This window comes from Shewanella bicestrii, from assembly GCF_002216875.1.
In the GTDB taxonomy this organism is placed as follows: domain Bacteria; phylum Pseudomonadota; class Gammaproteobacteria; order Enterobacterales; family Shewanellaceae; genus Shewanella; species Shewanella seohaensis.
On record NZ_CP022358.1, the window covers coordinates 1324990 to 1555675 of the forward strand.

A 230686-nucleotide genomic window follows, 5' to 3' on the forward strand; every position below is an offset into this window, starting at 1 on the left:
AAAATAAGCTTTGGCTCTCATGGACACCCATGGAGCGAGCCAATCCTGCGGGCTGACCGCGCCATTGTTTCGGTAAGCCCTGTTCATAACGGGCGTGGCCAGTTTCATGCACTATGCCCATGATAGCGCTGCTAAAATCGGCTTCATTATAACGTGTCGTGATGCGTACATCGCTTGGTACTCCACCACAAAATGGGTGGCTGCTGATATCGAGCCTGCCATGGTTAAAATCAAACCCTAAATAGGCCATCACCGCTTGGCCTAGGGCTTGCTGTGCCTTGATTTCGAAGGGGCCGTTAAGGGTAAGCTTGGGTTCACAGGCTTGTTTTGCCAGCACATCTTGGATAAGACTGGGTAACCACGTTTTTAAGTCGCCAAAGGTCTGCTCAAGCTTTGCCGTGGTCATTCCAGGTTCAAATTTATCGAGCAGGGCATCATAGGGGGAGATGTTAAGCGCCTGCGCGCGAATTAAGGCTTCTTCCCTCGCGAGGGCAATCACCGCTTTTAGATTCGGTTTAAAACCTTGCCAATCATTGTTTTTGCGTTGCTCGCGCCAGGCATTCTCACACTGGTAGGCCATTTTCGTTTTGGCCTGTACTAGCTCACCCGGCACTAAGGTCGCCTGTTGATACTGATATTGCATTTCCCTCAGATTGGCCTGTTGTTCTGGGCTCAGCGCCTCTTGCGAGGCTTGTGCGAGGTTATCGCCAAGCTCTGGCGCCGTTTTAAGGCTGTGGATATGTAACGCCAGCTCTGCCATCGCATCGCCACGCTCGCTGCCGCCACCGAGGGGCATCATGGCAGCCTGATCCCAATCACCAAGCGCACTAAAATGTTCAAAATGTGAAATTTTCTGGAAATGCGCCGTGAGTTTATCGTAACTTGGCGTAGGTTCTTTGGTGTTCATAGCGGTATCCATAGACTCAATCTTAAGGTGCTGTCGTTATCTATTAGCACGAAAAAATAACAATAACAGGATGATAATATCATGCAGCCAAAATCACATCACACTAAAACCCTTAAAGCCATGACCATGGCGTTGTTGGTCGGTTTATCCTGCGCCGCCCATGCCGGAGCCGACAGCTTTGCGCCGGGAACGGCTATCCCCGAATTTGGTCAAGTGGCTAAGGTCGAAAGCAACCTTGCTATCCCTGCTGGGATGAAGTTTAAGGTAGCATTCGATATGAGCAAGGCGGCCGATGTCGGCCAAGTGAATCGTCAGCTCGACAGCCTTGCCCGTTTTATTAATATGCACGTGGCGGCTGGCGTTAAAGAAAGCGATATTGAGCTAGCGATGGTGGTGCATGGCAGTGCCGTTGGCGATTTAGCCGATGATAGCTTTTATGCCAAGCAGCACAACGGGGCGCAAAACCCCAATAAAGCCTTAGTGAAAACCTTAGTGGCCCATGGGGTGAAGTTTTATATCTGTGGTCAGAGCGCCGCTTATTTTGACTTACACAATGCCTCTTTGTTACCGGGCGTCGATATGGCCCTGTCTGCGATGACGGCCCATGCGATTCTGGCGCAGCAAGGATTTAGTCAAAATCCGTTTTAGGGCAAATTTTTTGTTTGGAAACTAGGCTCGCCTTGCTATTCTGTCACTCGTAAGTTGATAATTACAGTGAAGTAAATGGAATGCTGTATCGTTCAAGGAGATGACTATGTGGGCGTTTTTAGTTGAACAGCCTAACCTACCTTACACTATTGCCTTCGCCTGCGTGCTTGTCCTTGGTGTGTTTGAAGCCTTAGCCCTAGTCATAGGGCTAAGCATGATGAGTGCGCTCGACCAATGGGTGCCCGCCGATGTGGATTATGATGCCGAGATTGGCGGCACTGGCCTGACGGGGATTGCGGGCTGGTTATGTCTGAATCGATTACCCTTACTTATCTGGTTTGTGCTGGCACTGACCAGCTTTGCGATTGTTGGTTATATTGCAAATTACCTGAGCCTGCTATCCACGGGCGTCTTGTTACCGCAACTCTTTACCTTACCGATTGCTGTGGTTGGCAGTGCGTTTGCCTGTCGCTATCTCGGGCGGATCTTGGCCGATTTACTCCCTAAGAATGAGTCCACGGCCATATCCCTTGATGATTTAAGTGGTTATGTCGGTACTATCACCTTAGGCTGCGCCATGAAGGGCATGCCATCGGAAGCCGTGGTGCGGGATAAACATCAACAAAAACATTATGTATTAGTCGAACCCGAAACCTCGGGTATCGAGTTTGCCAGTGGCACGCAAGTGGTGCTGCTGAAACGAGAAGGAAGAGTCTGGTCTGCGACTCGCTTTGATAATTAATTTTCCAAAGCCATTAACGAAAAAGGAAAGCAAATGGATGTGTTAAATGATGTAACCAGTTCGAGCAACTTCGTGTTGTTAGTTGCCGGAATGGTATTGGTTGGCCTGATTGTGATTGGTCTGATTTTTGCCAAATTATATAAACGTGCGACGAAGGAAATGGCCTTTGTACGTACGGGTTTTGGTGGTGAAAAAATTATTAAGGACGGTGGCGCAATCGTCTTACCCGTGCTGCATGAAACCATAGCCGTAAATATGAATACCCTGCGTATCGAAGTGGAGAAAACCCAAAAAGATGCGCTGATCACTAAGGATAGAATGCGTGTCGATGTGAAGGCCGACTTCTATCTGCGTGTGGCGCCCAATGCCGAAGGCATTTCAATGGCGGCACAAACCTTAGGTACCCGTACCACGCGTGTGGAAGAGCTGAAAAAACTGATGGAATCTAAGTTTGTTGACGTGTTACGTGCGGTCGCCGCGGAAATGACCATGACAGAAATGCACGAGCAGCGCGCCGATTTCGTCCAGCGGGTACAGAATAACGTCGCCAACGATCTCGAGAAAAACGGGCTAGAACTCGAATCCGTTTCGTTAACGGGTTTTGACCAGACTGATCTGCAATTCTTTAATGAAAATAACGCATTCGACGCCGAAGGTCGTGCGCGTTTAGCCAAGATCATCGAAGAAAAACGTAAAGAGACCAACGATATTCAGCAGGAAAACCGCATCAAGATAGAGCAGCGTAACCTAGAGGCTGAAAAAGAATCGCTGGAGATTGAAAAGGCCGAAGAAGAAGCGCGTCTGGTGCAGCAGCAGTCACTCGAATTTAAGCGTGCCGAGCAGAAAGCGGAAATTATTAAGCAAAAAGAAAACAAGTCCCGTGAAGAACGTGAAGCTGAGATTGCCAAAGAGCGCGCAATCGAAACTGCTCAAATCGAAAAGACTAAAGACATCGAAACCCGCGAGATTGAAAAGCGCAAATCTATCGAACAGGCCCGTATTCAACAGCAACGTGATATCGAAGTTGCCGAGCAGGAAAAACACATCGCGGTAGCCGCGAAGTCGGAAGAAGAGTCTGCCGCCCGTGCCCGCGCCGCCGAAGCGGAAAAAACCAAGGTAGAGAAAGAAGAAGCGGTTATTACGGTGCGCCAAGTGGCTGAGGCGAATCGTCGTAAAGAGATTGAAGTGATCGATGCGCGCAAAGAAGCGGAGCGCGATGCGGTAGGCGTGACAGTACAAGCCGAGGCGGAAAAACGTGCCGCCGAAGACAGATCGAGCGCAATTCTGATTGAAGCTCGCGCCAGTGCCGATGCCAAGAAACTGCAAGCCGAGGCCGACGAGAAGGTCTATGCCGTTGAAGCGGCGGGTAAACAAGCTCTGTATGAAGCCGAAAACGTGCTGCGTGATGAGCAGATTGCGCTGCAAAAATCCCTCGCTATCTTAAAAGCACTGCCTGAGATTGTCGCGCAGGCGGTTAAACCGCTGGAAAATATCGAAGGTATTAAGATCCTTCAAGGTTATGGCGCCGGTAATCAACTGGCATCGGGAGCCGATGGCGCAGTTGCACATCAAGGCGGTATCGCCGAGCAAGTCACCAGCGCCGCGTTAAACTACCGCGCCAATGCGCCCGTGGTGGATGCTATGCTGCGAGAGTTAGGCTTAGTGCAATCGGAGTCTGGCACGTTAAATGATTTACTCAATGGAAATAATGCCTTAACCACCGAAGCCTTAAATGTCGTGAAGTCGGCCAATAGCGGATTAAATGGTTATAGCCAGCAACATACAGTGATAGAACCAAAGATAAGTAATTGATATTAATGGTTTAGATTAAAGCGCCTGCGGGCGCTTTTTTATGCCTGAAACCGCTGAGCCAATTTGTAGTATTCCACTATTACCCTAAATTTAATGGTCGGAGTAGAGTGAAATCCGATGTTGCGTTTTCCCTTATCAAATAAAAGGAGTTTCTCATGGCCAATATTTTGATCATCGCCGGTGATTTTGTTGAAGATTATGAGTTAATGGTACCGTTCCAAGCCCTGCAAATGGTGGGGCACAGCGTAACGGTTGTCTGCCCTGATAAAGTGGCGGGACAAACCATTAAAACGGCAATCCATGACTTTGAAGGCGACCAAACCTATACCGAAAAACCAGGGCACTTATTTGCCCTAAATGGCAATTTTGTCGGTACCAACGCCAGTGATTTTGATGCGCTGCTGCTTCCCGGTGGTCGTGCACCTGAGTATTTACGCCTAAACCCTGCGGTGATTGCCTTGGTGGCTGAATTTGCCGCCCAAGATAAACCCATTGCGGCCATTTGCCATGGCGCGCAGCTACTGACGGCGGCCGATGTGGTACGCGGTAAGAAAGTGTCTGCCTATCCAGCTTGCGCGCCCGAAGTGAAACAAGCGGGCGCCGAGTACTGTGATATTGAAGTGACTGCGGCAATCACCGATGGCAAGTTAGTCACTGCGCCCGCATGGCCTGCGCATCCTGCATGGTTGGCGCAGTTTAACAAGTTACTGAATTAACGATATTCATCTAGCATTATTTATGGCATAACAGTTCAGGTAGAGGCTTAAGTTAAGTATTCACTTGGGACTTAAGCATGACGCAATGGCTGGAGCTAAGCGCAATAGCTGCTTGGGGAGTAATGTTGTGTGTGAAATCTATTCCGGTGCCGAACCCGAACTGTTTGAACTCAAAACCCGCTCCATTCGAATCGATGGTGTCGTGACGAGCGTGCGGCTCGAGGCGATTTTTTGGCAGATTATTGAAGAGATTGCCGAAGATGCCGAGCTGAGTGTGGCGGTGTTTTTAACCCGAATTTACCGAGAGGTGTTAACTCGACAGGGCGAAGTGGCTAACTTTGCTTCTTTATTGCGGGTCGCCTGTACCACCCATCTGAATCAGGGGCAGCGTTTGGTGTTAAAACCTAAGGTTGCGCTAAACGCGACATCCTCTTAAGTATCCATTTCATCTTTGCTGTTTGCAAAATACAAAGCTTGCCGCGTTATTGCAGAGCTATTTTCTGGTGAGCACTTGAATACATGCGCTTTTATCGGTTTAGCTGGCAAAGGCTTGGGTGTATTTCTGGATAATCTGTTCCACTTTTCCATCGGCTTTTAGCTGTGCTATCGCGTGATTGAGTGCGGGCAGTAGATCGGCATGCTCCTTACGTAGCCTTAACACCAATACGCCATCGGAATGCACTGCGGCCAATCCAACGGGGATCTTAAGCTTGTTCGACCAATATAAGGCGGGATAGTTACCCGCGATAATGGCCGTGATGCGGTGTTTATCCAATGCCTTAATCAGCTCTTGTTCCGAGGTAAAATCGACACGGATAAACTCTTTGTCGTCGTGGTACAAATATCCCCTGACGGTACCGATTTGCTTACCTTTAATTTCAGCGACTTCCTTAAAGGATTCGACATTCTCGGGTCTGGTCACCACGTATTCTGTGATGGGCATAATGGGATCGGATTTAACGAACAAGGGGCCAAAGTCTTGATGCGCAAACCAACTTGGGCTGACTACATCAAAGTCTAACTGGCCGGTTTCAAGGGCGTTGTTCGTCCGTTTGGGTGGTAAGGACAGGTTTTCGCCCTCGATATTGGCTAAGGATAAAATCAGTGGGATTAACTCAGACACCATGCCGGGGGCTTCGGGTTGGTTAGCAATAAAATAGGGATACCAAGAATAGGAGCCGGTGATGTTGTACTTGAGTAATTGGGCAAAGGAGGGGGGAGTAAACAACAGAAGTAATAACACGGCGTGCGCTCGCCAACGATAGAGAATACTTCCTTTACCTATCTTGTCCTTCACTCCTTGGTTGAACGAGCTTCGCGGTGACTGCGCTACATCTTACCTAGCCATTGTGAAAAATTTGTTATCCGTAGCGCAGTTTCCCTATTCAAGCAGCTTTTTAGGCTTAAGCCAAGAGTTGGCACAAGGCCGGCAGCTGATTGTGCGGGTAAATTTGATAGGTTTTATGGTGCTTAATCAGGCTGGTCTTTTTATTGCCTTGGCTTATCAGCAAGCCATGGGAGAGGGCGATTTGAGTCAACAGCTGCTCATCGGCGCGAACATACAAGTTGATAGGCTTGATGAGCTGATTAGCTTGGATGTGTTGTGTAAACTCTTTTATATCAATTACTAAGCTCGATTGGCCATCGGCATCCAGCTTGAGTTTGGTGTTAATTTCGGTGTCAGTAAACACTAGCCATTCGAGCTGAGTTAACTCGGCAATCATAGCGTTTAATGCTGTACCTAACTCCACGTGCGAGTTTTCAACGCTCTGATATTGATGAACAATTTTTTCCAATAACCGCTTAAGTTCGGCGCCAGCACCTTGGCTGCGCGCCATACGGATCCATGCCGTGAGATCGTCGGCCACCAGTTTCGAGAAACGCTTTTCTTTGAGCGCCTCAACCATCCAGTTACACAGAAAATGACTCTCCTGCGCAGGTGTGCGTTGGGCTTTTTTAGCTTGGGCTGAGGCGGTTAAATCGGCAAGACCCGCGCGGGCGAGTTCGAGTACGGCTTGGTTATAGGTTTGAGAATTCATTGTGGCTCCGCCGCGGGCTAAAGGATTGATCTAATGGAACGTGTAGTATCGATTGCGGCCAAGCTAGTTTAGCAAAGCAGCCGCTAAAGCGATAACGATTCTTAGCGGCTGTTTGGACGGGGGATGGATTATTCTGGTGCTCCGACTAGGCTGGCGGCGGTCAGAATCAACTTAGGTGCGGGTCTCACCTTATAGTTGGGATTCACATATTGGAAATGGATTAATCCTTGAGTGTCAGCGATATAAATTGCCGGAACAGGCAGAACTAAGCGCTTATCGCCTTCGGGCGTTGTCCACAGTGGGTTATCCAGTTTTAAGCGACTCAAATAAGTATCTGTGACTTGTTTGCTAGTGTAAAAGGCAAGACCAAAGGCTTGCGATGCCTGCATTTTTTCATCGGAAAGTAGCTGGTATTTAAGCTCGTTTTTAGCGGCCGATGCCTTTAACTGTGCTGGCGTATCAGGGGAAATCCCCACCAGTTGAAAGCCCATGTCGATAAGTTTAGGTTCGATGGCTTTTAGTTGCCCCATTTGGTTGTTGCAAAAGGGGCACCAGCCGCCACGGTAAAAGAAGAAAATGGTTGGTTTTTGTGCGGTTAATTTTGCTAAGTCAACGCCTTGGCCATTCATATCTTGTAAGGTAATTGCGGGAATTTGTTCGCCATTGAGCAGTGGGCTAACCGAATATTCATCCTTAGCGATAGGTTGAGCTAGCGTGGTAAAACTGCCAAGCAGTAGGCTGGTGGTCAGTAAAAAGCGCTGTAGTAGGGACGGCATAAGTAATCTCTCTTTGTTATGGGTAATTCTATCAATTCAAGCGATTGGCTCTGGTTTGTACGCTTGTTGGGGCGTGAATGGGGAAGACTGTTATAAGAACGGCGAATGCAGCAATTTATTGCAGTGTGTATCCAGATTTCATGGTGTTTTTAAAGCAATGTTGCTCAATCACCCAAGAGCTCGTTTTAGTCTCATATGAGTCAATGGTGTGAGCCGATAATGTGGGCTAATTGAGTGAGCTAATCGAGTCCGCTAATCAAGTGAACTAAGGTGGGGCGCCGAACGCGAAAGTGGTAATATTGCCACAGCCTTGAAAGGCAGAAGTAATATTTGGTAATTTTTTCAATAGGAAAGCCGTAAATGGATAAGGGATTATTTAACGCATTAAAGAAAGTCTATGTTAAAAAGTCGTACCGCAAAGACGAGCATGGTTATCAACAAAGAATCGATAATGGCGATGTGTTTGATGTCGATACGGGAACTTATCTCTACTCCTATCAAGGCCTAACTGATGCCGAAATCGCATTGATTGAACAGAGTGGCTATCCGGTCAACGACCGAGTTAACCAGAGTCATGATGATGTGGTGCTCGGCTATAAAGCGATACTAAAGCAGCCGAATCTTTCCCTCGAAAATGTACTGGCGGCCTATTTATGTGGTTTTTCAAGCTTCCCTCGCGGTCGTCAACCCATTCTCAGTTATTTGTTTGCTAAGGCGCTACCAGAACATTCGATGGCAACCGATAGTGACATTTGTCCTGTGTGTTCCATCAAGCGCGTTAACTGGATTGAGCAGGGGCAAAAAATCTTTTCCTGTTACGCTGGCAGTGTGTGGAACGAGCGCTGGGCGCACAACCTCATAGAATTACAAGAATTTTGTACGCTATCGCCATGTAAACCCAGTGTAGAGGATGTGGCCATCTTCAGTGCGTTAATTGAGGCTATCCGTCAGGCTCCTTTAGATGAAACACCCGGAAAACTCGAGCAAAGGGTGAAGAAAGCCAAGATTATCCCCAAATTTAATCAGTACAGTTTCCGTGGCCAACTGATGGTGTTAGCAGAGCTTGGCATTATGCCAAATCCCTATGTTGCGCCGCTTTATGAGGCATTTACGCCATTTGAAGCGATCTGCAATATCAAATATCCGGGCAGTATTCGCTCTGACATCATCTTACCGCTTGCGGGCTGGCGCGGCGAAAATCCCATTGATGAGCAAAGACTTAAACAGTTATTTGGCCTGTTTATATCCTAGAGCCTGAGCCATGTTGGGTGTTAAGCACCCGGTTGGAGTTGAGTTGTCAATTGAGCAACTTATTCAATCTTGTGGTCGAGCATAAATGGCTTTAGGATGAATCACGAGTCCTATGTACTCATATTTGTTGGCATCTTTATCGGTAGAACACTGCACTATTGATGTTGAACGATGAGTTTGGGTTTTTGGCTATTTTCAATCTATACAAGGAGTTGTTGATGAAGAAAGTACTGTTCTCCCTCGCCGCAATCATGACGAGCCAAGTTGTTTTTGCACAATCTATTTCGGATAAAAATGCACAGGATGCATTTATTTATGGTTATTCTATAGATAAAGCCTATAAGTTTTTCTACGAAACAGCAGTTAAAACCGATACTCCGCTAAATCGTTTCCAAAATATTCGCCATATTGCCGATGATACTTACACCGCGCATCCCACAATTAACAACGATACCCTGCACTTAATGGGATGGTTGGATGTGGCGAGCGAACCTGTGATCGTAAGCGTGCCCGATATGGATAAAGGACGCTATTGGATCCTCCATACGATGGATATGGGCCATTACACAACCTCTATGATTGGTTCTCGTCTGAGGGGGAATGAAGGTGGGCGCTTTATGTTTGCAGCCCGCTCATGGAAGGGGGATGTCCCCGCGAGTGTAGACGAAGTGATTTATGTGGATTCGAATCTGATCAAGCTGATGGGGCGTATTATGGCCGTTGGCAAAGAGGATGAGAAAATCGCGTTAAATTATATGGATGATTGGAATATCCGTACTTTGTCTGCCTATCTTGGTGTGGCAGGTCCTAAACCTAAGGTGCGTACCTACCTCGCTCCAGAGAAGACTAATTGGTTGCAAAGGGTCAATTATATGCTCTGCGATGGTGATATGGGGACTGCAGATAAGCAATGGTTGGCCCAGTTTAAGGATATTGGTCTGGCCCCTTGTAAGGAAGACTTCACGGCCGCCCAAATTGCTGCCGCTAAGGTCGGCGAAAAGTTAGGTATGAAACACATTATTGATTTAGCGCCTAAAATGACCAATGCGGGTAAGTTATTAGGTACTCGTGAGCAGTTGAGTGATGGTGCTCGTGACCTTTTCGCCGAAGGCACTTATCTTGGTCAGTGGGGATTGCCACCCGATGAGTCCGTTTATCTGAAGGAGGAAAAGGGCGATGACGGTAAATCTCTCAATGGTTCAAATGGCAAAAAATACGTGATGCATTTTAAAGCACCAGAGGTGAGTCAATTCTGGTCATTTACGGTTTATGGTTCAGATAACCGCTTGATGGCACACAACGCAATTAATCGTCATAGCCGTGGTGATCGCAACCTTAAACCCGATGCCAATGGTATGTATACCATTGAACTGAGTGCTAAGGGGGATGAGAGTAACAGTAATTGGTTGCCTATCCCGGAGAAGGACGCTTACATCATTATGCGGATGTACGGCCCGAATAAAGACATCCAAGAGGGAAAATATCCGTTCCCTAAAATTCAAGTTGTTAAGTAATTTTAAGCCCATTATTGGCTCAATAAAAAAGCGTCCCTTGCGACGCTTTTTTGCTTTTTATGACTAGACACCTTGGTGAGGTTTAGTTGCCTATGTCAGTTGTTTATTTCAGCTTTTTTGCCTTGCTTGGGGCTTGGCCAACTTTCATTTTTACGCGGCGGCCCTGCATGCTTTTTTCGGCAATGATCTGCTCGCTGACGTTGTCGAGTCGCTGTTGTTTCTTGGCAAAACTGCGGCGGGTTTGTAGCTGCTTTAACAGCAAGTCGCGGCTACCAACTTCGTATCCAGGAACGGTAATACGACGAATTTTTTGGCCGATAAGCTTTTCAATATCCGCTAAGGTACGCTCTTCTTCACGGCTCACAAATGAAATCGCGACCCCAGATTTACCCGCGCGGCCGGTACGGCCAATACGGTGCACATAGTCTTCGGCGAGGAAGGGTAAGTCGAAGTTGACCACATACTCAAGGCTTGGAATGTCTAAGCCACGGGCGGCGACTTCGGTCGCGACTAAGACGCGTACCTTACCCGACATAAACTCACGCAATGCGCGGCGACGGCTACCTTGCGCCTTTTCACCGTGGACGACTTCAGAGGGAATGCCGTCTAAATTCAATTCTTTCACTAAGGTGTCGGCCGCATCGCGCGTCGCGGTAAAGACCAACACTTGTTGCCAGTTCTTTTTACCAATCAGTTCGGATAAGAGTTCGCGCTTACGGCGCTGCTCAACCGGATACACCACTTGGCTCACGGTATCTGCGGTGGTGTTTTGCTTATCGGCGCTGATGACTTGAGGCTTGACCATCATCTCGTTGGCCAGTTTTTTCACCGCGCTGGAGAAGGTGGCCGAGAACAATAGGTTTTGACGCTTCTTATTCACCGCTTGGAGGATTTTTTGAATATCCGCATTAAAGCCCATGTCTAACATACGGTCGGCTTCATCGAGCACTAAAAAGTCGATGCTAGAGAGACTTAAATTACAGGCGGTAAGGTGCTCGAGCAAACGCCCTGGCGTCGCGACAATAATATCGGCACCACGTTTAAGTTTTTGCGCCTGAGTCTCAACCTTTACACCGCCGTAAATGGTTAACACGCTGAAATTTAAATACTTGCTGTAGGCTTCAACATTGTCGGCGACTTGAGCTGCGAGCTCGCGAGTCGGCGTTAAGATTAATACCCGCGCGTTCGATTTTAAGGTCTCGCTGGGATTTTCTGCCATCTTTTGCAGTATAGGTAATGCGAATGCCGCCGTTTTACCTGTGCCCGTTTGCGCGCTGGCGAGCACATCTTGTCCGCGGCGGATGGCGGGGATCGCTTGCTGCTGAATAGGTGTCATTTTTTGATAACCGCAATCTGAGATAGCGCGTAAAATCTCGGGGCAAAAACTAAAAGATTCAAATCTCATTTTGGATTCCTGTTGTTCACTTATTCAATCACTCAAATGCCTTGACTCGAATGCAATCACTTTAACACCCGAGTCAAACCATCATGCGCTTGGTTATGCATTTCCCCATCCAGTATTTTACTGCACGGTGAGCATAAAAATGGCGGGCGCGGAGTATAGCAAAATTTTCGGTTAAAACCTGTACTTTTTAACCTTTTGGGCTTTTATGACGCAGTGTTAGTAGGTTTTGATATGGATAAAGGCGTTGGAAAGGCTGAGGAGAGCGTCTCGCACCATTGCCTACATAGACAATGGTGCGATAGGCATGTTAACCAAAGGCGCGGCGCAGGCCGAGTGCCTTTTCGGCGTTTTGCTTGAGGTGATTGGCTGCATCACCAATTTGATGGGTTGCCGCGAGGTTTTCGCTGCTGGTTTGGGTGATGGAGTGAATGTTGTTAGTGATTTCATGCACCACTTGACGCTGTTGATCGGCGGCCACCGCGTTTTGCTGGGCAAAGGTGTGGATCTCACTCACCTCTTGGTAAATGGTGTTGACGTTTTCGGCGGAGGTTTGAATATCGTTAGCACAGAGCTCGGCATGTTGCCGACTTTGCTCCATCTCCTTCGCCCAGGCATTTAGCATGCTGAACATCTTGTCGACGCTCTGGGAAATACTGTTGGTCGATAATTGGGTACGGCTCGACAGCGCGCGTACTTCGTCGGCAACCACCGCAAACCCGCGGCCTTGCTCGCCTGCTCGAGCCGCCTCAATCGCGGCGTTGAGCGCGAGTAAGTTAGTCTGCTCGGCAATCGAGTCAATCTCGCCCATGGCACTGGCCACCCGTTCGGCTTCTTTATTGAGTTGATGGGCATTATTGGCGGCATCGGCCACGGATTTGGCTAATTGCTCAACTTTTTGGGTGTTGGCCTTCATATTGGCGCTGCTTTTTAAGCAGAGATCGTAGGCGGTGTTGATGCTGGTCGAGGTCAGTTGGGTATTTTGTGCGACTTCGGCAATGGTTGAGCTCATTTCTTCCATCGCGCTGGCGAGTTGCTCTAGCTGGTTTTTCTCTTGATCTAGGCTGACATAGGTTTGTTCTGTCGTCACCACCAGCTGATCGGCAATCGCATGTAAGTGGTGGGCCTGATCTTGGGTGCGGCCAAGCACGCCGTTCATCTTGGCTTGCAATAGGATCAATTGGAAATCGAGAATCGATGAAGTGTCGGCGCCCGAGTAGATGTAGCGACTGATTGAGTCATATTTCTCTTGCATTTCAATCAATTTGGCTGGAATGCGGAAGGCTTCATCGTAGAAAATTGCCAGATTGAGGCTCATTAAAATCGCCCCAGCGAAAATCACGCCCCAACCCCAAAAGTAACCAGCAATCAGTAACCCTGTAGTGGCCACAACGGCTGACACAAATCGTTTTTGCATCAAACTCAGCGGCTTAGGTATGGGTTTGTTTTGCACTAGTCTGCGGTATATGTCCGTGGCTTTGTTGACATAGGCTGCCTGCGGCTGGATACGCACCGACTGATAGCCGATGATAGTTCCATTCTCAAACAGCGGAGAGACAAAGGCATCGACCCAATAGAAACCGCCATTCTTACAGCGGTTTTTGACTATGCCTCGCCAGGATTGGCCGGATTTCAGCTTTTCCCACATTTCTTTGAAGGCGGCGCTGGGCATATCTGGGTGGCGCACTTTGTTGTGGGGTTGGCCGATTAACTCTTCGGCACTGTAACCCGACACCTCGGCAAAACGTTGATTAACATAGGTAATGATCCCACGGGTATCTGTTGTGGAAATCAATTCGTCTTGTGGTGTGAGGCGGACTTCTTGTGCGTTACTGTGGAGTTGACTGGTGTTACTGCGGCTAGGGTTACTCTGGCTCATTTAGTGTGTCCATTCAGGGCCGATACGACTTTTTGGGTAAATGTAACTGGTAAAACAGGTGCCAGCTCTCATTGGAGTCGGCTTATTATGTGATAATGGTATCATTTTTGTGTGGTTATTGGAGAGCGGTTTTTCGCTTTACCCGCAACAAAAGTAATGATTTTTAAATTTTGTAAGTTTCTGCAAATATTGCATTTTTAATTCGCTTTCAAACGAGTGTTTATCCTGTTTAAAAGCAAATTTCAGAGTTTTGTATAAGGTCAGTTTTTAGCTTATGCTGGGCTAAAGCTGTTATAGATTCATTTGCCTAAATAGTGGTAGGAGCTTAGGTGAAAAACATCAGCCCGACTATTGGACTAATGTCGTGATTTAGCTTGTCAGAACAGTAACATCATTGGTGGAACGGGTCTTGAAGAGACTCTCAATAAAAAGCCCAAGCATTGGCTTGGGCTTTAGTGTTTGTTACCACTTAATGTTAGATGGCTTTTGTTGCCTTTGTCAGCCACTCAAGCTCACTGCCCGACATTAATGGCGATAAGGTGTTAAACACTTTCTGATGGTAAGCATTAAACCAGTCGATTTCGCCTTGGGTTAACAGGCTCTTATCGATAAGGCGAGCATCCATTGGGATCAGCGTTAAGGCATCGAATTCATACATTTCACGCTCTGCGCCCTTTAAGGCTTCGCAGTGTTGCACTACCACTAGGTTTTCTAAGCGGATCCCGAAACTGTCGGCGCGGTAATACCCTGGCTCGTTGGATAACACCATGCCTGGCACTAAGGCGATGGCATTGAGGTTTTTACCGATGCGCTGCGGACCTTCGTGCACGCTGAGGAAATGACCAACGCCGTGGCCTGTGCCGTGGTCGTAATCAAAGCCATGTTGCCACAGATATTGACGGGCGAAGGCATCGAGTTGCTGCCCTGTCGTGCCTTTCGGATAGCGAGCCTGATCTAAGGCGATATGGCCTTTTAATACCAAGGTGACCATTTTTTTCTGTTCATCGGTCACGTTACCAATGGCTATAGTACGGGTGACATCCGTGGTGCCGTCCAGATACTGAGCGCCAGAATCCACAAGGTAAATGCTGTCCATCGTCATCATGGCTGGCGTGCCATTGTTATGGTTGTAGTGGCACATGGCCGCATTGGCGCCAGCGGCGGAAATGGTATCGAAACTTGGCTCGCGATACTGTGGATCTTCGAGGCGGAAACTTTCTAATTTGTCGGCGAGGGTTGCTTCATCGTGCAGACGATTGGCCGCGACCTCGGCATCGAGCCAAGCGAGGAAACGGCTCACGGCCACACCATCGCGGATATGGCTGGCGCGCATGCCCGCTAATTCGGCGGCATTTTTCTGTGCCTTAGGCAGGGAGACCGGGTCAATTCCGGCAATTAACTTGGCGCCTGCATCGCGGGCAATATTTTGTGCCCAAGCGTTGGCAGAGTTTGGATCGGCGAGCAGTTTCACGCCCTGTAAGCTTGCCAAGGTATCGGCAAGCGAAGCTTCGCTCTTAAAGCTCACACCCGCTCCAACGTGTTCCTCAATGCCTTCAGGGAGTTTGCTTAAATCGGTAAACAGTTGCATATCGCCATTGGCGTGAAGTAGCGCGCAGCCGAGCACGACAGGCAGACGCGGCACGTCATTACCACGGATATTGAGCAGCCAGCAGAAGGAGTCTAAAGCGGCGATCAGCGCGACATCGGCGCCGGCTTTTTTGACTAGTGCGCCAATCTCGGTGCGTTTTTGCAGGCTGGTTTTACCCGCGCTCTCATTACTAAATAACGTGATAGCTGCGCTCGACGGTGCAGGTCGATTTTGCCAGTGCTTATCAATCGGATTCTGTTCGACGGCAACCAATTCAATTTGGGCTTTTGCTAACGTCGCTTTGGCGTTTTCAAACCAAGCTAAGGTGTGTAAACGGGCATCGAAGCCTACACGTGAACCAGCGGCAAGCGTATCGCATAGCCATTCGATTTGCGGTGTGTCAGTTAGGCTTTCATAACTAAAGAGATTTGCATCCACTTGCAGACGCACTTGCACCGTGTAACGACCATCGGTAAAGATGGCTGCTTTGTCCTTTAAGACAATGGCCATGCCCGCTGAGCCAGTAAAATCCGTTGCCCAGTACAGACGCTCGTTATGCTCAGGCACATATTCGCCTAAGTACTCGTCCGCGCGCGGGATGATAAAGGCATCTAAATTGGCACTGGTGAGTTCACTACGAATGGCGGCAAGACGGTTAGCAATCTTATTAGGCTGTTGGGATGATAATGACATAGGGGCTCCAAATATTGGCATTGGCGGCTGACGTAGGCAGCCAAAATTATAATGCGTAATGCTGGCGAAAAGGATGCGAATTGGCGGCGATTATCGCAAGCTCAACGGCTAAGATGCAAGGGGATGGAATAAAGGATTTTGTATACAATTTTGTTTTTTCGGCATCACTTTGCAGTAACAAGGGTTGTGATCTTAGACTAATTTCCAAATTGAAATGTTATCTTTATCACTCAGTTCTTCCGACTAATTCTTACAAATTAGCTACTTAAGTTTTATTCAATCGCTAATATTTACCCATTATGCTAACATTCGCCATCTCCGCTCGGGGTCAGAGGGGAGCACATGTATCAGTGGAGTTGGCGATGCAAACATTAACAATAGACGTGGGCGGTAGCAAAGCCCTGTTTGAACTTCAACTCAAGGGGCATACAGAACAATATAAAATCCCCACGGGTGAAGGCTTTAAAATTGAAGATTTAAATGATCAAATCGCGGCGCTGGAACGGGATTATGATTTACAGCACTACCATTTAGCGATCGCTGTACCAGGACTCGTACAACAGAATCGTTTGGTGTCCTGTAAATCGCTGCCCGGTCTCAATGGGCTAAGCTTTGAAACCTTGAAAACCCAAGGTGAACTTAAGTTTATCTGCAATGATATCGACGCCGGTATGCAGGCAACCTGTGATGAAAAATATGCCTGTGAGTTGTTAGTCATGTGTGGCACTGGGATTGGCATGTCGATCGCGTTGAGCGGCAAGGCTTTTACGGGGGCTACGGGAGTGGCGGGGGAGCTTGGGCATTGCCGAGTGATGACGGAGGCGGGGGAGTTTAGTCTCGAGCAGCTCGCCAGCGGCGATTCTATCCGCAGCCGTAAGATTTCCACCGCCGATGATTTATATCTCGCCGGCACTTATCTGGGAATGGGGTTAGCGTGGGCGGTCAATCTGTTTAATCCTAATCGGATTTGGTTAGCGGGCGGCATGATGAACAGCGCGCCGTACTACAAGGGTTGTCTGGATAGTTTAAGACGCATGGCTCTCAGTGCACCGTTAGCCGAAATGAAGATTAATCGTGTCGATGATATGGAGACCTTAGTCTGTCGTGGCTTATCGGTGATCTTGGCTAGGGATTACTCGAAGGACGCCGCCTAACGGTTTTCGATTGAGGTGCGGATAGACCAAGATTGAGGTGTGATAAGTTCGTTCAGGCTATTAATCTTGGCTTACTGACGCTGATATTGGTTCAGATATTGGTTTCTTTTGGGTCGAGAACAACAGCATGCGGCCATCGGATTTGTGTGTTTGCAGTGCACTCTGCATATCACCTCGTTCGATGACCGCATTTTTGTTTGCACGAGTTATCAAGTTGCGTCTTGCAAACCGCTTTCTTAAGACTTTCGATTTATTTTTATTGTCTTCCCTATTGGCGATACGAGTCGATGATAGGAGCCATAGCTTAAGCAATCCTTTTAAATACAATTCATTGCTTATTTTTTGCACTCAATGGTTTTACTTTTCTTTAAAGCCAATACTGCGTTGATAATCGGTACAACGGCCCGTTTGTTAATATTTAGTTGCAATTTAACGCTATAGCGGCATATGCTAATTAACGCAATGACAACGTTGTCATTAGTGAAAAAGGCAAACCAATTGAAAGATTGGGACGCAAAGCCTCCGGTCTAAGGGTTCGTTTGTACCTATGATAGCGGGGATACCACAGGTTGTTTCTTCATGCTGCCGTTGTACGCACATGGTTTTAAGAGTGTTGTTTCCTGTCTACGCTTTGTTTGCCTTATTGATGCATAACTTACTCAATAGGGAAATCTCATGTTTAAGACTCAAATCTCCACCTCGGCGATGCTGGTGGCCTCTGTGCTGGCATCCGCTGCCAGTTTTCAAGCCTTTGCGGCGCTCCCCGGTAAACCGACTTTAGGTTGGGGGGAAACCAAGTTTGCCATTATCGAGGTGAATCAAGCTGCCTCAGCCTATAACCAATTAGTGACGGTTAAAGATGCCGCCGATGTGTCGGTGACGTGGAACTTATATAACGGCGATATCGGCAATAAGGCGCAGGTGTTACTCAATGGAAATGTAGCATGGGAAGGTCCATCGAGTGCGGCGGGTACGGCCAATTTCAAGGTCAATAAGGGCGGGCGCTATCAAATGCGCGTGCAGCTTTGTAATAACGAAGGTTGCAGCGCCAGTGATGCGAGGGAAATCTTAGTCGCCGATACCGATGGCAGTCATTTACTGCCACTCAATGCGCCTTTGAAAGAAAACAATCGTCCCTATGCGAATAAATCCGGCAAAGTGGTGGGAAGTTACTTTGTGGAGTGGGGTGTTTATGGGCGTAAGTTCCCCGTCGATAAGATCCCAGCACAAAACTTAACCCATATTTTATATGGCTTTACACCGATTTGTGGCGGCAATGGCATCAATGACAGCTTAAAGGAAATCGAAGGCAGCTTTGAGGCATTGCAGCGCGCCTGTGCTGGCCGTGCTGATTTTAAAGTGGCGATCCACGACCCTTGGGCAGCGGTACAAATGCCGCAGGCGGGGGTGAGTGAGTATTCCGATCCCTACAAAGGCAACTTTGGTCAATTGATGGCGTTAAAACAAGCCTATCCCGATCTGAAGATCCTCCCCTCCGTTGGTGGCTGGACGCTCTCCGATCCCTTCTACTTTTTAGGGGATAAAACCAAGCGCGATACCTTTGTCGCCTCAGTGAAGGAATTTTTACAGACCTGGAAGTTCTTCGATGGTGTCGATATCGACTGGGAATTCCCCGGCGGCAGTGGTGCTAACCCAAGCTTAGGTAATGCCAACGACGGACAAACCTATGTCACCCTGATGCGTGAACTGCGGGCGATGCTCGATGAGCTCAGCGCCGAAACCGGACGCACCTATGAGCTGACGTCGGCCATCAGTGCGGGTGGCGATAAGATTGCTAAGGTCGATTATCAGGCGGCGCAGCAATATATGGATTACATCTTCCTGATGAGTTACGACTTTAACGGCGGCTGGACCAATACAGAGCTTGGACATCAAACCAATCTCTATGAGGCGAGCTGGGATCCTAATACCCGTTACACCACGGACAAAGGCGTAAAAGCCCTGCTCTCTCAAGGGGTGACCCCGGGTAAGATTGTGGTCGGCGCAGCGATGTACGGCCGCGGCTGGACTGGGGTCAATGGCTATAGCGGTAACAATCCTTTCACGGGCACTGCAACGGGCAAAGTGAAGGGCACTTGGGAAGCGGGCGTAGTGGATTATCGCCAGATCGCCAAGGATTATATGGGCGCAGGTTGGAGCTATGCCTATGATGAAACCGCTGAAGCACCATCGGTGTTTAATGCATCTACGGGTGATTTAATTACCTTCGACGATGCTCGTTCTGTTAAAGCCAAGGGTCAATACGTGCTGGCCAATCAGCTCGGTGGTCTGTTCGCCTGGGAAATTGATGCCGATAATGGCGACATTCTCAATGCCATGCACGAAGGTCTAGGTCATGGCGAGGGCACAACGCCACCAGCGAATAAAGCGCCGATTGCCAACGCGGGAGCGGATATCACGGTAACAGGTACAGCGGATGTCACGCTAAACGGCAGCGCGTCGCGGGATCCTGAAAACGGCGCCTTGAGTTATCAATGGAGCCAAGTCTCTGGCCCAAGCTTAAGTATCAGTAATGCGGATATGGCCAATGCTATGGTGCAACTGAGCGGGGCGGCGTCGGATGTGGTGTATGTGTTTAGCCTGCGAGTCACAGATCCTGAGGGATTATCTTCAACCGACACTGTGACTCTCACCCATAAGGCCGAGACGGCAAACCAAGCGCCAGTGGTGACTGTGCCTGCGACTGTAACGCTTGAAGCGGGGCAATCGGTGAGCATCAATGCGACGGCGACCGATGCCGATGGCGACAGCCTCACCTACGCATGGACAGTGCCAAGCGGCGTAGCGGCGAGTGGACAAAACACTGCCACATTGGTGGTGACGGCGCCAGCTGTTACTCAATCGACCCAATACAGTTTGAGTGTATTAGTCTCCGATGGCGCCTTAGATGCCAGTGCTGCCTTGACCTTAACCGTGACGCCTAAGGCGACGGGCGGTCAATGTGACGCAACTGACCCCAATGCGGCCAACTATCCCGCTTGGAATGCGACAAGCATTTACAACACAGGTGATACAGTGAGTTATAACCAACTGGTTTGGAAGGCTAAATACTGGACTCAAGGTAACACACCTTCAAGAACCGCCGACCAATGGCAATTGTTGAGTCAGGTTGAGTTAGGCTGGGATGCGGGCGTTGCCTACAACGGCGGAGCAACGACTAGCTATAACGGTCGTCAGTGGCAAGCCAAATACTGGACTAAGGGTGATGTCCCCGGTGTCGCTTCAGTATGGACGGATATTGGCGCAGCGTCTTGCCCTTAGTATGTAGGGGTTAAAGACAAAAAAGCCCTGCGAATGCAGGGCTTTTTATTAAGGAATTGACCCGTCCTAAATAGCGTTGACACTTTTCAAACTCATTTTGGAGAGTGTAATGACTTCAACAATTAAACGAACTCAACGCGATTATTCCCTCGCTTTTAAATTGGCGGTTGTCGACCAAGTGGAAAAAGGCGAGCTGACCTATAAGCAGGCGCAAGACAAGTACGGTATTCAAGGTTGCTCCACCGTGTTAGTGTGGTTACGCAAGCATGGCAAACTGGATTGGTCCCTAGGGACGCCGCCAACATCAATGCGAGGACAGTTGATGACTGAACCCACCACGCTCACCCCCGAGCAAAAGATAAAAGCCCTCGAAGCCGAACTGGAAGATACCCGCATGAAAGCGGCGTTCTTCGAAGCCATTGTCGAAAAACTCAGAACTGACTACGGGATATCCGTCGTAAAAAAGCCACCCGCGAAACGCTCCAAGAAAAAACGGCCATAGGTTATGGCGTCACCCAATGCTGTCGTTACCTTGGCATCAGTCGCCAGGCGTATTATCAACAATGCCAGCGGCAAACAGAATGGGAGCAAAGGGAGCAACAGGTGGTGCAAATGGTACAATATGAACGGCTACTTCAACCGCGAGTCGGTACGCGTAAACTGCAGTATTTACTCAACAAAATGCATCAAATAGTGATAGGACGAGACCGGTTATTTCGCTGTCTTAGGGCGCATCGTTTGTTGGTCACGCCTAAGCGGGCGTACCATAAAACGACCCATAGCCATCATCGATTTAGGTGTCATCCCAACTTGCTTAAGCCCAGCGAGCAGCAAGTAGACATCAGCCGCTCAGAGCAAGTCTGGGTGGCGGATATTACCTATCTGCCACTGCAAGATAATGAAGCCTATTTAAGCTTGGTGACCGATGCCTGGTCACGAAAAATCGTGGGCTATCATGTTGATGATAATCTTAAAACAGACGGGGTGCTAACGGCCTACAAACGGGCGCTGAAGCAGCGACAAGATAAAAGTAAACCGCTGATACACCACTCAGACCGAGGGATACAGTACTGCTCAAACGCGTATCAAGCGGTTCACGCACAACATGGCGTGACATGCTCAATGACAGACGGATATGACTGCTATCAAAATGCCTTAGCAGAGCGAGTGAATGGCATCTTGAAGCAGGAGTTTTTAACACATAAGCCCGCAACGCTGGAGGAGGCGCGACAAATGGTGACAGAAGCGGTAGCCATCTATAATCAACGGCGGCCACATTTGGCCTTAAAATACAAAACGCCCGATGAGGTTCATCGAGCGTTTTAGGTGGAAATAAGTGTCAACTTATTTCAGGACGAGACAAATACAGCATAAGATTAATTTATCTTCAGCAGCTCAACATCAAAAATCAGTACCGAACCGCCGCCAATTTTGCCAGTGCTGCGGTTGCCATAGGCCAGTTCGCTAGGAATAAAGAAGCGATACTTGTCGCCCTCGACCATCAGTTGCACGCCTTCAGTCCAACCTGGAATAACACGATTTAATGGGAAGGCAATGGGTTCGCCGCGCTCTACCGAGCTATCGAACACAGTGCCATCAATTAAGGTGCCGTGGTAATGCACAGTCACTGTATCACTCGCCTTAGGATGAACTGTGCCAGAGCCTTGCTGTAACACTTGATATTGCAATCCAGAGGCGGTGGTTTTCACCCCTTCTTGGGTTTTGTTTTGCGCTAAAAACTCATTACCTAAACGGATATTTTCTTGGGCCGCTTTTTGGTTATTCATCGAGGTAAAGAAGTAAAAAATCACCCCAGCAATCACAACAACGGCAAGTAACATTTTCATTTTAAGGAGCACCTCAGTCAATTTTGGTCATGTTATCAGTTTTTTAGCCGAAGTGGCTAGCGCCTCGGCTGGGCGCGGTGTTGGATGATTCGCGTTACATTTTCTCACTTTTTAAAATGGTTAAAGGCTTTATCCCGTTTTAGAGATCGCTTAACCTGTGACATTAGACTCTACAAAAACTCAATAAAAACAGATAAGAAGAATAAACAAGGACAGTCTTATGTTAACCAAAGCGGCAAAACCTCTGGTCAAGCTCGTCGACCGATATTTACCCGATCCTTATATCTTTGTCTTGCTCTTAACCTTAGTGGTGCTGATTTCGGCCGTGGTAGCCGAGCAGAAAACCCCACTCGAAGTCATCAATTACTGGGGCGATGGCTTTTGGGCGCTGCTGAGTTTTTCGATGCAGATGCTATTAGTGCTGGTGGCGGGATTTATGCTCGCCAGCTCGCCACCGATTAAGAAATTACTCGATGGCATCGCAGGATTTGCCAAGTCGGCGCCTCAGGCCATTATCTTAGTGACCTTGGTTTCCCTCGCCGCCAGTTGGATTAACTGGGGATTTGGCTTAGTGGTCGGCGCCTTATTCGCTAAGGCCTTAGCGCGTAAAGTGCGTGTGGATTACCGTTTATTGGTCGCCAGTGCTTACTCGGGATTTGTGGTTTGGCATGGCGGCTTAGCGGGCTCGATTCCGTTAACTATTGCCACTGCTGGGCATTTCTCAGAATCACAAATCGGTATTATCCCCACCAGCGAGACCATCTTCGCTAGCTTTAACCTGCTGTTAGTACTTATTTTGTTTGTGGTGATGCCACTGGTGAACCGCTTTATGTTGCCAGAAGATAAAGACTGCATTTATGTTGATCCTAAGGCGCTGGAGGATGGGGGCGCAGACGATAAAGCGGTACAGTTAACGGCCAATACGACTCGCCCTGCGGATAAATTAGAAAACAGTCGCTTGCTCGGTTGGAGTGTCGGCGGCGCGGGACTCGTTTACTTAGGCTATTACTTTGCGGTGCAGGACGGCAGCTTAAACCTTAACCTAGTCAATTTCTTATTTTTATTCCTCGCCATAGTGCTACATCAAACGCCACGCAGTTTATTACTGAGTCTCAACGAGGCCATTAAAGGCGGCGCGGGTATCGTCATCCAGTTTCCTTTTTACGCCGGCATTATGGCGGTGATGGTGCAATCGGGGTTAGCCCAGAGTATTTCCGAAGGTTTTGTGGCCATCGCCAGCGCCGAAAGTCTGCCATTTTGGAGCTTTATCAGTGCAGGGATTGTGAATATTTTCGTGCCTTCGGGGGGCGGACAATGGGCGGTGCAGGCGCCGATTATGTTGCCTGCGGCCGAAGCCTTGGGCGCCGATGTTGCACGTGTTGCTACGGCAGTGGCTTGGGGTGATGCGTGGACCAATCTTATTCAGCCTTTCTGGGCGCTGCCAGTGCTGGCAATCGCCGGATTAAAGGCGAGGGATATCATGGGATTCTGTTTAATGCAGTTGCTGATCACCGGGGGGATTATCAGTATCGCCCTCAGCTGGTTTTAAGATCAAAGTGAGCAGTTTTGATAAAGGGCAATCAACTTGCCCTTTATTTTTATCCTGTTCTTTATTCTCTTTTTTAGCCACTTCACGCCTGAATGTGTTAACACGTTAAGGTTTTAGTGTTTTGACGCAGCTTAAAACCATTTCTGCGGATAGGGGCGTCGACACAGCATATTATGATACAGCCAGCCAAAGGATAGGATCAGCACTAGACCACTGGCGACCGGCGAATATAAAAAGTCCCACTCTTGCGCGGTCAGCATAATAACTAGCGGGTTTGCTCCAGCAGGAGGATGCACTGTGTGGGTCAGCATCATCAATGCGATTCCCGCTCCTACGGCCAACCCTAAACTCAGCGGCGAGACGCCCACACTGTGGAGGATGATAAGTCCCATCAGACTGGTCAGTAGGTGGCCGCAGACAATGTTTCTTGGCTGCGCCAATGGGCTATCGGGAAGGGCAAATAAAATCACCATAGTGGCGCCAAAGGGTGCCATCAGCCACAACAGGTGCGAACTCATTTGCTCCAAGCTTGCTAAGGCACTGATACATAACATGGCACCTATGCCTGCGAGCAGTGCCGGTTTTAATTGCTGTTGGCTTATCACTTTCATTATGTGTCCTTTGAGCCCAACTTGGCTATCGCGCAAGGGCAGTGGGTTATGTGCTGAATATCAATGGCTTCAGCTTGATGGCAGTGTTGGGTTGCCCGTTGACTCCATCCCAGTGGCCGCGTTGCACTTAATTGTGTTGAATCTTTAATAGGTAGACCAATCTGTCTACTTGATATCATCGCATGAGTAGACTGAGTTGTCTACCTGTGAGAAGATACGTTTAAATCCTAATTGCAGAGGAAGGCGATATGCCGCAACCCGAAGTTTTGTCAGATATGCCCTTAGATAAGCGTCAACAGCTCATCAGCACGGCATTTAAACTGTTTTATTTTCAGAGCGTACATGGGGTCGGCATTAACCAGATTTTGCAGGAGTCGGCGATTGCCAAAAAAACCTTGTACCATCATTTTGCCAGTAAGGATGAGTTGGTCGAAGCCGTGGTCCTGTACCGCGACCAAGTGTTTTATCAATGGATAAGCGAGCGAGTCCTGGCGGTCGAAATGGGTAAGGCGGGGATCCGCGCGTTATTTATGGCGCTCGATGATTGGTTTAATCAAAGAGTGCCGCAGCTGTGTGAGTTTCGGGGCTGTTTTTTTATCAATGTGAGTGCCGAATTTACCAATGCCAGCCATCCAGTGCATCGTTTGTGCGCCGAGCATAAACAGCGGGTGGCAGATTTAATCGGTCAGCAAGTGGCGGCCTTGGGCTTGTCCGAGGCCAAAGCGGCTTACCTTGTCGATACCCTATGCCTATTGAAGGAAGGTGCTATAGTGTCGGCGCAGCTGCGCGGCGACACAGGTGCTGCCATGCAAGCGTTAAAAGCTATCGAGCAATTGATTGAAATAGAAACGAATTAGGGTGACTGTTAAATCAATCTATCCATGAAACCCGTTTGGATCCCATAACCCAGTATGGCTAAGTTGGTGACGACCGTGAGCCAAAACAGTTGGCGAAAGGCGGCTTTGACCGATTTATGCCGTAGTAGCTGCTGGGCAAACATTGCGCCGGGCCAACCACCGAGGAGAGACATTAGATGCAGGGTGCTTTCCTTGGTGCGCCAGCGGCCTTTACGCGCCGCCGATTTGTCGAAGGCGTAGGCGATAAAGGTGCATAAACTCAGCAGCAGGTATAAACCCACAATCGCGATGGGCAGCATATGCCACCAAGCTGCGCCGATTAGCATCGCCAGAAAAACCAGCGCTAATAACAAAGGTATCGAACTCTGACGCGAGCGCGCGGCTCTGGGCTTAGCGGCTCTTGATTCTGTGGCTCTAGATTGAGTCACTCTACTTTGAGTTGCTTTTCGCTGATTAACTCTTTGTTGAGTCGCTCGTCGTTCATGTACTGGAGCGGACGGCGTTTTATTGGCTCTTTTGTTGTTCATTGTTCGAGTTCAAATGGCTACTAGCGTTGATGGACTTAAAGGCGAGCTGGCGCCAGAGTTTTTCGAGTGGCCCTTGGTGAAAGTAGCGTAAATACAAGCTTGCCAGTAGCAATTGTAGCAGCGAGTAACCCAGCGCTATCGCCATATAACCGCCCCTGTCGAGGGTTAATAGTAACTCGGGGGCAAAGTGTCGAAAGATAAACACACCGACAATGGATTGCAATATATACAGGCTAAAGGCGAGTTTGCCGACATTTTGCAAAGGCTTTAGCACCGCCGAGCGATTTTGGCAGATTTTAACCAGTATATGGATGTAAATCAGTGCGGTAGGGATAGCGCTTAGCATGACTATGATGTCCGAAAACATCACCAGTATTGGGTTTTGAGTTAATCCCAGCAGGGTATCTAGCGCTGAGAGTACTAAGCTGGCTAAAACCAGCTTGATTAAGGTGTTTCGCTCAAATCCCTGCTTGAAGCTACCCTGGCGATAGAGCGCCATACCGAGCAGCATCAACCCACCCGTGAACCACATTAGCGTGAAGGGAATGACCAGCGCCATGTAGCCGACCTGCATGACATGCAGCAGCAGTTGATTAGGGTAACTCGCTGTCCAAGCGCTGTATTGCTCGGCGAATAAGGGCGATTCGCGGGTAAAGAGTTCGTCACTGCCCATGATGCTGATTAAGCAGATAACCACTAACGAACTGAAAATAAAAATATTGGCCTTACGTTTTAACTCGGCGATGCTGGCATCTCGGTAGCAGAGTGCTAAAAAACCGCTGATCCCATAGGTCAGTAAAATATCACCGGGCCAGATAATGATGCCGTGGATCAGGCCAAAGACAATCAACCATTTCAAGCGTGAGCGCAGCAGCGAATAGGCCGCTAAGCCTTTATCGCTAAATCGTTGGTATTGAATATAAAGCCCAACGCCAAATAAGATGGAAAACAAGCTGATAAAGCGCCCTTCAATAAAGAAATTGCTAAAGGCTTCTTGCACTTGATCTGAGAGTAATGGGATTTGATGGGGCGCATAGCCATAAAAGCTTATCCCCATAAAATAGATATTCATAAAAAATATTCCCAATACCGCTAGCCCACGTATGGCATCGAGGTTGGCATTACGTTCAGTTGGGATAGGCTGATGGGGCGTGTGAGTCGCATCGACGGGATTTCCCCAAGGATCCTGGGCAGCTTGAGTGATAGGTTTGATAGCAGGCATCCTTTTGCTATTAGGGATAATAAACCGAGTCAGCTCGGCGAGATTGAGTTGATAATACAAGGCGCTAGCTTAACAGGCGCTCAAACCAAAGAACACTCAACGACATAAAGCGTTAGGCGCGTGAACCGCTTTGAAAGATATTGGCTATTCGCCAATATCTTCGTTCCACAGTTGTGGCTTGGCGGCGATAAAATCGCGCATTAACTGTTTGCACTCGTGATTGTCTACCACAGTCACCTCAACTCCGCGGGACTGCACATAGGCTTCAGGCCCTTGAAAGGTGACATTTTCACCGACCACCACCTTAGGGATGCCGTAGAGTAATATTGCCCCACTACACATATCGCAGGGGGAGAGAGTCGAATAAAGTGTGGCCTTTTGATAATCGGCGGCGGTTAGTCTGCCGGCATTTTCGAGGCAATCCATTTCGGCGTGCAGCAGGGCGCTGCCTTGTTGCACGCGTTTGTTATGGCCGCGGGCGACAATTTTTCCGTCGATCACTAATACTGAGCCAATGGGGATACCGCCTTCGGCTAATCCTTGTTTGGCCTCATCAATGGCGGCCTGTAAAAATTCATCCATTTCGCTCCCCTGTCTTAGGTTGTTTGGCTTAGCATAGCAGCCTGCAAGCGTTGAGCAAGACAACCTAAGTGGTGATTTCGATTGATGATTAAGCTTGGTTTACTTCTGCGGCTTTTCTGAAATCCATAACTTGATATGTCCCTTCACAACCACCACTCCTTGGGTGTCGTAGGCGGTAACGGGCACCAACATATCGCCGGGCGTCCACTGCTCTGGCGTGACTTCGGCAACACATAAAATATCACTGCCCGCCTTGGCGGTGTAATCTAGGCTCATGCCCTTAGGGATCCAACGCAGGTGAGCCGGAATCGATGCTTCGGCCATCACGCCCATCGCCATTTCTAAGCCGTTACAGATGGCGATAACATGCACGGTTTTTATATGGTTATGAACGGCATGACGTTTTTTAATCAGACAAGCGCAGCGGTTAAGGCGTAATTCAGTGATCAGTGGTTTGATGGTGCCAAAATAAGGCGCCATGCGTGATACCATGATGGAGAAGATTTTTTGGCCAAAGGGTAAGCCTTGGGTTTTATGGTAGAGCGCGAGAACCTTATTGGGCTTAGCGTTTGGGGTTTGTGCGTTAGGGCTCATGGTTATCCTTCATCGGAGTGCAAACTTAAGGTGTTAGTCTTGGGCCGCTGATATTTTTAATGCTTAGCGGCGTGCCTGCTTCTTTCTGGTCGGATGAGTGTAACATTGGGATAACATTAAATGCCAGTCGGCCGAATTAAGTAAACTTCATTTCGCGGTTTTTACGCTAACACCGTATAATCACGACAAATTTGTCATCAATGACACGTCATAATGATTTAACTACAAGGACTCACAGTGAAATATTTGCTGACCTATTTTAAGGGAATGGCCATGGGGGCCGCCGATGTGGTGCCTGGGGTTTCGGGTGGCACTATCGCCTTTATCACCGGTATTCTCGATACCCTGCTCGAAAGCGTTAAGCGTATTAATCCTTCCCTTTGGGGCGTGATTAAGTCGCAGGGGATTAAAGGCGCGTTTGAACATATCAATGGTGGATTTTTACTGAGCCTATTAGCGGGCATCCTGACCAGTATTTTTACCTTCGCTAAACTGATTTCTTGGTTGCTGGTGGCACATCCCATTCCGATTTGGTCATTCTTCTTTGGCCTCATCATCATCTCTGTGGTGCACATGCTTAAACAGGTGAGTGGTTTTACGCTGGCGCGTTTGGGATTATTTGCCTTAGGGGTTCTGGCTGCTTGGGTGATCACTGTACTGAACCCTGTATCGGTCGAGGCCAGCTATTTAAATATTTTCTTCGGCGGTGCAATTGCCATTTGTGCCATGGTATTACCGGGGATTTCGGGCAGTTTTATCTTATTGCTGCTCGGCTTATATCCAGTGGTACTCGCGGCGGCAAAAAATATCCAAATCGATATCTTGGCCTGTTTTGCCGTTGGCGCTTTGCTGGGAATTTTAAGCTTTAGCCATTTACTCTCGGCCTTGCTGCGTAAATACCATGATGCGACCGTAGTATTTCTCACGGGCTTGATGCTCGGCACCTTAGGTAAAATTTGGCCTTGGAAACAAACCTTAACCTGGCGTACTAACTCCCACGGTGAACAAGTGCCGCTATTGGAGCAAAATATTTCGCCGCTGAATTTTGAACAAGTAACGGGCCAACCTTCACAGCTGATGTTAGCTGTTGTGTGTATGATGGCGGCCATCGCCTTAGTTTGGGGTTTAGAGAAGGTCGGCAAACGGGATTAAGCCAATCCTGTGGATGATATAAATAAAAGCAGCGATATTCGCTGCTTTTATGTTTTAAGGCCGATGGAATGTACTCGACTTTTGGGCAATGTTATTTTGCTGGTCCGTTAAGTTACAATCGCGCCTCAGAGTGCAAGCAGTCGATGTTGTGCATCCGTTTAAACTCAGTGAGAGTTTGCAGTTACGATAAGGATATAGTCGTGGAAAAAAAACAGGTCCCCTGGGTTGGCGTGGCGCTAGCCATTTTTGCCTTAGGTCATGTGGTTAACTTAATCATAGATAAGCAAGATTCTGAAATATCCCCAGAGTTAAAGCAGCAAATTTCTGACACTATTCAGGCTCACAGAACACCCGCTTTCGCGAATAATGTCTTGATTCATGAGCCAAACACCCCTGAGATTGCTGAGACTTCGCCCAAAATCCCTATGCCTGCAGAATTAGCCGATGTGAGTCAAATCTACAGCAATCTCAATGCATTTGCGGCGCTCAAACGAGACGGTACTGTAGTCACATGGGGTGATGGCGAGTGTGGTGGTGATAGCAATAACGCCGCCGAGCCTCTACTCAATGTAAAACAGCTGTATGCGGCAGAGGATACCTGCGGCTTTGCCGCGTTAACCCATGACCACAAACTGATCCCTTGGGGAATGGGCGATGAAACTATGCCTTGGACTCGAGGAGTGAGACCTGTACTGCATGATGTGCGCGATTTTGTTGTGGCTAAGGGGCTCTATGCCGCCATTAAGCAAGATGGAAGTGTCGTCAGTTGGTCTTTTGAAGATGCATCAACTGCCGAGCTAAGCTCTGGTAAGCACGCCGCGCCTGCGATGACTAACGTCGTGTCTGTATCTGTTAACTATCGGGCTTTTGCCGCCTTAAAACGGGATGGAACAGTAGTGACATGGGGGCAGGCTAATTATGGTGGCGATAGTCGCGAAGTCGCCTCAGCGCTTAACAATGTGAAACTACTCTATGCTAATGATGATGCTTTTACCGCGATGACAGCGACGGGCAGATTGGTGTCATGGGGTAAGGTAAGAGAGGATCAAAAAGGCCGTGAGCAAGTGGCAAAGCTTAGCCAGCTTGCGCCTGCCGTGAAAGTTGTTGCTTCCCAAAATGGTTTTGCAGCGCTGCTGGCTGACGGTAGTGTTTATGCGTGGGGGGAAGGGGAGTTAACTGAGTATGATGTGCCATTTCCTGCCCGCTTATCTCGTCCAAGTCGCGCCAATAAAGTGATTGATATTTTTGCCAATAATGACGCGTTTGCCGCCTTAACCATAGGTCGTCAACTTATCGTTTGGGGCAGTAAATACCATGGTGCTGATACGTCAGTCCTTAAGGATAAGTTACAAAGCGTGCATAAGGTTTATCCCATTGATGAAGGATTTGTCGCGCTACGTAGGGATAATACGGCTATCGCTTGGGAAGGATGGGAATTGGCAGAAAACCAGCCGCGTTATCAAGAGGTCACTCAGGTAATTAAAGTGGTGACCTATGAACGCGAGTTTGCCTTTTTAAAGCAAGATGGCACTGTGGTTGATGGCCACTCTGGCCCCAAAACTGACATAACTCAAGCAACGGATATTTTCCCTACGGGGTTAGGCTTTACGGTTAAACGCCAAGATGGCTCGATTGCAGTATGGATGCGGGAAGATCCCGCTGTGACGCTAGATAAGCAAGCCGTTGATTTGAGTCACATGCGCGATATTCGCAGTAATTTACTGGATGTGATTGCCCTAATGGACGATGGCACGGTACAGGCTTGGGATGTAACAGGTAGAGCGAGTAATGTGCTCTAAGCCAATGAGCAATCCCATTTAAAGCTAGCAAGCGGATAAAAACAAAGGGCTAAGATGAACATCTTAGCCCTTTTTTTTAAGCGAGGCTTTTCTCGCTTTCCGCCTGATTGGCTTTAATTTCACGCAAATAGCGGTAAATGGAATGCACAGAAATCCCTAATCGCGTGGCGGCCACTTGGGCGCTATCCTTGAGTTCGAAAATCCCTAACTCATGGAGTTGATTGACAATTTCACGACTCTTTTGTGAAGGGGAAATCGCAGGATTCGCACGCACCTCGTGGTTAACACTATCGATAGTGCTGTGCAGCGCCTCATCAATATTGCGCGCAAACACCTCGGGCGAACTGGTCAATTCGCTGCCGAGGAGCTGCTCTGGCATCATAGTGCGCAGCACAGATTGCAGCGGCGCGTCCATATCTGTATTGATGCACAGCAGCCCAATTGGCAGGTTTTTAGGATTACGGATCACTGTGGTTATCGAGCGTAATGTCTTACCGTTGGCACACTTGGTAAGGTAAGAGTTGGAAATATCCTGACCCGTTTTGAGCTTAAGCAAGGCCAGGTTAGTGATGGGCGCACCGACCTCACGGCCAGTGACATGACCATTGGAAATTTTGATCACCGAAGGGTGCTTAGCATCTAAGCTGTGCAGCACGACCTCTGTATGTTGGCCATACATGGCGGCAATCCCATCGACGATATTTTCGATGGACTTGAGTATATCCAAATCGCTTTGGGTTAAGTCTTGCAATTTCACAATATTCGGCCTTTTTCAGCAGCTTATCAGGAATAACCGTCTTATTCAGACATGATGTTAATGATAGTGACATCCGTAGATGACATGCCATTGAGTACCATCTTGCCTATGTTTTTAATGGTTTTCTCAACATCTTTGGCAATGATACCTTGGCCTGAAACGTTTTGGCTGTTGAGCGCCATTAAGAAGGATCGCACCGCCGCACTCGATGAGGTACTGACCTTCATGGCGCAGGAGGCTTTGGCACCATCACAGACCATGCCTGAGCTATCGCTGATGACGTTTTGAATCGCAAAGCAGGATTGCTCGAAACTGCCGCCAGCTAAATACACCATCGCCATAGAGGCGGCGGCACTGGTGACCGTATTGCCACAGAATGCCGATAACGGCGGATAGTGGGACTTGATATAAATTGCCCCGAGGTGGCTCATGATCAGCGCGCGAGCCAGTTTCTCTTCGCTGACTTTATAACACTGGGCGGTGATCACCACAGGAATCGTTGCCGCAATTCCTTGGTTTCCACTGCCTAAATTGCTCATGGCGGGCAGATTGGCACCGCCCATACGCGCATCCGAAGCCGCAGCGGTGAGCATCACAATCTTATTGAGTAAGTCCTCACCGATGATCCCTGCGGCAATGCCGTTTTTCATGGTTCGACCGACTTCCAAGCCATAGGGTTTGGACATGCCTTCATCGGATAATTTACTGTTTAATTCCGAGGCTTTAAGAATAAATTGGATTTGTTCGAAGGGCACTTCTTGGGCGAAGCGGTAAATCGATTCAATATTGATATCGACGCCGTCGCAGATTGAGCCTGTGGCCTTGGTTTGGGCGCTATCGGCGGTAAAGACTAACTCACCATTTAAGCGCTTCTCGGCTATTAAGGTATGGCCGCCGCAGATTTTCACCATGGCTTCTTGTTCGCCAGCGGTTAAGCTCACGCAGCAATAGATAAATTCGTCGGTCTCGGTACGCTCAACCTTCACTTTACCCGCATCAATAAGGGTTTGCGCCTGTGCCACTTGTTCAGGTGTCACGTTGGCCAAGACTTCTAATCCCGCATCGGCATTGCCTGCAAGCGCGCCTGCGGCAGCGGCGATAGCAAGACCGATTTTTCCTGTACCGGGGACATAAACGCCCATCGAGTTTTTATATAAGTTATCAGAAACTTGCACCGCAATTGACTCAGGTTCAACTGGTAACAAGGTGCGTGCTACGGCCGCCGCATAGGCAGCGGCAATCGGCTCTGTACAGCCTAAGGCGGGTTTAACCACTTGGTTAATGATCTGAATGTATTGCTGCCATAGAGGTTTCATCGGGCTACAACCTTACCAATTTATGCGTGAACGTGGGCGATGGCTTCTACTTCCACTTTGACACCCAGTGGAAGATCTTTTACCGCAAAACAGCTGCGGGCAGGGCAGTCGGTTTTGAAATAGGTTTTATAGACTTCATTAAAGGCTGCAAAGTCACTGATCTCACTCAAGTAACAGGTGGTTTTAAGCACGGTTTCTATGCTGCCACCACCGGCTTCAATCACGTATTTCAGATTCTCAAGGCATTGCACAGATTGTTCGCTGATCCCGCCATCGACAACGCCGCCTTTCTCTTTACATACAGGCAGTTGTCCAGAGGTAAAAATCAGGTTGCCATAACTGGTGCCGTGGGAATAAGGGCCAATCGCGGCTGGGGCACGTTCTGCATGAATGATGCTTTTCATTATCTCTCCAATCTGCAAATAAAATTGAATGCTATCGAAATTCTATGTGCAATATTATTTGCATATTTTGGTTTGGTTGCAATTATTTTTTAATGTTTTATGCCGTAAAGACGAGTTTATGCGTCTTTCGGCGGGTTTTGGGCTGAATTGTGAGCGATGGCAATTTGTTCAACAAAAGTTGAGTATTTTGTTTGCCGAGTTTGTTTTGTTCAAATGTATTTGCAAAAAATAACATCAACTCGGTTAGGATGAGATATGGATGCAAGGCTAACGGCGGCACAATGGAAAGAGGATACCCGCTTCGACAGTACGGATTGGGGCTGGATCATTATGAGTATTGGCATGGCGATTGGCGCCGGGATCGTATTTTTGCCAGTGCAGGTGGGGTTGATGGGCTTGTGGGTATTTTTGCTCTCCAGCGTGATTGGTTATCCAGCTATGTATTTGTTTCAGCGATTATTTATCAATACCTTGGCCGAGTCGCCCGAATGTAAGGATTATCCGAGTGTGATTTCGGGGTATCTGGGCAAAAACTGGGGCATCTTACTCGGCGGCTTGTACTTCATTATGTTGGTGATTTGGGTGTTTGTGTATTCCACGGCCATCACCAATGATAGCGCCTCCTTTTTACAAAGCTTTGGCGCGACTACGTCATTGTTGTCTGAAAATCCCTTCTATGGCCTAGCGCTGATCTGCGGTTTAGTCGCATTGGCCTCCCGTGGTGAAAACCTGTTATTTAAGATCTCCACCTTTATGGTGCTGACTAAGCTTGGGGTGGTGGCGGTACTCGGGCTGATGATGGTCGATAAGTGGGATATTAATAATATCGGTAGTGTGCCCAGCACGGGTGATTGGCTAAAGGATGCGATTGTGATGTTGCCCTTTACACTGACATCGATTCTATTTATCCAAAGCTTAAGCCCTATGGTGATCTCTTACCGCTCGCGGGAAAAATCCCTTGCCGTTGCCCGCTTTAAGGCGATGCGTGCGATGAACATTGCTTTTGGAGTGTTGTTTGTGGTGGTGTTTTTCTACGCAGTGTCTTTTACCTTAGCCATGGGACATGAGCAGGCGGTGCGCGCTTCCCATGAAAATATTTCCGCTTTAGCCATGGTGGCCCAGGGCATGCCAGGACAAACCTTAAAACTGCTTAGCCTGACCTTAAATATCTTTGCGGTAATGACGGCGTATTTTGGTGTGTATTTAGGGTTTAGAGAGGCGTGTCAGGGATTGACCATGAATATGCTGCGCCGAGTGATGCCCGAGGAGCGGATCAATAAGTCGTTAGTGGGTTACGGCATCATGATCTTTACCATTTTACTGTCGTGGGGCGCGATTGTATTAAATGCCCCTGTGCTGAGTTTTACCTCTATCTGTAGTCCAATCTTTGGTTTAGTGGGCTGTTTGATCCCCGCCTATTTGATTTATCAAGTGCCTGCGCTGCATAAATATAAAGGGGTGTCGCTGTATATCATTATCGTCACCGGCTTGCTGTTATGCGTCTCTCCTCTGCTTGCCTTTAGTTAATGATTTACCTCCTTTACAAACAGGTATGGCAGTCGTGCTGTGCCTGTTTTTTTGTCTGTGATTGGGACAAATTGTCTTAGTTGTCCCCTTGGCAATGGGGGACTCTGTGCGCTGGTAGTGGTTTTTGTCATGCTGTTCGCGCTGGATGAAATTTGGTGATTGTGCCCGATCGATAACTTTCTATAATCCTTGGCAACTACTTTAGTGGTATCTTTTTTTCTAATGCTTATCAAACTAAGGAATGCCTAATGCAAAGACGTGATTTTTTAAAGGGTGCAGCCATTCTGTCGGCGGCAGGAACCGTGATGCCAGTGTTGGCGGCGTCGACGCAAGCCCTTGCGGTGGCCGATAAAACCTGTGGTCGCCGCCGTTTTACCTTAACCAATACCTATCAGCTCGTCGCGCCAGAAGGCTCTGCGGGCGTGGTGAAGTTATGGGTGCCACTCCCCGAAAACACGGCTTTCCAGCAGGTTGAAAAACTTAACTTTAGCGGGACTTATCAAGATGCCTATATCAGTGCCAATAACCACTATGGCGCTAAAACCCTGTTTGCTACTTGGCCCGATGCCAAGGGCAAGATGACCCTAACGCTCGAATTAGTGATAGAAACCCAAGATTGGGAACCCGTTAAAAGTGGCGAGTTAACCCATTACCGTGCGCCAGCTAAGCCTGAGTATCCTGCCGACGTCGCCATTTACCTAAAGCCAACCAAGCATATGCCTGTAGACGGCATTGTGAAGCAAACGGCGGATAAGATTGTGGGTAAAGAAACCGAGCCGCTCAAGCAAGCACAGTTAATTTACAACTGGGTGAGCGCCAACATGTATCGTGATAATGATGTCATAGGTTGTGGCAGTGGCGATGTGGCCGCCATTCTTGAAAGTGGCAAACTCGGCGGTAAGTGTACCGATATCAACTCAGTATTTGTGGCGCTGATGCGCGCAGTCGGTGTGCCTGCCCGTGAAATGTTTGGTATTCGTTTAGGGCAAGCCATCAAGATGGGCCATTATTCCAAAAAAGCCTTTGGCAGCGCCGACGATAAGGGCTTTGCCGATGTGACGGGTGGTCAACATTGCCGTGCCATGTTCTACTTAGCGGGTTATGGTTGGTTACCCGCCGACCCTGCGGATGTGACTAAAATGCGCCTCACTGAGAAGAAGGAACATAGCGACCCTGCGGTACAAGCGGTGAATGATTACCTGTTTGGTAACTGGGAAATGAATTGGGTTGGCTTTAACTATGGCCGCGACTTTGACTTATTCCCCGTGGCGGAGCAGACTCCACTGAACAATTTTGGTTATCCCTATGCCGAAGTGGACGGCGATCCTGTTAATTACTATGAACCAAAAGTCTTTGCCTATGACTACAAGTCAAGCGAGCAGCGCTAAACCGCTGCTTGCCACCATGGCCGCCGCCGTTGTTGCGGCGGTTGCCTCTAGCCTTTGCTGCATCGCGCCCTTAATCTATTTAGTGTTTGGCGTGTCTGCGGCGGGGCTGTCGGGGTTATCGAGTTTAGCTTGGTTACAAGTACCCATGTTGCTCCTATCAACAGGGTTGATTTTGCTGGGTTTTTGGCGCTTGTACTTTGCGAAAAAGCCGCTCTGTACCGGTACATTTAGCCGAGGACAAATGCTATTAGCCTATTGGCTGACTGTGCCTATTGTGCTGGCGTTCCAACTGTATCCCTTTGTTTTACCTTGGCTACTTGAGGTGTTCGAATGAAGCCACTATCACGTATTACACGACTCGTGCTCATCACATCGTTGGGGTTTACCCCATTCACTTGGGCGGATAACGTGCAGGTGACACTCGATGTTAAAGGCATGACCTGCCCACTGTGCGTTACCGTGGTTAATCAGGCGCTGCGTAAAACCGATGGGGTGATCAAAGCCAAGGCGAACCTCAAAACCGAGCAGGCTGTGGTCACAGTCGCCGATGATTTTAACCTCGATAAGTTGATTACTGCAGTCGATGCCACGGGCTACAAAGGCAGCATCAATAAGGTCGAAAAGCAGAGCTGATATTGGCTCAATATCGCTTCAGTAGTAATCTAAAAGGCACAACTTAATTGGGTTGTGCTTTTTTATTATCGGCTATCAGGGCTGGGTTCTATCAAGCGTAACAATATTAATATTGAGTTTTTCGGTCATTAATACCGTTATGGTTAAAGCTAATTAAGTTAATACTTTTGACTGAATAATATTTTGGTTGTCAATATGGCTATTTTACTGCCAACAGTCATATACGATATCGCCCATGGCCTATTATTGGCACCAATAACAGCATTGCATTATGTAGAGCCAGAGGCTTGTCGATGCTGCTTAGTGAATATGCTTGGATGAGGAAAGAATCTAATAACACGCTTACAAAATGAATATTTGCGATTGATGAGCATAACTATGATTTTATAGTATTTTTGTCATATCTGGCTGCGGGTTGAGCTTATGATGGATATTTTAAATCATTTCAGAAAATATATTCCATTCTCTTTTTTGCAACCTTTCTATTACCTTGTTCAATCGTTTTAGTCGCTAGCGTCGTCATCGAATATTATCCGTAAGTTGCTGCAATCCTATTTGGGGATGCTTGATATAGTTCTTTTTACTGTTGAACTTCTACCGCAGCACAGAGCAATTTGAATTCGAAATCGCGCTCACTTTCCATCAATAATATGCTTCGCTCAAATAGAGAACCCGATAAAAATCGCCTCAAAAATGTATTTATGCCCAATTAACAGGCATAATGCGGCGTTTTAATATTCAGTACAGGGAATAACCATGAAGTATTTGGTTAGCGTAGTTACATGTTTTCTCTTATCAGCCTGCTCATTTGGCGATGCCGACGTGGAGTTTAAGCCACAAAAAGGCGATGAGCGCGCGTATCAAGTCTATAGCACTGCCCGCATCTCGGTCGAGGCAGGTGGCCGTAATGAAACGGTGGACACCACATCCCATCAATTACTGCGTTATAAGGTGCTCGAGGCAGGTAAAAATAGCCTCTTCGAAGTGCATGTCGATTATATGAAAATGCAAGATGGCCAAGGGAGTGGCGTGAGCAGCGGTGAACGGGCTGAGCGAAATCCCGAAATGCATGCCATTTTCTCTCAGGGCTTTGAATTTTCATTAGATTTAGATGATGGCAGCGTTAAAGAATTTAGCGCGTTAAATAAACCTGCTTGGCAAGCCATGCTGGCAGAGCGCGGCCTTGAGCTTGAGCAGGAACTTAAAAAGCTCTTTAGCTCATCGGTTTTTATTAATTCGATACCCGCTGAAGTGGGGGCTGTGGTGATGCTTCCGGCCTATCAAGGCCATGCTAACTCAAAGCTTACCGTGTTAAAGGTCACTGACACCCATGTTCTGGCTCAGGTGGAAAGCGAAGGTGAGCAAGCCAAAATATACGGCCAACTTATGCTCGAGCGCGACCGAGGGTGGCTTGTGCAGATGGGGCTAGTGGCAGAGGTGCCCTTTGAGCGTTACGGTTTTAAGGGGACGATGCGCAGCAATGTGATTATGGTGCCCAAGGAGCGTGAGCTGGGCGACCTGTCGCAGCGAGTGGCTTTTGATTACGATTTCCCTCCGGGTGAGTATGAAAAACAGCCTGAATTATCACTTGAAGAGGCCAATAAATCTTTAACCCAAGAGGCGGTATTTGCCTACGATGCGGGTTACTTTGACCTTTATGATGACCAACTCAGCCTTACCTATCAACATGATTTCTCAGGTTTAAAAGCATCGGGAGAGTTTTATCTAACCGATATTACGGCGCACAGTGCCGATGGCAGTGTTTTACCGATACAACTCAGTAAAATTTATCGCTTTAATTTCGCTGAAAAGGATGGTTTTTATAAATCCGTAGAGCAACATTTACTCGTCGGTTGGAATGAACCCTCCGAGCTGTTTTCCCAAGTGACTGAGTTTCGTGCTAAGGCCCACTATCAGGGCGCTAAGCTGGTTAAACTGGCATTAACACCCGATCCAAACAAAACGGTGTCCCTGCAGTATAAAGATTTACAGCTGGAATTTGCTCCGATCCCCGATAAGCCCTTCTCTTATGTGCTCACATCGCGCGACCCAACCCATAAATCTTGGTTAGCGGGGCGATTTGACGGTGCCGAAGGCGCCATGATGAAGTATCAATCGCCGTCGGTAGAAGGGCCTGCTTGGTTAACCTCAGCCGAACGCAATATGTTGGGGTTAGCTGCATCGATGCAATTTGAACCCTCCACCTTGTTTAGTTTTCCGGCCGAGCCACAGGCGCTAACCATCTATGTGAATACACCGGATGAGAGTAGCGAGCTGACCCAAGATGTTCGTTTTATTCCAATGGGGGATTACATGAATAACGTCGCTTATCCCCCTGTGGATCAGCGCACGCTTTACCGTGATGATATGTATGTGCGCTACGATAAGCCGCAAGAGACATTCGTCGCCGATCCCGCCTTACTCGAACCCCAAATGGTGGCTAAGTATGGTGTGAGCCTGCAGTTAAGCGCCGAGCAAGCTGCCGTGTGCTCCTTAACTGTGGTGGATGCGCCCCAAGTTGACGGCCACAGTTTGCAATGGACGCAGATCAAATCCGAAAACAGTATGGCGGAACATCTTGATAAGACGGTTCTATATCAACTCACCAGTGCCGATGGGATCCGTCGTAATTTTTACGATATTAAAGTCAGTAGCGCCCTGAGCTGTACGGGTACGCCCGAATGGCAAGCGATTGCGTATCAACCTAAGCAAGGTTGGCTGATTGATACCACTCAATTGCCAGAACTCGATACCACGCAAACCGTGGGTGAGGTGATGCGCCGTTATCGTTTTTTAAATACGCAGAACATTCCTCTCGCGCCTTTTATGCCGGGGGAGCGCGACGATTTTTATCAACGGCCGTTACAGCAAGTGCTTCATCAAGACCGTTGGTTTGAGCTGCAAGGGCGAGTGCAGGCGATTGAATACCTGAAAGTTAGCGGCGAGCCCGTTAATAAACAGTGGGTTACTGCATTCCCAGCCTTACCTTAAGGAGCTGATATGAGAGCCTTATTACTATTATCTACACTATTTCTATCGTTTAATGTGCTGGCTGAACGCATCTTACTCGACGAACAATGGCAGCCTAGCACGGTGCCGAGTGAGGCTATTTACTACCAGAAACAGCAAGCGACCGAGCAAGAGGGCGCGTGGCCAGTAACGCTTTTTTATGTAGAGACGGATAAACCCGTTTTTAAGGGGACAGTCAACGGCCCCAATTTAGCGGAGAGTGTTATCGTCGGTGATTTCGAATTTTATCACCCCAATGGTCAACTCTCTCGCAAGGGACGTAGCGATGCACAAGGGCGTTATCAGGGAACGCATCTGTATTATTGGGAAGATGGAACACGCTCAGGTGAGTACCAATATCTGAATGGCAGGCTCCACGGTGAGCAAAAACGTTATCACACCAATGGTCAGTTACGCGACCATCAACATTATGCGAATGGTATGGAGTCTGGATTAGCGCAAAGTTATTTTGACAATGGCCAGCTGCAAACACGGGTAACCTATGGCGCTAAGGGAATGGAAGGCTTATATGAAAGCTTTCATAGCAATGGTCAGCCAGAGCAAACCGTGAATATGGTCGCGGGTAAAAGAGAAGGCGAGCGCCTTTACTGGACAAAAGAAGGCTGGTTATTCACTAAAGAGTTTTACATCAAAGGAAAATTACACGGTGAAGTGTTGGTTTACCAAGCCGCTGATGTGCCTCGAGAAATTAAACATTATCAGCATGATAAGCAGGTAGGGATACAACAACGTTTTGATCCGCAAGGGCGGTTAGCCCAGCAGCAGAAATACGATGCAAAAGGCCGTGAAATTCAGGATATAACCTATGCGAGTGCGGGCCATGTAACCTCCCAAATTGACACTCAATATCTCGCGAAAGGCCATATAACCCACGAGCAGCGCTTCGATGAGAGTGGAAAGCTAACTTATCAATATCAGCGCGATACCGTAAAAGACTGGAGTCTGCGTCAGCGTTTTGATAGGACAGGCTCGCTGCTTGAACGAGAAGAGCGAGTTAAAGGCAGCTACAACGGGGTGTATGTCGGCGTAGGCTGGAATGGCTCTCTCAGGCGGATAAATTACAGTAAAGGCAAAATGCATGGTGCGTATCGTGAAGATAATGCCGAAAATGGCAGTTTTGTCACAGGGCAATATCAATCGGATCTAAAGGTCGGTAAGTGGGTCACCCAAAATCCTGATTCGACGCGTATCGAACAGTTTAATTCACAAGGACAGCTCAACGGCGAGCAGAGCGATATCGCCGCCGACGGCACGGTAATGTATCGAGCGTTTTATCAAAACGATAAGCTGCATGGCGCTTTTTTACAGCGAGGCTTCGATAAACAACTGCAAGCCCAAGGCCAGTACGTTAACGGCCAGCGTGAAGGCAAATGGTTAGTACAAGACGAGAGCAGCTACAGCGAGGTGAAGTTATGGCAGGGCCAATACCAAGCGGGGCACGAAGTGGGACCGTGGCGAGCCATGTCCGCTAACGGCCACTTATTGGGTACGATGCAATACGATAACAAAGGCCTCTTGCAAGGGAAAAGCTACAGCTTCAATGAAGACGGTAGCCTGCAGCGAAGCGAAGAGTATGTCGATAACCAGTTACACGGCAAGTTGGTCTACTACTTCAACGGCGAAGCCTCATCCGAATACCATTATCAAAATGGTGTCGATGTGGGCCAATAACGTATCTGTACTCGCTCAGATCTAAACTGGCCGTTGCCCATTTTTAGGGGCGCTGTCAGTTTGGATTTGAGCTAAATTTTTCTGCCCCGGTAATTCCCCCAACTGCCTGCCCATCGAAATATATCTCTTGAGTAGTCCCATGTGCGGCTATATTGGCCACATCTTGATGCATTTGGGGGTGTTTACAAAATAAACAATCAAAGTGCATTAGTTAAACTACAAATGCACTAGGTCATCTTTTGGGTACAAGAAAATAATGAGCATTAAATCTTAAGAGCTAAGTGGGCAATATCCCGATGTCGCCATTTTGTAGCCACTGAAAAGAAAAAGGACTTAGCATTTCTGCTAAGTCCTTGTTTTATTTGGTGGAGGCGGCGTCATCTGAATTGCGTAATTATGTTTTTGAATTATATTAATTTTGTTGGTATTGAAGTTTTTCAGTGTTACTTTTGGTGTTACTAAAAGTGAGAAGTAAGTCGATATGAATTGTTGCTATTCGGGATTGTTTTTTTGAAGTGCGTTACCAAATAGTTGCTCAGAAAAGTAGTTAGTTGCACTAATTTGGTTCTGTTAATAGTGATAGCTCCTGTCGTAGTCAGAGCTTAATGTAGTAAGAGGAGGTTATTCGATGATGGAACTCTTTACAGTTCAAGATTGAAAACAAGAAATAGCACTAATTAATAGGCCTATTTAGGTTTCCTGACCAGTTATTAAACAGTGCGTTGGCGTTTAATCTAGGGCTAAATTCCAGTATTTAAAATTCAAAAATATTTTTATATGCGCATTTTTCATTTCAATATCAAAAGAAAATTTACAATACTCAGTCTATGAGTTCTTTAATTATTTTTGTTGCGGTAATAGAGTCTTTAGCTGTTATTTTTGAATCATTTTCAGCAGCATCTTCAATGATGCGAAATAGCTCACTTAAACCATCCGCTAGTTTTATAGAGTTTGATTTTTGAATTTCTAACTCTTTTTCTATTTTACTTATTTTTATGTCATATCTAACTTGCATGCTTTTTATCATTGATTCTGAACGAGATTTTTTTGAGGAAATTTCTGATTTCAATTTTATAGCAAATTCGAGATACTGTTCATAACTACCATCGATAAGAGACTCTACCAGTTTAATCTTTGTTTTTAATGTGCCTTTTGACATCGATTTTAACTTTTTCATGTGCTCTCTTGAGATGCTAACGTTTAACATAACACTGTTGCTATTAGTTTTGTGTCTTCCCTTATGCCTTGCCCAAGCTGCTTTCATCAAGGATACAGAATTTTCAATGTCATAGCGTTCAAGTTTACATAATATTTCATATGTTACTTGTTTTATTTCTTTCATGTTTTGACAGGTTGCAACATGATGAAACCCTTTCTTGAATAGGTAATTTTTTACCCAGTCTATTTGGAATTGGTTTTCTTCAAGAAATTTTAACTTTGAAAGTATTTGATGTGCTGTTAATTTCATAATTTTCCATAAATTCAATATTTAATAAATTAATGTAAATGTTTTTATAGCAAAAAACTAGTCATATGACTAGTTTTTTTCTTAGGTGTTTACCTGTTGGTTATTGGAGTATATATTGTTTATTAGAAACTTGGTAAATGATAAGGAGTGGTAATGACTACATTTTTGGCTATGATGAAGGGGGCGAAGCCAGAAGTAAGGCTTTGTGCATGGCTAATCTTGAGAAGTTACTACTTAGAGCTACCGTTTTCTTTCTCGGTTACGTTCAAGTCATCAATTATCTCCTTATCTAAAAAACTGGGAGTTTCAGTTGATTTAGCTTCGGCTACGATTAATTACCTTTCTAATGCTAGCCTATTTAAAAAAGTAGTTAGCAAAGAGGTCCCCAAAGTAGGTCGACCTACTCCTGAGTTCGAAATATCAACTGAGTTTTTGTCAAGTTTCGATATTCATTTAGAAAGTCGAAATAGTCTTGTGAGTGAAATTTTGGATATCAAGAGTAAAAGATTAGGAACGCATGGAGACTTGAAGTTAGGTAATCGTTTGCTCTTAATCGTTTTACTGCTACATGCCGATCAGTATGGATGCGTTAATAGTTTAGGTTTTAATAAAATCTCTTTGTTAACAGGGATGAGTCGAGACCAGTTTTTTTCACAATTGACTAAACTTCAGTCCACTCAATACGTTATGTCTGTTTTGCCAGGTGTTACATCAAAATATATTCTAGGTGCAAGACCATCAGTTTATTTTTTAGATGTAACAAAAAATAAGTTTATTTCATCTAAACTACAATCACTTGTTTGTGAATCTTGTTCTTCCTTACAAGTGTATCAAAAATTTAGTTCTCTTTGTTTTGAAGCTCAAAAGTATTTGGTTGCTGTATTGCAATCAAAGGAAGAGTTTGATGATAGCAGAAAGCGTAATGCAGCATCATTTCTTAAAGAATCCCTAGTTAGAATGGATAAATTGACTAAAGTCAAAAATGTTGAAAAATGCTTAAGGATCTTTATGGAGGCTAAGCTTAGAAAAAATCTAAGAAGCTACATCGTTCAGTTGATCTATTTTTATGCTGTGTCGATGGCATTTGATGAGTCATCTTTGAACGACGAGCAACTTGATGATGCGTGCATAGATGAATTAGTTGCAAACGTTGTTGCTGTACTTAAACCCACATTTCAATTTAAGGGGCAAAATGAGCTTAAGGATAGTCAGTACAAAGTTCACAAATCAGAGAGTGAAGAAGATGAACATAAAGATGAAGAACTGATGAATACATGGGATCTAACAATTTTTGCCGAGGTGTTACTCAAGGTTTTTATTCTTCCCTTAGCCATGGAACTAAGGAAATGCATTGAATGTGTTAAAGAGTTTAATAATAAAAACAGGCCTTTATATGGGTTTGTTTGTTCAGTGTCAGAAATTAATACCCTTCCTTCTTTTAGAGTCTTCTTCCCTGTTTCAATTGATCTGAAGTATACGAGGACACGCTTGGTACGTGGGAAGCTAGAGGTGATTGAAGATCCTTCACTAGAAGGTATATGATTTTTAAAAATTTTTAGATTATTCTCGATCAAAAACATTTAATCTTCGAGTTGCATCGACCGCAAAATACTTGGAATTTACCGTAGTTGAGAACACTTTTCCCTTAATGCGATCAAGCATGCCAGTCTGGTGCCATGTCTGTTTGTTATTACCATCTTATTCCATTCCTCTTAGGCTGTTGTTAGCTGCTCTATGTTGGGCTCAAGATTAGCCTCGACTCCAAGTATCTCAATCACAAAACCATTGCAGGACAAGTGCAACAGAAGCCAATTGACCTTGCATTACCCTAATTCATCCTTGGAAGTTTGTAGTGGTCAAATTTAGTTGACCACTACAGTTGTGTAATGAGTACTAGGTTCATCAGATCATAAAGGAGCATAAGTTTAAGATTACATTGACTATTTAGGTTATGAAAAATAACCAATATGGAATCGTAACATGTCAACTTCTAACGCTTATCCCATAATCAGTAATGGCCAGTATCAAGGCTTTAAGGTTAACTCTAGGCCTTTAAGCAGTGCGTATTTAGAAATAATATTGAAGACGATGCAGACTGCTATTATCTACCATCCAAGAACCTTCATGGTGAGGTTTGATTTACATTTACCGCAGCTCAATTTTTGTGATTCACCAGTAGTTTATGATTCAATGGTGATAACCAAGTTCTTTAAGTCTCTTACTGCAAAAATCCGATATGATAGGTTTATCAAAGGGCGCAAAGCTAAGCGTGTTCATCCTTGCACTTTGCGCTATATATGGGCAAAGGAGCGAGCAGATGCAGACACAGATCACTACCACGTAGTGATTTTTCTTAATAAGGATGCTTATAGCCATCTCGGAAATTACAATCGAAATGGCCAAAACTTGAGTACTAAGATTGTTGAAGCCTGGGCTAGTGCTTTGGGGTTAGATGATTACAGTACTAGGCATTTAGTGCATTTCCCTGAGGATACGCCAGTTTATTACATCAATCGTAATGCTCAAAAGTATTCTCAGACATTTGGTAACGCCTTCTATCGTTTGAGCTATTTTGCTAAGTTAGAGACTAAGCATTATGGCGATAGAACACGTTCATTTGGCTATAGCTTAGTATAGGTGGATAACATTTATAATTTAGAGTGTCTACTGGAACTACAACAAGACATTCATAGCGCAGGTTGCTCGGAATGTTACTCAATGGTGGCACCAGCAACCAGTGTAGTGGTAAAGCAAGGCGTTAACCATGTATTTTTATCTACTCAGTAAAGCCCATTAAGTCACTTGGGTTGATTCGGTTGATGTATTGGCTTAATTAGTTTGGAGCAGTTATGGGCAAGAGTGTAAGGAATGAGTGATGAAGTATTTGTTACTGCTTATCGGTCTTTGCTTGTGTGGCTGCACTTCCACCATTTTAGAGGTCGCCAGTGTGCCTTCAGTTAGCCCTTGGGAGCCTATTCCTGATACCGCGGAGTATACTTATAATAAAAGCCTTGATGATATTATTGAGTTTCCCGACGTTAATCTGTCGTTATTATTGTCAAATTACGAAACCAAGTACCGCGGTAATGCCATACTGGGTATAGAGATGAACCGTTGGCGTGATAGTCAATTTAATGATGATGAAATTATACTCGCATTGGGGGTAAAACCCTTGAAATTGAATGTTGAGTTAATAGCAAACAATATCGTGCTAATAATGAAGGTTGATGGTGTCGAGCAGTATTTTAAGCCATATAGGGTAATGAAATACAAAAGGAATGGTCCAATTTTTTGTGGTTCTGATTATTCTTTAGGTGCTGGATGGGGTACTCGCAGTGTCGATATTGCCGATAACAAAGAGAGTTTACGGCTCGGCAGTGAATTTGTAGATAACTGTTATAACTTGTACTTTAAATTCCCTGAAAAGGTCAAAGATGTGGATTTTGCTCTCGATTTTACCGGCTCCCAGCTACCGTTGGATAATCATAAAATCATCTATTTTCATAAGAAACTGATTAAGTGGATGTCATCTAACTAAAACGGACTAACTCTTTGATTTTACGAGAGACCTAAGGGCGTCTTGAAAGCTAGCCCCTCATTGAGTGCAGGTTTTATGAGAATTTTACATGTGTTGCTTAAAACGGTTGCTACAGTGCTTACTAGCTTAAGTTTGGTGGGGTGTCCTACTCAATTTAATATTGAGGTTTTGAATGAGAGCTGTATTCCCATCCACATTCTTTCTGGTTATTCAGATATTGAGTTGTCTCGAATTAAACCTGGTGAAGCAACCCAAGTTGCATATAACCTCGATTGTTTTAGAGTAAGGGCTGGAGAGCAGATTTATGAGTACAAACCTGTGATGCCACCAGCTCAATATGTTCAAAATGGATTGTTTAGTTCGTCATTTAAAGCTGTATTCACAGGTGCTCAGGAGCTAAAAATTTATGTGGATGGTGAAAAGCAAAATGAATCGCTCTATCTCGTAAAAGGTTGTAAGTAATATCAACACATTAAGCTGTAACTTTTTTGCGTTGTTGTTTAAAAGTAAAAGCGTTTTTGACAAAAAATAAGGAGGGTAATCCCTCCTTGTTGTTAGATTTCCAGTTCCACAAAGTCCTTATCGATATCGTCCTGCTCAATACCGATATAGCGCAGGGTAGTTTCTTCGGCGCTGTGCCTGAGCATCTTCATTACTCGGCCAATATCTTTGGTTTGTTGATAAAGCAGATAGCCTCGCGTCTTACGCATTGAGTGGGTGCCTAAGGCGATTTTGAGCTCTTCCCCAATCATCGCTAGGGCGCGGCAAATATAGCGCCGTGACAAAGGCGCGGGTTTGATGTTTTTCGCTCGTTGATTACGGTAGGACTGAAACAGATAGATATGGTTAGGATACTCGCGTTGAATACGCTGTATCCGTTCTAGCGTTTTTGAGTTGAGTTTGATATTGGCGATTTTGCCGGTTTTGGATTCCTTAATGATGAGTCTATCGCCGTGGATATCACTGAACTTAATCGAGAGTAAGTCAGAAATCCTCAGGGCGAGATTAAGGCCGATATTCCACACATCGGCCAGTTGCTGGCTAAACTGTCTTTCGAGCAGATAGCTGATAAGCTTAACGGTGTCTTGATCTTTAACCGCTTGAACTTCAGGCATGGTCATGTTCCTCTTTTTTGCTATAGCGTGTTTTTGGGCACTTGCGTTGCGCAAAGCCTTATGGGGCAAGGGTTGGAGTGTTCCCGTTTTATGGTTACGGGAACTTGCGGGCGTTCAACAACATTGAAATAACGATGCGGGTTAATCCAAGCTCACCTCCACTTGATAGGCTTCCATCTGGTAGTAACTGACAAAGTTATCGCTGAACAACTTAATCAGCCCCTGGGATTCCCGCTCCCCAATCCAGCCGCTAAACAGGCTATAGACCTGCTTGCTGTTAAAGCAGATATCGATATCTTTAACCAGTTCAGGGAAGGGATGACCGCGAAAAGCAAAGTCGGTGACGTAGACTAAACGCCAGTGATCTTGTTGTTTCTCAAGCCTGACTTCGACGGGATGAAAGCCACCCGCTTCGGCGCTGTAATCTGGATCTCTAAAATTGAGCGTGATTGCATTGGAGCCTTTTGGATCGACGTTGGCCAGTTCCTTTTCAATCACTTGGTAAAAACGATCAGGCATCGCTGGCAGTTGATTACGCTTGATAGTTAATGTCATGGAATATTCCTTATTTAAAAACGGGCATAAGCAAGAGCTAAGGCGTAGTCACGCCTTGGCTCTTGTTGTCTATGCAGTTGGGTTAATAAAACTGTTGTTGGTCGAGCGGTTTAACGTGAGTCGCTAAGGGCTGCTTGATAGAGATCTAAAGCTAGGGTTTAGGAAAAGGTGCTTACGGTTAGGGGATTGGTACAGGCTTACGAACTCGAAAAAGTTATCGAGTGATGGCGAGGTTGCTGGTGGTCAGTGGTTTAGCTTCGGTTTGATAAATCGCAATATACAAATAGCCGTGGCTACCTAAGGTATCAGCCTCACAGGTAAAGCCTGCGTGTTCAATGCTCACGCAGTGCTGCTTGGTGGCATCAATCTCACCTTTGGCCACCAGCTGCTCAAGCTGTTTAACCATAGCGGGAAAGGCCTCGACAAATTGTTGTTTAATGGCTGGTGGAAATTCACCAACAAAGCTTGCGCGGTCATGGAGATAATCCAAGTGTAGACCGCGTAAAATTAGCCTCGCACCAAAGCGAGGAGACACTTTACGGGGCAACCCCCAAGCGTGCTCAATATCGAAAAGTTTTAGGGTTGTCATAGTGACCTCAATTGTTTAAGGATGAAACTAAGGAAGTGGCTTGCTTGTTAGCGAACTAGCGGGAGCGGAGATAAATACCTAGGCGAGTACAAGCGGTGAATACAGCTAGCTAGTGAGCTGGATACCGGACAGGTAATTGTTTTAGGTATGCACACTCCAATTAGGTTGTTCATTACTGCCATGGTTGAAGTACACGCCATTGATGACCCGCTGCCATTCACCTGTAGGCACCCCATAACTGTTACAGGGGCAAACATAGCGGCAAAAGCTGATCTCCTTGGGCAAGTGTTCAACCACATCACGGTGAAACACACTCAATACGGTTTTATGTAGCAGTGGATTAGGTGCCACAATCGGCTTGCCAATCACTTGGCCCATGGCATTAAGTGGCCGCACAAACATAGGCAAAATGAGTTCAACCGCTAAACGGTTACGCAGTTCAGGAAACGCGGCGCAGGCTTCGGCAACACAGGCCTGTGAAAAGCTATCGGTAAATTCAATCATGATGGACTCCTTGAAAAATGGTTGGCATTAACGCTGACTAGAGTAAGCCGCGCTCAGCAAAGGACACTGGCGTGCGGCCAACCACGATATGGTCAAGCACGCGCACATCGATAAGCGCCAGCGCATCGGTTAACCGTTGAGTGATGTGCTTATCTGCCATTGAAGGTTCAGACTCACCGGAGGGATGGTTATGGGCAAAAATCACCGCTGCGGCATTGACGGCTAACACCGCCTTAACCACTTCCCGTGGATAAACACTGGCGGCATCTAACGTGCCAAAGAATAACTCTTTAAACTCCAATAATTGATGCTGGTTATCGAGCAGCATCACCGCAAACACCTCCCGCTCATAACCACCGAGTTTGTAAGTTAAAAAATCCTTAGTGGCCTGTGGATTGGTATAGGCGTCCTTTTTCACATAGCGCTCGGCAATGATATTGGCGGCAGAGGCGAGGATGACGTCATCCGAGGGCGGCCATAGCGTTACAGGTCGAATGGTTGTTCTAGTGTGCATAGGTTTTGTTGACATATCAGGCTCCTTGAAAGCGTTAATGGGCTTATGCACTGGAGTGATATATAGCTAAAAAATGTTCGAAACAGACATAAAAGCCAAGGTGCTTGTGGGCACCTTGGCTTAGTGAGGACATGACTAACCTAGGCTACATACCTTTGTTTTTCGCCCAGTCGTAACCAGCAATCACGCCGAGAATAAATAACTCAGCCATTGGCCGATTAATGAGCAGGCTAAACATAATCCTTCTCCTTTAAGCTGCGGTAAATTCCAACGCCAAGCATAAAGCCGGCGATAAATGCGATAGGCATAAAGCCTCCTTAGTTTAAATAGATAGATTGGCCACTGGTTGCAATCGCTTCTGGTGGCCGGATGTGACAGTAAATGGGTTACTGCATCTCAGTGATATAGATGTGAAAAAGGTTGGAGACCGCTAAATTTCACAGTTAAAGATAACCGCCACTCCTCATGGTTTGAACTAAACCAGAGGATTAAAAAAATGAGATTAATCAGACTAAAAGAAGTTATCGACTGCACAGGCCTTGCCCGTTCAACCATCTACAAATATATCGATGAGGGCATATTCCCTAAGTCTGTCTCACTAGGCGATAGAGCCGTTGCATGGGTTGAAAGTGAAGTGCAGGAGTGGATATTAGAAAGGATCGCGCAGAGGGATGGTGCGGTGACAGAATGCCTTTAATAAACAGCATAAAATGGTGAAGGCTAGTGTAAGCCTTCACCTCATCAAGTTAATTGAGTTTATTTGTCAGATTTTGCTAGATAGCAAAGGCGGAAGCCCGTTTTCATGCTTTTATAGCGCATAGTTGAGGTCGCCAGACATAGATTTCTTTCTATTGCCCCCAACTTAATGACTCTCCTGTCAGGGCGTTGGCAGCAGGGGCGTAACCGCCAAAATAATCGAATAGCCACTCACCAAAATCGGAATTTTCCAGAAAGGGCAACTTTTCAGAATTATAAGTCCAATGTAAATTTTCACCGAAACGTAGCACTGGATTGTCAGAATTCATTTTTGAGAAGCAGCGAAGTTTATTAAATTGGTCAACAATGCATCGATGTTCTTCAAGGTCAACCATTTCACTCTCCATTAATTGTTCAATGCTGAGCTTGGGCTCAGGTGAGACTTGTTTCCATTCTTCAATAGTTAACAGACGTACTGGTAGTCCAGTTTTAAGCTCGTAGTATCGACAAAATGCAACTGCATCATACCAAGTGACGCTGGCTGGGAGATCGTTATTTTCCTCTGGGTTGTTGACACTGAGCAGATTCATTTCTAACGGCTGACCATTACCACCAAGCAGTTCTGACCGATGAATACGCATTTTGGATTCTTCATAAAAATCCCAAAATGCTCCAATGGTAACTAGCGGAGAAACCATTAAATATCGATCATCACTGAGTTTATGAGTAATAAAGTCATCTGCGATAGCGGGCTCTTGATTCGGTGGTATGATATAAGTTTTCGAGGCAACTAATTCTTTTAACATTAATTGAGGATAACCCGGCCAGTTAGCGATGGTTCCGCCCTCAATGTAATGGCGCTTTTCTGCGTAATGTTCAATGTATTCATTCCAGATATCACGGTTGAAATAACAATATGCATCAAATTCTGAGCTTCTCATTGCAGAAGGGAGTTCATCATTTTTGAATATGTGCTTATAAGGATTACCTGAGTATTGGTTATTGCGCTGGTCTTTAATTACCCAGTCAAAAGCACCATTTATGCCTTTTAAAAAGGCAATATTAGGAAGTTCTGGGTAGGTTATAACCTCGAGCCAGCCATCATCAGAACTCTCCATTTCTTGGCGAAAAAGCTGAAAAATTCGCTCAGCCAGCTCCATATCCTTGTCTGTGGCATTGTAAAGTCGATGTTCAATTGGACGAAGCATAGGATCGACCAGCGAGTCCCCAATAAGGTTGAATCCTGGGATGACACCATTAAAACTATAAGCATGTAGCAATACATCTCTACGTGTTAAAGTCATCCGCCGATTGTGAGGTGCTGTTAATACAATCTCATTTGGCGCTTCATTCGCCCAATCGATGGCTTCATCAATGCAATGACAGTTGATTTTAGATACTTGCTGCAGATCTAATGTTCCTACACCGTTCGTCATAAAGAATCGAGAGCCTACACCTGTAAATACACGCTTCGGTAGAGGTAAATTTGATTTAAAGATGCGCTCTGAAACCTGTTGTGCCGTTAAGCGAATAAATGGGTGATTGTTACACCTAATTAGATCGGTTGGATGTGTCATGCCATTTTCACAAAGAAAACGCGTTAAATCGGGTTCAATTTGGCGTAAATGATCAAAAGAGCTAGCACCTAACATCATTGCCAAGTTGCGGTGCAGTTCACTCACTTTTAACTCTGGTATATCTCTTAATGCGATAGCTGATTTTTTTCTCGATTCTCGTAAGTTTCTCGCTGCTGTTTTTATGTCATTGCTCGATAAACCATCAAGCTGAATAGACCATAATCTGGTTTCAGAAGAAGGGCGTGGAATGAGGGCGTAAACTTTGCGAGTTGCGCTTAATAGATGTGCAATATTCATTTTTATCTCCAAAGAAAATGCCGCAGCTGAAAGCCGCACTGCCAAGGGCAAGTTAAGATTTCACATTGGGATTTGGAGAAGAAGGGAAGGCCCTTTGTACTTATTCGGTAATTTGGCAGCCCAAGTTTCCAGGAGAGTACGCTCGCGTAGAGCATATTACTGTGTTATCAGGTTGTTGGCAATTGGTCTTTGCGCAAATTAATTTGCTCAAATTTTAGGGTCCATTTTGGGGCGTGAGGTTAGATTTTTGCGTTATCACTTTTCAGTTGAACAGAATATCACAGGATTTAACGTTAAAAGTTTTTAAATGATTCAAGTACAAAGACTGTGTGCTATCTCACTGGATTAGATGGATCTTTTCTGACACAATAAAAAATGACTTTAAAAGTCAAATGGTTCCTTAAGCAATATTTGATAGAGCAATAGTTTTGATTTCCAATATTGGTTTGTTTAAGTTTTTATGTACAACAAGGTTCAGTCTAAGGTGTTAGAAATACTAGATACCTCGGTACAATGAGTAGGATTATTTAGGACTATTGTGTTATGGATGGCGCAAGTGTTAATCAGAAAATTGCAATTCAACATGCTAAAGGACCGCTTCTAATCATAGCCGGTCCTGGTTCTGGCAAAACCTATACGCTCGTTGAGCGCATCATCAACCTTATCAATGTGCATGATGCAGCCCCAGAGCAACTACTTGTTGTTACGTTCACGGAGAAAGCAGCTCAGGAACTCAAGACACGGATTTCAAACCGAATCTTAGAGCTTGGGACGGATTTCAACGTGAATGAAATGTATCTGGGAACTTTCCATTCAATCTGTCTGAGAATTCTTGAGGAATATCGAGAATTCACCAGGCTGAAACGCTCATTTGTGTTGATGGACCAGTTTGATCAGCAGTACTTCCTTTATCAGAATTTACGAGAATTCAAAGATATTGAAGGTATTGAACACATACAGGGAGAGCACAAGCTCCCGGCATGGGTTAAGTCAGAAAATCTAATGACTTGGTTGAACAAGGCTTCTGAAGAGGTTCTTGAAGTTGAGGTACTGTGCCAATCTCCTGATGTTGCAATTAATGCATTGGGTGAGAGTTGTCGCGTATATCAAACACTATTAACTAAGCACAATGCTTTGGATTTTTCTTTTATCCAGTTAGAAACGTATTATCTATTGCTTGAGAATCGATCACTGCTTGAGGAGCTTCAAAATAAGCTCGAATACCTCATGGTGGATGAATACCAAGATACCAATACTATTCAGGAAAAGCTGCTTCAGTTACTGATGGGAGAAAAGCAAAACCTGTGTGTTGTTGGAGATGATGACCAAGCTTTATACCGTTTTCGCGGTGCAAGTGTGCGTAACATACTCGAGTTTCCACAACAGTTTCCTCCTGGCCAGTGTCAACAAGTTAAGTTATCTACCAACTATCGTTCACACCCTGAAATCGTTGGCTTCTACGATACGTATATGGGAGATAAGCCTTGGTTACGAGGCCAAGTTAACTATCGCTATCCCAAAAAAATAGTTGCGCGAGATGGCGACTTTCCGGATGGTCCAGCGGTAGTGAGTGCCATTACTCCTGAAGGAGATGATTGGCATGACGATGTTTACCAGTTGCTAATTCATTTGAGAGACAATGGCCAACTGACCGACTGGAATCAAGTGGCTTTCTTATTCCGTTCAGTGAAGAACGATAAAGTGAGAGCTCTAGCTCAATCGCTCGAAGATAAAGGGATTCCTGTTTATTCTCCGAGAGCCAATTTATTCTTCGAACGAGAAGAAATTCGATTGATGCTCGGGGTTCTTCATCTTGTTTTCCCCATGGTTCTACCTGACCGCAAAAAACGCTCTCAGGAAGGGAAAGTTCTGCCTATATGGAACTACTATGAGCAGCAATGTTTAGCACCTTTGCTCACTGAACTGGCAAAGCGCGAACAGTCAGACTTAGTTACCTGGTGCAAGAAAAAGGCCCATGAGCACATCAACTTAACCAAGAACGCAGACAGCTCCTTTCTAGGTATCTTTTACGATATTTTGCAGTTCCCATTGTTTTCTAAATACTTAGAGCAAAAAAATGGCAATGAGCGTGCTCAGCGTAACCTGGCGCAGTTCAGCCGAATGCTTGGGAAATTTGAGTATTTACATCGTGTCAGTGTTTTGAACCCCAAGTATTTAGAGCGTAACCTTCGTGACTTATTCGATAACTTCTTAAGGTTTTTACACGATGGAGGGATCGATGAATATGAAGATATGTCGGAGTATGCACCTTCTGGATGCGTCTCTTTCTTGACCATACACCAATCAAAAGGGTTGGAGTTTCCCGTTGTGTTTGTCGGCTCTCTGGAGGCATCTCCACGTAAACAATATACCGATCTTGATGAGCTTATTGAAACACAATACATGGGTAAAAAGCCTTTTGAGCCGCTGGAGGATACGAAGTATTTCGACTTCTGGCGACTCTACTATACCGCTTTTTCTCGTCCTCAAAACTTGCTGGTGCTGACAGGGCAGGAGAAATCTGGCCACGGAAAAACGCCATCTCACCATTTTACGGATTACACCGAGAAACTAACTTACTGGCGAGACGTTAAACCTCAACTCTCAGCATTGAATTTTGAGTCTGTAAAGGACGTGAACATAAAAAATGAGTACGCCTTTACATCTCACATAACCTTGTTTGAAACGTGCGCAGAGCAGTATCGGTTGTTTAAAGATTTGGAATTCCAACCAGTGAAAGCGAGTCCTATGCTGTTTGGTACGTTGATTCATGAAACCTTGGAAGATATTCACAAAATGGCCATCCGAGGAGAGGAGCATCAAATCACCGAGCAGAACATCAATACCTGGCTAATGGATAACTATCAGAATTTGGCAAACCGAGAACGTATGTACTTGGGAGAGTCAACGTTAGGGGCAGCGCTCAAGCATGTGATGCGTTACGTCGAACGTAAAGGGGGCGATTGGTCCGACATTAAAGAAACGGAAGTGGATATCTCATTGGTCAAAAGCCGATATGTTCTGACCGGAAGTGTTGACTTGATAAAGGGCGCTGATGGGACAGTCGAGCTGGTGGACTTTAAATCAGAGCGCAAGCCAGATATGGAACGCGACAAAGAGCGTATTCAGCATCACAAAAAGCAACTTGAGATTTATGCTCACTTAGTTGAAGAGCGTTATGGCTACCAAGTCAGTAAGATGCATCTGTACTTTACGGGTGAGACCAATGGCTTACCGAACATATCCTTTAGCAAAGCGAGCGATACGATCGACAAAACGGTCGCAGAGTTTGATAGAATTGTCGACCGAATTGAAAACAAAGATTTTTCGCTAAAAGCGAGACCAGATAAGACCTGTGTTGACTGTAGTGCCAGAGCCTACTGCGACAGAAAGAATTGGAACTTCTGCGCTTAAGTAAGGCGTAGAACAAGTGAGCAGATTAGAGATGAATATGGCTAACGAAGAACAAACCAACGTCGAAAAGTACGAATTTGAGCCGATTAAAGGTTATCCAATGCTGAGCTGGAAAGGGAAGCGTCCGTTTCGCTCTACGCAGTATTTTCCAGCACAGCTAAAAGAAGTATACGGCCGGGAAGATGATAATGGCTGGATTAATAAGATCTTTTGGGGTGATAATCTTCAGGTGATGAGCCACTTATTAAAAGAATTTCGAGGGAAAATAGATCTTGTTTACATTGATCCCCCTTTCGACTCAAAAGCTGACTATAAAATATCAATAAAAACAAAGGGAAAGTCAGTTAGTAATGACCAATCAGGATTTGAAGAAAAACAATATACGGATATTTGGACTAATGACGAATACTTACAGTTCATGTACGAGCGCTTAACTCTCATTCGAGAGCTTTTGTCAGAAACTGGATCCATATATCTACATTGTGATTGGCATAAATCTCATTATTTACGCCTAATATGTGATGAAGTTTTTGGGGTTCAAAATTTTAGAAATGAAATTATTTGGCAAAGAGGGAATCCTCGAGTTAATGCCTCTGGTCATTTTTCTCATAACACAGATACTATATTGTTTTATTCAAAGTCAGAGGGTTATTACTTTGAGCCGCAATACACTCCTTTGGCAGAAGATTATATAAATAGATATTACACTAAGACTTGTGAATTAACGGGGGAAAAGTTTATGCCTTCTCCATTGATAGGTCATGTAGGAACCAATAAAGAGTATGAATGGAAGGGTTTTGTAAGAGCATGGAGATATCCGAAGCATAGACTAGATGAGTTAGATTCTATCGGTAGAATTTATTGGCCTTCTTCTGGAGAGGGGGTGCCACGATTTAAAAAATACTTAGATGAAAGTAAAGGAAGAGCAGTTCAATCGCTATGGACTGATATTAGCTCTGTAAACTCGCAAGCAAAAGAAGATACGCAGTATCCAACTCAAAAACCATTAGATTTACTTAAGCGAATAATCGAAGCATCTTGTCCAGAAAATGGGATTGTATTTGACTGCTTTATGGGGTCAGGAACCACGCAAGAAGCAGCTCATTTAACAGGTAGAAGATATATTGGTGCCGACATAAATTTGGGCGCGATTCGAACAGCAACAAAAAGGCTTTATTTAGTTGATAGTTGTTTTGAATACAGTGTCGTAAATAATTACGAAGTTTTTCGCAACCCAGTTGAGGCTAAAGATCTCTTAATTGAAGCTCTCGAAATACAAAAACTCGATAGCAATGTTGTGTATGACGGCGAAAAAGATGGCTACAAAGTTAAAATCATGCCAGTTAACCGTATTGCGACGAAAGAAGATTTGAATGAACTGGTAGCAAATTTCCCATATAAGAAATTTGAAGAGCGCAAAGCCGCTAATCCGAACAAGCCTGTCGAAGAAATTATGCTGGTATGTATGGGGCATGAACCTGGTTTAGGTGCAACCCTTGAGAACGAATGTGGCTACAAATTGAAGGTTGAAGTCGTTGATATTCTACGAGATAAGTCAGACTTAACTTTCAAGTATGATTCTGAAGCCGTTATCAAAGTCCAAGAAGGCAAATTGATTGTAGACGCGTTCTATCCGCGTAATTTACTCCAGAAACTGAGCCAACAAAAAGACGATGTGGCAGAGTGGCGAGAAATGGTCGAGTCCATCATGATCGATTGGAACTATGATGGTGCAGTAATGGAACCTATCGTTATCGATATCCCTGATAAAAACGAGTTTGTTGCTGGAGAGTACGAGATACCTCAGGGTGCGAGCAACATTAAAATCAAGATTACCGATTTGCTCTCTGAGTCTTACGAAGAGGTGATCGCGCATGGCTAAAGGTGCTCAGGATAACTTCGAGCTCAATAACTCGTTCTATATTCACCTTCATGAGTTTTACAAACAAAAGCGCGGCTTAGTTCGTCAACACTACACGCGTCTTAGCAAAGCATTCCTTGATTATAATGATCCGTCACGACCTGGAAGCTTTCTTCGAGTGCCTCAATTTGAGGCGCTCGAAATCTATGTCTTTTTGAAAGAGTTTTTAGATAACAAACCCGTTTACCAGTTGTTTGAGGATTGGTATACCAATAAAGGAAAGTTTGAAAGCAGAGTAACGGGTATTGATTCAATTGAAGGACAAATCCTTCAAGGCGATATGTTCTGGGAGATGTCGCAACAAGATTACAAAGGCATCTTTAAAAATATGAAAGCTAGCAATGCTGGCAGATTATACCCGAACTACATTTTTGCTTTAACCATGGGGACAGGTAAAACCATCCTCATGGCAACCTGCATCTTTTATGATTTTCTCGCGGGCAACAAAAAAGGTAACGATGAGCGCTTTATTCAAAATGCCCTTATCTTTGCACCTGATAAAACAGTATTACAGTCATTGCGAGAAATTGAATCGTTCAGCCATTCCAAGGTTGTACCACCGGAATACATGCCAATAGTCGCGGAATTCAAGTTTCACTATCTTGAAGATGCGGGTGTGTCGCTGAATACTCTTGATGGCTCAAAGTTCAACATCATTGTATCGAATAGCCAAAAAATCATCCTAAAACGCGATAGCAAGGGTAAATCCACAACCGATAAATTGTTCAGCTCAGGCAAAGATATCTACCAGGGCTTAGGCGATATCGGTGATGCGGTTGCGGGTATTTTGGATATCGATCCGGACTCACTTGCTGCTGCACCTGAAACTGAGGGGGATTTGGTTACTAACCAGCGCTTTGAAAAGCTAAAACGACTTCCTCAACTGGGGATCTTCGTTGACGAGGCCCACCATGCTTTTGGTGATCAATTAGCGAAAGATATGGGCGTCAAGAAAGCGGCCAACTCATTACGTAAAACCATTGATGAACTAGCAGTTAACTTAAAGCATGCAGGGACTCGAGTTGTTGGCTGTTATAACTACACAGGTACGCCTTATGTTGGTAAGAGCGTTCTTCCTGAAGTTGTTTACGCTTATGGCTTACGAAAAGCTATCGATAACAACTATCTGAAACAAGTTCGCCTGAATGGCTATAGCAACACTAGGCACGAGGATTTCCTAGAAATTGCGATCAATAATTTCCTTGATGAAATGGAACGTCTGAGTGAGGTATCACTTGATAAAAATGGCCAAGAAGTTACCAAGCCTTTCAGGCCGGAAAATATGCTTCCTAAGATGGCTATTTTTGGGACAACCATAGAAGAAATAACGACAGAAGTTCGTCCCGCGGTTGAGAATATTCTCGCCAAGCGCGGAATTTCATCGGATAGAATTCTTGTCAACGTTGGGGACTCTAAGCTCACAACTGATGATGATATTCGTGAATTTAACCGCTTGGATACGCCACATTCGGAGAAGCAATTTATTCTGCTCGTGAACAAAGGACGAGAAGGTTGGAACTGTCGATCTCTATTCTCTGTGGCACTGTATCGTGAACCTAAGTCAAAGGTCTTTGTTCTTCAAGCAACCATGCGTTGTTTACGTGCAATTGGCAAAGCTCAGTACACTGGTCATGTTTATCTCACCCAAGATAACTTGAAGCTTCTTGATAAAGAGCTAGAGGCGAACTTCCGAGTTTCAGTGGATGATATTAAAGAGCCAGATCCAAACAAAGAAACGGTTAAAATTCGAGTTCAACAACCGCCAATTAAGATCCCTATCAAGCGTGTTCGACGTAGTTACAAATTGGTGGAAAAGGACGAAATCATAAAAGGCTACAAGCTGGGGTTGGACGAAGTAGAACTCAATGATTACCGCTTAATTCACGAAGTCCGTGAAGGTATGAAAATGCCCGACGATCTTGGTGATACGAAAAAATCAGTAAGAGATGATCTCTCTTACCTTAAAGTACAGCGAAAATTCTCTCGTATTTCTTTAGTTGCTGATATTGCACGTTACCTCAATAAGTCATGCATTGAGATAGACAAAATTATCGCTCTAACGGAAGAGAACTTTGATGGCATCTTAGCCTTGGTTAACCAGTTCAATGAAGTGTTATACGACCAGGTTATTCCTCGTTTGTTTAAAGCTATGTATGACATTAATGCAGAAAATATTGAAGAAGAGTTCGAAGTTGAACTAGTTAAAGAGCCACCTATCGACCCAGGTTATTACACTGTGACGGCCTCGAAGGATAAGATTGTTCGCAAAGCGGATTCTGATGTCGCTAAGGTTGCCGAACGCAGTTTCCACTTAGATAATTACTGTTTTGACTCTAATCCTGAAAGACAATTTTTCTGGGATATGCTGCACAACGATAAAGTGGAAAAGATCTGGTTCACCGGCATGCTAACGCATGGTCAAAGTGACTTTGTGATTCACTATGTGGATTCAGATACGCAGAGAGTTCGTAGCTACTACCCAGACTTCTTGATCAAGAAACAAGATGGTTCTTACGTGATGATCGAAGTTAAGGGGGAGCACATGATTGACTCTCAAAACGTTAAGGATAAGCAAGAGGCGGCAGAGCTGATGGGAGTTTCTGCGGGTATTGGTTATGAGATTATCAAAGGCAAAGAAGCAGCATCGGGATCTTACGGACGAGAGTTTTTGAACTAAGGAAAAGCATGGACTTGTTACAGCGCGCTTTCTACGGGAAAGATATACGAATTGCTCTTCTTGAGAAGAAAGAGCAAGCATACGAAGATTTTTTTTGTACCCTTATGCAAAAAAAATATTCAGACAACTTCCTCCCTGTCAAAGCGGCGGGGCGGGAGGGCGATAGAAAAGCGGATGGGTATTTGTTCCCAGAGAAGCGAGTGTATCAGGTCTATGCCCCAAGCTCAGGGTTTAAAAAAGATAAGTTGCTTCAGAAAATTGTTGGTGACTTTGAAGGTGCGAAGGAAAAATGGAAGTCGGAAATGCTTGGTTGGACATTTGTTCACAACGAGTTTGAAGGTCTTCCACCTTATGCCATTGAACAAATATCGGCGTTAAGGGCATGTAATCCTGGTATAGACATAAGAGTTATGGGACCAGAGATAATACATGATTTTGCAATGTCTTTGAGTCCAGAGTCGTTAATTGATGTTTTTGGATTAATGCCTAGTGAGAAACAATTAGCTGACTTGACGCATGAGCCTATTAAGACTTTGTTGAAAGCAATATCAAGACAAACAAGTTCGACTAGCCCCATCGTACCCGTTTCGGTCGATAAGCTTGAATTTAATGATTTGTCTGACGATGTGGCAACGTTATTGATGGCTGGTCGAGTAAAAGAGAAGCTAGTCGAAGACTTGCTGATAAAGTGGCCTGATCCTGAGTATGGGGATGATTTGGCCGCAGCATTTAATGCGTACTATTTGGAGATGAGAGCCGAGGGAATCGCTGCTGACCAAATATTTAATAAGCTACAAAAATTTGCTGGTAGCGATCCTGCAATGACTAGCTCACAAGTTTCATCTCTAGCGGTACTAACTTACTTTTTTGAACGATGCGATATTTTTGAAAATCCACCAAAAGACTGGTCTAAATGTAAATGATATTCCCAACGAAACACTTACCGCCAAATAGAACGCTTCTAGCTATTTCTGCTGAAGTGTACGATTTGATTCGTGATAATTCGACAACAAGTTCGATTTGGGAAGAATATTCAGATATTTTAGTCAGTTCTTTTCGTTGTAATGATGTATCTTTCGATTGGTTTATCCTATCAATTGACCTTTTATATCTTCTTGACCTTATAGAGCTGAAGGGTAGCTTTATAAAAAGGAAGCACAATGTTAAATAAATTAACAAGTGATTTGACTTCATTCAAATCAGTCACATTTCATAATGGTCTTAACATCATTTTGGCAGACAAGACGGATAGTTCTACGGATCGCCAAACCAGAAATGGTGCAGGAAAAAGTAGTTTAGTAGAGCTTATAAATACTCTATTGGGAAGTGACATTAAGAAAGATAGCCTTGTTAAGAGCGATGTTCTAAAAGAAAAGTCGTTTTCTCTGAATATGACAATTAATAGCCATGCTATTGAAGTGTCAAAAAGTGGTGAATACCCTACTAAAGTATTCATTAACCAAGATGATGATAATGTAGTTCCATCGAAGTTTATTGAGAATGACAGGTTTGTTATCTCGAATGAACAGTGGACTCGATTTTTAGGCAATCAGGTCTTTGGACTTCATAGTTCATACTTTGAAATGAAGCATAGTGTTTCTTTCCGATTACTTTTTTCCTACTTTGCTCGTTCTTCAAAAGGCTTTGATTCTCCTGATAAAACATTCCCTCAACAAGCTCGCTGGCAGTCGCAAATAGCATTGACTTATTTATTGAAACTCAATTGGAAATTAGTCCGTGAGTTTGAAGCGATTAGACAAAAAGACAAATTGATACGGGCACTAATTCAAGCTTCGAACGAGGGGGCTCTCAAGGGCATCATGGGAAGTGCTCCTGAATTGGCTACTGAAATCCACTTAAAAAATGAACAATTGACTTCGTTAAAAAAAGCAGTTGAAGAGTTTAAAGTGCTTCCTGAATATAGGCAGAAAGAGGCTAGAGCTAATCAAATAACTCAGGAATTATCAGCGCTTAGTTCAGATGATATCGCAGACAAGGAACTACTTTCGACTTTAGAAAGGACTATCGCAGAAGAAAGTGAACCTGATAACTCTAAGGTAGAGCGTTTGTTTAGAGAGGCCTCTATCAGCTTTCCTGAGATTGTGAGTAAGAAATTTGGTGAGTTTGTTGGTTTTCATTCATCTATTATTGCCAATAGAAGAGCTCATTTAGCGGAAGAGATTCAGAAAATCGAATCTCGCATAGCATCTCGACAAATAAAGAAAAAAGAACTAGATGATGAAAGAAGTGACATACTTTCATTACTAAAATCTCATGGGGCTCTAGAACAGTTCTATAAGCTACAGGGGCGATTAAACAAAGCTGAAGCAAATATTGAACTTTTACGCCAAAAGTTAAAAGCTACGGAAAATCTAAATGTACAAAAAACAGATGTGAAAATCGATAAAGGTGTTCTTAAGAAGAAAACACTTGTCGATCACTCTGAAAGAAGTGAGGCAATTAGAGATGCAGTTGTTACTTTCGGGCAAATATCCGAAGTTCTTTATGCAGAGCCTGGGCGTTTTACAATAGAGCCAACTGAAGATGGCCCAAAATTTGAGTTTGAAATTGAAGGTAAAAAAAGCACTGGAAAATCCAAAATGCAGATTTTTTGCTTCGATATGATGATGATGAAATTATGGTCCTCAGAAAAACACAGACCTAAACTCCTGATCCACGACAGCTTGTTGTTCGACGGAGTCGATGAGCGGCAAGTTGCTAAAGCTCTTTATTTGGGAGCTGAATGGGCTAAAAAATATGATTTTCAGTATATTGTAACAATGAACTCTGATGATTTGCCTGATATGGCGTCCTATGACGATTTTAATATAGATGACTATTTGGTAGATCTTAAGATTACCGATACAGAAAATGGTGGACTTTTTGGTGTTAGGTTCTAGTTACACGTAACACCAATCATAATAATTTCTGTATGTTAGTCCGTGTGAAAGAGAGGCTGCGTTTTGCTACCTCTCAATATGCTTGCAACGGAAGCTCATCACTGATGGCTTCAATGCACTTTTATAAGATAAATCAAAAAGTAACAGCTCAATCGCCATCATAGGTAAGAAGCCCGGTGATTCAGTGTCCGGACTTTTTAGGAGGGGTGGGACGAACACATTTAGTCAATTATCGTTGGTTTCTCCTTCACAGTCATAACAAAATCCATGAAGGCCTGCGAGTTGTTCACCACATTCTGCGCACAAAGGTGGGAGCTCTGAGTCTGAATCGCCACTTTCAATAACGTCGTTATATCCGCTCATATTTAGTTTACCTAATCGATAATAAATTTAGTATCACTTTGATAATATTTAAATTGTAGATTTAATGCAATAAATAGTTTAGAAAGAATTACTCTGTTGATATTTAAGCTAAATTTCAAGTAAGGGTTTGTTTTCGTTCAATATGAGTCATCTAATCTGAATTCGAACTACCAGTTAGCTGTCTTTCGATACTTTTTAATATGTTGGTTTTACAATTCTATCTTGGGATTGGGTGCTGTAGTAAAGGACGATCCTGAACTTAGTTAGGAGCTTTGATGCTCAGAATTGTTTAGGGGCTACTTCGAAGCATTAATTTTTAGATAGATGAAAGTTCAATTTATTTTAAAATTAATACAAGGTTGACTTGATTTAACTTATTGATAATAAAATTTATTTTTATACTTGCCGTTCACTAAAACCTTTCAAAAATGCATGCGCTGATGTGCCACAGGCAAGGCAAACTTGCTCAAGCTCTAGGATTTTGAGTTGACGTTCCCCGCTCTCGTATTTGGATACGAAACTTTGGGGTTTTCCTAATTTAAGTGCAAGTTCACTTTGATTGAACCCAGCCATTTTACGCATGGCTTTCAGTTCATTACGCAAAGCTTCTTCGCGATCCGACCATATTTTTTTCATGCTCGGATATTAGAGTAAGTTGCAAAATATCCCATTTTGGGATATTTTGTTTTTACATTAAATGAAGGAGTAGAAATGTATGAAAGTCATCAGGATAATTAAACAGTGTAATGCGCGATACAGTATGGTTTGTGAAGATTGTGGTGCAAACTTCTTCTCAGAAAGCCAGCATGCTCGATGCCCTCGGTGTGGTTCTTTGTCGACCCACTAAGCACTTCAAATAAATTCCTTTAAAGGTCATCCTAGCCTTGATAGAGAAATGAAGTAAAAGTAAGGGGCAACCATCTGGTTGCCCCTTACTTTTACTGTGATTTAAAAACGGACTATTTTATTGAGCTACAAGCCTTAAATTTCTGGCATTGTGCGCAAGACTAACGTTTCCTTTAGCGGCTTCCACTATGTAGTTACTCCACCATGCCATCATCTCACGTCGGCGCTCAAGGTAAATACTGCGGTTATAGGCACTGCGCACTTGGTTTTTATCCGTGTGAGCGAGTGCTGCTTCAATTACATCAGGATCAAAGCCTTGCTCATTGAGTGTGGTACTTGCTAGAGACCTAAAACCATGTGCTGTAGTTCTGTCTTTTAAGCCCATGCGTTTTAATGCTGCATTAGCCGTTTGTACATTGCTGTGAGTTTTTGGATCTCTATCAGCAGGGAAAATATATTCTCTGTGTCCTGATATAGGTTTAATTGCTTCTAGGAGGGCTAAAGTTTGTTCTGTTAGTGGGATTTGGTGATCTCGGCGCATTTTCATTCTTGCAGCAGGAATAAGCCAAATACGCTCATCAAAATTGATTTCATCCCAACGAGCTGCGGCGGCTTCATTTGGTCTAGTCATAGTGTGCAGTTGCCATTCAATTAAAAAGCGAGTCACTTTTTTAATACTTGCGTTGGCAATAGCTTGCATTAACTCAGGTAGCTCATCTGGCTTCAAGGCTGCTAAGTGTTCTTTACGAGGTTTTTTGAAAATAGCCTTAATACCTGATAGGGGATTTGCATGTATTAACCCTGTATTTACTGCATAGATCATCACTTCGTTTAACCTTTGAGTGAGTCGTTTTACTGTTTCCAAATTTCCCTTTGCTTCTATTGGTCTTAAGAATTCAATAACCATCGGCGCAGTAATTTGGCTTATTGGGATGTCATTAAGTGAGGGTAGTAAGTGCAGCTTAAAAGAGCGCCAAGTAGCTGCTGCATGATCTTCTGTCACCTCATCTTTTTTCCGCTCAAACCACTCGGCAGCAATTTTACCAAAAGTATGTTCTATGATGGCTGCTTTAGCGGCAATCTGAGCTTCTCTATGGGCTTTAGGGTCTGTGCCATGGGCAATAAGAGTCCGAGCTTCTTGTGCGAGTTTACGAGCTGATAATAGTGATATATCGGGATAAGAGCCTAGGCTAAGGTTTTGGCGTTTTTTCGTTATTGGATGTGAGTAGTTAAGCAGCCATAGTTTCGAGCCATTTGGCTTAATTCTGATTTGTAGACCGCCACCATCGGCAAGGTTGTATTCCTTATCCTTCGGTTTGGCTGTTTTAATTTCTGTATCAGATAACGGCTTAGCAAGTCTTGCCATAACAACACCTTAGCACCAGATTTCGTTGATACTCAGTGTTACTAAAATCAATTTCAATATAAGAGATTGATTTATAATCAGTAACACCATCTTTAGTAACATCACACTTTAAGACTAAGTGCCGATGTTACTTCTGATGTTACTAAAAAGCATGGATGTTACCAACCATTATTGGACGTCTATGGACAAGGTGCTTTGCTAAGTTATTGATTTTATATTGTTTAAGGCAAGAAAAAAGACGTCCTGAGACGTCTTCGTTCTTATATTTGGTGGAGGCGGCGGGACTTGAACCCGCGTCCAGAAAACCTACATCCAAGGCGCTACATGCTTAGTCTTTCTATTGTTTAACCGTTTGAACTCCGAAAGACAGGATCCCACACGGTGAGTCCGGTACTGTTTCGCGGTTCACCCCCGGACAGGGTTCCCTCGCTAGCACCATGTGAGATGACCATCAAATCCACTGCCCATGTGCGAAACGTGTGGTAGATGGCTAGCGGCATTAAGCGGCTAGAGCGTAGTTATCGTCGTTTGCAACTATAACTTTGCGGCTTTTAACGAGGCCAACCGCCCCTCGGCATGCTCCCAGGGTTTCGTGAATCCTGTCGAATCCAGAATCGCCCCCAAGAAAGTTGATTGTAACTCGTAGCGTGGTGATAACCTAGTATCATTTGCTGCAAGTTCAATCGTTTGTTCATTATCCGCGCGTTTTTTCCTTTTTCATTACGCGGGCTTTTTCCACTTCCCACTCACGCGCTTTAGTATCTTCACGCTTGTCGTGGTCTTTTTTACCTTTACCTAGGCCGATTTCCACTTTGACCCAAGCCCCTTTACGCCAGTACATGGAGATAGGGATAATCGAGTAGCCTTGGCGCTCAACAAGACCGGCTAATTTGTCTAACTCTTTACGACTTAAGAGCAATTTCTTCAGTCGAATCGGGTCGCACACCACATGAGTGGAGGCGGTATTGAGCGGAATAATGGTACAGCCGTGCATAAAGGCTTCGCCATTTTTTAAAAAAACGTAGCAGTCCGATAGGTTCACTTTACCCATGCGGATAGACTTCACTTCCCATCCCATGAGGGACAGGCCGGCTTCCATTTTTTCTTCGAAACGGTATTCGAAGGTTGCGCGCTTATTACGTGCGATCGTCGCAGGCGCGGCTTTTTTTGAGTTTTTCTTTACCATAGTGGCGCCATTATACGCACGGTGAATCAATTTGAAATGGATATAAGGGTTTATTTGAGCTATTTCAAGCCCTCATCAATTTATTGCTGTTTTTTTGCTCGGTTTTGCTTAGTCATCATAGGGATATGTGAGGGGTGCGTTTTTTAAGTATCGTGGTAGAATCCAAACCAATTTTGTTAGCTTCCCTAGAGATTAGGGCGCGCGGAGTTCGCTTGAGACAGCGTGTTTACTTAGATTGAGAGTGCCAAGCCCTATGCCGCAAATTTCTCGAAGTGTGTTAGTTCGTTTTAGTGCGATGCAAATGTATGATTTAGTCAATGATGTTGAGTCGTACAAAGAGTTTTTACCCGGTTGTGTTGGCGGTAAAGTGCTTGAGTTTGATGGTAAAACCATGGTGGCCTCGGTCGATGTGAGTAAGGCGGGGATCCGTAAGACCTTTACTACGCGCAATCAGGTGGTGCCGGGAAAGAGTATCGAGTTAAGACTTGAAAATGGGCCTTTTAAACACTTATTCGGCCAGTGGCGTTTTACCGAGTTAACGGAAGATGCCTGTAAGGTAGAGTTTGACTTAAATTTCGAGTTTTCCAGCTCATTGGTCGATATGGCTTTTGGTAAAGTGTTTAATGATCTTATGGTGTCTATGGTGACGGCATTTACCAGCCGCGCTAAGGTAATTTACAGTGATAAATGAAGCAGATAAGTTCGTCGTCGATGTTATTTATGCGCTGCCGACTCAGCAAAAGGTGATTTCGGTTAGCGTATTGCCCGGCACGAGCGCGATTGACATAGTGCGTCAGAGCAATATGGTGAGTTTTTTCCCTGAGATTGATTTAGAAACGGTAAAGCTTGGGGTGTTTAGCAATGTGGTTAAGCATGACCAAGTGATTTTACCGGGGCAGCGAGTGGAGATTTATCGCCCGCTGATCGCCGATCCTAAGGATGTGCGCCGTCGCCGTGCCGATAAGGCCAAGGATGAAGGTCGTGCCAATAAAGTGACCGGTGGACGGGTGTCTTAATCTGTCGGCAACACGAACAAACAAAAAGCGCCATGGGCGCTTTTTGTGTTTAAGGCAAGTGTTAAACCAGTATGCTTACTTGATTGGTTTTTGAACTTGCGCTTCGGTTTGATTTTCTTTCACTAATGGCTTTTCATCCGGGCGCTGTGCTGGCACGAGCGGCGCAGACTCAGCGGTGTTGGCCATAGGTAACTTACTCTGCTCAAGCGGTGTATTAAACTCTGGGCTTAATTCATAGTCGCCCTTCACTAAGCTTAATTTGTTACCGGTAAAGTGCAGGATCAGTTCTTTGTGGGTAATGCTCGCATCACGGCCACTCTTATAGTGGTACACATAATACCAAGTGTCATCGGCAAAGCTGTCACGCAATACTGGGCGACCAAGAATGTATTCGGCCTGCTCTTTGGTCATGTCGATACGCAACTTTTCAACCTGTTGCGGCTCCATGTAGTTGCCTTGCGGAATATCGGGCTTATAGATCAGCCAATCAAACACGCTACAGGCACTGAGCGAAACTGAGAGCGCAATGGCGCTCAGCAGGGTAAGACTTTGCTTTTTATTGATCATTGTATGCGCTACTTCTGAAAATCTGGCGGCCATCATACCCAAGCACTCCCCCTTATGACAAGGGTAATTGGGCGTTGCGGCGCTTATCGTTGCAATTGTGTGAGTTTTCGACCTAAGCGGCGCGTTTTAGTTCGCTGTGAGTGAAGATTTTTATGCTGATCATTGGGCTTAAATAAGCTGCCCCACGGTAAATTGCGCTGAAAAACCGTAAAGTTAAGCAAAGTCGAAATAGTCATGTAGCAATGTTGTGAAAACATGGGTAAAGTTGTGAAAGTGTTTTACTTTGATGGTGTTAGCATTTTTTCGCTACTTTAGGGAGTAGCATAGGGTTTAGCGGTTGCTATCAAGATGACGGTTTGAGTTCATCAATAAGCCTGCGGCAGTGCATTTTTAGGAGAGACCATTGGGATCACTCGTTTGTGTGGGTACGGGGTTACAGCTCGCGGGGCAAATTAGCGTATTAAGCCGCAGCTATATTGAACATGCCGATATTGTATTTTCACTCTTACCCGACGGTTTTTCGCAGCGTTGGTTGACGAAGCTCAACCCCAATGTCATCAATTTGCAGCAGTTTTATGCGCAAAATGGTGAAGTTAAAAATCGTCGAGACACCTACAAGCAAATGGTCAATGCCATTCTAGATGCGGTGAGAGCGGGTAAAAAAACCGTGTGTGCACTCTATGGTCATCCGGGGGTATTTGCCTGTGTATCCCATATGGCGATAACTCGCGCCAAGGCCGAAGGGTTTTCGGTCAAGATGGAGCCGGGGATTTCGGCCGAAGCTTGCCTGTGGGCCGACTTAGGGATTGATCCTGGCAACTCAGGGCATCAAAGCTTTGAAGCCAGCCAGTTTATGTTTTTCAACCATGTGCCCGATCCCACCACCCACTTATTACTCTGGCAAATCGCGATTGCGGGCGAACATACCCTAACCCAATTCCATACCTCGAGTGATAGGTTGCAGATCCTCGTGGAGCAGTTGAATCAATGGTACCCGCTCGACCATGAGGTGGTCATCTACGAAGCAGCCAATTTGCCAATCCAAGCCCCACGTATCGAGCGTTTACCTTTAGCGAATTTACCCCAAGCACACTTAACACCGATTAGTACGTTGTTAATTCCGCCAGCAAAAAAGCTAGAGTACAACTATGCTATTTTGGCTAAGTTAGGGATCGGTCCCGAAGATTTGGGCTAAATTGAAGTGTGATACTGAGTCATTATTAACAATAAGGAAAAAACATGTCTGCATTATCGGATTTTTTTACCCAGCTAGGCCAAGATGCGCAGTTAATGGAAGACTATAAGCAGAATCCCGAGGCGGTGATGCGTGCCCACGGATTAACTGATGAAGAAATTAACGCTGTAATGACTGGGGATATGGAAAAGCTCAAAACGTTAAGTGGCGACCAAGACTATCAAGCCTTCTTATTAGTGAATCATGGTAATAATTAACTTATCTTGAAACGGTTACGTTGTGCCCTATTAGCCATCTTTGCTTTGTGTTCGACAGCATTGATGGCTAACTCTCTCGATTTTGATCAGGCACTCAATGAGCTTGATGTATTACTGCAATCAGATCTTAGCGCTGCGCAGAAAAAACTGGCCGAATATGAGACCGCATTTAGCAGTTTAACCCCGACACAAAAAGGCAGACTAAGAATTGACAGAGCCATTAGTTATATTTTTGTCAGTGAATATGCCAAAGCCTTAGACGATCTGCATCAGGCCGAAACCTTAATCACAAGTTCTGAATTATTAGCATCGGTTTATAGCTATCAAGCCACGGTATATATAGGGATGCGTGACTATGACAAAGCTTTGTCGGCAGTTGCCAAAGCATTAGCCCTAGTGGTGAATATCGATGATGTTACGATTAAACGTCACTCCTATCTAAGAATTGCCAATATTTATTCTGAAATGGACGCTTATAGCGATATGGGCCTCTATGCCAATAAGGTGTTACAACTCGCTCAGGAAACCGATGTCCGCGATATTTGCCATGCCAAATTGCTGCGGGCGATTTACTTGCTCGGTGTGAAAAATCCCGATGCCTTCGACGCCTTCGAAGATAGTCGTCAATATTGTGATGCGAAGCAATTTCCCCTTTTAGCAACGATGTCGATGAAAGGCAAAGGGATGGTATTGCAGGAGCGAGGTGACTATTTAGGCGCGAGAGCGATTTTGCTATTAGCGTTAAAAGGGTATGAAGCTTTTCAATTTCAATTAGAAATCAGCCATGTGCATGCTCTACTTGCCGAAAATTACTTTGCAACGGGTGAACTGGTGCAAGCAAAAAGTCACGCTGTTAAAGTGCTCACATTTCCCGATGACAATAGTTATATCGAACATAAGCATATTGCCTACAAAGTGTTTGCCGAGTTGATGGCGGCGGACAAACAATTTGAACAAGCCTATGAATACTCCAGAAAAGAGCAACATTATAACCAACTGATTTTTGATGAGTCGAAGATGAAAACCCTTGCTTATCAGGCGGCTAAGTTTAATGCCGATGAGCAAGCGCGTGAAATCAACTTGCTGAATAAAGAGCGTGAACTTTACATCGCTCAGCAAACGGTAAAAGAACGTGAATACACTAATATGCTGATGTTTATCACGATATTAGTGGGCGGGCTGTTTTTCCTCGCGATTTTGTTAATCGTGGGCAATTTGCAAAAACGGCGTTTTATGCGTATGGCCAGAATGGATGCTTTGACGGGGGTGCTTAACCGTGGTGCAGGGCAAGATCTTGGCGAAAATCTGTTTGTGCAAGCCGCTGCCCGAGGGGGCGATTTTTGCGTGATTTTATTCGACTTAGATCATTTTAAACGGATTAATGATTCCTACGGCCATGGTACGGGTGACTGGGCGCTGAAAAAAGTCGTTGAGGCGTTAAAACCTCATGTGCGCAATGGCGATGTATTTGCCCGGATTGGCGGTGAGGAATTTGCGCTATTCTTGCCTTACGCCAATGAATCTAAGGGGATGGAAGTTGCCGAACAATGCCGTAGTCGAATCGAAGCCATTGATACGCATCTGTCGGGGCATAAATTTACTATCACCGCGAGCTTTGGGGTTAGCGGTATGACAAAAGAAGACTTAAGCCTAGACCCTCTGCTGCACCGTGCCGATATGGCACTGTATGCCGCAAAGTCGAATGGTCGTAACAGTGTATTTTGTTATGAGGACGCTTTAGCCTCCGATAAACGCGCCACCAATATTACCAGCCAGTTGGCAAGGCAGTAGGATACGAGTTGTATTGTCTGTGTAACTGACTGTTTAGGTTAATGTAACGCGGTTTTCTTCTTTCGCTTTTTCGGTTATTTCTTGCGTTTTCTCGATGATTTTTAGGTCAATTTTTCACACTTTTTCCTGCCTAACTAGAGTATGATTGCCAGCGGTAGCCGAAGCTTTTTTCGCTTAAGGTCATACCCCTATTTTTGCCTTTCGCTAACGTTGTGGAGCCCTAATGGAAGAGTCGAGTCTGCTCACTTCTGTACTGTTATTTTTATTGGCCGCGGTGATTTTTGTACCCTTGGGCAAACGTTTTGGCGCAGGACCGATTCTGTCTTACCTCGCTGCTGGGGTGATTTTAGGGCCTGGCGGCATGGCGCTGGTGTCTGATCCCGCTGCCGTGCTGCATTTTGCCGAGCTGGGTGTGGTATTGATGTTGTTTGTGCTCGGGCTTGAACTCAATCCGAGCAAGTTATGGGAGCTGCGCAGCGCCATCTTTGGTCTCGGCAGTGGTCAGTTACTCCTTTCTTGGGCGGCAATTGGCGGTTTAGCTTGGGGATTTGGCTTATCCGTTGAGGCAGCATTAGTGGTGGGCGCGGCGTTATCCTTGTCATCGACGGCTTTTGCGGTGCAGTTGATGAGCGAACATCGATTACTGACCACCCCGCTGGGCCGCGATGCCTTTGGGGTGCTGTTAATGCAAGACCTCGCCGTGATCCCCATGTTGCTATTAACCGCTTACCTTGCGCCTAATTCGGCCCAGATTGAGCACCATGCAGTGCCTTGGTATTGGACCTGTGTAGCCTTAGTGGGCTTTGTGTTGGTGGGCAAATATCTGTTGCCGCAGTTACTTAAACTCGTTGCCAGCAGCGGGGTTCGTGAAGTGTTAACCGCCTTTGCACTATTGCTGGTGATGGGCAGCGCCGAATTGATGGAGTGGCTGGGGCTATCGGCGGGTATGGGGGCGTTTTTAGCCGGAATTATGCTGGCGAACTCCAGCTACCGACATCAGCTCGAAACCGATATCGAACCTTTTAAAGGCTTACTGCTAGGGCTGTTTTTTATGGCGGTGGGCATGAGTATGGATCTCAAGCTGTTTTTAACCGATCCCTTACTTATCCTCGCGATTTTGCTGGGCATGTTACTGATTAAGACCCTAGTGCTGATGCTGCTTGGCCGAGTGCGTCACCATACATGGCGCCCGAGTATTGCCCTAGGGCTTATCTTGGCAGAGGGCGGTGAGTTTGCCTTTGTGCTGCTGTCGCAGGCGCAATTATCCAGCATAGTGGATGATAAAATCGCCCAAATCTTAGTGCTCGCCATTGGCTTATCCATGGCTGTCACACCGATGATTTTCACACTATTTAGAGCCACTAAGCCTAAGGTGGTGGATACACGTTTGCCTGATACCATTAATGTGACTGAATCTGAGGTGGTGATCGCCGGATTTGGACGGGTAGGGCAGATCACTGGGCGTATTTTAGCGTCATCGGGCATTCCGTTTGTGGCCTTAGATAAAGATGCCAGCCATGTGGATGTGATCCGCAAATACGGCGGTGAGGTCTATTTTGGCGATGCCAGACGCTTAGATATGTTGATGTCGGCCGGGATTGCGCGCTCGCGCTTGTTGCTGCTGGCCGTTGATAATGTTGAGGATTCGATTGAAATTGCCCAGCAGGTGAAAACCCATTTCCCCCATATCAATATTGTCGCTCGGGCACGTGATCGTAACCACGCCTATCGATTAATGAGCCTTGGGGTGACCGATGTGTTCCGTGAAACCTTTGGTTCGGCTTTGTCTGCCAGTGAGAAGATTTTGCAGGGCTTAGGCTTATCACAGGTACAAGCCAATGAAAGGGTGAAGATTTTTGCTGAGCACGATAAAAAGCTGGTGATCGCCAGTGCTGCCCATCAGCATGATTTAGCCAAGCTGATTGATTTATCCACTAAGGGGAAAGCCGAGTTGGAGTCGCTGATGCGTGGCGACCGGGAAAACGTCAGTTAAGTCTGCCAGCTAAAACAAACAAGAGAGCCGATGGGCTCTCTTGTTGTTTATGGGCTTAAGGAAAACGCTTAGAAACTGTAGCTATATTGCAGCTTCACATTACGCTCTTCGCCCGGCATGCCACCGAGGAACATCGCCTTGCTGTAATAGTCTTTATTGAATAGGTTGTTGATATTCAATTGTAACTTCCAAGAGTCGGTGGCGTAGCTGATGGCTGAATCCACTAAGGTGTAGCTCGGCACATAACCATCTGGGATGCCAAATGAGCTTGAGTGTGTGCTTCTATCATCCACATACTTGGCGCCTAAACTCAGCTCAATAGGGCTTGTTAAGGCAAACCAGTCTGCACCATAGGTTACCCAAGCGCTGGCGGTCACATAGGGCACACCTTTTTGACGGCTGTCGTAGTTGGCTTTGTCATTCGGGTTTTGTTTATCCCTAGCGTCTTGATACATGCCGTTAAGGTTGATGCGCCAGTTATCGTTTAAGTGGGCATTGAGATCCAGCTCGACCCCTTGGGTATCTTCGCTGCCATCGTAAAAGTACACGGGCACCTCGGCACCTGACACGCCAGCGTTATAGTCTGGGTTGTTGTAAGGCACATTAGTGCGTGAGCTTTTAAAGAACACCAGCGATGCTAGCATCTGATCGTCAAAGGCTTTAAAGCGCATACCGAGATCGTTACTAACGGATTCTGAGTCTTCGCGGTCGGTATTTTCCCCCGTGATTGAGCCTAAGATGCTATAGGCGGTGCGACCCTTTGAGTGATTGACGAAAAATGATAAATCATCAATGGGCATATAAGTTAAGCCCAAGTTATAGGTCACACCGTTATCTTTGCTATCTTCCTCAGGAGTGGGGCTCGCTTGACTCGCGCTGTAGCGCTCATCCACGCCTAGGTGCTCATAGCTCTGTTTGATTTCGTTAAAGGCCACGCCAACACGGGTTGTAAAGCCATAACCTAGATAACCCACATGTTGCACGCCTAGGCCCCAAGCGCTGACTTTTTTATTGTAGTTGGCGGTTTTGAGCGGATCGTAGTCGGCAAATTTACCCGTTCCCCAGTTTGGATTGCGGATATCGTAAATGTAAGGCAGCGAACCACGGTAAATCACATCGCCTTGTTTGTTTTTAATGACTTGATCCGCATCGTAAATCGAGAATTGTTCGAGGCGAATGTTGCGGTCTTCGTAGTTAGCGTTCACCAGTAATTCATTGTCGATATTGCCGATTTGGAAGTCGTAACGTAGATCGGCAAAATACTGCCATGAGGTTTCTTCGGCATCGAGTTGGCGGTATTCCTGACGTCTGGCGGCAAAGGGATAGAGCACGCCATTTTCAACCAGTGGCGCGCGGGGATCGGCGTTTATCTTGCCTTTGTTATTCCAGTACACATAGTTGTAGGCCCCTGTTTGACGGGCAAAACCTGTGGTGTAGTCGCGATATTGCAACTGCTGGTTGAGGAACAGATTATCGGTAAAGTAGATATTGTGGGTCAGTTTGAACCTTAATTCTTCACCTTCATTATCTTTTGCCATGGGAGAAATTAATCCCGCGTCACCAAAGGAATAAGGCGTTAAACCATCACCACTGGCGAGTGACGCCGTTAATTGCTGACGCTGCTCATCGGTTAGCTGTATGCCTTGACCTTTAGGATCGTTAATCAAATCTTGCCAAGTGACTTCGCCAGCGGTTTTGCCACCGACAGAATCGGCATTGTAGATACGGATTGGATGGCCGATGGAGTCAACGGCAATGGCGTCTTTGATATACGCGCCGGATAGCATCAGATCTTGGCTATCACTTAATACCCATTTGAGTGAGCCGAACACTTCATCACGGTCGGCGCCTAAATCACGGTAGCCTTCACTGCGGGCGGTTTTGGTGACTAAGCGATAAGCAAGATCATCGGTGATTCCACCCGTGCTGTCGATGGCGAGCGAGTAGGTATCCCACTGGCCAACTTCTGTGGTGATTTTGTGTTTGGATTCGAATTGCGGTTTCTTTTCAATCAGGTTGATCACGCCGCCCGCGCTGCCCATGCCATAGAGTCCAGTCGCTGGCCCCTTTAAAACCTCCACGGATTCCACATTGGTTAGGGAGCGAGTGGGGTTAAAGGTATTGCCAAGGCCTGCACCGCCATACATGCCGTCATAGGTGTAGTTTGCGCCGAGGCCGCGAATCACTAAGTTATCCCCAATGCCGTAGTTATTGCCCGCTTGAGTCACCCCGCTGATATTGCGAATCAAGTCCTGCAGATTGTCGACTCCTTGGCTGTTAATCAGCTCCTGGTCAACGATAACAACCGCCGCAGGGGTTTCCATCAAGGACATATCTGACTTAGTCGCAAGTCCTGAGTTTTTCACCACAGAGTTTTGTTTGCCGTATACCGTTATACGCTCGACGTTTTCATCGCGAGCTGAAGGTGTGTCATCGGCGTAGGTTGTGTGTGGTAAAGCACTGAGGCAGGCGAGTGCAATAAGCGATAAGCGAAATACAGGCTGTAATACTGGCATTGAAAGTCCCCCAATCAGAAAGGTCGCGAATGATAATGATTTTCATCTAGTTTGCAACCTCTTGTTTGGCCCTTAAAAGACCATGAACCTTGGTTATCTTTACATATGAAATACGGTTAACTGTATTGGGGATAAAGACCTTCACTATCACTTGCTGCCCTCATTTGAAGCAATGCTGGGTCAGATTTCTAATTTGTTTCATTTTTTTTATAAAAAAGTGATTTATTTTTTGGGTTAACCACATCGACTCGGGTTTTTGATCGAGAAACATAACCCGTGATCCCTGTCACTCTTCCCTTCCTTATTCGACTGTTTACGTAAACGTAATAGTTAAACGGGTGTTTAAATTTTTAATATGTTTCTATTTTGTTAATTTATTGGTTTTGTTGGTTTTTACCGCTTTCCTCCGGGTGGAGTTCAAAACGCGCACAGGTTTCTACTTAGGTCGAATAGGCTAAAAATGATGTATAGTTAAATTTTCAATTGGTAATTAAATTACGTATAAAATTACATGGCGCTTGTAGTGGTAAAGTTGTCTGACAAATTTCACGATAAGAAAAATCTTATTTAGCTAAAATCTTTAAAGCTTTTGTTTATCAATTGTTTGCACCGTGTTTTTTGTCTTGGTCAGACCAATTTTGAGAGGTTTTTTGGTCAAATTTTTTAGCGGTTATGGCACTTTTGGATAGTTGCAAATACAAATGTTTGTCTGTAAGTTTTGGTTCTAAACGAACATTTGAATGTTTTGTGGTGAATGTTTGTACATGTTACTCATGTCTTTGCTGGTAATGGGTCGTAAACGAGCAAAAGGTTAGCCTCTTGGGAGGGCGAGAAGATGACGGAACACACTTTAAGTGAACAGCAATTGAATTCGACACAGAATAAGGCCACTGCGAATGGCACTCTGGCCTTAGTGGGAAATACCATCCCTGGGCAGGAGGTGATTTTTACCGAAGGCGCGCTGGCGTTGCTTGAGTCACTTTGCCGTGAATTTGCGACAGAAGTGCCCACCTTGCTCGCCAAACGTAAAGATAGGCAGGCGCGTATCGATAAAGGGGCTTTGCCTGACTTTTTACCCGAGACTCGCGCAATTCGTGATGGTGCATGGAAGATCCGCGGCATTCCGAATGACTTACTCGATCGCCGTGTTGAAATCACAGGTCCCGTCGAACGTAAGATGGTGATCAATGCACTTAATGCCAATGCCAAAGTGTTTATGGCGGATTTTGAAGACTCCTTAGCACCGAGCTGGCAGAAAGTCGTGGAAGGTCAGATTAACCTACGTGATGCCGTGCGCGGTGAGATTGAGTACACAGCACCTGAAACCGGTAAACACTACAAGTTAGGCCCAAATCCTGCGGTATTAATTTGCCGTGTGCGTGGCCTGCACTTAAAAGAGAAGCACGTTGAATTTAACCAGCAGTCCATTCCCGGCGCGTTATTCGACTTTGCGATGTACTTTTACCATAACTATCGCCAATTGCTGGCGAAGGGCAGTGGTCCTTACTTCTATATTCCTAAACTCGAGAGCCATATTGAAGCGCGTTGGTGGGCAAAAGTGTTTGCTTTTGTTGAAGAAAGATTTTGCCTTCAGCCTGGGACAATCAAATGTACCTGTTTGATTGAGACCTTACCCGCGGTGTTTGAAATGGACGAAATTCTCTATGAATTACGCTCAAACATTGTCGCGCTGAACTGTGGTCGTTGGGACTATATCTTCAGCTATATCAAAACATTAAAGCGTCATAGCGACCGTGTATTACCGGATCGCCAAGCGGTGACCATGGATACGCCTTTCTTAAGCGCCTATTCAAGACTGCTGATCAAAACCTGCCATAAACGTGGCGCTCTGGCGATGGGCGGCATGGCGGCCTTTATTCCAGCGAAGGATCCCGCTCAAAACGAAACCGTGTTGCAACGGGTACGTAAGGACAAAGAGCTTGAGGCTCGCAATGGTCACGATGGGACTTGGGTCGCTCACCCAGGTCTTGCGGACACGGCAATGGGGATCTTTAACGAATACATAGGCCAAGATCATCAAAACCAATTGCATATCACCCGTGATGTGGATGCACCGATCCTCGCCGCAGAGTTATTAAAACCCTGTGATGGCGAGCGTACTGAGCAAGGGATGCGCCTGAATATTCGCATCGCTCTGCAATACCTTGAGGCGTGGATCAGTGGCAACGGTTGTGTGCCGATTTACGGATTAATGGAAGATGCGGCAACGGCGGAAATCTCCCGCGCCTCGATTTGGCAATGGATCCAACATGGCAAGTCACTCTCAAACGGCAAACCCGTCACTAAACAATTGTTTAAGGACATGCTGGTGGAAGAGTTAGCGAATGTGAAAAAAGAAGTGGGCGGTGACAGATTCACCCACGGCAAATTTACCCAAGCGGCTGTATTGCTTGAGGATATTACCACTTCGGATGAGTTGGTCGATTTCTTAACCTTACCCGGTTACGAGATGCTAACGGCTTAATGATTAGCGTTTTAATGCTGTAACACTGAATGCGTTTACATGGAATGCGTTATGGCGGCCAAGCCGCCAATTAAACCAATGGGCAGGGTGAGGCTGTGGGGCAGCTTCACTTGCTACAACATCACAGAGAAAGGAGTGACACTATGACTAAGGCAACACAGACTTCACGTCAGGCACAGATTGACGCGATCAAAAAAGATTGGGCTGAGAATCCACGTTGGAAAAACGTACGTCGCCCATACACTGCAGAGGAAGTTGTGGCTCTTCGTGGTTCTATCGTACCCGAAAATACCATTGCCAAACGCGGTGCCGCTAAACTGTGGGATTTAGTCAACGGTGGCGCAAAAAAAGGTTATGTGAACTCGTTAGGAGCACTGACTGGCGGCCAAGCGGTACAACAGGCTAAAGCCGGTATCGAAGCGATTTACCTGTCTGGTTGGCAAGTGGCGGCCGACGCTAACTTAGCGGGCACTATGTACCCAGACCAATCTTTATACCCAGCAAACTCAGTGCCTGCTGTTGTAGCCCGTATTAACAACTCTTTCCGCCGTGCTGACCAAATTCAGTGGAGCAATGGGGTTAATCCGGAAGAAGAAAACTTTGTCGATTACTTCCTGCCGATTATTGCCGATGCGGAAGCGGGTTTTGGTGGCGTACTGAATGCGTTCGAGTTGATGAAGTCGATGATCGACGCGGGCGCCGCCGGTGTGCACTTTGAAGACCAATTAGCCTCAGTGAAAAAGTGTGGCCATATGGGCGGTAAAGTATTAGTGCCGACCCAAGAAGCGGTACAAAAGTTAGTTGCGGCGCGCCTTGCAGCCGACGTGAGCGGTGTTGAAACCTTAGTTATCGCTCGTACCGATGCGAACGCGGCGGATTTATTGACCTCCGATTGCGACCCATACGATCGTGACTTCGTGACTGGCGAGCGCACCAGTGAAGGTTTCTACCGCGTAAAAGCGGGTCTGGACCAAGCGATTTCTCGCGGTCTAGCCTACGCACCATATGCGGATTTAATTTGGTGTGAAACCGCTAAGCCTGACTTAGAAGAAGCACGCCGCTTTGCTGAGGCAATCCATGCTCAGTACCCAGACCAATTACTGGCCTACAACTGTTCACCTTCGTTCAACTGGAAGAAAAACTTGGACGACGCGACGATTGCGCGCTTCCAACAAGAGCTGTCGGACATGGGCTACAAGTACCAGTTCATCACTTTAGCGGGTATCCATAACATGTGGTACAACATGTTTGACCTGGCTTACGACTACGCTCGTGGTGAAGGTATGAAGCATTATGTTGAGAAAGTTCAAGAAGTTGAGTTTGCAGCAGCAAAGAAAGGCTACACCTTCGTCGCGCATCAACAGGAAGTGGGCACTGGTTACTTCGACCAAGTCACCACAGTGATCCAAGGCGGTCATTCATCGGTGACGGCGCTGACTGGCTCGACCGAAGAAGAGCAGTTTTAAGCGAAGTCTGTTGTATCGCGAATAGGTTCTACCCGTAAGATGTTGTACCCGTAAACCCTGTGTTTAGCTGCATTGCAGCTGTTGTCCCCCGTGCAGTTCGCCTACATGTGCTGCACGGGTTTTTAAGTCAAACCTTGTGACTTAACTTCCTACCCAGTCAATACATTGCTTGCCTGAGCTTGGCGACTCTCTGAGTCGCTATTTTTTTATCTAATTGATTATTCTGGTGCAACTCTGACTCGAGTTGGTGCAATTTTTTAACCGTTTTACAAAGACTTAATGCTATCTCATTGTTATTCAATGGCTATTTATCTTGGCCTAAATAATGCTGTGAATTGGCTGTAAAACTTGGCATTCACAGTGAGGTCACCGTCATGAAATATTACAGTCGTCGTTTAGTCAAACCTGAACATTTAAATCCTGCAAATACCCTATTTGGCGGCCAGTTATTGAGTTGGATTGACGAGGAGGCGGCCATCTTTGCTGCGTGCCAGATGAAGAGCTCCAGCCATGTGACTAAGCTGATTTCTGAGATCAATTTTATGACACCGGCGCGGCAGGGGGATGTGTTGGAATTTGGTTTGGAGCTTGTCAGCCTTGGGCACAGTTCCATTACGGTCAGTTGCCAAGTGCGTAATAAGATGACGCAAGCGCCAGTAGTTAGTATCGATAAGATGGTGTTTGTAAACGTGAATGCCCAGGGCTTACCTGTGCCCCATGGTATTCGCGCCAATGCGGCCTAAGAATTGAGCCCCGATAAAGCAGAGTGACGCATGGGCGTCACTCTGAATCTTCCGTCAGTTCTTCTTTAACCGATTTCACCGCATCCCGTGAGGCATGACCAATGGCTTTGGTGGTGTCGCGGGTGGCGTGACCAATCTCTTTTGTCACATCTTTAGTGGTGGTGCCAATGGCGCGACCCGCATCCTTTAAATCGGCGCAGGCTGTGGTGGCCAGTAGCAGCGGTAGTATTAACAGCATCGCTTTTTTCATTGTACTCATCCTGATAACGCACGTTTGTTAGGCAAGATACCAAATACTGCTGTACCGCGCCTTAATAATCTGAAAATCCAATTATCGGAGCTCTAATCTTTGTAGCCCAATTATTAGATTAGGGATAATGCATCAGTTTGCTTGAGTGAAGATGAAATGTCTTCATCCAAGTTAACGGGGTGTGGTTCAGTGGCGGATGAGTGACGGTTTAGAATGGATTGATTAACAAGGTGAGTAAAACAAAATGCCAGAGTATTAACTCTGGCATTGTTACTATTTCACTTAGCGATTAAGCGCTTATGTGACAGTCACTCCCAAGTAAAGCATTATGAGGCTTGGTCGAGTTTCGCTAAACGCTGCTGATAGTCATCAATCAGGTGCTGCATAATTTCTTCTGGGGCGGCATCGTCGCAGCAGGTATCGAGGAAGATTTTAAAGGTGACCAGCGCATGACCATCATTTTTAAGCCTATCGCTCTGCATGGAGAAGTAGGCTTCTTCATTATCGGCTTTGCGGACAACAAACTTACTGGTTTCGAAGGATTTACTGCCTGAGAGTTCGTGCCATTTGGTGATACGGTTTAAGGCAATTTCACTGGATTGGTTTAATTCGATGTGGTTTAACCAACTCACTGGATGTTCGGGATCTTTGTAATGCGGACATCTAACTGTGTAGTTATATACATGAGTAATTGCTGTCATAGCGTACCTACCTGTTGAGGATGTTGCTGCCATCATAGGCATCGTTTTTGAATTCGGTCAATCATTAATTGCGCTGATATCGCCCGAGTTAAATCACAGTATTTACAAGTATTTTTGTTTAAAAATGAGTCAGTTAATTCATTTCCATTCAGTGTTATTTAGCATGAGTTTTTAACGAATATCTATGTGCTATCTCTCAGTTTTGTACTCAAATTCGTTTTTGCTTAATTACTGCGCAATAAAGCAGCAAATAAGTGACAGGATCTGAATGGTGCAGTGAGCCATTAAACAGTAGCAAATTATTGGGAAGGTGTAGGGACGGGCGCTAAAAGGGACAGAGGCCCATTCCTTAGAATGGGCCTCTGAGCTGGCTTCATCTTTTGCAGGGAAAAAGCGAACTAGAGCCAGTCTAGCGGATTTGTAACAGCATGTAACCCACCAAGATCACGTTTTTACGCTATTGGGACGATTTTTCGATCTATGGGATCCCAACTGCCGAAGATTAAGGCGCTACGGCGGTTTTTTACATTATGGCGTAGTGCAAAATTGGCTGGTTCAGCCCAAAAGAAAGGCCCAAACAAGATCCCTTGTTTGGGCCGATTCTCATGTCGTTAGCTTGCGCTAGCCGAACAACATCCTGTCAATTGGCGCGCGACAGACGGCGTTAATGCTCTATAACGCGGGCTTATAAGGCGTTAGTGAAGATCTGGCAGATCTCTTCATGGGTTGCCTGTTTAGGGTTAGTGAAACCACAGGCATCCTTTAAGGCGTTTTCGGCCAGCGTTGGAATATCTTCCGCTTTAACCCCGAGTAATGTCAGGTTTTCTGGAATGTTTACCGCAACGGATAGGGCCTTAATCGCGGCGATCGCCGCCGCAGCACCTTGCTCATCCGTCATATTGGCTACATCGACACCCATGGCCTTAGCAATATCTTTTAAGCGATCTGGTACCACTTTGGCGTTGTATTCTTGCACATGGGGTAATAACAGGGCGTTACATACACCGTGGGGCAGATCGTAGAAACCGCCTAATTGGTGCGCCATCGCATGCACATAACCTAAGCTGGCGTTGTTGAAGGCCATCCCCGCTAAGAATTGCGCATAGGCCATCTGCTCACGGGCTTCAATATCTTGGCCTTGTTTTACCGCATTCACTAAGTTGCCTTGGATAAGTTCAATGGCCTTAATGGCGCAGGCATCGGTGATTGGGTTCGCAGCGATAGACACATAGGCTTCAACCGCGTGGGTCAGCGCGTCCATGCCTGTTGCAGCTGTGAGGCTCGCTGGTTTTTTCAGCATCAGCTCAGGGTCATTCACAGACAGTAATGGGGTGGTGTGTTTATCGACAATCGCCATTTTGATATGGCGAGCTTCGTCAGTGATGATACAAAAACGGGTCATTTCACTGGCGGTGCCAGCGGTAGTGTTAATGGCCACTAATGGCAGTTGTGGCTTAGCGGATTGGTCTAACCCTTCATAGTCTTTGATGCTGCCGCCGTTGGTGGCAACTAGGGCAATACCCTTAGCGCAATCGTGGGGTGAACCACCGCCTAATGAAATCACAAAATCACATTGATTGGCTTTTAATAGCGCAAGACCGGCTTCGACGTTACCGACGGTTGGGTTGGGTTGCACGCCATCGAACACAGTTGAAGTAATGCCATTTTGACCGAGTTTTTCGGCCACTTCACCGACCAGACCAATCTTGACGAGAGGCTTATCCGTCACGATTAACGCGCGTTTAAAGCCTAAGGTTTTGATATCTCCGATAGCATCATCGACGGCGCCTTTGCCTAATACGTTGACGGAAGGGATAAAAAATTTAGCAGCCATAAGTCCACCTATTTGCTTGTAAATTAAATTTGTTTCTTTCTGGTGACCAAGCTACCAATTAAGGGGTATGCAAGATGTGATCTAGATCGGCTTAGGCAGTTTATTGAGGTGAAATTCCCACTAAAGTTGGAACTAGATAACTAAATAATGAACTTTTATGACAGGGATCAGGCTTGATATACGCTATGTTTTTTAAGGTTTTTTTCAGCTTTTGCTTGTTTAGTTAAACTCAGATTATTGCGCGATAAATTCGCCCTTCGAGGTGAGTTGTGGCTGAGTTTCTGGTAAGGTGCGGCCGTTGGGTTGATGAGGAGCACGCGAAGCACGATGGAAAAATACGAACAACTGCTTATTTCACTGCGCAGGGTGATCCGCGCTATCGACATTCATTCCCGGCAACTCAATAAACATTCAGGCCTGACGGGGCCGCAGTTAATGGTGATGCAGAAAATTGCCCAGCTCGGCGCTCCCTTAGCCAAGCAGGTGGCCGAAGAAATCACCCTCAGCCCAGCCACTGTGACGACAATTATTGATAGGCTCGAAGGGCGGGGATTAGTGATCCGCAAACGCAGCGAGTCCGATAAGCGCAAGGTGCATTTACATTTAAGTGAGGCGGGGCGGGCATTATTGCAAGAGTCGCCTAAACCACTTCAAGAGCACTTTATAAAGCAATATCAAAATCTTGAAGAGTGGGAGCAGAGTCAGTTGCTCTCATCGGTGGAGCGTATTGCCGCCATGATGGACGCCGATAAAATTGATGCCGCGCCTATGCTGTTGGTGGGGAAAATTCAAGGGGACGAATAATCCCCTTTCGGTCTTAAATAATACAAAAGCACTGTATCTACAGTGCTTTGTTATTTTTGCTAGGCGGCGGGGCAGTTCGTTTCCGTCACGCTATTGATCAAAATTTCATTCACTGGTGTGTCGCTAAAACCATTGCTGGTTTTGGTCGGCACAATGCTTATCTGATCGACCACATCCATTCCTTCAACGACTTTACCGAACACGGCATAACCATAGTTGCTCGCCGAAGCATCGAGCTGCGGATTATCTAACACATTGATAAAGAACTGTGATGTCGCTGAGTCTGGCACTGTGGTACGCGCCATCGCGATAGTGCCGCGTTTGTTGCTGATGCCGACGGCGGCCTCATTTTTAATCGGCGCGCTGGTCGGCTTGCTTTGTAATCCCGTGGTGAAACCACCGCCTTGGATCACAAAGTTGTTGATGGTTCTGTGGAATAAAGTGCCGTTATAGAATGACTTATCGACATATTGTTTAAAGTTTTTACCCGTGATCGGCATATGGGTGAGGTCGATGGCTAAGGTCAAATCCCCCTTAGTGGTGCTCATTAAATAACAGACATCGGCGCTTAAGCTCGGTGGGGTTGGATCGGGAGTTGGGATCGTTGGTGTTAATTCATCGTCGCCACTGCCGCCGCAGGCGCCAAGGGCTAAGCTCAAACTGCTGGCGAGTAAAAGTCCCGTGATTCTTTTCATATCAATTTCCTTATTTTGCATCGTTCGCCATTTATTCCTGCCACTTTGAATGATGTAAGTAGCTGTAGGTAAATGTTGCGATTAGGTGTTGTTTTTGTTTTGAACGCGCATAGTGACAGAGCGATGAACTGGAGTTCAAGATGAAAAATGCAATTGATACAAAGTGTTGCAGCTAGTTGCTGATACGGGATTGGGAGTTTGCGCTGGGGATTCAACCGCTGCGATACTTCATGAAATACTGCTCCAAGATAAGACGCTGTTTTGCTTGCGCCATTTAAGCGCGTTGCACCTTTTTTAATCACTCCCTGCTTCAAACTAGTGCGTTTACGAGGTGGCCCCGTGGCCCAAGGTTTGGGCGATAAAGGCACGCATTTTATTCAAGATGCTGATTTATAAGTTTTCTTTGTTGTCATTTGGCTGACACAAATCTGTCTTCATGCTGTTATTTTGCGCTGGCATGGTTACTGCCTATCTAAGGCTATGGATGAGCAGTCGCGGGGGCGACAAATATGGGGCTGGAGAAGTTGCTGTATTTGCGGGGCGTGGGAGCAGACTTTACCGACTGCTTCGGCCAGTACATCCGCATTCCCGAGGCTGACAGGCAAGGGATTTTGACCTGTATGTTGCAGGAGAAAAATACTCAGGCCTGCGAGGCAAAGGATGAACCATTAACGAGTTTACCCAGTGGCGATGAGCTTGACGCTCAGGTATATCAACTCGATGCACAGCATTGGACACAAGTGTTGCCGGCGTTTCATTGGTGCTATGTCGACGAACCTTGGGTCTGTCTGTATTTACCTCAATCTTACCGTGGCGATCTGCTGCTCACCTTTACCTGTGAGCAAGGGGAGAGGGTTATCCTCGAGGTGCCGTTTTCGGCGCTAAAACCGATTGGGGATTATCGGATTCAGGCGCAGGAGTTGGCACAGTTTGGCAATAGTCCCTTTGCCAATGAGTGTCAGTTCCTGCAATACCGCCTCGACCTCTTAGGTCATGAGTTTCATTGCCGTGATGCGGGCGATGCCGCTGAGCAAGATAGCAAGGCTGAGCCGCGCCGTTCATGGGAAAATGTCAGCGCCGCGCTAAACACATCTAACAATAAAGACAACTTAAGTGATTTATCTTGCTTGGGATTGGGGTACCACACACTGAGCGTCAGTTTGCTTGGGCTGGCAGATGCTCAGCAAGGCTTTGCATCGGCAAGCACCTCAGCAGCAAGCAACTCATCAGCAAGCATTTCGGCAGCAAGTAAGGCGACTGAGTTCCATGGCACTTTTATGGTGGCACCGAGAACCGCCTATCAAGGGGTGATGAGCGCTGTGGCTCAAGGAAAGCGCCATAAACCGTGGGGCGTGAGTCTTCAGCTCTATAGTCTGCGCAGCGAAAGCCAATGGGGTATGGGCGACTTTGGCGATTTAGAGCAACTTATCGGTTTAGTGGCCGAATATGGCGCCGATTTTATTCAACTTAATCCACTGCATGCCTTAGATATTGCCGCGCCGGAACATCCGAGTCCCTATAGTCCCTGCGATCGTCGAAGGCTGAATCCGCTGTATATTCATTTACCTAGCGTGCCTGAATTTGAGCCACTAAAAACGGAGTTTGCGGCGAAGGAATGGCAAGAAACCATTGCCCTACTCAACGCGGAGAACTGGCTCGATTACCCCAAGGTCAGCGAGCTTAAGTACCGCGCCTTTGCACGTTTATATACTGTCTTTTGCGAACACCATTTACAGCCCAACACACCCAGGGCGCAGCGATTTGAGGATTTTGTGGCAGAGCAGGGCGCGCCGCTCAGGGAATTTGCCCAAGCCGAATCGCTACGCAGTCCAAGGGCCATAGCGCAGGACGAAGGCTTTTATTTATATCTACAGTTTGTGGCCGAAGATCAACTGCAATTGTGCCAGCTCAAAGCCAAAGAAGCGGGAATGGGCATTGGGCTTATTCGTGATTTGGCCGTAGGCGCCGCGTTGCAAGGCGTTGAGGTTCAAGCCAATTCGCAGCAGTTCTGCTTAAACGCCAGCATTGGCGCACCGCCGGATCCCTTCGCGCCGCAGGGACAAAACTGGGGACTTACGCCCCTCGATCCCGTCAAGCTAAAACAGCATCAATATCGCCATTTTATTGAACTGACTCGCGCCAATATGACCCACTGCGGTGCGCTGCGAATCGACCATGTGATGGGGCTGCTGCGACTCTGGTGGTGGCCTCTGGATAAGCGCCTCGGCCATGGCGCCTATGTGTATTACCCGGTCGAAACCCTGTTGGCGATTCTCTGCCTTGAGAGTCAACGCGCCCGCTGTGTGGTAATTGGTGAAGATTTGGGCCTAGTGCCGCCCGATATTATTCATCGCCTGTATCAGGCGGGGGTTTACTCCAACGAGTTGTTCTACTTCTGCAAAGACCATCAAGGTTTTAAGCCGCCGAGCCACTATAAGTTCCAGAGTTTGATGATGCTGGCAAACCACGATGTGCCGACGTTAGTCGCCTGGTGGACGGGCAGCGATTTGCACCTGAGGCGACAACTCGAACTGCTCAATACCGACGAACAATTAGGTGAGGCCTTAGCCGGACGTGAGCAGGAAAAACATCAGCTCGCGCAGTGCTTAATCTCCCAGGGCTTATTGCCGGAAACAGATATTCAACAGATTGATATTGAAGATTTATTAACGGCGTGGATGCCATTTGGCGCCTCGGGCAACAGCGCACTTTACAGCGTGCAATGGTGCGATCTACTCGGGGACCGCCATGCGGTGAATATCCCCGGCACTTGGCTCGAGTACCCCAATTGGCAGCGGCGATTGCCCATCAGCCTAAGCGAAGCTGCAGCTAGGCCTGCGCTGGCTGAGCGTTTGCAACGCATTGCTGCGGCAAGACATTTGCCAGAAACGGCTGCGCATACAGATACCCTTTGACTAAAAATGGAAGCCAAATGATGACTCAAGCCCAGACTTACTTCTATGACGGTAGCGATGTCGCGCTGTTAAACGGTCAATATACGGATGTGTTTTCCCTGCTCGGTATGCACAGCATCAACGAGGGTAAGGCCTTGGTGGTGCGCTGTTTTTTACGCAACGCCCAAAAAGTTGATGTGATAAGTCTTAAGGATGGCCGTAAGGTGGCGAGCCTTGAGCGCGTCAATGAGGCGGGGCTGTTTGCGGGCACGCTTGGCAGACGGGTTAAGCCTTTTTTGTATGCGCTACGGGTGACTTATCCCCTCTGCGAGCAGGATATTATCGATCCCTATCAGTTTGGCTCCCTCCTCGATAGTCAGGACTTATATCTCTTCGGCGAAGGAAGCTCTGAGCAGGCCTATCGCTTTTTAGGTGCGAACTGGCGCCACGTCGATAGCGTCGAAGGCGTGCATTTTTGCGTATGGGCCCCCAATGCTAAGCGGGTTTCTGTGGTGGGGGATTTTAATCACTGGGACGATACTCGCCATGTGATGCGCCAACATATGGCCAACGGCTTATGGGAGATTTTTCTGCCAGATGTTGCCGAAGGCGCGCACTATAAGTTTGATTTGGTTTATCAAAATGGCGAGCGCCACGCCAAATCCGACCCCATGGCGACCCAAATGGAATGTGCGCCGCACAATGCCTCCATAGTGCCGAAAAAACACCAACACCCTTGGGCGGATACACAATGGATGCACAAACGGGCGACCACAGCTTGGCATCGCGCCGCTATGTCTATCTACGAAGTGCAGCTAGGCTCTTGGCGCCGAAAAGGTGAGTTCGGTGAGCAATATTTTGATTATCAAGACTTAATCGAGCAATTAATTCCCTATGTGAAGGAGCAAGGTTTTACCCATATCGAGTTGATGCCAGTCAGCGAGTATCCCTTCGACGGCTCTTGGGGGTATCAACCCGTTGGCCTGTATGCGCCGACCCATCGTTTTGGCGATGCCAATGGCTTAAAGGCCTTTATCGATGCCTGCCATCAGGCCGAGATTGGCGTGTTACTCGATTGGGTCGCGGCGCATTTCCCTAAGGATCCCCATGGCCTTGTGCGTTTCGATGGCACTTGCCTCTACGAACATGAAGACCCGCGCAAAGGCACGCACCCCGATTGGGATACGTTGATCTATAACTACGACCGCGGTGAGGTACGCAGCTTTCTGCTCAGCAATGCCTGCTATTGGCTGCGGGAATTTCACCTCGATGGGCTCAGGCTCGATGCGGTGTCATCCATGTTGTACCTCGACTACAGCCGCGAACCTGGGCAATGGCTGCCCAATGCCTATGGCGGACGGGAGAATTTAGAGGCGATTCATTTTCTGCAAATGTTGAATCAACGTTTGTATCAAGCCTTCCCTGGTATTTGCATGATAGCCGAAGAGTCGACCGCCTTTGCGGGGGTGACTAAGCCGACGGATAGCGGCGGGCTGGGGTTTGGTTTTAAGTGGAATATGGGCTGGATGAACGACAGCCTAAGCTACTTGGGCCGCGATCCCATCTATCGCCAGTATCACCATAACCAGCTGACCTTTAGTTTGATGTATGCCTATTCGGAGCAATTTATGCTGTCGATAAGCCACGATGAAGTGGTGCACGGCAAGGGCTCTTTGCTGCATAAAATCCCCGGCGATGATTGGCAAAAATTCGCCACCCTCAGGGCCTATTATGGCTTTATGTGGGGGCATCCGGGAAAAAAATTACTGTTTATGGGCAGCGAGTTCGCCCAGCGTGACGAATGGAACCATAACCATAGCCTCGATTGGCATTTGCTCGCCTTCGAGCCTCACCAAGGCGTGCAGCGCTGGCTTCGCGATCTGAATCAGCTTTATCGCCAATTCTCCGCCTTATCCATGCTCGACTATGAGTCGCAAGGTTTTCGCTGGCTCGATTGTGACAATGGCCGCGACAGTATTTTTAGCTTTGTGCGCTATGGCGAGGGTAGTGATGTGCCCTTAGTGTTTGTGGTGAATATGACGCCCACTCTGCACCAAGGATTTCGTATCGGCTTGCCCCAAGGCGGGGATTTCTGTGAGTACCTCAATAGCGACAGCCATCTCTATGGTGGCAGCAATCAGGGGAATGCGGGCAAGGTGATTGCCGAAGATTTACCTTGGCAGGGCATGGCATCGAGCGCGTTGATCACTGTGCCGCCCCTGGGTTGCTTAATCCTCGGGCCTGCGACGGATGCGCCAAGAGATACCAGCCTATGACGAATCCTGTGCCTGTAAATGCTGATGGCTTAACCGCCTATAACCTAAGTGCGGGGCAGCCCTTTCCCTTAGGGGCGACGGTCGATGATGGCGGGGTGAATTTCGCTCTGTTTTCGGCCCATGCCACTGGGGTGGAGTTATGTCTGTTTGATGCTCAAGGCGAGGTGGAAATTCAACGCATCGCCTTGACGGAGCAGACCCAGCAAATCTGGCATTTGTATGTGCATGGACTGAGTGATGGCCAGCTTTATGGTTACCGTGTTTATGGTCCCTACGAGCCGCAATTAGGCCACAGATTTAATCCGCATAAGTTGCTGTTAGACCCATACGCGCGCCAGCTCGTGGGGCGTTATCACCACCATATCGCCAATTTTGGTTATGAGATTGATAACCCTAATGAAGACTTATCTTTCAGCACCTTAGATAACGCGGACTTTGTCCCAAAATGCAAAGTGGTCGATACTCGGCCCCTTTTTGATGCCGCTAAGGCCCATACTATTCGGCCGCTCTCAAGCAAGCGTGAGCCATTGCCACTTGAGCTGTGCATTATCTATGAGATGCACTTAAAGGGATTTACCGCGCTGCACCCTGAGATAGATGCGCCGCTGCGCGGTACCTTTGCCGGGCTGGCATCGAATGCCGCGATAGATTACTTAGTCAATCTCGGCGTGAATTGTGTCGAGTTACTGCCGGTTCAGGCATTTTTCTCCGAACCATTTCTGCTTGAAAAGCAGCTATCTAACTATTGGGGTTATAACAGCATAGGCTTTTTTGCGCCTGAGCCGAGTTATCTCTCGAGTGAGGATATTGGCGAGTTTCGCACTATGGTGGATGCGCTACACGGCGCGGGTATCGAAGTCATTCTCGATGTGGTCTATAACCACAGCGCCGAAGGCAGTCGCCTCGGGCCGACCTTTAGCTTTCGCGGTATCGACAATCTGAGTTATTACCGCCTGCATCCAAACGATAAACGCTTTTATATCAACGATACCGGCTGCGGTAATACCTTAAACCTCAACCATCCGCGCATGTTGCAGTTAGTGCTAGATTCGCTGCGTTATTGGGTCGAAGTGATGGGCGTCGATGGCTTTCGCTTCGATTTAGCCGCTTGTCTTGGCCGTGAAGCCTATGGATTTGACCCTGGAAGTGGTTTTTTTGATGCGCTGCTGCAAGACCCCGTGTTGTGCCGGGTGAAGCTGATTGCCGAGCCTTGGGATATTGGCCCGGGTGGTTACCAGCTGGGTAATTTCCCGGTGGCATTTAGCGAGTGGAATGACAGATACCGCGACACCATGCGGCGTTTCTGGCGCGGCGATCACGGCATGTTGCCCGAGTTTGCGCGGCGATTTCATGGCTCGGGGGATTTCTTTGAGCATAGCGGCCGGCCTCCTGCCGCCAGTATCAACTTTTTAACCAGTCACGATGGTTTTACCCTCAAAGATTTAGTGAGTTATTGCGAGCGGCACAATTGGGCCAACGGTGAAGAAAACCGCGACGGCCACCATGAGAACTTCAGTCATCATTATGGAGTCGAAGGCGACACTGACGACGCCACCATTCTCGCGCTGCGCGCCCGCCAGCAACGCAATCTATTGACCACATTATTCTTATCCCAAGGGGTGCCTATGTTACTCAGCGGCGATGAGACGGGCCGCACCCAAGACGGGAATAACAACGCCTATTGCCAAGATAACCCCTTGAATTGGTTTGATTGGTCATCGGATGACATGGACAGCTCATTGCTGAGTTTCACCTCGCAGTTGATTGCTTTACGCAAACGCTTCCCGCTCTTGTGTTCCAAACGTTTTATCCATGAGCAGCTAGTAGCCAATGCCTTCGATTGGTCTTCTGAGTCATCTTCAAGCCATGCTGTAAGCCCCGTCTCTACTCCAACGGGGGCGAGGCTGGATTGGTTTAGCCGCCAAGGTGAGCCCATGAGCAAAAGCCTGTGGAGCGAGTCCATGGGCCGCAGCCTCTGCGTGGTGTTATCGGGTAATTTAACCGCCACTCAACCACAGACTCAGGGTGACAGCCTTCAAGCGCTGCTGTTGATGGTCAATGCCGATGAGCATCCCTTGGCCTTTACTCTGCCAGTGTTTGACTGTTTAGGGCCGTGGCAATGCCTGCTGCATACCCAAACTGACCCACAATTTTTAACTCCCACTGAGCCGCTGGATGCTCAGTCCTCACCGACGCGGTACTTGTTACAGGATCGCAGTCTTATGCTGTTTCATGCTGATTTTATAAGGAATTAACTATGAGTCATAACAGTGAGCTGAGCCCAAATACCAGCGGCGTTCCCCCAAAGAAACGTGCCACTAAGGCCGCGCCGAGTAAGCCAAAAGCGACACTCGAACCCTGCGAGCCCTGTGATGCCCTGCCTGCGACCTTTAATCGCCATGTGCGTTACGGTTTAAGCCGCGGCGAAGTGGCTCATGGTGAGTTATTTCAAGCGCTGGCACTGAGTGTTAAAGAGCAAATGTTGGATGAGTGGCGTGAGACGCGGATAAAAGATAGCTGCTATGACAACAAGCAAGTGGCTTATTTATCGCTGGAGTTTCTTATGGGCAGGGCATTAGGTAATGCCTTGTTAAATTTAGATTTAGAGCAAGACAGCCGCGAGGCGCTTAGCCAATATTCCGTGTCTCTTGAGGAGCTTGAGGAGGCCGAACACGACGCAGGTTTAGGCAATGGTGGCCTTGGGCGACTCGCCGCGTGTTTTCTCGATAGCTGTGCCAGCATGGATTTATCCGTCACGGGTTATGGCATTCGTTACGAATACGGCATGTTCGCCCAGAAGATCGTCGATGGTTATCAAGTCGAGCGCCCAGATCGTTGGCTGCGTGAGGGCAACCCCTGGGAGGTGCGCGTTCCGCACCATAATGTGACGGTAAAGTTTTTCGGTCACACCGAATCCTATGTCGACAAACAAGGGCGCAGGCACATGATTTGGGTCGACACTCAGGATGTGCTCGCCGTGGCCTATGACATGCCCGTGCCCGGTTATCGCAATGGTCGGGTGAATAGCCTCAGACTCTGGAAGGCCGAAGCGACGGATGACTTTGATTTAGCAGAGTTTAACCAAGGGGATTACACAGAGGCGGTGGCGTGCAAGAACCTCGCTGAACAAATCACTATGGTGTTGTACCCTAACGATGCCAGCGAAAACGGTAAAGAGCTGCGGCTGCGTCAGCAGTACTTTTTGTCCTCCGCCAGCCTGCAGGCAATTTTAAAACGTTGGGTGCATCACCACGGCCATGATTTCAGCGATTTTGCCGCGAAAAATGTGATCCAACTGAATGACACTCACCCCAGTATTGCCGTCCCCGAATTAATGCGGCTGCTGGTGGATGAATATGGCCTCGAATGGGACGCCGCCTGGGCGATTACCAGCCAGACTATGGCTTATACCAATCACACATTGTTACCCGAGGCGTTAGAGCGCTGGCCCGTGCGTATGATGGCGTTGATGTTGCCGCGAATTTTAGAAATCATCTATGAAATCAACGCCAGATACCTAGATTTAGTTGCCCACCACTGGCCGGGAGATGGCGCCAAACTGGCCAGCATGTCGATCATTCAAGATGGGCCTGATCCCCATGTACGCATGGCGTACCTAGCCATAGTGGCGAGCTTTTCGGTAAACGGTGTGGCAGCGCTGCATACCCAGTTATTAAAGTCGGGCCTATTTAAGGATTTTTATAGCCTGTGGCCGGAGAAATTTAACAATCGCACCAATGGCGTGACCCCAAGACGTTGGTTAGCCCACTGCAATCCCGCGCTCGCCAAACTGTTAACTAGCCATTTAGGCAAGGGCTGGGTGACGGACTTAAGCCAGCTGACGGCGCTCAATGCCTTAACCCAAGACGCCAGTTTTATTCAAAAGTGGCGTGAGGTGAAACAAGCCAACAAGGTGCAACTCGCCAAGATGATCGCCAAGGAATGTGGCGTCGAGTTTGACCCTGCAATGCTGTTTGATGTGCAGGTTAAACGGATCCATGAATACAAGCGTCAGCTACTCAATATTCTGCATGTGATCCATCTCTACCATCAAATCCAGCAGGGGCACACAGAGCACCTAGTGCCACGCTGCGTGCTGATTGGCGGTAAAGCGGCGCCCGGTTACTTTATGGCGAAGCTCATCATCAAACTCGCCAGTAATGTTGCCCATATGGTCAACTGCGATCCTGTGGTGGCGCCTTATCTGCGCTTTGCGTTTCTGCCCAATTACAACGTCAGTGCCATGGAAAAAATCTGCCCCGGTACCGATGTCTCCGAACAAATCTCCACCGCGGGTAAGGAGGCCTCTGGCACGGGCAATATGAAGTTCATGATGAACGGCGCACTCACCATAGGCACCTTAGATGGCGCCAATATCGAGATGCTCGAAGAGGTGGGTGAGGATAACTTTTTCCTCTTTGGCCTCAACGCCGAGCAAGTGAGCCAAATGCGCTGTGATTACCAACCGCTGCGGATTATCGCCGAGTCCCACGCCTTATCTGAAGTCATGGCCTTACTCAAGAGCGGCCATTTCAACCTGCTGGAACCGGGTATTTTCGACCCCATTATCGCCTCGATTGAAAGCGCGGATGATCAGTGGATGACGGCGGCGGATTTCGACAGTTATCGCCTCGCCCAAGAGGCTGTGGCTAAGGCCTATAAAGATCCGAAAAAGTGGACACAAATGAGTATTCGCAACACGGCGGCCAGTGGTCGCTTCTCCAGTGATGTGACGATTGCTGGCTATCGAGATGATATTTGGAAACTGTAACGGAGAGGTTAATGAGCAAAGGAATGCGCAGTTGTATGCAATCCTGCGGCCTAAGGGCGGCAGGGAAGAGTGGTTGTGAAGCAATCGACACTGATGTGCTATTTGGGGAGTAGAGCCTATGTCTAATGTACGTTATATCAGTAATTTAACTCGTGAAACCTATGCATTGATTCTGGCTGGTGGCCGAGGCTCGCGTTTACATGAACTCACCGACTGGCGCGCTAAACCCGCGCTGTATTTCGGGGGTAAGTTTAGGATCATCGATTTTCCGCTGTCGAATTGCATCAACTCGGGGATCCGCCGCGTTGGGGTGGTGACCCAATATAAGTCGCACTCGTTAATTCGCCACGTGATGCGTGGTTGGGGCCACTTTAAAAAGGAATTAGGTGAGTCGGTGGAAATTCTACCCGCCTCACAACGTTACTCCGAAAATTGGTATCAAGGCACGGCCGACGCGGTATTCCAAAATATCGACATCATCCGCCATGAGTTGCCTAAGTATGTGATGGTGCTCTCGGGTGACCATGTGTATCGCATGGATTACGCAGGCTTACTGGCTGCCCATGCCGAATCCGGCGCCGATATGACAGTCTCCTGCCTCGAGGTGCCCGTGGCCGAAGCGGCGGGTGCATTTGGGGTGATGGAAGTCGATGACGAGATGCGCATCCTAGGATTTGAAGAAAAACCTAAGCATCCTAAACACTCCCCTGGCAATCCCGAGAAGTGCCTTGCCTCGATGGGCAACTATGTGTTTAACACTGAGTTTTTGTTCGAACAGTTGAAGAAAGACGCGCAAAATGCCAATTCCGATCGGGATTTTGGCAAAGACATTATTCCCTCTATCATCGAAAAACATAAAGTGTTCGCCTATCCCTTTAAGAGCGCCTTCCCCAACGAACAAGCCTACTGGCGCGATGTGGGCACCTTGGATTCCTTCTGGCAGGCCAATATGGAATTGTTATCGCCCACGCCCGCCTTAAACCTCTACGATGCCAAATGGCCGATTTGGACCTATCAGGAGCAATTGCCTCCCGCCAAGTTTGTGTTCGACGATGACGATAGACGCGGCATGGCGGTGGATTCGATTATATCCGGCGGCTGTATTATCTCAGGGGCAACCGTGCGCCGCAGTGTATTGTTTAACGAGGTGCGGGTTTGTTCCTACTCAGTGGTTGAGGATTCAGTCGTGCTGCCCGATGTGGTGGTGCTGCGCCACTGTAAGATTAAAAACGCCATCATCGACAGGGGCTGCATCATCCCCGAAGGTACAGTGATTGGTTATAACCACGACCATGACAGGGCAAAAGGCTTTAGGGTGTCCGAGAAAGGCATCACCTTAGTCACCCGCGATATGTTAGGACTGCCCGTGGGCTATGAGTAAGGCCAAGCCGGTAATTTGCTTGAATATTAACCCTGTTGGAGTATGAAGTTAGGTGAAACGCATATTAATGGTCGCGGCGGAAAATGGGGCGCTGAAAGGGGCGAAAGTGGGCGGGATGGCGGATGTGATCCGTGACTTGCCCCAAGCCCTCGCGGGTGTTGAGATCCAAGCCGATGTAATTATGCCAAGCTACGGATTTTTAACGGGCCTTGGGGCAAAACTTATCCATGAGTTTGAGGTGAGTTTTGCCGGGCGACAGGAGCCGATTAAGTTGTATTGGCTAGCGCACCCCAAGGTGCAGGACGCCAATATTTACTTGCTCGAGCATGGGCTGTGGCAATCCAGCCCCGGGCAGATTTATAGCCAAGGCACGAGTGACCGCCCCTTTGCCGATGATGCGACCAAGTTTGCGCTGTTGTGTGCAAGCGTAGCCAAAGCCTTAGTGGCGGGGCTTGTGCCTATGCCTCAGCTTTTACATTTGCACGACTGGCACACGGGATGTTTAGCCATGCTGCGGGCGCTGGCGCCCGAGTATCAAGCATTGCAAAGCATAGAATGTGTGTTTTCGATTCATAATCTTGCGCTGCAGGGGATTAGGCCGCTGAGCCATGATACCTCAAGCTTTGCGGCTTGGTTCCCTCACTTATTCGCCCAGTTGGATGAGGGCCAACGCGACCAGATTATTGACCCCCGTTATCCCCATTGCATCAATCCTATACGGATGGGAATTACGCTGGCGGATAAGGTGCATCTCGTCTCACCCACCTACGCCAAGGAGGTGTTGCTTCCGTCTCGCCCAGAGTTGGGGTTCTTCGGTGGTGAAGGCTTAGAGGCGGATTTACAACGCAAAGCCGAGCAGGGGCGAGTACTTGGCATTTTAAACGGTTGTGAATACCCAGAGGCTTTAGCGCAAACCTCCCTAGAACGTATGGGATTAACCGAGTTTAAGGAACTACTGAGTTGCATCGAGTCGGCCTTAGTGCAGTGGCAGGGCGGGCGACCTCAGGTGAGTGGCGTCGATATGATTGCCTTTACGCGGCTGCAAGCCTTGTGGCGCCAAGCCTCTGCGGGGGAGTTTCCGGACTTTCTGTTGACCTCGGTTGGTCGGCTTACCGATCAAAAGGTGCTGATCCTGCGCCATATTTTACCTTCTGGCTTATCGGTATTAGAGACATTGCTGCAACAGTTGCAGCAAACGCAGCCTAAGGCACTGTTTGTGCTTTTGGGCAGTGGAGACCCTGAAATAGGGCAATTTTTTCAAACTCTTGCGGCTAAGTATGCCCATTTTGTATTTCTGCAGGGATACCATGAGGAGCTCTCCCAGTGTCTTTACCAAATGGGTGACTTGTTCCTGATGCCAAGCTCCTTCGAACCCTGTGGTATTAGCCAAATGCTCGCCATGCGTAGTGGTCAACCTTGCCTTGTGCATGGGGTTGGCGGATTGCGGGATACGGTCGAGGATAATGTCGATGGCTTTGTGTTCTATGGCGATGATATCAAGGTGCAGGGTGAGGCTTTGCTAGCAAAGCTTGGCGACGCGCTGGAGACATTTGGCGGTAATGATTGGATGCAACTCAAACGTCAGGCGAAAGCACGACGCTTCGACTGGCACGGCATTGCCCTCGAATACCAGACTCGGCTCTACGCTTAAGCTTGCCAGCACCGGATTTTGGCCTCGTGCCAAGGCAAGATTTTGTCGGCAAGCCACTGTAATTAGATCATGATTTGTAAGCAATTCTGCTACACTTGTGAGGGAGAGTTTTCGTAAGATAATCCGTTCCCTCATTTTGGAGTTGCTTCCACATCCATGGATAAAAGCATTTTCTTACCCTTAGTACAAAATGCGGCGTTACTGCTCGCCTTGGTATTTTTGTACGATGCGATTCCTAAAAAGCATCAGCGGCAGTATTTTCTTCTGTGGCGGCTGGGGATCGGATTACTCATAGGTGGCATAGGCGTCACGATTATGAGTACCCCATGGATGTACGAACCCGGCATTATCTTCGACACTCGCTCTGTGCTCTTATGTGTTACCGGCCTCTTTTTTGGTGGTTTGCCTACTGCGGTGGCGGTGATTATCACCGGAATTTATCGTTACAGTATTGGCGGCGCCGCCATGTGGGTGGGATTAGGCGTGATTATGTCCTCGGGCTTGATTGGCGTACTCTGGCGTCAACAGCGTAAATCTTACCTTGCCAATATCTCGGGCAGAGAAATCTTCAGTTTTGCCTTTGTTGTCCACATCGTTATGTTGTTGTGGTTCTTTTTGCTGCCGGACAAGATTGCCATTCCCGTGTTGCAAAAAATCATGCTGCCCGTGCTAACCATTTATCCCCTCGCGACTTGGCTACTGAGCCGTTTGCTGTCCCGCCGTTTTGAGCTGGAGCGTGACGAGCAGATCCGTTTGCAGGATGATTTTTTATTCCGCAGCCAATTTAACGTCGGCAACATAGGGATTGCTATTACCGGCGTTGACCAAAAGTGGATCAAGGTGAATCCAAGGCTGTGTCAGATGCTGAAATACTCAGAGGATGAGTTGCTGCATATGACCTGGAAACAGCTCACCCATCCCGATGATGTCGAGGCTGATATCGTCAAGTTTGAACTCATGCTCGCGGGCAAAATTGATAACTATGAGATGGATAAACGCTTTATCGCAAAAGATAATTCGATTGTATATACCCATATGACGGTTGCCTGTAAGCGCGCGAATCATAATGTGTTATTGGTGATTGCGGGTTATTTGGATGTCACTGCACAGACCCTGGCCGATAGGGAAGTGCTCGCCAGTCGTGAGCAACTTGAATTGGTGTTAAGCAGTAGCGACTTGGGTGTTTGGGACTGGGATATCCGTAATGACCATATCGAGCGTAACGCCCGCAGCGCCGATATCCTAGGTTGCGATATTGACATGCTCAATGCCAATAGCCGTCAATGGATGGACTCGATTGTTGCTGAAGATAGGCCCAAGGTGCTGCACTCCATCGAGGCCCATATTCGCGGAGAAACGCCGCAGCATAAGATGGAATATCGCTTAAAAACCCTCAACCGCGATATTCGCTGGATTTTAGATACGGGCAAAGTGGTGAGCCGTGATGCCAATAACAATGCCTTAAGAATGTGTGGTACCTATACGGACATCACCGAGGCCAAGCTCATCGAAGAATCCTTAAAGCTGTCTGCACTGGTGTATGACAACAGCTCAGAGGCCATGAGCGTGCTCGATGAAACCGGCATTATCATCACAGTCAACGCCGCCTTTACCGCTATTACGGGTTACAGCGAGTCAGAAATTCGCGGCCAGCATATTCGCATGCTCTACTGCGATCTCAACGGTCACGGCTTTTATACCGAGATGAATAATGAAATCCGCGAAAAAGGCGAGTGGCAGGGGGAAATGCGTCAGCGACGTAAGAACAACGAAGAGTACGTTATTTGGCTCACCATCAACACCATCAAAGATAAAGATGGCCAACCCTATCGCCGTGTGGCGCTGTTTTCCGATATCACAGATAAAAAACAGAGCGAGCATTTGATCTGGAAACAGGCCAACTACGACACGCTCACGGGCTTGCCGAATCGGCGCATGTTGCTCGAATATTTAAGCGCCGAAATCAAGAGTGCTGACCGCAATCGCAATCACTTTGCCTTGATGTTCCTCGATCTGGATTACTTTAAAGAAGTGAACGACACCCTTGGTCATGCCATGGGGGATCTATTGCTGATTGAAACCGCCAGTCGCTTAAAATCCTGTGTGCGGGATACCGATGTGGTGGCTCGTCTCGGTGGGGATGAGTTTACTGTGGTGCTCAGCGCCATGGAGGATCACAAGGGCATTGAGCGGGTCGCCGAACACATTTTACGCCGCATTGCTGAGCCCTATGTGCTGGGTGAGGAAACCGCCTATATCAGCGCCAGTATTGGCATCACCCTTTATCCCGATGATGCGACTAGCATTGAAGGCTTGCTCAAACATGCGGATCAGGCCATGTATGCGGCGAAAGATCAGGGCCGCAATCGTTTCAATTACTTCACCCCTTCGATGCAGGAATACGCCAAATATCGGATGCGCTTAATCCAAGATTTGCGCCAGGCCGTGGTGAATAAAGAATTTGAACTGCACTACCAGCCGATAGTGACCATGACCACGGGCGAGGTGCTTAAGGCCGAAGCGCTATTGCGTTGGTTCCACCCAGAGCGGGGTTATGTTTCCCCTGCGGAATTTATTCCCGTCGCCGAAGATACCGGGCTGATTGTCGAGATTGGCAACTGGGTCTTTGAGCAGGCGGCGCGCCAAAGCGCTCAGTGGCGTAAAACACTTGGAGTTGAAATTCAAATCAGTGTCAACAAATCACCCATCCAGTTTCGCGATGAAGGCACGTTGCTGCACAATTGGCTCGAGTTACTGCAGGAATTGGATGTGACAGGCACAGGGGTGTGCGTCGAGATCACCGAAGGATTACTCCTCGATGCCAGTATGGGCGTGACCGAAAAACTCTTGGCCTATCGGGACGCGGGCGTACAAGTCTCCTTGGACGACTTTGGTACGGGTTATTCCTCCTTGGCGTATTTGAAGAAGTTCGATATCGATTATTTAAAAATCGATCAATCTTTTACCCGCAATATCGACACAGATGAAAGTGACCAAACCCTGTGCGAGGCGATTATCGTTATGGCCCATAAACTCGGGATGAAAGTGATCGCCGAAGGGGTCGAAACCGAGGCGCAGCGCCAAGTGCTGCTCAATGCGGGCTGCGACTATGGCCAAGGCTATTTATTTTCTAAGCCTGTGAGTGCCAGCGAATTTGCGCGTCAGCATTTGGTTAAAGAGGCTTAGGCGAGGGTGGCGTTAACGCCGGCTTGAGTTGATGCCCATCTTTTGCCTATAAATGCGTCGCAAATTTTGCTAGACTCCGCGGCCCCGTAAAGGGCATATGGCGTCTGATTCGAATGGCAGTTAATCAGAGTAGTGCTTGATAAAGCCTGCTAACGACGTCGCACTTTATGGAACCAAGCTGTATTTATCGGTTTTGCATTAACACTTCGCACTCACAAAAAGAGCTTTTATGAAATTTGACACACTCGGCTTATCTTCCCCTATTTTGAATGCGATAACTGAGTGTGGCTATCAGCAGCTCACGCAAGTGCAGCAGCAGGTAATCCCCCTCGCGCTCGAAGGAAAAGACATTATGGCCTGCGCTCAAACGGGCACGGGCAAAACCGCATCCTTTGCCTTACCCCTGCTTGAGCAACTGTCAAAGCAGCCAAATGATAAGCCTTTGCTTAGGGCGTTGGTGATGACGCCGACCCGGGAACTGGCGATTCAAGTTTGCGCTAACATTCAGAAATACAGTCAGTTTTTACCCCTGAAAACCTTAGCTGTTTATGGCGGCGCGAATATGAATCCCCAGCGTAAAGGGGTAGAGCAGGGCGTGGATATTCTGGTTGCGACGCCGGGGCGACTCTTCGACATTATTGGCCAGTTCCATTTAGATCTCTCGAGTGTGACCACCTTAGTGATCGACGAAGCGGACCGCATGCTCGATTTAGGCTTTGTGCGCGACATTGAAAAGGTAAAACGCCTTATCGCCACTGAGCATCAAACCATGTTGTTTTCAGCCACCTACAGCGATGCGGTCAAGCAGCTTTCCCATAAGATGCTCAATCAACCCGAGTGGGTCAATGTGGCCGAAAATACCACGGCATCCACGGTTGAGCAGCTGGTCTATCGAGTCGATAAACGCCGCAAGGCCGAATTATTGTCAGAGCTTGTCGGGCGCAACAATTGGCGTCAGGTGCTGGTGTTTGCCAGCACTAAGGAATGCGCCGAACATCTATTGCAGGAACTCACCCTCGATGGGATCAGCTCGGGCGTATTCCACGGCGATAAAACCCAAGGCGCACGTAATCGTGTGCTAGATGATTTCAAAGCGGGCAAATTGCGAGTGCTGGTGGCGACCGATGTGGCGGCGCGCGGCTTAGATATTCAGGCGCTGCCCTTAGTGATTAACCTCGAATTGCCATTCCTTGCGGAAGACTATGTTCACCGAATTGGCCGCACCGGCCGTGCGGGACTCTCGGGTCGCGCGATATCATTTGTGTCTCCAGCAGATGATGAGATGCTGGCTGAGATTGAGGCCTTGATTGGCCAAACCCTGCCAGTGACGGTACAGCCCGGTTACGAGGAAGGCACACCGCTGCCTGCGCGTTACCGTGAGGCGCCGACGGCAACCACTAAGACCGCTAAATGGAATTACAAGAGCAGTCGCAATACGGGGGCTAAAGGCGCGGGCGCCAATGGCACTAAAGCTAATGGTGCGAGGGGCAAGGGTGGCTTTGGTGGCAACGCCGGATTCGGTCAATCGAGCGAAAGCCAAGCGCGGGCGCGTAAATCGCCAGCCCGTGAAGGGAAATATGCTAAAAATAAGCCGAATACTCAAAAGGGTAAATAATCCCTCTGTATCGGTTTATCCATTTATCAGCGCGCCATTGGCGCGCTTTTTGTTGAGCTTTAAAGGGATAATCCCTACACTCGAGTGCCCTCAATTCAGTTCGTTGCCATGAGAGTGTCGTCCATGATAATCAAAGCCATTCCCACCAATATCATCACAGGTTTTTTAGGCGTAGGAAAAACTAGCCTTATTAAACAGCTGCTTAAGACCAAACCTGAAGGCGAAACCTGGGCGGTATTAGTGAATGAGTTTGGCGAAGTCGGGATTGACGCTGGGTTGATGGATGCCAGCGACAGCGGTGTGCAAATTCGTGAGGTGGCGGGGGGCTGCATGTGCTGCGCCGCAGGTGTACCGACTCAAGTCGCCATTAATCAACTGATTGTCCGTGCTAAGCCTGATAGATTGCTGATTGAGCCGACGGGGCTTGGGCACCCCAACGAGATTATCAAAGTGCTCAGCGCGCCCCATTATCAAAATGTCATCAGTTTGCAGAGCACTTTATGCCTTATCGATGCCCGCAAATTACGGGATGAACGCTACCGTGGGCACGACAATTTTATCCAGCAGTTGCACGTCGCCGATATGATAGTTACCACGAAAACCGATTTATACCCCGAGTTTGAAGCGGCAGCGGGCGGGCACTTGGCGGACGACTTAAACCAATATTTGAATGAGTTACAGCTGAGTGATACCCGTGTGATTGAACACTGTGCGACAAAGGGATTATCCGAAGCCTTGCTCGACGGCCTTAAACAGCCACGGCGTCAAAATGCCACGAATGGCAAATCCGCCGCTTTTCGTCCCGTGACAACATCCGCAAGTCTTTTGCGAAATACTCGCGACAGCTTAGGGTTGCAGGGCGTTTTTGCCGAGGATGCGAGCGAGCAAACCTTTCAATTCGATGCGCGCGGCCTAGTGCGGAAGCACAATCAGGGTGAAGGCTGCTTTAGCTACGGCTGGGTTGTTGAGCCAATGCAAGAGTTTGATTTTGATAAACTCATGCAGTTTATCTCGGCGCAGACTCAAGGCCATTCTGCACTTTTACGGCTAAAAGCTGTGATGATCACCAGCGATGGTATTGCCGGGATCAATTGGAGTGATGGCGATATGGCGGTGACTGAGCTGGACGATAGTCTCGATTCACGCTTAGAAATGATCGCGACCCAAGCGCTCAATTGGGATGAGATTGAGCAAGGTTTGTTGGGCTGTTTAGCGCGCTAGGCTAAGTGCGCCATGTTATCTGCAGTAGGGCGTTATGCTACTCGGTCAGCATAGTATCTGGGATAGACACGCCCCTCGCCTTGGCGAGGTTTGCTAATTCACCACTTTGCACCATGTCCTGCAGAAACAGATCAAAACTATCCAGAAGCGGTTGAAATTGGGCGTATTTGGGAAAAGCCATAAAGCCATCTTGAGTATCAATCGCGGGCGAAAGTGGCACGATGTTCTGTGGAAGCTTGATTTGCGCCAGTAGTGACTCAGTGTTGCGGATATTACTGGCGAGCAGATCGAGATCCCCACGGGATAAGCGCTCTATACCACTCTTAAGATCGGCAAATTCATTGATGGTGAGCGACTTAGTGCGCTCATTAAACAGATAGCCGTAACTCCAACCCTGCATTTTACCAATTCTTAGACCACGGATACTAGCATAATTGCCATCCCAAGGCGTGGGATGATGGGTTCTGGCGTAAAAGACAATGTCGTCACGGTAAAAGGCGAGGGACGAAAAGGCTAAGACTTTCTGACGAGCTTCTGAAATGTAGGGGCCAATTAGGATATCCGCTTGCCCTCGTTCGACCATAGATTGGGCGCGGCGCCAGGGTGCAAGTTGATAGTGAATCGTCACTTTTTGGCGTTCGGCAAAGCGATTCAGAATATCTACAGCTAAGCCGTTGTATTCGCCCTTGGCATTTTGTTCAAAAATCTGGCTAAACGAGGTACCTACGGCAAGCAGCTCCTCCGCCTGTGCGGGTGGGCACAGGCTCGAGAGAATAAAAAGGCTGCAAGCGATAAGCACTCTTTTACATGCCATTGACGGTTCCTTTATGACGACTATAGGAATTTAGTTCAATTTTGAGGTAGTTATTAGGTAAATGTTCTTTTTCCTCAATACTGGCAAATTGTACACCGATTTTTATGCTTACTCGCAGTTTGCAAAGTGACTATACGGGATAAGAGTGTTTCTTTAAAAGGAAGATAAGCGGCTAAATTTATGGATGTTTTACTTATTTTGCTTATCTGGCTAAGCCTGTTTCAATTTGTATCACATTGAGTTGGCTATAGATGAAAGACGCGGATATTCAGGCAGATTCAAGCAATCTGAGGTATGCTGCGCCGTCATGCGTTTTTTCGATAAGAAGTGAGCCGATGAAGTTACAGCAAGTAGATAAAACGATTTACCGCAGCAATATGAACCTGTTTATGGTGGCCTTGGTATTAGGCTTGATTGTGTTATCCCTAAGCTTTGGGGCGGGATTGATTGCGCTTTTTGGCGTAGAGGCCGTGCCCGGTGAGCCGACGGGGAATTTTCATTGGAATCTACTCGGGGTGATTCTGGCGGTGTTGCTTTGTAGCGCCATAGTGTATCAGCTTAAGACTCAGCCCTTTTTTAAAGAGATTTATTACGTGTGGCAGTTAAAGCAGCTGCAAAATCGCATTTACCGTAAGCTGAATAAGATCCGAGCTGCTGCGGCGAGTAATGATGTAAATGCGTTGATTACATTGCTGTTTTACTTCACCAGTTTACGCCAAGTCTATCTGCTCGATGATAATACCTTGACCTTATCCAGCGTCGATAAGGAATTAAATCAACTGCAAGAGCAGTGCAACAACTTGGGATTAACCCTGTCGGCCGAGCAATTCGAAGTAGCGCTGTTAGCGGGCTTTTAGTGGAATTGGTGCCAAGCATCCAATAAAAAAGTGAGTGCCTACACACTCACTTTTTTAGAACTTACTTTTTATATAAGTCTATTGGGGCGAGAACTTACGCCTCATATTGCGCCCCTATAGATCTTGAACCATTAGTGCGCTGCTTGCTGCGCCCGTTGCAGCGACAGTAACCACTTACCATAGATATAAATCCCTACAGCCGAAATGGTGCCGATCGCGGCGATAATATACCAAGCCATACCGATATTGTGGCTGTGGTAGAGCTGCTGAGTCAGGTCGTGGGCGTTTTCGCCAGTAAAGCTGACTAAGGTGGTAAAGGCTTCACCCTGCGGGATGGCATTCACATCCGTTGAACTCATGCCGCGCTCGAGTAATAACTCGCGTGAGAACAACTCTTTAGAGGCGAAAATTTCATAGAGTTTAGGGCCAAAATAACCTTCTAAGCCCCAACCAATTCCTTGCGGTAGCATCACAAAGCCAAGGTACATGGCTTTTTTACCTTCGGGAGCTATGTTACCCATAAATTCGTTCTTCTTCGGGCTTATCATCATCTCGCCGATAGAGAACATGGCAATGGCGAGCACAATAAACCAGGCGGCATGGAAGGCGCCGATAAACACAAAGGCCAAGATACTGAGTAAACAGCCAATCAGCATCGCCGTGGTGATGCGGTATTTGGCGGTCAGCGCGGCAATTAAAAAGCAGCTGGTCATAATCAGGCCGGCGTTGAGGTTCAGCATGCCTTCTGGCATCACCTTAGTGCCTTCGTTATTTAAGCCGAGCCAGAACTGTAAAATGCCGTTGCTGGTACCTTCGCTGCCAAACAGACTCGTCACAATCACGCTGGTATCGACCCACTCCGAAATATGAATAGGCAGTACGTCAAACAGGGCATTAAAGAGGAACCAAAAGCCTGAAAACACTAGCATGTAATAAATCACGATAGGTTTTTTAAGCTCATGCCAAGCGTCGCGCCAGAGCGCTTCTTGCTTAATTTCGCCGGATTTAATTTGCTGATTGCGTGCAACGCGCTCGGCCTTGCCCGGCTCGGTATACGTCAATAGGAACAAGAAGTTTAGCGAGATAATCGCGGCGCAGGCATAAAACACATTATCCCAAGAAAGCTGGCGCATATGCACGGCAACCAATGGCCCTAAGAAGCCACCGATATTCACGACTTGATAAAATATCCCCCAGGCCATGGAGGTGTTATTGCGATTGGTGGAGAGCACTAAAGTGCCTTGAATACCGGGTTTAAATATCCCAGTGCCGATGGCGAGTAACAGTGCCCCCGATAAGAAGCCCCAAAAGGTGGGGAAAAACGCCATGGTCAGGTAGCCCATGATTTTAATCACGGTTGAGCCGAAAATTGTTTCCTTGTAACCGACCCTATCGGAAATCCCGCCGGTAAACACGGGCACAAAGGTCTGCATAATGGCCCAGAGCGAGATAATGATGCCATAGTCGCTGAGGCTGATCCCCAGACCGCCCGCCGACTCGGGGGCTTTGGCGTATAAGCCCGCACTGGCTTTGACACCGTAATAGGCGATACGCTCGACCAGCTCCATACCGCCCACTAACCAAAAAATATAACTTAGGCTAGTGATCGAGGCCCACATGCCTAACTGCTTGACTTCGCGCAGATCATTCTCTGCATTTGGACTGCTGTGACTCATGTCCTTCCCTTTATTATTGTTATTGAATTTAATTTCACTAATTCATTATTAATTAAATGGTTAACGCAATTGCTTGGGCAAATAACGCCGTAATAATTAACCGATTTCGGGCAATTTAAGCCTACACTTTACCTAATTAAGGGTTAAATACCAAAAAAGTAGTGAAAAATGATGACTTTCACCACATCTGTTATTAAGTGATGCTTGCTTGTTGCAATCACGGAATAAATATGTGCTAGCAGTAAGGTATTGTGATGATTAGTTTTTGTTACAAGTTTCTCCCGTTAAACGCGATTGGTATTAAGGTAAAATTTAGGTACAATCCACTGCCGCATTTTTGTTCATCCATTATTTCTCTGTGTAATACCGCCAGAACAAGCTGAGTGCGCGCCCGCCTTTATTTTTGTGAGATTAGGTTATGACTGCTATTTCCGCTGCCGCAACGGACCAACGCCTGCTGCAAGAGCCGATTTCAAAGCTTTTTTGGCGCTACACCATTCCAACGATCGCCTCCATGCTGGTGACTGGGGTGTATGTCACCATTGATGGTATCTTCGTTGGTCATTATCTCGGTGAAACTGGATTGGCGGGCATGATGTTGGCCTATCCCGTGGGCGCGATTCTCTATGCCGTTGGCGCCATGATAGGCATGGGTAGCGCGGCGTTAGTCTCGATTAACTTAGGGCAAGGTAATGTCGCCAAGGCGCGCAAGTTGCTCGGCAACGCCTTTAGCTTGTGTTTACTGGCGGGGGTATTTTTTGCCTTAGTCGGCGGGATCTTTTCTCGGGATATTTTAATTGCCCTCGGCGCAGAGGGGGAGATACTCGAAAACGCTAACGAATACCTGTTCTGGTATTTTGCCTTATGTCATTTCCCTATTATTTCAATGGCATTCACCACCTTGCTGCGTAACGACGGTCGCCCATCTATGGTGACCTTTGTGCTGATTTTAGGTGGTGTGCTGAACACCTTTTTAGATTGGCTGTTTATTGTGGTGTTTCCCTTCGGCTTGGCCGGGGCGGCGATTGCCACCATGTTGTCCCAGGCCGTGACTGGTTTACTCTGCCTGCAGCATTTCTTTGGGGTGCGCACACAGCTCAAAATTAATCTTGAGCAGATGAAGCTAAAGCTCGACAACTGCCTCAATATTGCCCGTGTCGGCCTGCCAAGCTTTTTGATGAACCTGTATTTGTCGATTGTATTGACCCTGCATAACACCGCATTTTTATGGGTCGGTGGCCCTCTGCATGTGGCGGCATACGGGGTTGTGAGTTACACCGAAGCGTTTTTCTATCTGATTTTTGAAGGCATTGCCCTCGGTACTCAACCAATTTACAGCTTTAATGCGGGGGCAGGGCGCTTCGACAGGGTTAAGCAGGCACGCAATATCGCCTTTGGCATGACCCTACTCACCGCCGCACTCGGCTTAGTGTTGATTTATTCCCGCCCCGAATGGTTGGTGTACCTGTTTGCCGGTGACAACCCAAGCTTAACGCCGGTCGCGATTGAAGGAATGCGCTGGTATTTCTGGGGCTTACCTATGGAAGGCTTGATTCTTGTGGGCGCCAGTTTCTTCCAAGCGATTAATTGTTCTAAGCAGGCATCGATACTCACTGGGGCGAAACTGCTGCTTATCGCCGCCATTATCTATTGTTTTGCTTGGGCCTTTGGTGTGATTGGCGTGTGGGTGTCGCTCGCGACCTGTAGCACTATGCTGGTGATTTGGATGTTTATCGCGATGGGGCGGCTCCAAGTGAACGCTAAAGTCTGATGTTGTTTACGCATTATCTTTACCTTTGAAACCGACTTAGTACTGGCGTGTCGGCATGCGCTCTGTTACATTTCGCTGGTTTAATCCCAGCTTAAATTTAGCGCAGTTTTTAGCGTGTTTTTTATCACTAAAATACGGCTGCCGACTGACGGTAAAAGCGTGCGGATAGGATAGAATTCTGGGCCTTTTTCAGGCTCGTCGTTTGTTATTTATGTTTTATGAGGCTCTTATGCGCACCGCTGCAGTCATCTCTATGCTGTTGTTTGGCGTGTTAACCAGTGTTAATGCCAGTGCCAAGGATAATGAGCTAGTGTTTGCTAGCGATTTTGAGGGTAACCGCTTATCCCAACCTTGGTCTTGGATCATGGGCTGCCAATTTGAGGGCGCAGAGCCCCACAGTGGTGAGAGCGCATTGTTATGTGCCGAAGGCAATAGCAGTATCGTCAGTAAATTCCCTGTCTCCGAAGCGGGCCTATTGGAGTTTTGGGTCAAGACCCAAAATATCCAAACCCAATATCGGATTAATGTACTCACATCGCCGGTATTAAAACTGGATGCCCAGTGGCAGCATGTGGCGCTGATTGATATCACCCCAGCAACTACCGAATATTTGGCCCACAGGGTGTCGATTGACGATCCGAGCCGCCAATATATTCGCCTCGATATCGAAGCCATTAATGGCCCCATTAGTTTGGATGACTTAACCCTAGATAAAATTCGCCTCGATATCGCACTGCAAAAGAACGAGCAAAAAATCATTGGTGGCATTTTAGATAAGCTTAAAGAAGACAAAAACTACGAGGTTCAGGCCGAGTCCTTTAGAACCCTAGGTAAAAACTACGCCGCCCAGCTCGAAAGCCAAAGACAGTACCTCGAATATTCCAATGCGATTTATTCGAGTATCACCTTTGTGTTGGCGACCTCTGAACGTAATAAAATGTCTAACCCATTGGGTTATAACACCTTTAGGTCGGTATTAACCGATGCTAAGCGTGTGGCATCGCCGATCCAACAGGCGCGTTTAGGCTCTATGGTTAAGCCCTTTGGTGACTTAGCCACCGCCACTTTAAATGTGGTGAGTGCGGGTGCTTATTCGGCATTTGCCGAACCCTTTAAATCCTTCCTCGCGGCCACCTTTGACCGCTCAAACTATGACAACAGCGACTTAAGCCGCAGTGATAAAAAGTTTGCCGAGGAAAATGGCCTTAAGATTTATCAGCAGGCCGAGCGTTTTATGGCTGAAATCGAGAAAGAACTACAACAGGTTACGGCGCTCGATAACGATTTAGTCAGTATGCAGAAGAACTTAGATACGTTCCGTAAGGATTTAGATAAGCATCTGCGTAGCTACCTGCAACATGCCAGCATTGCCCGCACACCCGAAAATTACAGCAAGGTGATGAGCAAAGATGAGCAAACGCGGGCGCAGATTATGGCCGACGTGAATGCCAATATCAGCGCCAAGGCCGATGCCTTATTAGCCGCAAATAGCAATGCTGAATTAGTACAGTACATGATTAAAACCACTGAAAAAATGGATGAGTTTCAGGAGTTTAAAGAGCGTTTCAATCAAATCACTTCGGCGATGTTAACCTTCTACGATCGCTTCGAGCGCTCGATTGCCGCCGAACAAAACCCCTTCACCGACCCAAGCGATAGGGCAGTATGGGAACAACATGCCCAAAGTGCACGCAACTATATTCGCCAATCGAAGGAAGCCTTTACGAAAGCCTTTATGTAGCGGCTTGTTGTAGAGACACAGATTGAGCTTTTTCATAAAAATGGCGGAGAAAGAATTTTTCTCTGTCATTTTTATATGCGTAATTTACTGAAGTGAACGTTTAATCGGCCATGTTAATCTGACAGTGTTGTATGCACACAGAAAGTGTATTATCTACTTGATTTAAAATGAGTGGCTAGATTTATTGTTACGATCTGCTGCAAGCCACTAGTATATGCAGACGTTAATTTATTGAGATAAACAAATGAGAACAACATTTCCAAATAAGCATGCATACGTTTATGCGAAAGAGCATGATTTAGAAGAAGCGGCCATATCAATACGGTCGATGACTATTCAAAAATGGGAAAGAAATTATGAAACAAGTGTTAGACGAGCATATTTGATTGAATTATTAAAAACACACGATCTTCTTGATGAATTTATGACTCGTTATTGGCCCATTGGATTTGAAAATGAAGGGAAAAAACAGTTAGAGTTTTTATACAAATTAAAACTAGATTACGAGCAGTTTCTAGACAAGACAGAAGATCTAGCAGATGAAGAGCAAATTGAATCTGAAGAAAATTTAACCTTTGCATTAGAAAATCATTTGCGAGATTTTCTTGCCAAAAACCTAGATAAAATTGAGCCTGGATTACGGCTCTACGAGCTAGATGGAATAAATGGTGTAGAGTTTAGAATAGACTCCGGTAGAATAGATTTATTAGCTGTGGATAAAAATAATAGCCCTGTAATTATCGAACTGAAACGAGATTATGGAAAAGAAAAGGTTTTAGGACAAATCCTTTATTACATGGCGTGGGTAGATAAAAATTTGGGTTTAGGCCCATCACGAGGGATAATAATTTCAAATGAAATTAGTAATGAATTGAAAATTGCAATACAACGAGCTCCAGGTGTTGAATTAGCAGTATATAAATTACAATTCTCTGTTGAGAGGGCTTGACTTTACTATAACTTAAAACTGGGCGGCACTTTGGGCTGTCATTTTAGTCGAGGTTATCCCGTAGAAAATTTTTATGCGAAATTCACCTGTATAGCTAATTACTTAATACGATTTTTGTCCCAAATCATGCAATCCAATAAAAAGCCGCCAGTTAAGGCGGCTTTTAAAGGTTTAGTGCGCTAGCAATTAAACCAGATACACATTTAAGCTACAGGCACCGTGGGCGCCGACGACGAGGGCTTGCTCGATATCGGCGGTTTTTGAGGGGCCCGCGATAAATACACCAAACTCACCGGCATCTAAGGTAATGTCCTTGGCGGCTTGATGCATGTTCGGCACAATCTTAGTGCTAGGTAGCGCTAATATGAGGTTTTCACAGATAAAAGGCGTGACCCTGTGGCCGAGGTTTTTGTTGTTGACCCAAATGGCACCATTTTCGGCAACGCCAACATCCCCTGGAATGACCGCATAATCGATATCCCTAAGCTCGTGTGCCGTTGGTGGCACATCACGGTTTGCCGTGATGCCTTCAACGAGGGAGATAACCTGCAAGCCTTGGGCGACAAGCTCATCCACTTTGGCTTGCAGTGCCGTGAGTCCGCCTTCGCGGTGCAGTGTGCCGGCCACGGTTTTAAGATTGGTTTCAAACTGACCAACCAGATCTTCCACCCGCGGGGCGACATCGATGCTTGGCATAGGATGGTTTGTTAAAGCCGACAGTTTGAGCGCATTGAGAATTTCGTGCTTACTAGACATCTTATAGGCTCCTGTGTTTCTTAAACCAAGCTTCGAAGCTGGAGTTGGGGGCGACGGGCAGTTCACGGTATTTACCCCAAGCGCCGCTAAATGGCTTGAGCAGACTGCCCGGCAGAATGCGCAGTGCGGTACGGGCCGCGCCCATTGAGCAATTGAGCATGGTCGGGCTTGCCATAAATTTACCCACTAAAGGCATATAACTGTTTTTGCCGTAAGGGAGTTTTCCGGCTTCGGCCTTTAGGCGTCTGTGGTGGAAAATTATCTTATCGAGCGGTACTTTAGTCGGGCAAACATAGGTACAGCTACCACACAAGGTACAAGCCCAAGCGATGGAGTTAGTGTCATCGCTCTTGGCACCCACGGCAATCCCAATCGGGCCTGGGATGGTGTAGTTGTAGCTGTAACCACCGGAGCGGCGATACACAGGACAAGTATTTAGACAGCCACCGCAGCGAATACATTTTAGAGATTCGGCAAGGATTTTATCCTTGAGCATCTCAGTGCGGCCGTTATCGACGATGATCACGTGCATCTCACCATCGACCTGTGGTCCACGGTAGAAAGCGCTATAGGTGGTGACGGGCTGACCAGTCGCGTTACGGGCGAGGGTGCGCAGTAACACGGCGGCGCTGTCGATATCGGGGACAATTTTGTCGATACCCATTGAATGCAACTGCAACTTGGGTAAGTTTGCCCCCATGTCGGCGTTACCTTCGTTAGTACAAACAACCACGGCGCCCTTGTCGGCAATCGCCATGTTTACCCCTGTCATGGCGGCATCGGCGCTGAGGAATTGCTCACGCAGGTGGGCACGGGCGGCGCGGGTCAAATAGAGTGGATCGGACTCGCCCGCTTTAGTGCCTAATTTGTCATGGAACAGATCGCCCACTTCTTCTTTCTTCATGTGGATGGCGGGCACCACAATGTGCGAAGGCGGCATTTTTGCGAGCTGAATAATACGCTCGCCCAAGTCGGTGTCGATAACTTCAATCCCGTGTTGCTCTAAGTAAGGATTGAGGTGACATTCCTCGGTCAGCATGGATTTTGACTTAACTAACTTCTTCACCTGATGGCTGGCTAAGATGCCGTGTACGATACGGTTGTGCTCTGCGCCATCTTTTGCCCAGTGGACTTTGATACCGTTTGCTAGGCAATTTTGCTCAAAGGTTTCAAGATATTGCGCAAGATTAGTTAAGGTATGCAGTTTGATTTCGGAGCCTAACTGACGCAGTTGTTCCCACTCGGGTAAGCTGCCTGCGGCGCGGTCACGTTTTTCCCGCAGCACCCAAAGGGCCTTAGAGTGCCAGTCAACACGGGTTTCATCACGGCAGAAAATATCGGCCTTGTGGGCGTGAACCTGTGAACCCGTTGTCTCGTGATTATGTTGATATGCCATAGTGGGTCTCCTAGAGCGCGGCGTTAAGTACTTGCGCTATGTGGCGAATTTCAATTGGCAATTGTTGTCTGCGGATCATGCCATCGAGGTGTAATAGGCATGAAGGGTCGAAGCCAACCACATATTGCGCGCCTGTTGCCGCGTGGGCTTGAGCCTTGTCTTTACCCATCTTGGCCGATACTGCGCCTTCGTCGACGGCAAAAGTCCCACCAAAGCCACAGCATTCGTCGCGACGGTCTGGATAGACAATGTCGATTCCGGCGATGTTGGCGAGTACGGCTTCTACTTTGTTGAATCGTGGGCCCATTTGCTCACTTGGTGTGGCAAGGCTCAACATGCGAATACCGTGACAGCTTAGTTGCAGGCTGATCTTATGGGAAAACGGCTTGTTGAAGGCAGGGATCGGGGCGACATCGTGGAGGAACTCGGTCAGCTCATAGAGTTTGTCGATAACGGCTTGGGCTTCTGGGCTATTGTCAAACTCGTGGAAGTTTTCTTTGGCGGCCACTAAACAAGACGCGGCAGGGCAAACAATGGCATCACATTCCACACCCTTGAAAGCATTGAGTAATTTCAAGGTAGTACTGCGTGCTGCATCGAAGCAACCCGAGTTGGTCATAGGTTGGCCACAGCATGTTTGGCCTGCGGGTAGAATCACTTGGTGTCCGAGTTTTTCCAGTAATTCCAGGGTGGCAATCGCCACGCCTGGCATCATTTGGTTAACGAGACACGGGATGAAAAGAGCGATTTTCATTGTGTTTTTCTCTTTCTTGTTAGTGAACGACATTGCCTTGCACTGTGACCCCAAAGTCCACACAAATGCTAAGGTAGTTGATCAAATATAGGCTTATCTTAAGTAAATAAGTAGCGCTAATTTAGTAAATGATCTTGTTGATTTTTGCAAAAATGAGAATATTTTAATGTGTTGATTTTAATCTGTTAAATATGATTTTTGTTTTGTGATTTACCTCGCTGGTTAATAGTGTTTAACGATAAATGAGAATAGTTTTCTTCTGATAAAAAAACGGGGCCATTTCTAGCCCCGTTGAGTACTTTTTAGCGGCTGCACTCTTCGAGCAGATACGCTAAGTGGCGGTAGGAAATGCCACTGTGCTGCGTTAAGCCGACCTCACACATACGGTTGGCGTAATAGCCTTCCTTGATCTCGACAGGAATGAGCTTTTTGATATTACGCAGGGCGCTGGCGTTGATTTCTGGCTTATACAGGCCTTTTTCACCGGCATAACCACAGCAGTCAATGCCCGCAGGTTTGAGCACTTGGCTCGAACAAGCATCGGCAATGGCTTGCATCTTAGGCTCTAACTTCATCTTACGAGCGCTACAACCTAAGTGCAGAGCCACATTGACCTTTTTGTTGATGCTCAGCTTATCCAGCAGCTTGTCGTGCATAAACTCAACTAAGTCGGTGATTTGCACCTGAGGGTTACCCGTGAGGGTACGGTAGGTACAAGACAGGGCATCGACTAATACTGGGATTTTGCCGCCATTACTCATCTTGCTGACCACATCGATAAGCTCTTGGCGTTTGGCGTCGGCGTTTTTAAAGTCGCCTTTAGATTCCCACATTTGGCCGCAGCATAAATCGCGGGTCTTCTCTGGGGTAATAACGTTATAGCCCGCACGCTCGAGCAGGGTGACAACCACCTCTGGCAAGGTGCGATTATCGGGATCCTTAGGTGTTGGACCAAAGGTGCGGCCACCGCAGGCGGGGAAGTAAACCACAGTTTCTTGGCCCGCTTTGGCTGGTGATGGTTTAGGCAATTTGCCACCTTTGGGGAAGTCTGGATTCCAATAGGGCACTTCTTTGGAGAGTAAACGGCCAGTTTTCATCAGCGCGTTGGTGATACCATCGCCGGTGATTTTATGGATGACTCCCAATACGTCAAAGCCTGTGCTGATCACTTGGTTGACGGCGCCAAAGTGTTTGGCTTGGAAATCCAACACTTTTTGCTCAGTGGTGCTGATATAGGGTGTGCGTAGCTTACGGACTAACTGACCCATGCTGTTATCGACTGGGCAGGCAATAGTACAGAGCTGACAAGCCGCGCAGGTATCAATCACATCATACTTGGCATCGGCACGCATTTTATCGGCGGCGGCTTTATCGCCAGATTGCTCTAAGCGCTCGATTTCACGCAGGGTGGCGATCCGCTGACGTGGCGAGAAGTTCAGTGCCGAAGTCGGGCAGGTTTTTTCGCAGAAACCACACTCGATACACTTATCGACAAAATCATCGACAACAGGGCAAGGCTTGATGTTTTTCACGTGCACTGTGCTGTCGTCGTTTAAGATAACGCCGGGGTTGAGCAGGCCTTCTGGATCGAAGATATGCTTGATGCGTTTCATGAGGGTGTAAGCATCTGCGCCCCATTCCATTTCAACGAAAGGTGCAACGGCGCGGCCAGTGCCGTGCTCGGCCTTCATCGAACCATCGTATTTATGGATCACCATCTCGGCCACATCTTGCATAAAGCCTTGGAAGCGCTCGATGTCGGCTTGGGAGGCGAAGGTCGGGGTGATAATAAAGTGGAAGTTACCCGCCAGCGCATGGCCGTAAATCACGCCTTCGGGATAGCCGTGCTTATGGAATAGCTCGGTTAAATCGGCGGCGGCCGCGGCTAAATGTTCGACGTTAAAGGCCACGTCTTCGATGATGACTGAGCTGCCTTTTGGTCGCTCACCACCAATAATCGGGAACAGACCAGAGCGCATTGCCCAGTATTTGCTGTACACATTGGCGTCGCTACTGAAGCTAATTGGACGCTCGGTTTTGATGTGCGCGAGTTTGGCAATCACATCTTGGGTATAGCTTTCTAAGGTTTGGGCATCGTTAGCGCGGGACTCAATCAATAGAATTGCCGCGCCTTCTGGCAGTTCATTGAGCCAATCTGGCATGCCTTTTTTACCGGTGACGGCCTTGATGGATGCCCAGTCGAGTAATTCGGCGGCGGCAACGCTATCGCCAATAATCGGTGGAATGGCACTTGCCGCATCCACCATATTGAAAAATACCGCCATAGCCGAGGCTTTAAATTTGGCTTCATCGACCGTGTGGTAAGTGACTTCTTCGACAAAGGCTAAGGTGCCCTCGGCGCCAACGATCAAGTGGTTAATCAGATCGAACGGGTCTTCAAAATCCACTAGAGCATTGATGCTATAACCCGTAGTGTTTTTGATGGAGTATTTTTTGCGAATACGCTGCGCGAGCACGTCATTGCTGCGGGTTAATTTAGCCAGTGAGGCCAGTGAGTCGAGCAACTCGCCGTGGCTTTGGGTAAAGGCGGCCTTAGACTTATCGCAACCTGTGTTGAGCTCGGTACCATCGGCAAACAGCAGTTTAGCCGAGGCGATGGTCTGGTAACTGTTTTGCGCCGTACCACAGCACATACCCGAGGCGTTGTTAGACACAATACCGCCGACCATGGCCGAGGCAAGGGTCGCCGGATCGGGGCCTATTTTCTTATTGAGAGGCTTGAGCGCCGCGTTGGCATCGGCACCAATCACCGCCGCGCCTAAGGTGATCTTATTGCTGTCGGAACTGATTTCAATGGTTCTAAAACCGTCGTGGCCCAAGATCAATAAAATCCCTTCGCCAATGGCTTGGCCCGATAGACTGGTACCCGCCGCACGGAAGGTTACTGGCACTTTATGGGCACGGGCGATGGCTAAGGTCTGCTTGGCCTGTTCGAGGTTATCCGCGTGAACCACAATTTCAGGCACGATACGGAAATAACTGGCGTCAGTAGACCACGCAAAGCGGCGCACAGGGTCATTTGAGACGGCTGACTCACCGAGTTGTTGAATAAGCTCTTTATAAACAGCGTCATAATTAATAGACATAAGTTACTCTCTCAACGCTAAAAATGACTAAGGCCGCCAAGCGGCCTTAGGTTTAGATTGGCTTAGAAGCCACCCCAAAGAGTTGCGATGGTGCCTGCAAGTAGCGCATAACCAATCGCCACAGGCATAGTTTTACGAATAATTTCTGATTCTCTGCCCGCCATACCTACAACGGTCGCGGCGGCTACGACGTTCATCACACACATCATGTTACCGGCGTTTGCACCGATACCTTGTAGTGCTAACACCAGTGTATGGTTCATGCCAATGTTGTCGGCCACACTGTATTGTAGGCTGGAGAACATCATGTTGGAGAAGGTCGCCGAGCCTGAAAGGAAGGCGCCGAAGATCCCCACAATCGGTGCCATCCATGCCCACACAGCTCCCATAGATTGGCCTAACATATCGGCTAAGGCGACTGGCATAGACGCAAGACCTGCACCATTAACGCCTGAGTTTAAGAAGATTTTCACCATAGGCACGGATGCGCCTAATGAGATGATAGTCGGTAACATCGACTTGCATGACACGCCGATAGATTGCTTAATCGCTGGGCTTTTCATCTTGAACAGGAAGAAACCTAAGATACACACGGCCACGAAGAAGGCGCCTGGTGCGTACAGGGTCGCAAAGCTGGCTTTTAGCTCAGTGCCCATTAGGCCTGTCCAGCTGATGTTGAAACTGGATAACCAGGCTTTGAGTGGCGCAACCGTACGTGATAACACTAATAGCGCTGCCATGATGATATAAGGTGTCCAAGCGGCGATTTGGGAGAACTTAGCGGTAGTCTCAATTTTCGCGCCTTCTTGGCTATCATTTTCAGCAAAGTCATTCCAAGGCGTTTTTGGCAGTAAGTATCCTTTACGAGCAACGGGGATAACTAAGGCCATACCCACCAATGAACCGATAACAGATGGGAATTCAGGACCTGCAAGGTAGTTGATAATCCAAGCGGGAACGGTAAAGGCAAGACCCGCGAAAATCGCAAACTTCCAAATCGCTAAACCTTCTTTAAATGACTTATTACGGCCAAAGAATCCTGTCAGTATGGTCACCATGACTAGCGGGATTAAGGTACCTGTGATTAAGTCGATAGTGATCATATGCATTACGATAAAGCGAGCATAGCCAACGTAGCTTCCGCCATGGGCTGCAAACTGCTCAGCCGCCAAGCTTACACCACCTTGGGTTAAACCTTGCTCCATACCAAATAGCACGGGTAAACCAATCGCACCGAAGGATACGCAGGCCGAGTCGGCAATCAGCGCCACAACGGCGGCGGCAACGGGCGGAACCCCCAGCAATACCAGCAGCGGCGCACCAATCGCGGCTGGCGTTCCAAAGCCCGCACTACCTTCAATAAAGGCACCGAATAACCAACAGATAATAATCACTTGCACACGGGCATCGGCACTGATGTTAGTGAAACCCGCGCGGATGGTATCCATGGCCCCTGAGTATTTCAGGGTGTTGAGCAGGAATACCGCGCCGAAGATGATGGTTAAGGGGGTGATGGCTGACAGCAGTCCTTCGAGAACCGATGCGGCTAACAGCGTGGTATCCATTTGCCAAATAAACACGGCGGCAAGCGCTGTGATTACCATGGAGATGGGCATAGCTTTGGACGCTGGCATTCTGAGTAATACGAGAAAGATCATTACACTGATTACTGGCGTCAAGCTGGCGAGGAGTTGAAGTATTGTCATGCTTGCCTCTACATAAAGTGGTCTGTCTTATTATTTATATTTGGATCTTGCTAGTGTTTTCCTGTTTAACCCTCGGCGGATAAATCAGCAGTTTCAACTGCCAATGCCAAGAGTCACAACATTCTGTGGTGTGTACTAGACGCTATTCGGGGCTTAACTAATATGATCTAGATCATTTTGACTGCTGTATAAAATGCTAATTTACAGTGCTGCGGGAGGCTTCTCTCATAGGATTTTCCTAACTGTGATCCATGTCACTCGAAGGTGGTTTTTTATATTTCGATAATGGGATGATTCACTGATTTCTATTCCTTAAGGTTATAAAAATCGAGATATCCGCTAAATTAGCTATCAGTATTGCAATTAACTGATCCATTTATTTCATTAATGAGTACTTAATGGATTTTTAAGACAATATTAAGATGTGACTCATCTCTCATTTTTATGTGGCGGTAAAAATCACTCCGCTAAACTGAATTGAGTAAGATAATGAATTAATAGATTTTTATTGAGTTTTGCACCGCAGGAAATATTGAGAGCAAGATCAAATTTTAGTGATGACTAAATTTCGCGTGATGAATATCACTTAATGAATTTTGTTTTAATCTGAAATTTAATAACGGTTAATAAAGCTGTTTACAGCCGCGCAGCCGCAACACAGCATTCTGTTAACAGCTGGTGTGGAGATAAACTTGAGTGACTAATGATGGCGAGCCGTTGCGGCCATTATGCCTCGCCTAATGTGGGCTTAAAACAGCTTACTGCCCCAGCCGAGCTTACTGCGTAACACATGGAAGTAATTATGGCCTTTAGGGTGGATAAGCCTGAGCTGCTCAGAGCTGCGGCGCACTATGATTTCATCGCCGGGTAAGACGGCTAAATGCACGTGGCCATCACAACTTACTTCAAGATTTTCGCCATTTTCAGGGGAGACGACCATCTTAATGGTGCTGCAGGCATCGACCACTATGGGGCGACACGACAGTGTATGCGGGAACATAGGCACTAAGATTAATGCCTGTAAATTGGGGGTCAGAATGGCGCCACCTGCCGACAGGGCATAGGCGGTCGATCCCGTCGGGGTTGACACTATCATGCCGTCGGCGCGTTGGCTGTACATGAATTGGTTGTCTATATAGACTTCAAATTCAATCATATGGGCAATTTTACCCGGATGGAGTACCGCTTCATTAACGGCGGTATTGCTCGCTTTTAACATGCCATGGCGATAGACCTCGGCCTCGAGTAAAAAGCGGTGTTCGGTATCAAATTCCCCATCGAGCACTTTGGCGAGGGCTTCTTCAAAGGCATCGGGCGGTAAATCCGTTAAAAAGCCGAGATTGCCACGGTTTACCCCAATAACGCCTACATCGAAGCGCGCTAGCACTCTGGCTGCACCGAGCATATTGCCATCACCACCCACGACTATGGCTAAATCGCAGCGTGCGCCAATCTCTAACAAATCGACCGCGACGATATTTGTCCCTAACTCGCTGGCAACACGCTCTTCCACGAGGACTTCATACCCTTGCACCGTCAGCCAGTGGTGCAGACGTTTGAGGGTTTGATTTGTCCCTGGGTGGTGTGGCTTGCCAATCAGGCCAATAGTGTGGAACTTTGTGGTCATATTTATGCTAGATCTGGCCTTAGGCCTTGAAACGTCAAAATTGATCCCCATAATATGCCCAGAGTATTTAGAAACAAAGCATTTTTAGCTGGAGTGAAAATGAGCAACGAGTCGATTAAAGCAGAACAGGATCTGATCCAAGAGGGTGTAGAGTCTGAAGTTTCTACCGAAGAAGCGAGTCTGATTGACGAGCTTACCCAAGCCAATTTCCGTATTGAAGAGCTGGAACAGTTACTCGCTGACGCTTTGGCGAAAGTTGAAGAGCAAAAAGATTCAGTTATCCGTGCTGCTGCCGAAGTAGACAACATTCGTCGCCGTGCGGCGATGGATGTGGAAAAGGCTAACAAATTTGCATTGGAAAAATTCGCCAACGAATTACTGCCAGTGTTAGACAATATGGAACGTGCACTGCAAGGTACTAATCCGCAGGATGAAACCACCAAAGCATTGTTCGAAGGTGTTGAGCTCACGCAAAAGAGCTTCTTAGCCGCCGTGGCTAAGTTTGGGGTAAAACCTATCGATCCACAGGGTCAAGCCTTCAACCCAGACCAACATCAAGCCATTGGTATGCAGCCAAGTGCTGAGTATCCAGCCAATACTGTGATGTTAGTGATGCAAAAGGGTTATGAGCTAAACAGCCGTTTACTGCGTCCTGCCATGGTGATGGTGTCACAGGGCGGCCCTAGCCAAGAAATCAACATTGAAGCCTAAGCTAACGCTTAGCGCTAACTAATAAAAAGGACTGCCGATGCAGTCCTTTTTATTTGTCTGTTGTTTTTCTATTTACTGTTAATCGTGGTTTATCACGTTTGCAGTATTACTGGGAGCTAAGCTCCCATCAATATTCAATCGGCAAGAAAAGCATTAATTTGCGCTAACATACCTTCGGCATCGAGTTGTAAATCATGGGTCACTTCTTCTGGAGAGCCATGTTTAATAAACTCATCGGGTAGGCCGATTTGCTGCACAGGTTTGGGCATTTTAAGCTTTTGCAGTAGCTCTAATACACCAGAGCCTGCGCCGCCCATAATGGCGTTTTCTTCCACTGTGACAAGCACATCGTGGGTTTGCGCCATCTCTTTAACCAAATCCACATCCAACGGCTTCACAAAACGCATATCGACGACGGTGGCGTCTAAGCTTTCTGCGGCGGTTAAGGCGGCGGCTAAGGTGGTACCAAAGTTCAGCATGGCGATACGTTTGCCTAAACGCTTAATCACGCCTTTACCGATCGGCAATGCCGTCATGGCTTCGACCTGAGTAGCGCCGGTGGCGCTGCCCCTTGGATAACGCACCGCACTCGGGCCTGCATCATAGCAATAACCGGTATAGAGCATTTGGCGACATTCATTTTCATCCGATGGCGCCATGATCACCATATTCGGGATGCAGCGCATAAAGCTTAAATCGAATGCCCCTTGGTGAGTTGGGCCGTCGGCACCGACGATACCGCCACGGTCAATGGCGAACAATACAGGTAAACGCTGTAGTGCCACATCGTGGATCAGTTGATCATAACCCCGTTGCAGGAAGGTTGAATAAATGGCGACCACGGGCTTAAAGCCTTCACAGGCAAATCCGGCACCTAAAGTCACCGCATGTTGCTCGGCAATGGCGGCATCGAAATATTGTTTCGGGAAGCGCTGTGAAAACTCCACCATGCCTGAACCTTCACGCATGGCAGGGGTAATACCTAAGACTTTTTCGTCCTGCTCGGCAATATCACATAACCATTTGCCAAACACTTGGGAGAAGGTCGGCAGGCCCGGCTTAGTGGCTGGCTTCTTAAACTGTGACGGGTCAAATTTAGGTACCGCGTGCCAACCGATGGGATCTTTCTCGGCTGGTTCATAACCACGACCTTTTTTAGTCATGATGTGCAGTACTTGTGGGCCCTTTAGAGAGCGCATATTGCGCAGGGTTTCCACTAGGGCATCGACATCGTGGCCATCGATGGGGCCGATATAGTTAAAGCCTAACTCTTCAAACAGAGTGCCAGGTACGACCATACCCTTAAGGTGTTCTTCGGTGCGCTTGGCCATCTCTTTGATAACCGGCATGCCCTTGAGCACTTTCTTGCTGCTTTCACGAATCGTGGTGTAGAGGCGGCCTGACATCAGTTGCGCTAAGTGATTGTTGAGCGCGCCGACGTTTTCTGAAATCGACATTTCGTTATCGTTCAGCACCATCAGCATATCGTTGTGCAAATCACCCGCGTGATTCATGGCCTCGAACACCATACCGCCCGTCATGGCACCATCGCCAATGACGGCAACCACTTTGCGTCCTGCCTGTTCTTTTTCGGCGGCAACGGCCATGGCTAATGCGGCACTGATGGATGTGCCGGAGTGTCCGACGCTAAAGGTGTCGTATTCACTTTCTTCCCGCCAAGGGAAAGGGTGTAAACCGTTCTTTTGCCTAATGGTGTGCATTCTGTCGCGGCGACCGGTGAGGATTTTATGGGGGTAGGCTTGGTGGCCAACGTCCCAAATCAAACGATCAAACGGGGTGTTATAGACATAATGCAGGGCAACAGTCAGTTCGACTGTGCCGAGTCCAGAGGCAAAATGTCCGCTGGACATGCCAACGGACTTAAGAAGAAACTCCCGCAACTCATCGGCCAATTGAGGTAACAGGGCCTGAGGAAGCTGGCGGAGTTCATTAGGAGTGTTGGCCTGAGCCAACACGGGAAACTGTGAAATGTCCAAACTCATAGCGAGATACTTCGTCTCTTATTATATTCTTCGCTCAATGATATAGCGGGCGAAGTCTGCGATTAACTGGCTATTGTATGGCAATTTAGCCAGCGCTGATAGTGCCTCTTGGATCAGTTGCGCGGCGGTATCTTTGGCGCCTTGCAGTCCAAGTAGTTGCGGAAAAGTACTCTTATTGGACTCGGCGTCTGAGCCTTGGGGTTTGCCGAGTTCTTCCGTGGTGGCAATGATGTCCAGAATATCGTCTTGCACTTGGAAGGCAAGTCCTACCGCATGGGCAAATTCCATCATAGTCTGATATTCATCTTTTGGCGCATTAGCGGCAATCAAGCCTAACTCAACGGCGCAGCTGATAAGGGCGCCCGTTTTCATATTGTGGAGTTGAGTTAGGGCCTTAAGGTCGATGAGCTTATCGGTTGAGGCTAAGTCAATCGCTTGGCCGCCACACATACCACGGTAGCCCGAGGCTTTCGCCAGCGCTCTCACCATAGCGATATGCTGCTCGCTGCTGATCCCTGGTACTGCTTCGGTAACAATTTCAAAGGCTAAGGTTTGCAGAGCATCCCCAGCAAGGATGGCGGTCGCTTCATCGAAGGCGATATGCACTGTGGGCTGACCACGACGAAGGTCGTCATCGTCCATGGCGGGTAAATCGTCATGAATTAACGAATAAGCATGAATACACTCAATGGCCGCGGCGCAGGCGTCGAGTTTTTCAAGCGACACGCCAAACATTTGCCCAACACTGTAAACCAAGAAGGGACGAATACGCTTACCGCCTAACAGCGCGCCGTGGGTCATGGCGGCCTTTAATTGCGGCGCTGTGTCTTCGAGTGTGCTGAAACGTTGTTTTAATTGGTCATCAACCCGTAGTTGATATTCTTTTATTGCATTGACTAACACGCTTATTCGCCCTCAACGGCATAGGGAGAGAGGGGCGCATTTTCATCCTGCTTGAGTAAAATGGCCACTTTTTGCTGAGCTTGCTCGAGTTTTGCTTGGCTGTTACGCACCAGATTGATGCCACGTTCAAATTGTTTTAACGCATCATCCAGAGAGACATCGCCCTGTTCTAATTCGGCAACGATGCGCTCGAGTTCACCAAGGGATTCTTCAAAACTGAGATTTTCGGGTTTCTTCGCCACGTTAATAATTCCTTTGAAAGAGCGGACACAAGGTATATCAGGGCGACTCAAGGGTCAAATTCAGTCGACGGATATTTGCTCAATAGCACGCTTTGTTGCTGAATTTTTTTCAGAAAATAGAAATTGTCGCTAAACTTGCTTAGTGCTTGTCCGATAAATGACAATAATAGCATTATGCTTATAATCATCCTTTGACATCATAGAGTAAGGCTCAGGTTAAAACACAAAGTGTAATCCCTATGCGGATGACATTTTGTATTATTTTGCGAATAGAGTCAGTATCATGTCGTTTATACCGAATATTGAGGAGCCGTTGTGGATTTAGCTACAGTTATAGGACTAGTCGGGGGCTTTGGTTTTATCCTTTGGGCTATGATGACCAGCGGCGGCCTGGCAATCTTTATCGACGTCCCCTCAGTGTTTATCGTGTTCGGTGGTTCATTCTTCGTTGTAATGATGAAATTCAATCTCAAACAGTTTTTGGGGGCGGTAAAAATCGCCGTCAAAGCCTTTATGTTTAAGATTGATAAGCCTGAAGATCTTATCGAGCAATCCGTGACTATGGCGGACGCCGCCCGTAAAGGCGGATTCCTTGCCCTCGAAGAAGCGCAAATTTCCAACAGTTTTATGCAAAAAGCCGTCGATATGTTGGTCGATGGTCACGATGGTGAAGTGGTGCGCGCCGCACTTGAAAAAGACATTGCCCTTACAGAAGAGCGCCATCGCAACGGCATTGCGATTTTTAGGGCCTTTGGTGACGTTGGCCCTGCGATGGGGATGATTGGTACCTTAGTGGGCTTGGTGGCCATGTTATCCAACATGTCGGATCCTAAATCGATTGGTCCATCGATGGCGGTGGCCTTGTTAACGACGCTGTACGGCGCCGTGGTCGCCAACATGGTGTGTATTCCCATTGCCGATAAACTCACCCTACGCATGGGTGAAGAAATGCTTAACCGCAACCTGATTATGGATGCGGTATTAGCCATTCAAGATGGCCAAAACCCGCGGGTGATTGAAGGTTTCTTGAAGAATTATCTTGCTGAAAAACAGCGGAAAATCGATACAACGGACGGGGAGTAGCCCATGGCTAAGTGCAACTGTCCACCGCCCGGAGCGCCGCTCTGGTTGGCAACATTTGCCGATTTGATGTCCCTCTTGATGTGTTTCTTCGTGCTGCTGCTGTCATTCTCCGAAATGGACGTGATGAAGTTTAAGCAGATCGCAGGCTCGATGAAGTATGCCTTCGGGGTGCAAAACAAGGTCGAAGTCAAAGACATTCCTAAGGGGACGTCTGTGATCGCACTGGAGTTTCGCCCTGGCCGCCCCGATCCCACGCCGATTGAAATCATTAACCAACAAACCAACGAAATGACCGAGCCCGTATTGGATTATCAAGCGGGTGAAGACGATAGCGCGGGTGGTGTGCAGCAGCAAAATGGTTCGCAGCGGGGCGGTGAAGCCTCGGCGACGGCCCAAGAAACGGCGGATGCGGTGAAGGCCGAAGCCGCGGCGGCGCAGGATAAAATCAATCAGCAAGTGAAGAAAATGGCACAGGAACTCAATAATGAGATCACCGATGGGGCGATCGAAATTGAGTCACTTGGGCAGCAAATCATTATCCGTATCCGTGAGAAGGGCTCGTTTGCCTCAGGATCTGGCTTCCTGCAGCCTCGATTTAAACCCGTGGTGCGCTCGGTCGGTGAATTGCTAAAAGATGTGCCGGGGATCATCACGGTATCGGGTTACACTGATGATATGCAGATAAGTGATGAGCTCTATAGCTCGAACTGGGATCTCTCCAGTAAACGTGCTGTGGCGGTGGCCGATGTGCTGCTGCAAGTGAAGGGCTTCGATCCTAAGCGGATGAAAGTGGTCGGTATGGCGTCGAATAATCCAATCGTGCCCAATGACTCACCTGAAAACCGCGCACGAAATCGTCGAGTTGAGATCGCCATTGAACAGGGTAAAGCCAAAGAATCCGAAGAAATTCAAGTAGGTAAATAGCTTTTAAACCAAACCTGTGATTCGATAAAAACGCCGTGACTTGCTCACGGCTTTTTTATTGTCATCCCAAAACCACCGCCTCTGGCGGTGGTGATTGTCCCTTAAGGCTATAGCCTGAATAACGCCCATGTTAAAAGAGACCTTCTTATTCACCACAAGTAAGAGGAAACGAGAAACATGGGCGATTACAGAAGTTCATCACATGTTTACTGGCGTTGTAAATATCATATCGTTTGGACGCCTAAGTACAGATTCAAAATTCTAAAAGGTAACCTTGGTAAAGAGCCCTACAGGTCGATTTATATTCTATGCAATATGAAAAGTTGTGAGGTCTTAGAATTAAATGTCCAGATAGATCATGTGCATCTAGTCGTGATAATTCCCCCAAAGTTGTCAGTATCCACATTAATGGGGATATTGAAGGGTAGGAGCGCAATAAGGCTTTTTAACAAATTCCCTCATGTTCGCAAGAAGTTATGGGGAAATAGCTTTTGGGCGAGGGGTTATTTTGTTGATACGGTAGGCGTAAATGAGGAAATCATAAGACGCTATGTTCGCCATCAAGATAAGCAAGATCTAGAGCATGATGCTCAATTGTCGCTACAGATGAAGTAGGTGTAAGGAAATAGCCCCTTCCAGGGGCAAATCAAAGCCGCCTTCTAAGAAGGCGGATTCTTTACTTGTGATTTTTTGACTATAAGTTCAACTGTGCATAAGCGCACGCCACGAGCTGTCCGAGTGTGGAAACAGGTGCGCCAATCGCCGTGAGTTTGTTATAATCCGGCGATTATTCTTTTAACCAATTTTGCTGTTTACAAAATTGCCCGCGGAAATCCCATGAAGTTTATTGTAAAGCTGTACCCAGAAATCATGATGAAGAGCAAGCCCGTGCGCATGCGCTTCACCAAAATGCTTGAAACCAACATCCGTAACGTGCTCAAAAAAGTTGATGAAGATGCCAAAGTGCAACGTCAATGGGACCGTATTTGGGTAAAGGTGCCAAATGATAAACCTGAATTAGCTCAGGCCTTTGGTGAGCGTTTAGCCTGTATTCCTGGGATCGCCCATGTGGTGCAAGTGGATGAATACAGCTTTACCTCAGTCGACGATATCTACCAGCAAGTTTTACCCGTATATCGTGACCAAATTGCCGGTAAAACCTTCTGTGTGCGCGTCAAACGTACTGGCTCCCACGATTTTAACTCTATCGAAGTCGAGCGTTATGTCGGTGGTGGTTTAAACCAGTTTACCGATGCGATTGGCGTGCGTTTAAAGAACCCAGAAGTGACAGTTAACCTCGAAATCGAGGGCGATAAACTGTATATGGTGACCAAGCGTATCGAAGGCTTAGGCGGCTTCCCAATGGCGACACAGGAAGATGTGTTGTCGTTGATTTCGGGCGGTTTTGACTCAGGCGTGTCGAGCTACCAATTTATTAAGAAGGGCGCTCGTACCCATTACTGTTTCTTCAACCTCGGCGGCGCGCAGCATGAAATTGGCGTGAAACAAGTCGCTTACCATTTGTGGAAAACCTATGGTGAATCCCACAAGGTGAAGTTTGTGTCCGTGCCGTTCGAGCCTGTAGTGGCCGAGATTTTAGAGAAAATCGACAACGGTCAAATGGGCGTGGTGCTCAAGCGTATGATGATGCGCACCGCGGCGCGTATTGCCGAGCGTATGGGCATTCAGGCGATTGTCACAGGTGAGAGTTTAGGCCAAGTATCGAGCCAAACCTTAACCAACTTAAACGTGATTGACCGCTGCACAGATATGCTGATCCTGCGCCCGCTGATCGCCATGGACAAGCAGGACATCATCAACGAATGCCGCCGTATCGGCACCGAAGATTTTGCGAAATCTATGCCCGAATATTGCGGCGTGATTTCGCAAAAGCCAACCGTGAAGGCGGTACTGGCTAAGGTTGAGGCTGAGGAGACTAAATTCTCTGAGGACTTGATTGACCGTATCGTTGAGCAGGCCGTGGCCATTGATATCAGGGAGATAGCAGAACAAATGAATACGCGTATCACTGAAACTGAAACCGTTGTTGCTATCGACACCAATGAAGTGGTGATTGATATTCGCGCCCCAGAGGAAGAAGAGAACAAGCCGCTGGAGATTGAAGGCGTGGAAATCAAGCGGATCCCTTTCTTCAAATTAGCGACTCAGTTTGCCGATCTCGATAAGCAGAAGACTTACCTGTTGTACTGTGAGCGTGGTGTGATGAGTAAATTACAGGCGCTATACCTGATTGAGCAAGGTTATCACAATGTTAAGGTTTACCGCCCTTAAGCGATAGCCAGTAATGCACGTGCGAAGGCCAAACATCAATTTTGGCCTTAATGCGCATGAATTGGGGCCTTAATCCGCCAATAAGCAGGTAAACGAATACAAAAAAGCCGCATTGGAATGCGGCTTTTATTTTACTGTTTGTCCCGTCCTGAAATACGTTGACATAAAGAGGATTTCTTTATGACAACATTAATTAACTCAAGCCGTAAGCGCACACAACGAGATTACACCTTAGCCTTTAAATTAGGCGTTGTAGAGCGTGTTGAAAAAGGCGAAATGACGTACAAACAAGCCCAAGCCCATTTTGGTATTCAAGGCCGTTCAACGGTACTCGTCTGGCTTAGAAAACATGGTAGACTTGATTGGTCGAAACCTTTTCAGCATCCCCTTATGACTAAGTCAAAAGAAACACCTGCCGAAACGATCAAGCGCCTTGAACGTGAGTTAGCAGAAGAGAAACTGCGTAACCAAATCCTCAATGGCATGGTTGATATCATGGACAATGAATATGGAGCAGGCCTCAGAAAAAAGTACTTATCCGGTACGTCTGGCAAGCAAAAGGCAACGGAGAAATAAACCTCGCTGCCGCATGTCGTGCTGCGGGTATGTCGAGGCAAGGTATTTATCAGGCAGTTGCTCGAATGGAAAGTCGTAGAGCTGAGCTATCGGTTATCAAAGACTGGGTCCAGTACTGGCGTAAATATATGCCAAGGTTAGGGGCCCGTAAGCTCTACACGTTGATAAAATCCAAGCTGGTTGAGCACGATATTAAACTCGGGCGAGATGGGTTCTTTACCTATTTGAGAAGTGAAGGTTTACTGGTTAAACCGAAGAAAAGCTACACAAAAACCACGTTCAGCAAACACTGGATGAAGAAGCATCCTAATCTGCTGAAAGAGGAGGGACTGCACGATGCAGGGCATGTACTGGTCAGCGATATCACCTATCTTGAGTCAGACCAAGGTGTGCACTACCTGTCACTGATCACCGATGCCAGTTCTCGTAAAATAGTCGGTCATCACGTGAGTAAAGACATGAAAGCCGAGAGTGTGGTGAAAGCGTTAAAAATGGCCATCAAAGATAAGCGCTATATCGGCAACGCGGTGCATCACTCAGACAGAGGCTTACAGTACTGCTCAGCCGTTTATCAGAATGCGCTTCAGGCGAGCCAAATCCAGCCGTCAATGACGGATGGTTATGATTGCTACCAAAATGCATTAGCAGAAAGAGTAAATGGCATACTGAAGCAGGAGTTTTTACTGCACCGATGTAGGACATTTGCGGAGCTGAAGATACTTGTTAGAGAATCGATAGCAATATACAACAATATGAGACCGCATCTGAGTTTGAATATGGACTCCCCTAATCAGGTGCACAATAGAAAAGACCAGCTACTGGAGCTGGCCTAAAAACTGTCAACCTATCTTAGGACGAGACAGTTCAGCAGTGCAATTTATTCGGTCTTCACCACTTGCTGTGCCGGTAACACTTCATCGGCAAGCAATAAGGTAGGATCCTGCAGCGCTTCTTGATGCATTTTTTCCATCGTCGCAGTTAGTTCGGCATTGATGCTTGCCTGTAAATCACTGGTGTCGATGATAATTTCTGCATCAATAACATTTGCGCTGACATTGGCACTGAGTGCGCTGACTAACACTAATGCAAAAGCAGATTTTAAATTGAACATAGTCGCCTCCGGGCTGACAAAGTATTGCTGTCAGACATTCCCATCACCCGTTCGAGATTGTCCAACTCATGTGTTTCGTTGGCGCAAAATTTAATCAAAAACGCTGGCCTTTACAAACGATTAAATGTAACAATACGGATTAGAAAAACTAATTAAAAATTGAGATAGAGATCACTATGTCAAGACGCTTACCACCACTGAATGCGGTTAAAGCATTTGAGGCCGCCGCACGGCATTTGAGCTTTACTCGAGCGGCTGAAGAATTGTTTGTGACTCAGGCTGCGGTGAGTCACCAAATTAAGGCGCTGGAAGATTTTCTCGGATTAAAATTATTTCGCCGAAAGAATCGTTCGCTGCTGCTGACCGAAGAAGGTCAGAGCTATTTTCTCGATATTAAAGATATCTTCACTCAACTGGCGGATGCGACCGACAGGCTGCTCGCACGTAGCGCCATTGGTTCGTTGACCGTGAGTATGTCGCCCAGTTTTGCGATTCAGTGGCTGGTGCCGCGCCTGTCGAAGTTTAGTGAAAAAAATCCCGACATTGACGTACGAATTAAAGCGGTTGACACAGAGGCCAGCTCCTTAACCGACGATGTCGACGTCGCCATTTATTATGGTTTAGGCAATTGGCCGGGACTGCGCGCCGATAAACTCCGCAATGAAGTGCTGATCCCTGTATGTTCGCCCATGCTGTTAAACGGCCCTAAGCCGTTATCAAAGCCGGAAGATTTAAAATACCACACCCTGCTGCACGATATGAGCCGCCACGATTGGCAGGCTTGGTTTAGACAATGTGGCATTCACGATATCAACGTCAACCAAGGGCCGATTTTCAGTCATTCCTCCCTCGTTTTGCAGGCGGCGGCCCACGGCCAAGGTGTGGCCTTGGGTTATAGCGTACTCGCTCGCCCCGATATTAAGGCGGGGCGACTGGTGTGCCCATTCCAAGAAGTGTTAGTGAGTAAAGATGCTTATTACCTCGTCTGCCAACAGAATCATGCCGAGCTCGGTAAAGTGGTCGCGTTTCGTGAGTGGATGTTAGATATGTTTGCCGAGGAGTCACGCAGTGAGTTGTTGCCCGGATAATCCTTTGGTCAACGAGGATGTTGCTTCAAACGCCTATGTGTTAGAAGGCGAGCCATCAGAAACCTTGATTTTATTTGCCCACGGCGCGGGAGCGAATCGAGACTCCGACTTTATGTGCCAAATGGCCGCAGGTCTTGTCGCCAAGGGGTTTCAAGTGATGCGCTTTAACTTTCCCTACATGCAGGCCAATGCCGTGGATGGTAAAAAGCGCCCCCCTGACAGAGCGCCAAAGTTGCTTGCCCGTTTTAGCGAGATGCTCGATGTGGCGCACGCTCAGCCTATGGTTAAGCGTGTGGTCTTGATGGGCAAATCCATGGGCGGACGCATGGCGGCGTTACTGGCCTGCGATAGTGCGCAAGCGAGCCGTATCGACAGCGTCATTTGTTTAGGTTATCCCTTTATTCCGCTTAAGGGCGGTGAACCTAGGCTAGAACCCCTAAACGACTGTCAAGTGCCGGTGTTAGTCCTCCAAGGGGAGCGGGATAAGTTTGGCGGTAAGATGCAAATCCCTAGCTGGCCGCTTAAGCGCGATATTCAAATTGAATACTTAGCCGATGGGGATCATAGTTTTGTCCCAAGAAAGTCGTCAGGCACGACCGAAGCGGCTAACCTTGCATTGGCTGTTGATTTATCAGCAAAATTTATTGGCTAATGCTTATTCTTAATGTGGCCTAAAGCGCTCAGGCATGACTGCTAGAGCGCCGTCTGTCGTAAAGCCTATTGGTTTTTGGAGGTAAAAATGCGTAAAGGATTGTTGTTACTCGCCGCGGTAAGCGGATTTTTTGCGGTTGCGCTAGGCGCCTTTGGCGCCCATGGACTCAAGGCTGTCGCGCCGCCTGAGCTGATTGAGGTGTTTAATCTGGGGGTGCAATATCACTTCTATCATACCTTTGCGCTGATTGCCGTGGCCTTTGCCGGGCAGTGGTTAACCTCGCGTTTGCTGGACTGGGCGGCGTACCTGTTTATGGCGGGCATAGTGCTGTTTTCTGGCTCGCTTTACGGTTTGGCGCTGGTCGGTAGCAAATGGTTTGGCCCTATCACGCCGATGGGCGGTGGCTGTTTCCTCTTAGGTTGGTTATTGCTGGCCGCCGCCGTATGGCGCCATAAAGTGGTGGATGGTAACGAGTCATAATGCTCGTATGGCGTAGCCACTGCGCCATGGGGGCATCCTGCCAATCACACAAAAGCCCGATAGCAAATCGGGCTTTTGTGTATTGAAATTGCTATACTGGCGCCCAAATCGATAGTCGGCCATGTTTATGGCTTGGATTTCTTAAGGATCTCCATGAAAAACCTATTTTTATTTTGCCGTGCAGGCTATGAGAAAGAATGCGCAGCAGAAATCCAACAGCGAGCCGCCGAGCTCAATGTGGGTGGCTTTGTTAAGGCCAACAACAACGATGCCTACGTGGTATATCAATGTTTTGAAGAAGACGGCGGCGATACCTTAGTGAAGCAACTGCCGTTGGATTCACTGATTTTTGCCCGTCAGATGTTTGCCGCAAGCGAGCTGTTGGCGGATTTACCCGAGTCTGATCGTGTCAGCCCGATTGTGGCGGCGCTCAGTGACGTGAGTAAAGCGGGTGAGCTGAGGGTTGAAACTCCAGATACCAACGAAGCGAAAGAGCTGTCGGCATTTTGCCGTAAGTTTACCGTGCCTTTGCGCCAGCATTTGAAAAAATCCGGCAGTTTACTCGCGCAAGAAAATCCTAAGCGTCCGATTATCCACGTGTGTTTTATCGGCCCAGGTCGCGCCTACGCAGGTTATTCCTTCAGCAACAACAGTTCACCCTATTTTATGGGGATCCCGCGACTGAAAATGGCTGCCGATGCGCCGAGCCGCTCAAGCCTGAAACTCGATGAAGCGTTCGCGCAGTTTGTGCCTAAAGAAGAACAGGAAGAGCGGGTTCGCAGCGGCATGAATGCGGTGGACTTAGGCGCTTGCCCTGGCGGCTGGACCTATCAGTTAGTGCGTCGTGGCATGATGGTCTCCGCGGTCGATAATGGCCCAATGAACGAAAAGCTGATGGAGACCGGACAAGTGAAACATTTCCGCGAGGATGGTTTCCGCTTCGAGCCACAGCGCAAAAACATCTATTGGTTAGTGTGTGACATGGTTGAAAAACCTGCGCGCGTGGCTGAGTTGATTGAAGCTTGGGCCATCAATGGCTGGTTTAAAGAAGCGATTTTCAACCTCAAGCTGCCGATGAAGAGCCGTTATAAAGAAGTGATGGCGATTTTGAATACCATGCAGGAAATCCTCAAGGAAAACGGCATCAACGAATTCCAGTTGCAGTGTAAGCACTTATATCATGACCGTGATGAAGTGACGGTTCATCTGTGGATTAGACCTAGCCAGGCTTGGAACTAATCAGCGGTTTTTCACTGTTCTTTTCGTGACTGAAGCCCCAAGTGATGTTTGGGGCTTTTTATTTGGCTGTCCCGCTAAATGGCGGCCATAAAAAAACGCACTCAAGGTGCGTTTTTTTGTTTCGCGCAAAGCGATTATGACAGACGGTCAAGCACCGCTTGAGTGAAGTCTGTCGTGCCGTGGGTGCCGCCTAAATCGCGAGTCGTACGGTCGCCTTCTTCAATCACTGCCGATACGGCTTTACGGATCATGTCGGCTTTATCAGCCATGCCTAAGTATTCCAGCATTTGGATAGAGGCTAAGATCACTGAGGTTGGGTTCGCGAGGTTTTTACCTGCGATATCTGGCGCGCTGCCGTGAACCGCTTCGAAAATCGCTGCATCACGGCCAATGTTGGCGCCGGGTGCCATACCTAAACCACCGACTAAACCAGCACACAGATCCGACAGAATGTCACCAAACAGGTTGGTGGTCACGATAACGTCGAAGTTTTCTGGGTTCATCACTAGCTTCATGCAAGTCGCATCGACGATCATTTCTTCGGTTTTGATGTCTGGGTAGCGTTGGCTCACTTCACGGGCCACTTTCAGGAACAGACCTGAAGTTGACTTCATGATGTTTGCTTTGTGCACGATAGTGACTTTCTTACGGTTTTCTTTACGAGCTAGTTCGTAGGCGAATGTCGCGATTTGCTCAGCGCCTTGGCGAGTGACGATACTGGTCGCTTCTGCGGTGGTGCCGTCTTCAGACACTTTTTGACCGTGGCCTGAGTACATGCCTTCGGTGTTTTCACGCACTGTGATGATATCAATGTTTTCATAACGGGCTTGAGTGCCTTTGAAAGACAACACAGGACGCACGTTAGCGTACAGGCCGAATTTCTTACGTAATGTCACGTTGATAGAGGTGAAGCCTTCGCCTACAGGTGTCGTCAGCGGGCCTTTCAGGGTGATGCGGTTTTTTTCGATCAGTTCTAAAGTACGCTGCGGAAGTAGTTCGCCCTGCTTCTCGAGAGCAGTTAAGCCGGCATCGGCAAATTCATATTCAAAATCACAACCTGCTTTATCAAGAATTTTTAAGGCTGAATCAATAATACTTGGGCCAATTCCATCACCTGGAATTACGGTTATCGTTCTTTTTGACATGGAGAAGTCCTTCCACGGTTCGTCGTTACTGCAATTGTCCGACCCGGGATTAGCCGGGTAACATGACTATGAATTTGGTGTTTTTTCTCCCCATTATTTTAACCGTCTTTGGTCAAACTTCACAGGAAATAGTGAGCAATATCACGATTTTTTATCGGGTATAACTTGTAAAAATACTGGGTTATAACGATGATGGAGGACCAATGGTTAAAAAAGTCTACTTTAGTCTAACAACTACATAAAAGAGGAAGACATTGAAGTTATTACCTATCACATCGCTAGTGCTTTTATCCCTCGGAATACTGCCCAATGCCCATGCAGAAACCAGCACTAAACCGCTTACCCTGACCGACATTATGCATTTTGAGTCCCTCGAAAAACCCGTTATCGCTGACAATGGTCAAGTGCTCGCGGTGGAGGTGGCACCGGATCGTGGCGATAGCCATGGTTTGATTAAGAATCTACAAACAGGTAAAGCGTTTCAGATTGAAGGTGGCTCGGATCCTATCGTGAGTCACACAGGCCGTTATGTAGCGATGGCGGTTAAACCCAGTTTACTCACCGTTGAAACCAGCGATGCTAAAGCGAAGAAAAAGCTTAAGGCCGATATGGTGCTGCTCGACACTGAAACGGGCACGCAAACCAAATTTGAACGGGTAAAAGAATTTGTCTTTAGCGACGATGGCGCGCATTTAGCCATTTGGTTTGAAGCCGACGAAGAGGCCAAGAAAGACGCCAAAGAGAAGACCGAAGGCATTGATGATAAGCCCAAAGCCGAGAAGGTGAAGGTCGATAAGTTCGACCAAGGCCGTCGTTTGAGTTTAGTGAATTTGTCTTCACCATCGCAGCGGGTGGATCTGGAGCATGTGACCGCCTATCAGTTTGATAAAGATAGTCGCCGCTTGGCCGTTGCTGTCAATGATATCGAGGCGAAACAACATCAACTGCAACTGATTGATTTGAAAGACCACAAAAAATCAACGGCATTTGAATCTCAAACTCAGCAAATCGGTGCGGTTTCACTGTCGAAAAATGGTCGCTGGCTGGCCTTTACTCAAGGGGATGCGAGTGAATTACCCTATGGCCGCAGTTATCAGCTAAGCCTAGTCGATATCGCTTCTGGCAAAATTCGCCCTGTGCCAAACACCAAAGAGTGGACGTTAAACCGTTACGCCAGTTTAAACTTCTCCCTAGACAGTGAACGACTCTTCTTTGGCCGCGTGCCCGAGGTGAGCCAGCAGCTTAGCTTGAAGAAAATTGCTGAAGAAAAAGATCTTTACGACAAAGAGATAGTCACAGGCCTACGTGGGCTTAAGGTTTGGCATGGGGACGATCCACGGATTAAACCCCATGAGATCAAACAATATGATAAAGAGCAAAAGCGCACTTACTTAGCCGTGCTGCATTTAGGCTCAAATAATGTGGTGCAGCTTGGCGATAAAACGGTGCCGGATGTGACTCTGTCGCAGCATAAGCGTTATATGCTGGCAAGCTCTGACTTACCCTATCGCAAGATGATCACTTGGGCGGGTTTTTATCAAGATTATTACTTGGTGGATATCAACACGGGGCGCAAGTTGCCGCTGTTAACCCAACAACCAAGCGATGCTGAACCGAGCTTATCGGGCGACGGTAAATATGTGGCCTATTATCAGCAAGGTAATGTGTACTTATACGACATTGCCGAAGGGCGCCGTACTAATCTGACCAAGTCTTTAAAAGTGAGTTTTGCCGATGAAGACCATGATTATCCTTCCAATGCGCCGGGTTATGGTTTTGGCCCTTGGCTGAAGGATGATGCTGGTTTCCTCGTCTACGACAAATACGATGTGTGGCAGTTTAATACCGCATCGAAAAGCGGATTTGCCTTAACCGCAGGGCAGGGCCGCGCTCAAAAAATCCAATATCGTGTTGAAGGTTTAGTCGATAATCCCGATGAGCCAACCACACTGGCTTACAATGCCACTGTGCTGCTGCATGGTTACAGCGACAAGACTAAGGCCGATGGTTTTTATCAAGCGACCTTAGGCGAAGCGGGCGTTAAGACCTTGATGGAAGGCGAGTATAAGTTAACTGTGCTTGGTCGCAGTAAAGATGCCGATACCTTAGTGTTCTCTAAGGAGCGCTTCGATCTTTTCCCCGATTTATACACCGCAAGCTATCAAGCGCCACAAAATGCCGTGAAGCAAACCGATTTAGATAAGCAGCGCCAAGCCTTTAATTGGAGCCAAGCCGAATTAGTGCATTGGACCAATGGCGATGGCAAGCCGCTCGATGGCGTGTTGATTAAGCCGACGAACTATCAAGCGGGCGAGCGTTATCCTGTGCTGGTTTATTACTATCGCTTTATGACCGACAGACTGCATGCCTTCCCGCAAATGAAGGTCAACCACAGACCAAACTTTGCTTGGTATGTGAATAACGGTTATGCGGTATTCTTGCCGGATATTCGTTTCGATATCGGTTACCCCGGTGCCAGTTCGGTTCAAGCACTGACCTCGGGTGTGCAAAAGCTTATCGAGATGGGTGTTGCCGATGCTAACGCCATTGGTTTACAAGGACACTCTTGGAGCGGTTATCAAACGGCGTTTGCCATCACTCAAACCAAGATGTTTAAAGCCGCGGTAGCTGGTGCCCCAGTGGCCAACATGACCAGTGCCTACAGCGGTATTCGCCATGGCACAGGGCTTGCGCGCCAATTCCAATACGAAACCGGCCAAAGCCGTATAGGTGAAAGCCTCTTCGCTGCGCCGCAAAAGTATATTGAGAACTCGCCAGTCTTCTATGCCGATCGCATTCAAACGCCATTGATGATCATGTTTGGCGATAAAGACGATGCGGTGCCTTGGGAGCAAGGTGTTGAAATGTACTTAGCGATGCGCCGTGCGGGCAAAGATGTGGTGTTTTTACAATATGAAGATGAACCCCATCATCTGAAGAAATACCCTAATAAGCTCGATTACAGTATTCGGATGATGGAATACTTCGACCATTATCTTAAAGGTAAACCCGCACCAACTTGGTTAAGCCAAGGTGAAGCTTATGTCGAATATAAAGCCGATGATGAGTAACTCTCTGGTTTAGGTTTATCCATTAAAAATGCCACCGAAAGGTGGCGTTTTTTATGGCAATAAGGGCGCGAGCTAGCTCATTGAAATAGTCCTTTTGTACTCTTGGAATTACCATGGCTCACCTGTTTAGCATTAGCGTAGTCTGTAAGTTTTAAAGAAATACAAAGCATGCTTTGGGACAAGAAGAGCGTTAAATATTGGAAGACGAATATCATTGCTTGGTTATTGAATGCAGACCATATTTAAGGGCGAACCATGGTATTTGCTCAACGACACGCAGCGAGTCCATCCGTGGATGCTCGACCGCCCCGTCCATGGGGCGGACGGTCGTCTCGCTAATCACCATGGCTCACCTGTTTAGCATTAGCGTGGTCTGTATGTTTTAAAGAAATACGAAGCACGCTTTGGGACAAAAGCACGTTAGGGTAAAAATACTAACATCGTTATTTGATATTAGGAAAAGTAAGTTGATTCATCCATCAAAGCCTGTTGCTGTTAAATAAGTCTCTAAAATAATGCAATCTCACGTAATTTTTCACTTTTCTCGAATGTATTGCATGATTTTGAAAGCCGCTGGACAGGACTATTATTCAAATTACGAATATCAGAGTATTTTGAAATTGCTCTAACAAAAACAGGAAGATTATTACTATCTACTTCATCTGTTATTTGAACTCCATCGAAGTATTCTGGATTGTAAACACCTAATTTTCCTGTCCACATTTCTTGAAGATAGTTCAACCACTCAGGCTTAGTTGTATCTATAATAGAGAGCCGAGCTTTCGAGTTCAAATAGGTAGATATAGCACTATTTGGTATCCATCCAGATAGATAATCTTCAAAATATAATTTTTCGCCGATAGACTTTGATTTCGCTAAAGACACTATGTTAGCAGTAAAGTAATTCGAATTTTCCAAATACAAATTTGATGCTGAACAGCATGCATTCCCATCTGAGTGCAGAAGTAAATCATTATCAGCAAAGCCAAAAGTCATACCTTTAGCTCTAGCTTGAAATGCAATTTTTGCTAAGTTGAAAGCTCTATATTCAGCAGGAAGAGAGTATTCTCTCCCTTGTTTAGTGGCTCCTGATTTTTTATAAAAATCAATGGGGTTACCTCCTAATAGGTGGTTTAATTCTCTGCCAAACTTCTTGTTAGCATCTATAGGACACTTTAAATACTCAGCGGATATGTGTTTTACGTTTGATGAAGCTGCCAAATCCAAAATGTAATTGAAGAACTTTTCATGTCCAGGAATTATTGGCTGAAACCTAAAACAAACGGGAATGCCTTCACTACCAAGTGTCTTGGCTGATTTAGCTAAGTCTTCTATCGGTATACACCCACGATCAATCTTATCCCTTTGCTCAGGATTTACTATTGTAGTCGAAAATCTAACATAAATATTAGAACCAGAAATAACATCCATATATTCATCATGGGTTATATCGTCACTTTTTGTACTTATAATAACGGGGTAATTAAATTCTTTTAGAATTTTTAAATATTCTAAAGTGATTTTCTCTTTAGATTCTAGCTTAGTAAATGGGTCTGACATACCACCAAGCTGGAAGGGAACTCGGTGTTCTATTAACTCATCAAGAGCAGAATTGACTTTACCATTATATACCCGAGTCAACCTATCTAAAAGAGAGGATGGGTTACCAATTTGCAACTCTCCACGTCGACCATAACCTTGCCTTGTGGAAGCAAAACAATAGTCACAAGAATACTGGCATCGATTATAAGGATCTAAGCGAAGCGGGGTTGCGCAGAAACCCACTTGACTAGTTAGGCCCGCATAATATTTATATGATTTCATTTATGACATAACCCTGATATCCACTCCCATACGAACACTGCACCATTTAAGATGTGTTCAATTAAGACGAATAAGAAGAGCACTAAACTAAATATTAGTAGTACCTTTATAATAACGCGTACAGCATAATGACTCTCCGAGTATCTGCCAAAGAGTTCATAGAATACGTCCTTTTCCGATTCTTGATTGTCGGTGTTTGGAAGTATGGGCATTCCAAATTCATAAGACTCATCATCTACTTTAAATTGAAGTACGGTCTGTTTCTCTTTGACTATGGGAGAATCACATAAGTCTTTATCTATACTAGACTCCAACTTAGTTACGTACTTTTTAGCCTTAAGTCGTTCAACCAACTTGCTCTTTTGCTTTTCGTTTGCGGCTTTTAATAATCTATGAGTCTCCCACGTAAGCCATCTTGGGTGATTGTTGTATGAGCTGTACTCAGAAAAGCTACTGTATTTTTGAACAAACTTGGGACAATAAAACTTAAACAAACCCAAAGCAATCACAAAAGACAATGAAGAAAGCCAAAGTAATTGCCAATGAAATGGGAGGATTAGTTCAATTTTATGTTCAACCCCCATAAGAGTGATTGGTAATGGGTTTGGTAGTTGGTTTACAAGTCCAGCAATTACGGGGACTAACGAGAACCATACAACAAGATACCGAAGTATAATTAGTTGAAAAAAAGTTTGGTATTCTTCCCATCTATCGACTCTCATTCATTCCTCCTTTAATCCCAAGCCTACGCTTGTAACGCCTTGCCCAATATACTGAGAATATTTATTCTACCGTAAATCAGTATTAGACGGCACTCTTAAAGTAAATGAAGATGTGTTGGTTCTATCTTGTGTCTACACATCAATTTATTTCACTTAAAAATTAGTCTGTGAAACTTGTTAGTCCTTGGACGCTAACTCGCTTTGGGGCAAAAGCTTTTAGCCAGATGAACAGTTCAATGGTCGTAAAGATTGTCATTGTTGCAACTGTGACCGTTGGCGGCATGGATGCCGCCGTCGAGCCCTCAGGGATGAGTTTATGGCGTGTCGCAGGGGAAACAATGGCAATTCATCCTACACACCTGACGACAAACTTTTCTCGCTTTGGGGCAAAAAAGTTTTTAGCCAGATGAACAGTTCAATGGTTGTAAAGATTGTCATTGTTGCAACTGTGACTTTCTAAAACATCTAGGTTTTAGTAAGGCCTTCATGAAAGCTTCTTGTGAAATAACAAGGGGTCTCACAGGGGCAAATGACAATGCATCCTACACTCCTGATGATAAAGTCATCTTGCTTTCAAGCGGTTATAGAACATCAATGGCAATGAATTAATATTACATAGCCATTTTTGGAGATAGCTTAATAAGCTTTGGATATTTAGCTTAGGGATGATGGCGATATCAGAGCCAAATCAATTTTTGCTTGAGCTTTCAGCTTCTTTGGCGGTGCGGTTAACGATATCGGTGCCAGCTTCGAGATACTGTTTATAGGTATCATCACCCCATGCCACGAGTTTATCGTCTTTAAAAATCAGTGGTGTGCATTCTTCTTTGGTGGTCACGCCATCGGATTTTTCATGGTGAGTACGATAAAAGAGCACTTGTAGCTGTCCATCCTTAAGGGATTTGGCTTCCGTAAAATCGGCTTTGCCAAATAGGGTTTTGACGGCGGAAATATCCTGCCCTAGGGTTAACTCGTTTAATTTCTGGCTGTTATAAACTTGCCTGTCTTCCCAATCCATTTCATCAGGGGTGGGCTCATATACCAGCACCACAACAGCGACGAAGGCGACATACGCGGCAAATATACTACCAATAATGACCGAAGTTTTTGATTTCATTGAATCTAATTCCTTTGCATATCCAATGTACTATCTGGCAAGTCAATAAAATACGCCTTTGATGACCTAAGGTAAACGGCTTTATTGCAACTTAGTGTTAACAATAGGTGCTAATCGACCTGCGGCACATTGGTGGGGCCGTTGACCCTAAAATCCTTAAGGTTGATGTTTAAGGGTAAATCGATTTGTAATTGGGCTAATTTATAGCTGAGGCGAGCCATGTCTCGGCCTTCGGCGAGTTTCTTGGCTTGTTTAGCGCCAAGATTGGGCAGCGAAGAAAACAACGCCGCTAGGGTTCTGAAGGTTCGCAGTAATTCTGCCGCCGATTTGGGGCCTATGCCTGCGATGCCGGGGATTTTATTGCCGCTATCACCAGCCAGTGCCATTAAATCAAGAAATTGGCTGCGATCGACGCCCAATTTTTGCTCAAGTTCAGCGATGTTGAGGTACTGCTGATTAAAATGATCCCATTGGCTGATACGCGGGTGATTGAGTTGGCTAAAGCCTTTATCGGTCGACACGATAACGGCTTCACCTTGGGCTTTGGCGGTTTTCATCGCAAGGGTAGCGATAACATCATCGGCCTCGGCTGCGGCATAAATCGATTGGATTTGTACGCTTTTCAGGTGTTCCTGCAGTGCCGGTAAGCCCGCAGCCAGAGGCTCGGGCATAGGTTTGCGGCCCTTTTTATAATCGGGGTAAAGCTGTTTACGCCAGGAGATCTCATCACCATCCCAGACGATGGCGACATGGGTTGGGTGGTGAATGCGCAGCAGTTTAGTGCAGGCGACACTCACACGCTCCGTTAAACTGTCCATATCGTTCTCATCTGGGATCGCCGCATAAATCCGGCGAACTAAGTTGAGACCATCGATAATTAAAAACTTATTCATTGGCGGTTATTGTTTTACTTCACTATTTGATAGCAGGGAACATAAGCGCTTCCCGGCAGTTTCATCCTATGTTGGGCGACAAAAGCGCCCAGCAAATTGTCCATCAGCTCCATTAAATGTGGATCCCCTTTAATGTGGAAGGGGCCTAGTTGTTCAATCTGCTTGATGGTGTCTGATTTTACATTACCCGCCACGATACCCGAAAACGCTTTACGCAAATTGGCGGCCAGTTCGGCTTTATTGGCCTGATAATGTAAATCCAAGTTGGCCATCACCTCATGGCTAGGGATAAAGGGCAATTGGAACTCGGGTTCTATCTTAAGTCCCCATTGATATTGATAGGCATCGCCGGTGGCGCGGCGATGGGTTTTCACTTGCTCCATGCCTTGCTTCATCACCCGCGCGACTTCGGGGGGATTGTCTATGATGATTTGATATTTTTGCTGCGCCTGTGGCCCCAAGGTGGCGGCGATAAACTCGTCAATTTTAATAAAATAATCCGCGCTCTCACTGGGGCCTGTGAGCACCAGTGGGAAGGGGGTTTCCTGATTTTCTTTATTGAGCAAAATGCCCAAAATATACAGTAACTCTTCGGCGGTACCCGCACCGCCGGGGAAAATAATAATGCCGTGGCCTAGACGCACAAAGGCTTCGAGGCGTTTTTCGATATCGGGTAAAATCACCAGCTCGTTAACAATTTGGTTAGGCGGCTCGGCGGCAATAATACTGGGCTCAGTGAGACCAATATAACGGGCATTCTTAATCCGCTGTTTCGCATGACCAATTGCCGCGCCCTTCATCGGGCCTTCCATCGCGCCAGGGCCACAGCCAGTGCAAATATCGAGTTCTCTTAGGCCAAGCTGATAGCCCACCTCGCGGGTGTATTGATATTCGACGGCATTAATACTGTGACCACCCCAACAGACGACCACATTGGGGTCTTTCATCGGTGCGATGGCGCGGGCGTTACGCAAAATATCGAACACTACGTTAGTAATGTGGCTCGCGTTGGTGAGATTGATATGTTTAAGGGTGTCGTACTTGTCGCTGATATAAAGGATATCCCGCAGTACCGAAAACAAGTGTTCTTGGATCCCCGTGATAATTTGGCCGTCGACAAAGGCTTGCTCGGGGGGATTGATAAGCTCTAGTTTAACCCCACGTTCACGTTGCAACACATTGATATCGAAGCTTTGGTATTGCTCGAAAAGCGCTTTAGAGTTGTCGGTCTTGAGGCCTGCGGCGAGGACGGCGAGTGAGCAGTTACGATACAGTTGATATAGGGCGCTCTTGGCACTATTTTTGAGGCGATCAACTTCGAGTTGTGAAAGCTGATCCATGCTGCCCTTAGGGCTGACTTTTACTATCATTTATCACTCCTTCGTCTCGACAGGAGTGATAAGAGGCGACGTATAGGCGGACTTTGTTATACGTCAATCACAACCCTGTCTCTGCTTTCATGTTTTGCTTTGTAGAGTGCTGCATCGGCGCGCTCGAAGGTTTCATGTATGAGCTCGTTCCCCATAACCTGCGCAGCCCCTATAGATACTGTAACTGTAATTCGCTGATTTTTAAATTTAAATGGAATATTTTTTACTTTCTCACGGACTCTGTTTAAAAGTTGAGCAATATCGCCACCGTCAATATCGGGCAGGATGAGCACAAACTCTTCACCGCCGTAGCGGGCGACAAACTCGGTATCCCTTAGGGAGTTCTTTAATGCCATGGCGATGACCTGCAGGGTTTTATCGCCCGTGCTGTGGCCAAAGCTGTCATTGATACTCTTAAAGTGGTCGATATCGGCCACCGCAATCCACAGTGGGCTTTTATGGCGCTGATAATTGCGATACTCAAGTTCCATGCGCTCTTCGAGGGCGGCACGGTTAGGGAGCTGGGTTAAGCTGTCCAATAGATTGAGTTTTTGTTGCTCGAAGAGACGCTCTTTATAGGTGTTCGCCTCGTTGCTCAGCTCGTTAAGCTCTTTTCGCATGGTTTCCATCGACTTGCGCAGCAAGGCTTGTTCACGCTGCTCTAAGGCTTCTTTGCGGGCGAGGGCGGAGCGAATCGAGCTAAGCTGCTCGGTTAACTGGGCTTTTAGATCGACAATATCGTCGGTGTCGATAATGGCTTCACCCACATTATCGACGCGCGAATTGATTTCACGGTTGAGCTGGGTTTTTAGCTGAAAACTGCGCTGGTTGTGATTATAGGATTCACTCACCACTTCACGTACCGCGGCTAAAGCATCGTTTAGGGCGTATAAAAACTCTTGTGAGGCCGATTTTTCGCGGGCGATGTTATCGAGCAGCAGAGATAAAATGGTTTGATAAGCTTCGAGCAAGGTATCGATTTCAACTTCCGATGCCAGCAGCTCTTTAATCACCAGCACTTGGTCGCGTTGATCTTTACGAAACTCAATTTCCGAAATCATCTGTGCCAGTTCGTGGGCGAGTTGCCTGTGCTTAGGCAAGACATCGAGCTTTTCAGTTTCGTTGAACTGTTGCTGCAGGATGGTATCGTAGAAACCAATGATTTGTTTAACTTTAGGAATATATTCCCACACAGTGTGGAACGGTTTAGAGAGATCTTGCTTGAAGTAGTTAACTTCTTTTTTGAGTTTTTCTGGCGCCGAATTAACCCGTTGGATTTGGCGAATGACTTGAGCAAGCCCTGTGCGGCTTTCTTCCAGTTGCACCATTACGTGGTTGTACTGACCCTTTAACAGGCGTTCAACATCAACCAACTCCGGTAATGCTTCATCGACTCGCTCAAAGGTATTTAGATTGTGGCGAAGTTTGGCAAGTTTATTATCCAGTTCTAAATTCTGCCCTTTGCAGGCAAGACTTAAATGGCCAATAAATTGGAGTAGTGTTTGTAACTTAGCATTCCTGTCTTCGTTTACTTCATCGAGGGCCAATTTTGCCGAGTGAAGTTTTTGCTGAAGCAATGCCAGCTGTGTCACTGTCGCGTTGGAATCCTTCATCCGGAGTATTTTCCTAACTCTGTAGGGCTAACAAGCATGACGTCCTCTGTCCAGATTAGCGGTAAACTCATATGCTTCTAATGTTATAACAATGGCGGTAGAGTGCAAATTGCTTTCCCCATGCCACGATGATTAATTGTCGATATTGATCAAATATTTTCTAATAAATGTCGATCTTGGTTATTTTCCCAGCAGGGCCAAATGATGTCGTCTTTGGTTGCGCTGGTGTCGACCCTTATCAGGCCGCGTTCAATCCCTTTTTCAAGATGCAAAAATAGTGGATCGGCAAAGAGTGTCGGTGGCACAAAATCTAAGGCTCTAAGGCTCACATAATGGCTAGTGTCATTCGGCAAACTGCGCGCGCCTGCGAGTGCCATTTGCAGGGTTTCAAACAGTAATTTAGGGGCTATTTTGATTTCCGCTTTGGTCAATAGCGGTAAGCTAATCCAGCCTAAATTAAAATGATAGCCCATGCCTTTGGTATCCAGCTGTGCCCGCAGTGTTTGTAACACTCGCTGCGGTTCGTCTGCCTCGGTAAATCTTACGGCAAACAAGCCCTGACGGATCACATACACGGGCATCGACAATGCATTAGTGATATGGCCAGTTAATTGGCGTGTAATGGCATTGGCAAAATATTGGCCGTGATTCAGATCGGTACTGACATGCTCGCGAAATTCAATTAAGGCGAGGGCGGTTGTGGGCGCATTCGCTGTGCTTTGGGCGAGATCCTTTAATAGCGCTGCATATCCCTGATGGTGGGTAAAAGGTTCTTCGAGGCTTAACTGCTGCAACATGGCGTTTTGGCGTTTGTGCTTAAGGCGCTGATTGAGCAGTATGATGATCCCCACTAAGAGTACAGTCGCAATCAGGCCACTAAAGGCGAGCAATTTGTTAGTATTTTTAGTGGTTTCAACCGCATCATTCAGTTTGCCTTGCAACATGCTGAGTTCGAGCTTGAGTTGCTGCTCGGCCAGCACTGAGGCGGAAACCGATGGATCTTTGGCTGTGCTTTCAAGTGCTTCGGTCAATTCGATAATGCGCTTTTGTGTGCTAATCACTTTAGCTTGGTCGTTGAGCTTTTCCGCAGACAGGGCGATTTGTGTCAGCGCCGATTTTTGCTCATCCTGCAATTTTAAATCGCTGGCGAGAGCCAAAGCATTCTCGGCGTGGCTCATCATCAGCGGCCAATCTTCCTTCGATTGGGCTATCTCACCGATAAGCAGTTCGTTATAGACTAAATAGTGATGGCTTTGTTTTTCTTGAAATATCTGATTCGCCATCAATAAGTATTTGAGGGCGTTTACCTCATCATGTAGGTGTGAATAGGCTTGGCCGAGATTGTGAAAATTTAGCCCTTGCGCGATGTAGTTACCGCGTTTGGCGTCGAGCTGTTGGGCATTCAGGTAGTAATCGATGGCGCGGTTCCAATCACCTTGCTCGCCATACACCATGGCGATGACCGTCATACAGCTTGATAAATAAGTGTCGTTGCCCAGTTTTTTAAAACCTGCTGCAGCCTCATGGGCATTCTTTAGGGCTTCATCCCATTGTTTTAAATCCCGATACACCTTCGCCAGTTGCAGCTGCAGGTGGGTTTTCATCGAAGGATAATTGGAGCGATTAGACAGGCGAATCGCTTCGCTATAATGTTGCAACGACTTAGTGAGTTGTTGATTTTTATTGTAATAATGCCCAAGTTTCGATTCGGCCGCTGCGATAAGGTAGTCGTTTCTAAGCTTGTAGGCGATATCACGGTAGGTATGAAAATGCATTAATGCGGGCACATCTTGGCGGATAACGAGGTGCAAACCGCCTAAATGTTCATGAATGGTGTGCTTTAGCAGCATGGATTCCACATCATAACTGTCGTTAATACGTGTCAGCGCCTCATTATAAAATGAGATGGCCTCTTGGTATTTTTGTTCGGTACGGCCGATATAACGCCCCTTGAGCATAGCGACAGTGGCTTGTTCGAAGGGACTCTGCGCTATGCTTGCCAGTAATTCAATCAGGCTATTGGCGTCTTGAAAGCCAACCTTGGATTTCACATTTGGCTCGAGATTTAACCGCGCAAGCAGTTGAAGAATATGCTCGAATTCATCACTGCTGTAACCTTGCTCTTGGGCGGCACGTTTAAATTGTTCACGATTCTTAAAGGCAATAGGAAAAGAGATGGACTGGTTAAGTCTGTCATACATCTTCTGCGGCGTTTCACGCAATTCTATTTCTTCGGCCTCAAGATCGGTAGCCTTTGTTTGAAAAGAAATAGACATCAACAAGGTCACGAAAATAACAATGAGTTTATGCATGTGTAGGTGGCCCTATATTCCCTAAGTCAAGGAACTTATTTTGTTAGCTTTTGTTAGCGCCTAATGAGGATGCTACATCGACTTGTTATACTTGGAAAAAATATAAGAAGCATAATAACAGAAGACGGAAGGAAGTCAGAGTGAAACCCAGTAGATTATCTATTTTGGTATTAAGTGTATTAGGGTCGGCTAACGTATTTGCCGATGTGGATTACAAAATTGATTTAAGCCAACCAGAACATCACCTTGCGAAGGTGAGTGTGACCTTCCCCGAGGCTAAAGTGGGTGAGTTCAATGTCAATCTACCCGTGTGGCGTACGGGCAAATACCAAGTGTTACCTTTATCCGACGGTGTGCGTTTATTTAGCGCGACCGATGCACGAGGCAACGCACTGCCATGGAAACGCACCGCCAGCGGTGAATGGCAAATTGCTCTCGATAAGCCCACCAGTGTGACAGTGAATTATCAGCTCTATGCCAATGAATTAGGTCAACGAGTGCGTCATATCGATGCTACCCACGCCTATTTAGATGCCAGCGGCGTATTTATGTATAGCCCGCAATTTCGAGCCGATGCTGTCGCAGTACAATTAACGGTTCCCGAAAACTGGCAAAGCTATTCGGGTATGTCGTCAGGCAACGCGGCGCATTCCTTTGTGGCGCCAAATTATGATGTGCTGATTGATTCGCCCATCGAAACCGGTGTGAGCACCCACAAAACCTTTAGCGCTAATGGTAAAGGCTATGAGTTAGTGCTGTGGGGCGAAGGCAACTACGATGCCGACAAGGTAGTGAAAGATTTAACCGCGCTGAGTGATCAAGCCAAGGCGATTTGGGATGGTTATCCTTTTGAGCGTTATGTGTATATGGTGCATGCCACTAGCGGTGCGAGTGGCGCAACCGAACATTTGAACTCGACGGTCATCCAACTGCCTCGGTTTAGTTTTCGTGAGCGTAAGGATTACCTACGCTTTATCAGTACCGCCTCCCATGAGTTTATTCATACCTGGAACGTTAAAGCCTATCGTCCAGCGGGTTTGGTTCCTTACGATTATCAGCATGAAAACATGACCGAACTTTTGTGGATTGCCGAGGGCTCGACCAGTTATTTCCAAGGTCAGTTACTGCTGCGTGCAGGAGTGATGACACCTAAGGAGTTTTTAGAAGATCTTGCTAAACGCATTGAGAAGAGTGAGCTGACTCCCGGGCGTGAAATTCAATCTGTGGCCGAGGCCAGTTTAGGGGAGTGGAGCAGCACGGGTGGTGATTATGCTATTAACCACAGTGTGAATATTTACTCTGAAGGTTATTTAGCCTCACTGGCGCTGGATTTCTCCCTGCTGACCGACTCGAATCTTGCCCACTCATATCGCGATGTACACCGTAAACTCTATCAGGATTACCGCGTACCTAAGGGTTACACTGTGGCCGATGTGCAGCAAATACTGAAGGACTTATCGGGTAAGGATTATGGCCCGTGGTGGCAGAGCCATGTGAATAGTCCGCTGAGTCTTGAGTTTTCAAGCCTGTTGTCTCAGGCAGGATTAGTGATGTTCTATGGTAAAGACTCCAAAGCTGAGCCTTTTACGGGCATGACTTTAAGCAGCGAACATGGCTCTTTAGTGCTTTCTCAAGTCATGCGTAATGGCCCCGCGTGGCTGGCCGGTATCGTGGCAGGGGATGAGATCCTCGCGATCAATGGCTTAAAGGTCACGGCACAAGGTTTTGATAAACGCATCAAAGACTTTAAAGTGGGTGATAAAGTTGAAATCACCTTATTTAACAACGACAAAATCAAGCAAGTGGCGTTAACCTTAGGTGAGAAACAAAGCGGTAAGCTAGTGCTAAAAGGCGATGCGAAGGCGACTAAGCGGCAAAAAGCCTTTTTCAAAGCCTGGCTTGGCATTGATTGGCCGTTCGATAATAAGGGTGAGCTGCTGACGAAAAGCTAGTTCGTTTGCGATTTGAGTGAGTGGTGGCAATTAAGGTTGGCTTACTTGAATCGCTCCCTCGAATGACTGCCAAAGTGTTATTTCAGTCATAGAGACTAAAAGGCGCCGCAGTGAACTAAGTTCAACTGCGGCGCCTTTATACATTATTTCGTTTGATTTTGCTTAAGCTTGGTTGGCGCTTTCGCTAAATATGGCTGTGCTTTATCTGCTTGCTTAAGCGTTAAGCTTGAGTCTCTTCAAGGCCGCCTAATGCTGAAACCAGTGCGTGCATCAGCGCAACTAACTCGCTGCCCATTAAGGCAAAGTCGGCATCGAGACGCGCCATAGGATCTTCATTCCCTAGCTCATCATTACCCGCTCTAAATTCTTCGGAGAATTTTAAGCGTTTTACGCTGGCGTCGGATTGCAGCAGTAGCGCAATTGATTGACCAAAGTGCAGGGCGAGCTTATGCACTTCTTTGCCTGTTTCAAGGTGGGCAAGTACTTCATCTTCTTTCAGATTTTGCAGCTTAAAGCGCACGATACCGCCTTCATCGGCGGCCGATTTCAACTCGGCTTCATCTTGTATTTCAAAGGGTAATGGTGCGCTGCCATCCTTTAACCATTGAGTGAGGTTCGATTCAACAGGCGCTTTAAAGCTTAATGGGATCACAGGCAAGCTGCCTAAGGCCTTACGTAATAAGGCTAATAATTCTTCTGCCTTAGTAGCGCTAGAGCTATCAACGAGGATCATTTCCAGCTCAGGTAAAATCAGCGCGCGAGTTTGGCTGCGACGTGAAAAGGCGCGTGGTAATAGGCTAGTGATGATTTCATCTTTCAGCGCATCTTTTTCTTTTTTGGCGAGCTTACGATTTTCTTCGTCTTCAATTAGCGCCACTTTTTCTTCTAATGATTCTTTAATCACTTGGCCTGGCAGAATTTTTTCTTCTTTAGTGACACAGATAAGGTGACGATTGTTGGCGCTGTGCACTAAGGTGCTGCCCTGTTTACCTAAGGCATTGGAAAAACCAAATTTGCTGACGTCTTGGCTGCCGCACGGGGAAAATGTGAAATCGGCGAGTGCGGTTTCAAGTGCTTCTGTCTCGATGGAAAAAGGTTTATTGAAACGGTAAAGAGTAAGATTTTTAAACCACATAAGATGCGCTCATTGGAAAAATAAAGTCGCAGTTTACGGCATAGTTGCAGCGGGGTAAACCTACCTTAAATCGTTAAATTTTGCCCCGGTTGCAGAATTCATCAAAATGTAACATTGAAAAAAATCTGTCTGTAACCCTTGGTATGTCTCGGTTTTATCTTTGAAGGGGAGTGCGGTTTCGTGGTGGCTGACCCAAGTTGTCACAATTGAAATAAAACTGAAACAGATTCATTGCAAACTTTCGGTCGTTCCAAACCAATAACCAAGACGAACATAACGTCGAAAGGATTAAATGATGAACGTTTTTTGTAAAACTCTACTTGCTTCTGCGCTAGCTTCTGCAACTCTGGCTTCTGCTTATGCCGCTGAGCCACTGACTGTTTATGGTAAGTTGAACGTTACCGCTCAATCAAATGATGAGAAAGGTGATTCTACAACAACTATTCAAAGTAATGCTTCTCGTTTTGGTGTGAAGGGTGATTTCGAACTGTCTAGCTCGCTGGAAGCGTTCTACACAGTAGAGTACGAAGTTGATACTGGCGCTGCAACAAGCGACAACTTCAAAGCCCGTAACCAATTCGTTGGTTTAAAAGGTGCATTTGGTTCTTTCTCTGTTGGTCGTAACGACACTCTGTTAAAGATCTCTCAAGGTAACGTTGACCAGTTCAACGATTTATCAGGTGACTTAAAGAGCCTGTTCAAAGGTGAAAACCGTTTAGGCCAAACTGCAACTTACCTATCACCTTCAATCGGTGGTTTCGTATTCGGTGCAACTTATGCTGCTGAAGGCGATGCTGACCAACAAGCTCAAGACGGTTTCAGCTTAGCCGCTATGTACGGTGACGCTAAACTGAAAAAATCACCTTTCTACGCTGCTATCGCTTACGATTCTGACGTAAAAGGTTACGAAATCCTGCGTGCATCGGTACAAGGTAAAATCGCTGATTTAACCTTAGGTGGTATGTACCAACAACAGGAACAAACCTATAAAAACGCTTTACCTGTTAACACTGACAGCGTGAATGGTTACCTGTTAAGCGCAGCTTACGATATCAACGCTGTGACCTTAAAAGCACAATACCAAGACATGGAAGACTTAGGTGATTCATGGTCAGTGGGGGCGGACTACAGCTTAGGTAAGCCAACGAAAGTGTTTGCTTTTTATACTAACCGCTCTATGGAAGCGTCAAACGACGATGACAAATACATCGGTGTTGGCTTAGAACACAAGTTCTAATCTCAGCATTAAGGTTGAATTAAGGAGGCTTAAGCCTCCTTTTTTATTGCGATAAACAAACAGTTATATAAACTTAATATGACAATTATCGCGACTATATCGCTTAAGTAGCACGCTAATTCATAAATCTGTAATAAAAATGACTAATAATAGCCGTGTTGACATTCACTGACAGAAAATCACTTATGACTGCAAGGATATTGATAGTAGAAGACGAGTTAGCCATCCGTGAGATGCTGACTTTTGTAATGGAACAGCATGGGTTTACAACCTCTGCGGCGGAAGATTTTGATTCGGCCATTGCGCTGCTAAAGGAGCCTTACCCCGATCTGATTTTGTTGGATTGGATGTTTCCTGGTGGAAGTGGTATTCAATTGGCCAAACGCCTTAAGCAGGATGAGTTTACCCGTCAGATCCCCATTATTATGTTAACCGCTCGCGGTGAAGAGGAAGATAAGGTTAAGGGCCTCGAAGTAGGTGCCGATGACTATATCACTAAACCGTTCTCACCCAAGGAGCTGGTGGCGCGTATCAAGGCTGTGTTGCGCCGTAGCGCACCGACCCGCCTCGAAGAAACCATCGATGTACAAGGATTGTTACTCGACCCCGTGAGCCACAGGGTGAGTGTTGGCGATACCGTGCTTGACATGGGGCCAACGGAATTCCGTTTATTACACTTCTTTATGACACACCCTGAACGTGTTTACAGCCGCGAACAGCTGCTCGATAACGTTTGGGGAACCAATGTGTATGTAGAAGACAGAACCGTCGATGTGCACATCCGTCGCCTGCGTAAAGCGGTCGAAGAGTCGGGTCATGACCGTCTCATTCAAACGGTTCGTGGGGCTGGTTATCGTTTCTCTACACGCATTTAGTGCCAAATAAGAGATAGGCACAGGTTAGCTTTTAAGCTATCTTGTGCTCCTCTTATTTAGCCTGATGTCTGGGTTTACTTATGTTCGACTCTTATTCAGGGTACCGGTTGTTTTCGCGCTTAGCGGTGTTCTTACTGCTTTGTTTGCTAATTGGTTTATTGGTAGGGAAACCCCTCTGGATACTTATCATTGGATTGCTAGGACTGGTGTTCTGGCATTACCGTCAGTTAGCTCGTCTCAATTTTTGGTTATGGCGTGACAGAAAATTAACGCCTCCCCAGGGCAGTGGCAGTTGGGAAGGGGTGTTTAACGGCATATACCGTTTGCAGGGTAAAAATCGTCGCCGAGTCGGCCAATTAGCCGCATTACTCGGACGTTTTCGCCAAGGCGCCGAGGCCTTGCCCGATGCGGCAGTCGTGCTTGACTCAGAGCACAATATCTTATGGTGTAACAAGTTAGCGCAGCTGATTTTAGGCTTTGTCTGGCCACAGGATAATGGTCAACGGATTGATAACTTGATCCGCCACCCAGATTTTTCTGCCTACCTTAAGGCGGGGAAATATAAAGACCCGTTAGAGTTGGCCTCACCAGTCTCGGATAGGCGCCTACTTGAAATTCGTATCATGTCCTATGGTGATAGGCAGTTGCTGTTGATCGCCCGTGATATTACTCGGATAAGACAACTCGAAGGCATGCGTAAAGAATTTGTCGCCAATGTGTCACACGAACTAAAAACCCCGCTCACTGTATTGCAGGGTTATTTAGAGATGATGCAAAGCATGGCCGAACCCGATTCGATGAACGCCAAGCCCTTAGCCTTAATGCAACAACAGACGCGGCGAATGCAGTCGATGGTGGAGCAGCTGTTGGTGTTATCGCGCATCGAAGATGCGGTCGATATTAACCTTGAGAATACGGTGAATATGGCGCAGTTGATGGAGGTCTTGAAGGAAGAGGCCAAGGCACTGGCGCAGGATAAGTACGAACTGAGTTTCCATTGCGAGGCGGGACTCAACTCTCATGGTAATGAGTTACAGCTTAGAAGTGCTTGTTCTAATTTGATTTCGAATGCGATTCGCTACACAGAACCTGGCGGGAAAATTACCGTACAATGGCGTAGTGTGGCAACTGGAGGCCTCTTTAGTGTGACGGATACGGGCGAGGGAATTGCGCCGCAGCATATTAGTCGCTTAACCGAGCGCTTTTATCGCGTCGACAGTGCGCGCTCAAGGCAAACTGGGGGCAGTGGCCTTGGTTTAGCTATTGTGAAACATGCCCTGAGTCACCACCACAGTGAGCTCAATATTAGTAGTGAATTGGGCAAAGGCAGCACCTTTAGCTTTGTGATCCCACACCATTTGATCGTCCGTAAAAAATAACGGCTGCGCAGACTTAATTTATTTTTATATTTAAAACAGGCCATTAGGGCCTGTTTTGTTTTTATCAGTACTGGGTGATGACCTTTTTTGCAAAAAAATACGAAAAATGTGTTTTGTCATCTAAGTGTCACATCTTGGACATAGAATTGTCATTGTAGCGATTGATACTGGCTGCGTCTGAAGAAACTTAAGTTAGAAATTAGTTAGCTTATTACTGGAGCACATAATGAAACTGAAAAAGCTTGTCGGCGCGATGACCCTCACAGCCGCTGGTGTATTCTCTGCCACTGCAATGGCATCTGTTGATCAATCTCTGCCAACTTACGAGAAAGCAAGTGGTGTATCAGGCAACCTTTCGTCTGTAGGTTCAGATACTTTAGCCAACATGATGACTCTGTGGGCTGAAGAATTTAAACAGATGTATCCTAACGTCAACATCCAAATTCAAGCTGCTGGTTCTTCTACTGCGCCACCAGCGTTAACCGAAGGTACTTCACAATTCGGCCCAATGAGCCGCAAGATGAAGCCTAACGAAGAAGAAGCCTTCGAAAAGCACTACGGTTACAAGCCTACAGCAGTTCGTGTTGCGATTGACGCTTTAGCGGTTTTCGTACACAAAGATAACCCAATCAAAGGTTTAACTGTTGAACAAGTTGACGGCATTTTCTCTTCTACTCACAAGTGTGGTAGCAGCGATATCCAACGTTGGGGCGAGTTAGGTCTTGACGGTACCTGGTCAGCAAAAGACGTACAACTGTACGGTCGTAACTCAGTATCTGGTACTTACGGTTACTTCAAAGAGCACGCTCTGTGTAAAGGTGACTTCAAGGCCAACGTAAACGAGCAACCAGGTTCTGCTTCTGTGGTTCAGTCAGTGTCTCAATCACTGAACGCTATCGGTTACTCTGGTATCGGTTACAAAACTGCTGGCGTGAAAGCCGTTGCTATCGCGAAGAAAGGTAACGAGTTTATCGAAGCGACTGCAGAAAACGCTGCTAACGGTACTTACCCATTATCACGTTACTTATATGTCTACGTGAACAAGCAACCAAACAAAGACTTAGCACCAATGGAAAAAGAATTCATCCGTTACGTGCTGTCTAAGCAAGGTCAGCAAGTGGTAGAAAAAGACGGTTATGTGACTCTGCCTAAGAGCGTAGTTGCTAAAGATTTAGAACAGTTAGGCATCCGCCTCTAATTCTTAATCGCTAAACCATTAAGGGTCTCTTCGGAGGCCCTTTTTGTTTTTGGGATGATTCATTGCAGCTTAAAACTGAAAAAGTGGGCATAAAAAAAGCAACCTAATAAGGTTGCTGTAAATTCCAATTCGGAATCCGGGGACGGTCGCGCTAGAAACCATCTAAAGGAGAATGATGATGAACGAAGAAACTCATTGCAAAGATTCGGTTCATAATATCTGACTCAAGGGCGTGAAATTAGTTCAGCAAAAATAGAAATTTTTTGAAAATATTTTTTCATATAACCCTTATTTATTGAAAAATATGTAAATTTTATTTTTGCAGCTTAACTCAAGTCGATTCTGGCACGTTATCGACTCAAGCAATGTTACAAAATGCGGATGCGGGAAAGGTTTATTCGATTGCGCAGGAGTAAATCAGCGACCGATAATAGGATTAGCTCATTTACCGATAACAGGTCGCTTAACAGATGCCGCCAGAAAACCAACCAGTCCCAATTGAACCCCAAACCTGGGATCACAACCGAGATTACCATTCCTTTGCTAATAGCGACCAAGTACAGGTCACGCATTTACCCCTCGCGCTTAAAGTCGATTTTGCGACTCGTCGTTTGCAGGGGAAGGCAACGCTGTCGCTGCGCTATCTTGAGTCACAGGTTGGCGAGCTATGGCTCGATAGTCGCGACTTACACATTTTATCGGTCACGACTGAGGATGAAACGGCGCTGGCATTTCATCTTGAAGCGGCTGATGAGATTCTCGGGCAGAAATTAGTCATCCAGTTACCCCAAGAGCTGTGCGAACAAGTTTGCATTCGCTACCACACCTCGCCGGAGGCTGAAGGGCTGCAGTGGCTGACGCCTGAACAAACGGCGGGCAAAGCATTACCTTATCTCTTTAGTCAGTCTCAGCCCATTAATGCTCGCAGTTGGATCCCCCTGCAGGATACGCCAAAGGTGCGAATAACCTTCGATGCGCACGTTGAGGTGCCAAAGGGGATGCGTGCCGTGATGAGTGCGATGAACGACCCAGAAACACCGCTCGAGGGGCAATTCCAATTCGAGATGGAAAAGCCCATTCCCACCCATTTGCTAGCTTTAGCGGTGGGCGATTTAGCCTTTCAAGCCATAGGTCCGCGCAGCGGCGTGTATACCGAACCTTGCATGTTAGAGGCCGCGGCAACTGAGTTTGCCGATACCGAGCATATGTTGGATGTGGCGCAATCGCTCTTAGGCCCTTATGCCTGGGGGCGTTATGACATGATTATCTTGCCACCGAGCTTTCCCTTTGGTGGCATGGAAAACCCGCGTCTAGCCTTTTTAACCCCAACCCTGATTGCGGGGGATAAAAGCTTAGTGTCGACAGTGGCCCATGAGTTGGCACACTCGTGGACGGGCAATTTGGTGAGCAATGCCACATGGCGCGATCTCTGGTTGAATGAAGGCTTTACAACCTATTTCACCAATCGGATTGTCGAAGCCGTTTATGGTAAGGAGCAGGCCGAGCTGGAATGGGTCATTGAATTTGGCCGATTAACCGAAGAAATGGCCATGTTACCGCGCCACAGGCAAACGCTGCCCGCGAATGTGCAGCAGGCCGATCCTAATTTGGCCTTTAACCGTTTTACCTACGATAAGGCATCGATGTTCGTCCATGAGCTAGAGCATCGCCTCGGCCGCGTCGAGTTCGATAAGTTTCTGTTTGCCTATGTGCAGCACTTTGCCTTTAAGGCGATCACCACCGAAGTGTTTGTCGAATATGCGAAAGTCGCTTTAGTCGAAGCCTATCCCGATAAAATAAACGAAGCTGAGCTGCAGGAATGGATTTATGGCGAAGGGTTACCGCAAGGTTATGTGGGGCCCACATCACGAAGTTTAGATAAGGTCGATAGCGCCTTGGATGACTTCTTACAGGGCAAAGCGGCCAGCGAGCTTAAAGTTAAGGGCTGGCGAGTCCACCATTGGCAATACTTTTTGACTCAATTGCCCGAAGTGGTGTCGCAGGTACAACTGATGGATTTGGACGATACCTTTAAGTTCACCGAGTCTACTAACGCTGAAATTGCCTGCGATTGGTTTAGGGTCGCTATCCGCAATCATTATGATCCAGTGCTGCCCGCCTTAAGTGCGTATTTACAGCGCATTGGCCGCGGTAAGTTTGTCCGTCCACTTTATGCTGAATTGCAGGTTGCGGGATACCACGCGGAGTTACAACAAATCTATGCTTGTGCGCGGGCGGGATACCATCCTTCGATTCAAGTGCAACTGGATAGAATGCTGAAGGGATAAAATTCAGATAAAAAAATGGCAACCTAAGGTTGCCATAAAAGAATCAAAGTAGGAGACAAAGGAATGCAGTGCGCTAGCGTGTATTCGATTGTTTCCCAAAAGGGAGATGATGATGAACGACCAACCAATTCGACTCTATGCAATAACTTGAAACTGTTTCATTGAATTAAACGGCGGGTTTTATCCATTTAATCCTTTGCTAAACATTTCATTTAGCAATCAATTCTGCATCAAAGCGGATTTGTTAATCCTTACATATAGTCAGACTAAGACCTTTTGATAAAGTTCAGTTGGCGGCTAAAAAATTTTAAATTTATTTTTGGGCTTGCTGACATCAGCAAATTGAGCCGTTGGTGAGCGGCCACATTTATTTTACATATAAAACATAGACATAAAAAAAGGCAACCAATTGGTTGCCTAGTGACCTATTCCTAGGTCAAGGGGGCTGCGCTAGAAGCCCCAGGGAGAATGATGAACATGAAAAAGACATTCGCTGTTCAATATGTTTGAGGGGCTTATAGAATTAAAGTTCCATCGAAAATAAAAAATAACTTAAATTTTTTATTTAATAATAAAATTTCAATGGGATAGCGTGCGGATTATTTTAAAAGCGCTTCTATCTTGTCACTAATGGCCTCTGGTTTTGTGGTTGGCGCAAAGCGAGCGACCACTTCGCCCTGACGATTAATTAAGAATTTAGTGAAATTCCACTTAATGCGTTCCGTGCCTAATACGCCTGGAGCCGCTTTTTTGAGGTACTGGTATAAAGGGTGAGTGTGCTCACCGTTTACCTCGATTTTCGAAAACAGTGGAAAGCTCACGCCAAAGTTGAGTTCACAAAAACTTTGAATACCTTTCTCATCGGCTTTTTCTTGGGCGCCAAACTGATTGCATGGGAAGCCTAAAACCACCAATCCCTGCGCTTTATATTTTTGATAGAGCGCTTCTAAGCCCTTGTACTGTGGTGTAAAACCGCACTCACTGGCGGTATTCACAATTAAGATCACTTTGCCTTGATATTGCGCCAATGCCGTTGGATTACCTTGAATGTCGTTTGCGATATGGCTATAGATAGTCGATGTCATCATTACCTCCTTAGGTGTGGTGATTAGCATAAATAATAGTTTGATTGTTATCAATTGATTTGTGTGCAATTTATTTTGTGGGTTTGCTAATCTTCTTCAATATCAATATAGTTACGCTAATTTTTATCTCAGCAGAAGGGCGTTTATGTGACTGAACATGAAGCCGAATACGAAACAAACACACAGGCCGATGTCGGGCAGGTTGTTCAACAACTCACTGAAGTTGAAGGTGAAGAACAGGCTGAAGTGTTCAGTGAAATCTTAAATGAAGCTGAGCCTGGCACGGTTGCCTTAGTTCTGGAGTCTTTACCCTTAGACGAGCGTTACGAGCGTTGGCAACAGGTTGAGTTTAGTGACCGTGTGACAGTGCTGAGTTTAATGCGCGCCGATCCGCGTATGGGGATCCTAAAGCAGATGCCCGACAATGAGGTGGATCTGCTGTTTGCGCAGCTCAGTCCTGAGGATTTGATTGAGTGGAGTGATTATCTCCCTGAAAGTTTTACCGACCGCGCCTTGGCGCAAATGGGCGAACGTCAGCGGCAGCGCTTTGAGTTGTACGACCAATATTCGGAAAACGAGATTGGTCGTTATACCGATCATCAAATGTTAGTGCTCAGTGATAAGGCGACAGTAGCCCAAGCGCAGCGGTTTTTCAGACGAATCGAACTCGACTGTAACGACAACTTATTTATCGTCGATGAGGCGGATAAATACCTAGGTACGGTCAGACGTTATGATATTTTCAAACATGATCCCTCTGAGTTGCTGATTTCACTGTTATCGGAAGACAGTCGCGCTTTAGCTGCGGATACGACGCTACTCGATGCTGCCGAGGCGATAGAACATAGCCGCGAAATTGAGTTACCCGTTATCGATGAGGCTGGGGAGCTGATTGGCCGTGTCACCCTAAGGGCCGCCACCGCCTTAGTGCGTGAGCATTACGAAGCGCAATTAATGGCGACCGCGGGTATGGATGAGTCCGACGACTTATTCGCCCCGATCATCAAAGGTGCGCAGCGCCGCGCCGTGTGGTTAGGGATTAACTTACTCACGGCATTTTTGGCCTCGGCAACCATTGGCTTATTTGAGAACGTGTTATCGCAAGTGGTGGCACTTGCGGTGTTGATGCCGATAGTGGCGTCCATGGGCGGGATTGCGGGGAGTCAGTCGCTCACCTTGATGATCCGCGGTATGGCGATGGGGCAGATCTCTGCGGGTAACTTATTCTCGTTAATGAAGAACGAGTTAGGCATTGGTCTAGTCAATGGTACCCTGTGGGCGATTGTGATTGGACTCGTGGCGGGCTGGTGGTTTGCCGACAGCACGATAGGCATAGTGATAGGTTGCGCGATTTTGATCAATATGGCGGTCGCGGCGCTGGCTGGGGTGTTTGTCCCTATGGTGTTGCAGCGATTTAACCAAGATGCGGCGCTCTCTGGCTCAGTGATTTTAACCACAGTGACCGATGTGGTGGGTTTTTTCACTTTCCTCGGCATGGCGACGATACTGTATCTCTAAGTGGATGTTGGTTGTTTAACTCAATTGTATGAATCAAAACGATATTCAATTTGTCCTTTGCCAAAGCGCAGCCGAATTAGCGGCTTCGGCGGCCTTAATCGATCAACGGGATGACAACGCGCATCCCCTCGACCATCAGGCCTTTGCTCTGTCCCGCGCTGTAATATTGGCGAAAACACTCGAGGGTGAGATGGTTGGCTGCGCGGCGATTAAGGCGGGGTCTGGCCCCGTAGGGGAACTAGGTTATCTGGTGGTCTCGCCTTTGTACCGCCGCCGTGGCATAGCCCAAGGGCTTACCCTTAAGCGGATTGAAGTGGCTAAAGCGCTGGGGATAGCCCTATTATTTGCCACCATTCGAGATGAAAACAACGCCAGCCGAGTGAATTTACTCAAGGCCGGATTTCACTTTTGGCGGAATTATTTAAGTATTAGAGGAACGGGGAATACCGTCGGTTGGTATTACTTAGCCCTCGAAGATGAGCTGGATATCGATGGCATAATGCAATCCCTCGTTGGAGATCGGGTTCCAGCAAGTTAAATGTTTCTAAATTGTTTGCTTTAAGTTTTGCTTGTGTTTTTTACCGGTTTTCGTTTGGTTTCAAATTCAAAAATCTTTTCGACTCTCAGCTAAATATGCAGATTTTCTTTTTTTATTCGGTATGATTCGCGCCATTACCCACAGTCATTATTGAGGTGTTTTTATGGCTAAGTTCAGAGTAGCAAGTGTCTTATTATTGAGTGCAGCCGCGCTGCAGGTGAATGCGTCAGAATTTAATCTTGGGTTAAACAACGATGTGGTTTCTACCGAGTTAGAGCTGCAAGTGAATAAAGATGTCAATGCACTATTAGGATATATTTATTCAGACGATAGCGGTCATATTGCCCAAGGCGCAATGCACATGACCCATGATGCGGGTGTGCATCATTTTGAAGTTGGCGCAAAGTTAAGCCAGTTATGGGCAGATGATGCGCCAAATGGCAGCACAGTGTCAGTCGGTGGTCGTTATGCCTTGGCGTTAGGGCCAAACATCTCTTTGCATGCCGCTGCTTACTATGCGCCATCGGTATTGTCTTTCGGTAATGTCGATGGTCAATACGAATTGGATTCAAAGGTACAGTACCGTGTGAATCCTAATATGGCGTTCTATGTCGGTTACCGTAAGATTGCCTTCGAATATGATCACGCCCGTGATTTCACCTTCGAAGATGGCGTTTACATCGGCGGTAAGTTCCGCTTCTAATCTCGCCTTATTGAGTGGCTTTTACAGAGGCCACTTCGATGTCAAAGCCGGCTAAGGTTATCTTCGCCGGCTTTTCCATTTGGCTTTCAGCTCGCTGTAGCTTGGCAGGATGGAAGAGAAGATCACCAGTCCTATGCCAATACACACCACAATGCTTAAGTGCTCATCCAAAAAACACCAACCAAACAATGCGGCAAAAATAAGGCCAGTGTATTCCACGGGCGCCATTTGGCTGGCATCGGCACGCCGATAGGCGTGGATGATGAAGTAGGTCATACCGATATAAAACAGGCCTAGGGTCAAACCAACTTGGGCGACGGGCAGGCTAAAGTCGGCGCCTTCGTACCAGGTTGCCGGTATCAGAAAAACCATGGCAAAGGCATTAGACCAAAAGAGTGTTGAAAAGGGATGCTCATGGGTTGAATATGCCTTCAAAATGAGACTGTTGGTTGCTGAGGTCATAGCTCCAAAAAAGGCTAGACCGATATAGAGGTTAAATTCTGTCGGCTGGCTTATCAGCAAAATCCCTGTAAAACCAATAATCCCCGCGACGGTGCGACGATAACCTATGCGTTCGTTTAAAAAGAAGGCGGACATTAGCAACAGTAACAATGGGGAGGTATAAATGACCGCAGTCACAGTCGCCAGCGGTAAGTGCAGCACCGCTAGCATAAAGATGGCATTGCCTAAGCCTATTAACAGTGCTCGGCTCAAGTGCACCTTGTAAAAGGGGCTTAACTTAAGGTTTCCCTGTAGTCGCCAAACAAAGGGTAATACTAAGAGCGTGGCGAATAATTGGCGATACAGCACCAGTTGAAACACGGGCGCATTCGTTTCAAGCAATTTAACCAATAGGTTACCGCTGGCAATCAACAACTGGGCAGCTAGAATCATCAATAAGGGTGCCATAGGTATCCAAGTTAACGGCTGAAATGGTGGCTAAGCTTTTACGCACTAAGTGAACGACTAAAATATCATCATAAGGTACCCGATTGCCGACTAATTTAGTCTAATCAATTGTAAAAAATAAAATGTAGTCATAAAGTTAACACTCTAAAATGATTTTCTGCCTGGAACTAGACGCTGGTATATAAACCAAGATACCTATGAGCAAAACTAACTTACACAATTTCTGGTGCTTTTTGCTGCTTCTTTGGACATTTAGTCCGTTTGCCTTGAGCGCTGAAATTGCGTTGGATTCCCCCTATTTATTCCACGCCGATGATAAACAACAGCCTCCGGGTGATTTTAATCAAGTGACTCAATGGATGAGCCAGCTCGAAGAGGCCAGTTCGGTGAGCCTGGCTGGGGGCGATTATTGGATGGTGTCTCCCGTGATGGTCAACAGTCGCCAAAACCATTGGGTGGTGGATGCCAGTAATTCCATTGTCGAATCGGTCGATTATTGGTTGCTCGGCAGCGATGGTTCAGTGCAGTTTGCCCAGAGTGGTTACTATGCGCCCTATGAGTTTTTATTCGATTATGGCCGTAAAGTTAAGCTCAATATGGGGACGGATTATTGGTTAGTGACTCGGCTGAGCAGCCGATATTTTTCCTCTGCACCTGAGCTGGCAATTGAGTCGGAAGAAGTACACCAACTGACCACGGACCGCATGGCCTTGGCCATAATGATTTGTTTAGGTGGATTGTTTTTTATTGCGCTGTACAATTTGCTGATTTATATCTCTATTTTTGATAAAGCCTTTCTATATTACGGCCTGTATGTGTTGACCTATTTTGGTGGTTGGGCCTTGACCTTCCATTTACCAGCGCATCTATTCAACTTTCATCAGCTTGAGTTGCATCATCTGTTTTTTATCAGTTTGCCGATATTTAACATTCTGTTCTACAAACACTTCTTACAGCTTCCCAGCTATTCGCCGCGATTATGGCGCCTTAGCAAGTACCTGTTAATCGCCTGCATTTTAGCCCTGCCAACCAGTGTGTTGTTATTGTCCTATACCGCGATTATTGCCTCAGTACTAATCATGCTGTGGATTGCACTGGCCATTACCTGCGGCAATGTCTGTTTAATGAAAGGTTTTGCGCCTGCCCGTTATTTTATTATGGCTTTTAGCTGCTTATTGCTGCCAGCGTTAATTATTCTTCCGGGCAATATGGGGATCACCCCCGATTTTATCGAACATGCCGAGTTTGCCACGCTGCTGGGCGGCACAGTGGATGCTCTGTTGTTATCCCTCGCCTTAGCGAACAAGCTTAAACTGCTATCCGAGGAACGTAAGGCGCATATCGAAGAGTTAGGAATCGCTTGGGAAAAGGCTAGGCTCGATGGCTTAACCCGAGTGGGTAATCGCTATGCCTTTGATGAGTTTATGAATTCACAATTGGCCTTTGGCAATAAAGTGGTTCAGCCAATGGCTTTGGTGTTACTCAATGTCGACAGCCTTAAAATGGTGAACGATACCTTAGGCCATCAAGAGGGCGACCGTTTACTGCAACGCTTAGTACAGGTTTTGCAGGCGACTAATATTGCTCACCTTAAAATTTATCGGATCAGTGGCGATGAGTTTGTGCTGATCCTGCCCGCAAATGGTATGGCAACCTTAACGACCTACTTGAGGGGGTTAACGACGCAATTTGCCGCTGAGGGCTTAAAGGATTGCCAGTTTAGTTTTGGTTTTGCTATCAATACCGATGTGGCCGAGCCCCACGAGTGGCTTCGCAGCGCCGATAGCAGTTTGTATCAGTCGCGGATGGAAAAGCGCCGTCAGGAATACGCCGATACCCGCGCGGGCGAGATTGTCTCGATTTAGAGTGTCTATTTAAAAGAGCCTCCATTTAATCGAGCGCCTCTTTAAGTTTGAACACATACAACACATACATATAGTTGGATAAAAAAAGGGGCTGCATAATGCAGCCCCTTGGCATTTAGGCGAAGTCTTTTTCGCCTTTGATAATGGCCGGATGGCCGCAGATGGCTTTGGCAGTATGCATACCCGCCATCGTCGCTGCTTCCACACAACCAGCGTTGAGACCGGTTTTAATCCAATCTCCCGTCATATACAGATTGTCGATGCCCGTACCATCCGTGGTGATCCGATATTGAGAGCTGCCTTTCACTGACAGGACATAACGCTCGGAAGGATCCACATTGGCGCGCCAATATTGGCTATCGAATCGCGCCTCGCCTTCGCGCTGCTGTTCATCGTGCAACCATTCCCAGGGGAAGCTGTCGCCAACCTGCTGCCACAGCTTATGAATTTCCGTATTGAGTTGATTGATGGCGCCAGCCTTGGCTTCGGCGGTTTTGCGCTGCTGGAAACCGATATCCGTACGCGGAGGATAAGCATCCACAGGCAACGCCGAGCAGAAATAGCTGGCATTTTTTGGCTCTATGCCCCGCCAGTCTTCTTTATCGAGCAATTGGTCCATCGATGCCCACGTATCGAAGGGCTCGGTAAAGCCAGATAAGACGGGCTGTTCGCCATCCTCAGAATAATTGGGCCAACCTATACCATTAAGATCTTGATTCATCCACAGTTGATAGGCTTGGGTCGCGACTGTCTGCACTTTATCGACGCAGGTTTTGAGCGCCGGACTCTGTGCCATAACCTCGCTCGCTACATGGGGAACCGATCCTAATGACAGACCAAAAATCACTTTGTCGAAGTCCACGCCTTTTTGCAGACGTTTTTTCGGTAGTGCCTGACCAAATTGCGCCTCGTACAGATTGTCCCAATCGCTCCAGAAGTGCTCAAGATTAATATCATGGGCTTTTAGCAATGCGGCTTGCTCAGGCTCGAGTTGATCGTAATTGGGCGTGCTGGGCCAGCAGGCTAACCCTTTAACATCCACGAGTGGATTGTAGTCTTTAACCGACGGTGCCAGTGCGACTTGCTCAGTGATTTCAATCGCTTGAATGCTGTTGTCGCGACATTCTAAATTATCAACCCGATTGAAGAAGTGGAAGTTCACCCCGCGCCGTTTCAGCACTTCATAGTAAGGGGTAAAGACCACATCGCCCATACCCGCCTGCATTTTCCACATGACTCCGCCTTGATAACACAGGGCGATACGCAGCATGGAGCGAATAATCGTCCCTGCTTCGACATTGGGTTTGTCGAAGTTGCCTTTTTCGTAGGCAAACACCAGATCATAAAAACCACGTACCGGCGCGCTGTCGACCGTGTATTTTGGGCTGGCGCCGTGTTTAGTTAACCATTCGCGGTAATCGTAGTCGTTGATGGCATCGAAGCCCTTTTCAAACACATCATCGGCAAACATCCCTTTTAAGATGGTTAAGCCTAAGTCGACGGCAATATACAGATGGCGTAACTCATCGTTAGTGTCTAAATGGTCGCTAAAGCGTTTAACCAACCTTTGGTGCAGGGCATCGACGGCGGATTCGACCAAACCATCGTCACTCTCGCTGTGGACATGCTCATCGCATTCGCGGCCAATCATTTGATTAAAATGGCATTCGAGCTTGTCACCTAGGGCGTCTAGGGATTCCATCGCATCATCGACCGAATCCTCTAACTTATCCTTCAGCCGTTCAAACCAGCTGATATCGAGCCAGTTTTTCGGCGTCGCCATGGCTTTTTCATCGGCTTCCAGCAGGGAGTCCATGTCCTTTAGCCATTCTTTTATCCAAGCAAAGGCGGCCTTAACTACCTTCCAGAAGGTTAAGGTTTCGGTGCCATCTCCTGGGATCCCTGGGAGTGTCGGAAAGGTGATCGGCCAGCTAACGGAGCGGCCATTAATTTCCTCCTGCAGCACAATAAAATTATGGGGTTTAAAGGCATCGAAGAAGGTGGCTAGCGGCGCTTCTGGCGGGCGGTCTAATTCTTCATAGGCTTTACGCATCAAGGCGCAGGCATTCTGGTAAAAACCAAACCAGATATGCAGGCCATGCTCTTCAATCCGTTGTCCCATAGCGGCATTACGGCCACTTGCGCCCTTGCCGCCGATTCGCCAGCCTAATTGATAGACATCAATCTCATATTGATTCTGCCAACCGGGTCTGTCGGTGAGATAACAGGCGGCGGTCATGGCGGCGACACCTCCGCCGAGAATGGCTATTTTTTGTTTTTTGATTTCAGAGTTATCGACCAGCACTTCGCCCGGTGGTACTTCAAAGTCAAAGTTCACATGGTAGGGCAGTAATACATGCTGCTCGCCAACCTCGACACCTAGGGTCTCTTTGAGTGGGAAGCTGGCGTTATCAAAAATGGTGGCGACAAAGTCATTTTCCAATAGGGCAACACTGTGCACTTTGTTGACCTGTGCGGGCGCCGCCGTAATCGCCTGATAAACCGCTTTTTGGCCTGAAGCATCCGGAAACTGCTTTAAAAACACTTGGTCGATAGCGGGCTTAAACAGTAAGTGAAACAGTTGCTCCTCACCTAGCTTATCCAGCTCTGGAATAAAATCCGTTTGTTCTTTAAAGAGTTGCCAGGTTTGGGCTATGGCTTCTAGCGTGGTGAGCTGCGCCTCGGGCTTGGCATTGCAATTCACTTCAATCAGCGGGTGCATGGCAAGTTCAGTGTCAGGGCTAAAGTGTAAGAAGCTCTTTGTTGCTAGGGAGAGTCGAGTTAATGGCTCACCGACCGCGGGCATAGTGTATTCACACAAATACTTGGGATAACCGAACAACTCGCGGCCATTGATCAGGGCCATCGCATCATTCACCCAAATATGCAGCGGCTGAAAATACACATGGCTGATGGATGCGCTGTTGCTATGGTCTTGGCGACCGACCATGACCCAAGTGATGATGTCGGTTTCTTGGATCCAACCTTTGGCTCTGTCGGTCGGGTCCTCTGAATAGGCTTTCTCTATTTGGGTAAAGGTTGTCAGTACATAGGGCGACAGCACTTTAAAGTACATGGCGCTTCCGGCGACTTGATTGAGCGTTTTATCAATGGAGCGCTGCAGATTGGCGAGTTTTCCCTTGAGAAAAAAGCCGTACATATCGGCTTTATTCAACACTAAGGGCGAGTGCATCAACATACTGCCAGGGGGATAGATAAAATCGGGGCGTTGTTTTTCCATGGGATCATCCTTTAAACCCGTTAAGATGTGTCAGGTGGTTTGGTCAATAAAGGGCGTAAATAAACCCTAAAGAGCATAGGGTAAATCGGCTCATTAGCCTATTGATTTTACAATTGAATCAAAACAGAGAAGAGGGGAAACGCTTGGACTAACTAGCAAGTTGGAGGTTATCCAACTTGCTCGGATTTGACTGGCTTATTAAAGCGCGAATTTGCTAAGGCAAACGGGTAGTTTATCGGTTACTTCGATTTATGCTGATAGAAATCCACCTCTGCATCATCTGAATAACGGCGCTTAGTGTCCCTGCGACGTTGTTTTACGCGTTTGTTTTTTTGCTTACCTTTGACGTTATCGCCCCATGGCGCATCATCGTCGTCAAATTCATAGGAGTGTGACATGGTCAAAATTCCAAAAATACCTGTGCCATTCTCAGCACTCGATCTTTTTACCCAAAGGCGAGATTAAGCTAAAGCGAAATATTTCATCACTGATGGTGAAAAGTTTTGTCCAAGAAGGGGGGATAGGTCTCGATGGAATTGGGTTGGCGATTTTACGCCGCAATCTAGGGTTTATCTTGATGATTATTAAATGATTAAGATAAAAAGCGCCTTCATATTGTGCGGAGGCAAAAAGAATGGCACTCAAGGGATGAGTGCCAAGTTCTGATAAAAAAATAAGGAGTTAGTGCTAGTGATTGCGCTGCATGCGCGCCACAAACATTCCATCTGTATTGGCTTCGAAGGGCCACACGGTCAACATTTCTGTTTGTTCGCCGGTAAAGGGATGGCGGATTGGCACTAGGCTGAATTCGGGATGTTGTTGTAAAAAGGCGGAAACCACTTGCTCATTTTCAACGGGTGACAATGAGCAAGTGGCATAGATTAAGCTTCCGCCCACTTTTACCGCTTTGCTGCTGCGGCTTAAAATATCCAGTTGGAGTGCTGCTTTATCAGTGACGGTCTCGATGCTGTCGAGCCAGCGCATATCGGGATTGCGGCGCCATGTGCCCGTGCAGCTACAGGGGGCGTCGACTAATACCCCATCAAAATGGTTGGCGTCGACTGGCAGTGCATCACTGCGCCAGCGCGCAATACTGATACCATCAAACTTTGCTCGTTGGGCACGTTTGCTGAGTTCTTCTAAGGCGTGGGCGCGAATATCCGATGAGACAATGCTGCCCACGAATGGATTGTGCTTAGCCGTGGCCGTTTGCATCAGTGATCGCAATTGCAGGGTTTTTCCGCCTGCGCCACTGCAGGTATCCCACCAGTGTTGCCAAGGCTCTGGAGCGCATATTTGACCTATCACTTGCGAGGCTAAATCTTGGATCTCGATTTTGCCTTCTTTATAGAGTGATATTTCATTGAGATTCATGCTCTTAGTGCCAAGGTTTATGGCATCTTCAAAATAGAGGCTGAGGCTTGCATCTATCTCAAGTGCTTGCAGTTGTTTGACTGCTGTTTGGCTGTTGATTCCCTGCGCACGTCCCCAAATCGGTGGACGGCTAGACATGGCTTCGATGAGATTTGGACGCAGCTCTGGCGCAATTGGGCATACTTGCCAAAACCATTCGGGTAATAAATCTGTGAGTTCGAAGGACACTTGGGGAAATTGCTGCCGTACCAGTGCCAATTTATCCGTTAAGCTGCTAACGCTAAGGGATTGAAGTTGTTGATAATCAATCGGCGATTGGGCGAGCCCATGCCAGGCACTGGCGATATCCTGCCATGGATGGGCTTCGATTAAGGCACTCGCGCTGAGCATGGCAAAAAATTGTGGCGCCTGTTGATGTTCGCCTGTGGCTTTAAACCAGCCCCACCAACGGAACAGGCTAAATAAGGATTCGCGGATCACTTTGCGATCCTTAGAGCCGTGCTTTTTATGTTCCCTAAAGTAGTTCGCGAGAACTCGGTCGGCGGGTTGCTTGGTGTTTAAAATCTCATCAAACAATAACTTAATGGTATTGGCATAACTTAATCCGCGTTTTTGCGCGAGGGTTTGTGGTTCGATATTCACTGTAGATGCCATGGTTGCTGATGATAAGCCGTTTGGATTGCCCATAAAGTTAGCCTGAAAAGGGGCTCGGCCGAGTGATGTGCATCCGATGGGATGAATATGGCCAAGCAAATCAATAAGTGGCGCAGAGTGTAGCAGTTTTACGTATCGCTAGCAGTAAAAAAGCCCCAATGCTGAGTTGGGGCTTGATGGGAAAAACGAATGCGCGAGAGGATAGGATGACCTACTTAGTCACCATCTTCTGGATTTGCTTAGCACGTTCTTCATCACTCAAGACCGAAGGCGGCGGTGTCACTATGCCTTTTTGGCAAGCGGGTCTTAGGGCTAACTCATCTAACCAACGTTGTAGGTGAGTGAGTCCTTCCATATTGATGCCGCTCCATTCATGGATGCGCACCCAAGGCCAAGTCGCGATATCGGCAATGGTGTACTCTTCACCGGCCAGATACTGATGCTTGGCTAACTGGGTATTCATTACCTCAAACAAACGTCGACCTTCTTTTTGGTAACGTTCAATAGCCGCAGGGATTTTTTCGGGGAAGTAACGGTAAAACACGTTAGCTTGACCCATCATTGGACCAACACCGCTCATTTGGAACATCAGCCATTGAATGACCTGCGAGCGTTTTTTAGGATCGGCAGGCAAAAACTTACCCGTTTTTTCAGCCAGATACAGAAGAATCGCGCCGGACTCGAACACCACAAAGTCATCGTTATCTCGGTCGATAATGGCGGGAATACGGCCATTAGGGTTAATGGCCAGAAACTCAGGCTGCTTCTGTTCGTTAGTGTTGAAATCTAACTTATGCACTCGATAGTCGAGACCCATTTCTTCGAGCGCGATGGAAATTTTAAAACCGTTCGGGGTCGCGGCGGTATATAAATCAATCATAGTTATCCCTTAAGTCTTAACTGGTTAATGCTTAATCTGGCTGCCCAACAGGGCATCGCTGTCAGTTTTTCGGGGTAAGCGACACTATTGCAGGGCGCTGGGCCACTGTCGCAAACCAAGCTTGAATATGGGGCAGAGTGTCATCCACCAGAATATCTAAGTTTTTAATAAAGCTAATAAAAACGTAAGCAGAAATGTCGGCAATCGTATAGTTATCGCCCGCAACATAGCTTGATTTGGCTAATTGTTGGTCTAAGGTCGGTAGGAAGTCAATGACCCGTTGGCGTGATTCTGCGCCCCAGGCTTCGACACAATTTTCCCTGTCTTTGTAGATACCCGTTAGGTTTCTAAAGGCTTGAAAACCTGCGGTAAAACCTTGTAACTCAATGATACGTTGCCACATTTCCACTTTAGCGCGCTCCAGTGGCGTGTTACCAAATAAGGAAGTGTCACTCGGATAGATCTCGTCGAGATAACGGCAAATAGCGACGGACTCACAGATATGGTTGCCATCATCGAGTTCGAGCAGGGGAATGCGCCCGTTGACACTTTTGGCTTTGAATTCAGGGTTAAGGTTTTCACCGCCGCGAATGTCCACACTCACTCGCGGAATGTCGATGCCTTTTTCTGCGAGGAAAATACTCACGCGTCTTGCGCTTGGCGTTGGGGCTAATTCATAAAGCTTCATGCTCTTTCCTTCTATTAATCTGTAAGTTTGGCCAAATAGGGCTTTAACGGAACGATCGGTTAGGATAGAATTTACGCCATATCTAAACGGTCAGTCAAGAATGTTTTTGCCCTATGATATTCCGTTTAATGTAGGCATCAATGTAGGTTTGGACCATGGCACGCAGTTGTAATTTTGATAGACAAGAAAAGCTCGTTCAGGCGATGGAGCTGTTTTGGCGAAAGGGATTTGCCGAGACCTCGATTGCCGATCTGGTCGAACACTTAGGGATTAATCGTTTCAGCTTGTATAACAGTTTTGGCGATAAGCAGAGTTTGTATCGCGAATCCCTGCGCTTTTATCTCGACCACTATTCCTTCGGCGCGAAAGAGCAAATCCTGCACGCACAGGCAGGGCTGAGTGAAATCTTGACCTATTTAGCACGATTTGTGGCCTTGCAGCGCGAGCAAGAGTACGGCTGTTTTATGCAGAATGCGGTGATGGAAAAATGCCTCGACGATGACTGCGTGCAGCAGGAGTGCCAGCGCTTATTTGCCCAGTTACAGAGTAATTTCGCCGATGTATTAGGCTACAGTCAGCGACAGGGTGAGTTGTCTCAATCGGTTCAGCCTGAGTCGCTCGCGGCATTTTTAGTGCTTCAATTACAAGGGATTAGAGTGTTAGGCAAGGCGAAGGAATACGCGCTGTTGGATAACGCATTTGAGGTATTAAGTGAATACCTTAAGAGTCTCGCGTTGACGCCCCTAAAGCCCGTCGATGTGAAATAGGACGTAGGCTAAACCGATAAGCATGAGGCCAAGGCAATACTTGGCATCATCAACTGTAAAAACTTACGCAACCACTTATACAGAAACCTAAAAGTCCAATTCGAGGGCAAAGCACAAGTAAGCCATCAATTGGCTACAGTGGGCGAATTGTTCGGCGCAGTAGCGGGCGGCATCGGCTTGGCAGAGCCGTTCAAAGGGGATTGGCTTTAGCGCAATAAAGTCCTTACGTTTGAGCTCGTCCAGCATTGGGTGATGTTTATCGAATCCTTTAGGAGGGCGTGTCAAACTATCACCATCCATCATAAATCCTTGATTGGTTAAGATGTGCAGCGCTTTTTTATAGCCGTTGGGGTTTTCATCAATACAAGTCCGAATCGCATTCAGCACCTTGGATTCGGGATGCCAAATACCGGCGGCAATAAAACATCCATCCTCGGCAATATGTAAATACAGCCCTGGTGCATGCACATCTTTACCCTGAAAATGCCGAAACTGGATCCCCACATTGGTCTTGTAGGGTGTCTTGTCGTTGCTAAAACGACTATCGCGCTGTGGACGCATTAAGCTGCCACCGACTTTTTTGGCAACCGCCGTTAATCTTGGGGAAATAGCAACAATATCAGGCTGAATTTGCTCGATAAAACGCAGTGCAGGGGTTCTGACCTTATTTTCATATTCTTCCTGATGGGCTTTAAACCAGTCGCGGGAGTTATTGAGCGCCAGCTGTTTGAGAAAATCTAAGCTGGCGGCCGTAAATGCCAACTCGGTTTGGGGTTGTGCGGTTAGCTTAGTCATGTGCATAAAACCTTTGAGGTGCTTGAGATTGGAATTCCGATCGTTAATCAAAACAGGCTAGTGCGAGTTGAACAAAAGCGCCTGGATATTGCAAATTCTTCGAGCATTTCTCTGCCGTGACTATCAGGTTGCGATTTACATGTAAAGTTAGGTGAGAATAATTCTCATCTTTAACTTTGATGCCTATAATGCCGCCCTATTTTTTACACTAGGTAATAGGGGATGGGGAGATGGGATATCAACCTAAGAGCAGGATAGCGAAAATAATGATGGGTTGTGCGGGTTTGACGGTATTGCCTGCGTTGCCACTCAATGCCAAGGAGGTATTGGGAGCGCCTAAGGTCGAGCCCATCGAGATATTACAAGTACATGGCCAGCAATATCGCCGAGCGACCACTATGACTAAGCCGGGTGAGGCGATCATCTCGATGGAGCAAATTGAAGAGATGCAAGCGACCACATTTGCCGAAGTCATCGATGATATGGCCGGTGCCCATGTTGATGGTGGGACTCGCAGTGGTGGCGAGCGCATTAACGTATGGGGATTTGGCGAAACCGAAGATTTTAACATTTATGTCGATAACGCCCCCGTGGGATTTGAGCAGTATCGCTATGGTTCGTTCTTCTTAGATCCCGATTTAATCAAGCGAGTCGAAGTGATTAAAGGGGCCCACGATGTCCGCTCGGGTAACGGCGGTTTTGGTGGCTCCATGTATGTAGTCACAAAATCTGCAGATGATTTTTTAAATTACAATCAAAGTGTTGGCACAAGAGTTAAAACCAGTTACGCCAGCAATAACGACGCCAAAAGTTACACCGGAACCCTTTATGGCCGAGCGAATCGACAACTTTCAGGCTTGTTGCATATCACTCGTCGTGATGCGGGGGATGTGACGCTCGCTAATGGTGATGAATTTGAATACTCAGGTTATGAGCAAAATAATTACCTCGGCAAACTGGATTATGAGCAGGGCGATCATCAATTTATGTTGAGCCTGACCCATTATCTCGATGAAGGCCGAAAGCCTTGGGCCAATCGCCGTGGTCCTATGCCCGCGATTTCTGACTACAACATCCGTAAATATGGTTCCTATGAGCAGGCGCTCTATGCCACCACGGCTTACAACACCTATGAAGACAATACTTGGTCGGCGAATTATCGCTATTCACCGAGTAATCCTTTAATTGATACCCAGATTGTGATTTCCCATTCGGCGAATGCGCGCCATTGGATCAGGCCGCCAATTGCGTGGGAGAAGATGACTGTCTCCGTCGGCAACTTCGGCCATGAATCTTGGCTGGATTACAAACGTGACTACATTGACATCAACAACTTAAGTGTTATTGGGGATCATGAGATCACCACAGGGTTGCAGTTCCGTAGCCTCGATAGGGATTCAATGGTCTTTAACAAAAGTTATGAGAAAAATCCTGAGAAAAACTACGGTTGGTACACCCCTTACTATCAGCCAGAAGGGCGTCAGGATACCTATGCAGTGTATTTGCGCGATGCGATTAGTGTGACGGATGAACTAACTATCACCCCTTCACTACGGTATGACTTTATCTATAGCATTGGTCGCCCCAACATTGCCCCCGATTACAACGATATCGAGGCAGGGCACGACTACAGTTCGACCCACCATTCGGGCTTTTCACCGCGATTGGGTATCGACTACCAGTTAACTGCTAATACTCGAGTGAATTTCGATTACGCCTACAGCTTACAGGCGCCAGTGGTCGATGAAATCTATGCGGTGCAATACGCCAAGGCGAGCATTACCGGCACGAGTCGAGATATTGATGTTGAGCGTCTGCACGCCTTTAAACTGGGCTTGATGACGCAGCAAACCCATCTTTTTGCCGCCCAAGATACGCTTTCAACCCAAGTGACCCTCTTTGCTAACTTGGGGCGGGATGATATTGCCCAGCGCCGCGGGGCAAAGTCCGACCCAAATCAAGCGATTCAAAGTGGTTACACCAATCTTGACGGCTATGAGATCTACGGCGCCGATCTTGAGTCCCAGTACCGTTATCAGGATTTCTTCAGTGACTTAGCCGTTTCTTGGTTACAGGGCGAGCATCGGGGATCGCTCAGAGACAGCCAAGGCGAGGATGAATACCTTGCTAACATTGCGCCGCTGGATATTCGCCTGCGTGTGGGCATGTACATTACCGATGACATTTCAGTCGCTTGGCAAGGTACTTGGTACGATGCGCAGGATAATGTGCCTCAGGGGGATATCTTTAATGCTGAGTCCCCAAGTGAGAATTACTTCTTACAAAATATATATTTAGCCTACGAGCCTCAAGATACCCTGAAAGGGCTAAGCGTGCGCTTAATGGCAAAAAATCTGACGAACCAGCAAGTGACGCCGTTTCTGTCGGATGGCATCCCCGCGCCGGGGCGAGATATCAGACTCAGTTTAGCTTATGAATTTTAAGGATTAAATGGCAATTTCAAGGATGGGTAAACAGATAACTCATATAAAAAATAGGGTTATCTTGCCTTCCCCCCTGCCGTGAAAAGCCAATTTATGGCATAATCCGCGTTTTATTACGCATGTAGACAGAAAAAATGACTGAAAATGAATTGCTAACTCGCTGTGGCGGCAAATGTGAACTCTGCGCAAGTGACGTCGAACTCTCTATTTATGACTTACCGGCTTCCGATGGTCATGAAAACGAGATCATGATTTGTGAAAATTGCAGCAGCCAAATCGCAGCGCCGGATACCATGGACATGAACCACTGGCGTTGTCTGAACGACAGCATGTGGAGCCAAGTCCCGGCGGTTCAAGTGATGTCATATCGCATGCTGAAACGCCTAAGCAGCGAAAGCTGGGCGCAGGATTTACTGGATATGCTGTATCTGGAAGAGGATTTACGCGCTTGGGGCGATGCCGAAGTGGCTGCCGCGAGCGATGATACACCTCCGACCTTAGACAGCAACGGTGCGGTACTGAACGCTGGCGATACCGTTGTTATCATTAAAGATCTCAACGTTAAAGGCACCAGCTTTGTGGCAAAACGCGGCACAGCGGTTCGTAATATCTCGTTGACCAACAATCCAGAGCATATCGAAGGCCGTGTGAATGGCACTCGCATCGTGATCCTGACCTGCTTTGTGAAAAAGTCGTAAGTCACTATCACTAAAGCTTGTTTGAACACTTAACCGCCCAATTTGTATCAATTGGGCGGTTTTTTTTATGCAGAATGTAATCTTATCTGCCCACGAAAAGCCTGCGCATATACAAATCGTTTAATTAGGCGATAAAATGTGTGGCATGTGAAGAATCTTTATATAGAGATAAAGCTATGGTAAACGACTCGCAATCACCCGATGCAAAACAACAGTCGACTTCCGCTAAAGATGGATTAGATAACATCCTTGGGCAGTGGCAGGCTCAAGGGGTGACAGAGGATCTAGTGCCAATGGCGGTGTTAGGGCGCATCGCGCGCCTGACCAAATATATGGAAAACGCCATCGCCCTGTGCCACGGCGAATTTGGCTTAGGTCAGGGGGAATTTGATGTGCTCGCGACCCTCAGACGTTCGGGCGAGCCTTATATGCTATCGCCTTCGCAGCTGTATCAGAGCATGATGTTAAGCTCTGGCGCTATGACCAGTCGCTTAGACCGGCTTGAAAATAAAGGGCTGATTGCCCGTGAGCACAGTAAGGAAGATCGCCGCGCCGTGCATGTGTCGCTCACCACCGAAGGCAAGGCGTTGATTGATGCGGCGCTGCCCAAACATATTCAATGCCAAAGCGCATTATTGGCAGGAGTGCCGAGTGCCGAGCGCGAAACATTGCAGCAGATTTTAAAGACGTGGCTTGCTCACTTTGAACGTTAATCGACCCAGTTTTTGGGGACGAGAGACAAAGTGTTGTATGGCGTCTTAGGGATAGCATCAGGGAGTGACTATGGTAAAAAAGCGCGAAGCGTTTGAAATTGAAGGCAAGCGAGTCATTGCGGGCACGCAAATGGGGATAAAACTTCCCGCCGCTAAGCTCTATACCGATACCCAACTCGATATTCATGTTGAAGTGTTCCATGGTATCAAACCTGGCCCGACACTGTTAGTCTGCGCTGCCATCCATGGCGATGAGCTCAATGGCATAGAGATCTGCCGGCGCTTGCTTGGGCGCGTCAATCCTAAGAATTTAGCCGGCACCCTGATTGTGGTGCCTATAGTCAATGTGTTTGGTTTTATTCAACAATCCCGTTATCTCCCCGATAGGCGTGACCTCAATCGTTGTTTCCCCGGCTCGAGCAAAGGTGCGCTGGCGAGTCGTTTAGCCAACCTTTTTGCTACCCAATTATTAGTGCACGCAACCCATGTGATTGATTTACATACGGGTGCTATTCATAGAGATAACTTACCGCAGATCCGCTGCGATACCAGTGATGCAACCATGTTAGCCATGGCCAATGCCTTCGGCGCGCCACTTATCATGCACTCCAAGGCGCGTAGCGTGTCGATGCGTGGCTATGCGAATCAGCAGGGTATTCCCTGTATTTTGTATGAGGCGGGCGAGGCGCTGCGCTTTAGTGAACTGGCGATTAAGTCGGGTCTTAAGGGCGTACTCAATGTGATGCGCAGCCTTGATATGCTCAAGGGGCGAGTCAGTAACAAGGTCGCCAGCGTGAGTGCGATTCGCAGTTATTGGGTTCGCAGTGAGTCCGATGGTTTAGTGAATATGAAGCTTAAACTCGGGCAGCGGGTCAATAAGGGGTATATCATCGCCCATATTGTGAGTCCGCATGGGGGCGATAGCGTAGCCATTCGCGCCCCCACCGATGGCATTATCATTGGGATCAGCAATATACCTGTGACCAACGAAGGTGAGGGCATGTTCCACATTGCGCAGTTCGAGGGGGATGAAATTGAAATCGCCAACGAACAACTCGATGAATTTTTAATGGAATACGCCTGATATTAACTGTGCCATAGCTTTACAGCCAATAGCCCAATGAGGAGTCAAATGAAGACTGTTAACGTCGGTAATAAACAGATTTGCCCGAGTAAAATTCTTTGTATTGGGCGTAATTATGTCGACCATATCCACGAGCTGGGTAATGACATTCCCGAAGATATGGTGGTGTTTTTCAAGCCCAACTCGGCGATTAGCACTGTGCTGCATGCTGAGCATTTAGGCGAAGCGCTGCACTATGAAACTGAGCTGTGTTTTATCTATCAGCAGGGGCGTTTTAGCCATGTTGGGGTCGGGTTGGATCTCACTAAGCGAGAGCTGCAAAGCAAACTGAAAGCCAAGGGATTACCCTGGGAAAAGGCCAAAGCCTTCGATGGCGCGGCGTTATTTAGTTCCTTTGTCGCTATCGATGATGCCAGCGCGGCATTTGAATTTAGCTTAACGATCGACGGGGCGTTAACCCAAGCGGGCCATATTGAGTTAATGATCTATAACCCGCAGACGATTCTAGAAGAATTACAACGCTTTACTACCTTGGAAGATGGCGACATGGTGATGACAGGCACCCCAAAAGGCGTCGGCATCATCGCGCCCAATCGGGTATTTAAGGTGGCCTTAGGCCTAAAGGATGCGTCACACCCAACGCCCTTGGTCGAATGTGAATGGCAAAGCCAGTAATGCAATGACGGCGCCCTCAGCATCGGCTCATCAGGCAACTACTGAGCAGGCAATCAACCCCCTTTGGCAATATTTGCTCGCCTTAGGGGCCGAGCCTGAGCATTTAGCGCCGCTACTCAGTCAAGCAAGGGCGCTTTCATGTCAGACTGGCGAGTGCTTGTTACCCCAAGGCGAGCACCAAACCTTTGCCTATTTTGTGGTGGATGGCATAGTGCGCGCTTGCCACTATACCCAAGAGGGCAGTGAGCGCTGCAAGGAGTTTTACTTCGAAGGTGAGCTTTGTTTCTTATATCGCAGTTGGTTAAAGCAGGATCTTGCGCCCTATCAGCTAGAAACCGTCAGTGCTTGTCGGTTAGTACAAATGCCACTTGCCGTGTTAAATGAGCCATCGATGCAGCGAGTGCAACTTTCGCTACTCAAACAGCAATTATTGTATAAAGAACAAAAAGAAGCCTTTTTGCTGCTCAACACACCAGAGCAACGTTACTTACATTTACTCGAGCATTTTCCCCTCTGGGTTAAACGGTTAACCCATGCGCAACTGGCTAATTATATTGGCATTACCGCGATTAGCCTGTCGCGGATCCGTAGACGTTTGCAAGATTCAGTATAAACAGCCATCCAATTAACTTAAGTTAATGCGCTTTTAGGTCATCCCCTGCATGCTCCTCGGCTATCAGTCTGAGTCACAGTGGAATGTATTGGCTTATTTCATAGGCCGATATCGAACCCTAAAGGAGCCTATCTTGAGTGCTTTTACCCTGTCGCAACTATTGGTGGCAATCGCCATCGTTTTCGATTTGATCTCGTTTCAATTTAAGGCGCGTGAGCACATCGTCGCCTGCTTATTCGTGTCGGGCATCTTAATCTCCATCCATTTTTGTTTATTGGCACAATGGACGGCCGCAGGGCTAATGGGGATTGCCAGTGTGCGTTACCTCACCAGTATTTTTACGACGTCTAAAAAGGCCATGTGGGGTTTTAGCGGGGCGGCGGTGCTGATGAGCGGCTTGACCTACAGCGGGCTTGTGAGCGTGATAAGTTGTATTGGTACACTGTTTCAAACCCGCGCCGCCTTTTGTCAGACGGATAAAAATCTGCGCTTATTGATGATAGTCGGCACCAGTTTTTGGTTGTGCCACAATATTTTAGTTGGCTCGCCCGTGGCGGTATTGATGGAGCTGCTGTTTATTGGCAGTAATCTCGTGGGGTATTACCGCCATTATTTTCGAGGACAATTACGCTCATCCTGAAGGAAGGCTTAGATACCTGCCACGGCTTCCATATCTAGCTCGATATCGGTACAGCCCTTAGGGCAAAAAATACCCGCGGCTTGGTCGGCTTTAGCCGTCTCCGGCAAGATAACTTTGAGGGTTTGATTGCAGCTTGGACATTGCACAGGCTTGCCTTTAAAGACCCGTTTAATCAGGTTTTTCTGTTCATTAAACGAGTTTGCAGTGCTTTGGTTTAACACGGCAAAAGGGCTAGTCGATGCATTGGTCATAGGCAATTAGATCCTTAAGGATTCAACAGGGATTAACGATTTACTGTGGGGCTACGCAAGGACTTGCCTATCCACCAGAGTGGGGATTATAGCCTGAGTTGGAGCTGGATGGAAAAGCGCAAATCGGCTTACTCATCTGAGCGATGAGCAAGCCGAGGGCATCGATTTATGACTTAGGCTTAAACTTATCTTTCTCCAAGTTCAGTTTTTTCATTCTTAGGTACAGCTTCTTACGTGGGATCCCTAAGTAATTAGCGGCGTCTGTTACCCTGCCTGAACACAAATACAGAATGTTCTCAATCACTTGCTTCTCATAGGCATCGACGAGTTCATCGAGCGGTGCCTCGGGGGCTTGCACTAATTTAAGGGTTTCTTCGCCGGGGAGTTTGATTATGCCAACCGCATAGAGCTCGGCGAGGTTTCGCAGTTCGCGGATGTTTCCTGGCCAATGGTGGCGCTTGAGGATCTCTATGTAATTTAAGTCAATTTTAGGGATAGGGATGTCAAAGCGCTTACAGCTTTGGCTCAGGAAGTTACGGAATAGGGGAATAATATCGCTCTTACGTTCAGCCAAGGTGGGCAATTGGATCCGAGCCTGTGAGAAGTAGTAATAGAGTTCGGGCAATAAAGCGCCGGTTTTGACCTCATTGTCGGGATTAGTATCGAAGATACAAATGGTTCTATGGCTTTTGGTGTTGAGTCTTTCTTGATCCAGCAGGCGAGTACATAGCCAGCGTTGATGGTCATGGCTCAGTTGAGTCAATGAACGCAGCACTAAGGTGCCATTTTGGACTTTGGCAATGCTGGCCTCTAACTCGGTTAAGCTGGGGTACTCTTTACAATCATGGATGATTAAGCTGTTGTTTTTATGTTGACTTAAGCTATGAAGCACGGAAGCGACTAAATGGCGGCCCGTGCCGATTTTCCCCTCAATCATCACATCTTTATCGATTCTGGCAATCTGGCTCAGTTGCTGGCGGATCTGGTTGATTTGCTCGCTGGTGCCAAAGAGGTGCTCCTTAAAGGTGCTCGAAATCGCTTCCCGCTGTTCAATGATCCCTTGGCGGATCTGTTGTGCGCGCTTGAGCAGCTGTAAAAATTGCGCCGAATCGAGGGGTTTTTCGAGAAAATCGAATGCCCCCCGTTTAACCGCCTCGACCGCAAGAGGAATATCACCGTGGCCAGTGATCATGATGACGGGGATTTCGGGATCGATTTTTTTCACTTCGTTGAGTAAATCCATGCCATTCATCGCCGGCATATAAATGTCTGAGACGACCACCCCATTCCAATGTTCATTGAGTAGGGTAAGGGCCTTAGTCGGCGAGTGGGTTCCCTTAGCGCTGTAGCCCGAAAGCTGCAACAAATGACGGTATGCCGTCAGTACATCCTCATCATCATCGACGAGTAGCACGGTAAAGGGCGTCGAATTTTCAATCGGCATTGCGGAACTCCAAAATAATCATAGCGCCGCCATCTAAGTGTGATGCCAGATAAATGTCAGCGTTAAAACGTTCGAGAATCGAGCGGCAGATGCTCAATCCTAAGCCTAGACCAACGGCCTTGGTGGTGGTAAAGGGGGTGAAAATTTGCGGTAAAATACTTGGCGCAAATCCCGGCCCATTGTCGTAAATGGCCAGCGTCAGTTTGGCTGCGCTTTGTTCAAGCACAGTCACATAGATATGTTTATCGGTCTGGCTTGCGGTGGCATCCATGGCATTAATCAGAATGTTGAGCAACACTTGTTCGACTTGAACCGCATCCACTTGGATAAGATATTCTTTAGTTAACTCATTATGAATGATGATGTTTTCGTTTCGCGCGCGGGTTTCGACCAGTACCAGCGCGTTATTCACCAGTTGATTGATATCGATACTGACGCTCTCCACCTGCGTGGGGGACTTGCGCGCAAAGTTACGGATAGCCGAAATAATTTTTGCCATCCTAAGGTTCATCTTTTCCGTCTTGCCTAGCATCTCAGTAAGTAACTCGAGTTGATTGGTCTCAAGCGCCAAGCGGCAACTGTACAAATAGGTGCTGACGGCCGACAACGGCTGGTTTAACTCATGGGCAAGGCTGGTCATGGTTTGGCCGACCGCCGCCATTTTGGCCGCTTGGATAAGGTCCGCCTGCGCTTGATGTAAATGCGCTTCCGCCAGTTTGCGTTGCTCAATTTCTGCGGTTAACTCTTGGTTTTTCACCGTGAGGTTTAAGGTTCTGTCCGCCACTAAGCGTTCGAGTTCGCGGGTGTTTAGCTCCTGTTTAGTGATGTCGGTAATCGTCACCATATACTTGGCTTGGCGGGCGTGTTCGAAAGCCTGCAGGTGAAAATGTAAGTACTGCGGCGCGTTATGTTTCACTAAATTAAGGATGCATTCACTTTGTCCTGTCCGGCTCAATTCGCTATCGGCGGCGAATTGCGCCAATAATTGTGGTTGGCAAGCGGCAGGGAACGCCTGCCATAGGGTCAATTGCGGCGCGAGCGTGCTCAGACTCAATAATTGCAATGCATGGGGGTTAGCCGATTCGATTTCGCCATTGGGATGGCAGGTGATCAAGCTGGCTTGAGCGTTATTGATCAGCGTCAGCGCATTGCTTTTGACCATGGCTTGCATATCGACACAGAACTGCCGTAAACAGTCTCCCATGTGGCCAATTTCATCTTTTCCTTGGGTGGTGATTGGCCAATCTAAATGGCCGTCTGCCACATTTTTCAGGTCAATTTCGAGGGTGTTGAGGCGCTTTAATACCCGTTGGCGGATAAGCACAGTCAGCACTAATACACTGATCACAATAGAGATGATAGAGATAAGCACAATTATCAATTTGCCATTGATGATCATCGACTTAGTGTTGGTGTTGAGGGAGTTAAACGCTTGGCTCGATTGTTCGAGTGTCGCAATATTTTTGAGGTGAAATTGGGTTAACACTTGGGTTAAGGGGTCGGCTAATTGGGATAATGCCAACTGCGCCTGGGTATCCAATTTAAGTAGTCGGATCAATTCACCATTAGAGCTAATCAGGGTGATGAGATTCTTCATGATCTGTCTATGGCTGATTGTCGAAGGGAAGCTGGTGAGTTTCTCCACTAAGGTTTCGATTTCAGCGATTTTTTGATCCAGATATGAGAAGGCACTGGTTAATTCCCGGGTGTATCTCTGGTCAATAATCTCATTCACTAGGGTAAATAGCTCAGTCTCCTTGGTGGATAACTCCTGCAGAATAAAGAACTCATTCATCAGGGCATTCGGCGATAGGTTATCGACAGGGTGCGAGAGTAACCGAGTGACGTGCCACTCGACTTCCTGCATCAAAGGTGTCATCTCATCATTCAAATCCTGATGCAACCAAGTGATACGTTTTTGAAGGTTATCAAGCTCTTGGCTATAGGCTATTTTTTGCTTTAACAATGTGTCCTGTTGTTCAATTAAACGGGAAAAGTGCTCAAGTGCCAGCCGTTGCTCTGGGAGTCGTTGGCGGTCGGGGTTGCTGCTGATATAGGCTTGCTTAATCGTGTCGATTTCATTTTTTAAATCGTTCTCAAAATTTTGATAGCCGAGTTCATCATTTATTTTATAACTGTTCGAGATAATGCTTTGCAGGTTTCCACTAGAGCGTTCGAGCATATAAGCGCCATTTAACGGTGGCAGACTGTGCTCGACAATATGATTGATTTTATTACTCAGTTCTTCCCAAATGAGCACTGTCGTAATACCAATAAATAGATTTAAGAACGTCATGCTCGCAAAGGCGAGCATTAATTTGCCGCCTAGGGATGTGGGTATTTTAAAATAATTCGTTTTCATCGTTTTTGGGACGCTAGGCTATTCATTAAACTAATGGCTTGGTCTAATTGTGATTCACTTTCTTTACGCCATTGGTACATTATTTGTTCTATTTCGGTGGCGTGTTTATATTCATTCGCCTGCCGAATAAATTGATGTTGTAACTGTAATGATTCCGTTTCATTAATCGGCACCGCGCTGGCTAATTGCCGCGCTTGCTTGATGATATTTTGCTCATCTGGCGAAATATTATTTGTGGCTTCTGCCTGATGGATCAATTTCCAGGCGAGCTGCAGTTTAGGTAATTGATAGGTAATGACTTGATCAAATAAGGCATTAATAATAGTTGCCCGATTAAATAATAGGTCTTCATTTATCACGGGGTGGGAGCTTTGTGCTAGGCTGGCATCCGTGAGCGAGTGTTTAGCAATGGCGCTGGAGCTGATCAGGGTTTGGCCATTGTTAGAGAGAAAATATTGAATTAGCTTCGCAACATTGGCTTTATTTCGGCCGCGGGGAGTGACTGAAATATAGGTCGGTAAAATCACCGTGTTGGGTAAATAGTTAAAATCCGTAAAGGGAAATTTATTTTTTGCATCAATCGCATAGCTATCAATCACCACCCCAGCCCCCACGAGTCCGCGGGAGATAGATTCACTCACCCCAAAGCTTCTGGCCGAAACTGAGGCCAAATTGCCGCCCACTTCACGCAGTAAGGCCCAGCCCTGTTGCCAACCTTTTTGCTGCAATACCCCTTCGACCATCATGTGTGTGGTGCCCGAATTGTTAGGGGTGCTCATCATGATATGCCCAGAAAATTGTGCTGCCGCCAGGTCTTTCCAGGTGTGGGGTATGGGTAAGTTGTTTTTCTCCAGATAGCGCTGGTTATACATGATGGTGATGCCTGAGTAACCTAACGCAATGGTTTTATTGCTCTTTGTTAGGTCATGCACAGTTAACCAAGCTGGCATCTCGTACTGCTCTAAGGGGGCGACAATCAGTCCCTCATTATCTAAGTCATGGAAGAAGGTTGGACTGGAGGAAATGATCATATCAACCGGATTGATTGATGATTGTTGTACCCACTTTAGGGCAGGGCCTGTGCGGCGGTATACCACTTGAATGGGAATATCGGGATTTAACTGTTTGAATTCTTCAAACAATGCTCCCATTGGTTCTTCAGAAAATGTGGTTAATACCACTATAGGTTCGGCCGCTCTGGCGGAATGAACAAATACGCTTAAGCAGAGGCTAGCGCACAGCAATAATAGTGACCTTGAGATGTTAATTTTTATTTTCTGTCGTGGATTTTTTGTCGCCACTTTAATGTCACTCATACCTTTCACACCTTAATTGGTGACTCAACTCGCATATTTTTTAAATTTTTAAATTCTTACTTTGCGACGGTTGAGTCAAATTTGACTCGATTTTTTGGGGTTTGAAATAGCTTAAGTCATCTTTATCGATTTCGCTTTGTACTAACACATAGGAATTAGCTTTCTAAGGACGAGTTTGTGTCAAAACTAACCCGTTTTTACCAATTTGTTGCGAGTCTGACTGGGTATTAGTGTGTCTGTGAAAATGATGTTACATCGGGTTTTGGTATGTGCATCGTTATTTTTTGGCTAACTAGACTTCCAACTGTTGGAGCAAGCTATGATAAAAAAATTCTTCCAAACCGGTGCCGACCGACCAATTATGGACGAAACGCCCGAAAAAATTCGTTCGATTTATAAAAAATACCAGTGGCAAGTTTTTATTGGCTTAGTGTTCGGCTATGCCATGTTTTATGTAGTGCGTATGGCGTTGAGTGTGGTGAAAAAACCTATGCTCGACTCGGGTATAGTGACCATTGAAGAATTGGGCTTAATGGGCTCTGCGTTCTTCTTTACCTATGCCATAGGTAAGTTTTCCAACGGTTTCTTAGCGGACTATGCCAACATTGGCCGCTTTATGTCTGTGTCGCTCATGCTTTCCTCCATTACCTGTATGGCCATGGGGATGGGCGTTGCCGGTTTATTCTTCGTGATCCTGTGGGGGATGAACGGCTGGTTCCAATCTGTGGGCTCTGCGCCTTCATGTGTGTCGATTTTCCAATGGTATTCGCCTAAACAGCGGGGCAGTGTGTATTCCATTTGGGGCGGTTCACGTAACATTGGTGAAGCCATCAGCTGGATTTTAACGGCATCATTAGTCAGTTTCTTCGGTTGGAAGATAGGTTTTGTCGGCGCAGGTATTGCTGCATTTGCCGCCGCAGCCTGTATGTTAGTCCTGTTAAAAGACCGCCCACGTACCTACGGTTTACCCGATCCTGCAACGGCATATGGCGAAGAACCTGAATCAGTAAAAGGCCATGATCCCGCCGCTATTCGTAAGGCGCAATTCTTTGTATTAAGACAACCAGTGGTTTGGATTATCGCCTTAGCTTGTGCGGCGATGTACTCATCACGTTATGCCATGAGTTCATGGGCCGTGTTGTACCTGCAGTCAGAGAAGAACTATTCCCTGATCGACGCGGGTGTGGCTATGTCTTCTTACCCCATCGCGGGATTCTTCGGCGCCATCCTATCTGGGGTGATTTCAGACAAAATCTTCAATGCTAACCGTCACATTCCGACCTTCTTATACGGTCTTGCCAATATCATAGGTATGAGCTTGTTATTCTGGGGTTCTGATAGCCGCATGATGGATGCCTTCGGCCTAGGTTTAATCGGCTTCTCTATCGGTGGTCTGGTGGTGTTCCTCGCTGGTTTAACGGCCTGTGACTTAATGCCTAAAAACGCTGTTGGTGCAGTTAAAGGCTTTATCGGACTGTTCTCTTATCTCGCAGCCTCTATACAAGAGATTGTTTCTTCTAAATTAATCCTGGTTACTGAAGTGGCTGGTGTTAAGCATTATGACTTCGGTAGTGCGCAATATTTCTGGATTGGTACTTCCGTACTCTCGATTGTGCTGGCCGCTTCGGTATGGCGGGCGAAAAAAGTCACTGTCGTTGATTGATTAGCCTGACGAGGTCATGGCTAATCACCATGACCTCTTTAAAAGCGTTTCTTCTCAATCATTAATCTCAAACTAAGTAAGAGAAACACGATGAAAAAAGTCATATTAACCGCTTCAGTGCTTGCTGTGTCTTCATTACCTGTAATGGCCGATGAGTCACCCGCAGTCTATGGTCGTCTGGATTTATCCGTGTCCCATTCCGAATTAGGTTCAACCGTTTATAGCGGTACCAGTGGCGTTGATGTGGGGGAAAGCGGCACCTATCTTGAAAACAATTCTTCCAATATTGGCGTTAAGGGTAAATCGGCACTCAGTGATGGCATTAATGTCATCTACAAGATGGAGTTTGGCGTTAACAACACCTCTAATCGGGCGAACGATTCCAGCAAGGTATTCTCGGCGAGAAATACTTACCTAGGTGTCGAAACGGCCTACGGCACCTTGCTTGTCGGGCGCAATGATACGGTTTTCAAAACCGCCGAAGGCAAAGTCGATATTTTTGGAACGACCAATGCGGATATTAATCAATTGGTCTCTGGGCAGACGCGTAGCGCCGATGGTATTTGGTATTACTCGCCTAAGTTATTCGGCCTGATGGATATTAACGCAACTTATTTATTACAGGATAACTATGGCGCCGATAATGAGCTGTATGCCCTAAGTACCACGCTTGGGGATAAAGATCTTAAAAAGGCGCCTTATTATGTTGCCGCCGCCATCAATAAAGGGATCGCCAATATCGATGCCTATCGGTTTGTAACCCAAGTTAAGTTTGGCGACATGAAACTGGGTGGGATCTTTCAACATACCGAAAGCTTAAAATTTTCCAATATGGAGGGTAACTCCTATTTCATTAACGCCACCTACGACCTCTGGGGCACCACATTAAAGGCCGAGTTTGGCCAAGACAACGCGGGTTTGGGCGGTTATTTTTCTAAGCTCGTTGGCCCAAATGAGCAGATAACGGATGTGGATATCAGCCAATTAACCCTTGGCGCAGAGAAAAAATTGACCAAATCGACCCGTGTGTATACCCATTACGCTATGTATGAGGGTGAGTATCAAATGTCTGGCATTACCCAAGACATTGGCGACGATAAGGTATTCACAGTCGGTGTTCGCTACGTTTTTTAAGCGTTTCCGTTTTGTAAGCGTTTCAACTCAAGCCGAGTGCGTTAGCAAATAGACACTCGGCTCACTTTCCAACTTAATGGCGCAGTAGAGGTGATTAAATTGGCCAATCTATATTTAATTAGTCAGGGAGACGCAGCAGTAGAAGCATTCCAACCGTCAGTACCTTCTCAGGCAACCTTGTCCAGCCTTGGGGAGGTGCATGTGAATATGCTGGCGCACTCCTTAAGGGACACACGTTTTGAGATGGTGTATGCCTGTTCTTCACCCTTATCGATGGAGACGGCTGAAATCTTAAACAGAAATAGAAAGCGCGCTATCTCTGTAATCAAACGATTAGCCTTAGCCGATTTTAAGTCCGACTTTGACATTAACGGCGAATGCTTTGATTTATCCCTGTGTATTTATACTATGATGGCGCAATCCCGCGGCTTTTGTTCTTCCATCCATGCGCAATTGAAAATAGTCGAAAAACGCCTGTTAGAGATTGTCGAAAATATCGGTGCCTTATACAAAGGCAATGTGCTTATTGTGATGGAACCCTTGATGGTGAAGTTATTGACGAACCATTTCTTAAGCGAGCAAAACGTTGAAACTAAGTGGAATTCCATCCGGCCAGCCAGTTTGAGCATCTTACATTCCGATGCCAAGGGATGCCATTTGATCCTCAATAACGATATCTCCCACTATCAATGCCAAAGTGTTGCCTAAGGCATTGGTAACATTAGACATTGGCAAAATACGCATTGACATCATTTATCTGATTTTTAGGTTATTACATTGACTAGCAAAACGATTTATTTATTACGCCATGGGCAAACACAGTTTAATGCAGAGCTACGTTTGCAGGGACATTGCAATTCGCCGCTCACCGAACTCGGTGAGTTACAGGCGAAAACCGTGGGTTATGTATTGAGTGAGTATGTTCAAGAACCACAGGACTGGGCATTTTATGTGAGCCCCTTAGGACGAGCGGTGCAAACCGCCGAAATCATTTGCCAACAAATCGGCTTTCCCGTTGAACGTCTACAACAAGATGAGCGGTTAAAGGAGCTTGGTCTAGGTGATTGGGAGCAGCAGCGCGTGCCCGAAATCAAGCAAAACCAACCTGAGTTAAATGCGCTGGCCGATTGGTATACCTATGCGCCGAATGCGGAGACGTTCGCCAGTATCAGTGAGCGCATTCAAGATTGGTTGCAGGATCCGACCGTGCCGGAGCGGGTGATCATCGTATCCCATGCCTTGTCTGGCGCAGTGTTCCGCGGGATTTACGCTAATCTGGATTATCAGGCGCTATGGTCGCAGGAGATGCCGCAGGACGCCTTTTTTAAGCTTGAAGATGGCAAGGTGACCAAAATTCAGTGCCTATGAGTGGAGCGGGCAAGATTAGCTGAACTTAACCTGACAAATTGCCAAATAGTGTTATTTTTTTACACTTTTCCCGCTCCGCTTTGACTCAGTATCTGTAATACTGCTCCGACATTCACAGAGCTTGAGTTAGGTAAAAAGCGCGAGTAAAGCGCATTGGGGGAGCGGATGAGTATGTTTGTTAAATTAACGATAGCGGCGACTGTCCTTGTGCTCAGTATTCTAGCCGCGGGCATTTATCGTTTTAACATGACCAATGATGATATCTACATGGTCATGGAAGATGGACAAGTACTGCAATACGATGAGGCCATGGCGCAGGCCGATGCGAAGGCAAAAGCCAAAGAGGCGGCATTATCTTCCAGCGAAGATGCCATCGAATCTGTGGTGCCAAGTGAGGTCAAACCGGTGGCGAATGCCTCCGAGGTGATGCTGAAACTCTTTAGTTTGAATACGGCCAATCCCTTTGAAGTAAAGCTGCCCGATAGCCAACTGCCAGTGGTATTGACGCACTTTATTAAAATCAAGCAAACGGAATTTGCGCTGGGGGATTATCAACAAGGTGAAGAAAAGGGTCGGGTATTGCTGGATTATATGCGGATTACGCCGCTTAATTTTGACCCAGCATTAGAGCCTGATACCCAAAGCGATGCGCCATTGCAGGACGATCCTAAGCAGCAAACCATGCCTTTTGTGGCGCCTTATATCGTCACGAATCAAGGTTCGGGGGTATTTTGGTACCTTGGCTTGTTTAGCTTAGATTATGCTCAAAATCGATTAGTGCACTTAGGCAGTGTGTTTATTGGCGATCGTATCGAAGTCGATAATATCGAGCCTGTGTATCCCTTTGAGGCGCCATATAAAGTCGCCATCACCTACCGTGACAGGGCGGCGGGCCAACCTATGGCAGAGGAGCCTAAGGTGGCGAAAACCCTTGAAGTCGGTGTGAGTGAGTCGGAAATCAAAGCACTGCATTAGGTTTATATCTGGGCTTATGCTAAGTTAATTTTACCTCAGCTACGGCTGAGGTATTTATTTCACCTAGCGGCTGGGAAAGCTAAGGTTTTGGCATAAAGCATAAAATTAAAACAAGGAGCGAGTCATGGAAATGACCAAAGTCACGGGCAAATTTGATGTTAAGCTCAATCCCGAGAGTGCCTATGCCACAGGTGTAGGCGGGGTGAACTTGGGCAGAATGACCTTAGATAAAAGCTTTTATGGTGAGCTTGAAGCCCGCAGCCAAGGCGAAATGCTCAGTGCCATGACAGCGGTAAAAGGCTCGGCAGGATACGTGGCGATAGAGCAAGTCGTAGGTAAATTGTGCGGCAGGCAGGGCAGTTTTGTGCTGCAACATTTTGGCATTATGACCGATGGGCAAAACCGTTTACACCTTGAGGTTGTCCCCCATTCTGGCGCGGGTGAACTCGTTGGGTTATATGGCACTATGGCGATAAGCATCGAAAATGGCCAACATTTTTATGAATTTAGCTTCTGCCTCGAACAGGAAGCCGAAGCCTAAGGCATGATGAACATAACATCGCGCCAATAAAACAAAACCAGCCGAAGCTGGTTTTGTGGTTTTTGCCCGAGTGACTAATACCAACAGCTGAGTTACCAACAGCTGAGTTATCAAGAGCTGAATTAGCAAGGGCTGAATGGTCGGGACCATTATGAGGTTTTGACTTTGATTTTATCGACGACCTTTTTCACATCATCGGTATTTTTAGCAATGGTCAGGACTAATTGACGCTCGGCATCGCTAGCCACTTCACCCTGTAAGGTCACTACGCCATCGGCAACGTCGACGTTAATTTGGGTGCCCGATACGTCGGTCGAGAACAACAGACGGGTTTTTACGACCGTTGCGACCTTAGAGTCGGTTAAGGTCTTCACCACCTCATTGGTGCCTTCGTCTTCTTTCATCACGGTTAACTTGTTATCGACCCCTTTTACGCCATCTAAGCTTTTGATGAGCTCAGCGGCGAGCGCCTTATCGACACTGCTCTCCACTTGACCGGTTAAGGTGACATGACCGTTTTTCACGTCGGTCATAATGTCAAAGGAGTTGAGGTTAGTATTGAGCAACAAAGTCGTTTCGGCCTTGCCATCTAGCCAAGCATCTTTGGCATCGTCTTTCCAATCCTGTGCGGCGGCCACATTTAAACTGATAGAACCGACAAGTAAGGTGGTTAAAGCTAAAGTTGTCGTGTTTTTCATAATGATATCCTCCGTTGTTATCTCGAAGGAACTAAAGCGTGAATCGTGCCAATGTTTTTATCCTACTGATTTTAAATATAATTAATTGGATTGGCGCCCTGTTTTAGGTGTTTGGCTCAATCGGCAAATCGGCGCTTTTTACCGACAAAATGTAAATATTACCGAGGGTGATTAAGCGGTTTGGCTTAAGTGGGATAGGCGTTAAGCTCAAATAGATCGCAGGCAACAAAAACGCGGCTCTGTTAGCCGCGTTATTGGATGGCATGGCCGCCTTACTGGGCTTGGCTACGCAGGTGTAAGGTATCCAAATGGATTTGTAGCCAGGCAATATCCTCGGCCAATTGGCTGATTAACCTTGGGTGATTGGCTTTTTTAATTAGCTGTTTGAGGTGATTAAGGCGCTGACGCTCAAGCTCGCAGAGCACGGCGAGGGCATCGGCGAGTTGCTGTTTAATAAGTAAAGCATCGACATCGGCATAGGGCCGAGTCTGTGATGGAGGCACCGAATGCTGGCCCATTTGTTGTAATGATTGGGTGAGCAATTGCTTAAATCGCGCCAGCATCCCTTGATACGTCTTGATTTGGGCAATAAAAATGCGTTTAAGGCTGTAGTCATCGACAGTGGTATTGGCCCGAGTATAAAAATCCACGCCGGTTTGGGTCAGCTCGATTAACTCATTAACCAGCTTAATATCGGCGCTCAACTCGGTCTGATGTTGCGCAACATTAGACGTCATAACGACCTCCTGTGGTAGTTTGGGCTGCTCCGCCGACACGGATTGCCCAACATTTTATGGAAATTTCAGTTTCATTCAGCTTCTATGCATATTTCGTTCACTTTTTAATGATAAGTTAATGGATTGATTTAACTGATGATATTTATCCATTGTCGCCAGTGCCTCGCTTATTATCGGCAACTCTTACCGTTGAGATTGTTAAAATTTCACGGCTGGCATACAGTGGTGCTTCATTCACAGGGAGTGGCACAAGATGATCCGACCAACGCTTTTCTATCATCTACAGGACTTCGAGACCGAGCAGGCATTAGTACAGCTCGAGGGCGCGCAGACCTACAACAAGCTACGCAGTACCGATGATTTATCTTGGATTAGTCAGCTGGAGGCCAATCGTATCGATGTGGCGATCATTGAGCTGCCCCGTCTAAGCCGTGAAGATTATTTAGCCTTACTCGAGTCCAGCGCCATTGCGGATGTGGAGTTTATTTTTCTCTCCGATGGCCTGCCGAATCCTCACCTCGATAAACTCTTGTCCAAATACGCGGGCTACCATTTCCGTAAGCCCATCGATATGTCGTTGCTGTGCGAAACCTTAGCGGATTTTGCCCAGCATTTAGTTGCCAATACTTCGACGCGCATTCGTCCCTTTGCCAGCGAATTAGACCAATATGGTCTGCTGGTGGGCTCCTCATTACCTATGCACCGTTTGTATCGCACTATCCGCCGCGTGTCGGCCGCCGAGAGCAATGTGTTGATTATCGGTGAGAGTGGCGCGGGTAAAGAACTGGTCGCCAATACCATTCACTTAGCCAGCCCGCGGGTGAATAAGCCCTATATTGCGATTAACTGCGGCGCCTTGAGCCCAGAATTGGTTGATAGTGAACTCTTCGGCCATGTAAAAGGCTCTTTCACTGGCGCGAATCGCGATCATCAAGGGGTATTTGAGCAGGCCGAAGGCGGCACCTTATTTCTCGATGAAGTCACCGAAATGCCCCTAGAGCATCAAGTTAAGCTGTTAAGAGTGCTCGAAAATAATGAATATCGTCCCGTCGGCAGCCCTAAGGTGCTCAAGGCAAATGTGCGTATTGTGGCGGCGACAAACCGCGATCCTTTAGTGGCGATTGAGCAAGGACAACTGCGGGAAGATTTGTACTTTCGCTTAGCGCATTTCCCCATTCAAGTGCCGCCATTGCGGGAGCGTGGGGAAGATATTGTCGGACTTGCGAAGCATTTTCTGGCCTATCGCAATGCGGCAGAAAAACAGAGTAAAGTGTTCTCGCCCTCAAGTTTAGAGGCGATTGCGGCCCACGCTTGGCCGGGGAATGTGCGCGAGTTAAAGCATGCTATCGAGCGCGCTTATATTCTGGCGGACCATGAGATTACCCCTGAGCATTTACAGCTTACGCCCAGTTTGGATAAAGAGGCGACTGCAGAGGAAAATGTCGTGATCCCCCAAGGTATGCGCCTTGAGGAGCTGGAAAAAATCGCCATTTACCAAGCGCTTGAAACGAGTCTGGGCAATAAGACCGACACCGCCGAGCAGCTTGGGATCAGCGTTAAAACCCTCTATAACAAGCTCAGTAAATATGAGCAGGAGTCAGATGCTCAAACTGTTGTTGATGCCGTTAGCGAAGATTCCGTTAGCAATAGCGTCGCCAAGTAGTGACCTACATAAAATGCCTGAAAATAAGCTAATGCATTGATTCAGCTTTTGATTCAGAGTTGATTCTGAATGTGTTAGCTTATTTGGGGCTCTAACTGCGGTTCAGCATTTTGCGCTTGATAGGGCACAAACACCTTCAAAGAGGCGGGCAGGATATCGATATTGAGTTGCTCCGGCTCACAAATCTCGCCATCAATCACATACTTGCATGGGGGCTGACTGCTGATCTTCACCTTTTTCGCGTGGGCATGTTTCACTTTACCCGTGTTGGCCGAGGGCGCAGAGTCGCTATTGGCGGCCTCTTTAATCCAGCCGGTAAAAGCCAGTTCAGCCAGACTGATAAGCTGTTCATTCGGCTCATTATTTGAATCTAACCAAGTGATATCCAACAAGCCGTCGGTCATATTGGGTTCGCCCTTACCTTGGGCGAGTAAGCTGGTAAAAGGTGCGGCATTGGCAACCACTAGGCTGTGGGTTTGCACTGTCATTGGGGTTTGGTCATCTAAAGTCAGCTGCAACTCGAGGTTGGTGTCGGTGTTCACCGCGCGCCACAAACCATCGAGGTAGGCGAGTTGGCCGAGGGCATTTTTACGCTCGCGGCTCGCCGACTCAATCATTTGCTGCTCAAACCCAATGCCGACCAGCAGTAACACCAGTCGCGCATTGCAACGCGCTGTGTCTATGGTCTGTGTCTGGCCTTGGATAATATTATCAAGGGCTTGGGAGACGGCATTGAGCTTACTGCTTAAACCAAAGAGGGCGTGTGACAGGGCATTAGTGGTGCCTAGCGGGATAATGCCTAAGGTGATATCGGTGTCGATAATCTCCGCCGCGACCTCTGTGACTGTGCCATCGCCCCCGCAAGCGATGATGATATCGGCGCCCTGAAGCCGGGCTTTTTTCGCTTGGGTTTGGGCGCTAATCTCTGGCGTGGTGAGCGCTAACTGCACCTCAAAATAGCGTTTCAGCTCAGTGCAAATTTGTTCGCCATGGCTCTGCCATTTACCCGCGCCAGAGACGGGATTGGCGATAATCCAGGCTCGCTTATGCAGTTTGATTTCCCCTTGAGTGTACATCTGCTCCAGCGCTTTGAGTTGCCAGCGATTTAACCCTGCGGTTTTACGAATGCTTTTAATCTGTTGCAGCACCTCGGCGAAGCTGAGCTCGGGGCGGCGGCACATAAGATAAGCGGCCAGCACCATTACGGAGCGCCCGCGGCCGAGCGCACAGTGGATTAATACCCGCTTTTGGGCGCGTACTTGACGGTGTAACCAGTTAATCGCCTGATTTAATTGGGCGCTAGTTGGCACGCTGTGGTCAAGAATAGGGATATTCAGATAGTCGATATGATCCTCATACAGGGACACATCGAGGCCGTCGAATTCGGCGGTGACATCTAAAATAGCGGTAATGCCATAACGATTCAGTTTAGGTAAATCGGCAGCGCTTAAGCGGCTACCCAAGTATAGATATTTATCAATGGCTTGCATTGAAGGCACGCTATCGCGGCGCCGAGCCCAGAGATTATAGAGTCGGCATCCTAATAAAAATGGAATAAAGCCCCAACGGATATACCAAGGGATGGATCCATCCTGACGTTTTCTAAAAATACTGGCGAGATTAAACCAATAGGCCGAGCCGACAAGGGCGAGGGATAGGCTGCTCCATGCCCAAATAAAGGTGAGGATAGGGGAGTGGCCCGTTACGGCAAAATAGCCAAATAACAGTGCTCCGAACAGGTAGAAATACTTAATGTGGATCCTACTCAGCATTGGCATCTCCTCCATTGATAAGCGGCGAGCCTCAGGGAAACCCACTTTATCGTGACCAATAGCTGTCGCGATAAAGTGGCTCGGTGGTACTCAATTGAACTGTGGTTCCCCTGATAGGCTCGTTTGCGGGGCTCACTACTCTCCGTCATCCGTCCTAGCAGCGGGTATCTTTCGCTTTAACGCCTTCTTTCAGTTCTTCACAGGCATCTTCAATCGCATTGCCGGTATCTGTGATGGCTTCATCGATTTTTTCGCCTGCGTCCTCGGCGTGATTGTCGCTACAGGCTGACAGTCCAAAGGTTAATAATAAGGCTAAAAATGCAGTGGTAATCATGGTCATAGGTTTCATATCGATTCTCCTTTTATCCAATTTAAGCGCGTGGTACCTTGCCCTTAAGGGCATTGACCAGCAGGGAAATCACAAGTAATACAATAAATAAGAAGAAAATAATCTTTGCGATCCCCGCTGCGGCGCCAGCGATCCCCGTAAATCCAAACAGTCCGGCGATAATGGCCACAACCAGAAACATTAAGGTCCAACCTAACATAGCCACCTCCTTTGTCTTATTTCGGTTTTTCTGTCTTCTTTCACTCTGCATGTTTACATCGAGCGAGCTAGTGGAGTTCGTTGTTGAGAGCTAGTGAAGTAAGTTGAATGTGCTAAGTTGCGTCTTACATCCCGTTATCACTCAATCCAGCAATAAACTCACAAAGGAGATATTGCGAGCTTAATGCCAACTTTGAGATTATTGGCTAATTTACTGATTATTAGTGTAATTTTTAAATGCTGTGTTGGCGGGAGGATTGGCTGATATAAGCGAGATAGGCAATTTTTACCTGCGATTCGGTAAGAGTTGCAGTGAGATAATTGCGAGAACAGCATAATGGCTTGAGAGTAGGTCGAAATGGCATTATGTTGTTGATTTAAAAGTGAGAGCTAATTTTTTGCAAAACCAATGCTATTAGACCCATGGAGTCACACATTTATAATATGTTAATTCCTTCAAGCAACTCCTACTACGTAAGCGAAATCGAAGCGCTCAGTTCAGATCCTGCTAGTCTTATAGGCTTTGTCATTGCATCTGTTATGTTTATTGTTGCTTATACATATACGCCTTTCATAAAACATATTTCGCAAACCGTTAACTTAAAACCAAGCACTATTTTTGTGCTGAGTTTTAGCTTTATCCTACTCGGTTTTTTCGTGACTCTTTCTATGTATCTCGATATTTACCAAGTTCAACAATCTGTTTTGGAAAATAAAACGCAGGTGATCTCTGGATGTATAAAGAATTATCAAGTCAACCAAAGCGCTAGCAGAGAGGAATCATTTTCGGTATCGGGTGTACGCTTTGCATACAATGACTACGTTACTGCAAGTTACTTCTTTTCAAATAAAAACCACGAATCATTTATTCAAAATGGTCAGTGCGTTTCTATTCTCTATCTGCCTAACTTTAAAAATGGCATATTAAAAATCGATAAGGTGTAATTTTAGGCCTGTTGCAGGCGAGCATTGTCACGGCAGTGGACATCGGAAAAAGGGATTTTTCCGTTGAGCCCCCAAGGATGGGTTTACGGCGTGCCACTGAAGTGACAATGCAGAGCGGAAACGGAACTCCAATCGGCTTTTGGCATTATTTATTCGATTGATTGAAAGCGACAATGCCGAGCGGAACTAAACCCGTAATAGAGCCAAAAATGAAACCCCAAATTTACCCCCCAATTTAACCCAAAAAAGCGGGTTAAGTGTTCACTTAACCCGCTCAATAAAGTTTACCAAAGCGAATTAGCAACGCTGCAGTGGTTTCCAGCGTTGCAGGCTGACTGGAATACTTACCCCTTGGGATAACAACAGGTTAATCCGTGCTTGGTAGGCCGCGCCTTGCATCAAATGTTTAGCCAAATCCACAGCATTGCGCTCGCGATAATCATCTAAATAACTACCTTTTGCCCAGGCATTAAAGGCGCCGAGGGCGGGGCCTGCCCAAATCTGGTAATCCATTTCGCGGCCAACTTCACCTGTGTTTGACCAGCGGCTCGAAAGACCCAAATACCAGCGGAAAATCAGTGCCATTTTACGTTTTGGATTATCCAGCGCGCGTTCAATTTGCTTAGGATCGCGCTCATTAAAGTGCGCCACAGTGCCTGCCCAAATCTCATCTAATGAGGCGCGAAACACTTGCTCTTCCAGCTTTTGTCTTTCCTCTGCTGGAATCGCCTCAATCGAATCGTAGCGGGTGTAAATTTCGTAGAGTTTATTGGCGCGCATCGGGAATAGGGTGCCGCGCTTAACCACTTGTAACTTAACGCCCATTTCGAACATATCGGCGGCGGGCGCCATAGTCACATCGGCCATTTCAGTGGTGGCGAGCAATTTGCGGGTATGTTCGCTGGCTCCTGCCTCAACACAGGCTTGATTGATTGAGCCAGTGACAATGAAGGCTGCGCCCATATTAAAGGTCGCCAGCGCCGCATCGGGCGTGCCGATACCACCACCTGCGCCCACACGGATCGGCGTTTTGTACTGGTACTTGGCTTGAATGGTATCTTTTAGCGCCAAAATGGTCGGCAATAGCGTGACCAGAGGGCGATTGTCGGTGTGGCCGCCTGAGTCGGCTTCGGCGGTAATGTCATCGGCCATGGGCACAGATTGTGCCATCAACATTTGATCTTCGCTGATAAGCCCTTCGTTCACTAATTGTTGCAGCATCTTAACCGGGGCTGGCTCCATAAACTTGGTCGCCACCTCGGTACGGCTGATTTTAGCAATCACTTTGTTGCCAATCACAATCTCGCCGTTGGCATCGCGGCTAAGGCCTGCGGCTCGGTAATAGACGATTTGCGGTGTTAAGCCCAAGAAGGCCGAGGCCTCAACCGTACGCACTTGATGCTTAAGGAAAAGTTCGACACTGCCACGCTCAAGCGCTGGCTCGCTCGGGCTGTGGATCAAGTTAAAGGCGTAGGGGCCATTGGGCAATGCCGCTTGAATGCGTTTAATCGCGGCTTCAACGCGCGATGGAATTAACCCTGCCGCGCCAAAGGAGCACAGAATGCCCGCCTGACCTAAGGCGATAACTAACTCTTCCGAGGCGATGCCGTTGGCCATGGCGCCCGCGTAGTAGGCGTATTTCACCCCATGCACACGGCGAAAATTACTGTCGCCCAAGCTTTGGGTGCCAAGGGCGGGGGCGAAGGCACTCACAGGATGCAAACCATTGCTTTTGTGTAAGCTATTGCTGGGTTCTACAAGACCCACCACCTCGGCGCTTTGGGCTATGCCTAGGCCTTTTTCGGCATGATTGACTAAGTAACAGGCTTGATTGAGATCTTTAAGTTTTTTGCCAAGGGAATCGATATCGAAACTGATGGCGGCTTCATCAACCTGCCATGGCCAAGGACTGAGCTTATTATTATCGAGTGTGGTATTCGTCATTTGGGCTATTCACTTTTAGGTGTTTGGGGCCTGAATTTGTTTGCCGCAGTGGGGTTATTCCCTTGCACTGCGGCTGTTGTGTACTGTTTAAGCTAACTTTGGCTAATGCCGCAAGTTAGGCGCTAGCGCTATGCCTCTTCGATACAGATTGCGATATCGGTTACCTCATAAATGCGCAGGCCATCCTTACTCAGGTTGGCATCGCCTTTGATGATGCGTTTTCCGTTTTTATCTTCAATGCTGGTGATATGCACATCCAGCGACATCTGTTTGTTTAATGGATTAATTTGACCGCGATACTTCCATTTAATTTCTGACAGAATTTGGCCAAATTTCGGATTATTGAAGCCTGCGCCTAGGTCTTGGTCTATGGCATAGGTTTGCAGTAATTCGATAATCGCCTCGACGCCGAGTGAGCCTGGCATCACTGGATCTTGATGGAAATGGAACTGGAAGAACCAATCGCTCGGGTCAATAGTGCGCTCGGCGTACAAGTATCCCATTCCCTTCTTACCGCCAGTTTTTACAATTTCGGCCTTGTCGATAAAGTTCAGCTGCCCACCTGCTAGGCGGTAGTGTGGCTTGCCCTGCGGCGCCACAAAACTGCGGCCGTTTTTATCTAACAGATTGATTTGGCTGTCGGCTTTGATATCGTGCTCAATGTGCCAGGCTTGGGTAATTTTACCATTGTCGATCCCCAACTGGTTTTTAAGCGCATCGGCCTTAAAGTAACCGAATACCGCATTACCTCGGTAGAAGGGCTCGCCATCGCAGCTCAGTTCGAAACTAAAGTTTTGAATGATATTGCTGCCAGCAATCACGGTGGACAGCAGGCGCGAATCGTTGACTATGGTTTTACCGCGTAAATCCACTTCGCGCAGTAACTTGCCACTGCCGTCGAGGTTGCGGAAGAATAACTCCTGCCCCGGGAAGCCTAAGGTCGTGCCCATATAGCCCGAGATAAAGCCATTGGGCTGCAATGAGATTTCCATCAACACTGAGTAGGGCATCACACTCGGGTGGCTGTTTTTAGCGTAATACCACGCGTTGCTGGGCACTTCATACTCGGCAATACAGGAGGATGGCTTTTTCAGTTTGCCACGTTTGCCCTCAATGGCCACCACTCGGGTGGTGAGTTGCAGATCGCCGCAGGGCGTACGTGGCGGGATTAAGCCACGGTAAATACTAAAATCGGGGCCGAAGCAGTTTTCAATATCGCCGGTGGCAAACTCAAACAAATGGTAAGGCGTAAACGGCAGGGTGTCGGGCACGCGGTTGGCGTGCTTAGAGCCTGCTGGCGCAATCGGCGCACTTACATGCTTAAGCGGCACAACGCCTTTATTCAGGGGAGCTGAAACATCTGGGATTTGCGCCATCAGTGGCGCTTGTTCCGCTTGATTGTCGATATTTGCAGCTTGCGAATCATTGCCTTGTGAAGAACTGCTCTGCGAATAGCGGGTGCAATCTGCTTCTTCTTTAATCATCACCCCGAGGTTTTGGAAATCCACCACCACTTTGCCATTGAGCAGAATATCGATATTCGCTTTGGCATAGGGGCGAGGGCTCATGCCAATTTCGGTGACTTCCATGCGATAGGTGAGCGTGCCAGATTGTGGCAATACTTGACCGCGGCAGCGCACTTTTTGCGATGCGTTTTCAAGGGGTTGGAAACGACCGTTAGTCACCCCAAGGTGCATACCAATATGCAGCATAAAGAATTGCAGTAACTGACCACAACCTTCGGCCATGAGGGAGCCGGCCATCACTTGGTCGCCCTTGAAATGGCAGGGGAAATACCAATGGTCGGGGGCTAATTGCTTGTGACCTTCAATCAAGCCTAAGCCCCATGCGCCGCCATGCACTTCGAGCTTGCTGACTTGCTCGATCATCAGGAATTTTTCCGAGGCGAAGCACAGTGAAGGTTGGAGGCCAAACTTCGCCTGATGGGCCGCATGTTCACCGCCGAAACAGCCGCCAATGTCAGCGCTCAGTAGACGGTGGATTTGGCCGTAGCTGAAGACCGGTTGCGCGCAGTTAAGTCGCGGTGTGAAGCGTGGCTGATTGCCGTTTCGCGCATATTCATTGGCCAGTGCAATTTGTGCTTGCTCGCGCAGCTTAATTTCGGCCTCGGTGCGGATCACCCCTTTGCCATCGGCCAGTTCTTTATCGGTAAAGAATCCCGCGCAGCCGCCGTCCATTTTTAGGATCAGCTTATCGCCCACGAAACATTCGTAGGAGAAGAAAAACAGCAGGGTATCGCCATTACGGGCAAAGTGGTTGATGGAGATATCGTAGCGCAGGGTGTCACCGCCGCGGGGCAGATCCCCAAGGAAGGTGAGGGTGCAGTCGAGCAGGCGATAGACGCGCTCGCCTTTGTTTTCAAAATCGATACCTAAGTAGCTGATCAGCATTAAGTCGCACTGACCCGATTCGACTGCCACCGCCCACGGAATTTGGCCATCGACCAAGAAGGGCGCATCCATGGGAATGTCGTACTCTGTGGTCATAGTGCTCGGCTGATAGCGGTTCATTTGCGCGTTGAGCTTAGTCACCCGCGAGACTAGCAGATAATCCGAGGTTGGCAGACGCACGCGGCGTGCGTAGCTGTCGATAATGGCGTAATCGGCACCAAAGACCTTGGCAATGTCGCCCTCGGCGTATTCCACCAGATCCTGATAGTTCCAAATGCAGGGCTTAGCCGCAGGAATGGGTGGCGTATAGGGAGCGACATTTGCGTGATCTGGTTTTAGTTCTGGGACTGATACAGCTTGCTGCGCTGCGATGGGAGCAACATTGGCGCTGGTGGCAACATGGGGTGCAACAGACCCCATTTGTGTCGTCTGGGACAATTGCGCTTTTAACAGCGCATCGGCCAGTTTGAGCCCTTGCTCACGGCTCTGTAAAAAGGCTAGGTGAGCTTCGCGGGCCAATTGCTGGTTTTGTAACAGTGCCGCGCTATCCTGCGACGCCCTATCCTGCGCCAAGGGCGCCGCCGAATATTGGTGTGGTGCGTTAGATGACATACCGCTCTCTACTGCTATTGGTGTGGCAAATGGGGTGGCGTTTTCAGCCGTGGTATCAAGTGCTGCGCGCACTGTGGCTACAGTTTGTGTTGCCTGTTGGCCTAAAGGCTGCAACTGGCGCATTTTGCCTTGGATAGTGGCAAGTGCGGGCAGCGGCGTATCCACAATATGTTGATAGATATCGCGGCCACCGAGCGTCACCGGTTTGATTAAGTGTTTTTGCTCACTCAAGGTTAAGTCCTGCGCAAGGCGCTGTTCTAGTTGCGCCGCCTGCGTTGCCGTTTGGCTTAACAGCAGCAGCGAACTCACCCCTTGGCTTTGGGTAGACACTAATGCCTGCTTATCGGTGTTTTTATTTGAAGCCGCAGACCCGTTCTTTAGGCTTAACAGGGTATTCAAAAGACTGGCCATACCCGCAGCGGCAAAGTTATGCCCAAGGGTATTGGCGACTCGATTGCATGGCGTCCCCATAAGATTAAGCTGCGCTAATAGCTGCTCCGCTGGCAGTTGCTCTTCTGGGGCAATACATTGCTCAACCATATGGATGGCAGCGGGCACTGAAGGATTGGCGATAGCCGTTTCGGTTATCAGCGAATCAAGCAGCTTGGGCAGCTGATGATGTGTGCCAAATGCTTGACCACGAATTTGGCCGTAGCCCTTTTGAGAACTGTTACTCGCTTGTTGACTGTTGCTCGCTTGCTGGCTGGTCAGCACGATAGCGCCCGCACCTTCACCCACCTTCCACTGTGGATTCGCGCTGTTGGCATCGAGATCAACGGCGACTTCGGCGTTTTTCAATATGACCTGTTCAACACTGCCGCTTAAATCCACGGCGGCAATCACTACACCATCGAGTGCCTCTTGGGACAGTAGGTTTTGCGCCACATCGATACAGCGAGCGACCGATTGCTCGGCGGCTGAAATGGTAAAGGCCGGGCCGTTAAAGTCCCACAGCGAGGCGATGCGCGACGCCATAATATTGCCAATAAAGCTGGTGTATTGATTGAGCTTGGCGGCATCGAGCACGCTGTCCATGGCGATAGCTTCGAGGGCAAGGTATTCATCATTGGAGAGGTGAACGCCTTGTTTCTTTAAGCTATCCGCAAGTTGGGTGTGCAAATTCACCCGGCCACGGAATTGGTGCAGTTCAAGCTCGGTTTCCATCGCCACTAACACCGCGACCTTGCTGCCCGCGGTTAACTTGGCATCGCGAATCGCTTCGTCGGCGACTTTGATCAGCAACAATTGCTGGGATATCAGCCTGTCATCCTCATTGGGCGGTACTTTAAAGCGTAAAAAGTCAAAATCAAACTGCTCGATATAGGCGCCTTTGGGCGCGCGATTTAGGCCATATTGGTTAAGGATATCGGGGTGTTTATCTAAGCCTTTCCAGCGGTTAGGTGGCAGCGGGATAAAGGCATCCGTGTGAGCTAATAGCGCCTTATCCAGCGCATTGATGGAGGCCAAAGGCCCAAAATGCGACGCCATGCCGATAACGGTTAATGCTTGCTGCTGATAAACAGGTTTGTTGGCTTGCTTTTCGGCACTGTGAATTGTTGGCTGATAGGATTCCAACAACAGATGGGCATTACAGCCGCCAAAACCGAACACAGACACCCCCGCATGGCGACGATCGTTGCCTGTTTTATCGGGCCAAGCCTGCAACTGAGAGGGGATATTATTACCGCTAAACAATCCCTTAGGCGATGAAATCGGCGCCTTGAGGTTGATACTCGCCGGTAGCTGCCCTGAGCGCATGGCGAAGATCATTTTCATGATCCCAGGCATGCCGGCAGCGGTGAGCAAATGTCCAAGGTTGGATTTAGCCGAACCTATCAACGGCGCCTTAGTGCCGCCGAGTTTATCTTCGAAAAAACGCTCCATCGAGGTGAGTTCAACCTTATCCCCCAGTGGCGTACCGGTGGCGTGGCATTCAATCACTTCGATATTGCTCGGATGCGTGTTGGCGGCGGCATAGGCACGCTCGAAGGCTTGCACTTGGCCCTTACTGTTGGGGCTTAAGACAAATTGGCCCTTGCCATCGTTCGATAATCCAATACCACTGACCACGGCATAAATATTATCGCCATCGCGCTCGGCATCCTCTAAACGCTTAAGCACTAATACACCAGCGCCTTCGCCCGCGAATAAGCCTTTGCTATTGCTATCGAAAGGCGCCGAAATTCCATGGTCTGGATAGGCGTGGAAAATCGAAAATCCCATATTGATAAAGAAGGGATCGGCGCCCGATACGGCGCCTGCGAGCATCATATCGGCCTTGCCCGTGGTTAAATAATCGCAGGCCAATTTAAGGGCATAGACTGAGCTGGCGCAGGCTGCATCGAGACTGAGCTGCGCGCCGCCAAGACCGAGGGCATCGCTTAACAACTTAGAGGCCGTGTGGGCAATGGCGCCGTTGGCGGCCTGTTGCGTGCCTACCATCGACGCATTGGCGAAGGGCGCTAGAGCAAATTCGGATTGATTAAGCTTAGTTTTTAATGCCTTTTCAACCGCTTGATGGTAAATCGGTAAAAACAATTCATTGGAGCTTGCGGTCGGGAACGACAGGGTGCCCATTACAATCCCTGTACGTTCAAGTAATGGCGCCGTTAAATCCACACCCGCATCCAGCAGGGCTTTTTTACTGCAATCTAATGCCCATAAAAAGCTTTCATCGAGCCCATCAAAGGCCGTCGGCGGCAACTGATAACCCAGTGGGTCAAAACGAAAGTTGCGGATATAGCCGCCCTTGTCGCAATAAAATCGGTCGGCTTGGCCTTGAACACCTTGGTAATCAGCTGGATTGGCATTGAGTTTGGCCGCATCGATTTGGCTGCGGGAATCTTTTTTATCCAGCAGATTTTGCCAAAACTGCTCAGGTGTGTCGGCATCGGGATACTGAACGGCAAGGCCGACGATGGCAATCTTTGGCATCGCCTTTGAGCTTTGGCGCTGGTCGTTTGGCACAGCTGTGCTGTCTTGCTGAGTCGGGTGAGCATGCATTTGAGAACTCAAAGGGGTTCTCCTTCTTGGAATACGTTTGAATAATGGCCTAATGCGCTGGCGCTGGCTGAATGTGGCGCTATCGTTTTCGCTGTAGCCTTATCTGCCGATTGAGGCATAAGCGGCGCAAGGGAGAGTGGCATTCTATGGCTGATAAGTTGAGCTAAGCATTTGAGTAAACTGGTGATCGTATCGCTGCCCTTGGCATTGCATGCCATGGCTAATATCGGTTGTTCCTGTGTTTGAACGCCATCGGCGCCCAACTCTAGTTGGCGGCCGATTTTATCGATAAGTGTGCTGGTTTGCCGATCGGCGCCCACCTCGACAAATAAGCGCGCACCTTGTTGATACGCGGCGTTAATCAGCGCGGTAAAATTCAGCGGCGCACAAAAGGTGTCGGCAATACTCTTGGCAATGCTTTGGCTATCGATGCTGACGGCGCTTTGCTGCGCCGCGCTAATAAAACGCACCTGAGTCTCGCAGGCATTCGCCTTTATGCCCAAGGTATAAAACCCTTGGATAGCACTGTGCTGTGACTGCGAGGGCGGGGTATGCATGGCGGTGACTTTATTGCTGGCAATACCACGCTTATTCAGCCTTTTAAGGAGTTGTAAGCAGCTTGCTTCGCAGCCCGCGAGAATACAGGTATCGCCCTGTTCAATCGCCAGATAAACCCGTGGAAAATCAGTCAGCAGGGTATTAATTTCGGCGCGAGAGGCTCGCACTAAAAAGCTATTCCACACTAGCGGTGCATCTTCACTCAACTGCCAATCGCGGCGCACCGCAAGCAGTGGGCCTGAAATCTCCTGATTGAAGATGGCGCTGTTTTGGGTGGCGTTAATCAGGGCATGTGGCGTTTGCCAAATATCCAAACTTGCCCACATGGCCGCTTCACCCATGGAATAGCCTAGAGCGAGTTGCGGTTGGATATTAAAGACTCGAGTCAACAGCCGACTAAATAGGTAACTGGCGCCAACACCGCTAATCGCAAGTTGGCTTAAGCTCATCTCTGCCGAATCTTTTTCTGTGCTTTTCGTATTATTTGCGCTTTGGTAAATCGCCTCGGCCTGCAGCATGGCGGCTAAATCCCCTTCGCGTTCAAGCTCGCGATAAAGCTCAGGGAAATAGCTATGTAAGTCGCTGAACATATTCGGGTAAACCGTGCCAACGCCGGGGTAGACAAAGGTTAAGCCCGTATCGCCGAGGGGTGTTGGCGTAAAATAACTGCCCGCAGGGGTCTTAAAGGCTAGATTGGCCGATGGCGTTTGGGCTGGTACTGGCGCTGGCGCAGGAGTCTGTTGCGTCTTTTCAATATAAGCGCGCATCGCCTTGGCTTCTTGCATTAGCTCTTCAACTGAGCCAGCCATCAGCACTAAAGCTAATTTATCCTGTGCTTGATAGCGCTTAAACCAATCACTGCCTTGACTGCTGAGCCAATCCGTATCGGGAAAGTTTGCCGATAACTCTAATGAATCAATCAGTTGTGATAACTGTACCGTTAAAGACTCAAGCGTGTTGCCACTGATGGGAATAAACAGTCTGTTAGCATTGAGCAACGGCTGAGCGATAAGCCGAGTGCCTTGGGTCAAGATAAGGCTTTGGGCTGTTTGAGTTTTAGGGACTTTACCCAAGAGATTTAGGCTTAACACCCTTGCCTGATGGGGCTTGGTAAACCAATAGCCGTTCTGTGCGGTTTTTACGGGCTTTTCAGCGCGCGGTTCAGCGTGTTGTTCAGCGAGTCGTTCAGCAAGTTGCGCTGCATCAGCGGCATCAAGCATTGGTTCAATGCCTTTGAGACTGCGATGACTTAACGCCTCAACCGCTTGAGATAATACATTCAACTGACTGGCAAGATTGCCTGCCTGCGCGTAGCCATTAACTGCCTGAGAACAATCGCGTTTCGCCAAGCTAAAAGCGCTGTTTAAGCAGCGCTCGACGGTATTTGTATTGATTGTATTTGTTTCTTCGGCTGTTTCAGCTTGGATTTGCGCGAATGCTGAAATATAAGCCTCGGCATGCAGGTGTAACTGCGCTGCCATTAGTCCATCGAGCAGATAAAGACTACGTGCTTGCTGCTGATATTCAAAGCGAATTTCAACAAGTTGTTTCTGCGCAATATGGTCGAGTTGCTCTGTGAGCAAGGCGACCAGTGTTGGCTCATCGGCTGACTTATTAATTAGTGGCTTATCTTCAACATTGAGCTTAATTCGACAAGCCATCAACTGCTGCAGCTTACTGACATCGGTTGGTGCATGGCTAAGCACACTCTGCATCCACCCATCACCAAGCCATACGGCTATTCGCAGTGGCTTGGCATTGGGATGCGGACTGTTTAGTGCCGCATTGCTTAATGCGGCATCTGCGCTTGGGTCGAGTGTCACTTAACACTTACCTCGGCCGAGCTTTGGGCGACTGCCTGCTCTTGCATTGGCTGCTGAGGTTTATTGGCCAAAAACGCTTGGTTGAGCGTCTTACTGACCGTAACCTTGGCTCGTTTCATCTCGCAGCTTAATCGGCCATCTTGATGATAAAGCGCAATATTGGCTTCAAGCGTTCGGGACGAATGCTTGATAACATCCAGCACTAATACCGCCTTCTCGCCAAAACCTAAGGGCGAATAGGACACAAACTCGCCAATGGTACTGGGTAAGCTTGCCGCTTGATATTTAAGGCGCGCCCACACGAGCATGGCCTGCAATAACAGATCTTCGGCAAAGGGTTGTGTGCCTTTATCCTCAATATTTGGCGCAAACTCACCACAGTCATCTAAGGCCACCGTTGGCAGTGCTACCTTAGCGATAAGCTGCTGATCATCAAAGGCGAGCACTTCGCTTATGCCTTGCAGTCTTGGGCCATGGAACAGTGTGCCATCGCTGTAGAGCGACTCACGGTTCGCGATAGCGGGTTGCTGTGCCATCTCCTGCATCAGAGAATGCAACTCACCAACCTCGAAACGCTGCACGTCTGCCGTATCATCCGTCTGCGCCACTAACACTGCCTGATACTGCGGGCGACCTTCAAAGCTTATCAGCGCGGTTAACGCCTCAGTCGATTGCTGTGTCGCGTCGGCAAGCGGCGTGAGCATTAGTTCGAGCTCAATAGGCGCATCGCGGGCAAGCAGCGCCTCATCGAAGATAATTCCCTTGAGTAGTCGATAATCGCAGACACTCACCGCCTTACCTAAATGGGCCTTGGCGGCCTCACGCATCCAATCGATGGCGCATACCGTTGGCAACACCGCATGACCGTTGATGCAATGATCCTCAATAAAGCTCATGCGTTTAGGGTCGAGGCTGCGCATGACGCGAATGCTTTGCGGCACCGTTTGGGCCATAGGCTGCGGATCTAACGCCGTGGTTAGATCCGCTTCAGGCTTTTTTGCTGATGCAGCTTCAACGGTATTGGCAGTATTGCCCTGCATATCGGTTCCGACCAACAGCTGCGCCCCTGTATCACTCAATAATTGGCTGGCAAATAACTCGGCACCGGCTTTGAGTGGAATGACATAAACCCCGCGGTCGATAAACATCTTTTTCAGCGCAGGATTGACCATGCCGCCATCCCAAGGCCCCCAGTCAAAGCTCATCACCTTGGCTTGCGGCAATTGCTGCGCGAGTTGCAGCGCGGCCTTGTTGAGAATGTCGTTAGACATGGCGTAGTCGCTCTGGCCTGTATTGCCGTAAAAACCCGCCGCAGAAGAGAACAGGGCGATGAGCGTTAACTGGCTAAGATCCAGCGTTGACAGCAGATTGTTAAGTCCGGTCACCTTAGTGCCATAAACGCGTTCAAGTTCGCTTAAGGTTTTGTCTTGAATATGTTTATCGGCAAGTACGCCCGCGCCGTGGATAATCCCCGTGATGGGCGATAGGGCGCTGATAGGCGCAATAGTGCTGGCAATGGCGGCAGGATCGTTAACATCCAGGCTTAAGTATTCGGCGCTGGCGCCCACGGCTTCAAAGGCCTGCAAGGCATTGCTGATTTCAAGGCTGCTTTGTACTGGCCAAACTAAGGCATCCACTTGTTTTAGCGTGGGTTTATCACCCAGGCTTTGCAGATGTGCAATGGCTGCGGCTTTCAGCTCGTTGCGATTTTTACCCTGAGCCCAAGCGGGGATCCCTTGATGGGCGCTGCGACCCGCGAGGATAAAATGTGCCTTGCAGCGTTTCGCTAAACTTAAGGCGCACTCGAAGGTGACGCCCTTAGCGCCGCCTGTGACGAGGATTTTGTCCGCAGACCAGAGAGACGCGCCACTGCGGCGAAGCACGGCATTGCCAGCGACTAAGGTGGTGCGCTCAAGCTCGCTATCAATACCGACTTCGACTGGCGCATCTTGGAGGTAGTATTCCTGCACTACCGCATTGGCGACCGTTTTAGCGTCCAAGTTTGGCGCGATATCCAGCGCGCGGCAAACCACTCCCGGCCATTCGTGATTTAAGGTTTTCGTGAGTCCAGAGAGCGCCGCTTGGTTGAGTTCACTCAGGCTAATAACAGCGCCAGCCGACTCGTCCATGCCGATATAGCCAAAGCCACCGTCGATACGGCTGACGGTGACAAAGCGGCAGTGGTCGCGCTCAGTTAACAGCGGTTGTAAGTGTTTGGCGAACAAGAAGGCTTGCTCGACCGAGGCTTTGGCGTCGTCTGCCAGCACTAAGCCAGCACCTTTATCCACATCGGACTTATGTTGTGGCTGCAGATGAATAAAACCGGCGATTTGGCCAAGCGCTTCAATCTGATTGATGACCTCACAAATACTGTCATCATCAATCGCCTCCAGCGTGAAGCTGGCAATATGGCTATCGAGTGGCGATGCGCTGGTCACAACCGTTTTCGGTGAGCGTACAACCGCGACCTTAACGCCTTGGGCGTGAAGCTTTTCGGCAATCACCCCCGCGTTGTGGCCATCGTCGCCGATAACGACGTAACTGTTTGCCGTCAGTTGAACATCGCTAGTCGCTATGATGCGCGCTAACTCAGCCGCCGCTGGCAACTTTTTTAGCATCACCTCACTATGGGGCGGCAGGTCGATAGTTTCCTCGACGGTTTCTGCAGTTGCCTCTTGAATCTCTTGAATTGGCGCAGCATGGTTTTGCTGCGGCGCCTCACTTGATGCTTGCGAACCCGCATAGAGGGAGACAATCTCACCCAAGGTGCGACACTCGGCTAAATCCTCTGGGCTCAGTTCTGGCAGGTTTGGCAATTGATCTTGTACTGTGCCTAGAATTTCCACGTGCTTGATGGAATCGATACCAAGGTCGGCTTCCATATCCATACTGAGTTCCAGCATTTCAACGGGATAGCCGGTCTTGTCGGCCACGACCGCCATCATAGTGCGTTCAATCTCGCCATTAGATAGCGCCGCACTTGCAGCGACTGCACTTGCGAGAACTGCATTTTGTGTCGCATGGCTAACTGTGGCAGTAGCTGTTACAGGAGTCGCTTGGCTAAAGAGCGCCACAATTTCCCCTAGGGTGCGACACTCGGCTAAATCCTCTGGGCTCAGTTCTGGCAGGTTCGGTAGCTCATCCTGTACTGTGCCTAGAATTTCCACGCGCTTAATGGAGTCGATACCAAGGTCGGCTTCCATATCCATACTGAGTTCCAGCATTTCTACGGGATAGCCGGTCTTGTCGGCCACTACCGCCATCATAGTGCGTTCAATTTCATCATTAGAAACCGCGCTGGTGGTTACTGCACTTGCGAGTACTGCATTTTGTGTCGCATGGCTGACTGGTGCAGCAGCGGGTACAGGAGCCGCTTGGCTAAAGAGCGCGACGATTTCCCCTAGGGTGCGACACTCGGCTAAATCTTCTGGGCTCAGTTCTGGCAGGTTCGGTAACTCGTCCTGTACTGTGCCTAAAATTTCCACGCGCTTAATAGAATCGATACCAAGGTCGGCTTCCATATCCATACTGAGTTCCAGCATTTCAACGGGATAACCCGTTTTATCGGCGACCACCGCCATCATAGTGCGCTCAATTTCATCATTAGAAACCGCCGCACTTGTGGCGACTGCACTTGCGAGTACTGCATTTTGTGCCGCATGGCTAACTGTGGCCGCAGCTACTACGGCTGTCGATACTACAGGAGCCGCTTGGCTAAAGAGCGCGACAATTTCCCCTAGGGTGCGACACTCGGCTAAATCTTCAGGGCTGAGTTCTGGCAGGTCGGGTAACTCGTCCTGTACCGTGCCTAAAATTTCCACGCGTTTGATAGAATCGATACCAAGGTCGGCTTCCATATCCATGCTCAGTTCCAGCATTTCCACGGGATAGCCAGTCTTGTCGGCTACCACCGCCATCATAGTGCGCTCAATTTCATCATTAGATAGCGCCGCACTTGCAGCTACTGCACTTGCGAGTACTGCATTTGGTGTCGCATGGCTAACTGAGGCTGCAGCTGTTACAGGAGTCGCTTGGCTAAACAGCGCGACAATTTCCCCTAGGGTGCGACACTCGGCTAAATCTTCAGGGCTCAGTTCTTGCAGGTTAGGTAATTCGTCCTGTACTGTGCCTAGAATTTCCACGCGCTTAATAGAATCGATACCAAGGTCGGCTTCCATATCCATGCCAAGTTCTAACATTTCAACGGGGTAACCCGTTTTATCGGCAACCACTGCCAGCATGGCTGTCTCGATTTGCTGCACGACTGACTTCTCGGAAAGCGCGCGAGTTGCTGTCGCCACAGTTTGCACTTGTGGTTGCTGAACTTGGGGCTCACTCACAGGTGCAACAGTCGCTTTTGGCTCTGCGGCTAACGCTTGAACCACGGGGGCCTGTGCTGGAACGACAGGCGTTGCCGCTGTAACTGCCACTGGTGCAACCGCCACTGGTGCTGCTTGAATGGGGGCTTGAACCTGAGGCGCTGGCATTTGGCCGAGTAGGGCTAATGCCGCTTGGCTGCTGCTGGTCTGCAATTGCATAAATTCAGCATGGCTCTTTAGGGTTTGTGCCTGATGCTGGTGGAACAGCTCCATCGAGCGTTGCAGGCTCTCCGGAATGGCGATGCCAAGGCTTGCCATTTTGGCTTGCTCTGCCATCAGGGCACTGACGGTATCGCCGTATTGCTGCGGGATCGCTAAAAATTGTTGATGTAATTGCGCGGCCTGGGTTTGGGCGGCAAAAAAGGCGCTCAGGGCATCTTGATTCGCCTGTCCAGCGGCAACGTTGGCTGGCTGTGCAGACGTTTGTTGTTGAATAGTATTGCTATTTTGTGCCACTGGCTTTTCCACTTCGACAACCTTTTCTAGAATTTTTTCGACAATCACTGGTTTTTCAACGACTTTTTCAACCACTTTCTCAACGAGGCGATCCACATACTGCACTTGGCTGGTAATTTTGCCCGATTGCAGCGAATCGACCATTTTGTTGCGGGTCGCTGGGCTGATGTAGTTGGTCGCGTTGAGCTTGATATTCATGGCCGAAGGCGTTGCTGGCGCAATCAATTCGGCTTGATAAGGGTCGATTTCCCCTAGTGTTACCCCCGCAACCGCCAGTTGCACCGCAGCACTGCGCAGTTGGCTGTCGGAATCAGCTTTAGGGTTCGGGTTAATGCTGATAAGGCAAAGCTCGTTTAACTGCGCGGCTAAGGTATTTTCTGTCAACTTCTGCAGAATGTTTTTCGGGCCGAACTCGACAAACACCCGTGCACCAGCGGCATACATGGCCTCTAGCTGCTCGCTAAAGTGCACCGATTGCAGCATATGATCTTTAAAGGCGGTTTTGATGGCGTTGGCTTCGATAGGGTGTAGCTGACCAGTGCCATTGGCATACAGGGCAATCTTTGGCGTGTTGAACTGAGCCTTATCAATGGCTTCGCTAAAGGGCTTTTGCGCATGGGCAACCAATGGCGTGTGGAAGGCGCCGGAAACGGGCAGGGCAATTGCCTTAAAGCCTAACTCGCCAATGGCCTTAGCGGCTTGTTGTGTCGCTGTAGTAGCGCCTGCAATCACCAGTTGAGTCGGTGAGTTGTAGTTGGCAATCTTGACGTCGTCAAACTGCGCAAGGCAATCGTTGACTGCCTCAATATCTTGTTTTTGCTTAAGAATAACGGCATACATGACGCCAGCATCACGACTGGAGTCGGCATCCTGAGGTGACTGCGCCATTGCCTGCCCACGTTCAAAGGCCAGCTTGATGTAATCATCCATAGAGATAACGCCAGCGGCGCACAGGGCCGAAAGCTCACCAAAGCTATGACCTGCGAGCATATCTGGGGCGAAACCCGCCTGAGTCAACAGGGCGTACTGCGCCATAGAGATCGCGCCGATGGCGCTTTGGGCATAAAGGGTATTGGTTAATGCACTTTCCTGCGCTTTTCTCGATTCGTCATCGAAGGCGGGGATCGGGTACAGCACGCTTGAAAGCGAAGCCTCACCACGGTCGCTAAACACTTTATCGCTGGCGTGGATATGGCGACGAAGCTCGGGGAAGTTGTTGGCAATTTCCAGTCCCATATTCAGGTATTGCGAGCCTTGACCGGCAAATAAGGCCGCAACCTTGTGGTTATCCTTGACCAGCGCTTGGGCGCGGAAACTTATCCCTGAGGGTAACTGCCAGCTCTCGGCGCTATTGGATTCTAGCTGCGCTATCGCTTGGGTTAACAGAGTCTGTAACTGGGCATAGTCCTTGGCGATAAAGCCAAGACGGGCCGATTGCGGCGCTAGTTCACGCAGGGCGTAGGCTTTTGCAAAGGCAACAAAATGCGCCTGAGAAAGTTCTGCTTTGGCCGCAGTTGCTTGCTGCAATGCGGTTTTTAACTCGCTCAGCAAGGCGGTTTTGTCGGCGGCGGCAAACAGCCAGCTTTGTGCCACGCTGCGCTGGCGATAGGCGTCATCGCGCGCGTGTTCGGGGTGATATTCTTCGAGCACTAAATGGAAGTTAGTGCCCCCAAAACCGAAGGAGCTTATCCCGGCGCGGCGCGGCGTATCGTCACTGCGTTGGATCCAAGGGCGCGCCTCGGTATTGAGATAAAAGGGCGAGCGGGCAATGTTCAATTTAGGGTTAGGCTGACTAACGTTAATTGTTGGCGGCAAGACTTTATGGTGCAGCGCCAATGCTGCTTTAATCACACCCGCCGTGCCCGCGGTGGACTTAGTATGACCGACCTGAGATTTGACTGAGCCTAAAGCGATATGCTGTAACTGTTCATTATCCTTCGAGAATACTGAGGTTAAGCCATTGAATTCGGCCACATCGCCTGCTGCTGTGCCTGTGCCATGGGCTTCAATCAAGCCTACTGTGTGCGGCGCAAAGCCTGCGTCATCATAGGCGCGCTCTAATGCCTTGGCTTGGCCTTCGGGGCGCGGTGCATAAATGCTCTTAAATTTACCGTCTGATGATGCGCCCACGCCTTGGATTACCGCATAGATACGGTCGCCATCGCGCTCGGCATCGTCGAGGCGTTTTAAGGCGACCATGCCAATCCCTTCGCCAATCATCATGCCCTTAGAATCGATATCAAAGGGTTGAATCTGTTCGTTGGTGGTAAAGGCTGGCGTTTTTGAGAAACTCATATACATGTAGGGCGAGTTGTCGGTACAGACACCGCCGGTAATCATCATGTCGCTGCGACCCTCGGTCAGTTCGGTCAGCGCCATACGCATGGCGGCAAGCGAACCGGCGCAGGCGGCATCGACGACGCAGTTCATCCCCCCTAAATCGAAACGGTTGGCGATGCGTCCGGCAATCACGTTGCCCAGGGAGCCGGGGAAAGAGTTTTCTTCCCAGTGGACATATTGATCTTGGAATTTTTTGATCAGCAGCTCGCTATCTTCATCGCTCAGGCCACTGCTTTTAAATACTTTTTTCAGCACTGGATATTGCAGGCGCGCATTGAGGCTATGGCTTAGTTTTTGACCACCGCCAATCCCGAGGGTGATGCCGATGCGGTCACGGTCGTAGTCGTCTGGCAGATTGGCATCCTGCAGGACTTCCTTGGCGACGACCAGTGAGAGTAACTGCGAACTGTCGGTGAGTTCCAAAATATTGGGCGGCAGACCAAACTCCATCGGATTGAAGTCGACCTCTGGCATAAAACCACCGCGTTTGCAGTAGCTCTTATCGGCCTTGGACTTATCCGCATCGTAATAGTCATCAATCGACCAGTGGGATTCGGGCACGTCGGTAATGGCATCAATCTTGTCGCAAATTAAATCCCAAAACTTATTCAAATAGCGTGAGTTAGCAAAGATACTCGCCATGCCAACGATGGCAATCGGCATATCTTTTAAGCGTTTATTCAGTCTCTTATCGGCTTTTTCATCGGTTGATAATTGAGGCTGTGATGGGGTATGGCTCATAACGAGTCTCCACTGGCAAAGCGTTTGGTCGTTGCCTTATTAAGGGATTTAGCGATGGCTTTTGGGGTTTGTACGCCAGGAAAGCGGGCTAAAAAAGTGTGGTAGTTGCGTACCAGCAATTTACGCAGATGAAACGGCCCATCCTTCAGCACATAGGCGATGTAGCGATTGGCCGCTTGGGTGTTACTGTCTTGATAAATATCGATATAAATCCAATCTGCCTTGCTATCTATGCCAAGGAGTACCGATTTAGGTTCGGCCTCGGTCAATTGCGGCGGCAGGGTGAGGGACACCACTTGCACTACGGTGTCGCCATCTGTGCTTGGCAGGGCAAGCGCCTTGGCCAAGGTTTCGGAGTTGACCGTGTAGGTCTGAACATCGCTGCCTTGGCTGATAGGTAATTGATTAAAATACTGTTTAGGCACAAGCTCTTGATCAAACTCATCGAGGCGCGAAACCCCATAACGCTTAAGGCAGCGGGCCAACCCCGAGCGGGACACATTGGGGTTAATGAAGGTTTGAGTGGCCTTGAGCAGCCTGTCTAACGGCAGTTTGAGCTGATATCTCAGTCCCACCACCACGTATTCTTCCATCGGAGTGAGGGTGGTATTGAGGTGATGCGGCGTATTCGGGCTGTCGTTCACTGACTCGCGCTTGCGCCATTTACGCACTGTGGCTTCGGTAATATTTAAAATTTTGGCGAGCTGACTCACACTCAATTCAGATTGCTGAATAAAGTGTCGCATCTCCGGCGTGGTGGTGGCATTGCGGTGCCTAGCCGTTTTGGGGGCGGATTTGTGCTCCGAGCTCGGCTTATCAGCCTGAGCATGATCCGCGGCTTGAGTACCCACTTTTCGAGAACTCATGTTGTTAGTGCTGTCCCATCTTTATTATTTTCATCCAACATAATCTATCGGGACTGCTTAAACTTGCCTGCCAAAGCGGAGTGTGGACTCATGCTTAATCTAGGCTTAAAACCCGTGAGCTATGTGTTTTGTTACGCACAATGGTGATGCAGATTACCTGAGGTTTCGGCTCGATACAATCATATGGGACTTGAAATGATTTTTTAATGTTCAAATGACTCTGTTCAAGTGAGCCAAACTCCTGTGTAGCACAGGGTCTATGTTTAAATAATCATTTAAATTCATAAGATTAGAAACCAAATTAAGATACTGCTCGTCAGGCGAGTAGAACTGAGTAGAATAGGGCAGCCGTTAAACCCAAGTGTTGTTGGGATAAATTAATGAATATTGAGCTTTTTTTTATACCATTAACCGAAATGGATGCGGCCAGCACGAATGCGTGTATGGCGCTCTTGAGTGAGGACGAGCGCGCTAAAGTGGCGCGTTACCGTGCGCCTAAGGCGCAAATGAACGGCTTATTGGTGCGAGCGGCGCTGCGCTGCGTCTTATCTCAAGGACTGCAATCTCGCGGTGGAGCCTCATCTTGCACTACCCAACGACAGATTGCCCCCCAAGATTGGTGTTTTGAGTATGGGGCAAAGGGCAAACCCAGTCTTAACCATGAGCAGTTTCTGAGTACTGGCATTGAGTTTAACTTGAGCCACAGTGGCGACTGGTTATTGATTGCCTTAGCGCAAGATGATGACAAGGGAGAAAACGCTAACACAGCGCAGCCCCGTTTAGGCTTGGGTGTGGATATCGAGCGTGCCCGCGCCAGTACTCATATTTACCCGATCCTTAATCATTATTTTTCCGCGATTGAAACCGAAGGCTTATTAGCCCTTGAGGGCGAGGATGCGCAGCGGCAGCGCTTTTTTGATCTTTGGGCACTCAAGGAATCCTACATCAAGGCAACGGGTTTGGGCCTAGCGCAGTCGCTGAAATCCTTTGCCTTTGACTTAGCCCCAAACAGTTTGCTGGCGGTTGATGGTGGCGCGCTGCAAGCTGTCGCCTCCCCGAACTGGGTTGAACTCAAGCGACAAGAGAACTTTGCTTTACCGAGCCAAGCTATGCCCTGTTCTTATCTTCAACTCCCATCGCGTATTCCACTTTATTCCATTATTAAGCTGCTGATTGAACCTGAAACTGCGCAGGATGCCACAAGCTCCCATGCCCAGCATTGGCGGAGTTATTTTGGCCGACTTGATGAGGAATATCGTTTTGGGCTCAGCTTGGTTGATGGTGACAGCTTAGTGCAGGATGACAGGTTGGCGAAGGTGACTATTTCAATGCAGCTGACCAGTATCACTGCATTACTGGCGGCGTGCTCTGCCATCTAGTGCGGCCTTCGCACTAAGGCTTAGGTCGCCTTCGTTCTTGAATTACTGCTTTTAATTCAGTTTCTTGTCCCTTCACTGACTTTGTTATTCCTCCGTTCATATTTCATTTTGGATTAAACCTAGCTCGCTATAGTCACGCCAGAGAACTCACTGACAAGGTTGTTAATCATGAAATTCAAATGCCTTTTATCGACCACCACTTTGCTACTGCTTGGTGGCTGTGGCTACTTTGGTGGCGATGAAAAACAGCAATTAGAGCAGGCATGGCTTGCTCAAGATCCCCAACTACAACAAGTGGTTGAGCAAATCCGCAGCCGCGGGCTCGATGTGGTCGCTCAAAGTGCGGCGGCGGGCACAGTATCGGCCTGTGTGGCCGAAAAACTTAGCCAAGATCCCCTCGGTAAATTAGTGAGTGTCGAAGGCGCCTTAGTAGAGTCGGCCAAGGTGGCCGAATTACTCGGCGATTTACAGAAGGTGATGGAACAAGAGGTCAGTTTTGATCAAGTCGCAAGCCTGTTACAAAAGGGCGCGGATGCGGCGGCCTATGCTAAAAGTTTGATCGAACAGCAGGGTGTCGAGCAAGCCATGCAAAGCCTTAAGCAAATGGCACTCGCCAGTGAACAATTTGCTCAGCAGGATTTAGGCGCGCATTTCCAGCAATTATTGCTCGAGTGCAAATCTGCTCATTAATTGAATAACCGCTGTATTACGGCTGCTTATCCGCGCAGCCTTAGCAACATAAGGAAATCCCATGTTTAAAAAACTGCTGGCCTCTGTCGGTATCGGTGGTGCGACGGTCGATACCCAATTAATTGATAATCGACTGCTGCCAGGTCAAATCTTTAATGCCACTATCGTCGTTAAAGGCGGTAATGTGCCGCAGCAGATCTCTGGCCTCGACTTAGCCCTAATGACTAAGGTGAAAGTGAGTAGCGATAACGGCGACTATTTTAAGAACCATCGCTTGGCGAGCTGGCGCTTGACTGAGTCCTTTGAAATTCAAGCGGGTGAAATTCGCGAGATCCCGTTTTCAGGTAAATTGCACCCCGAAACCCCTTTTACTCAGCTCCCAGTGCGCAATAATCAATCCCAGGTATGGTTACAAACGGGAGTGGACATAGATACCGCGCTCGACCCTAGCGATATCGATGCGCTGGTTATTATGCCAACGGCGATTGCCGAGCATGTGTTAAAGGCGATGGACGGCCTTGGTTTTGTGTTAGTTAAAGCCGATGTGGAGCAAGGTTTCCTCAATACACGCGCCTTTCGTTCCACATCGGGTTGTTACCAAGAGCTAGAGTTTAAGCCGCGCAATATGGGCTTTAATCGTTTGCGAGAGATAGAGGTTTCTCTGGTGTGCGATGCCGAGCAAACCCATGTGTTGCTTGAGCTTGACCGCGCATTCCGTGGCGATGGTTACTTGTATTTCAGCCTGCCAAACAATGCCACGTTGAGCCAAGTGCAAGAGATTTTTAGGGCGAATTTGGGCTAAGTGCAGGTACAGTTTAAGTTGTGAGCTTGGTTGAATAGCTTACAACAGACAATAAAAAAGCCCTGATTACTCAGGGCTTTTTGCTGCAAGTTGATTACTGTCTTGCTAAGCGGTGGCTCTCGCCTGGGTGCTCAAAATCACTGCGGTAAGGGTTAATGTCTAGGCCGCCGCGACGGGTATAGCGGGCGTAAACGGTTAACTTAGTGCAGTGGCAGTAATGTTTTAAATCGACAAAAATCCGCTCGACACACTGCTCGTGGAACTCGTTATGCTGGCGGAACGAAATCAAATAGCGGAGTAACTTTTCGCGATCGATTTTAGGCCCTTGATAACGGATCATCACACTGCCCCAGTCCGGCTGAGAGGTGATTAAGCAGTTTGATTTCAACAGATTAGAATTGAGTGTCTCGGCAACAATCTGTTTGTCATCTGTGCTGTTTTCAAGATAATCCGGGTTAAAGTCATAGTCGCTGACTTCGATATCCAGATCGTCAATGCAAGTGCCTGGCAGTTCGACGACGCGTTGAATACCAAAACTCTTAGGCTCAATAATCTTTACCGTGACTTGGCCTTGGGCGCATTCACTCAGATCCTGCACTAAGGTTTTTTGCACCGCTTCGATATTGTCGAACTTGGTTTGGTTAAAACTGTTTAAATACAGTTTGAAGGATTTTGACTCGATCAGATTTTGGCTTTCATGGCTTAGCTGAATGTCGGCAATAGCCACCATAGGTTTGCCCTTGGCGTTTAGCCATGACAACTCATAGGCCGTCCAGATATCGGCTCCGTGGAAAGGCAAACTTTCCGCCGTGAGGTTGATAGCGTTACGGTTAAGTGAGCGAGGAACCCCTTGCAGCAGCGACGCATCATACTCGGCTTGGTAATCCGTGGCTTTACCTAAGGTTAGGCCGGCAAGCTCTTTTGCATCACTATAGGGATCGTGATTGTGTGTCATCAATACTGTTTCCATGTCAAAATAGGCGCACATTATACCCGAAATTGGATTGTGCTTAAGTGTCTTGTCTGCCTGCTCTCGATAAATTTTTGCAAAACTATCATCAGTCTTACCTATCAACTTTAGGCGAATTACCGCGATATTACCCGCAGGGCGAGCCATCTTTGTGTATTCAAGGTGAGTTTGATGAATCATCCGAAGAGGCGGTGTCTTGGCTCCCCGTTAAGCGTGAACAGCTCGGCAGTTTTGCGAATGTTGAGCATGCGCTTGAACTAACATTGTGGCCGGATATCAATCACTTTTATGGGGAGTATTTTGCCGCGCCCGTGTTGTTTGATTCACCATGGGGCACGGGCGAATTGTTGCAGGTATGGAATGAGGCAGATTTTGATGCCCTACAACAAAACATCATCGGCCATTTAATGATGAAGCAAAAGCTCAAGCAACCGGCAACTTGGTTTATTGGTTTGCTCGATGAGGGCGATAAGATGCTAACCGTTGATAATGCTGATGGTAGTGTGTGGGTTGAAATCCCTGGCGAGCTACCTTCCACCCAATTGGCGCCGAGTGTAGCTGAATTTATTGAGGCTTTATCGCCACGTATCGCGCCACCTGTGAAACATGAAGAATTGCCTATGCCGGCGCTCGAACATCCGGGGATTTTTGCCAGCTTTAAACGTATGTGGCACAACCTGATAGGTAAGCGTTAAGCGCGGGGAAATGTTGCAAAGGTCTCTTGAAAAAGCCTCTTGCAAACTCGGCTATTTTGCCTGCCGAGTTTGCGCTTCAGCACTGGGCGTTATTGATGGTCCCAAGACAAGTTAGACACTATGCGGCAAGGTTCGCAGCGAAAGTGGAACATATCTAATAGCGGCTCGTCGAGTTTCCAGTCTTGACTGCCACAGCGTGGGCAGGGGCGAGCTAACTCGGATTGCAGATCCTGTCCCCCGACGCGATACAAATAATAGTAAGTGGGGATTTTGGTCAGGTATTCGATTCGGCCGCGTAAGTCCCAACCTCTCCTAAATAAATCACTGTTTGGGCTGGATAATTCTTCTAGCGCAGCAAATTCTGCCTTAGTGGCGGCCGCCATTTGTAACTCATCACAGGCTTGCCACTCGGTTTGCCAGCGGATAACCCGTTTATGATCGCCATTAAAAGTGGCGGGGATTTGGTACAGCGGGATGGGCAATAGGTTATCGCCACTTCGCAGGGGCGAGCACATATGCACATAGCTAGTGTAGAGCAGTTGCCAGCTGGGTGGCTCAGTATTACTCACCTCAGAATTAATATCCTGACCGATGAATTTTTCGCGTGGCGCCAGTAGCTTAGCCTCGGTTAATTCCGCCAGTGCTTTTTTCACCCAAGGGCTGTGATAACGATGATTCAAACTGTTTTTTTCAGGCGTGAGTAGGCGTACTCGGAATTCGCCCTCATTGAATGCCACGGCAAATTCGCGGCCAAGGATTTGGCCATTAGCACGGTAAGCTTCGAGTAATTGATTGATGGCACGTTCTGCCGCACTGATGGTGGTATCGGCAAAGCATTCAAAGCGCAATTCGGTGACAAACATTAAGCGGATTTTCCTTGGGATTCGAGTTGACTGACACGTTGTTTCAGCTCGATAAGTTCATTTTTGAGTTGCATGATCTCGTTGTTTTTTAACGCGAGAGCTTGCTCAATACCTTGTTGTAACTGGACTAACTGTTGCGCCAGTGTGGCGACTGTGGGGGGCGAAGCTTCGGCGGTATGAGTCTCTTCAACCACGGGTTGTGATTGGGCCGCTAAACGCTCACGCTCGGCTTTGGGTATCGATTTAAACTGCTGTAATCCTTGGATTAACAGCGGCATGGGGATTTTGTTACCGACGCGGCTTTTTATCAAGGCAAGGCTTGGGGTTTTACCGCTGGCTTCGAGTGCGCACGCTGCTGCTAACACTTGGTCAATCGGACTCATAATAAGTGAAATTCCTTAATGTATATCGTGTTTTTCACTAACTTACTGTGATGTGGTTGTTTTAGTTCTTATAAATCAATGCATTGCTGTTTGGCATTGATTTTGCTTTTTAAGCATTTTTATAACAAGTACACAGGAAGTCATAATATGAACGCAAATATTAATCGCAAACTCATCGCGGTCACGTTTTTAGGGTTAGCAAGCTTAGGTCTTAGCGGTTGTGTGGTCAATGTCGGTGACAGTGAATCTAAGTGGGATAGCAACGAATCTTGGGAAAAAACACAGGACAAAAACCGCAATAATCTGACTAAGCTCAGCCTTGGCATGAGCAAAGACCAAGTGATGACCCTGATGGGCGCCTCGGACTTTAGCGAATCTTATCTGCAGCAGAAAGACGGCCAAGCCGATAAAGAAGTGTTGGTCCTCTTTTATCGCACCCAGCATACCCACAGTGACGGTAAAACCACTAAGGATGAATGCACGCCAATCGTCTTAAGTAACAGTGTGTTAGTCGGTTGGGGCGACACCGCCTACAACAAAATTTAACGACTCAACGCAACTCGCCATGAAGTGATTCAGTCTCAGCCCTAAGTCATTAGGGCTTTCTTAATTGCACATCGAGCTGCTCGATAAGTTCGGTCCACTGGGCATCGGCCTCTAATGCCTCGGTCAGAAAACTCTTTTGTGCCTGCGTCCAAAATGGCGCTTCGGTTAAGTGTGTGTCAGGGGGAAGTTGATGGGTCGCAATAAACTGCCCTATGGCTTGAGCTTGATTGGCTAATCCCAACTGTTCAAATAGATGACTCAAATCGACTGGCGTTGTATCCATGCTCGCATCCTCTCAGTGTGCCTTTATTTAGGGTATGCAACTCACTGAAAAATGCAATCTATGATTAAAATTTGCACTTTTTTGTTTCCTTGATACAGTGATAATTACTCCTAAGAGTGTGATCTAAATCAAGGAATTCTAAAAATGGACAATAATACCTTGGATGAGTGCCGTGCAGTTTATCTCACCGCCGAAGATTTACGCCTCGCCGCTTCGATTCTCTACAACGCCTATCATGACGACCCTTTCTTTGTGGATGCTTTATCCACTTCAGACAAATTCGCCTACGAACAAAAATTACGTGCCGCAATCCGTGAAGAGTTGAATGCGCTCTGGCAGGAGAAGCAAGCCTTAATTGGGCTGTTTGATCAAACACGCTTAGTTGGTGTTGCCTGTGTGGTCACTCAGGAAGTGCCCCTCGGGGAGGGCCGCTATTGGCACTGGCGACTCAAGATGTTGCTTGGTACAGGCTGGCAATCGACTCAGGCGATAATGAAGAAAGAATCGAGCATCGTCGAGCTGCTACCGAGCGAGCACTGCGGGATCCTACAATTTATTGCCCTTGCGCCTAATGAGCAGGGAAAGGGGTTAGGTCATCAACTTGTGCAAGCCGTAGTAAGTTGGTGCGATGAGCAGCCCGAACTTGAGGGGATTGGGGTCTTTACTACTCAAGAAGCCCATAGCCAGTTATTTATGCAACATGATTTTGTCTCCCTCGGAGAATTGAGCATAGGCAATGTGGCCGGACAATTACTTTTTTACACGGGCCAACAAGATGAATGAACCTTACCGCTCCTTCGCTGAGTTTTACCCTTTTTACCTCTCACAGCACCAGGACTTGAGCTGCAGGCGATTGCACTTTATTGGCAGTTTTATAGTGCTCCTGTTATTCGTCGCTGCGCTGGTTTTCGCAAATGGTTGGCTTTTACTGTTTATCCCCTTAGTGGGATATGGTTTTGCTTGGGTGGGACACTTTGTGTTTGAGCATAATCGCCCCGCGACATTCCAATATCCCTTGTACAGTTTGATGGGTGATTGGGTGATGTTTGCACAAATTATCACCGGTAAGTTGAAGTGCTAAATATCCCTGACCAGTGAGAAGCTGACACCCGTGTGAGAGATCGCTTACAAAGCCTGTAGGATAAAATGTTTTCTTACTGACTGTTTTGTAATCACAGCTTTTAAAGTGTATTTAAAATCATAGTGTTATGTTTTAATAAAGCTTGATTGTATGAAAAGTGCGCTAGTGTGTGTTCTTTAACCGAAACAAAAATAGCGAGAACCACGTAGAATTAACTCATCGCCAAAGCAAATGGACAGCAGGGATTGCAATACAGGCGAGAGGGACGCAAGAAGCGACGAATTCAGGTTCTTGGATTTGAACCACTGACAGTAGGAAAACTGTCATCTGCCTAGGATAGGCTAAGGAAAAGCAAGGCTGCTTTCTCATGGATGATAGAGGACGTTGTATCTGCTGGGATAGCAGGTTTCAGGATGAAAAGGACAAGCTTAAGGATTAAGCGTTACTGGATGCAGGAAGTATCGAGTAAAAGGATAAGTATAAGGGTGAACAGCTTGTACTATGGTGAGGAAAGGATTCAGCAGGACGCGATTGGGATGAGTCACTGGATGTGACAGGAGCCGAAATAGGATATTCGGGTCAAAGGATTGAGTGTAGTGGAGACTTCACTGCACAGGGAAATAAAGGGATTAAAGGACGCTTGCAGGGAGCAAACGATCGCAAGGAAGGTGCAGGGAGCACAATCAAGCAGGATGGCTTGCAGAGGATAAATGGGGTGCACATAGTGCGCCCCTTTCTTTTTTCTATTCTCCTACGCCTATTTTTACAATATGTCATAATGTCCACTTTTACGTGCGGTATATCTTAAAATAAAATCTATCGAACGATTTTTACTCTTTTATGCAGTCGCTATTTCCTTTGATGTGTTTAAGCGTCTCGGGATAAATCAATGTTTGTGCCTTCCAACGGCATAAATTGCCCGACTTCTTGTGAGATATATCTCACAAGGCTGTAAGTGATTTGTAAGTTTTTTGACTGACAATGACTACCTAGTTTTAGGTAAGTCACATCTAATCAATATGTTAAGAAATTTTTTCCATTATGAACTTAATATGGCGGCTTACATTTTTATCTTTTGCGAAAGCTTGCCTGCCATAGCTGTCGTAGAATTCATTTGTAGACGGAACTACAGCGAACAGGAAGTTAGCAGTCAGGATGACTGGACAGTGTTTAAGGAATAAACACTGATGGAGTGGTAAGGAGAGACTTTCAGGATGAAAGCGATGCGAACCACGGAAGGAAAGACTATCAGGGATAGATAGCCTAATTGCACAGGATTGCAATGGCACATGGAGTGCAATAGAAAGGATGCTACTGAACCTATTTCACGGATGATGCTGGAACCGCTCAGGAAAGAGCAAGCTTGGTAAAAGGAACGCCAAGAGATAGGGAAGTACGTTGAGTACAGGGAAATATCACGGATTGAACAGGGATGATGCAGGATGCAAGTTGACGCATGGATGGTGCAGGGAGCACGAAAATAGCGGGATAGCTTAACAGAGAACAGAAGGGCGTGGTCTTATGACCACGCCCTTTCTTTTTTGGTATTCGTGCAGATAAAGCTGATTGAGTACGGATGTAGAGCCGAGCTATAGCTGAGTGTTATCTATACGACTCGGCATTGTCTATTCAACTCAAAGGTCTACGGCAGTCAATTAATGGCATTTGCCCGAGCTACAGCTACTTTGGCTGCCGCAACCACCAAACTTGCCTTTGGCCATTGGTGCTTCTTGCCATTCTGGCTCTGGGAAAATAGGCCATTCAATCTTTTGCACTTTTTTCCCTAGCATCCATATATGGCCGCGGTATTGGTTAATGCCATCGGTGCTGAATTCGAATAGGTATTTTGCCCTCCAACAGATCCCTGTCGTGCCGCCAAGGCTGGGGCGAGCCGTTTCCATTGCGATGGCTAAGAGTTGTACTTTTTGTCTACAACATTCTTTTTCGGCAAAAATACGGCTTAATTCTGCCATTTGACGTAATTGCCAAAAGAAGGCCGCAACCACAATTAGCGCAATAATTAACAGCAGATCTGACATCATTTACTTGTAGCCTTAAACAAGCCACCAATGGCCTGTGATAGTTGAACACTCCGATTGGGATTCCTTAATTCACCCAATAAGTGATTGCGTAAACTCGGTATCGCCACAATATCAGCAAAGATCTGATTAAAAAAGGCCTGGGGTTGTCGCGCCAATGCTTCGAGGTAAATACTGCGACTCAGCTCTTGCTTTAATACCGTCCAGTTTCGGCCTGCGATACTGATGAGTTCATTGGCCTCTAAGCGGTCGGTTTGCTGAAGATGGGCGAGGGCTTGTTGGCTCAATTCGGTATGAGAAGCGAGTGCGCGTAAGTAATAGGCTTGGTACTCGGGAGGAGCTGCCACAAACTTAGCATAAAGTTTATTCGCAAGTCCTTCTGTTAAATGCAGATGTTCGAGACATTGGCACAGGGCAATTTGCACTTCAATCGCACTATTGTCAAAACTGGCAAGGAGTTGCTGCTCGTGATCTAACTCACCAAGGCGAACACATACGTCGCTCAAACCTTGCAGGCCAATATGCTGCCATTCACTCGGTGCAATTTGTCCCGAGAGATATTGCACTGCAAATTCATATTGAATAGAAGCGCTTAACCCTAATTGTTTACGCACTAAGGCGTTAAATACCGCCAGTTTTTCTTGGCTGGGCTTAAAGCTAAACGGATTGTTAGCGAGGCGATCCTGTTGCTCATCGGTTAAGGGTTGAGTCGGATCTTGCCCCAGTGCCGTTAATACCATTTCAATAAACTGTGAGCGCGGCGCAGGCGAAAGCAGTCCTTGTTCGTCTAACGGTAGTTTTAGGAACCAAATAAAGTGCTGTTGGCTTTCGTTCCAAAACACGATGGCAAATTGGGCATGCCCTTGAATTGGGTAAGGGTAGGGTGTGACTAATGATTCGATTTGATGGAAGGCCAGCATATCGATGTGCTGTACTCTTCGTCCTAATTCATAGACTTGGAATTGGGTTTTGGCGGTCGTTAAAAATTGGCTAAGCGTGGTAATTTCAGTCATTTGGCTGCCATATCAATCAAAAAGGCTCAATAAATTGGCGACATTATAGGGGGAAGTTGTGCGCGATGGTATGATTGCCACACTTTTATCGCCTCAGTCGCAACGCTTAATTGTCGAATGACCGTGGCTTAATGGACCTTATATCGATGCTTTACAGCCAAACTCAATCCAAACTAGCCCAAATTGCCCACGAGTTACAAAGTGCCGGGCTTTGGTCTACTCGTGCGCCCAGTGATGAAGCCATGGCCAGTACGGCGCCTTTTGCCTGTGATCTTATGTCGTTAGAACAATGGTTGCAGTTTATCTTTATTCCGCGCATGCAAGCCCTTATCGATGCGGGGCAACCTTTGCCAAGCAAAATTGCGATAGCCCCGATGGCGGAACATGTGTGGTCCGAACAAGCGGCGTTAGCGCCTTTAATCGCCGTCTTAAATGAATTGGATATGTTGTTAAATGAACCTAGATGATGATTGGCTGGATATGCCAGAGGATAAATACAATCCAAGCGAGAACGACGAACAGTCAGAGCCTGCGCCAGAGCTGCGTATCTTGTATCAAGACGAGCACTTGGTAGCTATTCATAAACCCGCGGGATTATTGGTTCATCGCAGCTACTTAGCGCGGCGTGAGCGCTTTTTTGCGATGCAACTGACTCGGGACTTAGTTGGTTGCCATGTGTTTCCGGTACACCGTTTAGATAGACCCACCTCGGGCGTGTTGTTATTTGCTAAAAGCAGTGAGGTGGCCAACGCCCTATGCGAGCAATTTGCCAACCACAGTATTGAAAAACACTATTTGGCACTGGTGCGTGGCAATATGCATGAGAGTGGTGTGTTGGATTATGCGCTCAAAGTCGAATTAGATGAGGTGGCAGACAAGTTTGCCAATCAAGATAAGGCCGCGCAGGACGCTGTGACTCAATATGAGCCGCTATTAAATACCGAAATTCCTTATCCGTCGGGGCGTTATGCAACTAGTCGCTTCGCGTTAGTGAAACTGAGTCCAAAAACGGGGCGTAAGCACCAACTCAGACGCCATATGGCGCATTTACGTCACCCGATTATTGGCGATACCACCCACGGCGATGGTAAGCAAAATGCGTTTTTCCGCGCACATTTCGATATCAACCGACTGTGGCTGATTGCGAAAAAGTTAACCTTTACTCACCCGGTGACACTTAAGCGCTTAAGTATCGAAACCGAGCTTGAACCCGAATGGGAAACCGTGTTTTCAGGACTGGGTTGGGATGATGCCGCACTTTGTTGCGAGCCAAGTGTCTTGATTGCAGAGCAAACGACGACCGTTTAAGGCAATGCTTGTTTGGGCGTTTAAGGCTAATGTTTGCTCAAGGCGACTCCTAGCTTAAAGATACTTCTAGCCTAAGGCGAGTGCTGACTTAAGCTTGCATCTTGGAGATATGTCTAGTTGCATGCAATTCACTGCAACATTCGGCGGTCTTAACTAACGGTTGCTTTGAGGTTGGATATCAAGCTGGCTAAGGTCGAGTATTCCGCCGAGGCGTTAGGCGGTAATTGCAGATTTTGCTGGGCGGCGTGAAAGTAATGTTTACGTCGTATTTGGGTGGTTTTATGTTGGTGCTTGAGGTGTTTTTGCCTATTGCTCTGTCGCATCAGTTCGCTTCCTCATGCTCAATAACTTGATTTATAAAATTTTTACCTTGTTGCTTGCCCTAAAGCCTCACAATAAAGTAACTTCAGCTAAGTTGCGTTTACGCATGTGGCACGGAGTATATCATGAAAAAAGTTAATCTGGTGTTTGGCACTGTGTATGGTAGCGCACAATTTACCGCCGAAACCTTAGAAAAAGCGCTGACAGAACTCGGCTATGACGCCAAATTGTGGCAACCGAATGACATTAGTCAATTTACGCCGCCACAGGATGAGTTGTTAGTGGTGGTGACCTCGACTACAGGGCAAGGGGATTTACCCGACGATCTTCAGCCTTGGTATTATCATCTTAAGGAGACGGCGCCTTATCTGCCTGAGCTGAAATACAGCGTAATCGCACTTGGTGATTCGAGTTATGATACCTTTTGCGGTGCGGGTAAATCGGTAGATGAATTGCTCAGTGAGTTAGGTGCTAAACCCGTTGTGGCGCGTCTTGAAATTGATGCCTGTGAAACCATGGAACCTGAGGTCGAAGCGATAAAATGGCTGGAAAGCTGGAATCAAATCGTCAAATCCGAACGCGCCGCTT

General features: G+C 47.4%; 186 protein-coding genes, 1 other RNA gene and 1 riboswitch (3 of these 188 only partly in view). Of the genes, 103 read left to right on the plus strand and 84 right to left on the minus strand.

Annotated elements, in window-relative coordinates:
- Positions 1-907 carry the 5' portion of a carboxypeptidase M32 gene (locus CF168_RS05855; RefSeq protein WP_089067275.1) on the minus strand. It extends 587 nt beyond the left edge of the window, so only the first 907 of its 1494 coding nucleotides appear in the window; the start codon lies at positions 905-907; its stop codon lies beyond the left edge, outside the window.
- Between the two features lie 81 nt (positions 908-988).
- On the opposite strand from CF168_RS05855, the gene CF168_RS05860 reads away from it, so the two are divergent.
- From CF168_RS05860 to CF168_RS05880, 5 genes are all read left to right on the plus strand, one after another.
- Complete coding sequence (locus tag CF168_RS05860; RefSeq protein ID WP_089067276.1) at positions 989-1555, plus strand: DsrE family protein; 567 nt, start codon at positions 989-991, stop codon at positions 1553-1555.
- A gap of 106 nt (positions 1556-1661) precedes the next feature.
- Positions 1662-2297, plus strand: coding sequence for a YqiJ family protein (locus CF168_RS05865; protein ID WP_089067277.1), 636 nt, complete (start codon positions 1662-1664; stop codon positions 2295-2297).
- A 33-nt stretch (positions 2298-2330) separates the two neighbouring features.
- Positions 2331-4109, plus strand: a complete 1779-nt coding sequence (locus CF168_RS05870) for a flotillin family protein (RefSeq protein WP_089067278.1) — start codon at positions 2331-2333, stop codon at positions 4107-4109.
- 155 nt (positions 4110-4264) lie between these two features.
- A complete protein-coding gene (locus tag CF168_RS05875; protein ID WP_089067279.1) occupies positions 4265-4825 on the plus strand; it encodes a DJ-1/PfpI family protein in 561 nt (186 codons plus the stop codon).
- A 127-nt stretch (positions 4826-4952) separates the two neighbouring features.
- Positions 4953-5261, plus strand: coding sequence for a ribbon-helix-helix domain-containing protein (locus tag CF168_RS05880; RefSeq protein ID WP_089068911.1), 309 nt, complete (start codon positions 4953-4955; stop codon positions 5259-5261).
- 99 nt (positions 5262-5360) lie between these two features.
- Here CF168_RS05880 and CF168_RS05885 read toward each other — a convergent pair whose 3' ends face one another.
- From CF168_RS05885 to CF168_RS05895, 3 genes are all read right to left on the minus strand, one after another.
- Positions 5361-6110, minus strand: coding sequence for a transporter substrate-binding domain-containing protein (locus CF168_RS05885; protein WP_089068912.1), 750 nt, complete (start codon positions 6108-6110; stop codon positions 5361-5363).
- A 118-nt stretch (positions 6111-6228) separates the two neighbouring features.
- A complete protein-coding gene (locus tag CF168_RS05890; RefSeq protein ID WP_089067280.1) occupies positions 6229-6864 on the minus strand; it encodes a DUF2913 family protein in 636 nt (211 codons plus the stop codon).
- A 128-nt stretch (positions 6865-6992) separates the two neighbouring features.
- Positions 6993-7640 carry a peroxiredoxin-like family protein gene (locus CF168_RS05895; protein ID WP_089067281.1) on the minus strand — a complete coding sequence of 216 codons (648 nt, stop codon included), beginning with the start codon at positions 7638-7640 and terminating at the stop codon, positions 6993-6995.
- A 360-nt stretch (positions 7641-8000) separates the two neighbouring features.
- Here CF168_RS05895 and CF168_RS05900 point away from each other — a divergent pair, with 360 nt between their 5' ends.
- Both CF168_RS05900 and CF168_RS05905 read left to right on the plus strand, forming a co-directional pair.
- Positions 8001-8891: a hypothetical protein gene (locus CF168_RS05900; RefSeq protein ID WP_089067282.1), complete on the plus strand. Its 891-nt coding sequence runs from the start codon at positions 8001-8003 to the stop codon at positions 8889-8891.
- Positions 8892-9109: 218 nt separating this feature from the next.
- A complete protein-coding gene (locus tag CF168_RS05905) occupies positions 9110-10405 on the plus strand; it encodes a DUF1254 domain-containing protein (RefSeq protein ID WP_089067283.1) in 1296 nt (431 codons plus the stop codon).
- A 103-nt stretch (positions 10406-10508) separates the two neighbouring features.
- On the opposite strand, the gene CF168_RS05910 is transcribed toward CF168_RS05905, so the two are convergent.
- The 3 genes from CF168_RS05910 to CF168_RS05920 form a co-directional block, all read right to left on the minus strand.
- On the minus strand, positions 10509-11810 hold the full coding sequence (locus tag CF168_RS05910) for a DEAD/DEAH box helicase (RefSeq protein ID WP_089067284.1): 1302 nt from the start codon (positions 11808-11810) through the stop codon (positions 10509-10511).
- Between the two features lie 307 nt (positions 11811-12117).
- Positions 12118-13686, minus strand: a complete 1569-nt coding sequence (locus tag CF168_RS05915; RefSeq protein WP_089067285.1) for a methyl-accepting chemotaxis protein — start codon at positions 13684-13686, stop codon at positions 12118-12120.
- A gap of 475 nt (positions 13687-14161) precedes the next feature.
- Positions 14162-15967 carry an aminopeptidase P family protein gene (locus tag CF168_RS05920; RefSeq protein WP_089067286.1) on the minus strand — a complete coding sequence of 602 codons (1806 nt, stop codon included), beginning with the start codon at positions 15965-15967 and terminating at the stop codon, positions 14162-14164.
- A 362-nt stretch (positions 15968-16329) separates the two neighbouring features.
- Here CF168_RS05920 and CF168_RS05925 point away from each other — a divergent pair, with 362 nt between their 5' ends.
- The 3 genes from CF168_RS05925 to CF168_RS05935 all read left to right on the plus strand — a co-directional run bounded on the left by CF168_RS05925 (position 16330) and on the right by CF168_RS05935 (position 21729).
- Entirely contained in the window at positions 16330-17121 is a 792-nt protein-coding gene (locus CF168_RS05925) for an ROK family protein (protein WP_086903330.1), read from the plus strand.
- 478 nt (positions 17122-17599) lie between these two features.
- Positions 17600-17688: riboswitch (cyclic di-GMP riboswitch) on the plus strand.
- A 108-nt stretch (positions 17689-17796) separates the two neighbouring features.
- Positions 17797-20403: a glycosyl hydrolase family 18 protein gene (locus tag CF168_RS05930; protein ID WP_089067287.1), complete on the plus strand. Its 2607-nt coding sequence runs from the start codon at positions 17797-17799 to the stop codon at positions 20401-20403.
- Between the two features lie 109 nt (positions 20404-20512).
- A protein-coding gene (locus tag CF168_RS05935) for an IS3 family transposase (protein ID WP_089067288.1) occupies positions 20513-21729 on the plus strand; the annotation gives its coding sequence in 2 pieces (ribosomal slippage) (positions 20513-20861 and positions 20861-21729; 1218 coding nt in all).
- Between the two features lie 50 nt (positions 21730-21779).
- Here the strand turns inward: CF168_RS05935 and CF168_RS05940 are convergent.
- A complete protein-coding gene (locus tag CF168_RS05940; RefSeq protein WP_089067289.1) occupies positions 21780-22250 on the minus strand; it encodes an FKBP-type peptidyl-prolyl cis-trans isomerase in 471 nt (156 codons plus the stop codon).
- 220 nt (positions 22251-22470) lie between these two features.
- Between CF168_RS05940 and CF168_RS05945 the strand changes: the two genes are divergently transcribed.
- A complete protein-coding gene (locus tag CF168_RS05945) occupies positions 22471-23799 on the plus strand; it encodes a short-chain fatty acid transporter (protein WP_089067290.1) in 1329 nt (442 codons plus the stop codon).
- Positions 23800-23930: 131 nt separating this feature from the next.
- On the opposite strand, the gene CF168_RS05950 is transcribed toward CF168_RS05945, so the two are convergent.
- Positions 23931-24410 carry an HPP family protein gene (locus CF168_RS05950; RefSeq protein WP_089067291.1) on the minus strand — a complete coding sequence of 160 codons (480 nt, stop codon included), beginning with the start codon at positions 24408-24410 and terminating at the stop codon, positions 23931-23933.
- A gap of 248 nt (positions 24411-24658) precedes the next feature.
- Here CF168_RS05950 and CF168_RS05955 point away from each other — a divergent pair, with 248 nt between their 5' ends.
- Positions 24659-25267 (plus strand): TetR/AcrR family transcriptional regulator, encoded by a 609-nt coding sequence (locus CF168_RS05955; RefSeq protein ID WP_089067292.1) that lies wholly within the window; start codon positions 24659-24661, stop codon positions 25265-25267.
- Between the two features lie 8 nt (positions 25268-25275).
- Here CF168_RS05955 and CF168_RS05960 read toward each other — a convergent pair whose 3' ends face one another.
- The 4 genes from CF168_RS05960 to CF168_RS05975 form a co-directional block, all read right to left on the minus strand.
- Positions 25276-25794, minus strand: a complete 519-nt coding sequence (locus CF168_RS05960; RefSeq protein ID WP_206191658.1) for a DUF1294 domain-containing protein — start codon at positions 25792-25794, stop codon at positions 25276-25278.
- Positions 25772-27016: a DUF418 domain-containing protein gene (locus tag CF168_RS05965; protein WP_167373578.1), complete on the minus strand. Its 1245-nt coding sequence runs from the start codon at positions 27014-27016 to the stop codon at positions 25772-25774. Before CF168_RS05965 ends, CF168_RS05960 begins: the two co-directional genes overlap by 23 nt.
- A 144-nt stretch (positions 27017-27160) precedes the next feature.
- Positions 27161-27598 (minus strand): nucleoside deaminase, encoded by a 438-nt coding sequence (locus CF168_RS05970; RefSeq protein WP_089067293.1) that lies wholly within the window; start codon positions 27596-27598, stop codon positions 27161-27163.
- Positions 27599-27697: 99 nt separating this feature from the next.
- A complete protein-coding gene (locus tag CF168_RS05975; RefSeq protein WP_011626844.1) occupies positions 27698-28192 on the minus strand; it encodes a hotdog fold domain-containing protein in 495 nt (164 codons plus the stop codon).
- Positions 28193-28429: 237 nt separating this feature from the next.
- Here CF168_RS05975 and CF168_RS05980 point away from each other — a divergent pair, with 237 nt between their 5' ends.
- A complete protein-coding gene (locus tag CF168_RS05980) occupies positions 28430-29344 on the plus strand; it encodes a DUF368 domain-containing protein (protein WP_089067294.1) in 915 nt (304 codons plus the stop codon).
- A 200-nt stretch (positions 29345-29544) separates the two neighbouring features.
- On the plus strand, positions 29545-31143 hold the full coding sequence (locus tag CF168_RS05985; RefSeq protein ID WP_089067295.1) for a hypothetical protein: 1599 nt from the start codon (positions 29545-29547) through the stop codon (positions 31141-31143).
- A 76-nt stretch (positions 31144-31219) separates the two neighbouring features.
- Here CF168_RS05985 and CF168_RS05990 read toward each other — a convergent pair whose 3' ends face one another.
- Genes CF168_RS05990 through CF168_RS06000 form a run of 3 tightly spaced genes read right to left on the minus strand, consistent with a single transcriptional unit; the run spans position 31220 to position 33620 of the window.
- Entirely contained in the window at positions 31220-31900 is a 681-nt protein-coding gene (locus CF168_RS05990; protein WP_089067296.1) for a helix-turn-helix transcriptional regulator, read from the minus strand.
- A 41-nt stretch (positions 31901-31941) separates the two neighbouring features.
- Positions 31942-33216 (minus strand): serine dehydratase subunit alpha family protein, encoded by a 1275-nt coding sequence (locus CF168_RS05995; RefSeq protein ID WP_089067297.1) that lies wholly within the window; start codon positions 33214-33216, stop codon positions 31942-31944.
- 20 nt (positions 33217-33236) lie between these two features.
- Complete coding sequence (locus CF168_RS06000; protein ID WP_089067298.1) at positions 33237-33620, minus strand: Rid family detoxifying hydrolase; 384 nt, start codon at positions 33618-33620, stop codon at positions 33237-33239.
- A 255-nt stretch (positions 33621-33875) separates the two neighbouring features.
- Between CF168_RS06000 and CF168_RS06010 the strand changes: the two genes are divergently transcribed.
- From CF168_RS06010 to CF168_RS06035, 6 genes are all read left to right on the plus strand, one after another.
- Positions 33876-35147 carry an amino acid permease gene (locus CF168_RS06010; protein ID WP_089067300.1) on the plus strand — a complete coding sequence of 424 codons (1272 nt, stop codon included), beginning with the start codon at positions 33876-33878 and terminating at the stop codon, positions 35145-35147.
- Between the two features lie 248 nt (positions 35148-35395).
- A complete protein-coding gene (locus CF168_RS06015; protein ID WP_086904591.1) occupies positions 35396-36535 on the plus strand; it encodes a transglutaminase-like domain-containing protein in 1140 nt (379 codons plus the stop codon).
- A gap of 16 nt (positions 36536-36551) precedes the next feature.
- A complete protein-coding gene (locus tag CF168_RS06020; protein WP_086904600.1) occupies positions 36552-36869 on the plus strand; it encodes a hypothetical protein in 318 nt (105 codons plus the stop codon).
- Entirely contained in the window at positions 36866-37168 is a 303-nt protein-coding gene (locus CF168_RS06025) for a heavy-metal-associated domain-containing protein (protein WP_089067301.1), read from the plus strand. The genes CF168_RS06020 and CF168_RS06025 overlap by 4 nt, the downstream gene beginning before the upstream one ends.
- A 756-nt stretch (positions 37169-37924) precedes the next feature.
- A complete protein-coding gene (locus CF168_RS06030) occupies positions 37925-40159 on the plus strand; it encodes a hypothetical protein (RefSeq protein ID WP_089067302.1) in 2235 nt (744 codons plus the stop codon).
- 9 nt (positions 40160-40168) lie between these two features.
- Entirely contained in the window at positions 40169-41869 is a 1701-nt protein-coding gene (locus tag CF168_RS06035; protein WP_089067303.1) for a toxin-antitoxin system YwqK family antitoxin, read from the plus strand.
- A gap of 820 nt (positions 41870-42689) precedes the next feature.
- Here CF168_RS06035 and CF168_RS06040 read toward each other — a convergent pair.
- A complete protein-coding gene (locus CF168_RS06040) occupies positions 42690-43337 on the minus strand; it encodes a hypothetical protein (RefSeq protein ID WP_089067304.1) in 648 nt (215 codons plus the stop codon).
- Positions 43338-43490: 153 nt separating this feature from the next.
- On the opposite strand from CF168_RS06040, the gene CF168_RS06045 reads away from it, so the two are divergent.
- The 4 genes from CF168_RS06045 to CF168_RS06060 all read left to right on the plus strand — a co-directional run bounded on the left by CF168_RS06045 (position 43491) and on the right by CF168_RS06060 (position 47337).
- The gene (locus CF168_RS06045; RefSeq protein ID WP_089067305.1) at positions 43491-44879 is read left to right on the plus strand and encodes a hypothetical protein; all 1389 of its coding nucleotides are present in this window, start codon (positions 43491-43493) and stop codon (positions 44877-44879) included.
- 438 nt (positions 44880-45317) lie between these two features.
- On the plus strand, positions 45318-45974 hold the full coding sequence (locus CF168_RS06050; RefSeq protein ID WP_240520066.1) for an inovirus Gp2 family protein: 657 nt from the start codon (positions 45318-45320) through the stop codon (positions 45972-45974).
- 238 nt (positions 45975-46212) lie between these two features.
- Complete coding sequence (locus CF168_RS06055) at positions 46213-46875, plus strand: hypothetical protein (protein WP_089067307.1); 663 nt, start codon at positions 46213-46215, stop codon at positions 46873-46875.
- Between the two features lie 75 nt (positions 46876-46950).
- Positions 46951-47337: a hypothetical protein gene (locus tag CF168_RS06060; protein ID WP_089067308.1), complete on the plus strand. Its 387-nt coding sequence runs from the start codon at positions 46951-46953 to the stop codon at positions 47335-47337.
- 92 nt (positions 47338-47429) lie between these two features.
- On the opposite strand, the gene CF168_RS06065 is transcribed toward CF168_RS06060, so the two are convergent.
- From CF168_RS06065 to radC, 5 genes are all read right to left on the minus strand, one after another.
- Positions 47430-47990 (minus strand): tyrosine-type recombinase/integrase, encoded by a 561-nt coding sequence (locus CF168_RS06065; protein ID WP_089068915.1) that lies wholly within the window; start codon positions 47988-47990, stop codon positions 47430-47432.
- A 141-nt stretch (positions 47991-48131) separates the two neighbouring features.
- Positions 48132-48545 carry a DUF2787 domain-containing protein gene (locus tag CF168_RS06070; protein WP_089067309.1) on the minus strand — a complete coding sequence of 138 codons (414 nt, stop codon included), beginning with the start codon at positions 48543-48545 and terminating at the stop codon, positions 48132-48134.
- A 214-nt stretch (positions 48546-48759) separates the two neighbouring features.
- Positions 48760-49134, minus strand: a complete 375-nt coding sequence (locus CF168_RS06075) for a type IV toxin-antitoxin system YeeU family antitoxin (protein ID WP_089067310.1) — start codon at positions 49132-49134, stop codon at positions 48760-48762.
- 141 nt (positions 49135-49275) lie between these two features.
- Positions 49276-49638 carry a hypothetical protein gene (locus CF168_RS06080; protein ID WP_089067311.1) on the minus strand — a complete coding sequence of 121 codons (363 nt, stop codon included), beginning with the start codon at positions 49636-49638 and terminating at the stop codon, positions 49276-49278.
- A gap of 37 nt (positions 49639-49675) precedes the next feature.
- Positions 49676-50167 carry a RadC family protein gene (radC, locus tag CF168_RS06085; protein WP_167373580.1) on the minus strand — a complete coding sequence of 164 codons (492 nt, stop codon included), beginning with the start codon at positions 50165-50167 and terminating at the stop codon, positions 49676-49678.
- 481 nt (positions 50168-50648) lie between these two features.
- Between radC and CF168_RS06090 the strand changes: the two genes are divergently transcribed.
- Complete coding sequence (locus CF168_RS06090) at positions 50649-50849, plus strand: helix-turn-helix transcriptional regulator (RefSeq protein WP_089067312.1); 201 nt, start codon at positions 50649-50651, stop codon at positions 50847-50849.
- Between the two features lie 151 nt (positions 50850-51000).
- Here the strand turns inward: CF168_RS06090 and CF168_RS06095 are convergent, their stop codons facing one another.
- Complete coding sequence (locus tag CF168_RS06095; RefSeq protein WP_089067313.1) at positions 51001-52722, minus strand: SUMF1/EgtB/PvdO family nonheme iron enzyme; 1722 nt, start codon at positions 52720-52722, stop codon at positions 51001-51003.
- Between the two features lie 543 nt (positions 52723-53265).
- Here CF168_RS06095 and CF168_RS06100 point away from each other — a divergent pair.
- The 6 genes from CF168_RS06100 to CF168_RS06120 are packed head-to-tail and all read left to right on the plus strand — an operon-like array spanning position 53266 to position 63634.
- The gene (locus CF168_RS06100; protein ID WP_089067314.1) at positions 53266-56136 is read left to right on the plus strand and encodes an ATP-dependent helicase; all 2871 of its coding nucleotides are present in this window, start codon (positions 53266-53268) and stop codon (positions 56134-56136) included.
- A 37-nt stretch (positions 56137-56173) separates the two neighbouring features.
- Positions 56174-58018 carry a site-specific DNA-methyltransferase gene (locus CF168_RS06105; RefSeq protein ID WP_089068917.1) on the plus strand — a complete coding sequence of 615 codons (1845 nt, stop codon included), beginning with the start codon at positions 56174-56176 and terminating at the stop codon, positions 58016-58018.
- Complete coding sequence (locus CF168_RS06110) at positions 58011-60734, plus strand: DEAD/DEAH box helicase family protein (protein WP_089067315.1); 2724 nt, start codon at positions 58011-58013, stop codon at positions 60732-60734. The genes CF168_RS06105 and CF168_RS06110 overlap by 8 nt, the downstream gene beginning before the upstream one ends.
- Before the next feature lie 8 nt (positions 60735-60742).
- Positions 60743-61657, plus strand: a complete 915-nt coding sequence (locus CF168_RS06115; protein WP_089067316.1) for an ABC-three component system protein — start codon at positions 60743-60745, stop codon at positions 61655-61657.
- The gene (locus CF168_RS22720) at positions 61654-61905 is read left to right on the plus strand and encodes an ABC-three component system middle component 6 (protein WP_031810126.1); all 252 of its coding nucleotides are present in this window, start codon (positions 61654-61656) and stop codon (positions 61903-61905) included. Before CF168_RS06115 ends, CF168_RS22720 begins: the two co-directional genes overlap by 4 nt.
- A complete protein-coding gene (locus CF168_RS06120; protein ID WP_089067317.1) occupies positions 61895-63634 on the plus strand; it encodes an ABC-three component system protein in 1740 nt (579 codons plus the stop codon). Before CF168_RS22720 ends, CF168_RS06120 begins: the two co-directional genes overlap by 11 nt.
- A 759-nt stretch (positions 63635-64393) precedes the next feature.
- Here CF168_RS06120 and CF168_RS06125 read toward each other — a convergent pair.
- From CF168_RS06125 to smpB, 4 genes are all read right to left on the minus strand, one after another.
- Positions 64394-64633, minus strand: coding sequence for a helix-turn-helix domain-containing protein (locus tag CF168_RS06125; protein ID WP_089067318.1), 240 nt, complete (start codon positions 64631-64633; stop codon positions 64394-64396).
- 328 nt (positions 64634-64961) lie between these two features.
- Entirely contained in the window at positions 64962-66209 is a 1248-nt protein-coding gene (locus tag CF168_RS06130; protein WP_089067319.1) for an integrase domain-containing protein, read from the minus strand.
- Positions 66210-66476: 267 nt separating this feature from the next.
- Positions 66477-66831: a transfer-messenger RNA gene (ssrA, locus tag CF168_RS06135) on the minus strand.
- A 72-nt stretch (positions 66832-66903) separates the two neighbouring features.
- Positions 66904-67395 (minus strand): SsrA-binding protein SmpB, encoded by a 492-nt coding sequence (smpB, locus tag CF168_RS06140; RefSeq protein ID WP_011071661.1) that lies wholly within the window; start codon positions 67393-67395, stop codon positions 66904-66906.
- Between the two features lie 253 nt (positions 67396-67648).
- On the opposite strand from smpB, the gene CF168_RS06145 reads away from it, so the two are divergent.
- On the plus strand, positions 67649-68086 hold the full coding sequence (locus CF168_RS06145) for a type II toxin-antitoxin system RatA family toxin (RefSeq protein WP_011623526.1): 438 nt from the start codon (positions 67649-67651) through the stop codon (positions 68084-68086).
- Positions 68076-68411 carry an RnfH family protein gene (locus CF168_RS06150; RefSeq protein ID WP_089067320.1) on the plus strand — a complete coding sequence of 112 codons (336 nt, stop codon included), beginning with the start codon at positions 68076-68078 and terminating at the stop codon, positions 68409-68411. The genes CF168_RS06145 and CF168_RS06150 overlap by 11 nt, the downstream gene beginning before the upstream one ends.
- Positions 68412-68486: 75 nt before the next feature.
- Here CF168_RS06150 and CF168_RS06155 read toward each other — a convergent pair whose 3' ends face one another.
- The gene (locus CF168_RS06155; protein WP_039978606.1) at positions 68487-68978 is read right to left on the minus strand and encodes an outer membrane protein assembly factor BamE; all 492 of its coding nucleotides are present in this window, start codon (positions 68976-68978) and stop codon (positions 68487-68489) included.
- A 403-nt stretch (positions 68979-69381) separates the two neighbouring features.
- On the opposite strand from CF168_RS06155, the gene CF168_RS06160 reads away from it, so the two are divergent.
- The 4 genes from CF168_RS06160 (at position 69382) to CF168_RS06175 (ending at position 74214) form a co-directional block, all read left to right on the plus strand.
- On the plus strand, positions 69382-70173 hold the full coding sequence (locus CF168_RS06160; RefSeq protein WP_089067321.1) for an SAM-dependent methyltransferase: 792 nt from the start codon (positions 69382-69384) through the stop codon (positions 70171-70173).
- 44 nt (positions 70174-70217) lie between these two features.
- Entirely contained in the window at positions 70218-70430 is a 213-nt protein-coding gene (locus CF168_RS06165; protein WP_086904596.1) for a hypothetical protein, read from the plus strand.
- Positions 70431-70493: 63 nt separating this feature from the next.
- Complete coding sequence (locus CF168_RS06170; RefSeq protein WP_089067322.1) at positions 70494-72221, plus strand: tetratricopeptide repeat-containing diguanylate cyclase; 1728 nt, start codon at positions 70494-70496, stop codon at positions 72219-72221.
- Positions 72222-72444: 223 nt separating this feature from the next.
- The gene (locus CF168_RS06175; RefSeq protein ID WP_089067323.1) at positions 72445-74214 is read left to right on the plus strand and encodes a monovalent cation:proton antiporter-2 (CPA2) family protein; all 1770 of its coding nucleotides are present in this window, start codon (positions 72445-72447) and stop codon (positions 74212-74214) included.
- A 68-nt stretch (positions 74215-74282) separates the two neighbouring features.
- On the opposite strand, the gene CF168_RS06180 is transcribed toward CF168_RS06175, so the two are convergent.
- Entirely contained in the window at positions 74283-76730 is a 2448-nt protein-coding gene (locus tag CF168_RS06180; RefSeq protein WP_089067324.1) for a TonB-dependent receptor, read from the minus strand.
- An 835-nt stretch (positions 76731-77565) separates the two neighbouring features.
- On the opposite strand from CF168_RS06180, the gene aceB reads away from it, so the two are divergent.
- The 3 genes from aceB to CF168_RS06195 all read left to right on the plus strand — a co-directional run bounded on the left by aceB (position 77566) and on the right by CF168_RS06195 (position 81424).
- On the plus strand, positions 77566-79215 hold the full coding sequence (gene aceB, locus CF168_RS06185) for a malate synthase A (RefSeq protein ID WP_011626816.1): 1650 nt from the start codon (positions 77566-77568) through the stop codon (positions 79213-79215).
- A 143-nt stretch (positions 79216-79358) separates the two neighbouring features.
- Positions 79359-80681: an isocitrate lyase gene (aceA, locus tag CF168_RS06190; RefSeq protein WP_086904378.1), complete on the plus strand. Its 1323-nt coding sequence runs from the start codon at positions 79359-79361 to the stop codon at positions 80679-80681.
- 374 nt (positions 80682-81055) lie between these two features.
- Positions 81056-81424 (plus strand): acyl-CoA thioesterase, encoded by a 369-nt coding sequence (locus CF168_RS06195; RefSeq protein ID WP_011623516.1) that lies wholly within the window; start codon positions 81056-81058, stop codon positions 81422-81424.
- A gap of 37 nt (positions 81425-81461) precedes the next feature.
- Here the strand turns inward: CF168_RS06195 and CF168_RS06200 are convergent, their stop codons facing one another.
- The 3 genes from CF168_RS06200 to yiaY all read right to left on the minus strand — a co-directional run bounded on the left by CF168_RS06200 (position 81462) and on the right by yiaY (position 84209).
- A complete protein-coding gene (locus CF168_RS06200; protein ID WP_011623515.1) occupies positions 81462-81674 on the minus strand; it encodes a hypothetical protein in 213 nt (70 codons plus the stop codon).
- A gap of 326 nt (positions 81675-82000) precedes the next feature.
- A complete protein-coding gene (locus CF168_RS06205) occupies positions 82001-82375 on the minus strand; it encodes a cytoplasmic protein (protein ID WP_086904376.1) in 375 nt (124 codons plus the stop codon).
- A gap of 685 nt (positions 82376-83060) precedes the next feature.
- Positions 83061-84209, minus strand: a complete 1149-nt coding sequence (yiaY, locus tag CF168_RS06210) for an L-threonine dehydrogenase (protein ID WP_088210573.1) — start codon at positions 84207-84209, stop codon at positions 83061-83063.
- A 327-nt stretch (positions 84210-84536) separates the two neighbouring features.
- Between yiaY and CF168_RS06215 the strand changes: the two genes are divergently transcribed.
- Complete coding sequence (locus CF168_RS06215; RefSeq protein ID WP_041408827.1) at positions 84537-85013, plus strand: MarR family winged helix-turn-helix transcriptional regulator; 477 nt, start codon at positions 84537-84539, stop codon at positions 85011-85013.
- 59 nt (positions 85014-85072) lie between these two features.
- Here the strand turns inward: CF168_RS06215 and CF168_RS06220 are convergent, their stop codons facing one another.
- Positions 85073-85708, minus strand: coding sequence for a peptidylprolyl isomerase (locus CF168_RS06220; protein WP_089068918.1), 636 nt, complete (start codon positions 85706-85708; stop codon positions 85073-85075).
- 509 nt (positions 85709-86217) lie between these two features.
- Between CF168_RS06220 and malQ the strand changes: the two genes are divergently transcribed.
- From malQ to CF168_RS06265, 9 genes are all read left to right on the plus strand, one after another.
- Complete coding sequence (gene malQ / locus CF168_RS06225; RefSeq protein WP_089067325.1) at positions 86218-88623, plus strand: 4-alpha-glucanotransferase; 2406 nt, start codon at positions 86218-86220, stop codon at positions 88621-88623.
- Between the two features lie 17 nt (positions 88624-88640).
- Entirely contained in the window at positions 88641-90878 is a 2238-nt protein-coding gene (gene glgB / locus CF168_RS06230; RefSeq protein ID WP_167373582.1) for a 1,4-alpha-glucan branching protein GlgB, read from the plus strand.
- Complete coding sequence (glgX, locus tag CF168_RS06235) at positions 90875-93133, plus strand: glycogen debranching protein GlgX (RefSeq protein WP_089067326.1); 2259 nt, start codon at positions 90875-90877, stop codon at positions 93131-93133. Before glgB ends, glgX begins: the two co-directional genes overlap by 4 nt.
- A gap of 2 nt (positions 93134-93135) precedes the next feature.
- Positions 93136-95649, plus strand: coding sequence for a glycogen/starch/alpha-glucan phosphorylase (locus tag CF168_RS06240; protein ID WP_089067327.1), 2514 nt, complete (start codon positions 93136-93138; stop codon positions 95647-95649).
- 118 nt (positions 95650-95767) lie between these two features.
- A complete protein-coding gene (glgC, locus tag CF168_RS06245) occupies positions 95768-97030 on the plus strand; it encodes a glucose-1-phosphate adenylyltransferase (RefSeq protein ID WP_011717793.1) in 1263 nt (420 codons plus the stop codon).
- 67 nt (positions 97031-97097) lie between these two features.
- Complete coding sequence (locus CF168_RS06250) at positions 97098-98681, plus strand: glycogen synthase (protein ID WP_167373689.1); 1584 nt, start codon at positions 97098-97100, stop codon at positions 98679-98681.
- A 156-nt stretch (positions 98682-98837) separates the two neighbouring features.
- On the plus strand, positions 98838-101867 hold the full coding sequence (locus tag CF168_RS06255) for an EAL domain-containing protein (RefSeq protein WP_089067329.1): 3030 nt from the start codon (positions 98838-98840) through the stop codon (positions 101865-101867).
- A gap of 229 nt (positions 101868-102096) precedes the next feature.
- Entirely contained in the window at positions 102097-103482 is a 1386-nt protein-coding gene (locus CF168_RS06260; RefSeq protein WP_089067330.1) for a DEAD/DEAH box helicase, read from the plus strand.
- A 123-nt stretch (positions 103483-103605) separates the two neighbouring features.
- Positions 103606-104703, plus strand: a complete 1098-nt coding sequence (locus CF168_RS06265; protein WP_089067331.1) for a CobW family GTP-binding protein — start codon at positions 103606-103608, stop codon at positions 104701-104703.
- Positions 104704-104740: 37 nt separating this feature from the next.
- On the opposite strand, the gene CF168_RS06270 is transcribed toward CF168_RS06265, so the two are convergent.
- Positions 104741-105517 (minus strand): substrate-binding periplasmic protein, encoded by a 777-nt coding sequence (locus CF168_RS06270; protein WP_089067332.1) that lies wholly within the window; start codon positions 105515-105517, stop codon positions 104741-104743.
- 335 nt (positions 105518-105852) lie between these two features.
- Between CF168_RS06270 and CF168_RS06275 the strand changes: the two genes are divergently transcribed.
- Positions 105853-106374 carry a DUF3087 domain-containing protein gene (locus CF168_RS06275; RefSeq protein WP_089067333.1) on the plus strand — a complete coding sequence of 174 codons (522 nt, stop codon included), beginning with the start codon at positions 105853-105855 and terminating at the stop codon, positions 106372-106374.
- Positions 106375-106505: 131 nt separating this feature from the next.
- On the opposite strand, the gene CF168_RS06280 is transcribed toward CF168_RS06275, so the two are convergent.
- The gene (locus CF168_RS06280) at positions 106506-108050 is read right to left on the minus strand and encodes an MFS transporter (RefSeq protein ID WP_089067334.1); all 1545 of its coding nucleotides are present in this window, start codon (positions 108048-108050) and stop codon (positions 106506-106508) included.
- Between the two features lie 418 nt (positions 108051-108468).
- Here CF168_RS06280 and CF168_RS06285 point away from each other — a divergent pair, with 418 nt between their 5' ends.
- The 3 genes from CF168_RS06285 (at position 108469) to CF168_RS06295 (ending at position 112511) form a co-directional block, all read left to right on the plus strand.
- A complete protein-coding gene (locus CF168_RS06285) occupies positions 108469-109821 on the plus strand; it encodes an MATE family efflux transporter (RefSeq protein WP_089067335.1) in 1353 nt (450 codons plus the stop codon).
- 229 nt (positions 109822-110050) lie between these two features.
- Positions 110051-111562, plus strand: a complete 1512-nt coding sequence (bdpA, locus tag CF168_RS06290) for a BAR domain-like protein A BdpA (RefSeq protein WP_089067336.1) — start codon at positions 110051-110053, stop codon at positions 111560-111562.
- A 244-nt stretch (positions 111563-111806) separates the two neighbouring features.
- Positions 111807-112511, plus strand: a complete 705-nt coding sequence (locus tag CF168_RS06295; protein WP_089067337.1) for an endonuclease NucS domain-containing protein — start codon at positions 111807-111809, stop codon at positions 112509-112511.
- A 186-nt stretch (positions 112512-112697) separates the two neighbouring features.
- Here CF168_RS06295 and CF168_RS06300 read toward each other — a convergent pair whose 3' ends face one another.
- The 6 genes from CF168_RS06300 to nadK all read right to left on the minus strand — a co-directional run bounded on the left by CF168_RS06300 (position 112698) and on the right by nadK (position 121857).
- Positions 112698-113267, minus strand: a complete 570-nt coding sequence (locus CF168_RS06300; RefSeq protein WP_086902303.1) for a LutC/YkgG family protein — start codon at positions 113265-113267, stop codon at positions 112698-112700.
- Between the two features lies 1 nt (position 113268).
- A complete protein-coding gene (locus CF168_RS06305; RefSeq protein ID WP_089067338.1) occupies positions 113269-114663 on the minus strand; it encodes a lactate utilization protein B in 1395 nt (464 codons plus the stop codon).
- A 10-nt stretch (positions 114664-114673) separates the two neighbouring features.
- Positions 114674-115417 (minus strand): (Fe-S)-binding protein, encoded by a 744-nt coding sequence (locus tag CF168_RS06310; protein WP_089067339.1) that lies wholly within the window; start codon positions 115415-115417, stop codon positions 114674-114676.
- Between the two features lie 302 nt (positions 115418-115719).
- Positions 115720-118524: an FAD-binding and (Fe-S)-binding domain-containing protein gene (locus CF168_RS06315; protein WP_089067340.1), complete on the minus strand. Its 2805-nt coding sequence runs from the start codon at positions 118522-118524 to the stop codon at positions 115720-115722.
- A gap of 62 nt (positions 118525-118586) precedes the next feature.
- Positions 118587-120230 (minus strand): L-lactate permease, encoded by a 1644-nt coding sequence (locus CF168_RS06320; protein ID WP_089067341.1) that lies wholly within the window; start codon positions 120228-120230, stop codon positions 118587-118589.
- 748 nt (positions 120231-120978) lie between these two features.
- Complete coding sequence (gene nadK, locus CF168_RS06325; RefSeq protein ID WP_084789193.1) at positions 120979-121857, minus strand: NAD(+) kinase; 879 nt, start codon at positions 121855-121857, stop codon at positions 120979-120981.
- A gap of 99 nt (positions 121858-121956) precedes the next feature.
- Between nadK and grpE the strand changes: the two genes are divergently transcribed.
- Complete coding sequence (gene grpE / locus CF168_RS06330; protein ID WP_089067342.1) at positions 121957-122568, plus strand: nucleotide exchange factor GrpE; 612 nt, start codon at positions 121957-121959, stop codon at positions 122566-122568.
- Positions 122569-122702: 134 nt separating this feature from the next.
- Here the strand turns inward: grpE and dxs are convergent, their stop codons facing one another.
- From dxs to xseB, 3 genes are read right to left on the minus strand one after another with little or no spacing between them, the layout of a single operon-like run.
- Entirely contained in the window at positions 122703-124571 is a 1869-nt protein-coding gene (dxs, locus tag CF168_RS06335) for a 1-deoxy-D-xylulose-5-phosphate synthase (protein WP_089067343.1), read from the minus strand.
- Positions 124572-124592: 21 nt separating this feature from the next.
- A complete protein-coding gene (gene ispA / locus CF168_RS06340) occupies positions 124593-125474 on the minus strand; it encodes a (2E,6E)-farnesyl diphosphate synthase (protein ID WP_089067344.1) in 882 nt (293 codons plus the stop codon).
- Between the two features lie 2 nt (positions 125475-125476).
- Positions 125477-125716: an exodeoxyribonuclease VII small subunit gene (xseB, locus tag CF168_RS06345; RefSeq protein WP_011623480.1), complete on the minus strand. Its 240-nt coding sequence runs from the start codon at positions 125714-125716 to the stop codon at positions 125477-125479.
- 315 nt (positions 125717-126031) lie between these two features.
- On the opposite strand from xseB, the gene pomA reads away from it, so the two are divergent.
- The 5 genes from pomA to CF168_RS06370 all read left to right on the plus strand — a co-directional run bounded on the left by pomA (position 126032) and on the right by CF168_RS06370 (position 131424).
- Positions 126032-126799: a flagellar motor protein PomA gene (gene pomA / locus CF168_RS06350; RefSeq protein WP_011717762.1), complete on the plus strand. Its 768-nt coding sequence runs from the start codon at positions 126032-126034 to the stop codon at positions 126797-126799.
- Between the two features lie 3 nt (positions 126800-126802).
- Positions 126803-127723, plus strand: coding sequence for a flagellar motor protein MotB (locus tag CF168_RS06355; protein WP_011623478.1), 921 nt, complete (start codon positions 126803-126805; stop codon positions 127721-127723).
- A 177-nt stretch (positions 127724-127900) separates the two neighbouring features.
- Positions 127901-128338, plus strand: a complete 438-nt coding sequence (tnpA, locus tag CF168_RS06360) for an IS200/IS605-like element ISShes4 family transposase (protein ID WP_089067186.1) — start codon at positions 127901-127903, stop codon at positions 128336-128338.
- 222 nt (positions 128339-128560) lie between these two features.
- Positions 128561-130015 carry a tRNA uracil 4-sulfurtransferase ThiI gene (thiI, locus tag CF168_RS06365; RefSeq protein WP_011717761.1) on the plus strand — a complete coding sequence of 485 codons (1455 nt, stop codon included), beginning with the start codon at positions 128561-128563 and terminating at the stop codon, positions 130013-130015.
- 180 nt (positions 130016-130195) lie between these two features.
- Positions 130196-131424 (plus strand): IS3 family transposase gene (locus tag CF168_RS06370; RefSeq protein WP_089067141.1). Its coding sequence is split into 2 segments (ribosomal slippage): positions 130196-130547 and positions 130547-131424, totalling 1230 coding nucleotides; the frame shifts between segments, so codons are not numbered across the junction.
- 44 nt (positions 131425-131468) lie between these two features.
- On the opposite strand, the gene CF168_RS06375 is transcribed toward CF168_RS06370, so the two are convergent.
- Complete coding sequence (locus tag CF168_RS06375; RefSeq protein WP_011623476.1) at positions 131469-131702, minus strand: hypothetical protein; 234 nt, start codon at positions 131700-131702, stop codon at positions 131469-131471.
- A gap of 176 nt (positions 131703-131878) precedes the next feature.
- Between CF168_RS06375 and CF168_RS06380 the strand changes: the two genes are divergently transcribed.
- The 4 genes from CF168_RS06380 to rlmM all read left to right on the plus strand — a co-directional run bounded on the left by CF168_RS06380 (position 131879) and on the right by rlmM (position 135161).
- Positions 131879-132790 carry a transcriptional regulator GcvA gene (locus tag CF168_RS06380; RefSeq protein ID WP_011623475.1) on the plus strand — a complete coding sequence of 304 codons (912 nt, stop codon included), beginning with the start codon at positions 131879-131881 and terminating at the stop codon, positions 132788-132790.
- Positions 132771-133442: an alpha/beta fold hydrolase gene (locus CF168_RS06385; protein ID WP_167373584.1), complete on the plus strand. Its 672-nt coding sequence runs from the start codon at positions 132771-132773 to the stop codon at positions 133440-133442. Before CF168_RS06380 ends, CF168_RS06385 begins: the two co-directional genes overlap by 20 nt.
- Before the next feature lie 87 nt (positions 133443-133529).
- Positions 133530-133922 carry a DUF423 domain-containing protein gene (locus CF168_RS06390; protein WP_011623473.1) on the plus strand — a complete coding sequence of 131 codons (393 nt, stop codon included), beginning with the start codon at positions 133530-133532 and terminating at the stop codon, positions 133920-133922.
- Positions 133923-134075: 153 nt separating this feature from the next.
- Entirely contained in the window at positions 134076-135161 is a 1086-nt protein-coding gene (gene rlmM / locus CF168_RS06395; protein WP_011623472.1) for a 23S rRNA (cytidine(2498)-2'-O)-methyltransferase RlmM, read from the plus strand.
- A gap of 134 nt (positions 135162-135295) precedes the next feature.
- On the opposite strand, the gene CF168_RS06400 is transcribed toward rlmM, so the two are convergent.
- Positions 135296-136306, minus strand: coding sequence for an isocitrate dehydrogenase (locus CF168_RS06400; RefSeq protein WP_011623471.1), 1011 nt, complete (start codon positions 136304-136306; stop codon positions 135296-135298).
- A gap of 254 nt (positions 136307-136560) precedes the next feature.
- Between CF168_RS06400 and CF168_RS06405 the strand changes: the two genes are divergently transcribed.
- Entirely contained in the window at positions 136561-139377 is a 2817-nt protein-coding gene (locus CF168_RS06405; protein WP_089067345.1) for a S9 family peptidase, read from the plus strand.
- Positions 139378-139606: 229 nt separating this feature from the next.
- Complete coding sequence (locus CF168_RS22625; protein ID WP_276207238.1) at positions 139607-139738, plus strand: hypothetical protein; 132 nt, start codon at positions 139607-139609, stop codon at positions 139736-139738.
- A gap of 146 nt (positions 139739-139884) precedes the next feature.
- Here the strand turns inward: CF168_RS22625 and CF168_RS06410 are convergent, their stop codons facing one another.
- The 7 genes from CF168_RS06410 to CF168_RS06440 all read right to left on the minus strand — a co-directional run bounded on the left by CF168_RS06410 (position 139885) and on the right by CF168_RS06440 (position 149228).
- Positions 139885-141201 carry a radical SAM protein gene (locus tag CF168_RS06410; RefSeq protein ID WP_157705923.1) on the minus strand — a complete coding sequence of 439 codons (1317 nt, stop codon included), beginning with the start codon at positions 141199-141201 and terminating at the stop codon, positions 139885-139887.
- Positions 141198-141923: a hypothetical protein gene (locus CF168_RS06415; protein WP_089067347.1), complete on the minus strand. Its 726-nt coding sequence runs from the start codon at positions 141921-141923 to the stop codon at positions 141198-141200. The genes CF168_RS06410 and CF168_RS06415 overlap by 4 nt, the downstream gene beginning before the upstream one ends.
- A 688-nt stretch (positions 141924-142611) precedes the next feature.
- Entirely contained in the window at positions 142612-143040 is a 429-nt protein-coding gene (locus CF168_RS06420) for a DUF3192 domain-containing protein (RefSeq protein ID WP_089067348.1), read from the minus strand.
- Between the two features lie 110 nt (positions 143041-143150).
- The gene (gene xni / locus CF168_RS06425) at positions 143151-143933 is read right to left on the minus strand and encodes a flap endonuclease Xni (protein WP_089067349.1); all 783 of its coding nucleotides are present in this window, start codon (positions 143931-143933) and stop codon (positions 143151-143153) included.
- A 14-nt stretch (positions 143934-143947) separates the two neighbouring features.
- Positions 143948-145303, minus strand: coding sequence for a nucleotide 5'-monophosphate nucleosidase PpnN (gene ppnN / locus CF168_RS06430; protein ID WP_089067350.1), 1356 nt, complete (start codon positions 145301-145303; stop codon positions 143948-143950).
- Positions 145304-145359: 56 nt separating this feature from the next.
- Positions 145360-146916, minus strand: coding sequence for a GGDEF domain-containing protein (locus tag CF168_RS06435; RefSeq protein ID WP_086902319.1), 1557 nt, complete (start codon positions 146914-146916; stop codon positions 145360-145362).
- A gap of 149 nt (positions 146917-147065) precedes the next feature.
- Complete coding sequence (locus CF168_RS06440) at positions 147066-149228, minus strand: tetratricopeptide repeat protein (RefSeq protein ID WP_089067351.1); 2163 nt, start codon at positions 149226-149228, stop codon at positions 147066-147068.
- Between the two features lie 140 nt (positions 149229-149368).
- Between CF168_RS06440 and CF168_RS06445 the strand changes: the two genes are divergently transcribed.
- A complete protein-coding gene (locus CF168_RS06445) occupies positions 149369-151180 on the plus strand; it encodes a M61 family metallopeptidase (RefSeq protein WP_089067352.1) in 1812 nt (603 codons plus the stop codon).
- Positions 151181-151400: 220 nt separating this feature from the next.
- Here CF168_RS06445 and rdgC read toward each other — a convergent pair whose 3' ends face one another.
- Positions 151401-152315, minus strand: coding sequence for a recombination-associated protein RdgC (gene rdgC / locus CF168_RS06450; RefSeq protein WP_089067353.1), 915 nt, complete (start codon positions 152313-152315; stop codon positions 151401-151403).
- A gap of 292 nt (positions 152316-152607) precedes the next feature.
- Between rdgC and CF168_RS06455 the strand changes: the two genes are divergently transcribed.
- From CF168_RS06455 to CF168_RS06475, 5 genes are all read left to right on the plus strand, one after another.
- Complete coding sequence (locus CF168_RS06455) at positions 152608-153552, plus strand: porin (protein ID WP_164717875.1); 945 nt, start codon at positions 152608-152610, stop codon at positions 153550-153552.
- 185 nt (positions 153553-153737) lie between these two features.
- Positions 153738-154427: a phosphate regulon transcriptional regulator PhoB gene (gene phoB / locus CF168_RS06460; RefSeq protein WP_011623460.1), complete on the plus strand. Its 690-nt coding sequence runs from the start codon at positions 153738-153740 to the stop codon at positions 154425-154427.
- 80 nt (positions 154428-154507) lie between these two features.
- Positions 154508-155806 (plus strand): phosphate regulon sensor histidine kinase PhoR, encoded by a 1299-nt coding sequence (phoR, locus tag CF168_RS06465; RefSeq protein WP_089067354.1) that lies wholly within the window; start codon positions 154508-154510, stop codon positions 155804-155806.
- 226 nt (positions 155807-156032) lie between these two features.
- Entirely contained in the window at positions 156033-157004 is a 972-nt protein-coding gene (locus tag CF168_RS06470) for a PstS family phosphate ABC transporter substrate-binding protein (protein WP_089067355.1), read from the plus strand.
- 470 nt (positions 157005-157474) lie between these two features.
- Complete coding sequence (locus CF168_RS06475; protein WP_089067356.1) at positions 157475-159292, plus strand: M1 family metallopeptidase; 1818 nt, start codon at positions 157475-157477, stop codon at positions 159290-159292.
- Between the two features lie 599 nt (positions 159293-159891).
- Here CF168_RS06475 and CF168_RS06480 read toward each other — a convergent pair.
- Positions 159892-160377 (minus strand): glutathione peroxidase, encoded by a 486-nt coding sequence (locus CF168_RS06480; RefSeq protein ID WP_089067357.1) that lies wholly within the window; start codon positions 160375-160377, stop codon positions 159892-159894.
- 147 nt (positions 160378-160524) lie between these two features.
- Between CF168_RS06480 and CF168_RS06485 the strand changes: the two genes are divergently transcribed.
- The 3 genes from CF168_RS06485 to CF168_RS06495 all read left to right on the plus strand — a co-directional run bounded on the left by CF168_RS06485 (position 160525) and on the right by CF168_RS06495 (position 163136).
- On the plus strand, positions 160525-161895 hold the full coding sequence (locus tag CF168_RS06485) for a magnesium transporter (RefSeq protein WP_089067358.1): 1371 nt from the start codon (positions 160525-160527) through the stop codon (positions 161893-161895).
- A 28-nt stretch (positions 161896-161923) separates the two neighbouring features.
- Positions 161924-162433 (plus strand): GNAT family N-acetyltransferase, encoded by a 510-nt coding sequence (locus CF168_RS06490; protein WP_089067359.1) that lies wholly within the window; start codon positions 161924-161926, stop codon positions 162431-162433.
- A gap of 163 nt (positions 162434-162596) precedes the next feature.
- Complete coding sequence (locus tag CF168_RS06495) at positions 162597-163136, plus strand: YfaZ family protein (RefSeq protein ID WP_089067360.1); 540 nt, start codon at positions 162597-162599, stop codon at positions 163134-163136.
- Positions 163137-163193: 57 nt separating this feature from the next.
- Here CF168_RS06495 and CF168_RS06500 read toward each other — a convergent pair whose 3' ends face one another.
- Entirely contained in the window at positions 163194-164045 is an 852-nt protein-coding gene (locus CF168_RS06500; protein WP_089067361.1) for a DMT family transporter, read from the minus strand.
- A 197-nt stretch (positions 164046-164242) separates the two neighbouring features.
- Here CF168_RS06500 and CF168_RS06505 point away from each other — a divergent pair, with 197 nt between their 5' ends.
- Positions 164243-165910, plus strand: a complete 1668-nt coding sequence (locus CF168_RS06505; RefSeq protein ID WP_089067362.1) for a diguanylate cyclase — start codon at positions 164243-164245, stop codon at positions 165908-165910.
- 115 nt (positions 165911-166025) lie between these two features.
- Here CF168_RS06505 and CF168_RS06510 read toward each other — a convergent pair whose 3' ends face one another.
- The 5 genes from CF168_RS06510 to CF168_RS06535 form a co-directional block, all read right to left on the minus strand.
- A complete protein-coding gene (locus CF168_RS06510; RefSeq protein WP_089067363.1) occupies positions 166026-169151 on the minus strand; it encodes an NAD(P)-binding protein in 3126 nt (1041 codons plus the stop codon).
- A 239-nt stretch (positions 169152-169390) separates the two neighbouring features.
- Positions 169391-169549, minus strand: a complete 159-nt coding sequence (locus CF168_RS06515; RefSeq protein WP_011626757.1) for a hypothetical protein — start codon at positions 169547-169549, stop codon at positions 169391-169393.
- A 289-nt stretch (positions 169550-169838) separates the two neighbouring features.
- On the minus strand, positions 169839-171212 hold the full coding sequence (locus CF168_RS06525) for an RsmB/NOP family class I SAM-dependent RNA methyltransferase (RefSeq protein ID WP_089067365.1): 1374 nt from the start codon (positions 171210-171212) through the stop codon (positions 169839-169841).
- A gap of 178 nt (positions 171213-171390) precedes the next feature.
- On the minus strand, positions 171391-172059 hold the full coding sequence (locus tag CF168_RS06530) for a glutathione S-transferase family protein (protein ID WP_089067366.1): 669 nt from the start codon (positions 172057-172059) through the stop codon (positions 171391-171393).
- A 61-nt stretch (positions 172060-172120) separates the two neighbouring features.
- Positions 172121-172747 carry a glutathione S-transferase gene (locus CF168_RS06535; protein WP_089067367.1) on the minus strand — a complete coding sequence of 209 codons (627 nt, stop codon included), beginning with the start codon at positions 172745-172747 and terminating at the stop codon, positions 172121-172123.
- A 155-nt stretch (positions 172748-172902) separates the two neighbouring features.
- On the opposite strand from CF168_RS06535, the gene CF168_RS06540 reads away from it, so the two are divergent.
- Positions 172903-173514 (plus strand): TetR/AcrR family transcriptional regulator, encoded by a 612-nt coding sequence (locus CF168_RS06540; RefSeq protein WP_089067368.1) that lies wholly within the window; start codon positions 172903-172905, stop codon positions 173512-173514.
- An 87-nt stretch (positions 173515-173601) separates the two neighbouring features.
- Here the strand turns inward: CF168_RS06540 and CF168_RS06545 are convergent, their stop codons facing one another.
- Complete coding sequence (locus CF168_RS06545; protein WP_089067369.1) at positions 173602-174309, minus strand: DUF2461 domain-containing protein; 708 nt, start codon at positions 174307-174309, stop codon at positions 173602-173604.
- Between the two features lie 230 nt (positions 174310-174539).
- On the opposite strand from CF168_RS06545, the gene CF168_RS06550 reads away from it, so the two are divergent.
- From CF168_RS06550 to CF168_RS06580, 7 genes are all read left to right on the plus strand, one after another.
- Positions 174540-176753, plus strand: coding sequence for a TonB-dependent receptor domain-containing protein (locus CF168_RS06550; RefSeq protein WP_089067370.1), 2214 nt, complete (start codon positions 174540-174542; stop codon positions 176751-176753).
- A 134-nt stretch (positions 176754-176887) separates the two neighbouring features.
- A complete protein-coding gene (locus tag CF168_RS06555) occupies positions 176888-177451 on the plus strand; it encodes a PhnA domain-containing protein (protein WP_089067371.1) in 564 nt (187 codons plus the stop codon).
- Positions 177452-177627: 176 nt separating this feature from the next.
- A complete protein-coding gene (locus tag CF168_RS06560; RefSeq protein ID WP_089067372.1) occupies positions 177628-178164 on the plus strand; it encodes a MarR family winged helix-turn-helix transcriptional regulator in 537 nt (178 codons plus the stop codon).
- A gap of 70 nt (positions 178165-178234) precedes the next feature.
- A complete protein-coding gene (locus CF168_RS06565) occupies positions 178235-179248 on the plus strand; it encodes a succinylglutamate desuccinylase/aspartoacylase family protein (protein ID WP_089067373.1) in 1014 nt (337 codons plus the stop codon).
- Between the two features lie 48 nt (positions 179249-179296).
- Complete coding sequence (locus CF168_RS06570) at positions 179297-179923, plus strand: fumarylacetoacetate hydrolase family protein (protein ID WP_089067374.1); 627 nt, start codon at positions 179297-179299, stop codon at positions 179921-179923.
- A gap of 4 nt (positions 179924-179927) precedes the next feature.
- The gene (locus CF168_RS06575; protein ID WP_089068921.1) at positions 179928-180536 is read left to right on the plus strand and encodes a Crp/Fnr family transcriptional regulator; all 609 of its coding nucleotides are present in this window, start codon (positions 179928-179930) and stop codon (positions 180534-180536) included.
- A gap of 133 nt (positions 180537-180669) precedes the next feature.
- Positions 180670-181176, plus strand: coding sequence for a YgjV family protein (locus tag CF168_RS06580; protein ID WP_089067375.1), 507 nt, complete (start codon positions 180670-180672; stop codon positions 181174-181176).
- A gap of 8 nt (positions 181177-181184) precedes the next feature.
- Here the strand turns inward: CF168_RS06580 and CF168_RS06585 are convergent, their stop codons facing one another.
- The 4 genes from CF168_RS06585 to CF168_RS06600 form a co-directional block, all read right to left on the minus strand.
- A complete protein-coding gene (locus CF168_RS06585; RefSeq protein ID WP_011626746.1) occupies positions 181185-181427 on the minus strand; it encodes a hypothetical protein in 243 nt (80 codons plus the stop codon).
- A gap of 166 nt (positions 181428-181593) precedes the next feature.
- On the minus strand, positions 181594-182871 hold the full coding sequence (locus tag CF168_RS06590; RefSeq protein ID WP_089067376.1) for a sigma-54-dependent transcriptional regulator: 1278 nt from the start codon (positions 182869-182871) through the stop codon (positions 181594-181596).
- Positions 182861-185185 carry an ATP-binding protein gene (locus CF168_RS06595; protein ID WP_240520068.1) on the minus strand — a complete coding sequence of 775 codons (2325 nt, stop codon included), beginning with the start codon at positions 185183-185185 and terminating at the stop codon, positions 182861-182863. Before CF168_RS06595 ends, CF168_RS06590 begins: the two co-directional genes overlap by 11 nt.
- Positions 185186-185229: 44 nt before the next feature.
- Positions 185230-186549, minus strand: coding sequence for an ABC transporter substrate-binding protein (locus CF168_RS06600; protein WP_089067378.1), 1320 nt, complete (start codon positions 186547-186549; stop codon positions 185230-185232).
- A gap of 319 nt (positions 186550-186868) precedes the next feature.
- Between CF168_RS06600 and CF168_RS06605 the strand changes: the two genes are divergently transcribed.
- The 6 genes from CF168_RS06605 (at position 186869) to CF168_RS06630 (ending at position 192230) form a co-directional block, all read left to right on the plus strand.
- Entirely contained in the window at positions 186869-188212 is a 1344-nt protein-coding gene (locus CF168_RS06605) for an MFS transporter (RefSeq protein ID WP_206191659.1), read from the plus strand.
- 90 nt (positions 188213-188302) lie between these two features.
- Positions 188303-189346, plus strand: coding sequence for a porin (locus CF168_RS06610; RefSeq protein WP_089067379.1), 1044 nt, complete (start codon positions 188303-188305; stop codon positions 189344-189346).
- Between the two features lie 99 nt (positions 189347-189445).
- A complete protein-coding gene (locus tag CF168_RS06615) occupies positions 189446-190054 on the plus strand; it encodes a histidine phosphatase family protein (protein ID WP_232015306.1) in 609 nt (202 codons plus the stop codon).
- A 69-nt stretch (positions 190055-190123) separates the two neighbouring features.
- Positions 190124-190714 (plus strand): histidine phosphatase family protein, encoded by a 591-nt coding sequence (locus CF168_RS06620; protein WP_089067381.1) that lies wholly within the window; start codon positions 190124-190126, stop codon positions 190712-190714.
- Positions 190715-190879: 165 nt separating this feature from the next.
- The gene (locus CF168_RS06625; RefSeq protein WP_167373586.1) at positions 190880-191689 is read left to right on the plus strand and encodes a hypothetical protein; all 810 of its coding nucleotides are present in this window, start codon (positions 190880-190882) and stop codon (positions 191687-191689) included.
- A gap of 124 nt (positions 191690-191813) precedes the next feature.
- Positions 191814-192230: a DUF3224 domain-containing protein gene (locus tag CF168_RS06630; protein WP_086902346.1), complete on the plus strand. Its 417-nt coding sequence runs from the start codon at positions 191814-191816 to the stop codon at positions 192228-192230.
- A 149-nt stretch (positions 192231-192379) separates the two neighbouring features.
- Here CF168_RS06630 and CF168_RS06635 read toward each other — a convergent pair whose 3' ends face one another.
- From CF168_RS06635 to CF168_RS06640, 3 genes are all read right to left on the minus strand, one after another.
- On the minus strand, positions 192380-192928 hold the full coding sequence (locus tag CF168_RS06635) for a BON domain-containing protein (protein ID WP_089067382.1): 549 nt from the start codon (positions 192926-192928) through the stop codon (positions 192380-192382).
- A gap of 103 nt (positions 192929-193031) precedes the next feature.
- Positions 193032-193193, minus strand: a complete 162-nt coding sequence (locus CF168_RS22295) for a hypothetical protein (protein ID WP_157705926.1) — start codon at positions 193191-193193, stop codon at positions 193032-193034.
- 7 nt (positions 193194-193200) lie between these two features.
- Entirely contained in the window at positions 193201-193665 is a 465-nt protein-coding gene (locus CF168_RS06640; protein ID WP_089067383.1) for a hypothetical protein, read from the minus strand.
- Positions 193666-193918: 253 nt separating this feature from the next.
- Between CF168_RS06640 and CF168_RS06645 the strand changes: the two genes are divergently transcribed.
- Positions 193919-195328 (plus strand): sigma-54 interaction domain-containing protein, encoded by a 1410-nt coding sequence (locus CF168_RS06645; protein WP_089067384.1) that lies wholly within the window; start codon positions 193919-193921, stop codon positions 195326-195328.
- 74 nt (positions 195329-195402) lie between these two features.
- On the opposite strand, the gene CF168_RS06650 is transcribed toward CF168_RS06645, so the two are convergent.
- From CF168_RS06650 to CF168_RS06660, 3 genes are all read right to left on the minus strand, one after another.
- On the minus strand, positions 195403-197100 hold the full coding sequence (locus CF168_RS06650) for a diacylglycerol kinase family protein (RefSeq protein WP_089067385.1): 1698 nt from the start codon (positions 197098-197100) through the stop codon (positions 195403-195405).
- 154 nt (positions 197101-197254) lie between these two features.
- Positions 197255-197449, minus strand: a complete 195-nt coding sequence (locus CF168_RS06655; RefSeq protein ID WP_011623423.1) for a hypothetical protein — start codon at positions 197447-197449, stop codon at positions 197255-197257.
- A gap of 22 nt (positions 197450-197471) precedes the next feature.
- Complete coding sequence (locus CF168_RS06660; RefSeq protein ID WP_089067386.1) at positions 197472-197648, minus strand: DUF1328 domain-containing protein; 177 nt, start codon at positions 197646-197648, stop codon at positions 197472-197474.
- A gap of 422 nt (positions 197649-198070) precedes the next feature.
- Here CF168_RS06660 and CF168_RS06665 point away from each other — a divergent pair, with 422 nt between their 5' ends.
- The gene (locus CF168_RS06665; RefSeq protein WP_157705929.1) at positions 198071-198592 is read left to right on the plus strand and encodes a hypothetical protein; all 522 of its coding nucleotides are present in this window, start codon (positions 198071-198073) and stop codon (positions 198590-198592) included.
- A gap of 297 nt (positions 198593-198889) precedes the next feature.
- Here the strand turns inward: CF168_RS06665 and pfaD are convergent, their stop codons facing one another.
- From pfaD to CF168_RS06690, 5 genes are all read right to left on the minus strand, one after another.
- On the minus strand, positions 198890-200536 hold the full coding sequence (gene pfaD / locus CF168_RS06670) for an eicosapentaenoate synthase subunit PfaD (RefSeq protein WP_089067388.1): 1647 nt from the start codon (positions 200534-200536) through the stop codon (positions 198890-198892).
- A gap of 128 nt (positions 200537-200664) precedes the next feature.
- Complete coding sequence (locus CF168_RS06675) at positions 200665-206574, minus strand: beta-ketoacyl synthase N-terminal-like domain-containing protein (RefSeq protein ID WP_089067389.1); 5910 nt, start codon at positions 206572-206574, stop codon at positions 200665-200667.
- A complete protein-coding gene (locus tag CF168_RS06680; protein ID WP_167373691.1) occupies positions 206571-208835 on the minus strand; it encodes a PfaB family protein in 2265 nt (754 codons plus the stop codon). Before CF168_RS06680 ends, CF168_RS06675 begins: the two co-directional genes overlap by 4 nt.
- 104 nt (positions 208836-208939) lie before the next feature.
- Positions 208940-216859, minus strand: a complete 7920-nt coding sequence (locus CF168_RS06685) for a type I polyketide synthase (RefSeq protein ID WP_089067391.1) — start codon at positions 216857-216859, stop codon at positions 208940-208942.
- A complete protein-coding gene (locus CF168_RS06690) occupies positions 216856-217725 on the minus strand; it encodes a helix-turn-helix domain-containing protein (protein WP_089067392.1) in 870 nt (289 codons plus the stop codon). The genes CF168_RS06685 and CF168_RS06690 overlap by 4 nt, the downstream gene beginning before the upstream one ends.
- A 380-nt stretch (positions 217726-218105) precedes the next feature.
- Here CF168_RS06690 and CF168_RS06695 point away from each other — a divergent pair, with 380 nt between their 5' ends.
- The 3 genes from CF168_RS06695 to CF168_RS06705 all read left to right on the plus strand — a co-directional run bounded on the left by CF168_RS06695 (position 218106) and on the right by CF168_RS06705 (position 220596).
- On the plus strand, positions 218106-219104 hold the full coding sequence (locus CF168_RS06695; RefSeq protein ID WP_089067393.1) for a 4'-phosphopantetheinyl transferase family protein: 999 nt from the start codon (positions 218106-218108) through the stop codon (positions 219102-219104).
- A 168-nt stretch (positions 219105-219272) separates the two neighbouring features.
- Positions 219273-219794 (plus strand): hypothetical protein, encoded by a 522-nt coding sequence (locus CF168_RS06700; protein ID WP_011623414.1) that lies wholly within the window; start codon positions 219273-219275, stop codon positions 219792-219794.
- A 61-nt stretch (positions 219795-219855) separates the two neighbouring features.
- Entirely contained in the window at positions 219856-220596 is a 741-nt protein-coding gene (locus CF168_RS06705; RefSeq protein WP_086902358.1) for a sporulation protein, read from the plus strand.
- Positions 220597-220690: 94 nt separating this feature from the next.
- Here the strand turns inward: CF168_RS06705 and queF are convergent, their stop codons facing one another.
- A complete protein-coding gene (queF, locus tag CF168_RS06710; RefSeq protein ID WP_089067394.1) occupies positions 220691-221551 on the minus strand; it encodes an NADPH-dependent 7-cyano-7-deazaguanine reductase QueF in 861 nt (286 codons plus the stop codon).
- Positions 221552-221610: 59 nt separating this feature from the next.
- On the opposite strand from queF, the gene syd reads away from it, so the two are divergent.
- The gene (gene syd / locus CF168_RS06715) at positions 221611-222261 is read left to right on the plus strand and encodes a SecY-interacting protein (RefSeq protein ID WP_089067395.1); all 651 of its coding nucleotides are present in this window, start codon (positions 221611-221613) and stop codon (positions 222259-222261) included.
- An 89-nt stretch (positions 222262-222350) separates the two neighbouring features.
- Here syd and CF168_RS06720 read toward each other — a convergent pair whose 3' ends face one another.
- Both CF168_RS06720 and CF168_RS06725 read right to left on the minus strand, forming a co-directional pair.
- Positions 222351-223124 (minus strand): Zn-ribbon-containing protein, encoded by a 774-nt coding sequence (locus CF168_RS06720; RefSeq protein ID WP_089067396.1) that lies wholly within the window; start codon positions 223122-223124, stop codon positions 222351-222353.
- Complete coding sequence (locus tag CF168_RS06725) at positions 223124-223507, minus strand: hypothetical protein (RefSeq protein ID WP_089067397.1); 384 nt, start codon at positions 223505-223507, stop codon at positions 223124-223126. The genes CF168_RS06720 and CF168_RS06725 overlap by 1 nt, the downstream gene beginning before the upstream one ends.
- 147 nt (positions 223508-223654) lie before the next feature.
- On the opposite strand from CF168_RS06725, the gene CF168_RS06730 reads away from it, so the two are divergent.
- On the plus strand, positions 223655-224053 hold the full coding sequence (locus CF168_RS06730; protein WP_089067398.1) for a DUF3192 domain-containing protein: 399 nt from the start codon (positions 223655-223657) through the stop codon (positions 224051-224053).
- Between the two features lie 49 nt (positions 224054-224102).
- Here the strand turns inward: CF168_RS06730 and CF168_RS06735 are convergent, their stop codons facing one another.
- A complete protein-coding gene (locus tag CF168_RS06735; RefSeq protein ID WP_089067399.1) occupies positions 224103-224336 on the minus strand; it encodes a DUF2789 domain-containing protein in 234 nt (77 codons plus the stop codon).
- A gap of 144 nt (positions 224337-224480) precedes the next feature.
- On the opposite strand from CF168_RS06735, the gene CF168_RS06740 reads away from it, so the two are divergent.
- On the plus strand, positions 224481-225119 hold the full coding sequence (locus CF168_RS06740) for a GNAT family N-acetyltransferase (RefSeq protein WP_089067400.1): 639 nt from the start codon (positions 224481-224483) through the stop codon (positions 225117-225119).
- On the plus strand, positions 225112-225417 hold the full coding sequence (locus CF168_RS06745; protein ID WP_089067401.1) for a DUF962 domain-containing protein: 306 nt from the start codon (positions 225112-225114) through the stop codon (positions 225415-225417). The genes CF168_RS06740 and CF168_RS06745 overlap by 8 nt, the downstream gene beginning before the upstream one ends.
- A 1655-nt stretch (positions 225418-227072) precedes the next feature.
- Here the strand turns inward: CF168_RS06745 and CF168_RS06760 are convergent.
- Both CF168_RS06760 and CF168_RS06765 read right to left on the minus strand, forming a co-directional pair.
- Positions 227073-227459: a DUF3301 domain-containing protein gene (locus CF168_RS06760; protein ID WP_089067404.1), complete on the minus strand. Its 387-nt coding sequence runs from the start codon at positions 227457-227459 to the stop codon at positions 227073-227075.
- Entirely contained in the window at positions 227456-228469 is a 1014-nt protein-coding gene (locus CF168_RS06765) for a DUF3549 family protein (RefSeq protein WP_089067405.1), read from the minus strand. The genes CF168_RS06760 and CF168_RS06765 overlap by 4 nt, the downstream gene beginning before the upstream one ends.
- Positions 228470-228615: 146 nt before the next feature.
- On the opposite strand from CF168_RS06765, the gene CF168_RS06770 reads away from it, so the two are divergent.
- Both CF168_RS06770 and truC read left to right on the plus strand, forming a co-directional pair.
- Positions 228616-228936 (plus strand): YqcC family protein, encoded by a 321-nt coding sequence (locus CF168_RS06770; RefSeq protein WP_089067406.1) that lies wholly within the window; start codon positions 228616-228618, stop codon positions 228934-228936.
- Positions 228923-229777: a tRNA pseudouridine(65) synthase TruC gene (truC, locus tag CF168_RS06775; RefSeq protein WP_089067407.1), complete on the plus strand. Its 855-nt coding sequence runs from the start codon at positions 228923-228925 to the stop codon at positions 229775-229777. Before CF168_RS06770 ends, truC begins: the two co-directional genes overlap by 14 nt.
- Before the next feature lie 149 nt (positions 229778-229926).
- On the opposite strand, the gene CF168_RS22385 is transcribed toward truC, so the two are convergent.
- Entirely contained in the window at positions 229927-230100 is a 174-nt protein-coding gene (locus CF168_RS22385; protein ID WP_039978277.1) for a hypothetical protein, read from the minus strand.
- Positions 230101-230223: 123 nt separating this feature from the next.
- On the opposite strand from CF168_RS22385, the gene CF168_RS06785 reads away from it, so the two are divergent.
- On the plus strand, positions 230224-230686 hold the 5' portion of the coding sequence (locus CF168_RS06785; RefSeq protein ID WP_089067408.1) for a flavodoxin. 2 nt of this gene lie beyond the right edge of the window; the window shows 463 of its 465 coding nt (coding positions 1-463); the start codon lies at positions 230224-230226; only part of the stop codon is in view: it crosses the right edge, with 1 base visible at position 230686.
- Positions 230640-230686, plus strand: the beginning of a protein-coding gene (locus CF168_RS06790; protein ID WP_089067409.1) for a PTS transporter subunit EIIC. The gene runs 1435 nt beyond the window's last position; 47 of the gene's 1482 nt are visible here — the first part of the coding sequence; its start codon is at positions 230640-230642; the stop codon falls past the right edge of the window. Before CF168_RS06785 ends, CF168_RS06790 begins: the two co-directional genes overlap by 49 nt.

Bases quoted from the DNA above. Each gene is read 5' to 3' on its own strand.
- CF168_RS05860 (WP_089067276.1), top strand. From the start codon at position 989: ATGCAGCCAAAATCACATCACACTAAAACCCTTAAAGCCATGACCATG.
- CF168_RS05865 (WP_089067277.1), top strand. From the start codon at position 1,662: ATGTGGGCGTTTTTAGTTGAACAGCCTAACCTACCTTACACTATTGCC.
- CF168_RS05870 (WP_089067278.1), top strand. From the start codon at position 2,331: ATGGATGTGTTAAATGATGTAACCAGTTCGAGCAACTTCGTGTTGTTA.
- CF168_RS05875 (WP_089067279.1), top strand. From the start codon at position 4,265: ATGGCCAATATTTTGATCATCGCCGGTGATTTTGTTGAAGATTATGAG.
- CF168_RS05890 (WP_089067280.1), bottom strand. From the start codon at position 6,864: ATGAATTCTCAAACCTATAACCAAGCCGTACTCGAACTCGCCCGCGCG.
- CF168_RS05895 (WP_089067281.1), bottom strand. From the start codon at position 7,640: ATGCCGTCCCTACTACAGCGCTTTTTACTGACCACCAGCCTACTGCTT.
- CF168_RS05900 (WP_089067282.1), top strand. From the start codon at position 8,001: ATGGATAAGGGATTATTTAACGCATTAAAGAAAGTCTATGTTAAAAAG.
- CF168_RS05905 (WP_089067283.1), top strand. From the start codon at position 9,110: ATGAAGAAAGTACTGTTCTCCCTCGCCGCAATCATGACGAGCCAAGTT.
- CF168_RS05910 (WP_089067284.1), bottom strand. From the start codon at position 11,810: ATGAGATTTGAATCTTTTAGTTTTTGCCCCGAGATTTTACGCGCTATC.
- CF168_RS05915 (WP_089067285.1), bottom strand. From the start codon at position 13,686: ATGAGCCAGAGTAACCCTAGCCGCAGTAACACCAGTCAACTCCACAGT.
- CF168_RS05920 (WP_089067286.1), bottom strand. From the start codon at position 15,967: ATGTCATTATCATCCCAACAGCCTAATAAGATTGCTAACCGTCTTGCC.
- CF168_RS05925 (WP_086903330.1), top strand. From the start codon at position 16,330: ATGCAAACATTAACAATAGACGTGGGCGGTAGCAAAGCCCTGTTTGAA.
- CF168_RS05930 (WP_089067287.1), top strand. From the start codon at position 17,797: ATGTTTAAGACTCAAATCTCCACCTCGGCGATGCTGGTGGCCTCTGTG.
- CF168_RS05940 (WP_089067289.1), bottom strand. From the start codon at position 22,250: ATGAAAATGTTACTTGCCGTTGTTGTGATTGCTGGGGTGATTTTTTAC.
- CF168_RS05945 (WP_089067290.1), top strand. From the start codon at position 22,471: ATGTTAACCAAAGCGGCAAAACCTCTGGTCAAGCTCGTCGACCGATAT.
- CF168_RS05950 (WP_089067291.1), bottom strand. From the start codon at position 24,410: ATGAAAGTGATAAGCCAACAGCAATTAAAACCGGCACTGCTCGCAGGC.
- CF168_RS05955 (WP_089067292.1), top strand. From the start codon at position 24,659: ATGCCGCAACCCGAAGTTTTGTCAGATATGCCCTTAGATAAGCGTCAA.
- CF168_RS05960 (WP_206191658.1), bottom strand. From the start codon at position 25,794: ATGAACAACAAAAGAGCCAATAAAACGCCGTCCGCTCCAGTACATGAA.
- CF168_RS05965 (WP_167373578.1), bottom strand. From the start codon at position 27,016: ATGCCTGCTATCAAACCTATCACTCAAGCTGCCCAGGATCCTTGGGGA.
- CF168_RS05970 (WP_089067293.1), bottom strand. From the start codon at position 27,598: ATGGATGAATTTTTACAGGCCGCCATTGATGAGGCCAAACAAGGATTA.
- CF168_RS05975 (WP_011626844.1), bottom strand. From the start codon at position 28,192: ATGAGCCCTAACGCACAAACCCCAAACGCTAAGCCCAATAAGGTTCTC.
- CF168_RS05995 (WP_089067297.1), bottom strand. From the start codon at position 33,216: ATGAAACCTCTATGGCAGCAATACATTCAGATCATTAACCAAGTGGTT.
- CF168_RS06000 (WP_089067298.1), bottom strand. From the start codon at position 33,620: ATGAAAAGCATCATTCATGCAGAACGTGCCCCAGCCGCGATTGGCCCT.
- CF168_RS06010 (WP_089067300.1), top strand. From the start codon at position 33,876: ATGGATGCAAGGCTAACGGCGGCACAATGGAAAGAGGATACCCGCTTC.
- CF168_RS06015 (WP_086904591.1), top strand. From the start codon at position 35,396: ATGCAAAGACGTGATTTTTTAAAGGGTGCAGCCATTCTGTCGGCGGCA.
- CF168_RS06020 (WP_086904600.1), top strand. From the start codon at position 36,552: ATGGCCGCCGCCGTTGTTGCGGCGGTTGCCTCTAGCCTTTGCTGCATC.
- CF168_RS06025 (WP_089067301.1), top strand. From the start codon at position 36,866: ATGAAGCCACTATCACGTATTACACGACTCGTGCTCATCACATCGTTG.
- CF168_RS06030 (WP_089067302.1), top strand. From the start codon at position 37,925: ATGAAGTATTTGGTTAGCGTAGTTACATGTTTTCTCTTATCAGCCTGC.
- CF168_RS06035 (WP_089067303.1), top strand. From the start codon at position 40,169: ATGAGAGCCTTATTACTATTATCTACACTATTTCTATCGTTTAATGTG.
- CF168_RS06040 (WP_089067304.1), bottom strand. From the start codon at position 43,337: ATGAAATTAACAGCACATCAAATACTTTCAAAGTTAAAATTTCTTGAA.
- CF168_RS06045 (WP_089067305.1), top strand. From the start codon at position 43,491: ATGACTACATTTTTGGCTATGATGAAGGGGGCGAAGCCAGAAGTAAGG.
- CF168_RS06050 (WP_240520066.1), top strand. From the start codon at position 45,318: ATGTCAACTTCTAACGCTTATCCCATAATCAGTAATGGCCAGTATCAA.
- CF168_RS06055 (WP_089067307.1), top strand. From the start codon at position 46,213: ATGAAGTATTTGTTACTGCTTATCGGTCTTTGCTTGTGTGGCTGCACT.
- CF168_RS06060 (WP_089067308.1), top strand. From the start codon at position 46,951: ATGAGAATTTTACATGTGTTGCTTAAAACGGTTGCTACAGTGCTTACT.
- CF168_RS06065 (WP_089068915.1), bottom strand. From the start codon at position 47,990: ATGCCTGAAGTTCAAGCGGTTAAAGATCAAGACACCGTTAAGCTTATC.
- CF168_RS06070 (WP_089067309.1), bottom strand. From the start codon at position 48,545: ATGACATTAACTATCAAGCGTAATCAACTGCCAGCGATGCCTGATCGT.
- CF168_RS06075 (WP_089067310.1), bottom strand. From the start codon at position 49,134: ATGACAACCCTAAAACTTTTCGATATTGAGCACGCTTGGGGGTTGCCC.
- CF168_RS06080 (WP_089067311.1), bottom strand. From the start codon at position 49,638: ATGATTGAATTTACCGATAGCTTTTCACAGGCCTGTGTTGCCGAAGCC.
- radC (WP_167373580.1), bottom strand. From the start codon at position 50,167: ATGTCAACAAAACCTATGCACACTAGAACAACCATTCGACCTGTAACG.
- CF168_RS06090 (WP_089067312.1), top strand. From the start codon at position 50,649: ATGAGATTAATCAGACTAAAAGAAGTTATCGACTGCACAGGCCTTGCC.
- CF168_RS06095 (WP_089067313.1), bottom strand. From the start codon at position 52,722: ATGAATATTGCACATCTATTAAGCGCAACTCGCAAAGTTTACGCCCTC.
- CF168_RS06100 (WP_089067314.1), top strand. From the start codon at position 53,266: ATGGATGGCGCAAGTGTTAATCAGAAAATTGCAATTCAACATGCTAAA.
- CF168_RS06105 (WP_089068917.1), top strand. From the start codon at position 56,174: ATGGCTAACGAAGAACAAACCAACGTCGAAAAGTACGAATTTGAGCCG.
- CF168_RS06110 (WP_089067315.1), top strand. From the start codon at position 58,011: ATGGCTAAAGGTGCTCAGGATAACTTCGAGCTCAATAACTCGTTCTAT.
- CF168_RS06115 (WP_089067316.1), top strand. From the start codon at position 60,743: ATGGACTTGTTACAGCGCGCTTTCTACGGGAAAGATATACGAATTGCT.
- CF168_RS22720 (WP_031810126.1), top strand. From the start codon at position 61,654: ATGATATTCCCAACGAAACACTTACCGCCAAATAGAACGCTTCTAGCT.
- CF168_RS06120 (WP_089067317.1), top strand. From the start codon at position 61,895: ATGTTAAATAAATTAACAAGTGATTTGACTTCATTCAAATCAGTCACA.
- CF168_RS06125 (WP_089067318.1), bottom strand. From the start codon at position 64,633: ATGAAAAAAATATGGTCGGATCGCGAAGAAGCTTTGCGTAATGAACTG.
- CF168_RS06130 (WP_089067319.1), bottom strand. From the start codon at position 66,209: ATGGCAAGACTTGCTAAGCCGTTATCTGATACAGAAATTAAAACAGCC.
- smpB (WP_011071661.1), bottom strand. From the start codon at position 67,395: ATGGTAAAGAAAAACTCAAAAAAAGCCGCGCCTGCGACGATCGCACGT.
- CF168_RS06145 (WP_011623526.1), top strand. From the start codon at position 67,649: ATGCCGCAAATTTCTCGAAGTGTGTTAGTTCGTTTTAGTGCGATGCAA.
- CF168_RS06155 (WP_039978606.1), bottom strand. From the start codon at position 68,978: ATGATCAATAAAAAGCAAAGTCTTACCCTGCTGAGCGCCATTGCGCTC.
- CF168_RS06165 (WP_086904596.1), top strand. From the start codon at position 70,218: ATGTCTGCATTATCGGATTTTTTTACCCAGCTAGGCCAAGATGCGCAG.
- CF168_RS06170 (WP_089067322.1), top strand. From the start codon at position 70,494: ATGGCTAACTCTCTCGATTTTGATCAGGCACTCAATGAGCTTGATGTA.
- CF168_RS06175 (WP_089067323.1), top strand. From the start codon at position 72,445: ATGGAAGAGTCGAGTCTGCTCACTTCTGTACTGTTATTTTTATTGGCC.
- CF168_RS06180 (WP_089067324.1), bottom strand. From the start codon at position 76,730: ATGCCAGTATTACAGCCTGTATTTCGCTTATCGCTTATTGCACTCGCC.
- aceB (WP_011626816.1), top strand. From the start codon at position 77,566: ATGACGGAACACACTTTAAGTGAACAGCAATTGAATTCGACACAGAAT.
- aceA (WP_086904378.1), top strand. From the start codon at position 79,359: ATGACTAAGGCAACACAGACTTCACGTCAGGCACAGATTGACGCGATC.
- CF168_RS06195 (WP_011623516.1), top strand. From the start codon at position 81,056: ATGAAATATTACAGTCGTCGTTTAGTCAAACCTGAACATTTAAATCCT.
- CF168_RS06200 (WP_011623515.1), bottom strand. From the start codon at position 81,674: ATGAAAAAAGCGATGCTGTTAATACTACCGCTGCTACTGGCCACCACA.
- CF168_RS06205 (WP_086904376.1), bottom strand. From the start codon at position 82,375: ATGACAGCAATTACTCATGTATATAACTACACAGTTAGATGTCCGCAT.
- yiaY (WP_088210573.1), bottom strand. From the start codon at position 84,209: ATGGCTGCTAAATTTTTTATCCCTTCCGTCAACGTATTAGGCAAAGGC.
- CF168_RS06215 (WP_041408827.1), top strand. From the start codon at position 84,537: ATGGAAAAATACGAACAACTGCTTATTTCACTGCGCAGGGTGATCCGC.
- CF168_RS06220 (WP_089068918.1), bottom strand. From the start codon at position 85,708: ATGAAAAGAATCACGGGACTTTTACTCGCCAGCAGTTTGAGCTTAGCC.
- malQ (WP_089067325.1), top strand. From the start codon at position 86,218: ATGGGGCTGGAGAAGTTGCTGTATTTGCGGGGCGTGGGAGCAGACTTT.
- glgB (WP_167373582.1), top strand. From the start codon at position 88,641: ATGATGACTCAAGCCCAGACTTACTTCTATGACGGTAGCGATGTCGCG.
- glgX (WP_089067326.1), top strand. From the start codon at position 90,875: ATGACGAATCCTGTGCCTGTAAATGCTGATGGCTTAACCGCCTATAAC.
- CF168_RS06240 (WP_089067327.1), top strand. From the start codon at position 93,136: ATGAGTCATAACAGTGAGCTGAGCCCAAATACCAGCGGCGTTCCCCCA.
- glgC (WP_011717793.1), top strand. From the start codon at position 95,768: ATGTCTAATGTACGTTATATCAGTAATTTAACTCGTGAAACCTATGCA.
- CF168_RS06250 (WP_167373689.1), top strand. From the start codon at position 97,098: ATGGTCGCGGCGGAAAATGGGGCGCTGAAAGGGGCGAAAGTGGGCGGG.
- CF168_RS06255 (WP_089067329.1), top strand. From the start codon at position 98,838: ATGGATAAAAGCATTTTCTTACCCTTAGTACAAAATGCGGCGTTACTG.
- CF168_RS06260 (WP_089067330.1), top strand. From the start codon at position 102,097: ATGAAATTTGACACACTCGGCTTATCTTCCCCTATTTTGAATGCGATA.
- CF168_RS06265 (WP_089067331.1), top strand. From the start codon at position 103,606: ATGATAATCAAAGCCATTCCCACCAATATCATCACAGGTTTTTTAGGC.
- CF168_RS06270 (WP_089067332.1), bottom strand. From the start codon at position 105,517: ATGGCATGTAAAAGAGTGCTTATCGCTTGCAGCCTTTTTATTCTCTCG.
- CF168_RS06275 (WP_089067333.1), top strand. From the start codon at position 105,853: ATGAAGTTACAGCAAGTAGATAAAACGATTTACCGCAGCAATATGAAC.
- CF168_RS06280 (WP_089067334.1), bottom strand. From the start codon at position 108,050: ATGAGTCACAGCAGTCCAAATGCAGAGAATGATCTGCGCGAAGTCAAG.
- CF168_RS06285 (WP_089067335.1), top strand. From the start codon at position 108,469: ATGACTGCTATTTCCGCTGCCGCAACGGACCAACGCCTGCTGCAAGAG.
- bdpA (WP_089067336.1), top strand. From the start codon at position 110,051: ATGCGCACCGCTGCAGTCATCTCTATGCTGTTGTTTGGCGTGTTAACC.
- CF168_RS06295 (WP_089067337.1), top strand. From the start codon at position 111,807: ATGAGAACAACATTTCCAAATAAGCATGCATACGTTTATGCGAAAGAG.
- CF168_RS06300 (WP_086902303.1), bottom strand. From the start codon at position 113,267: ATGTCTAGTAAGCACGAAATTCTCAATGCGCTCAAACTGTCGGCTTTA.
- CF168_RS06305 (WP_089067338.1), bottom strand. From the start codon at position 114,663: ATGGCATATCAACATAATCACGAGACAACGGGTTCACAGGTTCACGCC.
- CF168_RS06310 (WP_089067339.1), bottom strand. From the start codon at position 115,417: ATGAAAATCGCTCTTTTCATCCCGTGTCTCGTTAACCAAATGATGCCA.
- CF168_RS06315 (WP_089067340.1), bottom strand. From the start codon at position 118,524: ATGTCTATTAATTATGACGCTGTTTATAAAGAGCTTATTCAACAACTC.
- CF168_RS06320 (WP_089067341.1), bottom strand. From the start codon at position 120,230: ATGACAATACTTCAACTCCTCGCCAGCTTGACGCCAGTAATCAGTGTA.
- nadK (WP_084789193.1), bottom strand. From the start codon at position 121,857: ATGACCACAAAGTTCCACACTATTGGCCTGATTGGCAAGCCACACCAC.
- grpE (WP_089067342.1), top strand. From the start codon at position 121,957: ATGAGCAACGAGTCGATTAAAGCAGAACAGGATCTGATCCAAGAGGGT.
- dxs (WP_089067343.1), bottom strand. From the start codon at position 124,571: ATGAGTTTGGACATTTCACAGTTTCCCGTGTTGGCTCAGGCCAACACT.
- CF168_RS06355 (WP_011623478.1), top strand. From the start codon at position 126,803: ATGGCTAAGTGCAACTGTCCACCGCCCGGAGCGCCGCTCTGGTTGGCA.
- tnpA (WP_089067186.1), top strand. From the start codon at position 127,901: ATGGGCGATTACAGAAGTTCATCACATGTTTACTGGCGTTGTAAATAT.
- thiI (WP_011717761.1), top strand. From the start codon at position 128,561: ATGAAGTTTATTGTAAAGCTGTACCCAGAAATCATGATGAAGAGCAAG.
- CF168_RS06375 (WP_011623476.1), bottom strand. From the start codon at position 131,702: ATGTTCAATTTAAAATCTGCTTTTGCATTAGTGTTAGTCAGCGCACTC.
- CF168_RS06380 (WP_011623475.1), top strand. From the start codon at position 131,879: ATGTCAAGACGCTTACCACCACTGAATGCGGTTAAAGCATTTGAGGCC.
- CF168_RS06390 (WP_011623473.1), top strand. From the start codon at position 133,530: ATGCGTAAAGGATTGTTGTTACTCGCCGCGGTAAGCGGATTTTTTGCG.
- rlmM (WP_011623472.1), top strand. From the start codon at position 134,076: ATGAAAAACCTATTTTTATTTTGCCGTGCAGGCTATGAGAAAGAATGC.
- CF168_RS06400 (WP_011623471.1), bottom strand. From the start codon at position 136,306: ATGTCAAAAAGAACGATAACCGTAATTCCAGGTGATGGAATTGGCCCA.
- CF168_RS22625 (WP_276207238.1), top strand. From the start codon at position 139,607: ATGCAGACCATATTTAAGGGCGAACCATGGTATTTGCTCAACGACACG.
- CF168_RS06410 (WP_157705923.1), bottom strand. From the start codon at position 141,201: ATGAAATCATATAAATATTATGCGGGCCTAACTAGTCAAGTGGGTTTC.
- CF168_RS06415 (WP_089067347.1), bottom strand. From the start codon at position 141,923: ATGAGAGTCGATAGATGGGAAGAATACCAAACTTTTTTTCAACTAATT.
- CF168_RS06420 (WP_089067348.1), bottom strand. From the start codon at position 143,040: ATGAAATCAAAAACTTCGGTCATTATTGGTAGTATATTTGCCGCGTAT.
- xni (WP_089067349.1), bottom strand. From the start codon at position 143,933: ATGAATAAGTTTTTAATTATCGATGGTCTCAACTTAGTTCGCCGGATT.
- ppnN (WP_089067350.1), bottom strand. From the start codon at position 145,303: ATGATAGTAAAAGTCAGCCCTAAGGGCAGCATGGATCAGCTTTCACAA.
- CF168_RS06435 (WP_086902319.1), bottom strand. From the start codon at position 146,916: ATGAAGGATTCCAACGCGACAGTGACACAGCTGGCATTGCTTCAGCAA.
- CF168_RS06440 (WP_089067351.1), bottom strand. From the start codon at position 149,228: ATGCATAAACTCATTGTTATTTTCGTGACCTTGTTGATGTCTATTTCT.
- rdgC (WP_089067353.1), bottom strand. From the start codon at position 152,315: ATGTGGTTTAAAAATCTTACTCTTTACCGTTTCAATAAACCTTTTTCC.
- CF168_RS06455 (WP_164717875.1), top strand. From the start codon at position 152,608: ATGATGAACGTTTTTTGTAAAACTCTACTTGCTTCTGCGCTAGCTTCT.
- phoB (WP_011623460.1), top strand. From the start codon at position 153,738: ATGACTGCAAGGATATTGATAGTAGAAGACGAGTTAGCCATCCGTGAG.
- phoR (WP_089067354.1), top strand. From the start codon at position 154,508: ATGTTCGACTCTTATTCAGGGTACCGGTTGTTTTCGCGCTTAGCGGTG.
- CF168_RS06470 (WP_089067355.1), top strand. From the start codon at position 156,033: ATGAAACTGAAAAAGCTTGTCGGCGCGATGACCCTCACAGCCGCTGGT.
- CF168_RS06475 (WP_089067356.1), top strand. From the start codon at position 157,475: ATGCCGCCAGAAAACCAACCAGTCCCAATTGAACCCCAAACCTGGGAT.
- CF168_RS06480 (WP_089067357.1), bottom strand. From the start codon at position 160,377: ATGACATCGACTATCTATAGCCATATCGCAAACGACATTCAAGGTAAT.
- CF168_RS06490 (WP_089067359.1), top strand. From the start codon at position 161,924: ATGAATCAAAACGATATTCAATTTGTCCTTTGCCAAAGCGCAGCCGAA.
- CF168_RS06495 (WP_089067360.1), top strand. From the start codon at position 162,597: ATGGCTAAGTTCAGAGTAGCAAGTGTCTTATTATTGAGTGCAGCCGCG.
- CF168_RS06500 (WP_089067361.1), bottom strand. From the start codon at position 164,045: ATGGCACCCTTATTGATGATTCTAGCTGCCCAGTTGTTGATTGCCAGC.
- CF168_RS06505 (WP_089067362.1), top strand. From the start codon at position 164,243: ATGAGCAAAACTAACTTACACAATTTCTGGTGCTTTTTGCTGCTTCTT.
- CF168_RS06510 (WP_089067363.1), bottom strand. From the start codon at position 169,151: ATGGAAAAACAACGCCCCGATTTTATCTATCCCCCTGGCAGTATGTTG.
- CF168_RS06515 (WP_011626757.1), bottom strand. From the start codon at position 169,549: ATGTCACACTCCTATGAATTTGACGACGATGATGCGCCATGGGGCGAT.
- CF168_RS06525 (WP_089067365.1), bottom strand. From the start codon at position 171,212: ATGGGCAATCCAAACGGCTTATCATCAGCAACCATGGCATCTACAGTG.
- CF168_RS06530 (WP_089067366.1), bottom strand. From the start codon at position 172,059: ATGATTGATTTATATACCGCCGCGACCCCGAACGGTTTTAAAATTTCC.
- CF168_RS06535 (WP_089067367.1), bottom strand. From the start codon at position 172,747: ATGAAGCTTTATGAATTAGCCCCAACGCCAAGCGCAAGACGCGTGAGT.
- CF168_RS06540 (WP_089067368.1), top strand. From the start codon at position 172,903: ATGGCACGCAGTTGTAATTTTGATAGACAAGAAAAGCTCGTTCAGGCG.
- CF168_RS06545 (WP_089067369.1), bottom strand. From the start codon at position 174,309: ATGACTAAGCTAACCGCACAACCCCAAACCGAGTTGGCATTTACGGCC.
- CF168_RS06550 (WP_089067370.1), top strand. From the start codon at position 174,540: ATGGGATATCAACCTAAGAGCAGGATAGCGAAAATAATGATGGGTTGT.
- CF168_RS06555 (WP_089067371.1), top strand. From the start codon at position 176,888: ATGACTGAAAATGAATTGCTAACTCGCTGTGGCGGCAAATGTGAACTC.
- CF168_RS06560 (WP_089067372.1), top strand. From the start codon at position 177,628: ATGGTAAACGACTCGCAATCACCCGATGCAAAACAACAGTCGACTTCC.
- CF168_RS06565 (WP_089067373.1), top strand. From the start codon at position 178,235: ATGGTAAAAAAGCGCGAAGCGTTTGAAATTGAAGGCAAGCGAGTCATT.
- CF168_RS06570 (WP_089067374.1), top strand. From the start codon at position 179,297: ATGAAGACTGTTAACGTCGGTAATAAACAGATTTGCCCGAGTAAAATT.
- CF168_RS06575 (WP_089068921.1), top strand. From the start codon at position 179,928: ATGACGGCGCCCTCAGCATCGGCTCATCAGGCAACTACTGAGCAGGCA.
- CF168_RS06585 (WP_011626746.1), bottom strand. From the start codon at position 181,427: ATGACCAATGCATCGACTAGCCCTTTTGCCGTGTTAAACCAAAGCACT.
- CF168_RS06590 (WP_089067376.1), bottom strand. From the start codon at position 182,871: ATGCCGATTGAAAATTCGACGCCCTTTACCGTGCTACTCGTCGATGAT.
- CF168_RS06595 (WP_240520068.1), bottom strand. From the start codon at position 185,185: ATGCTCGCCTTTGCGAGCATGACGTTCTTAAATCTATTTATTGGTATT.
- CF168_RS06600 (WP_089067378.1), bottom strand. From the start codon at position 186,549: ATGAGTGACATTAAAGTGGCGACAAAAAATCCACGACAGAAAATAAAA.
- CF168_RS06605 (WP_206191659.1), top strand. From the start codon at position 186,869: ATGATAAAAAAATTCTTCCAAACCGGTGCCGACCGACCAATTATGGAC.
- CF168_RS06610 (WP_089067379.1), top strand. From the start codon at position 188,303: ATGAAAAAAGTCATATTAACCGCTTCAGTGCTTGCTGTGTCTTCATTA.
- CF168_RS06625 (WP_167373586.1), top strand. From the start codon at position 190,880: ATGAGTATGTTTGTTAAATTAACGATAGCGGCGACTGTCCTTGTGCTC.
- CF168_RS06630 (WP_086902346.1), top strand. From the start codon at position 191,814: ATGGAAATGACCAAAGTCACGGGCAAATTTGATGTTAAGCTCAATCCC.
- CF168_RS06635 (WP_089067382.1), bottom strand. From the start codon at position 192,928: ATGAAAAACACGACAACTTTAGCTTTAACCACCTTACTTGTCGGTTCT.
- CF168_RS22295 (WP_157705926.1), bottom strand. From the start codon at position 193,193: ATGCCATCCAATAACGCGGCTAACAGAGCCGCGTTTTTGTTGCCTGCG.
- CF168_RS06640 (WP_089067383.1), bottom strand. From the start codon at position 193,665: ATGACGTCTAATGTTGCGCAACATCAGACCGAGTTGAGCGCCGATATT.
- CF168_RS06645 (WP_089067384.1), top strand. From the start codon at position 193,919: ATGATCCGACCAACGCTTTTCTATCATCTACAGGACTTCGAGACCGAG.
- CF168_RS06650 (WP_089067385.1), bottom strand. From the start codon at position 197,100: ATGCTGAGTAGGATCCACATTAAGTATTTCTACCTGTTCGGAGCACTG.
- CF168_RS06655 (WP_011623423.1), bottom strand. From the start codon at position 197,449: ATGAAACCTATGACCATGATTACCACTGCATTTTTAGCCTTATTATTA.
- CF168_RS06660 (WP_089067386.1), bottom strand. From the start codon at position 197,648: ATGTTAGGTTGGACCTTAATGTTTCTGGTTGTGGCCATTATCGCCGGA.
- CF168_RS06665 (WP_157705929.1), top strand. From the start codon at position 198,071: ATGGAGTCACACATTTATAATATGTTAATTCCTTCAAGCAACTCCTAC.
- pfaD (WP_089067388.1), bottom strand. From the start codon at position 200,536: ATGACGAATACCACACTCGATAATAATAAGCTCAGTCCTTGGCCATGG.
- CF168_RS06680 (WP_167373691.1), bottom strand. From the start codon at position 208,835: ATGCAGAGTGTGCTTAGCCATGCACCAACCGATGTCAGTAAGCTGCAG.
- CF168_RS06685 (WP_089067391.1), bottom strand. From the start codon at position 216,859: ATGAGCCATACCCCATCACAGCCTCAATTATCAACCGATGAAAAAGCC.
- CF168_RS06690 (WP_089067392.1), bottom strand. From the start codon at position 217,725: ATGAGTTCTCGAAAAGTGGGTACTCAAGCCGCGGATCATGCTCAGGCT.
- CF168_RS06695 (WP_089067393.1), top strand. From the start codon at position 218,106: ATGAATATTGAGCTTTTTTTTATACCATTAACCGAAATGGATGCGGCC.
- CF168_RS06700 (WP_011623414.1), top strand. From the start codon at position 219,273: ATGAAATTCAAATGCCTTTTATCGACCACCACTTTGCTACTGCTTGGT.
- CF168_RS06705 (WP_086902358.1), top strand. From the start codon at position 219,856: ATGTTTAAAAAACTGCTGGCCTCTGTCGGTATCGGTGGTGCGACGGTC.
- queF (WP_089067394.1), bottom strand. From the start codon at position 221,551: ATGACACACAATCACGATCCCTATAGTGATGCAAAAGAGCTTGCCGGC.
- CF168_RS06720 (WP_089067396.1), bottom strand. From the start codon at position 223,124: ATGTTTGTCACCGAATTGCGCTTTGAATGCTTTGCCGATACCACCATC.
- CF168_RS06725 (WP_089067397.1), bottom strand. From the start codon at position 223,507: ATGAGTCCGATTGACCAAGTGTTAGCAGCAGCGTGCGCACTCGAAGCC.
- CF168_RS06730 (WP_089067398.1), top strand. From the start codon at position 223,655: ATGAACGCAAATATTAATCGCAAACTCATCGCGGTCACGTTTTTAGGG.
- CF168_RS06735 (WP_089067399.1), bottom strand. From the start codon at position 224,336: ATGGATACAACGCCAGTCGATTTGAGTCATCTATTTGAACAGTTGGGA.
- CF168_RS06740 (WP_089067400.1), top strand. From the start codon at position 224,481: ATGGACAATAATACCTTGGATGAGTGCCGTGCAGTTTATCTCACCGCC.
- CF168_RS06745 (WP_089067401.1), top strand. From the start codon at position 225,112: ATGAATGAACCTTACCGCTCCTTCGCTGAGTTTTACCCTTTTTACCTC.
- CF168_RS06760 (WP_089067404.1), bottom strand. From the start codon at position 227,459: ATGATGTCAGATCTGCTGTTAATTATTGCGCTAATTGTGGTTGCGGCC.
- CF168_RS06765 (WP_089067405.1), bottom strand. From the start codon at position 228,469: ATGACTGAAATTACCACGCTTAGCCAATTTTTAACGACCGCCAAAACC.
- CF168_RS06770 (WP_089067406.1), top strand. From the start codon at position 228,616: ATGCTTTACAGCCAAACTCAATCCAAACTAGCCCAAATTGCCCACGAG.
- truC (WP_089067407.1), top strand. From the start codon at position 228,923: ATGAACCTAGATGATGATTGGCTGGATATGCCAGAGGATAAATACAAT.
- CF168_RS22385 (WP_039978277.1), bottom strand. From the start codon at position 230,100: ATGCGACAGAGCAATAGGCAAAAACACCTCAAGCACCAACATAAAACC.